The following is a 230,686-nucleotide window of genomic DNA, read 5'->3' on the forward strand; positions in this document are numbered from 1 at the left end:
CCGAAGATCTTCCAGGTCAACTGGTTCCGCCGCAGCGCCGACGGGAAGTTCCTGTGGCCCGGCTTCGGCGACAACGTACGCGTGCTGAAGTGGGCCCTGGAGCGCCTGGACGGTGCGGCCGAGGCCGTCGAAACCCCGATCGGGTATGTGCCGGCCCCGGACGCGCTCGATCTGAACGGAATGACCGACGCGCAGCGTGACCTCGCCGCCGCCGCGCTCGCGGTGAACGTCGACGAGTGGGTGAACGAAATCGGTTCGATTGACGAGTGGTACGCCACCATCGGCGGCAACCGACTGCCCGACCAGCTACGCGAACAGCTCGCCGCGCTGAAAACCCGTCTCGCCGAGGAACGTTCGACGGACGCCGCCGGGGCGCGCTGATCGTGAGGGCCCTGCTGCCGACCTGGTCGGATTGGAGACCGGCGGTCCGCTCCCCCGGCGCAGACCTGTTGTCCGGATTGATCGTCGCGCTGGTGGCATTGCCGCTGGCGCTGGGCTTCGGCATCAGCTCCGGCCTCGGCGCGGCGGCCGGTATCGCGACGGCGATCGTGGCGGGCGTGGTGGCCGCGGTGTTCGGTGGCTCCCGCTTCCAGGTGTCCGGGCCGACCGGGGCCATGACGGTGGTTCTGGTACCGATCTTCCACCAGCACGGCGCGAGCGGGGTGCTGGCCGTGGGGCTGCTGGCCGGCATCGTGCTGGTGGTGCTCGCGATCGCCGGGGTCGGGCGCGCGGTGCGCTACATGCCCGCCCCGGTGATCGAGGGCTTCACCGCCGGAATCGCGGTCGTCATCGCCCTGCAGCAGTTCCCGTCCGCCCTCGGCATCGCCCACGCGCACGGCGAGAAGGTGTGGCAGACCGCGTTCGACGCGGTACGCCACTATGTTTCACAGCCGCACCACGTGACGCTGGCGACCGCGCTGATCGTGGCGGCGATCGTGCTGATCGGCGGCCGGTACCTGCCCAAGCTGCCGTTCGCGCTGATCGCGGTGGCGGTCGCCACCGTCGCCGCCAAGGTGTTCGATCTCGATCTCACACCCATCGGGTCGGTCCCGGCCGGATTGCAGGCTCCCACACTCGGATTCGTGCATCTCGACCAGCTGGGCACGCTGATCGCGCCCGCGCTGGCCGTGGCCGCCCTCGCAGCGCTGGAGTCGTTGCTCTCGGCGACCGCCGCCGACGGCATGGCCGTCGGCACCCGCCATGACCCGAACCGCGAACTGTTCGGACAAGGGCTGGCAAATATCGCTGCACCCCTGTTCGGCGGCGTCCCGGCCACCGGCGCCATCGCCCGCACCGCAGTCAATGTGCGCTCCGGCGCACGCACCCGGCTCGCGGCACTCACCCACGCGGTCGTGCTGGCCGCGATCATCTATCTCGCCGCTCCACTGGTCGCCGATATCCCCTTGGCCGCGCTCGCCGGCGTGCTGCTGGCGACCACCGTGCGCATGGTGGAGACCGCGTCGCTGGCGGCCATCGCCCGCGCCTCGAAAGGCGACGCCGCCATCATGGCGGTGACCTTCCTCGTCACGGTCGCGCTGGACCTGGTGACCGCGGTCGCTGTCGGCGTCGGCATCGCGGTGCTGCTGGCACTGCGATCGGTCGCTAAAGAGGCTCGGCTGCAACGGATTCCGCTGGATGTCCCGGCCGACGACACCGATCATCTGGCCGAGGAACACGACCTGCTGCACGACCACATCGTGGCCTATCGCATCGACGGTCCGCTGTTCTTCGCCGCCGCCCACCGGTTCCTGCTCGAACTCGCCGAGGTGTCCGACGTGCACGTGGTCATCCTGCGGATGTCCCACGTCACCGCCCTCGACACCACCGGCGCACTGGTGCTCAAGGACGCCATCGGCAAACTCGAGCACAACGGCATCGCGGTCCTCATGTCCGGCCTGCGCGACGACCACCGCCGCCGCCTCGGCACGATCGGCGCCCTGCCGGTCGGCGGTGACAGCAGCATCTTCGAACACACGCCGGACGCCATCGCCCGTGCCCGCTGCTACCTGCCCGACCCAGTGAAAGCACCCTGCCCATGACCGAACGCACGACACCGACACTCGCACAGCGCATCCGGTACATCAGCGGAGGCACACTGCCGCCGTCCATGGCCGACTGGGTGATCAACGACCTCACCGGCGCCGGCGCGGCCCGCCGCTACCTGCTGCGCATCCTGATCCCGATCATCCCTCCGCTGTGCCTGTTCCTGCTCATCCCCGGACCACTCTGGATGGGCCTGGCCATGATGGCGCTGCTCTACCTGCCACTGATCTACTTCACCGCCGCCCTCATGTACGTCTACCGCCGCGCCCGCCTCGCCAAACACGGCCTCGATCCGGCACTGGCCGATCAGCGCGAACGCCAGCGCGCCGCCACCGACCGCGAGGCCTACGAGCGCCGCCACGGCCGGGCCTGAGCCCTGTCGGCAGCCAATCACGCTGGCATTGCAACTGATTGCGAAATTTCTGAGATCGAACATTACGTCCGCTCGAGCCCATGAGAGTGAGGCACTGCGAGTGACCAGCCATATCGATTCCGGTCGAGGGAACACCGCGGCCAATCGTGGGAGACCCGACTCGAGAGGCATGGGCGCCGCGGTGGTCGCGGTCTGGGGCAGCCGCGCCAATCAGACCTCCGATATTCGCGATCAGCGACTGGTCCCTACGGTCGCGCGGCATGTGAGCAGAGTTCTCGGCACACCCATCGAGGGCAGTCCCCATACGCACCCGTAAGGCGTCGAGCCGCCGTACCCACTCGTCAGCAGGGAGGACCTCGTGATCACCCCCAACCGATTCCGGTCATGCCACCCCCGGCCCGGTGTTCCGAAAGCCACGCCCACCCCACTCGGCAAATCGGACAGAGACAGGCGCATGAAGGTGATCTCCGACCTCGAGCGGAATATCAGCGCACTCGAAATCCCCGAACTGGGGTACTCGACGATCTCCGATCATGCCGCCGTGCACGTGCTGAACTCGACCAGCTTGGCCGTCGTCATCCTGTGCGGGCACAATGCGCACATCATCGAGCGCACACTCCGCGCCCAGAACTACGGAACCACCGACATCCACATCGACCAGGACATCATCACGGTCACCATCTGACCGACCTCCAGGCATCCAACGATGCGTCGGTCAGGGGCAGGTGATCCATTGCCGCGGAGCGGAGTTCGAGTCGGTCAGCCGCGATCGCACCGCGGAAGCGCTGTCCCGCTTCGGTGAGCATGGCGGGAGAGATCGCGATAAGTTGGCGCCAACCGCGTCGGCAAAACCCATCTAGGCTTCAGCAATGATCGACATCGCAGGCACTCTGAGCCCTTCCCAGGAAACGCGACTGCGCGAAAGTATCGGACGCCAGACGTTGCTCACCACACTCGGGATCGGAATTGCAAGCCTGGCGTCCGGCCGCGTTGTTCTCGAATTGCCGTTCCGCGACGATCTGTGCCAGCAGAACGGTTTCGTTCACGCCGGTGCCATCACCACTCTGGCCGATTCGGCGTGCGGCTACGCGGCCATGTCGCTGCAACCACTCGACCGCGACATCCTCACCGTCGAATTCAAGGTCAATCTCATGAGTCCGGCTGTGGGACAGCGGTTTCTAGCGACGGCGACGGTCGTGCGGTCCGGCCGCACCCTCACCGTCTGCACCGCCGAAGTCGTTTCCGACGCCAACGGCGCGGGCCCGGTGGCTCTCATGCAGGCCACCCTCATGGCAATGCCGTCCTCCTGATCGGCGGTCGTTCCAGCACAGGCGAATCGTCTGCCCTTGCCGAATCCCTTGCTGGCCAAGGCATTGGATACCTTGGCCGCCATGCCGGTGGCGCGGCCGGCGTTGACGACGTCGACGGTGCTGGTGGGTGTGGTCGTCGGCATGGTGGGTTGCGGCGCGTGTACGCCGAAGGCGGTGCGCACCGCCATTTTGATGGTGGCCGGGTCGACGACGTTGACGTCTTGGCCGTCGATGGTCTGGTATCCCTGCACCGGCAGAGTCAGAAATTCGATCGGAATCGAACCGGCCTTGCCCATGGTCTGAGCGAAGTCGAGCACGTTCCAGCCCTGGGCGAGCACCACATCGTTCTGCGCGGCGTTGATCAATTGCTGCAGTTTGCGATGTTGGTGCCGGACTCCTCGAGTTGCTCGGCGTCAGAGGTGAGGAACGCTTGCTGGCGGTGGGTGCCAACGTGGAGCGCTCAGCGGCGGTCCGTGGCTCGGCGCAGATCTGGCGAACTCCCAATCCGGGATCCCCTACAGCCAGGGGTGGCACGGCTTCGTCCTCCATCTCGGCAGCCCTCACATGACGGTCCCCTGGAAGCGCCGAGAAAAACACCCAGCCAGATCGTGTCAAATCCTGCACGGGCTGATTTGGCCATACGTTCCAGGAGGCCGGCACCGGATTCGCCGAGGTGGGTGAGACCGGAACGGCGCAGTTCGTAAAGGCCCCAGTTCAGCACTGCGAAACGCCTGCCGCACTGGGCATTCCAGCGGCGAAAGTTGCCACTGCGGGAATAGGACGGCCCGAAAATCTGTTGGCAATTCAAGGCTGAGACTGAATTCAGGAGTCGAACAGCTCACGGCGCCCGTCGCCGAGGCGGGTGTCGCCACTTCGATCCGGAGGTGATTCCCATGCTGAGGTTCGATCCGTTCCACGACATCGATGCGGTAGCCCGCCAGCTCCTCGGGGAGACCATGGGCACTGCACGCGCACCACGTTTCATGCCGATGGACCTGTTCAAGGCCGGCGACCACTACGTCCTCAACGCCGACCTGCCCGGCGTGGATCCGGGCTCGGTCGATGTCAGCGTCGACAACGGCACGCTGACCCTGAAGGCACAACGCAGCCTCCCCAGCGACGAGCACGTGCAATGGATTGCATCCGAGCGCTTCGCAGGGAGCTACATGCGTCAACTGTCCCTCGGGGAAGGCGTCGACACCGAGAACATCCACGCCACCTACAACGACGGCGTGCTGTCGGTGACCCTGCCGATCGCGGAGAAGGCCAAGCCGCGGCGGATCGAGATCAGCGGCATGGGCCAGCAGCCGAAGACGATCGAAGCCGGCCGTTCCAGCAGCAGCTGAAGAACCGGACTTCCCCGCTGGCCGACCGTTGTCCCGACTCAGTTGGTCGAACCGGCAACGCATGCCGAGTACGCGGCAACGTCGCTCGCATCGTCAGCGGCCGCGAAGCTCAGATGCCGCCGATGATGCAGGTGCCGTTGCTGAACTGGTGGCCGCCCAGCGTGCACTCCAACTGGTCCAGCGAACGCGCCAGGGCGGAGGATCCGGTCTGCTGGAGAAAGATCTGGATCAGGTTCACACCGTAGGCGGCGGCGGATCCGGTGACGTTCGAGGAGCCGGAATCGGCGATCGGGGCAGCGGTCGAATCCGGTGCAGCCGCGGCTGCCACGGCGGCGCCGCCCGCGGTCAGCGCGGCGCAGAGGGCGGCGGTGGCGGTCAAGCGGGAAAGAGAGGTCATAGCAGTCCTGCCGATAGCGAATAATGGTGTCGCACCGGCGATTACGGTCAAGTATTGGCCGGGCGTGCGGAATGCTACGCAATTCCACGCCAGCCGGGGACTTCGAGTACGGCCCCTAATTGGAGTGCCCCGAATTCCATGGGCCGCCCCGGCCAGGGCGTATGCACTGTAGAACGGAAGTCGTCACGTGGCGACAACGGCGATCGGCCCCCGGACACAGCACTGCCCGCCGATCGTGATCGGCGGGGCAGTGCTGTGCGGAGATGCGCGAGGGCTCGAAACCGAAGGTTCAGTGGGGAATCGGGAAGTTCGCGCGGAATACGCCGTGTGGGTTGCGGGCCTGCTTGAGCTTTCGCAGCCGCTCCAAGGTGCCGGTGTCGAAAACCTCTGCGACACCGTCGCCGGCGGACAGGACGGTATACGGTTTGCGGCCGCTGACCCGCGCGCCCAGATCGGCGATGATGCGCTTCTGAGTAGCGTGGACCGCGGCAACCGTGTCGGGATCCGAGCCGATCGCCTGCAGCGACAGTGCGTAGGGCTCCGCGAACGACGGAACCGCGCCTCGGGTGGGCTCGGCGAGCGCACCTCCCAGCTGCCGGAGCTGGATGCCCATCATCGGATCGATCGGCTCGTGCAGCAGAACCTCGGCGGCGGTCTCGTCCAGCGCGGTCAGCAGCTCGGTGCGCAGCAGTCCGGGGCCCGGGGCGGTGGGCTCGTTGACGATGGCGCCCAACTCGGCCGGGGACAATTCCCGACGCGTGTCGGCGAGGACGCCGTCGATCGTGTCCAGCCGGCGCAGCAGTTCCTGAGCGCGTGCCGGTTCACCCAGGTAAGCGGTGGCGATCGCGATCATCGGCGGAGCCTGCGGCAGCTCCAGCCGATTGAGCCAGACGGTGAGCTCGGCCGGTGCGTGATCGGTGATGTCTCCGAAGGCATCCCGGACCGCCTCGGTCTGCGCGGCCGGCCAGGCGATCAGGCCACCGAACAAGGCCGGAGCCGCGAACAGATCGAACTCCATTGCCGTCACCAGCGCGAAATCACCGCCACCGCCGCGCAATCCCCAGAACAGCTCCGGATCGGATTCCGCGGTGACGCGGGCCTGACGACCGTCGGCATCGACGATGTCGAAGGCCCGGACGCTGTCGGCCGCCCACCCGTATTTGCGGCCGAACCACGACAATCCGCCACCGAGGGTATAGCCGACAACGCTGACCACCGGGGAGCTTCCGGCCAGCCCGGTCAGGCCGTGCGGCGCGGCCGCCGCCTGCAGCTCGCCCCAACTGGCTCCCGCACCGACGCGGGCACGTCGCCGCTCCGGGTCCACCTCGACCCGATCGAGCCTGCGCGTACGCACCAGGATGGTGCCCGCGGTATCACCGGAAGCGCCGTGGCCGTTGGGCTGAGCGGTCACCGACAGACCCGCGTCCCGCGCGTAGCCGACCACGGCGGCCATATCCTCTGCGTCTTCCACGTGCACGACGGCCGCGACCGGCTGGTCGATATTCAGATTCCACGGCGTCCGTGCCGCATCGAACTCTTCGTCACCCGGCAGCAGTACCCGTCCGCGCACGGCGGATCGCAATGTGTTGTGTGACACGTGAATTCCTCTCGCTGTAAGAATGTTCATCGCGCCGCGCCCGAGCCGCTGGACGAAGCCAGGCCCCGGGTGGCCGTGTCGGTTGCCGGTGAGACGGGTGTGGGCATCGGAAAGGCCGCTTCGATATGGGCGGCGGCAGTCAGCGCGCGCCGCTCGGCGAATGGGGCGGTGATCACCTGGACCCCGATGGGAAGACCCTCGGCCGAGACGCCCGCGGGGACCGTGACCGCGGGCAGGGCCAGGTAGTTGGCCGCGATCGTGAGGCGGTGCGCCGCATACATGGTCGCGACCTGTGCGGTGCCGCCGAGGTCGTAGCCGACCGGCCAGGGCAGTTCGTCCGAGACCGGGCCGAGCACGATCGGATGCTCAGCGAGGAAGCGCGACCAGGCCGCGCGGCGGGTGAGGCGCTCACCCAGCGCGGTCATGTAGCCCGCCAGGTCCAGCGGCGGGAACAGGTCGATCGCCGCGTCCACGAAGGTGTTCAGTCCGGCGCTGCCGACTCGCCGCATGGCTTCGCGGCGCTGGACCATCACCTCGGTGGAGACCAGTCGGCCGTAGTCCGCCGCCACCTCGCCCAAGTACGGCGGATCCAGTTCGGCCACCGGATATCCCGCGCGTTCGAGGGCGTCGGCGCAGCCGAGCAGCGCGGCCCGCACCTGCGGATCGATATCGTCACCGAGCATGACGGCGACCGCGCGCGGGGCGGTATCGGTCGCATCGCGCACCGGAATCCATCCGGGATCGCGCGGGTCGGCACTGTCGCCGAGTACCTCGAAGGCGGTCGTCAGATCGCGCACCGTGCGCGCCAACGGCCCTGGCGCCGCGAACAATTGGTTCGTCGGGGTGGGCGCGGGCCCGGACAGGCTCGAGGCCACCGCCACCCGGCCGGGCGTGGTGCGCAGGGAGGCGACTCCGCAGAACGCGGCGGGTACACGCAGTGAACCGCCGAAGTCGGTGCCCAGGCCGAGAGGTGTCATGCCCGCCGCTACCGCGGCGGCGTCACCACCGCTGGAACCGCCCGGACTGCGAGTCGAGTTCCACGGATTCACCGTCGGGCCCGCCTCGTCGTTGTCGGTGTGCCAGCGAGTGGCGAAGTCCGGCATGTTCGTTCGCCCGATGACGATCGCCCCGGCTCGCCGCAGTGCGGACACCGCGGGTGCGTCCGCTGCCGCGACGGCCTGTCCGAAGGCCGCCACGCCCCAGGTGGTCGGGCTGCCCGCGACATCGAGGTTGTTCTTGACGGTGACCGGAACCCCGTGCAGCGGCCCGGTCGGCGCCCTGCGGTCGGCCGCGGCCGCCTCCGCGCACGCGGTCTCGGCGAATACTGTTGTGAGCGCGCCGATTTCGGCATCGACCTGCTCGATGCGCTCGAGATGCGCCTCGACGACCTGGGCCGCGGTGACCGTGCCCTCGGCGATCAGCGCCGCGAGCGAGACCGCGTCCCGCTTCCACAGCGCACCGTCCCGGCCGGTGATCACGATGCCTCCTGTTCGGCAAATACCGCTGCGGTGCACGGTGTTCGGCTGTCGTCGACGGATTTGCCGAGGGTGATGAAGAAGAGGACCAGCCCGACGGTGAGCAGGATGTGGCCCAGACCCGCGCAGAGCGCGATCGCCTCATTGCTGCTGCTGCCCAGCACGGTGAGGGTGCCGTGCAGCGTCATGACCGCGATGGTGATGGCCAGGCCGATGTTGTACAGCCAGAAGAACCAGGCGTACAGGCTTTTCCGGGCGCTGAGCGTGAACTGCTTCTCCAAGGCCAGCACGATGAGGAAGAACAGCATGCCCAGCGCCAGCACGTGGGTGTGCACGACACCGAGCTCCGACTGCCCGGTGAAATGTTCGGCCTTGGTGATCTCGCGGTAGTAGAACCCGGAGATCAGGCCGATGATCATGTAGATGTGAGCGGTATTGACCAGCGTCTTCATCGGGTTCATCGGGCGCTCACCGGTTTTCACGGCGCAGCAGCAGCGCGCCGCTGGCGGCCACCAGGACGGCGGTGAAGCCGTGCACCGTCAGGGCGGTGGCGGTGGAGCCGCGGCGCCCCAGGATGGTGAGCATGTCGCCGGTCGGGATGAGGGCGAGGGTGAGGGTGGTGACGCCGAGGGCGCGGCGCTGCCCGGCCGCGAGCAGGGCGAGCGGAATCAGACCGGTGACCACATCGCGGACGCCTTTGACGTTCAGGAAGCCGTCGGCCTCGACGTGCGGCCACTCGGTGAAGCCGAACCCCGAGGCCATACGCTGCGGGGCGAGTAGATAACCGCCGCCGACGGACATGATGAACCCGGCTCCCAGCACGGCGCCGGCCATGCCGAGACGATCGCCGAGTCGGCGGGAACCACGGACGGAAACAACTGATTCCGTGTTCGGGAGAACGGACATGAGCACTCCTGGATCGGTGGGATACGCGTCCCGAGCATCCAGTGCGGCTCGTACCGTTCGCTGATAGTCGTTGTCAGCGAACGGTACGCAGCAGTTCGAGCACCGCCTCGTCCGGAAGCCGGGCGCCCGCGAGGAATTCCGCGCCCAGGCGCACGGGCCCGAGCGCCGCTTCCGCCTGATCGAGCGCTCGTCGCCGGAACGGGCCGATGCGGATCACCCCGGCCCTCCGGTTGATCCGGTCGGTGGCGCCGAGAATGCGGGCCGCGCGCTCCGGAGCGCCCTTCGCCAGATCAACCAGGGCATAGCCGATACCGACCTCGGCCAGCAGCGCCGCCGAGGTCTGGGCGGCCAGATCGCGGGGCAGGGCCAGCTCGCGCAGCGCGTCGTCCGGCCGGCCCGCCGCGACCAGAGTCGCCGCGTGCGCGGTGCTCACGAAGACCGCGTTCACGAAGCGGACGGTGTCGTGGCGTCCGGCGGGCGGCGGAGCGGCGGGAAGCGGATGCTCGGACATCAGCCGGTACAGGTCCAGCGCGCGGTCGTTGTCGCCGCGCAGGTGCGCCAGGTGCGCCTGCGTCGCCGCCAGGAAGCGCCCGGGCGCGGGGATGATGTGCGGGGTGATCAGGGCTTCGGCCCGGTCGAGATGGGTTGCCGCACTGTCGGTATCGCCGCCGACCAGGTGCATCTCCGCCGCGAAGAGCTGCACGCCCATGCGCTCACCGGCGCCCAGGTCGGCACTGAGCAGTTCCAGCGCGCTCGCGATCAGCGGGCGGGCGCTGTCCAGGCCGAGCATTCGGGTCCGGTAGCTGGCCAGGGAGATCAGGGCGCGGCTGTGTGACCGGGTGTCACCGTGCGCGCTCAGGCAGGTCAGCGCCGCCTCCAGGGTGGGCAGGGCGCAGGCCGGATGGTCGCCGCCCAGTTCATCGAAACCTTTTGCTATCAGCGCGTTTCCGCGTAGCCATGGATCGTCGGAGGTGGTGCACGCGGTCAACAGGCTGTCGTCGTCGCCGAGCAGGTCACGCAGCGCCAGGATGAGCACGAACATCGGGTGCGGGGGCCGATCCTCGGTGAGGGCCGCACGGGTCATCAGTTCGAAATGCCCTGTGTTGTCCAGGATTTGGCCCCACCAGATGTTGGTGAAGTACGCCGGCAGCTCCTCGGCGTACCGGCAGGCCAGATAGGCCCCGGTGCACCCCGGCGGCGGTGTGTCGCCGAGCAGGGCCAGGACCTCGCGGCGGCGTTCGGAGATATCACCGTGCAACCCGCGCAGCAGCCAATACCAGACGAGGTTCGCGTACAGGCGAACCGCGCGCTCACCGTCGCCGACGTCCAGCGCCCAACGCAGTGCGGCTTCGCAATTGCCGTGTTCGGCGATCAGGCGCGCGAGCCAATCGGGCTGTGCGGCAGTGCGCAATCCGTGGGCGGCGGCGTCGGTGAATACCAGGAAGCAGTCGGCATGGGTGCGGGCGACCTCGTCCGCATCGGCGGCGGCGGTCAATTCCGCTGTCGCATAGGCCCGGATGGTCTCGGCCATTCGATAGCGCTGTCCATCGAAGTCCACCAACGACTTGGTCACCAGTGAGGCGACCGTGTCGATGGCGTCCGGACCGCACACCCGGGTGATGGCGTCCAAAGTCGCGCCGCCCGCGAAAATCGAAAAACACCGGGCCGCTGCGGCTTCCGCATCCGTGAGCAGTTCCCAGCTCCAGGCGACGGCCGCGTGCAGGGTGCGATGGCGCGGGACTGCGTGGCGAGTGCTGTTGGTGAGCAGCCGGAAGCGATCGGTGAGCCGCGCGCTGAGGTCCGGCAGCGGCAGGCTCCGCACGCGGGCGGCGGCCAGTTCGATAGCCAGCGGCACGCCGTCCAGGCTGCGCACAATGGCGCGGATATCGGCGGAATTGCTCTCGGACAGCGCGAAATCCGGGAGGGCCGCGGTGGCGCGGTCGATGAACAGCCGGACCGCAGGCGATGCGGTGGCCGCCAGGAAGTCCGAGTCGGCTGCGGGCAGGTCCAAGGTCCGGACCGGATACAGTCGCTCGCCGTCCACGCCGATCGGCTCCCGGCTCGTGGTGAGCACCCGCAGCAGGGGCAGCCGCTGCAACAGATCGTCGATCAGGCGCGCCGTCGCCTCCACGACGTGCTCGCAGTTGTCGAGTACCAACAGCATTCGGCGGCCGGACAGCGTCCGCTCCAGCACTTCCGCCCACTCCGTGGACAATTCGTCGGGTCGCTCGAACTGTGCGAGCGCGTTCGCTATCGCCACTCCGACCGCGGTCACGGCCGGCCGGTCGGCCCGTTCTCGCTCGAGTGCGGCCAGTTCGACGAAGGCGTAACCATCCACCCAGTCCACCGCGTGCGCCCCGACCGTCTCGGCGGCCAACCGGGTCTTCCCCACGCCCCCGGTACCCGACAGTGTCACCAGTCGGGCCTCGCGCAACGCCCGCCGCACTCCTTCCACGTCGTGTCCGCGTCCGACGAAGCTGGTGTGCCGCCTGGGCAGCAGCGGAGCGGACATCTTCGATGTCCCGCTGGTCCAGGATGCTGCCGTACTTCCCGTTCGACCCGACCCGGGCGTCGTCTCGATGGCAGGTCCGTCGACTGCGGGAGTACGGGGTGGCTTCGTTTGGATGTCTGCCAGGGCCGAGCGCAGCACCTCGGCGGGTGTCGTGCCGAGCTCGTCCAGTAACAGGGCCTCGGTTTGTTGAAACTGTTGTATCGCTTCGGATGTTCGTCCCGCTGCCGCCAGCGCCCGCACGAGTCGTGCGGCCATCGTCTCGCGGAACGGATGTGCCGCAACTTCCGTGCTGAGCTCACGCAGTACCTCGCCGCCTCGGCCCAAGGCCCGCAAGGCGTCCGCTCGCAGCTCGACTGCTTCGAGCCGCTGTTCGATCAATCGCAGTGCCGCGGCGCGCAATGCCTCCGATTCCCCCGCATCGATCAATGGCTCCCCGCGCCACAACGCGAGCGCGGCATCGAAGCACACGATGGCTCGTTCCGCCTCATCGGCCGCGAGCAATGCCCGCCCCGCCTCGATCTCACGCGTGAACCGATGCACATCGACGTCCTCGGGCGCGAGTTCGAGCACATACCCGCCCCCCTCGTTCCGCACCGCCCCCGGCGTCGCCGCGCGCAACCGACTCGCCAAGGTCTGCAACGCATTCCCGGTCCCCGCCGGCGGGTTCTCCCCCCACACCCAATCCACCAGCCGCGCCGCCGGCACCACTCGCCCGGCTTCGAGCGCCAGCAACCCCAGCAATGCCCGCACCCGAGGCCCCCCGACCGACGCCCTCGTCCCGTCCGCGGCCTCCACCATCACCGGACCCAATAGCCCTACCAGCATGAATCGTCCATCCCACGATCGATCCTGCGTGGCGCCGGGCCTCTCGTCAACCTGAGCCAACCCGGGGCCTCGCCGCATCGCGGGCGTCGAACCAGTTCGGGCGGAAGCCGACGATGGCCGACAGTCGCGAGGAACGCCGATGAGGATTCCGTTCAGGTGCCCGGCGGGATGCTTTCAATCATCGGCTGCCCACCGTCGTCATTGGTGTGGCTCTCTCATGGCTTGCCTCCCACCGGGTTCCGTGTAGGGAGTGGCTGGAAGGGGTCTTCCCGACCCTTCGGTGGACCTGGCGAACCATCATACGAACCGGGCGGTGCTGGTGTACAGGCCGGACATCGTGATCCGGGCGGTAGGCACCCGGCAGCCGGTGATGCCCGATGAGCGGCCACGACGATCGCATCACCGCGTTTGGGTCGGCGGATGGCGGTGCGGGTGGATCGGCGTCTACTCGGCGTTCTATAGAAGCCACCCCAAACGCCGAACATGGTGTCAGCATCCGCGCCGCTCAACACCACGATCCTGGAGTGGGGGCGAGATCCCGACTCAGTATCAATACTGATGGTTCATCGTGTAGGGGGCGGCGCGGCAGTCGCGCCGTCCATTGCGGCGGGCATCCTGATGCGGGTTCGTGGTTTCGCCTGCTCGATCGCGACCGTCGCCTTCTCGCACTGCCGGTAGAGCGAAGGGGATTTGAACCCTGACCTCACACCGCGAGTACAGCACGCGAACCGCACTGCTGGTGAAATGCGTGCTGGTGTAATGCTTCTGAGTGCGTTCACCTAACCGAGTCGGGTAACCTAACCGAGATTGCCGCAAGGTCGAAAATGGGGGTGGAACGCGTCGGCGCAGCCTTTCGGAAACGATGACAGTGCTCGAAGAGACAATGGTCGAATCTGCGACGGAGGCGATGCTGTCGAGCGGGTTCGCGCCGCGTCCACAGGTGTACGTCCTCGACAGGACGCGTACCCAGCCCGTGCTGGGGTATGTCGTATCGCGGTTCTATGAGCAGGGTGACGACGCGGCATCGGCGATCGCGAATCTCGGTGTACTCGCCGCGGCGCTGCGTGGAACCGACCTGATCGTCTTCTGGGAAGAATCCGACCTTCGGACTTCGATCCGTGGTGCGCATCCTTCTGCGGGATATCCGATGGGCCTCGTCACGCTGCAGATCACTGAGGAGGGTCACGATCTGACGTGGCGGCCATTCGGCATCCACGCACTCGGCTATCAGCAGAATGGCCTGCCAGCCGTCCAGCCTGTATGGGGCGCCGTGGCAAGGGAATCCGGTGGCGACCTACCACTACCCATCCAGGGACTGCTCGGCAGCAGACGAGGGCTACGAGATCCATTACGCCTTGACAGTTTCTGTAACCAGTTCTAGATTTGGTGCCGCGCCCCGCGCAGCGGGCAGTGCTACTTCACAGATGCGCAATGCATTTGGGGGCTTCTTCTTCCGTCTATACGCGCTACGCGTGGCGGAACTGTTACGCAACCGAATTTTCTGAGCGGTTGGCATCGGGGGGGACTTCGCGACCCTTTGTCGACCGGAAGGGTCCGAGTGTGACTACATCCTATTTGCTCGGTGGTCATATCCCACTGACAGATTCGTCCGTCCAAGAATTCTATGACCGCTATGCGACAATTCGCCGCGCATTCGACGAGGTCGCCGAATGGACGGAACTTTCCGTCCAGGATCTGCTCGTCGGCGGCGGCAGCGGTCAAGGCAAGGAAGCGTTGCACGCTTTCGACGGATTGCGGCAGGCGACGCTGGTCGTGGGTATGTACGACGTGCTCGCCGACCGCGGCATTCATCCCGACGCCGTCGGCGGTATCAGCCTCGGCGGCGTGATCGCCGCCAGTCTGGCCGGTGCGGTCGAGCGCAGTGAACTGTTCCAGATGCTGCACCACCACCGGCTCATTCCACCGCAGTCGCCCGACTCGCGACCGCAGGGAATGGCGGTGGCCGCCTTGCGATTCGGTGACGACCCGCTCGACTACTACGGCGAGCGTCGCCCCGGAATCTATCTCGCGGCCGACTACGACGCCGCCCACGGCGGCGATGTGCACGTCATCGTGCTGTCGGGATATGTCGACGCGCTGGAGGAGTTGGTCGCCGAGCATCCGCGTCGCATGCAGATGCTGGAGGAGTATCCCGGCGCGTTCCACAGTCCCCTCGCGCAGTACGCGACGGACTTCATGGAACCCTATGTCGCCGGGATGACCTTCCGGGATCCGAAGATCACGCTGTTCTCTTCGCACACCCCGGATACCGTGTCCACGGCCGAGGAAGTGCGACAGTTCTTCCGGGACAACCACATTCGTTCCGTCGGCGTCAAGCCGCTGATGACGCAGGTCGAGCGGATCGGAACCACCACGGTGATCGGACTCGGGCCGGGTCTACCGCAGCGTCTGGTGGTGGAGCCGCTGACCATGACGTTGATTCTCACGCCCGATGAGCTGGATGCGGCCACGTCGACGCAAGCGCTGGGGTGACACATGTCGGAATATGTCCCTACCGGTGACGTCATCGCGATCGTCGGCCTGGCCGCCAGTGCGGAACCGGGCGCGTTCGACGCGGAGTTCTTCGGATTCGATCAGGCGGCGGCCGAGGCCACCGATGGCCGGCTCCTGATGCTGCTCGAAACCTGCTGGCAGGCAGTTGAATACGCGGGTATCGTCCCGACGACGCTGCACGGGAGCGACACGAGCGTCCATATCGGTGCCGCTGGCGGCGATTTCGGCCGCGCCGCCACCGTGCTGGGCCTGCGCGGTCCGGTGCTGAGCATCGACACCGGCGCGTCCGCCACGCTGGCCGCCCTTGCGCTCGCGACGCGTTCGTTGACCGCCGGTGACTGTTCGCTCGCGCTCGCGGGCGGCGTCGGCGGCCTGGCCGAGGGCGCGGCGGTCTTCGTGCTGGAGCGATTGTCCGACGCCCACGAGCGCGGCCACCGGGTGCTCGCCCTGGTCCGGGGCTCCGTGATCGATCAGGGCGATTCCACCGCCGCCCTGTTGCACGCGGCCGGCATCACGGCCGCCGACCTCGATGTCCAGGAAGAGTTGCGGGGTGATTCCCCAATGACGGGCATCTCGGCCGTGCTCGACCTGATTCGCGCGCTGGGCGAGGACCCGATGCCGCGCCGGGGCACGGTATCGGTGTTCGGTACCGGTGGCACCGGTGCCCACGTGCTGCTGGAGCGGGCACCAGAGTCCGCGCCAGCCATGCTGTCGGACCGCGGTCACCGGGTGCCGTTGGTCATCTGGCCGCTGTCCGGCAAGTCGCCCGAGGCGCTGGTCGCGCAGGCCGCGCACCTCGCCGACCACGTCCGGGCGCACCCCGAGATCACCGCGCGCGAGGTAGGCCACGCGCTGACCACGACCCGGTCGACCTTCGACCACCGTGCGGTGGTGCTGGGGCGCAATCGGGTCGAATTGCTGGCCGGGCTGGCGGCCGTGGCCGCGGGCAATCCGGCGGGGCCGCCTCGGGGCCGCGCCGTGCCCCGCCGGGTGGCGTTCGTCTTCCCCGGCCACGGCCCGCAATTCACGGGTATGGCCGCGCAATTGCTGTCCGAATCCCCGGTTTTCGCGGTGTCCATCGCCGAATGCGATGCGGCTCTGTCCGAATTCGTCGACTGGTCGTTGATCGACGTGCTGAACGAAGCGCCGGGCGCGCCCTCGGTCGAACGTCCCGACGTCGTGCAGCCCGCCCTGTTCGCGGCAATGGTTTCCCTTGCGGCACTGTGGAAGTCGTTCGGAATCGTGCCCGCCGCGGTGATCGGGCACTCACAGGGCGAGATAGCGGCCGCGTATGTCGCGGGTGCGCTGACCCTGTCCGACGCCGCCAGGATCGTGGTCTCGCGCAGCAAGCTCCTGGTCGAGCTGAAGGGGACCGGCGGGATGGCGGCGGTCAGCGCCTCCGCCGCACGGGTGCGTGAACTGATGTCCGGCATCGCGGATCTGCACATCGCGGCCGTCAACTCGCCGTCGGCCACTACCGTCGCGGGCGGGGTGGCGGCGGTGGAGCGAATGCTCGCCGCGTGCGAGCGGGAAGGCGTGCGGGCGCGTCGGCTCGCGGCCGAGGCCGCCGGGCACACCGAATACGTGGATGTGCTGCGCGAACGCTTTTCCGCCGCGGTCGCCCCGGTCACGGCGCGCGCCACCGACGTCACCTTCGTCTCCACGGTTGTCGGCGGCGTGCTGGCGGGCGAGGAACTGGGTCCGGACTATTGGTTCCGGAACATGCGCGAGCCGGTGAATTTCGACGATGGCTGCCGCAGCGTCCACGCGGCGGGCTGCGACGCTCTCCTCGAGTTGAGCGTGCGCCCGGTCCTGGCCGCCGCCATGCACGAATCGCTGGGCGACGCGGCAGATTCCTGCCTGATTCTCGGCTCGCTCCGGCGCGACGACGCCGGCATCCGCCGGGTGTTGACCGCCATCGGCGAGGGGCATGTCGGCGGTGTGTCCCCGGCGTGGCCGACGATCTACCCGGTCGGCTCCGAGCGGCCGATCGAACTGCCCACCTATGCTTTCCAACGTCGCCGGTATCGACATACGGTCGTATCCGACGCTGGCCCCGACATGGGGAACGAGGCTGCGGTCGACGGCTCGCGCCCCGCGTTCTTCGGCGTCGAATGGCTGCCCCTCCAGGCGTGGCGCGGACGCTACTCCGACAGCCGGGGTGAATGGGCGATTGTCGGCGCTGGGCCGCTCGGTGTGCGAGGGGCGGTCGGCACGCACCGTGACCTCGAATCCCTCTATGCCGCAGTGCATCACGCAGACGCCGTGCCGCCCGTGGTGGTGTGGTCGCGGCTGGTCTCCGGGGACACGGGATCCGATGCGCAGCCGCCGCAGGCGCTGCGCGCCGAACTCGCCGGGGTGCTGAAGACTATCCAAGCATGGCTGGCCGAGCCACGATTCGCCGAGAGCAAGCTCGTCATCCTCACCCGCGGTGTGCATTCGGCCGAGGCCGACGCGGGTGTCTCCGCGCTGGTGGACGCCAGCGCGTGGGCGCTGGTGCGCACCGCGCAGTCCGAACATCCGGACCGCATCGTGCAAATCGATCTCGACGCGGACGACATCAGCCTCGACGAGATCGCGACCGCCCTGCGCCTCGAGGAGCCCGAATTGGCGATGCGCCGTGGCGAATTCCTCGGCCGCCGCCTCCGCTCAGGGGCCGATGTCGCGCCCCCGCCCGAGGCGGCCGCCGCGCCGCCCGCCTTCGATCCGAACCGCACCGTGCTGATCACCGGTGGCACCGGTGCGATCGGTGCGATCATCGCCAGGCACCTGGTCCGCGGCTACGGCGCGAAGCATCTGCTGATCACCAGCCGCAGCGGTGCGGGAGCGGCCGGAATCGCGGAACTGACAGCGGAATTGGCCGCGATGGGCGCGCAGACGACCGTTGCCGCCTGCGATGTGAGCGATCGCGACGCGCTGGCCGCCGTGCTGGCCCGGGTACCGGACGCGCATCCGGTCGGCGCGGTCGTCCATCTCGCTGCGGCGCTCGCCGACGCGACCTTCACCGCGCTCACCGCCGACCAGCTCGATACCGCGCTGGCCGCGAAGGCCGTCGGCGCGTGGCACCTGCACGAACTCACCGCGCACCTGGACCTGTCGATGTTCGTGCTGTTCTCCTCCGCGGCAGGGGTATTCGGCTGGCCCGGTCAAGCCAACTACAGCGCCGCCAATGTCTTCCTCGACGGTCTGGCCGGGTACCGGCAGCGGCGCGGACTGCCCGCGACCGCACTGGCCTGGGGCTGGTGGGGAGACACGTCCAGTCTCGACGAACTCGACGACGCGGACCGCGCCCGGTTCGGCCGCTTGGGGCTGACCCCGATCACATCCGCGGAGGCCGTCGAATTCTTCGATGCCGCACTGCGCACCGGGGTGCCGTACGCGCTTCCGGTCGGATTGGACATCTCGATGGTGGCCGACGGGTCGACCGGCGAACCCGCGCCATTGTTCCGGGCGCTGCCGCACGCCGGGGGCCGAGCCGCGGCGAAAGCCGACGACCCGGCCGCGCTGACGGCTCGGATGGCGGCGCTCGGTCCGGCGGAGCGGCTCTCCGCCATGACCGAACTGCTCAAAGCGCCGGTCTCGCTGGTGCTCGGGCACGCCACACCCGATGTGGTGCAATCGGATCGGCAGTTCGCCGAGATGGGTCTCGACTCCCTGGGTTCGATCGAACTCGGTGCGCGGTTGCGGGCGATGACCGGCGTGCGGGTGGGCAATGCCGTGATCTACAAGCATCCGACGGTCCGGCTGCTGGCCGGCCACGTGCTCGAACAGATCATCCCGAGGCCCGCCGACCTGGCCGCCCCGATCGTCGTCGAGGTCGAACAGCTCCTCGATCGCCTATCGGCCATCTATGACGGAGAGCCCTTGCCCACCGACCTCATTGCCCGCCTCACCGAGGCGACGGACCGACTGCGCGACACCGCGGTCGTTACGGCGGAGTCGGTCGGGATCGTCGGATGACCACCGCGGGGATGGAGCCCGTCGCGATCGTCGGCATGGCGGGCCGATTTCCGGGTGCGGCGGATATCGAGGCGCTGTGGGAGCTGCTGAACACCGGCGGCGACGCCATTCGCCCGGTGCCCGAACAACGCTGGGACACCGACGCCCCGCTGGACCGAGAGCGCAGGATTCAGGCCGTCGGCGGGTTCATCGACGGCGTCGCGGAATTCGACGCGGCGTTCTTCGCCGTGTCGCCGCGCGAGGCCGCCGATATCGATCCGCAGCAGCGCCTGATGCTCGAAATGGCCTGGCGCGCGGTGGAAGACGGCCGTGCGCGCCCGGATGAACTCCGTGGCTCCCGCACCGGCGTCTATATCGGCGCCTCGTGGCACGACTACGAGATTCTGCGCAAGCAGCGCGGCCTCGGCGCCAGCCAGCACAGTTCGGTCGGCAATGCGCTCGATGTCATCGCCTCGCGGGTCTCCTACACCCTCGGGTTGACCGGACCGAGCATGACCGTCGAGACGGGTTGTTCCTCGGCCCTGGTCGGATTGGACCTGGCGGTCCGGGCCATCCGGTCCGGGGACATCGACGCGGCCCTGGTCGGTGGCGTGAATCTGATTCTGGCACCGGATGTTTCGGTCGGCCTCACGTATTTCGGCGGGCTGTCGGAGGACGGGCGGTGCGCGGCCTTCGGGGTCGGCGCGAACGGATTCGTCCGTGGCGAGGGCGTGATCGCGATCTATCTCAAGCCGTTGCGGGCGGCCCTGCGCGACGGCGACCGGGTGCGGGCGGTCATCGCGGAAACCGTCGTGAACAATGACGGCGGCGGCGAGAGCCTGGTGACACCCTCCTCCGAGGGTCAGCGGGATCTGCTGCGGCGGGCCTACCCGACGCGAGCGCTGGACATCGACACGCTCGCCTATGTCGAGGCCCACGGAACCGGAACGCGCCGAGGCGATCCCATCGAGGCGCGGGCGCTCGGTGAGATCCTCGGAGCCGGGCGCGCCGCCGCGAGTGGACCGCTGCTGATCGGTTCGGTGAAGACCAATATCGGTCACCTGGAAGCCGCGGCGGGTATCGCCGGACTGGTGAAGGCCGTGCTGTGCCTCGAGCACGGCGTGGTGCCGCCGAGCCTGCACTCCGGAGAGCTCAGTCCCGATATCGACTTCGACGAGCTGAATGTGCGAGTCGTGCGGGAGCACAGCGTGCTCCCGGACGGTGATGACGTCCGCATCGGCGTGAACTCGTTCGGCTGGGGCGGCACCAACGCGCACGTGGTGTTGCGTCGCGCGCCCCGCGTCGCACCGGAGACGGCACCGAGCACCGAGGTCGCGGGGTTCCTTCCGGTGTCGGCGCATACCGCGACCGCACTGCGGCAGCGGTGCCGCGATCTCGCGGATCTGCTCGACGCCGAACCCGACCGCGTGGCCCCGATCGTCGCCGCGCTGAGCCTGCGCGCGCCCGCGCAACCGCTGCGGGCGGCGGTGCTGAGCACCGCCCCGGACGAACTGGCGGCGGCACTGCGCGCGCACGCCGACGAACCGGCCGCCGAATCGCCGTCCACGCTGTCCGGACGAGCCCGCGAAATCGGCCGTACCGCTTTCGTTTTCCCCGGCCAGGGCGGGCAATGGCACGGCCTGAGCGCCGCGCTCTACGGCCGGGACGCGGAGTTCACCGCGGCCGTGGACACGTGTGCCGGCGCGCTGCGACCCCACGTCGACTGGGATCCGGTCGCGGTGCTGTCGGGCGCCGCGGGCCCGGGCTGGCTCGAGCGGGTGGATCAGGTACAGCCGGTGTTGTGGGCGTTGTCCCTGGGCATCGCGGCCTGCTGGCGGCGGGCGGGCATCGTGCCCGACGTCGTCGTCGGACACAGCCAGGGCGAAATCGCCGCGGCCACGGTGGCCGGTCTGCTCAACGTGGACGACGCCGCGCTCATCGTGGCTCGGCGCAGTGCCCTGCTGCGGTCGGTCGCGGGGACCGGACGCATGCTGGCCGTCGAGCTGCCGGTCACCGAGATTCCCGCCGCCATCGCGGGATTCGAGGATCTGGTGGCGCTGGCCGTGCACAACGGCCCGACTTCGTGCGTGCTCTCCGGTGACGCCGACGCCATCGAGGCGCTGAGCGAGATACTCGGGGCCGACGGCGTCTTCTGCCGAATGGTCAATGTGGACTACGCCTCCCACAGCCCCGGGATGGCGGCCGTACGGATTCCCTTGCAGGCCGAGCTGGCCGGTGTCGCGCCCCTGCCGGGCGAGCGGGAGATGTTCTCGACGGTCCGGGTGGGCACCGTCGGACCGGAAGACCTCATCGGCGACTATTGGGTGGAAAATCTTTGCAACCCAGTACTTTTCGCCGACGCGATAAACGCGCTGTTCGATACCGGCGTCACCCATGTGGTCGAGATCGGCCCGCATCCGGTGCTGTTGCCAGCGGTGGAACAGCTGGCCGCCGAGCGCGCCGACGCGCCGCGGGTGCTGCCGTCCTTCTATCGGGACTGTGATCCCGGCATCGAGTGGCCGCGCAGTCTGGCGCGCGCCTTCGTCGCCGGGCTGCGACCCTTCGCGGCGGTCGGCTCGACGACGCAGGCGCTGCCGCGGTATCCGCTGCTCCCGCAATCGCATTGGCTCCCCGACGCCGGTCCGGCGCGGCTCGAACCGGCGGTAGGAACGCATCGAATCCCCTTGTACCCCAGCACTATCGAAGCCGGGACCTGGCACGCGACGCTGCCGGTCGACCCGGCGGGGATCCCCTGGCTGGCCGATCATGTGGTCGGCGACGCGGTGGTGGTTCCCGGCGCGTTCTGGGCGGTGCTGGCGCTCGCGGTGGCGCGCACCCGATTCGGTGCGGACACGGTGTCGTTGTCAGGGTTGCGGTTCGTGGAAATGCTCACCCTGGGCGCGATGCCGTCCCGGGTCGAAATCACGCTGCGGCAGGACTTCGCGGCCGGGGCGAGCTTCGAGATCGCGGCGCTGGACACGGACGCCGAGACGTGGACGGTGCATGCGCGCGGACGTGCGCTGCGGACCCCCGACAGCGGCGCCGCGCCGCGACCGTTCCCGTCCCTACCCGGCGAACCCTTGCCCGGCGACGAGCTGCCGGTGGCCGAGTTCTACGCCACCTGCGCCCGGCGCGGGGTGGACCTGGGGCCGAATTTCCAAGGGCTGTGCGAGCTCCGGCGCGGGCGCGACGAAGCGGGTGAGTTCGCGCTGGGCAGGATCGTGCTCAGCGAGAGCGCTCGCGCCACGTCGCATCCGGGCGAGTTGCACGCCACGCTCGTGGACTGCGCCATGCAGACGGCGCTGGCGCTGTTCGAGGGTGAGCACACCATTCTGCCCGGCGGCATCGATGAACTGCTGCTGGACGGCCGACCGGCCGGACACCTCGACACCGCCTGGGCCTATGCCGTCCGACGCTCCGATGCCACGGCCGATATTCACGTCTTCGACGACGAGCGTGCGCCGCTGGCCCGCATCCTGGGCCTCGAACTGCTCGCGATCGAGGACGTGCGCGCCGAGACCGGGACGCACGACCGTGAACTGTCCTTCCTCTGGCAGGCGGCCACCCGCGTGGGAACGGGCGGGCCTGCAGGAACTTTCGCCGTCACCGGGTTCGGAGACGCCGTCGCCGAGCTGACCGCGGCGCTGCGCCGCGGTGGGGCCACCGTCGGCGTCGAGCAGGCCGACACGATAGTGCACCTCGCGCCCCCGGCCGACGCGGGCTTGGACCTCCAGCGCCGAGGGCTGCTCGAACTCCGGGACCTTGTCACCGCATGCGTCCGATCATCCGCTGCGACACCACGGCTGGTGGTGGTGACCACGGCGGCCCAGGCGATCGACCCCGCCGAGTGCCCCGACCCAGGTGGCGCGTTGTACTGGGGATTCGCTCGGGTCCTGCGCCGCGAGCACCCCGAATTGTCCACCGAGATCATCGATCTCGCCGCGCCCGAGCTCGGCGCACCGCACCGGCGGTTCGATGAGTGCGCCGCCGAACTCCTGGCGCGAACCGGCGAGGACCAGATCGTGCTGCGCACCGGAGCCGGGCGGTACGTGGGCCGTCTGGAACAGGGAGAGCAGCCGGAAAACACTGCGGCAGTGCGTCCTTGGCATGCCACGACGCGTACGTTCCAGCTCGTCGGCGCTGCCGGACGGATCGGAGCCCAGCCGCACCTGCGGCCGTTCGAGGTGCGTTCACCCGAGTCGGGCGAGGTGGTGATCGACATCGAAGCGGCGGCGGTGGATTACCTCGACGCGCTACGGGCGGTGGGGACGTCTCCCGGCGACGCGGCGGACCGGAATCCACTGGGCCTCGCGTGCGCGGGTGTCATCCGCGCGGTCGGTCCCGGGGTCACCGATCGCGCCGTCGGCGACCGGGTGGTGGCCTGTGGGTTCGGTTCCCTGGCAACGCATCTGACCGTGCGGGCCGATCACACGCAACCGATTCCGGACGCCATGTCGGCCGAGCTCGCCGCGGCCTTGCCCATGGCGATCACCACCGCCTGGTACGCGTTCACCGCCCTCGCTCGATTGGAGCCGGGAGAGACGGTGCTGATCCACTCCGCCGCAACGGTATCGGGACGAGCCGCACTCCGCGTCGCCCGCGAACTCGGGGCGCGGATCATCGCCACCACCGCCACCGCGGCGGAGCGGGACGAGCTGCGTCGCGACCACGGCCTCGAGGATGTCTTCGATTCCCGGACGCCGGAGTGGGCGGACGCGGTGCGGGCGGTGACCGGCGGCCGTGGGGTCGACGTGGTGCTCGATCCGCTGACCGGGTCGACCGACGAGCTCGGCCTGCGGGTGCTGGCCGAGGACGGGCGCTTTCTCGCGGTCGGCGCATCGGATATCCGGATCGATCGTCGGATCGGGTTGCGGCAGTTCGCGAACGGGATCACCCTCGCGGCAGTCGATGTCCCCGGATTGATGGTTCGTCGTCCCGAACGGTTCGCCGCTGCACTGCGGGAGGCGTGGCAGCGGGTCGGTGTGCGGGCCGCAGCCCCGGGGGCCATCACCGTCGGTGAATTCACCGGGGCAGCGGCCCTGCTGGCGGCTTTCGCCGGGATCGAGCAGGAGAGCCGGGGCGCGCTCGTGCTCACCGGACCGAGCCGGGTCACCGACATCGCTCCGGATCCCCTGCCGGAGGGGCGTTTCCGCGCACACGGCACCTATGTCATCACCGGCGGTCACGGCGCGCTGGGCCGCAGTCTGGCCGACCACCTGCTCGCCAATGGTGCGGGCGCGGTGGCGTTGATCGGCATGAACGCACCGGACGCGGTGGAAGCGGCCGGGCTGCACAGCTATCGGGCCGATGTGGCGGACGCGGCCGAGCTCGCCTCGGCACTGGACGCGATCCGCGCGCAACTTCCGCCGCTGCGCGGGGTTTTCCACGCCGCTGGCATCCTCGACGACGCCACCATCCTGGGGCTCGAGGCGGACCGGTTGGAGCGCGTGCTTCGGCCCAAGATCGATGGCGCCCGGCACCTGGACACGCTCACCGCCGACGATCCCCTGGACCTGTTCGTCCTGTTCTCCTCGGCCGCCGCATTGATCGGCAGCTCCGGACAGGCCGCGTACGTAGCGGCCAACGCCTATCTCGACGCGCTCGCGTTGGCGCGTCGGCACGCGGGGCGGCCCGGGTTGAGCATCCAATGGGGATACTTCGCTGACGTGGGTCTGGCCGCGGCACAGGATGATCGGCGTGCTCGGCTCATCGAACGCGGAATCACCAGCTACACCACCGGCGAGGCGTGGCACGCCATGGCCGGCTTCCTCGCCCAGGACCGAGCCGTGGCCGGGTATATGGCCTTCGACCCACGACTGTGGTTCGATGCGTATCCCGACGCCGCCGCCCAACCGAGCTGGCAGCTGCTGCGGCAGCGGAGCGCGCTCGTGTCGACGGTGGCGGGGGCGGTCGAATTCCACGCGGCGCTGGCGGATTCCACCGCCGCCGGTCGGCACGTCCTGGTCCGGGACAAGATCACCGAAGTGGCCGCGCGCGTACTGCGCATGCACGCGGCCGAGCTCGATTCCCGCACGCCGTTCAAAGCGCTCGGGCTCGATTCCCTCATGAGTCTGGAATTGCGCAACCGTCTGGAATCCGCGTTCGGACTGCGGCTTTCGCCCACCCTGCTGTGGACCTACGGCACCGCCGAGACGCTGGCGGGCGCGATCGGCGAACGACTCACCGACACACTGCCCACGGTCCCCGTGACCGTCGGCTGACATGACATCAGGAGACACTTCCATGGACGATCCGGATTCGACGGCGGCCCTGCGCGCGGCGCTGCGCCGCGCCACCGCGACGATCAAGGAGCTACGCGAGCAGTCGCCGTCGACCCCGGTCGGCGGGCCCATCGCGGTCATCGGGGCGGGCCTGCGCTTCGCCGATGGCATCGAGGATCTGGATGCCTACTGGGCGGCACTGCGCGCAGGGCGCAGCCTGATCACCGATATGCCCAGGCACCGGCGCTGGCCCTTCGAGGACGAATGGGACTACCTGCCGACGCGGGGCAGTTTCGTCACCGACCCGCTCTCCTTCGACCCCGGTTTCTTCGGCTTCGCCCCCAAGGCGGCCCAGGCCATGGACCCCCAGCATCGACTGATGCTGGAGGTGGCCTGGGAGGCGCTGGCGCACGCCGGGATGGACCCGAACGGGGAGCTTCCGGAATCGGTCGGCACCTACGTGGGCATTGCCGGACGTCAGGACTACGCGGCCTGGGAACCCGAACAGGTCGATCCGCACTGGGCGCTGGCCATCGGCGGTGGTTTCGCCGCGGGCCGCATCGCCTATCACTTCGGATTCAGCGGCGGCGCGGCCGGATTCGACACCGCGTGCTCCTCCTCGCTGGTGGCCGTCCACCACGCGGTGGCCGCGCTGCGGCGCGGTGAATCCGACCTCGCGCTCGCGGGCGGTGTGAGCCTGATGCTGTCGCCGCGTTCCACCGCAGTCATCCAGCAGACCGGCGCCATGGCCCCCGACGGCTTGTGCAAGGCCTTCGACGCGCGGGCCAATGGCTATGTCCGGGGCGAGGGCGGCGCCTTGCTCGTGCTGAAGCGGCTGGCCGACGCCGTCCGCGACAACGATCGGGTGCTGGGTGTCATTCACGGCACCGCGGTCAACCAGGACGCGCGCTCCTCGGGTTTCACCGCGCCGAACGCCGAGGCTCAGCGCCGGGTGATCGAGGCGGCGCTGGCCGACGCCGGATGCAAGCCCGAGGAGATCGGACTGCTGGAAGCGCACGGCACCGGCACTTCCCTCGGCGACCCCATCGAGGCGAGCGCCATTGTCGCCGCGCTGGGTACCCGAAACGGCGGCAAGCCATTGCATGTGGGCGCGGTGAAGGCCAACCTCGGCCATCTCGAGGCCGCCGCCGGAGTGGCCGGGCTGATCAAGGCGCTGCTGTGTGTTCGCGAACGGACGGTGCCGCCGCTGGCGCACTTCCAGACGCTGAACCCGCGAATCGATCTGGAGGGCAGCGATATTCGGTTCTCCGGGCACGAAGTCCCGTGGTCGCTCGAAGAGGCGGGCCCGCTTGCCGGGGTGAGTTCGTTCGGCGCCATCGGCACCAATGCGCATGTCATCGTCGGCCCCGCGCCGGAGGGCACCCCGGCGCTGCCGCCGGGCGGCGACATCCAGCGACCCGGATGGAATCGGATCCCTTGCGCCCCCGCGTTTCTCGGTACGGCGCCGAGAGTTCTGCGGTAGCGACCGGCTGAAACATGTCCAACTCAGTGCAATTCGAGATCGATAGGGGTATGGCGTAGTGGCTGCCTTCTTCGAAAGTGTCGGCGGACAGTATGTCGCGACCGAATGGGCGGTCAGCCCATGGGCGCCGTCGCAGGTGGCCGGGACGGCGGTCTGCGGGCTCCTGGCGCGGGAAGCCGAAACACACAATCCCGGAACGCTGTTCGTGCCGGCGCGGTTCACGGTCGATCTGTTCCGACCGGTGGTCTACGAACCGATCCGGTTTCGCAGCGCGGTGGTTCGCGACGGCAGGCGGGTGCGTGTCGTCGATGTCGCGCTCGAGCAGGCCGGTGAGGTCCGGGTGCGTGCGACCCTGATGTACCTGGCCGCAGGGGAGCAATCGCCGGGACAGGTCTGGCAACCGGACCGGCAGTTCGCGGCGCCGCCGCCGAGCGCCGAATGGAATCCGATCCAGTTCAAATTCGGCGAGCAGGACTGGACCGGTGATTTCGCGGCGGGTCTGAACGGCGATCGCAAGTCCGTATGGCACGACGTAGCCCCGATGGTCGAGGGTGAGTCCAACTCGCCGCTCCAGATGGCCGCCTATGCCGCCGATACCACCAGCATGCTCTGCAATTGGGGAAGCGCGGGCATCGGGTACATCAATTGTGATGTGACACTTACGCTTTCGCGCCTGCCCGTGAGCTCCGAGGTGGGCTTGCAGGCCCAGGAACGGATCACCGCGGGTGGCATCGCGATCGCCGCGGCCACCCTGTACGACCGGAACGGCCCGCTGGGCGTCTCCGTCGCGTCCGGCATCTCGAACACGCGCCGGGCCGTGGACCCGGCCGCCTTCGCCGCCGAGGTCTCCGCAACAGCGCAGGCCCAGTGAGCGATGGCCATCGGATGAGAACTCCACGGATCGCCATCATCGGCGCCGGAATCTCCGGCATCTGCATGGGAGTTGCGCTGCAGCGGGCCGGATTCACCGACTTCGTCATTTATGAGAAGGCTGATGATTTCGGCGGCACCTGGCGGGACAACACCTATCCCGGGCTGGTCTGCGATGTGCCGTCGCGGTATTACCAGTTAACCTTCGCCCCGAATGCGCAATGGCGGCACATGTATTCGTCGGGCCCGGACATCCAGCGGTATCTCCTCGGGGTGGCCCGCGCGCAGGGGCTGCACCAATGGACGCGTTTCGGTGTGGAGGTGACCGGCGCGACGTTCGACGGCGCGCGCTGGCAGGTCAGCGCCTCGGACGAGACGGCCGAGGATTTCGACTTCGTGCTGTGCGCGACGGGTTTTCTGCATCACCCGAGTTGGCCCGATATCGCCGGCCTGGACGAATTCGGCGGCGACGTCATGCATTCGGCGCGCTGGCGGCACGATATCGAGCTGACCGGCGCGCGGGTCGGCGTGATCGGCACCGGATCCACCGGCACGCAGCTGGTCGGTGCGCTGGCGGGCAACGCAGCCGAAGTCGTTGTGTTCCAGCGAACTCCGCAGTGGATTCTGCCGACCGTCAATCGGAAATACACGCCGCTGTCGAAGGCGCTGTATCGGCGGGCGCCGGTGCTCGGCGTGGCGTCCTACTGGTTCTTTCGCGCCGCCTTCGCCGCCGCCTCGCAGGGTCTCGTGCATCCGGGCCGGATGCGCCGGTTCATCCAGTGGGTGGTGGAACAACATCTGCGGTCGGTCCGGGATCCCGAGCTACGCCGCAAGCTGACACCGGACTACCAGGCCATGTGCAAGCGCATGGTGGTGTCGGACAGCTTCTACCGGGCCGTTCAGCGTCCCGACGTCACCGTGGTGACCGACGGCATCGACCGCGTCGAGAAGCGCGGCGTGGTCACGGTCGACGGGCGGCTGCGTGAACTCGATGTCCTCGTGCTGGCCACCGGGTTCGACTCGCACGCGTACATGCGACCGATGGCGATCACCGGCCTCGGCGGCCACACCCTGGATCAGGCGTGGGCGAGCGGCCCGCGCGCCCACGAAAGCGTCATGATCCCGGAGTTCCCCAACCTGTTCATGCTCATCGGCCCGCACAGCCCGGTCGCCAACCATCCGCTGACCGCGATCGCCGAGGCGCAGTCGGTCCGCATTGTCGGCTGGTTGCGACGCTGGCGCGCGGGCGAATTCGAGACCGTCGCGCCGACCCGGGAGGCCACCGACCGCTATAACGCCCGCATGCGCGAGGCCGCGCCGAATACGGCATTGGCTACCGGCTGCCGCAGCTGGTATCTGGGCGCGGACGGCGTGCCGGAAGTGTGGCCATGGAGCCCGCACCGCTACGAGAAGCTGATCCGCAGCGTCCCGAACCCGCTCGACTACCACCTGACGCCGTGCCCGGCGGAACGGAAATGACACTGTGGACACGCTGCTCTGGCGCTTCCTCACCTGCGTGGTGAGCCGCTGGTGGTTCGGCCCGGCCCCGGACTGGCCCACGGTCCGTGCCCGGATCGACTCGGGCACGACCTACGCTCGTGCCCCGCGCGGTGTCGCCGTGCGAACCGGTCGGCTCGGCGGCCTACCGGTCGAAGTCCTGAAGCCCCGCGCGGCTCCTCCGGACGCTGCCGTACTCTATCTGCACGGTGGCGGGTACGCTCTCGGCACACCGCGCATGGCCCGCACCCTCGCCGGTGCGCTGGCCGCCGCAATGGACACCACGGTGCACGTCCTGGATTACCGCCTGGCTCCCGAACACCCCTATCCGGCGGCGATCGAGGACACCGTGGCCGCGTATCGGGCGCTCGTCGATGCTGGAATACCCGCTGAACGCATTGCGGTCGTGGGTGATTCGGCCGGAGGAGGACTGGCGGTGGACCTCGCCCTGCAGCTGCGCGGCGAGCCCTTGCCGCAGCCCGCCATTCTGGGACTCATCTGCCCGATGCTGGACCTAACTTCGAATTCCTCTGCTTTCCAGGGTATTGCGAACAGAGACGCGGTATTGACTCCGTCGTTGCTGGCCGGGCTGATCGACGCTTATCTGCCGGGTGTCCCGGAGTCCGAACGGCGAGACCGCTCGCCGCTCTACCGCGATATCGCCGGGGTTGCCCCGATCGTCATGCATTCGGCCGGTGACGACCTGCTGAGCGGGGACGCCCGCCGCTTCGCCGCGCACGCGGCCGAATTCGGTGTGCCCCTGCGGCATCGCGAATTCCGCGGGCTGTGGCACGTCTTTCACAGCATGCCCATCGGCGTCGCCGAGGCAGCCGTCGAGGATTTCGCCGCCGCCCTGTCGGAATGTATCTACGGCCGCGCCGGTGCGCTCGATCGGGTCAGGGGGCACCCGCGATCTTCGAAAAAGATTGAGCCATCGTTAAATTCGCGCAATTCAGCACAGTGAATATTGAGAAAGGTTGGCGCAGTGGCATATTCGAACGCACGCGTCGATGGGGAGGGCCCAATGGACATAACGCAATGTCCCGTACATCGGTATCCCTCGGAGACGATGAGATCGTTGCACCTGGATCCGGTCATGGACGAGGTCCGGGGATCGGGCGGCATCGCGCGGGTGCAATACCCCTACGGTGACGCGGCATGGCTGGTCACCGGATACGAAGACGTACGAACCGTCTACTCCCAGAAGGCATTCAGCCGCACCGGCATGTCGCAGGAGTCCGCACCGCGGCTCACCGCCGGCCTGCTGCTCCAGGGCGGTATCGGCAGCCTCGACGACAGCATCCACACCAAACTGCGGCGGGTCATCGGCCGGGAACTGACCCCGGCGCGGATGGCCGCGTTGCGCGCCGCCGCCGCGGCGATCATGACCCGGCGGCTCGCGGAACTGGCCGCGGCGGAACAGGGCGACTACGTATCCGTTGTCGCTAAACCCTACTCGCTGAATGTGCTGGGGGAGCTGGTCGGCATCGCCGAGGGCGATCAACAGGACGTAGGGGAGTGGGTGAGCGCGCTGCTGGCCGATGCCTCGGTGGCGGACGCCGGCGCGCGCAGCGCCGAGACCGCACTGCAGGATCTCGGCAAGTACGTACTGGGGCTCATCAAGGCCCGGAGGACCACGCCCACCGGCGATTTCGTCTCCGACCTGGTGCTGCACGGCGACGACCTGGAGAAGTGGGAACTGGTCACCGTCGTCTTCGCCCTCATCGTCGGCGGCTACGAATCGTCCGCGCACATGCTGAGCAAGATCGTGCTGCGGCTGCTGCTCAGCCCCGACCTCCGCGCCGAACTGCGGGCACATCCGGATCGGATCCCAGGTGCGGTCGACGAGCTGTTGCGCACCATCGCCCTGGCCGGCGGTGAGGGACTGCCGTGGCGGGTTCGTGAGCCCATCTCACTGGGCGGCGTGGACATGATGCCCGGCGACTTCGTTGTCCCGTCCATCGGCGCGGCCAATTTGGATCCGACCGTCTACGCCGATCCGGAGCGGGTGGATCCCACCCGAAACGCGAAGCCCCACATGGCCTTCGGCTACGGCGCGCGCTACTGCCTGGGCAGCCAGATCGCGCGTATGGAACTCGAGGTCGCGATCGGCATGCTACTGCGCGATTATCCCGACGCGCGGTTGGCCCTCGAGCCCGAACAGGTGCGCTGGCACGACGGATCGGCGGTATGGCAGCTGGCCGAACTGCCGGTCGCGCTGGGCGCGCCTTCCTACGCCGATGGGGCGATTCTCGAAGTCAATGGAGGTGTGATGTGAGCCTGACCAATCAGCGCAACAACCCGTTCACCGAACCCGAGCGAGCCAAACTCATCGAGCTCGGGCGCAAACATGTCATGGGCATGGAATTCACCGATATGGAGGAGGTCTGGATCAGCTCGGGGATGGAGCATCTGCTGTTGCAGACGGTCGGCCGCAGAAGCGGGAAGACCCACAAGGTGGCGCTGCCCTTCTGGGTGGACGGGGCGGGGCACCGCATCGTGGTGGCGTCCTTCATCGGAGCGCCCCAGCATCCGGCCTGGTACTGGAACCTCACCGACACCGGCGCCAATGCCGAGGTGCGGGTCAAGGTGCGGTCCGCCTCCTTCCAGACGCAGCCGGAGATCATCGAAGAACCTGAGTACGAACGGCTTTGGGCGGCCTTGACCACAGACCGGCCGTTCTACCAGGAGTATCAATCCCGCACCGAGCGCCGGATTCCCCTCGTGCGATTGCGCGAACTGTGAGCGAGATTTCCGTGGCGGCGTTGCAGGGGGTTCCGGTCACGGCCCTGTGGACGCTGTGGACCCGGGCGGTCGAATCCGCGGCGTCCTATACGGATTTTCGTGACCCTCTCGCCGAAGAGCTGTGCGAAGCAATCGATTTCGACTTCCGGACCTTCGGGCACCCCGCCCGAACCCAGGTGCTGCGGGCACGCACCATCGACGCGGAAATACAGCGCTTTCACCGGGATTCGCCCGGCGGCACCGTCGTGGCGCTCGGTGAGGGCCTCCAGACGACCTACTGGCGACTCGGCGCACCGGACCTGGACTGGATCTCGGTGGATCTGCCGGAGATGATCGACCTGCGGCGGCAGTTGTTACCGACCGAAGCACGGATGCGGTCGGTGGCCATGTCGGCGCTGGACCGCGCCTGGTTCGACCTGGTCGACGGCACGGATGTGCTGATCACCGCCGAGGGGCTGTTCATGTACCTGTCGCCGGGTGAGGTCTTCTCTCTCATCGGCGATATGGCCCAACGGTTTCCGGGTGCGAGCCTGATCTTCGACGTGCTGCCGCCCGGGTTCACCAAGCGCACGGCGAAGGGCGTGCGGCTATCGCGCAAATCGGACTACATGGTTCCGCGCATGCCGTTCGGCCTCACCGTGCCGCAAACTCGCGCACTGCCGCAACGAATTCCGGGAGTCGCGTCCTACCGAGAGCTTCGGATGATTCCGGGGCGCGGCTGGTCCGGTCCGCTGGCTCTCGGGGCCCAACGTCGGCTGCCGCTCATTCGCGACCATCGGCACCTGATCGCGCAGTTGACCTTCCGGTAGCCGCTGGCGCGAGCCCAGTCGACCGGTACCCCTGCCCGAGTCGATCTAGGCTCTCTGGCGGAAATGATGGAGCTGAGGAGTCAGGGTCGACCGTGGGTAGCTCAATGACGTCGTGGACCGCCGCGGATATCCCGAATCTGGCGGGACGAACCGCCGTGGTGACCGGAGCGAGCGCCGGAGTGGGGCTGGAGACGGCGCTGCGGCTCGCCGAGCGGGGGCGCGCGTCGTACTGGCCTGCCGGAATGTGGAAAAGGCCGGTGCGGCAGCGGAACTGATTCGCCAGACGGTGCCGGGGGCGGAGCTGCTGATCAACAACGCGGGCACGCTCAACCCGTAGGTTCGGTGAGTGTCGGCGGTGTCAGACTTCGAGTCCGAGCACCGATGCGAGTCGTTCGGCGTCCGCTCGGACTGTCGCGCCGCCGCCCTCGACCAGATCGGGCACTGCGGAGCGGGCGAACAGTGAGAACCCGAAGGTGTCCGGCGATTCCCGATTCGCCTTCGACAACAGCGTCACGGTGGCGAGGGGTTCATCGCGCATGTGATGTGCGCGTGCGGTTTCGGCGGTGTGGAAGCTGCGGCGAGTGGCCGAGGGCATTTTGTCCAGCTCGACGCGAGCGGCCTGTTGGATGGCGTAGCCGCTGTGCATCACAGTCGGCCTGGATAGTGATCATGTAGGCGTCAACCATGGCGCGACCGAAGATCAGCCACGGGTGCACGTAATCGTCACCGAGCGCCCGCGCGGCACGGTCTGCCTCATCCCAATGACGTAGGGCGTCACCCTCGCGACCGATCTTGGTGTACGACAGCGCCATCGCTAGGTGCAGCAATCCCCACAGCGCGAGGTCCGGGCCTGCCTTGTCAGGGCTCAGTAGCGCGCACATCTGGTGGGCCAACGCGACGCGCACCTCGTGTTCCTCGCCCGCGTCGCGGTACACGTGGTTGACATACCAAGCCGCGGCGGCCATCGCGTGCGGGTCGTCGGCATCCTGCGCAGCTGTCATGGCACGGTCGCCCGACATCAGCACCAGCGCCGCGGGCGGTTGGAACGACAGATACAGCTGGGTGAGGTGGTAGACCTGCGCGAGCAGCGCCTGAACCCTGCGACGGTCCTTGCCGTCGAGCTGTCGCACCGCAACACGCGTGTCGCACAACAGATTCGGCAACAAGGTCGCCACCGCCGAACGCTGGTGGGCCGCACCATGCCACAACACCCACGCCTGCTGCACACGCGCGGACAGCGCCTCGGGCGGCAGATCGGCGTTCTCGGTGCTGGGGGTGACCGGATAGGAGGCGAGTGCTTCGGTGACCTTGGGCAGGGCTGGGTGTGTCGCTTTCGCGTAGACCGAGCGGGCCAGGGGTTGCTCGCCGGTCAGCTGGGTCAGGTCGTTGACATCGAGGATCTCGGCCAGGCGGATGAGCATGGGCAGGCGCGGCAGCTTCAGACGGCCGGTCTCGAGGGATTTGACCCAGCTGCCCGAGCGGCCGGCGAGTTCGCCGAGCATGGGGCGACACCAGCAGCGACACCCGCGCTGAACTGGCCACCGTCACAGCCCAACTCGCCAAAACCCAGCAATCCGTCGACCGCTACCTGGCCGCGTTCGAGAACGGCACCCTCGAACCCGAACTCGTCGGCGGCCGATTGACCGAACTGCGCTCCAAGACAACGCAACTCCTCGCCCGCCGCGATCAACTCACCGAATCGCTCGCCAGCGTTCCCCGCGCGCCCGCGCCCGCAGTCTTGGACCGGATCGCCGACCACATCGTCGAGATCGTCACCAGCGGCAACCACACCCAATCCAAGGCGCTGATCGAAACCCTGGTCGCCCACGTCAAGATCGCCGGACCGGACCGGCTCATCCCCATCTTCCGCATCCCCCAACCCGGAAACGAGAACGGGGCTGGTACCGCAGATGCGGTACCAGCCCCGATGAGATCGGTTCGTGCAATGACCCCTTTGGTGGAGCTAAGGGGACTCGAACCCCTGACCCCCACACTGCCAGTGTGGTGCGCTACCAGCTGCGCCATAGCCCCGGATGGTTGCCGCGCGGTTTCCCGGGCGACTGGGAGAAGGTACACCAGGGGACCCCCTCGAGTGCAAATCGGCTGGAAATATGGGTGGGCGGGGGGTGGGTTTGCGCGCGTAGAGTGGGCGGTGATTCGTTGTCGTCCGGGGTGGTTCGCGGGGAAGGCGGCCGCTCCGCGGGGAAGGTCGGACGCCGGTGAGGCTGATCAATGGCCGGTACGAGCTGCGGGAGCTGGTCGGCAAGGGCGGGATGGCCGAGGTCTGGGATGCCTGGGATCGGCAGTTGCGCAGGCAGGTTGCGGTCAAGGTGCTCGATGCGGGCAGTGTCGCGGTGCGGGCGCAGGATGAGCAGGTGGCCTGGCAGCGGTTCGAGCGGGAGGCGCGGATCGCGGCGCAGATGAACTGCACCAATGTGGTGATGCTGCACGACTCGGGGGTGTTCGCCGAGAACGGGTGCCGCTCACCGTTTCTGGTGATGGAGTTCATTCACGGGGAGAATCTGCGGCAGTTCATGCGGGCCCGGGAGAACTGGTCGCTGCCGGCGCTGGCGCGGATTCTCACCGATGCGCTCAGCGGGCTGGTGTACGCGCACTCCAAGCAGGTGGTGCACCGCGATATCAAGCCCGAGAACATCATGATCTGCCGCGACGGCACGGCAAAGCTGGCCGATTTCGGGATCGCCATCGAGATGCGGGAGAACATGCTGCGACTCACCCGCGCCAATCAGATGGTGGGTACGCAGAACTATTCCGCGCCCGAGTATCTCGAACACGGCAGGTTCACCCATCTCAGTGATGTGTACTCGTTCGCAGTGGTGTGCCATGAGGTGCTGCAGGCGGTGTTCGCGCCGGCGCCGCTGCCCGCCCGGCTGAAATCGGTGCTGGATCAGGCGCTTTCGCCGGATCCATCGCTGCGTTTCCAATCCGCCGCCGAGTTCCAGCACTATTTCCGGGACGCCGTCCACTCCGAGACCCGCAGCCTGACCCGAACCGTCAAGGGCCCCAGGCCGGAGCCGGTCACCGTGCCGGTGCGAGCGCATACCAGCGTCCTGACCCCGGCCCCGCCGGTGCGGCAGCGGGAGGAAAGGCACGGCGTCGAGCTGCCGGCGACCGGTCTGTGGGGGATCTTCGTCCGCCCGGCCCTGGAATACCGCCAGCGCGTGCTGGAGGGACTCACCCGCGACGATCCCCGTTACATCGGCGGCGTGCTGCTCGGCGCTGCCGGTGCCGGAATCGCGCTGGGCTGGCTGGTTTTCGTGCTGCTCGCCTGGGTGATCCTGTCGATCGCCCACCACCTGTAAGGAACTGCGATGAACAACCGACGGGCCGGCCTGGCCTGGCAGCAGTACGTGTACGCCGGATCCCGATCGTGGCACTGGCTGCGGGTGGCGTCCGCGGTCGGCGGGGCCTTTTTCCTGGCCACGCTGCTGTGGCTGACCTACACCGTGCTCTGAGGGGTGCCCGTGCGAATCGTCTGCCTGAACTGCCTGGCGGAGTTCAAGTTCGATACCGCCCGCCGCTCCTGGATCTGGGTGCTGCGCCAGCCCAACGGCGGGTTCGCCACCCGCGTCGCGGACTATTCGCGCCGCCTGGATCGGCGCTGCCCGAACGGCTGTGAGATCGACGAGGAGATCCTCGACCATCCGACCACCGTGATCGGCTTCGTCGGCGAATCCGCCTCGTCCAAGACGCATCTCATCGTGTCGATGATCTATTCGGTCATGAACGACCCGATGCTGGCCCGGGAATGGTCCATCGTGCCGTCCCGCCGTTCGACGAAAATGCTGGCCGCGCTGGAGAACACGCTGATGAACCGGCAGGCGATCGGCTACACCCAGAAGCGGGGCTACGTCGGCGCGCAGCAGCGGCAGGAGAACGGCATCGGGCCGCTCGGCGCACCGCAGCCGCAGGGTCTGCCGCAACCACCACGCCCGCCGCAACCGCCGATGGCCCAGCAGCAGACCCGGACCCACGCCTGGAGCGGCTGGCAGGTCCGCACCCCGATTCTCATCAAGTTCACCTCGCTGTCCACCAGGCGCACAGTGAATCTCGCCTTCGTGGATGTCGCGGGCGAGGATGTGGCCGACGCCGAGATCGCCGCCAAGGTGAGCCCGCACCTGGCCATCGCCGACTTCCTCTGGTTCGTGGTGCCGTCCACATTGAACAAGCAGTATCTGGCCATCATGCGCGAACACGCGGGACCGGCCAACGAGGAGAGCCTGAACAACAATGTCGAGCACTCCCAGACCGTCGGCCGCACCAAGATGATGATCGACCAGATCGCCAAGCTGTGGCGCACCGCCAACAGCTATCCGCTGGATCTGCCCATCGAGCCGCCGCGCCTGCACGCGTCGACCATCATCGCGAAATCGGATCTGCTGTCGCTGATCAATCTGCCCGAGGTCGGCCTGGTCGCGCCGCCGCCGGACTGGGCCGATACGCCGTACAGCCTCGACGGCGCAGGCAACCTGTATCAGCCCGGCCAGATCGACTATCGCTCCGACGCCACCAGAAGCCTGGTGCGCAAACTGTTTCCGGCTGTCGACGCCACGTTGTCCATCCATTTCCCGCACAACCGCTACTTCCCGGTCTCGGCGGTCGGGTGCGGTAAGCGGGCCGACAATACCTATCCGGTGTTCAAGCCGTTCGCGGCCGTGGACCCGGTCATCCACATGCTCGACCGCATCGACCAGCTCCGGGCGGACCGATGACGGGTTTCGCGCAACTGCTGTGCGGCTGGGCCGTGGTGACGCTGGAGTCCTCCGGGACCGGGGTCGGTGTGGTCGCCAGATCCGGAAACTGGCCCGCCGCACTGGGATCCACCACGCGGGAGCTGGGGTCGCTGGTCACGTGGGATGGTTCGCCCGCGCCGCCGGAGGCGTTCGCGCTGGAGTTCACCGTGGTGCGGGGGCTGGCGGTGGCGGTGCTGAAGACGCCCGCCAATGACCGGCCCGGCACCTGTGTGACGCACCTCGTCGCGGGTGGCCGCGGAACACTCGACGGCGCAACGACTTTGAGCATCTATGACGCGGGACGATTCCGCACCTCGCTCGACGACGCCGAATTTCCCACCGATCACTGGCCGCCGCTGCCGAATTCCGTGGAGGACAGTCCCGCCGTCACCGCCGCGGCCGACGCCTACCTCGACCTGGATTGGCTGCCCGCGCTGCTCGGCTACACCCTGGCGCATCTGGCCGGGCGCGGCCCCGCCATCGAACTGCACGTCGAGAGCGGTGCGGACGCCGTGGCCATGCTGCGGGCGCTCTACGGCCTGCTGCCCCGGAACAGCCTGCGGGACTTGACCTTCTGCACCTGCAGCACACCGTCCTCGGCTCCCGTCGCGATCACCGCGGTGACCCGCGACAGTCCTGCCCCGCCCGGTGGAGCGCGCCGCATCGTCACGCCGGGCGATCCCGGCGACGAATCGGACCCGTTCGTCCTGCTCGGGCAGCAGATCATCGGCCATCGGCGAGCCGGTGTCACGCTTCCCGAATCCCTGTCCACCGCAGACGAAATCGGCCACTGGTGCTATCGACGGCACCTGCGCACCCTGGGTCCAGCCGAGCTGGACGACGACCACCTGGCCGAGGTGATCACCGACCCGGAGCTGAACCCCGACTGGCTCCGCGACGAAGCGGTGGCCGGGCGCGCCGTCCGTCTCGCCATCGGAAGACCCAGCGTGGCACAGGCATTGGCGCGGCTCGACCATCGTCCCAGCGTCCGCCGCACCTTCGAGCAGGTTCTCACCGACCGTGTCCTCACGGACGGCCGCGACCGCACCCGCACCGTCGAGGTGGCCCGGCAGCTCGGCATCGATCTCAGCGCGGCGCTGGCCACCTCCGCCTGGCAACGCCTGGAATCCGGGACCGCGCCGCTGACCGCTGCCGATGCCGAATCGGTGTGGCCGCGCCTGCAGGGGGACTGGGCCACCGGCGAAATCGAGCATCGCCGAATCGTCGCCGCCCATCTGCTGCGCCACCGCGCCCTGCGCGAGCATGCGATCGGCTCCCGCGACCGGGCCCTGGTCTACGAGGCCCTCAGCGCCGAGGTCGACGATCCGGGCACCCACACCGGCGGCAGCCGAATCCTGCGCCAGGCCATGTACACCAACCTCGGCATCGTCGCCCAGCTGGTGGTGAACATCTCGTGCAACGGGCGCGATCGCTATGCGCTGGAACAGATCCTGGCCTGCGCGCCCGCCGACCTGCTGCCCGCGCTGCTGGCCGAGGCCACCCGCTACCCCGCGATCGACGCCCGGGCCGTGTTGAAGGCCCTCACCCTCACCCGCTCCGAACCGGCCGAACTGGTGGCCGCCCTCCGCCCCGCGTGGCGCACGCTGCGCAAGACCCTGGACCTCCCGGAACCGATCGAGGCCCTGGTCGTCCTCGCCATCCCGGCGCCCCCCGACGATCAGCAGCGAGACGCACTCCGCCCGCCCCGCAGAGCATTCGGATGGACCAGGCAGCGCGGCACCTGGTCTCGCGCCGAAATCTCGGCCCTGCTGCGCACCCCGGCCGAGGAGCCACTGGAGGCCGAATCCCCCACCGAAACCCTGTCCGCCGCCCTGACCGCGGACCTCGAATTCGTCGTCTCCGCGCTGGTCTCCCGCTCCCGCACCCCCGATGCCGTCCCCGCCCTGCGCCGCATCCTCGCTCTCACCCCCGCCGAACAGCTCCCCACCCTGGTCACCGCCTGCGCCCGGCAATGGGACATGCCCCCATCCACCCTCCTGGCCACGGTGGCAGCCCTCGACCTGCCCCCGGCCGACCTGACCGGAACCCTCACCGGCGGCTGGCCTTGGCTCCGTACCCGCCTGGACCTCCCCCAGGCCATTGCCGCCCTGCTGGTCCTGGACCCTGCGGACAACCTGCCGACGGCGGCGACACTCACACCGCAAGAACAGGATTCACGCCGTGCCTGGCAGTTCTGGCGTTGACATGACCTGAATCAGCGGCAGCTCCGCTTCACCGACCAGCGCCCGGTACCGTCGCAGCACGTCCTGCAGATCCGCGTCCTCCGGCACCGACTCGCGCGCCGACCGCTCGATCATCGCCGCCTGCTCCAGCAGGATGCTTCGCCGCTCGGGATCACTTGTGTGATCCGCGATCTGGGCCAGTGCTTCGAGCTGACGGATCATGACAGCGGGCATGCCGCGCGCGGACTGTCGAATCTTTTCGAAGGCCCGCTGCACCAGCCGCTCGTAACTCGCCTGCGCCGCGATAACGCGGACATAGCCGTCCTTGCAGCGGTAGACCGGGCTCGGCTCCCATACCACCGCGATCCGCGACAGACAGTCACCGAGCCAGTCGATGCAGGTCAGGGCGGTGAAGGTGTCGTTCACCGCGGTAGACAACGCGCGCAGGGCGATCTCGACCAACTGGTCGATACCGAAGGAGATGTCCTGGGTCAGCGACCGGGTGGGCCCGGCCACGTGCCCACGCGAGAAGTTCTCCGATATCCGCTCGGCCACCGACGCGGGCCAGACGGTGGCCACCACCTGCCCCTCGGTGAGGAAATGCCCCGGCCGGTACGGGAGGTGAATCACCGCGTCCGCCTCGGTCGCGAGCCGCACCAGCTGCTCGTAGCGGATGTAGCGCAGGTATCCGCTGCCGGTCACCCGGACCTCGCCGCCCTCGCCCGCCATCCGTTCCAGCAATTCGGCCGCCGTCGGCCCGCAATGCAGGGTGGTGGGCTCGGCGCTGCGCTGCGCCTCGATTCCGGCCGCCACCTCACCCGCGATCTCGGCGATGACATTGGGCAGCTGGATCGCCATGGCCATGTGATTGATGAAGTAGATCAGCACGGCGAGATCGAGCACCAGCGAGGCGATCGACACCGTCGTGCTGATGTGCGGCACGAAATCCGATCCGATGGACACCAGCGCGGCGATGGCGTAGACGAAGGTCGCCACGAAGGTTCCGAGGGTGACCTGGGTGCCCCGATCGCGAATGAAGGTGCGCAGCATGCGCGGACCGAACTGGGTGGAGGCCAGCGTCAGCGCCACGATCGTGATGGAGAAGACCACACCCACCACGGTCATGATGGCGGCGGCGATGGCCGTCAGCACCTGCCGCGCCGTGTCGGGCGGGCCGCCGATGACCCAGGACGGAATCGTGAAACCGCCCCGATATGCCGCCCGGTCCAGCAGGTAGGTGATCCCGAACAGCCCGACGGCCGCCAGCACTTCCACGGTCGGCACAAACCACAGATTGGTTCGCAATGCCTCGCGGCGGCGGTCGAATTCGAGGGGAATACCGGCCACGGTCGAGCCTCCTGCGCTGTTCCGGCGTCATGCCCTGACGCCGACCAGACTTCCCGGCTCACCCATCCGAGATGCCCGGACGTGTGATCACCGTACCCCCTGCTCAGCGCCAGGTCGCGCGCAGGGTCAGCGAACGACGTCCTTCGGTTCCAGGTCGAGCTGTCGATCGCCGCGGAGGAATCGGGTCACCTCCGGGGCGAGTTGATCGGAAATCACGACCAGACCCAGATGGCCGTCGTGGTACACGTGCAACCGCGCGTCGGGTATGAGCCGCGCCATGATCTTCGCGTTCACGAGGGGAATGATCGGATCGTCGTCGCCCGCCAGGATCAGCGTCGGCTGCCGGATCAAACCGAGGAACGGGAGGCTGGTCCATCCGGCGCCGGCCAGCAGCTGCAGCAGATAGCCGCGAGCGGAGGCCGCCGACGAGTGTCCGGCCAGCAGGGTTGTCACCCGATCCGGATCGGTGCGCAGCCGGCCACCGTAGAGTTCCGCGGCGATCGTGGTGGCGTACCCGGCGTCGCGGTATCGGCGCGGAGTGATCATCTTGCGCAGGACCTTCGGGTGCGCGGGGACCATCATCCAGCCGGTGGCGGTGCTGACCAGGACCAGGCGCCGGCAGCGCCGGGGGTTCTGGAAGGCGATCTGCTGAGCCAGGCCGCCACCCCAGGAGATGCCGAGCACATCGAAGGTGTCATAGCCGAGTTGGGTGAGCAGTGTGGTGACCCGGCCGGCCAGCGTGGTCAGGAGATAGGGCCGCCGGGACAACGGCGAACGACCGATCCCCGGTGGGTCGAACCGGATCACCGGAATCGCCGGATCCAGCTCGTCGACGAATGGCTGCAGCAGCTCGAGGCTCGCGCCGATCCCATTGCACAACACCAGCGGGACGCCGACACCGGGGCGGACCACAACGTGCAGGCGGTCGCCGGACACGGTGTACTCCCGGGCATTTTCACTCGCCATTGGGTGTCCTCGTGGGTATTGGAGCACGATCCGTGCACCAGAGTACGCATCGCCCCATCCGGCTGGGCGATCGCTCCGGTGAGCTGGAGGCCCGCACCGGCGAATCTCGGTAACGCCCGATACCAGCCGATCGAGGCCGGCCCGGGCAGTTACGTGCTGGACAGATAGGGGGCGGACTGACGCCAGGCCGCGCGGCGCAGCAGGCGCAGGCCGTTGAGTCCGACGATCACGGTCGAACCCTCGTGTCCGGCAACGCCCAACGGCAGCGGCAGGGTCCCGAGCAGGTCCCACAGCACCAGCACCGCTATGAAGGTCGCTGCGATAACCAGGTTGGCGACGACCACCCGCCGGGCGCGGCGGGACAGAGCTATGACGGCGGGGATGGCGGTGAGGTCGTCGCGCACGACCACCGCATCGGCGGTCTGCAGGGTCAGGTCGGAACCCGCTCCGCCCATGGCGATTCCGCTGTCGGCGGCGGCGAGAGCGGGTGCGTCGTTGATGCCGTCGCCGACCACCGCAACCCGGTCACCGGCCGACTGCAGGGCCCGGACGACATCGACCTTCTGGTGCGGGAGCAGCTCGGCGCGGGCGTCGGTGAGCCCGACCTGCGCGGCGAGACGATGCGCGGCACGACTGTTGTCTCCCGTCAGCAGAATCGGGGCGGCCCCGGTCACACGCACCGTGAGATCGATCGCGGTGGCGGCCTCGGGGCGGAGCTGATCGGTGATCGCCAGTACTCCGATCGGGCGCCCATCACGGGCGACGACGACCGCGGTGAATCCCTTCTCCTGCAATCCGTCCACGGCCGTGCGGGCGGCCCGGTCCGCATCCGTCGCACCCTGCTCCGAGCTCGGGAGCAGCGCCACCGGAGAACCGACCGCGATCCGACGCTGTCCGATCCGGGCGCAGACACCGCGCCCGGGATCGGCGGCGAATCCTTCGACGGCCGGCAGCTGCTGCCCCGCGGCGCGGGACGCGCGCACGATGGCCGCCGCGAGCGGGTGCTCACTGTCGAGTTCGGCGGCCGCCGCCAGCCGCAGCACCTCCGACTCACTGAATTCCGGATCGACACTGCGGATTTCGTCGACGTGCGGGGCGCCGCGGGTCAGCGTCCCGGTCTTGTCGAAGGCGATCCGCGTGGTCGTACCCAGCCGCTCCATGACCACGGCCGACTTGACCAGCACGCCGTGCCGCCCGGCATTGGCGATGGCGGCCAGCAGTGGCGGCATGGTGGCCAGCACCACCGCGCACGGGGAGGCCACGATCATGAAGGTCATGGCGCGCAACAGGGCTCGCTGCAGCGGGTCGCCGAAGGCGAGTGGAATCGTGAACACCGCAAGGGTCACCGCGACCATGGCGAGGGAGTACCGCTGTTCCACCTTCTCGATGAACAGCTGCGTGCGCGCCTTGGTGTGCCCGGCCTGTTCGACGAGGGCGGCGATGCGCGCGACCACCGAGTCCTCGGCGCGGCGATCGACCCGGATCCGCAGGGCCCCGGTGCCGTTCAGGGTGCCGGCGAACACCTCGTCGCCGGCGGTCTTGTCCACGGGCAGCGGTTCGCCGGTGATGGTGGCCTGATCCACTTCGCTGCCGCCGTCGATCACGGTGGCGTCGGCGGCGATTCGCTCGCCGGGGCGGACCAGGACCACATCGCCGAGGTTCAGGTCGGCGGCGCGCACGGTCTCCTCACCGGCGTCGGTGAGCCTGGTCGCGGTCTCGGGCGCGAGGTCGAGCAGGCCGCGCACCGAATCCTCGGTCCGCGCGGTGGCCAGCGCCTCCAGTGCCCCGGAGGTCGCGAAGATGACGATCAGCAGGGCCCCGTCGGTGATCTGCCCGATGGCCGCCGCGCCAAGGGCCGCCACCACCATGAGCAGGTCGACGTCGAGGGTCTTCTCACGCAGCGCCTGGAGCCCGGCCCAGCCCGGCTCCCAGCCGCCCGCGGCGTAGCAGGCCAGGTACAGGCCCCACCACAGCCAGCCGGGCGCGCCGGCCAGCTGCGCGGCCAGCCCGAGCAGGAACAGCGCGAGGGCCACTGCGGCCCATCGCATCTCGGCCAGCTCGAACAAGCGGGTCCGGCGGACCGCCACTTCCGGCTGCGGGAATGCCTTTACCGGCGTCGCCACGACCACGACTCACCTCCATTGCTACCTCCGACCGACCGGACAATACCAGAACACATGAAGACATCTTCATGTGTATAAGGTTCCTCGAGGTACCCTCCTGTGTTATGGGACATGGCGTCGAGGGCCGCGATCGGCCGACGGCACGGCTGGACGCCGAGGCCGCCGCCCATGTCGCGACCACCCTGCAGGCGCTGGCCACCCCCAGCCGGCTACTGATCCTCAGCGAGCTGCGCCAAGGCCCGCTCGCGGTCACCGAACTGGCCTCGTCGATCGGCATGGAGCAGTCGGCGGTCTCGCATCAGCTGCGCCTGCTGCGCAATCTCGGGCTGGTCGTGGGCACCCGGACCGGCCGCAGCATCGTCTACAGCCTCTACGACAATCACGTCGCGCAACTGCTGGACGAGGCCATCTACCACAGCGAACACCTGCGCCTGGGGCTCACGGACCGCTCCACCACAGCCTGACCCGATCACAATCGGCGGACCTCGCACGACGGAAACCGCTGCGCGGCAGGGCAATCCAGCGGTCGGTACGAGGGCGCGCGGCCGCCGGCACACCCCCGGCTCGGCAGGCGATCAGTTGGGGGCGAGAGCCCCGGGGTGGTAGCTGACCGCGGGGTTCCACAGGAAGAAGCCGTTGTAGCCCGCCGCGTAGGTGGCGTCGATCTGCGCCCTCACCTCCGCATCGCCGTAGGCCACGCCGAGGCTGAAATCCTGGAGCCACGGGATGATCTGGGCGTTGGTGCCCGCGGTGCGGGCACGGAAGTCCTGCAGGGACCGGAAGACGATGTCGTAGGGCTGGGCGTTCGGGTTGGCGACGTCGTATTCGCCGGTGTGCCAATGGCTCGGGTAGAGCATCGGGGCCAGGAAGTCGGCGTAGCGGGCCATCGACGGGATGTCCTGGGCGATCTCGTCAGGGCGGGTGGCGGCGATGCCGAAGACGGCCGCGCTCAGCGAGGCGCCGGCATCGTGCACGGGTTCGCGGCAGTCGCGCAGGAAATTGGCGATGGAGTCCGACGGCGATTCGGCCAGGCCCGGGAACTGCATGCCGGTGAGGTTGCCGTCGGGGCGGCGAATGTAGTCGTACATGACGCCGTCGAAGCCGAGCCGGGCCGCCTCGACCGCGAGATCCCGGTTATAGGAACGGATTTCGGGACTGGCGAAGTTGGTGAAGGCGATCGCGCCGTAGCCGCTGGAGTACGGCTGGCCCGACGGGTTCTGGATCACCCAGTCGGGGTGGCCGTTGTGCCAGGCCCAGCCGGCCAGGGTGGGGTCGCGGAAGGCGACGATGCGGCCGACCACCTTGATGCCCATATCGTGGAGTTGCTTCAGCGCGCCGGGCGCGTCGTAAATCGTGGTGGCGGCGCCGGATTCGCGGGCGAGCGGCACCTGCGAGTCGTAGCCGACCATCCCGTCCTCGTCCTTGATATCGAGTTCGACGGTGTCGATGCGGCCCTCGCGTGCCATGTCCAGCACGGCATCGCGCATGGGGTCGTAGGCCCAGGCGTAGGCGGTGACGTGGACGGCCCGGATGCGCGGCAGGGCCACCTCCACTTTCAGCGGGATGGTGACGTGGTCGCCCGCGGCGCCGGTGGCCACGACAGTGGTGTCGAGCGGTGCGTGCGGCAGCTGGATCTCGAAGGATCCGTCCTTGGCCGGCTGGACGGACCGGTCGCCCACCGACACCTGCTTCGCGCCGATCGCCTTGCCGCGCACCGTCACCGGATCACGGTAGGAGGTCGCAGCGGCCGTCGGGGCCAGCTCCAGGCGGGGCGGCCGGGCGTCGGCGCCGGCGGCCGAGGGGCGGCTGCGGCCGAAGACGAACACCAGCGCGGCGAGCACCAGAATCACGACCGCGCCGATCGCGAGCAGGGTGGACCGCCGGCGGCGGATCGACCGGAGTCGCATGAGCAACGTACACACCAACTTCCGCTGACAGCTGTTGGCATCACTATCGCGCCTGCCCGCAGGTGTCGGCTGTTTTTCGCCGAGATCACCGCAAAACCGTTGTCGCCGCGTAGCGTTGCGGCGATGAAGGCGTCGACGACGCTGCGGATGATCGCGGCGGCGCTACTGTGCACGGCCGCCACCGCCTGCGGAGCAACCACCGCCACCGTGCCGCACCCCGCGGCCGTCACCACACCCCCACCGACCTGGAGGCCGCCGGATCCGGCCGCGGTGGCCGCCAATGAGCTGGGGCAGATCCCGATCCTCATGTACCACCGCATCGAGGCCGAGCCCGGTAGTGAATACGACCAGACGCCAACGAAATTCATCACCGAGCTGGACCGCCTCTACACCGACGGCTACCGGCCGATCACCATCGCCCAGTATCTGGCGGGCGCCATCGACCTACCCGCGGGCACCCACCCGGTGGTCCTCACCTTCGACGACTCCACCCGAACCCAGCTCACCCTCGGCGATTCCGGCGATCCCACCCCCGACTGCGCGGTCGGCCTGCTCGAGCAATTCCATTCCCGCCACCCGGATTTCGCCGCTACCGCCACCTTCTACGTCAACAACGAGCCGTTCGGCGACGACCCCCGCGCCCTGGCCTGGCTGGTCCGCCACGGCTACGACATCGGCGCCCACACCGCCACCCACCCCAACCTGGCGCACCTGTCCCCCACCGATGTTCAGCGCGAACTGGTCCAGAACGTGCGTGCCATCACGACCGCCGCGCCCGGCACCGTCATCCAATCCATGGCCCTCCCCCTGGGCGTCTACCCCGCAGATCACGCCCTCGCCACCTCCGGAGCCTGGGACGGCACCCCGTACACCTTCGACGCCGTCCTCCTCGTCGGCGCCAACCCCGCTCCCTCCCCGTTCGCCGCCGCCCTCGACCCGAGCGGCCTCCCTCGAATCCGGTCCGGCCGCACCGCAGTTCCCTTCGACTCCACCTACTGGCTCGACTGGTTCGCGGCGAACCCCAGCGCCCGTTACACCTCCGACGGGGACCCCGCCCATCAGTCCTTCCCCCGACCCCTCGCCGACCAGCTCTCCCCACGCTTCTCCGCCACCGCCCACACCTACTGATCCGCCCGCCGCGACGCGGCTGTTGAGCCCCGCCGCGACGCGGCTGTTGAGCCCCGCCGCGACGCGGCTGTTGAGCCCCGCCGCGACGCGGCTGTTGAGCCCCGCCGCGACGCGGCAGCGCTCAACAGCCCAGGCAGCCCGGGGGCACGATCTCGCACCACCACGGTTTCGGGGGTGGGATGGGCGCGTTGGGATCACCTGCGCCCGATACCAGCCAATCGCCTTGAACAGTGACCTCACGACCGTCGAGCGGGCGGGTGGCGGGGCCATTGGCGACGGAGCCGTCCAGGTTGAATTTGCTGCCGTGACAGGGGCAGTTGATGGTTCCGCCGGAGATGTCGTCGACAGCGCAGCCCAGGTGGGTGCAGATCACCGACAATCCGATGAAGTTCCCGGCATTCGGTTGTGTCACAACGGTATTGCCGACAATGACGCCGCCGCCCACCGGAACGTCGGCGGTACGGGCGAGAGCGTTGTCGGGAGCGCCCTCCTCGGTGACGGTGACCGGAGCGGGCTCGGTGGCCTCGGGTTGCTCGGCGGCCGGAGCGACCGGCGGCGCGGGGGCGGGGCCCGCGATCAGTTGGCCGTCTTGAACATTCACCTGCCGCCCGGCGAGACCGCGCGTCGCCGGACCGTGCAGCAGCGCCCCGTCCAGCGCGAATTGGCTGCCGTGGCAGGGACAGGTGATCACCCCGCCGGAGATCGAGTTCACCGCACAACCCTGATGCGGGCACACCGTCGAAAAGGCCAGAAAGGTACCGGTATTCGGCTGGGTGACGACGGTGTCGCCGAGAATCACGCCGCCGCCGACCGGGACGTCCGAGGTACCGGCGAGCACGGTGCCGTTCACCGGCGCCGGCCCCGATTCGGGAGCAGGCGCTTCCGTGGTCGGCGCGGCAGCGGCCGTGGTGGTCGGCATAGGGGCGGCGGACGTGGCCGGCGCGGCGGAGGTGGTGCCGGCCACGGGTGCCGCGGCGCGCTGACTCGTACAGGCGGCGGCCACCATCACCACCCCCGCCGCGACGATGACTTCCCGGCGTCCAACCTGATCGATACTCATCGCGACCTCGACTGCTCGGCAGGCTGATGATGGTGAAACGGTGCGGCATCTGATTCGGTTCGATGACCAAGGGATTCGGTTCGATGACGCGGCCGCCGGTCATGTGTCACGGTGGACACCGTGTTCGGCGAACGTGTGGCGAGAATACGGTGGCGGCCCGGCTCCGGCCGGCTGGTGACCATCATGGCGGTCTGTTTCGGACTCACCGTGGTGATCACGCGGCTTTATCTGATGGCTGCGGGCTATCCCAAGATCGGTGGCAGCACCTACCACATCGCGCATGCGCTCTTCGGCGGATTACTGCTGGTCATCGCCTGTCTGGTGATGTTCCTGTTTGCCGGGCGCGGGGCGCTGACCACCGCCGCGGCGCTCTCCGGGGTCGGGCTGGGCCTGTTCATCGACGAGGTCGGGAAGTTCATCACCTCGGACAACGACTATTTCTTTCCGCTCGCCGCACCCATCATCTACCTTGCCTTCCTGCTGATCGTGCTGGTCGCCCGCTATGCCGCGCGCAGCCGGGTGCGCCCGCCCGCCCTGGTGCTGGCCGAGGTCACCGAACAGGTCGGGATGGATGTGGGCGGCACGATCGATGTGGAACAGCGCAACGACCTGCTGAACAGCCTCGACCACATCGACCGCAGCGGTTTCACCCCCGACACCGTGGCCCTGTGCGACGCCCTCGGCACCTACCTGCGCACCACCCACGAGACCGCCCAGCCCTCCCGCTTCGCCCGGCTGCGACGGGCCTACCGGCGCGCCGAGGACGCGATCCTGCCGCAGCGGGTGCTGGCGGCCGTCCTCATCACCGTCCTGATCGGCCACGCCATCTGGACCCTGCTGCGGCTGGTGCTGGCCATCATCGTGCTGGCGGGCTGGCACTCCCCATGGGCCGCGCTCAACCACTTCCTCGACGTCACCCAGAACCACGGCTGGAAGGCCTTGGTGGGCTTGGGCATCGCCGCGGTCGCCGAACTGCTGGTCGGCGTCGGCTGCGCGGTGGCGGCCGCCGCGTGGATTCGCGGCCGCGCCGATATCGGTGTCCGGCTGGGCATCTGGTCCAACATCCTGTCGCTGACCGTGGTGAATGTGCTGGCCAGTTACTTCAGCCAATTCCTCACCGTGTTCACCGCCATAGCCGAAGCGCTACTGCTTTGGCTCCTCATCCGCTACCGCACGCGATACTGTTCGGTGTGAGCGCATTTCGGCACAGCCCTCCCCCTGCGAGGTCGAGAGGGCGGGTTCCGCGCAATGCCGAGTTGCTACTCTGCGTGGCCGCACTGGCCCTGATCGCCTTCGCCTACCTGGCCATGACCTCGGCCACCGGCAATGGCTTCGACGGCCAGAGTGTCCGCGCGCTCGGCGTATTCACGGTCTTCGTGCTGGTCACCCATCTGGCCGTGCGCCGCTGGGCGCCCGCTGCCGACCCGGTGCTACTGCCCTGCGTGGTACTGCTCAACGGCATCGGGCTGGTCCTCATCGACCGGCTGGACCGCGCCGAGGTGGTGAAGGCCAAGAACGCCGGCGAGCCGATACCGTCGTCGGACTCGGCGCATCAGCTGATCTGGACCGGCCTGGGCATGCTGCTGTTCGTGCTGGTGCTGGTCTTCGTGCCCGACCACACCAAACCGGCCCGCTACGGCTACACGTGCGGCCTGGCCGGTGTGGTCGCGCTGCTCATCCCCGCCCTGCTGCCCTCCCGCTTCAGCGAGGTCAACGGCGGCAAGAGCTGGATCCTGATCAGCGGGTTCTCGATTCAGCCCGGTGAGTTCGCCAAGGTGCTGCTGATCATCTTCGTGGCCGCCTTCCTGGTCGCCAACCGGGACCTGTTCACCACCGCCGGAAAACGCTTCCTCGGCATGACCTTCCCGCGCCTGCGGGATCTGGCCCCGCTGCTGCTGGTCACCTTCATCGCGGTGCTGGTGCTGGTGTACGAGAAGAACCTCGGCTTCTCGCTGCTGGTCTTCGGCACCGTGCTGGCCATGATGTACATCGCTACCGGGCGGGCCTCGTGGCTGCTCATCGGCCTGGCCATGTTCTCGGTCGGCGCGGTCATCGCCTATCAGCTGTACGGGCACGTTCGGGTCCGCGTCGAGGTGTGGCGGGACCCGTTCGCCACCTATTACACGACCGGGTACCAGATCTCGCAGGGCCTCTTCGGCATGGGCACCGGCGGGCTGGCCGGGACCGGGCTGGGTAGTGGGCGGCCGCAGGACGTGCCGTTCGCCGGAACCGACTTCATCATCTCCACCATCGGCGAGGAGCTCGGACTGATCGGCCTGGCCGCGGTGCTGGCGCTGTTCCTCATCCTGTGCATCCGTGGTTTCAGCGCAGCCCTCACCACCCGCGACGCCTTCGGCAAGCTGCTCGGCGGCGGGCTGGCGTTCTCGATCGGCTGGCAGCTGTTCGTGGTGGTCGGCGGTGTCACCAAACTGATTCCGCTGACGGGTCTCACCACCCCGTTCATGTCCTACGGCGGTTCGTCGCTGCTCGCCAACTACATCATCCTGGCGCTGCTCATCCGCATCTCCGCCGACGCCAGGTCGGCCCCGCCGCCACTCACCCGGCCCACGCCGACGGTGCCGCCGATCGCGGACGCCATGACCGAGCACGTCTCCCGCCGCCTGCTGCCGCGCCGACGCTGACCCGAATCGCGGTGCCGCCCGCCGCGAATGGGAGGAAGCTGGTTCGGTGACCTCTTCAAGCTCAGCGGGCCGGACCGCGCTCGACAATGTCCGTGTCTTCGATGGCCGTTCGCTCACCGAACCCACCACGATCGTCATCGACGGCGACCGCATCGGCGCCGACGACACCGGCGCCGAACGCCTCGACGTCGGCGGCGCGATCCTGCTGCCCGGCTTCATCGACGCTCACGTCCACATTCACGATGCGCAGACTCCCGGGCTGCTGGCCGCCCACGGGGTCACCACCGGGCTCGATATGTCCAGCCCCGCCGAGGTGGTGGCCGAGCTCCGGAATACCGTCGGCACCAGCGATATTCGCAGTGCGGGCATGGCCATCGTCGGCCCCGAGAGCATGCACGGCAAGTTCCTCGGCGAACCCGCCATCATCCGCGGCGCCGACCACGCCGAATCCGCTGTCTCCCAGCGCCATTCCGCCGGCTCCGACTACATCAAGCTGGTGCTGGAGGCCCCCGGCGACAACGGTCCCGACGCGGCCACGGCCAAAGCCGTTGTGGCCGTGGCCCATGCCCGTGACCTGCTGGTCATCGCCCACGCCGCCACCCCCGGGGCGTACGCCATGGCCCTCGACGCGGGGGCCGACATCGTCACCCACGTCCCCGTGGGCGTCGCCCTGCCGCAGTCCGATATCGCCCGCCTGGCCGCCGAGGGCAAGGTCGTCGTCCCGACCCTGACCATGATGGAGGGCATGGCCGCCGCCCGCGGCATCCCCGGAGCCTTCGCCGCCGCCCTGGCCAATGTCGGTGCGCTGCGCGCCGCGGGCATCCCGATCCTGGCGGGTACCGACGCCAACTCCTCCCCCGGCGTGCCGGTGAACCCGGCGTTCGGCGCGAGCCTGCACCACGAGCTGGAGCTGCTGGTCAGCGCGGGCCTGTCGCCCGTCGAGGCCCTCGATGCGGCAACCGCCCTGCCCGCGAAGCACTTCGGCCTGACCGATCGCGGCGTCATCGCCCCGGGTCTGCGCGCCGATCTGGTTCTGCTCGATGCCGATCCGCTCGCCGATATCACCGCCACGACGCAGATCCGCGGCGTCTGGTCTGCGGGAATCCCCGTCCCCCGGTAACTTTCATGATCGGGGAGCTCCGGCTGCGGTCAACCGCGCAAACCCGCATTCGGAGTTCCCCGATCCGGCCCGCGCTACGGCAGAGCGCGGGCGAGGGCGCGAACGGCGCGCAGCCGGCCGTCGGCGAGCGCCCGGGTCAGGTTCTCGATCTTCTCCCGGAAGTTCGGGACGAAGGCCTGCAGCCCAACGGGATTCGGCGGGGCGGCCAGCACCACCCGCATGATCGTGGCCGCCTCGTCGGTGAGGTCGTCCCAGTGGTCGAGGGCGAAGCCGGATCGCTCCAGGGCGACGCGCAGGTGGTCCGGGGTCACCAGGTGGCTCTGCTCGGAGCGGTCGGCCCACGGGAGGGGGAAGTCGGGGCGGGCGCCGGCAGCGGTGGTGATGTCCCAGATGGCCAGCAGGCCATCAGGATTCAGCAGCCGCCGCGCTTCCCGATACAGCGCGTCCTTGTCGGCGATGTTCATCTGCACGTGCTGGCTGAACACCACGTCGAAGTCGCCGGCGGCGAAGGGCAGCGCGGTGACGTCACCCTGCCGCACGGAGATCCGGTCGTCCAGCCCGACCAGACGATTGAGCCAGCGCGACGTCTCGCAGTAGTCCTCGGTCAGATCCACCGCGGTGACCCGGCATCCGTAGGTTTCCGCGACATACCGTGCGGTGCCGCCGATTCCACTGCCGGCATCGAGCACCCGGGACGCCGGGGTGAGACCGGCCAGTTCCGCCAGCGCGCCGGTGGCGATCCGGCCCATGGTGTGGAAGTCCTCGACCAGCGCGAGGTCGGCGAGCCGCAGCCGATCGAGGTCGTGCCCGGCCGCGAGCAGGGCTTTTTCGATATCGGTCCGGGAGTTGCCGGAGGAGTATGGGGTATCCATGGAAATGTCGTTCATATCAGCACTTTTCATTCGCAGGCCGGGTGGCGGACCAAGAAGTTTCCACTGGTCACATTTACGAGTATGCGAGCCGGTGTGACCGTCGTCAACATCTCTGCCGAATGTGCAATCCTGACGTTATGAGCCCAGCCGCCCCCGACCGCCGCACCACCTATCACCACGGCGCCCTGCGCGCGGCCCTCGTCGACGCCGGTCTCGCACTGGCCGAGGACGGCGGACCCGACCGAGTGGTCCTGCGCGAGGTCGCCCGCACCGCCGGGGTGTCGCATTCGGCCGCCTACCGGCACTTCGCCGATCGCGAGGCCCTGCTCACCGAGGTATCCCGTCGCGCCCGCGCCGCACTCGCCGCCGAGATGCGCCGGCGCATCGGCCGCACCGACGACCCGCGCGGCCGCCTGCACGCGGTCGGCACGGCCTACATCGATTTCGCGCTCACCCACACCGGCCTGTTCCGCACCGCCTTCGGCGCGCACCCACCCGCCGCATCCGATGCCGCGGACGACCCGGCCGACGACCCGCACCGCATCCTCGGCCAGGTCCTCGACGAGACACAGGCCGCTGGACTCCTCGACCCGAAGCTGCGGCCCGGCGCGGACATCGCCGCCTGGTCGGCGGTCCACGGCCTGGCCGCCCTGCTGCTGGACGGGTCACTTCCGACCACCCGCGCGGACATCGATTTCGCGGTCGAGCAGGTGCTCGGCCTGGTCAACCGCGGCCTGCTCGACCACCCCACGGCCGACCGGCCGAAATCTCGGCGCAGGTAGTCTCGGATTCCGTGACAGCGGTATTCGCACAGGAGTCCGGGGAACAGTCGGAGCGCATCGAGGCCCGGCGCGGGGTCTTCCACTGGTGCGCCGACGGTCTCACCGACGCGCTCTACCCGGTGATCGGGGCGGCCACCGTGCCCGTGCTCATGGCCGCGCCCCTGGTCGCGGTGTGCTCGGCGTGGGCGATCCGGCGTCGGCCGCGGGCCTGACGCGGACCCCGGTACGCGATGACCCATCATGAGGGCGTGAATCGGATCCGGGAATGGTTGCGGCCCTCGCACTGGGGGTTGCGGATTCGGTCGGCCGTCGCGGCCGCGCTGACCGTGGGCGCGGTCCTGCTGCTGGCGGCGGGAGCCATGCTCGGACTGCTGAATCGGTCGCTGCTGCGGGAGATCGATACGGCGGCGGGCACGCGGGCCGACGCCATCGCCAGTGAGCTGACCCGGAATTCGGTGGCGGAGCTGCCGGATTCGCTGTTCGAGGCGACCGGGCAGATCGGGGTGGTGCAGGTCATCGACGCGCAGGGGCGGATCGCGCGGGAGTCGAACGCGAAGCTGTCGACTCCGCTGCTGAACCCGGGGACCGTGGGCGCGAGAGAGTTCGCGCGCCGGCCGGTCTCCGCGTACGACGAAGATCTACGGGTGTCGGCCCGCACCCTGTCGACACCGGACGGCCGGTACCTCGTGCTGGTCGCAGGCGACAGCGAATCCGCCGAGCACGCGGTGAAACGGGTCGCGGTACTGGTCGCGGTGGGCGGGCCCATGGTCGTCGCGGCGGCCGCGCTGGCCACCTATCTGCTGGTGGGGCGGTCACTGCGATCGGTCGAGGAGATCCGCAGCCGGGTGGCGGGCATCGGCGCGGCCGGACTGTCGGAGCGGGTGCCGGTGCCGGTGGCGCGCGACGAGATCGCCCGGCTGGCCGAGACCATGAACGACATGCTCGCCCGCATCGAGGCCGGGCACGCGGCCCAGCGGCGCTTCGTCGGCGACGCCTCACACGAACTGCGCAGCCCGCTCGCCGCGGTCACGGCCGCCCTCGAGCTCGCCCGCGACCGGCCCGAGGTGCTGGACGCCGAATTGATCGGCGGCACACTGCTGCCCGAGACCGAGCGCATGCGGCACCTCATCGAGGATCTGCTGACCCTGGCCGCCGCTGACGAGAGCGGGCTCGAGATGCGCACCGGCGATGTGGATCTCGACGATCTGGCCGGGGAGCAGGCCGCGGCCCTGCGGGCGCGGGGCCGTCTGACCGTGCGCACGGCGATCGAGCCGGTGCGGATCCGTGGCGATCAGCCGAAACTGGCTCGGGCACTGCGCAATATCGTCGACAATGCCGCCGCGCACGCCCGCACCACGGTGGCAGTGACGGTCCGACGCGACGGCGACACCGCCCGGGTACTGGTGGACGACGACGGTCCCGGCATCCCCGTCGCCGACCGCGAGCGCGTCTTCGGCCGCTTCGTGCGGCTGGAGGCCGACCGCGCCCGCGCCACCGGCGGCTCCGGGCTCGGCTTGGCCATCGTCGCGGAAATCGTGGCCGCGCACGGCGGTTCGGTCACGATCGGTGAATCACCGTGGGGCGGGGCCCGATTCGTCATCGAGCTGCCCGTCGCCGGACCAGTCGGGGTCGACCATCCGGTAGCCGACGCCCCGTAGCGTCTCGATACTGGTGCTGCCGAACGGCGCATCGATCTTCTTGCGCAGGTAGCCGATGTACACCTCGACCACGTTCTCCGGACCGTCGTAGTGGGCGTCCCACACATTGCGCAGGATCTCGGTCTTGGTCAGCGCCAATCCCTTGTGCCGCAACAGGAATTCCAGCAGGCCGAATTCGCGCCGGGTAAGCGTCAGCGCGGTCTCGCCGCGCCGCGCCGTGCGTCGCGCCGGGTCCAGCACGAGATCGCCCGCCGTCAGCAGCACCGGCTGCTGCGGTGCGCGCCGGCGCAGCAGCGCGCGCAGCCGGGCGATGAGCACCACGAAGGAGAAGGGCTTGGTCAGGTAGTCGTCCGCGCCGAGATCCAGCGCGTCGGCCTGCTCGTAGTCGCCGTCCTTGGCGGTCAGCATGAGCACCGGTGTGGTGACGTCCCGGGCGCGCAGCCGGCGCAGCACCTCGTAGCCGCTCAGTCCCGGCAGCATGATGTCCAGCACGATCACATCGAAGCTGTCCTCGACCGCCGCCCACAGCCCGTCGGTCCCGGTGTGGGCGAGCTGCACCACGAACCCCTCCAGCTCGAGCCCGCGCTGCACCGTCCGCGCCAGCCGCTCCTCGTCCTCGACCACCAGCACCCGCACGGGCACCAGCATGCCCGATGATCCGGCCGTGGGCGGCCCGGCCCCGCCCGGCCGGGCTCTCAACGTTCTCTCAGCGATGCCATGGCAACCTCGTTGGCATGCTGTCCTCACCCCCTGCGCAGAAGGAAGCCTCCACCACGAAACGGCCCACCGGATTCCCCGACCGCAGCCTCACCGGCGTGATGATCGCCCTGACGCTGGCTGCCGTGATCGTCGTCCTGACCTGCGTGGTGGTCTGGTACAACGGCCCGGCCGGACCGGATTCCTCCTGGTTGCAGTGGTTCATCGACCAGCGCACCGCCACCTGGACCAGCCTCGCGAAGGCGGTCAGCGTGGCCGGGGACACCACCTCGGTGGCGATCTACTCGATCCTGGCGTGCGTGCTGTTGGCGTGGCGGAAGTTCTGGGACCAGGCGGTGCTCGTCGCCGTCGCGGCGGCCGGTGCGGGAGCACTGGTCTTCTTCGGCAAACTTCTCATCGCCCGCGATCGGCCCCCGGTGATCGACCATCTGGTCACCGAGACCAATCACTCCTACCCGTCCGGCCACGCCCTCGGGTCGACCGTCGTGGCCGGCATACTGGTCGCGGTTCTCCTGCCCGTGCCGGCCCGCAGGGTCACCCGCATCCTCGTGATCGCCGTCGCCGCCCTGTTCGCCGTGGCGGTCGGCCTGTCCCGCCTCTACCTGGGCGTGCACTGGCCCACCGACGTCCTGGCCGGTTGGCTCATCGGTGCGTGGTGGCTCTCGATCTGTCTGACCCTGCGCCCGTACACCCGTCTGGTGACCGACCGCCTGCCCGGCTCGTTGCGCTGAGCCGGGCCGGCGGCGGCGCCGCGGAGGCAGGGCTCAGCGCAGCGTGACCGTGGTGGGCAGGCTAGCGAAGCCGCGGTTGTTGGAGGCGTGGATGCGCTGCAGCCCCGCCGGGTCGACCTCGAAATCGGTTACCCGCGAGGCGATTTCCTGCAGCGCCGTGCGCAGTTCCAGCAACGCCAGGTTGGAGCCGAGGCAGTGGTGGCGGCCGCTGCCGAAGACCAGGGAGGCGGAGGTGTCGCGGTCCAGGTCGAAGGTGTCCGGATCGGCGAAGACCTCCGGGTCACGGTTGGCGGCGCCGGTGAGGAGCAGGATGCGAGCGTCGGCGGGAATCGACACGCCGTGTAGTTCGACCGGTTCGGTGGTGGTGCGCAGCTGGGTCTGGGTGGCCGGATCCCAGCGCATGGCCTCGCCGATCCAGTCGTCGATGCGGCCGTCGAGGGCCCGGCGGCGCTGGTCGGGGTGCAGCCAGGCAGCGTGCCAGGCATTGCCGAAGGTGAGCATGCTGGTCTCGATGCCGGCGCCGACCAGCAGGATCAGGACGCCGACGATCTCCTCGGGGGTGAGCCGGTCATCGCCGTCGGCGGCATCGAGCAAACCCGAGAGCAGATCCTCCTGCCGGGACTTGCTGCGCTCGATGGTGAGCTCGGTGTAGTAGCCCACCAGCGCGCCGATGGCCTGCATGGCCTCCGGCCGCAGATCGGTGGACTCCTCCTCGGTGTACATGATCTCCATGCCGAGCTTGCGCAGCATCTCCCGATCGTTCTCGGGCACGCCGACCAGTTCGGAGATCACCTCGGTCGGGAAGGGCCCGGCGAATTCGGCCATGAGGTCGAAGCTGCCGCGCTCCAGCAGCGGTTCCAGCAGGCCGATCGCTATCTCGCGCAGCCGCGGCTGCAGCGACTGCACCCGGTGCGCGGTGAACGCGCGCGTCACCAGGCCACGCAGCCGGGTGTGCTTGGGCGGGTCCATGGCGACGAACGAGAAGAACTGTTCGGCCTGCGGTCCCCAGAAGGCCGGTTCCATGCGCAGGCCGTTCACGCTGGAGAAACGGTCCGAATCGCGGAGTGCGGCGAGGACGTCGGCGTGGCGCGAGAAGGCCCAGAAATCGTCGGTGTCGTTCCGGTAGACCGGGGCCTCGCTGCGCAACCTGGCATAGTAAGGGTACGGATCGGCATGGACATCGAAATCGAACGGGCTATAGCGCAACTGCATGACGAACCTTCCGGCAAGGCTGCGGGCGCACGGTCTGCTGGTTTCCGAAGGTACAGAGCCGCTACCGATCCGCAACTGGAGCTGACAGATTCAGACAGTAGCCGAAAAGGATTGTGAGCGTTTTGAACTCGGAATCAGCGGCGGACCGCGTCGACACCACGAAACCGCATCCGGCGCGCCGGTACGACTACTGGCTGGGTGGCAAAGACAACTTTCCCGCCGATCGCGAGTCCGCCGACGCGGTATCGGAGGCGTTCCCGACGGTGCAGCTGTCCGCTGTGGAGAACCGCAACTTCCTGCGCCGCGCGGTCGCCTATCTGACCGGCGAGGCGGGCGTCCGCCAGTTCCTCGACATCGGCACCGGCCTGCCCACCGCCGGGAACGTACACGAGATCGCGCAGGGTATCGCCCCCGAGTCCCGCATCGTCTACGTCGACAACGATCCCATCGTGCTGGTGCACGCCCGCGATCTGCTCAACAGCTCCACCGAAGGCCGGACCGCGTATCTGGACGCCGACCTCCGCGACCCGCAGCACATCCTGACCCATCCCGACCTGCTCGCCACCATCGATCTGAGCAAGCCGGTCGCGCTCATGGTGGTCGCGGTCGCGCACTTCATGACCGACGAGCTACGGCCCTACGAACTCGTCCGGCAGCTCACCGACGCCCTGGCCCCCGGCAGCTACCTGGTCATGTCGCACGCCACCAACGACTACCTCGACGAGCACGACCTGGCCCGCTCCGCGGAGGCCAATGCCCGCAGCGGCGTGCCGTTCCAATTGCGTTCCAGCGCCGAATTCGCCAAGTTCTTCGACGGATTCACCCTGACCCCACCGGGCATCACCGCGGTCACCCTCTGGCGACCCGAGGAGTACCGGCCACATCCGCGTCCCGAGGCGGTGGCCATGCTGGGCGCGGTGGGCCGCATTCCCTGATCCGGCGACCCGCCCGATCGGCGAGCACGCTGACGAAGGGGCCCAGCGGGCCGGCGATGACCGGCCTGGGACGGGACGCCCGCAGGGCCTGCTCGGAATAGCGGCCGGTGCTGGTGTGCCAGTGCAGATTTCCGGCCATGTGATCCCGCAGCCGGTCGACATGGCCGAGCAGCGCCGCACGCACCTCGCCGGGCAGCTCGTGATCGGCGAAGAATTCGGGAAGCCGTTCGCGTGCAACGAGTTCGAACTGCGTCAACCGTTCATTGGCGAGATCGACGACGATATCGGCGGCACGCTCGCGGGAACAGCCCAGGAACGACTGGGTGAGATACACGAGATTGTGGATCTCCTCATCGTATTCGATCTCCTTCTGATACGAATAGAGATCGTTGACGAGGGCCGCGTAGTCGTGGGCCGAATTCTGCAGCTGCCGAACAATACTGGAGTCCGATATTTCCGAAATCCGTGGATCAGCCGCAATTTCGGGCGAACACAGCGCGTCCAGTGCGCAGAACAGTGGCCCGCCCGAGGTGAGACGTCGCTGCTCCAGATAGTCGACGGGATCGGGTAGCCGGTGCCGAATCTCGTTCTCCAGCACGCACTCCCAGCCCTCGAACAACTCGATCAGAGCCATCCGCAGGCGCTCCCGGCCCGCCTCGTCACAGCCGGCCGCGGTATCGCGCCACAGCGCGGCCAGGCCGTGCTCGAGGGCGGTGAGCGGTGCGGGCGGGCTGTCCGAGAGCTGAAGTGGCAAGCGCCGCAACTGGTCTCGGCCTGATACCGGTTCGACCCGGAACACCCGGGTGGCCAGGTCGTCGGCGTAGGTGCCCCAGGTGCACCAGCGGGTGCGCAGTATCAGCGCGGCCGCGTCGGCCCCGGGGTCGAGCATGGCCATCAGCCCCGCGAAATCGGCGGCGGCCACGGTCTCGGCAGTCCAGCCGAGCCGCGGATCCAGCAGTCCGACGGCTGCGGCCCACGTCGGCCCGTCCGCGCGAGCCAGCGCCACCTGCGGATTCATCGACACCGGATATGGCATCACCAGCCCGCGCACCGGCAACGGCCCGGGCATTCGCGGCGGCGGAACGTGCTGCTCGAGCTGGATTCTCAACCCCGGCGCGAGCCGGGCGGCCGCGCTGCCCAGTCCGGTCGGACCGCGGTCGACTCCGCTGTTCATGTAGCGGCTCGACCGCAGATGCCACTCGTGCCCGCCGGACTGCCAGTCCTGCAGGGCCCCGGTGTACCGCGCGACGGCCAGCTGTTCGGCGGGGGTGGCCGCGTGTTCCACGAACAGCTGCGGCACCTCGACCGACGCGGTGTTCTCGAACTGTTTCAGCCGCGAGGTCAGCATGTCATTGGTCAGCTCCGCGGCCGCCTGCGTGGGCAAGTCCAGGAACCGTTCCAGCACCAGCACCATATTGGCGTTCTCGCCCTCGACCCGGACCTCGCGCTCGTAGGAGAACAGGTCGTTGCGCAGATGCACTGCGTCGGAGAAGGTTTCGCACAGCACCCGCAGCGGCCGCTCGGCGGCGAAACGGCCGGGTACCTCGGCGCCGCAGGCGAACTCCACCAGATTGGCCGACCAGGGCGCGCCGCCCACCCGGCGGCGCATCTCGATGTACTCGACCGGGTTGGCCACCCGGTCGCGGGCGATATTGTCCAGTTCCCAGAGGGATTCGACCATGAGGTTGTGGGTGGAGCGGCGCATGCGCTGCCGCCAGCCCGGGGACATGACCGGAACGGTCCGGGCCCAGCAGTCGGCCAGTCCCGCCTCCGACGGCGTCTCGGGTTCCGGTGCCGGACAGCCGGGTTCGGCCATGAACAGCTCCAGACGCGCGAGGTAGCGGGTGGCCTCGGCCCGGTTGCCGGTGTACTTGTACTCGGCCAGGAACCAGTCGTCGAAGTAGAAGACCCAGATGTACCACTCGGTGAGCAGCGCCAAAGCCTCGGCGTCGCAATCGGGATGGGTGTACGCGCACAGCAGCGCGTAGTCCATGCGGTCCAATCTCTCGGCGTCCCAGATGGGTTTGCCGTCGACTCCGAGCTCGCCGAGCATGCCCATGCGCAGCGCCCACGCGGTGGAGTGCACGCGGGCGTACCCGTGATGGGGATTGAGCCGGGCGGGGTGCGGCGTGTAGAAATCGGGCAGAGTGAAGGGGTTCAATTCAGGGCCCTCTCGCTGGGGGCTGTGCGCTCCGGTCGCCGGGGGCGACGTGCCGGTATTGCGCTGCTGTTTGCGATATGTCGAACGAACCGCGTCAGAACTCTCACTGCAACAACGTGATCAGCGTCACAACCATGGTAGAGGCCCGGCGCCGTCTCGCCAACACCTCGCGATCTTCTCCGACCGACCGGTACCTCCCGAACCGGCCGGCCTGCCACCGGCCGAGATAGCCTGGGCGCTGCGCCACCCGCACCCGCCACCCCACCAGGAGGATCGTCCATGCCGAATCCCGCCGCCGACCGTGCCCCGATCCTGCAGCGACTGGGCGGCCGCGGCCGGGTGCGCGTGATCGTCGCCGGCGGCGGCACGGGCGGCCACACCTATCCGGCGGTGGCGGCCGTGCGGGCGCTGCGGGATCTGGCGGCCGAGACCGGGGCCGCGGCCGAGGTGCTGTGGGTGGGAGTGCCCGACAGCCTGGAGCAGCGGGTCGCGGCCGAGAACGACATCGACTTCACCGGCATCAAGGCCGGCAAGCTACGACGCGACCGCAATCCGCTCAAAATGCTGAACAAGGACAATGCGCGGGATGCCCTGCGCGTGCCGATCAGCGTCCTCACCGCCCAGGGCGTGGTGCGCCGGTTCCGGCCGGACGCGGTGCTGTGCACCGGCGGCTACGTGTGCGCCCCGATCGGCATGGCCGCCGCGCTGCGCCGGCGGCCGCTGGTGATCCACGAGCAGACCACCGGTATCGGCAAGGCCAACCTGCTGCTGGCCCGGATGGCGGACCGCATCGCGCTCAGCTCCGAGGCGTCGATCGCCATGCTGCCCGCGCGCGTCCGGGACCGGGCCGTGGTCACCGGCAACCCGATTCGCCCGACCCTGACGACCGGCGATCCGGCCGCGGCGGTCAAGGCCCTCGACTGGGACGGCTACACCCCCGGCCTGCCGACGGTCTACATCACCGGCGGCGCGCAGGGCGCGGTGCAGATCAACGATCTGATCGGGCAGCTGCTGCCCGAACTCCTCCACTCCGCCAATGTGATTCACCAGTGCGGACGGCTCTCCTTCGAGCAGGTTCGCGACCACGCCGCCACCCTCCCGGAGGACGTGCGCGGCCGGTATCTGGTGCGGGAGTTCGTCGGCCCCGAACTGTCCGATGTGCTGGCGCTCACCGACGTGGTCGTATCCCGTTCCGGCGCAGGAACTCTCGCCGAGCTCACTACGCTGGGCAAGCCCTCGGTGCTGATTCCGTACCCGCATTCGGTCGGCGGCGAGCAGATCCGCAATGCCCGAATCCTGGCCGACCACAATGCCGCTCGCGCTCTCGTCGGTGACGATGCCACCGCCGCGAACCTCCACACGGCCCTCACCGAACTGCTGACCGATGCCGAGACCCGCGCCGCCGTCTCGGCCTCCGCCCGCGCCCTCGGCCACCCGGAGGCCGCCACGGACCTCGCCCTCACCGTCCTGGATCTGGCCACCCGCTGAGCGCGAACCACGAAAAGCCGTACGCCGCCACGCGATTTATTCCACATGCCGCTCTCGGTCGATAGTGGGTATGGTCGGAAGTGTCAGCAAGCCCTCGGCTACTCGGGGGATTGCTACCCGAGAGATTGGAGATGCCATGCAAATCCAGGTCTTCGCCGACAAGCAGATCGGCGGCGGCGCGATCGCCCACGAAGCAACGGACACCATCGCTTCGATTCTGGATCGATTCGCTGATCACCTCACCCGGGTCGAAGCCCACATCACCGATGTGAACGGGCACAAGGGTGGTTCCGAAGACAAGAAGTGCACCCTCGAGGCGCGGCCCAAGGGCCAGCCACCGGTGGCGACCACCCACCACGCGGCCACCGCCGAGGACGCCTACACCGGAGCCGCCGACAGCATGGCTCACCTGCTCGACAGCAAGTTCGGGCGGCTACATCACGCCAAGGGTGGCGAATCGATCCGCCACCTGGTGTCGGACCGAGAGCCGACCGGCTGACGAATTCCCGGGGGCAGGCCCCTGAAACCCCAGCGCGGGTACACATTACGGGAGGAGCCCGAGGCGGCGTGCGCGCACGACCGCCTCGTGGCGGTTGTGTGCGCCGAGTTTGGTCATGGCGCTGCGCAGATAGCTCTTGACCGTCTCCGGGCGCACCGAAAGTCGCTGCGCCGCTTCTTGATTCGTGCATCCCAACGCGACGTGGGCGAGGACGTCCAGTTCCCGGGGCGCGAGGCTCACCGCGTCGTCCGGGGCCGCGACGCCCGACACCAGGCGGGCGAGCTTCTCGGTCACCTCCCGCAGGCGCAGGCGGGCCGAGGCCTCCGAGACCATCTGGGTGATGCCGCGCAATTCCGCGTGCAGATCCCGGAGTTGTTCGGTGACAACGGCATTGGCTTCGGCGATGAAGGCATGGGCGCTCGTCGTGGACTCCCGCGCGAAGGACAGGCGCAGCCGCCGATCCACTTCGTCGCGAATGGCCAGTTCGGTCGCGAGCCGGCGCCCGGCCTGCACCATCTCGTCGGCGATGCGGTCGCCGATCACCCCCGAGTCCCGATTGGCCACGTACAGCACCGCCCGCGCCTCGCCCTTCACCACCACCGGCACCGCCACCACCGCGCGCAGGCCCTCGCCGAGCACCGGGGCGTCGTAGTGGTGGGTGATGGTCGCGGCCGAGCGATAGTCGGACACCGAGCGCGGCTTGCCCGTCGCCACCGCCGAGCCGCCCAGCCCGGAGCTGGGCGCGACGGCCAGACCGCGCATGCCGTTGGTGCGGGTGCCGACGAACTCGCTGAGCACCAGCACGCCCGCATGCACCTCGCCGCCGAAGACGACCGGCAGCTTGCTGGCGGAGGCCAGAGTGCGCAGCTCAGCGCGCAGAGCATCACCGTCGCTGGGGCGCAGGAGCCCGTCCGTGGCCGAAGTCATCGGTCAGCCCCTTTCGGGGGTAGTCGAGGGTGAGTGTGACGTAGATCCTACTGGTGTGAGCGAGAGCACGAGCTACACCTTCGGAGTCTGGGACGCTCCCCTGCTGGGCGACACCATCGGCGCCAACCTGAACCGGACCGCGGCCGCGCATCCGGACCGCGAGGCCCTCATCGACTACACCACCGGTATCCGCTGGACCTACCGCGAATTCAACGCCGAGGTCGACGCGCTGGCGCTGGGCCTGCTGGCGGCCGGCATCCGTAAGGGCGACCGGGTGGGCATCTGGGCGCCGAACTGCCCGCAGTGGACGCTGATCCAGTACGCGACCGCCAAGGTCGGCGCGATCCTGGTCAATATCAATCCGGCGTATCGGGCGCACGAACTGCGCTATGTGCTGCGCCAGGCCGGGATCCGGATGCTGGTCGCGGCGCCGTCGTTCAAGACCTCCGACTACGCGGCCATGATCACCGCGGCGCGACCGGAGTGCCCGGAGCTCGAGCAGGTGGTGCTGCTGGACAGCCTCGAATGGCGGGACCTGTTCACCAGCGGCCGGGCCGCGAATCCGGATCTACTGGCCGCGGCGCAGTCGGCGCTGTCCACCGACGATCCGATCAATATCCAATACACGTCCGGCACAACGGGTTTCCCCAAGGGCGCGACCCTCAGCCACCACAATATCCTCAACAACGGCTATTTCGTGGGTGAGCTGTGCGGCTACACCGAGCAGGACCGGATCTGCATTCCGGTGCCGTTCTATCACTGCTTCGGCATGGTCATGGGGAATCTGGCCGCCACCACGCACGGCGCGGCCATGATCATCCCGGCCCCGGCCTTCGACCCGCGCGCCACCCTGGAAGCCGTTGCGGCCGAACGCTGTACCTCCCTGTACGGGGTGCCGACCATGTTCATCGCCGAACTGGCCGATCCGGAGTTCGACACCTACGACCTGTCCTCGCTGCGCACCGGCATCATGGCGGGATCGCCGTGCCCGGTGGAGGTGATGAAGCAGGTCATCGAGCGCATGGGCATGCGCGAGGTGAGCATCTGCTACGGCATGACGGAAACCAGCCCGGTCTCCACCCAGACCCGCCGCGACGATTCGCTGGTGCAGCGCACCGCCACCGTCGGCCGGGCCGGGCCGCACATCGAGGTGAAGATCGTGGACCCGGCGACCGGGGTGACCGTGCCACGCGGCGCGGCCGGTGAACTGTGCACCCGCGGCTACTCGGTGATGCTCGGCTACTGGGGCGAACCGGAGAAGACCGCCGAGGCCATCGATGCCGCGCGCTGGATGCACACCGGCGACCTGGCCACCATGGACGACGAGGGCTACGTGGCCATCACCGGCCGCATCAAGGACATGGTGATCCGCGGCGGCGAGAACATCTACCCGCGCGAGATCGAGGAATTCCTCTACACCCATCCCGACATCGTCGACGCCCAGGTGATCGGCGTGCCCGACGTCAAGTACGGCGAGGAACTGATGGCGTGGATCCGGATGCGCCCGGACGCAACGCCTTTGACCGCCGAGAGTCTGCGCGAGTACTGCACCGGCAAGCTCGCCCACTACAAGATCCCCCGCTATGTGCACGTCGTCGAGGAGTTCCCGATGACCGTGACCGGCAAGATCCGCAAGGTCGAGATGCGCGAGATCGGCGCGCGACTGCTCGGCCTGACCGAGGAGAACGCATGACGAACACCGAGACCTACCGTGCCGCCCGCGACGGACTGCTAGCCGTGTCGACGGACTACGACGCGGCTCTGCGCGAGTTCGAATGGCCACGGCTGACCGGCGAATTCAACTGGGCCACCGACTGGTTCGACGTCATCGCCCGCGGCAACGACCGGCCCGCGCTGTGGATCGTCGAGGAGGACGGCTCCGAACAGCGGATCAGCTTCGCCGAGATGGCCGAGCGCTCGGACCGGGTGGCCACCTGGCTGGCCGGGCTGGGCGTCGGCAAGGGCGACCGCGTCGTGCTCATGCTCGGCAATCAGGCCGAGCTGTGGGAGGCCATGCTGGCGGTGGCCAAGCTGGGCGCGGTCATCATGCCCACCACCGGGGCGCTGGGTCCCGCCGATCTGCGCGACCGGATCGAGCGCGGCGGAGCGCGTTTCGTCATCGCCAATCACGGCGACACCGGCAAGTTCGACGAGGTGCCGGGCGACTACACGCGAATCGTCGTGGGCGAGCCGGAATCTCTGGAAGGCGCTGACGGCTGGCACGACTACGCCGAGGCGGCGTCCGTCGAATCGGCCGGGCCGTTCCGCGCTGTCACCGAGGTGACCGATCCGCTGCTGGTGTACTTCACCTCCGGCACCACCAGCAAGCCGAAGATGGTGCAGCATTCCCAGATCAGCTATCCGGTCGGTCATCTGAGCACCATGTACTGGATCGGCGTCCGGCCCGGCGACGTGCACCTGGCCATCAGTGCGCCCGGCTGGGCCAAGCACGCCTGGAGCTGCTTCTTCACGCCGTGGCTGGCCGAGGCGACCGTATTCGTCTACAACTATGCGCGTTTCGACGCCGCGGCCCTGCTGGCGCAGCTGCGCCGGGTCGGGGTGAACACGTTCTGCGCGCCACCCACGGTGTGGCGCATGCTGATCCAGGCCGATCTGGGCGAGCGTCCGGCCGGGCTGCGCGAAATCCTCGGCGCGGGTGAGCCCTTGAACCCCGATGTCATCGCGCAGGTCGAGAAGGCGTGGGGCCTGGTCATCCGCGACGGCTTCGGCCAGACGGAAACCACCCTGCAGGTGGGCAATACGCCTGGGCAGCCGCTCAAGCCCGGCTCCATGGGGCGGCCCGCGCCGGGCGTGCCGGTGGTGCTGGTGGATCCGATCACCGGGCAGCGCGCCGAGGAGGGCGAGATCTGCCTGGATCTGGCTGCGGCGCCGGTCAATCTGATGACCGGCTACCTCGGTGATCCGGAGCGCAATGCCGCGGTCATGGACGGCGGCTACTATCACACCGGCGATGTGGCCATGCGGGACGCGGACGGGTACATCACCTATATCGGCCGCACCGATGACGTTTTCAAGTCCTCCGACTACAAGGTGTCTCCCTTCGAGCTGGAGAGCGTGCTCATCGAGCATCCGGCCGTCGTGGAGGCGGCCGTGGTGCCGCAGCCGGATGACACGCGGCTCGCGGTGCCCAAGGCGTATGTGGCACTGGCGGCAGGATGGGAGCCGAACCGTGAAACCGCCCGTGCCATCCTGGAATACGCCCGCGATCACCTGGCCCCCTACCTGCGTGTCCGCCGGCTGGAGTTCACTGAGCTACCGAAGACGATTTCCGGCAAGATCCGCCGGGTCGACCTGCGCCATCGCGAGGAGCTGGCGCACGCGGCCGGCGAGACCATCTCCACCGAGTACCGCTACGAGGAAGTTCTGAGCGACACCGCCCGCTGAAACCGCACCGCCCCATGCCCCTACGACAGATCGGAGCTCCCATGCCCCACACCGTGGAATCCGCGACCGCCTACGTCATCGCCGCCCTGGAGGCCAAGGGGACGGCGACCCGTGAGGACTTCAATATCCCCGGGATCGTCAGCACGACCCACAGCATCACGCAGACATGGGATTTCCGGGCGGTCGACCGCCGCCGGTTCTGGGGCATAGCGGCAACCTTCCTGCGCGCCTGACCCGCAGAAGAACAGGGAGCGACACCCGCTCGCCCACACCCGCAGGAGATCGGAGGGGCGAGCGGGCTGTCTCACAGTTCGGCGAATTCCCGGTTTCCGGCAGCGGATTCCCCGCACCATTGGCTGATGCACACCTCCGACTCCGTGCTGCTGCCACGTTTCGTCCTGTCGCGCGCCGCCGCCGCGGGCCTGGACCCGGCCCGCCTAGCGCGCGAGGCCGGCATGCCGGGCTGGCTACTGGAGGACGGCGATGCCCGGGTGTCCAGTGACTACTTCCCGCGGCTGTGGGAGCTGCTGGAGTACGAGCTGGACGACCCGGAGGTCACCCTGCGGGCCACCGGCAGCTACCGGCTGGGGGAATTCGGGCTCATCGACTATCTGATCTCGACGGCCGAGACCGTCGGCGCGGGGTTCGGCGTCATGGGCCCGTTCGTGGGAGCGGTCTCGACCAATTTCCGCGTCGAGCCCGGCGCGCAGACCGAGACCGAGTCCACCTTCGACATCTACACCGTCAATACCGAGGGCCGCGGCCGCGACCTGTCGGTACAGATGGCGCTGGCCTCCCTGATCTCGCGCGTACGCCAGACGACCGGCCGCCCGATGGATCCGGTGCGCATCCGGTTTCGCGAACGTGCACCCCGCCGCCTCGACGCCTACACCGAGCAGTTCGGCACGGCGCGGCTGGATTTCGGCGCTCCGGTCGACCGCATCACCTTCCGCAACGCGGATTTCGAACTCCCCCAGATCACCGCGGACCCGCTGCTGGCAGCGGTACTACGCCGCCACGCCGCCACCATGCCGCCCCCGCCGCCGCGCACCACGGAGTGGCCCGACCGGGTGGCCGCGGTGCTTGCCGAGGTCCTCGACGGCACCGACGCGATGCTCGACCAGGTCGCCCGCCGCCTCTACACCAGCCCGCGCACCCTCCAGCGCCGCCTCGCCGAATCCGGCACCACCTGGCGGCTCGAGGTCGACCGCGCCCGCAAACGTCACCTCGAAGATCTCGAATCCGGCTGGGCCGCCGAACACGACGGCGACACGCCATGATCCGCCGAAGTCCCAGCGGGTACCCACTCCGGCAAGGTGACCCGAGGTGGCGCGGGCGCGGCGGTGCGGCCGGGCGCATGGAGCAGCGATCATGACCGCCTCGGACAGTGTGCTGTTGGCCCGGTTCGTGCTGACGCGAGCCCGGGCGGCGGGTTTGGATCCGGTCGAATTGGCGCGGGCGGCGGGAATCGGGGCCGACGCGCTGGACGGGCCGCCGGGAAGCATTCCGGCGCAGTGCTATCCGCGATTATGGGAATTGTTCGAGCGCAGGGCGGAATTGCCGCACGTGGGACTGCGGGCGGCCGAACGGTACGGAATGGGGGAACTGGGGATGATCGATTATCTGCTCGCCACGGCGTCGACGGTGGGCGAAGGGTTCAGGGCCGCAGAGGAATTCGGACCGATGCTGTCGACGACGCGACACTTGGCCGTGGTCGGCGAGGACGACCGGCACGTCACCTTCGCGGCGGAGTGCGCCGAGGAGGGCCGGGGCGCGGAGGTCGCGGCGCAGGCGAGCTTCGCCTTCGTGACCGGTCGCGCACGCCTCGGTGCTCGGACACGGATCGCGCCGGCCGCGGTGACCCTCCGGGAACGCGCGCCGCGCCACCACGCGCCGTATACCGAGTTCTTCGGCACGGCCGCGGTCGATTTCGGCGCCGATGCCGACACACTCACGCTGCATCACGCGGACCTGGGCCGGCGGCAGTGCACCGCCGATCCGGGGCTGGCGGCCGTGCTGCGCCGGGCCGCCGCGGTGGCGACCCTCTCCGCCCCGCCGGCGCGCGCCTGGGCCGATCTGCTTGCCGCCGAGCTCGATTCACTACCGTCGCTGGGCACGGTGTCGATCCACGGCATGGCCCGGCGGCTGGACACCAGCCCGCGCACCCTGCAGCGGCGGCTGGCCGCGGCCGGAACCAGTTGGAGCCGGGAGCTGGCGAGCGCTCGCCGCCGGGCCGCGTGGTGACGGGCGGCCGTGACTACTCGATCCGACTCTCACGACAGCATTCTGATGGCCCGGTTCACACTGGAGCGGGCGGCCCGGGCGGGGCTCGACCCGGAGCGGATCGCCCGGCTGGTCGGGGTCCCCGCCTGGCGCGAGGGCGGCGAGGAGACGCGGGTGTCGTCCCGGTATTGCCTGCGGGTGTGGGAGCTGCTCGAAGAGGAAACCGGTGACCCGGATATCGCCCTGCGGGTGCCGGAGGACAGCGCCACCGGCGAATTCGGGCTGCTGGAGTACTTGTTCCTGTCGGCCGAGACCCTGGGCGCGGCACTGGACGCCTGCGTACGCCACACCGGCAGTCTGACAACGAGTTACAACTTCCGGGTCGCGAATCGCACCGAACACGAGGTCTGCTACGAGGTGCTGTCCGGGGTGGAGGACTGCCGCGGGCGGGAACTGTTGGTGCAGGCGGTTTTCGCGCTCCTCGTGCGGCGGGGCCGGGCGGCCACTCGCTCCCCGATCGTGCCCGCGCGGGTGACCTTCCGGCAGGCCGCGCCCGTCGACCTCACCGCCGTCACCGAGCTGTTCCGCACCCGCACAATCGATTTCGGGAGCCCGGTCGACTCCCTGACGCTGCGGACCGCGGATCTGGCGCTACCCATGAAGTCGGCCGATCCCGAATTGACGGCCGTGCTGCTGTCCTACGCGGCCACGCTGCCGGCCACTCCCGATTCCGGCGTCACCTGGCTGGAACAGCTCGGCGACGTCCTCGACGGCGCCCTCGACGAGGGCATGGCGACACTGGAAGTGGTAGCGCGGCGGCTGCTGACCTCACCAAGATCACTGCAACGCCGCCTGACCGAGGCCGGAACCACCTGGCGCCGTGAGGTGGATCGGGCGCGTCGCCGCAGATTGCAACGGGCCGAACACCTTCCACGCGCTCAGCAGGCGGAATTCCTGGGATACGCGGATCCGGCCAGCCTGCGGCGGGCCGTGCACCGCTGGCGCGAACGCGACGATCAATGAAAGAGGGACCCCGCGCGCAGGCCGAAATCGCACCTACCATACGGTATCCCGGCAACCACACAGCAAGGTTGGCGTGTCCCGGCCCGGTTTGGCGTCTTCGGAACTCCCGCGCGACGCGGGCGGACACAAAACTGGACGGAAACGCCAGGCCGTGCCTGCCGCGAGGCTCGCCACGGCGTTTGCGATGCGTGGTTGTGGCCGACGCTGTCCACGGCCATGCGTCCCCATCCGGCCCGGTCTTCGATTGGAGCTTCCTCGTGCCCCACACCGCAGAAACCGCCACCGCCTACGTCGTCACCGCCGTGGAGGCCAAGGGCACCGCCACCCGGCACGACTTCGATATCCCGAGCATCGTCAGCATCACGCACAGCCTCACCGAGAGCTGGGATTTCAACAGCGTGGACCCGAACATGTTCTGGAACATCGTCGCCACCTTCCTCGAGCACTGAGCTCGGCCGCGCCCTGCGGCCGTCAGCCCCGCCCCAGCTGAATCGCCTTGACCAGCAGCAGGATCGCACCGACGACCAGATAGGCGCGCAGGGCGATCATGCCCAGCCGGGTACCGGCTGACCAGGTCACCGGTTCCAGCAGGGTCAGCGGCGGCATCCGCCAGGTGTCCTTCGCGGACTCCTCGAAGTGGGGCCGCGGCGGGGGCGCGAGCGCCCCGCGTTGCGTGAACCTCAGCGCCACCACCGCGATCACGGCCAGGACCACCAGCGCCACCGCCAGGTATCCGGCCGTGGCGACCACATCCAGGTCCGGGAACAGCGTGGTGGCCATGAGGATTCCCGAAAGCAACAGCAGCACGCCGACAATGATCGCCGCCACGATGTTCAGCCAGGTGCGATTCACCCACGGCCCGAGCACCTGCGGGTCGTTGCACAGCAGCAGCAGGAACACGCTGGCGCTGGGCAGCAGCAGCCCGGCCAGCGCCTGCACGGCGGTGGTGATCAGACCCAGGGGCGCACCCGGGATCAGCACGATGCCCGCGGCGAGCACCACCATCGCGATATAGGACAGATAGAACTGCCTGGCGTCCTTGAACCCGCGGTGCAGCGAGTGCTTGATGCCGAACACATCGCCGAAGGCGTAGCTGGTGGCCAGGGTGACCGCCGCCGCACCGATGATCGACGCATCCAGCAGCACGATCGCGAAGACCGATCCCAGCATGTGGTGGACATTGCCGAGCAGGCGCGCGATGTCGCCCGCGTCGATGAACTTCCCGACCGTGTCGTTGGCGCGCGCGGCGTAGTCGGCGGTCATCATGAGCGCGGCCGCGCCGATCACCACGACGAACGCACCCAGGGTGGTGTCGGCCCGCTCATAGCCGATGAACCGCGGGGTGATGCGCTTGTCGACGATATTGGACTGCTGGAAGAACAGCTGCCACGGCGCGACGGTGGTGCCGACGATCGCGATGATCAGCAGCACCGCGTCCGAGCTCGCCCCGCCCGAGATGCCGGGTACCACGAAGTTCTTCGCGGCGCGTCCCCAGTCGGGATGCGACAGCAACAGCATCGGGATCTGCAGCAGGGTGATCAGGATGAAGACGAACATCGCCCGTTCCCACCGCTGGAAGCTGCCGGTGGCCATGATCGCCACCAGCGCCGCGGCCGCCACCGGTACCACGATGTACTTCGAGATGCCGAAATACTCCGCGGCCAGGCTGACACCGATGAACTCGGTCACGATGGTGAGGAAGTTCAGAACGAAGAGATCGCCCACCGAGAACCAGCCCCAGCCGCGGCCGAAGCGCTCGTTGATGAGCCGCGCATGCCCGACGCCGGTGACCGCGCCCAGGCGAACCACCATCTCCTGGTTGACGATCAGTACCGGGATCAACAGCAGCAGCACCCACAGCAGGCTGTAGCCGTAGTTCTGCCCGGCCTGCGCATAGGTGGCGACACCACCGGCGTCGTTGTCACCGACCATGACGATCAGCCCGGGGCCGATAATGGCCAGCAGCGTCAACATCCGGGTCTTGAACGTGCGCGAATGCTCGATGTCACCGACCCTGATCTTGCCGAGCGCGCCCTCGATATCACCCAGGTGCGCCGAATCCAGCACGGCCGACTGACGATTCGTCACCACTGTGGCGGAATCCTTGACTGCGGTGGACTTCTCGGCGGTCGCGGGCTTCTCGGCGGTCGCGGGGTTCTCGGCGGCAGTGGGCCGTCCGCTCCCCCCTGGCGGCTGCGGTCCGGATCCATTAGGGGTGGAACGGTTTTCCTCGGTATTGGTCATAGCTGTGCCGCGCCGTCCGGGTTGTCACTGGATCCGGTGGTGACCGGCCGAGGCGGCCGGGGCGCGGGTTCCCGGCGCCGCCAGTCCTCGGGAATGACATCCTCGAGCACATCGTCGACGGTGACCACGCCGAGCACCCGGTCGGCGTCGTCCACCACCGGCACGGCGTACAGGTTGTAATCGGCCATCAGCAAGGCGATGTCGGTGATATCGGTCTCGGGCGCGACCCGCACCGGATCGGCGTCCATGATGTCGGCGACCGGCGTGGCCGGGTCGGTTTGCAGCAGCGCGATCACCGAGACCACGCCCACCAGGTGGCCGGACTCGAGTACGTGCACCTTCAGCAGGGCCTCCGGCTGCAAGGCGTGCGCGGCCGAGACCACCGAAAGCGCCTGTGCCGCCGCGGCATCCAGCGGACACGAGACGAAGTCGACGTTCATCAGTCCGCCGGCGCTGTCGGGATTGAACCCCATCAGCGTGACGACCTTGACGCGCTGCCCGGGCGGCATCAGATCGAGCACACGCCGGCGGCGTGACTGCTTGAGCTCGATGATGGAGTCGGCCGCGTCGTCGGCGCGCATGCGCCCGAGCAGGGCCGCGACTTCCGAATCGGACATGTCGTTGAGCAGGCGGCTGGACTTGTCGGAGTCGAGCTCCTCGAAGACGTCCGCCTCCAGTTCGGGATCGTCGTGCACTTGATCCAGGATCTCGTCCTGCTCGTGCTTGTCGGCGTCCTCCAGCAGGTCGGCGATCTCAGCGGGCTTGAGCCCGCGCAATCGGCTGCTGACCCGCAGCGTCAGCGACTGCTCATGGCCGATCAGCGGCTCGAACGCCTTCCAATCCCGGGAGGCGTGCCCGCCGCTGGACTTGATCAGCCCGAACAGGCGAGCCGGACGGCGGGTGTCCAGTCGCGCCAGCACCCAGCCCGAACCGGAGTCGTCGGGCGCGCCGACCCGATCGAGCTCGACATCGTAGGCGCGCACCAGCTCCACCGCCTCCACATCGATCAGCCGGTGACCGAGGATGTCGGCGCGCAGCAGCACCTCACCCGCCCGCCGTTCGAAGGACCGCAGGTCGACCTTGTTGACCGAGAGAACGATCCGATCGGCTTCGAACAGCCGAATGCGTTCGGCGGAGACGAACACATCGCGCCCGCCCATCCCGACAACCACACCGATCACCGGCGGATAGGCGTCGCCACCCGGCAGGCGCACGATGAGGTCGTCCACCCGGCCGATGGTCTCCCCCGACGCGGCGATCACGGGCGCCTTCAGCAACTGCGACAGATGCACCGTCGCAACCGACTCCGGTTTCGACGATACTGTGGGTTCGGTCATATGCGCTCCTGACTCGGCGTCCCGGATTTCCGGCGGCCACGGGCAAACATTGCACGGTGGTCGGCACTTCTCGTCGAATAATGGCCCAACGGCGGGCGTCCGGCAGACGAACGACGCGCCCATTGAGTGATATGTCCGAATTGACGAATTAATCCTCTACTGCCAAACTTGTGGCGTCAATCAGCACCTCGCTAGGCGAGGCTCCTGTACGAACACAGGCCACTGATCCGACGACGTCGAGAGACGCCCAGGGTTAGGACAGGTTTCCCCGGATTAAGGGGTCACCCGAAGTGGCTTCCCAAGGTCATATTTCATTGGGGATACGTCGTACAGTGCCGAAGCTCCGACGAGAGGGGTGCTCGCCTCCGGTCTTCTGCCGTGGCGACTCCTCGTGTGCCCCGTGCTCAGCGCCTCCGTGCGCTCCGGCCGCAAGGAGGTGAGGACGACCAATGGCCCCCGGCGATAGTCCATATCCGAGTCATCCGTTCCACTCACCCGTTTGCGGGTGGAAACACGCCACACGACTCTGACCTCTCACCACACCGCACACGACGCATATCCCATTGCGCGGCCGTGTAATTCGTGCTGGCCTTTCCACCCTCATTCGAAATCACCCACCCCGAATTTCGAAGGTTCACCGATGAGGAAAATCACCGCGTACAGCCTGGCCGCCGCCGTCACCGCGGGCATGCTCGCTTGCAATGCACAGGATGCCGATGCCGCTGCGCCGGGCATCCACTGGACCGCTCGGGTGGTCGACAAGTCCGTCGTGGTCACGACCGACCTGGGCTCGCTGACCACGCAGGACGGTCAGTTCCAGGTGTGGGACGGCAATGGCGGCCTGGTCACCCAGTTCCCGCTCGAGTTCATCACCGATGACGGTCTGGCCCACCCGATCGCCGCCCGGATCGACGGCAACAACGCCACCCTCACCCCGAACATGGACCCGGCCGCCGCCGTCCCCGCCCCGGCCCTGCCCGCGCCGGTGCGGAAGAACGTCGCGAGCCAGGCCGACCAGGATGCCGCGTTCTCCGCGGCGGTCAACCAGTTCGGTCTGGCCACCTCCATGGGCACCCTGATCGGCACCCTCATCGGCGGCGCGGCCGGTTGCGCCATTGGCGCCGCGGGCGGCGCCATCGGCGGCGTCGCGGTCATGTCGGTGCCGACCGGCATCGCGGGCTGTCTCGCCGGCGCCGCCATCGGCATTCCGCTGGGCGCGGCGGCCGGTCTGGTGCTGACCGGTGTACCCGCCGCCATCGCGGTCGGCATCGGCCTGGCCCAGCGCCTGTCCGCGCCCGACTCCACCCCGGCCCCGGCGCCTGCCGCCTAGCGGGCAGTTCGGATTGCACCGGTGAAACCCGTTGCGGCGGTGAGTGTCTCAATCCTCGCCCCCGCTGCCTTCTTGTCCGGCAGCGGGTTCGGGACGGTCACACACCGTCTACCGAGAGGGTGGCCTGCATGAGAGCCATGGCCCCCGCGCACGGGTCCGGTTGCGCCGCGTGGTCGCGGTTCTGGACCCACCAGGTGACGGTGCCGGTGTCGGAGGCGGTCACCGCGCAGGTGCTCGGATCCTTCGGGTCACGCCAGTACATGCCGCCGAAGTGCTTGATCACCAAACGCTCGATCTGATAACCGAATTGGTCAGCGATCTGGACCTCACGGCTCAGGGTGTCGTTCTCCAGCCAGGCGTAGGTGATGTCGACCGCACCGCCGCTCGGACCGGTGGCGGTCCAGTTGCAGACGGTGGGGGCGCTCTGCTGTTCGATACCCGAGACGTGCAGGTTGCTCGCGATCTTCTGATCCTCCAGCGGGCCGCAGCCAGCCAGCAGGTTCGGGTCGTCGGCAGCCCGCACAGGTGTTTCCTTCGGGCCGTGCGAGCACCCCGTGAGTGCGGCGATCAGCAAGGCCGCCAAGGCGATTCGCGATCGAACCGTGCGCATTACCCCTGCCCCGCCTTCGTCAGAGTGGACGCAGCCAGCTGTTCCAGTCCCTTGCAGGGCTCCTTGGCGGTCTCCGTGATCGCGGCCCGCTCCGACCAATCGATGAAATCGCTGTCCCCGAACGGAAGTGCCACCTCGCACGACTGCGGCCCCTTCCATTCGATGCCGGATTGCCCGGCCACCTGGACGTCGGACGGGCGCGCGTCGGTGATCTGAGTCCGGCGGTCCGCGAGCGGACTGCCCCGGAACCAGTGGAATACCACCGCGTAGCCACCGCCCGAGGGCCGCTGCCACGCACATCCCAGCGGATTCATCGCCACTCGCTGCAGCCCATTGAGCCCGGTCGCCTGGCCGACATCGGCATCGGCCACCCCGCCGCACAGTCCGATGGTGTTCGGCGACGGCATCACCGCCGCCTTGGATGTGGTCGTCGCCGGGGTCGCCTGCTGATTCGACGAGCCGCCGCAGCCCGCGATCGCCGCCCCGATCAGGGCGATCCCCGCCACCGCGCTCACCGCTCTCGTCACGCCGACCAGCGTAGGCGAACCGCCCGAATCGTGCGATCGGCGACGCGGCGGCCGATGAATCCGCGTGTGAGCACTGTGCGGGGGTCCGGCCGAATGACAACCGATGACGACCCCGGATCTCCCGGCGGATGCTCGTAATTCTTTCCGGTGTTCGGCGACGCCCTGATGCTTATTTCCGCGTGCTGTTTCTTTAATAGATGCGGATTCATCCTCGACTCTCGAACTCACCATTCCGAATCGTCCGCGACGACACCGCCGATTCCTCGGCCTGGCCGCGTCGATCCTGTTCACCCTGGTCGGCGGCCAGTGGGCGGCGCGGTCGCGGCGGGCGGAGAAGGTGCTCGTCCCGGCGCTGGACGTGCTGCAGTCGGTGCCGGCGCTGGTCTCCATACGGTGACGGCCTTCGTCCCGCTGTTCCGGCGGGCGCGCCGACCTGCCCGACCTCGCCGCCGGGCTGCGTTACGAGGTCGACGATCTGATGCCGCTGATGGACGCCGCGCAGCGGCAGTTGCCAACGCCATCGACCGGGGACGCTACGGCGAACTGTACGAATACGACGCCGACGAGCACCTGCTGATCCGGGACGCGGCGGCCCGAGTCAGTTGTCCCGGCGGGCGCGGGCGCGACGCTTGCCCTCGTGCATGGCCTGCACCCGGGCCACCGGGATGGTGTGTCCCTCGGCGATGAGATCGGCTGGGAGAGACCGGGGTTCGGGCATGGCCTCGGCCCAGGGATCGCGGTCGCCGAGAATCTTGGCCGCCGTGCGAATCGTGAAGTCGTGCGGGTCGATATTCGGCAGGTCCGCCCAGCCGACCGGGAACGAGACGGTCGCGCCCGGGCGGATGCGCGGGCTGTAGACCGACACCACCGTCGCGCCGCCGGCGCGGGTCGAATCGAGAAAGACCTTGCCGCCCCGGTCTTCTCGAATGAACGCGGTGGTGGCGAGCTGCGGATCGAGACGTTCGGCGCGCGCGGCGATCGCCCGGGTCGCCGCCGCGGCATCCTCGAGATCGACGCCCGGCACGACCGGGACGAAGATGTGAACGCCCTTGGAGCCACTGGTTTTCACCGCGCCCGCCAGCCCGTCCGCCGACAGCGCTTCCCGAATGAGCTGCGCGGCCCCGACGACCTGCGCGAAGGGCTGATCCGGCGCCGGGTCGATATCCAGCACGAGATGCGTTGGGCTGCCGGAATAGTCGGCCAGACCCTCTGCGTACAGCAACGTCACGTGGTATTCCACCGCGCGCTGATTCCCGAACCACAGCAACGTCCGCACGTCATCGCAGAGCGCGTAGGACACCTCCCGCTTCGAGCTGCCCGCCCACAGTGTCACCCGCCGCACCCACTCCGGCGTGTACTTGGGCAGATTCTTCTGCATGAACGGCTCCTGCCCCGGCCGCACCCGCACCACCGACAGCGGCCGCTCCCGCAGTGACGGCACCATCCGCTCCCCGATCGCCTCCAGATAGTCGATCAAATCGCCCTTGGTGGCCTCGGCCCCGTCGAACAAGGGACTGTCGAGACTGGAGAACTTCAACCCGGCCCGCACGTCATCGCCCATCGGCCCACCATGCGCCACACCCGTACCGCCGTCAACCATCCCGGCCGTGACGCCCGGGGCCGGTCCGGGCCGTCACCCGATGTCGACGACCCTTGCCCAGGCGGGCGGGCGGTCCGGTACGTACTCCGGATCGTCTTCCCCCCAGGCGGAGTCCCGGCGGAACAAGCCCACCACCGTACGGCACGCGGGCCGGGCGGGCGGCCAGGGTGTCTGACCGTCCGTCAGCACCACGATCACATCCGGACGGGGTTGCGCGCGTAGCGCTTTGGCGAAGCCGGTGCGCAGATCCGTTCCACCGCCACCGATCAGCGGAATGCCCTCGGCACGGCACAGGGGATCCGAGATCCGGGCCGCGGCGTCGCACGACAGCACGGTGACCGAATCACGGCGGCCGCCCACGGTCCGGGCGATGGCTGCCGTTTCGAGCAGCGCGCTGCCCAGCTCGGCGTCGCTGACCGACCCCGAGGTATCGATGATCACGGTGACGCGGGGTGGGGTGCGCCGCAGGCTCGGCAGGACGACGCCGGGCACTCCGGCCGAGCGCCGCGCGGGCCGCCCGTAGGTGTAGTCCTCGCCGACGCCGGGGGCGGAGGCCGCCGAGCGGATCGCCGCTCCCAGCAGATCCCGCCACGGCTGTGGCGGGTGCACCGCCTCCTCCGCCCACCGGCGCCACCCCTCGGGGGTCTGCCCCGGACGGCCGATAATGCCCTGCGCCACGCGAAATCGGACGGCGTCGCGTTCCTGTTCGCTCAGCCCGTCCGCGCCGTCCGGCCCCAGTTCCCACTCCCGGTCGAGGCCGTCGGCGCCGCTGCCGCAGTCCAGCCAGGCCAGGTCCGCGGTGCTCGGCCCGAGACGGAACTGACGCAGGTAGTCCTCCATGAGCTCACCGGAGCCCAGCCCCAGCGTCGACGGCAGCACGGCCCCCTCGGGCTGGACCAGACCGTCGCCGAACGCGTCGTCGTTGATCTCGGCATCCGCGGCGATATTCATCCGCAGTCGCTCCGCCGGGCCGGTCAGGTCGTGTTCCCGGGCGAATCGGTCACTGCGCCTGTGATGTTCACGCAGCAGATGCGACACCTCATGCACCAGGACGGAGGCCAGGTCCTCCACCGGCGTGTAGTTCACGAACGCCGGTGACACGTAGCACCGCCAGTACCGGTCCACACCCATCGTCGGCACCCGTGGCGACTCGACCGGGTGCAGCGCGAACAGCGCGGTCGCCAGGTATGGCCGGGCCCGGGCGGCCAGCAGCCGGGCGGCGAAGAGCTTGTCGAAGTCGAGCCGCGCGGTGTCCGGTGTCATCGGCCCGCCTGCGCGGCGACCCGGGCCGCGGCGCGGTCCGCGCCCTGCGACACCGACACCATGCCGGCCAGTCGTTCGATCGAGGCGGGCACGTCCCAGTCGTCCCGGCGCAGGGTGGCGAGGGTAGTCGCGGGGACGACCACCAGGTCGGGCGCCCCGGATTCCGCGGCCTTCACCAGCAGCACCCATGCCGCATCCCAGCGGGATCGCTCCGGTCGCCGGCGGACAGCCGCCACCACACCGTCGAGCACGACCTGACGGAGATCGCCACGCTCGGGCAGCTCGGCGGCGGCCGGATCGGCGAGCAGCGTCTCCGGGTCGGGCAGGTCCATCCGGTCGATGCTGGTCAGCAGTTCGAAACCGGGACCGTCGCCGACGGCTCCCCGGACCAGCAGGGACAGCACATCCCGTCCGGAGCCGGCCGCGGTGGCGAAGGCGATCAGCCGTACTGTCATCTCCCAGCTGCGCGGCGACGGCCAGGCGCCGCCCCGTCGGGTTTCGGTGCTGGGCAGCTGATGGACGAGTTTGGGACGCGCCGCGAGCAGCGCGCACACTGCGCGGCGGGCGAAAGCCACTGCCTCCGTGACCTTTTCCGGAGCGAGCGTGGGCAAGGTCGCGCGCGGCCAGGTGCCGCCGAGACCCCGGACGACCACATCGTGATCGTGTGTCCACTGCAGATGCACGAAGCGGTTGGCCAGCGGCGGACTCAGCTCCCAGCCGTCGGCCGCCGAGGAGCGCGGGTTGGCGGCGGCGACGACGCGGACACCGTCCGGCAGGCGCAGCGCACCGATCCGCCGTTCCAGGACCAGGCGGAGCAGGGCGGCCTGCACGGCCGGCGGCGCGGTCGACAGTTCGTCCAGGAACAGCAGCCCGCGACCGGCCCGCACGAGCCGGACGGCCCAGTCCGGCGGCGCCATCGGCACGCCGTGCGTCGCCGGGTCGTCTCCGATGATGGGCAGGCCCGAAAAGTCCGACGGCTCATGCACACTCGCGATCACCGTGGTCAGTGGCAGATCCAGGGATGCGGCGAGCTGGGTCAGGGCCGCGGTCTTGCCGATCCCGGGCTCGCCCCACAGCAGCACCGGCAGGTCGGCGGCCACCGCCAGCGTCAGCGCGTCCAATTGAATGTTCGGGCGCGGCTCGGTGGTCACCGCGCCCAGCAGGTTCAGCAGTTCACCTGCGACGTCGAGTTGGGAAGGGTGGGCGCGCTCCGCGGTCGGAGCGCACGTGTTTTCTACGGGCACGTGTGAATCACCTTTGGATGTAAAGGAATTGAGGAATGGATCAGCGTGAGGTCGCGTGGCGCGGATGCGCGCGACCGCCGTTGCGGCGACGCCGAAGGGTGTGATCGCGACCGACCGGCGGGGTGAGCCCGGCCCGGAACAGTCCGTAGCCGATCCGCCGTCGCGCGGACGCTTCCAGTTCGTCCCGGAGCGCTCCCGCACGCAGCAGCGCGTCGGGGCCGAGCAGACCTTCGACGACGGCCAGCGCACCGGCGGTGTCGCCGTGGTCCAGCCGTTCACGAACGCCGACAAGACAATCCGGATGTCGATGCGCCTGGTCGATCGCCTGCAGGCAGGGCAGCGGAGTGCCGGTCAACGCGACCAGCAGCTCCTCCCTGCGGATCTCCGCCGGATCGTGATCCAGCGCGGCCAGCACCCCGTTCACCAGTCCGATGCGGTGCAGCTCGCCCCTGCAGTCCACCAGGTGCGGCCGGCTCGCCGGATCGGCGATCGGAGAGGTATCGACCGGCGAGTGATCCGGTACCAGTGCCGACGCGACAAGTGGATGCAGCCGATCCGGCGTGATGGCTCCGGCACGAAGCAGTTCCAGATCGGGCAATGCCCAAGTCGCCGCGTCGGGCAACACCGGCAGCGCGGACATCCCGCCCCGCGGATACGTCTCCTCGATCCGCAATACCGGCGAATCTTCGTCGGGCACGGACACATCGACGACGATCCGCCGCCGGGCGCCGCACCGAATCAGGACAGGACCGGCCCGGCGCCCCTGGGCCTGCAGCAGTATTCCCGCCTCGGCCGCCCATCGGCCGACGGCGCACCCCGGCGGCACCAGCTCCGACAGCTCGGAGTCCAGCGTGCCCTCATCGGCGAATTGCGCTGCACCGGAACGCATCCACAACTCATCTGCACGGCGGGCATCCCACAGATGACGGTGCAGATCGAGCCGGAATCGCCGATTGGGACGGGAATGCGGGTGCAGGTCGGAACCGGAGCGGGATCCGTCCCAGAGTGCGAGGCCGATTCGCTGGCCCGCATCCACCCAAGCGGGCGCGGTCCGGACGACGAGATGCACGGAACATTCGCTGCCACAACGGCTTCCGGAGTTCTCCGGATCGTATCGCGCCAGGGTGATCGTCAGCCCCGGTCGAAGCAGACCGTCAGGAGCAATCCTCGGCAGGTGCCAGCGCAACAGGTCCGGCGCCAGGTGGCGTAGATCGGCCCGCACCCGAGCGGCAAGTTCCCGGCCGTGGGCGCGCACCAGCGCACGCATATCGATATCGACATCGAAACCCGCTGCGGCACAAGCCCCAGCCCAGTCCCCGACACAACGCCGGGCGGTCGCGGTCTCGATCATGGACGGCGGCACGGCGAACTCACGCACGCGCAGCCAGAAGGAAAAGCGGGAATCATCCCAATTCGTACTCGAAGTGCGCATCAGCACTCACCTGGCACGAACGGGACCCCCAATCTTTGCTCAGCAGGAGTCAACACCTGGCCGAGAATAACCGCTTCCCCCGATCCGGTCCAGCCGCGGTGCATTACCGCGAGATGAAACAGGAAGGGGCCTAACGTACCAGCGCACCAACCGCGCGGTCCTGGTCAACGGACCGCGCACGCCGGGTGCCGAGCAGGTACAACGCCACCAGCAGCACGCTGAACCAGACGTAGGTATTGCCGATGACGTGCTGCCAAGGCGTCCAGTGCGATTCGCGATGTTCACCGTCCGGGAGCCAATTCTGCGGGCCGATCACGAAGACCGCGGCGGTGATCGCGGTGATCAGGTACCAGCCCGCGGCACGGCGCCAGGGCAACCGGGTCGCGTAGCCGAGCATCGCCAGCAGGGCCGGGGCGATCCAGATCCAATGGTGCGACCAGGAGATGGGGGACACCAGCAGCGTGAACACGGCGTTGATTCCGAGGGCCAGCGGCGGGAAGTCCACCGCGCGGCGCATGGCGGGCACCACCAGCGCCAGTAGTGCGGCGCTCAGCACCAGCCACAGAATCGTGAGCAGTGGCTTGTGGATCTCGAACCGAGCCAGCACGGCCTGAATCGACTGATTGGTGTGGAATGCCGAACCGCTGAGGCCCGATACATTGCCCAACCCGCCGAACCAGTACTTCACCGACGCGTGCGGCAACGCCGCAAAGGTCAGCGCGGTCGCCACGGCACCGGTGATCGCGGCCGTGACGGCGGCCTTGTAGTCACGCCGGATCAGGAAGTAGAGGATGAACGCGGCCGGTGTCAGTTTCACCGCGGCCGCGATGCCGATCAGCATGCCGCGCCGCCACTTCGGCTTCTCCGCCAGACAGTCGGCCACCACCAGGACCATCAGCAGCAGATTGACCTGCCCGAAATCCAGCGTCGAATGAGTCGGCTCCAGCAGCAGGGCCAGCGGCGTGGCGCAGGCGGTCACCCACAGCCCGAGCCGCTGTCGGCTCTCCCCCGGCCACACCCGCCGCGCCACCAGATAGAACGAAATCGCCAGCGCGGCCACCGAGGTCACGAAGAACCCGGTACGAGCCACATCCCAGGGCAACGCCGCGAACGGCGACAGCACCAGCGCGGCGAACGGCGGATAGATGAAGGGCAGCCCGATCCCGATCGTGGTCTGTGGCAACTGCCCGTACATGTCCCCGCCGTGCCATAGCGTCTGCACGCCCAGCCGATACACCTGCAGGTCGATGAACCCACCGGTGATCTGCTTGAACGGCCACACGGGCAGCATCAGGCACAGCGCGGTGAAGGCCACACACAACGCCGGAACCAGCCACATCACCCGCCCAAAACGGCGGGCCAGCGACTTCGGGTCAGCAACAGCGGTAGAACAACTCATCCGACATCACATTATCGGCGTCCCCTCCCAGGCGTGCACCCGCACCCACCGAGACTCGCCGATGGGGATCGACGCCGGTCACGGACGGCCGCTCGGACCAGCGCAACCGCGGTGCCCGTATAGGACTCCTGACCGCTAATCCTGCCGCCGAGGCGTCTCTGATGCCGTATCGGGGCTCGGCCCGTCCGCGCCTGCGGCACACGTATCGGATGCGCAGGCAACGCGTTCGAGTGCCTCGATGTCCTTCTCGATGACGCCGTACAGCAGATAGGCGAGCACGAAGCCGATGATGCCGCCGATGCACAGGATCCGGACCGCCCAGATAATGGATTCGATCTCCGCGCCCGGAAGGAAGGTTATGCCGGTCACGCCGACCAGCGGCACCGCGGCCGCCACGGTGAGGTAGAAACCGGTGCGCCCGGCGAGGCGGCCCAGGTGGTCGATATCGGCGGCGTCGGACCGTCCGTGCACCAGGAAGACGGGATACAGGCACCGCACGACGTACCAGGTGACCGCGAAGTACGGATACGCCACCGCGATTGCGCCGCACACGACGACCGACAGCAGGAAATGCACGTAGGTGCCGCGTGGAACGCCGCCGGCGATCAGATTCAGCATCACCGGGACGATCACGCCGCAGAGCACCCAGAACACGAAGGCGATCCACGCCGCCCGGTTGCCGAGCCGCAGCGCATCGATACGCGTCCGAGTGAGGGTCTCGTCGCTGTAGTTCCATCCGAGCCGCAACCCGATGGGTACGACAATGAGGCGGCGCGACGCGTAGAGAATCAGGATTCCGCCCACCGCGATAGCAAGCGGATACAGCACCGAGGCGACATAGTCGAAGGACCGCTGGGCTGCGGGCGTGAGCTTACTGACGATGAGCGTTTTGTTGTAGTAATAGTTGTACCCAGCCGCCACCACATTCGGTATCCCGATCGCTATGGCGAACATCGGCAGCGGCCACAGCGGTCCGGTCGGCCGCAGGGAGTGCTGCGGCGCATCGACCAGATCCCGAGCCCGGGGGTCGAGGCACAGCTCGAATTGCTGAGCCAGCTCCGCGCCATTGGCCCACCGATCATCCCGTCGTGGCGACAGACAGGTCAGCAGCACCCGGCGCAGCGAGGCCGGGCAGTCGGCGGGCAGGTCGTCCAGGAATTCGCCTGCGATCGGGCGGCGGCGGAGCTCGAGCTCCTGCTCGACATAGTCCTTCGAGTCCTTCTCCTCGATCCGGGGGAACGGTCGCCGACCGGTCAGCAGCTCCCACAACACGACGCCGAGGGCGTAAATGTCACTGCGCGTGTCCAAGTCGTCGACCGTGCCGGGCAGCGCCGGGTGGCTCGCGGCGAGGTGCTCGGGCGACATGTAGGCCAGGGACCCGCCGAAGTACGCCACCGGACTGCTGCCCGCGAGGTGGTCGCTGAAACTGATATTGAAATCGGCCAGCTTCGGCACACCGTCGGCGGAGAGCAGGATGTTCGCGGGCTTGATGTCGCGGTGCAGTACACCCTGTCGCTCGGCGTAGTCCAGTGCCTCGGCGAGCCGGCGTCCGAGCCAGGCCACGGTCTCCGGCCACGACAGGGCGGCGATTTCCTCACGCACCCGCAGACCCGTGGTGCGGATCTCGCCTTTCTCCTCCAATGCCGCGTCGACGGCGTCCAGTAGCAACCGCCCGCTGCGTTGTTCCGGCGGGGTCTCGCGGACCCTCCTCAGCACCGCCGCCAGCGTTCCCCCCGGCAGGTATTGCATGTACAGGAGTTTCAGCCCGCGGTCCGGCAGCACCCGCTGGTCGTAGACCCGAACGATGTACTCGTGCTCCAACTGGGCGAGCGTCTGGGGTTCGAAGCCGTGATCCGTGGAAACCTTCACCGCCACCAGTCGCTGCATCGAGCGCTGCCGCGCCAGAAACACTGTGGCGAACGAGCCGCGGCCCAGCTCCAGCAGCAGATCGAAATCGTCGATCCGATCCCCTGGCTCGAGCTCGTCACTCGCGACCGGCGCGCTCGACCACTCACTCACTGCCCGATCAGCCAATGGATCGAAGGCAGCGGTGGCATCGCCGGTCGGCCGATCACCCATTGCACATCACCCCGAGGCACATCACCCCGAGCTGAAAACCCGAGCCATGATCGATTTTATCGCGCGGTGAGTTGGCAGAGCACGCCGATCTTCGTGGAGCCGAAGGGACCATCCCTGGGCACGGATGCGGTGGAAATCCGAGTGCCCGTGGCCGGTGGGCCAGCGGGGTCACGGCACAGGGCGATGTGAATGGCGATGAATTGCACGGCTTCCCGCGCCAGGCATATGAATTGCGTTGCGAGTCAGTGAAATACGGATAGTCCGGGCGACCGAGCTCCGTTCACGGCGGTCGCCGTCGCGAGCGGATGGGCCCGGGAGCTGCCGCGGGAAGGTTCCTCACCAGCCGGTTCGGGGGTCGGACGGGACTTGTCGGTGGGGTCACATACCTTGGGCGCATCGTGATCGACCGGGAGGGAGAACGATGGCCTCGAATCCGAGTGCCACGCCGGGTGAACCGGCTTGGGAAAGCGCTTCTGTGGTGCGGGTTTTGCCCGCTGTAGCACCGCGGAAATTGAACAAGGTGCCGTTCGTCGAGCTGGCGGACGGACGCCTGCAAGGGGTGGTGTCGAGTGGCTCCGATATCTCACGCGTGTACGTGGCATCGGTGACCGCGGGGACGCACGGGCTGAGCTGCAGCACCAACAACAACCGGCCGTGCGGCGGGTTGAACCAGGGGTGGGCCTGCAAGCATCTGGACGCGCTCATCGATGAAGCGGTGCTCCAGTACGGGCAGGACCGGGTGGCGCGGTTCCTGCGGGTCGAGGTCCCCGAGGGTTCCCGACTTGCGCACTGTCTCAATGGAACTCGCGATCCGGCTCCGGCCGCCGCGGTGTTCAGCCGGTTCCTGCGGCATCTGACCTACCTGGAGCTGCCGGGTAGCGCGACGCCGATTCCGGAGCTGCACTGGTTCCCGGCGGGGGTGGGTCGCTGATGCAGGCGGTACAACTGGCCGCGCTGGCGGATGCGCCCGCCGGCGTCGAGGCGGCCCTGGACGTGGTGAGCGGCTTCGATTCCGCTCTGGTCAATGGCTTCGCCCGGGTTTCCGAACCGCAGAGCGCGGCACTGGCGGCGCTGGCCGCGGCGGTGGCGGGTTCGCCTCTGGCCGAGGCGGTTTCGGCGGCGGTGTCGAAGGTGAGCACGGGAGCGATCGGCGCGGATGAGCTGTCGGCGCTGGCCGCCGCCCGCGCCGCCCTGCTGGGCGCGGTGCACGACGCACTGGTCGAGCAGTCCGATACGGCCATGGGCCGCAATCGATCCGAGTGGACGGCAACGCCGGATGCGGCCACGCCGAGCCCGCTCGCGGCGGGTTCCCGCGCCTGGCTGGGCGAGCTGGCCATCGCCGGATGGCGCGGCGTGGACCACGACCTGGTGGCGGCCGCGGATCAGACCGTGGAATCGCTGCTGGCCGAACCCGCGCTGCGGCGGCTGGCGATGCTGCTGGACGGCTTCACCGCCGAACTGGGCGCGTCCGCTCCGATCGCCACCATGGACCGGGTGCCCGCGCGACGCTGGGCCGATCTGTGGACGCGCGCCCTGCTGCTGTCCTGGCGCGGCGCGGAATCCACTGCCACCGAGCCGGTTTCGGGTCGCCTGCTCCCGCTCGGCGTGGACCTGCACGAGCACGGGACCGCGGTGCAGGCACAGGTGCACGGCGTCCTCGAGGTCGCGGGCGCACCGACCCGCCGAGTGCGGGTGTCGGTGGCGGCGGCCAAGGTGGACACCATTGTGGGACCGGCGGTATGGCAGCTGTTGGGCACGCATCGCCAGCTGCTCACCGCGCTGGCCGAACAGCGCGCGCTGGAGCTCACCGATATGCCGCTGACCGCGACCGGTGACCTGCTGTGGGATGACGATCGGGCGAAGGCTGGCGAGGCCGCCGATCCGTTCGTCACCGCCACCGTACAGCTGCCGCAGGCGCAGGCCCCGGCTGTCGCGCCGCTGGATCGCGATCCGGTGCACATCGCCGAACCGGTTGTGCTCGAGGGGTACCGGTTCCGCGACGGTGTACTGGAGCTGGGTGAGCAGCGGATTCGGGTGGAGCTGGATGCGCTGCCGTCTGCTGGTCCGCTCACTCCGGCCGGGGTCACCGGGTCCAGCGCCATGATCGGATTGCTGCGCTGGGATGCGGGCGTCTGGTCGGTGCGGCCGCTGGCCGTGCGCCGCAAGGTCAAGAGCGCACTCACCGCCTTCCATAACGGTGATTGGGCGCTCGGCCCGACGGATCCGAAAGTCGCCAAGGCACAGGCCAAGTCGGGCGATGCAGTGGCGGTGTTGCGCGAGCGCGCGGGACGGTTGCTGCGGAAATGACGAATCACGAGACCCGACGCCAGGTCCTGTACTGGCGTCTCCTGGCCGGTGTCTTCGCCGGAGATCAGCAACCGACGCTGGAGCAGGCCAGCGCGAGCATCGTCGACGATCTGGGTCTGCCGCTGGCCGTGCTCGATCCGGGCATCTCCATCGACAATGTGGTGCAACGCTATCCGGAGATGCAGGCGGAGTTCGAAAGCCTCGACTTCTCCGACATCGGGGACTCCGCGACCGAGGCGGCGGCAGCCGACGACGCCGGAGACGAGGCCGAAGCCGCTGCCTCCCAGTCCATCGGTGCGGCCGATGTCCGCACCGCCGCACTGGTTTCCAAGCTGCTGCTGAATGTCTTCGCCACCGGCTCCGGCCAGGTCAGCGCCACCCAGCTGGCGGGCTGGCAGTCCGACGCGAACTGGCTGCGGCGCTGCCTGGGCGAGGAGCAAGCCGGCGCCGTGCAAGGCGTGCTCACCGGTCTGGAAGGCGAGCTGGTGTCGCGCATGCGGCTGCGCGAGGTGCTCGCCGATCCGCACCTGGCCGCCCAGCTCACCCCGAGCATGTCGCTCATCGAACAACTGTTGCGCGACAAGCACAATCTGTCCGGCGTGGCGCTGGCCAATGCCAAACGCCTCATCCGCCGCTACATCGACGAGGTCGCCGAAGTGCTGCGCACCCAGGTGCAGCAGACCAGCGTCGGCACCGTAGACCGCTCGGTCCCGCCCAAGCGCATCCTGCGCAATCTGGATGTGGACCGGACGATCTGGAAGAACCTGCCCAACTGGAACCCCCGGGACGAGCGGCTGTACGTCGACCGGCTCTACTATCGCCAGACAGCCAAGCGCACCGTTCCCGCCCGCATGATCGTGGTGGTGGACCAGTCCGGTTCCATGGTCGACTCCATGGTGAACTGCACCATTCTGGCGTCGATCTTCGCGGGCCTGCCCAAGGTGGATGTGCATCTCATCGCCTACGACACCCGCGCCCTGGATCTCACCCCGTGGGTGCACGACCCGTTCGAGGTGCTGTTGCGCACCAATCTCGGTGGCGGAAACGACGGCCCGGTCGCCATGGCCATGGCCCAGCCCAAGATCACCGACCCGAAGAACACCGTGCTGGTGTGGATTTCGGACTTCTACGAGTTCGACCGCTCCCAGCCGCTGTTCGAGGCAATGGAGGCGGTGCACCGCTCCGGGGTGAAGCTCATCCCGGTCGGCTCGGTGAACAGCTCCGGCCATCAGAGCGTCAACCCGTGGTTCCGCGAACGGTTCAAAAACCTCGGCACCCCGGTGATTTCCGGACGCATCCAGAAGCTCGTGCACGAACTCAAGAACTTTCTCGACTAGGAGACCTGCCATCATGAACGACGTTTTGCGCGCCCCCGCCGAGGTCAAGTACGCCGAGGAACTGGATTGGCTGGAGTCCATCGACGACGGCCCCAAGCCGTTCGCGTGGCGGCTGAGCCCGAAGATGGTGCGGCTGTTCATTCTCGGCTCCGAACGCGCCGACGGGCTGGACCGCGAGGTGGAGCAGAAGTGGTTCGGTGACCGCAGTTTCGTCGAGCGCAGCATTGTCACGCTTGCCTCGGACCGGGGTCTGCTGCTCATCGGTGATCCGGGCACCGGCAAGAGCTGGCTGGCCGAGCTGCTGTCGGCGGCCATCAGCCGCAATTCCACGCTGGTGGTGCAGGGCACCGCCGGCACCACCGAGGACCACATCAAGTATTCGTGGAACATCTCCATGGTGATCGCGAAGGGCCAGTCGCGGGAGTCGATGATCCCGTCCCCGATCATGACGGCCATGGAGCAGGGCGTGATCGGCCGCTTCGAGGAACTCACCCGCTCCACCAGCGACGTGCAGGACGCGCTGATCTCCATCCTGTCGGAGAAGTACGTCTCGATCCCCGAGCTCGATGACGACAATGTGGTGTTCGCGCAGCCGGGCTTCTCCATCATCGCCACCGCCAACAGCCGCGACCGCGGCGTGAACGACCTGTCGTCGGCACTCAAACGACGCTTCAACTTCGTGCGAATTCCGGTGGTGTCCAACAAGAAGAGCGAGGCGGAGATCGTGCGCTTCCGCACCGCTGAGTTGTTGCGCCGCCACTCCATCGAACTGGAACTGCCGCCGACACTGCTGGACATCCTGCTGGAAAGCTTCGCCGATCTGCGCGCCGCCGCGGCCGCCGCCACCAGCGACGACGACAAGCTGGAGTCGGCGCTGTCCACCGCCGAGCAGATCGGCGTGCTCGAGGACGCCATCCTGCACAGCCAGTTCTTCGGTGCGAAGGAATTGCGCGCGGAGACCCTCGCCGGTTCGCTGGTCGGTTCGCTGGCCCGGCGCACGCCCGAGGACCTGGCCATTCTCAACAAGTACCTGCACGGCGTCGTGGAGCCGCGCACCAAGGACAAGAAGGGTGATGCCGCCTGGGGCGAATTCCTCGAGGGCGGCCGGGCGGCGATCGCGAGGCTGTCGTGAGCGAGCTTGCGAGCGAACCATCGACACTGCGCGTCGGCGACACCCGGTCGGCATCGAATACCTTTGCCGCGCTGCGGGATCAGCTGGCGGACGCGGCCGTCGCGTTCGCCGGCGCACCCGGGGCGGCGGGCGACATCCTGGCGGGCATCGTCGACGATGTCGACCGGGCGCTGTCGGAGCGGCTGGAGATCTTCCCGGTCTGTCACCACTCGCCCGCCTCCGGTCTGGCCATGGTGCGACGGCTGCGTGAGAAGCAGCCGAGCGTCATCTACCTGGAACTGTGCGAGGATATGCGGCCGCTGCTGGACGAGCTGCGCAACTGCCGCTTGCCGATTGCGTTGCAGGCCTTCGCCACCGATATCGAGGGCTTCCCCGCGGAATGGGCGCCGCTGTCGGTGGTCGCGCCGATCACCGAATCGTCGGCCGAGTACCAGGCCATCGCCTACGCGCTCGACACGCCGGGCGTCGAACTGGTGCTGGTGGATCGATCCACCGATCACGTCTTCCAGTGGGCTCCGAAGGAGGAGAAGTCCGAGACACCGGCCGACGGCGAGCAGCCCGAGGACGACGGCCTGCACGGCGGCGCGGTCGGCCTCGAAATCGGTGATCTGCGACCGCGTTTCGCCGAACTGGAAGAGCACCTGCTGCACCACGGCAAGGTCCGACACTGGTCGGAATGGTGGGACCAGTACGTCGAACAGCCCCTCGTGGACGCCGACTACGACACCTACCGCCAGGTCATGGTGATGATCGGCAGCCTGTTCCGGCGGCTGCGGCGCGGCAGCACCGTCGAGGACGAGGACCGCGAACGGCACATGTGGACCCGCATGCGGGAACACTTGGCCGCCAACGATATCGATCCGGCGCAGGCGTTGTACATATGCGGTGCGGCCCATGCGGCCAGCCCGGTCGAACAGTTCGGACTGGCTGCGTCGGCGCCGTTCGAGATCTCGCCGCGCTCGGCCACGAAATGGCACTACGGGCTGATCCCGTCCAGCCACTCCGCCATCGAGGCGCAGTTCGGGCTGGCCGGCGGCGCGGTCTCGATCGCGGCGGCCACCTGGGCGAAGGGATTGCGACGCGGCAAATTGCAGTCGTTCCAGCTGGAAGGCCAGCAGGGGACGAGGAAGCGCGCCAAGAAGCCGACACTTCCGGCGGAACCGGAAGCCGCAGTGACAGACCGGCTTTCGGGCTTCCTGTCCAGGCCACCGGTACTGGACCCGCTCGACGAGGCCGAGCTCCTGGAATGGTCGGTGGATATCGTCCGGCTGGCCCGGCGCAATGGCTACCTGGCCAGCACCGCCGACGCCATCGCCATCTTCGAGACCTCGATCCTGTTGGCGGGCCTGCGGAATCGTGCCCGTCCGACGCCATACGACTTCCAGGACGCGGCCGTCACCTGCCTGGAGAAGGATCGGGTGCCGGGGCGGCGGGATGTGCGGCGGCTGTGCGAGATCCTGCTCGGCGGCGACCGCATCGGCCAGGTCGGATACGCGGCGCTGCCGCCGCTGGCCCGCGATGTGCTCGACCGGCTGACACCGCTGGGACTGGATCTGTCCAAGCGGACACTGCAACGCGCACTGCTGGACCTGAAGGCGGATCCGGACCTGCGGCCGTGCTCGGATCTGCTGTGGCTGCTGCGCAGGCTGCTGCCGCAGGACGCGCTGCGGCCCATCATGGGCTCGCACGGACTCGGTGAGACCTCGATCCAGGAGAGCTGGGACATCGGGCTCGGCAAACACCAGCGCTCACTGGTGGAGCTCGGGTACGAGGGCGTGTCGGTGGAGCAGGTCCTGGAGCAGCGCCTGCGGCGCGCGGTCACCGCACCGGACGCGACCGCGGCCGTGGCGCTGGGCGCGGTCGAGGACGCGCTGGTGTATCTGGGATCGGTCCGGCTCGCCGACGAGCTGGGCACTCGCGCGGTCGAACTCCTCGCCGCCGAACGGACAGTGGACGACGCGCCCGTCGTGCTGCGGCGGATCCGGGTGCTGCTCAACTACTTCCGCTCCACCGAGGACGGCTTGCCGGCCTGGTGCGAACGGTTCGTGACAGCGGGGTACGCACACTACTGCACCCTGCTGCCCACGGCCTTCGCCGCCGAGGAGACCGGACCGGCGCAGGTGGCGGCCATGCTGGGCTTCCTGTTCGGGATGGAGAACCTGGCGCTGTCACTGGGTTGTGATCACACCCAGCTGGAACTGGCTGTGCTGCAATCGCATCCGGAGGCACCGGCCAAGGTGGCCCTGCTGTGGGCGGCACGGTTCCAGCTCGGCCTGCTGACCATGGCCGAGCTGCGCGCGCGGTGCGACGGGATGCTTGCCAATCCACTGGTGCTGCCGACGGTTCCGCAGTACGTGAGCGGTTTCGTACAGGCCATCGATCCGGCTCCCGCATTGAAACCCTTTGTGGTGGAGCTGTTGTCGAAGGCCTTCGGCACGCTGCCGGACGCGGTGCTGCTGCCGTGGCTGCCGAAGTTGATCACCGCCCTTAAGGATCAGGCGGGCGACCTGATCCCCGGCCTGGTCCGGGAAGCGGGCCGCACCTTCCCCGGCGCACTGCCCGCGGTGGACGCCTTCGTGCCGCCCTGGTCGGTCGAATTCACCACGGCCCCAACGCCGGTGGCCGCCGTACCGCGCGGGCCGGTCACCGAACTGTTGGCCGCCCACCCCGCCGCCTGCGATGCGCTCAGCGGACTGCTCGGCATCGAGGGCGGCTGGCAGGAGGCCGGCCCGGCCGGAAACCACGAGGTAACCGGCTTGCTCGAGCGATTCCCCGACACCGCCGCGGCATTGGCCGCGCGCCTCGGAGTGCCAGCCGCGCGAAACTGACGCATGTCCGGCCGGCTCGTCCTTCCGATGGGCAGCCGGCCGGACAGTCATTCGAACCGTGCATTGCTGGTAGGCGCGCCGCACAGCACAATTCATACGGTTCGGTCTCGAATTCGGGACCGCCTCGCGAAGGGGCGCGAGAACACGTTACAGTCCGCCCGTGAAATATCTTGTGGGATGCGCAATGGCTCTGTCGTTCGCGGCGAGTTCACCGGTAGCGCAGGCGGATTCCGCACCGACCTGTACCGACACCCCGAACGCCTATACCGCCGGCTGGCAAACCGGCTGGGCCACGTATCAGGCCGAGCAGAAGAGTCCGTCGTCCGGCACGTCGTCGCGGACGGTCGATCTGCCGATTACCATCAATGCGCCGATCGCCAAGGTATGGACGGTGTACTCGAACCTGCGCAACGACATCGGGCGGCACCCGTTCCTCCAGGACATCATCGTGCATCGCACCTGCACCGACGGCGTCACCGAGACCATCGATTTCACCGCGCTGGAGAACATCCCGATGGGCTCGGTCGACTACCCCGCGAAAACCCAGGCCGAACAACGCCTCTACCCGGCCGATCACTACTACCTGACCGACAGCTATGACTCGCCCGGCATCATCACCCATCAGAAGATCACCTTCGTCGACAACGGCAACGGCACCACCACGGTGAACGAGCACCTCACCTTCATCGCGAACCCGCTGCTCATCAACTTCACCGTCGACAACGGCGTCTCATCCCACCAGGCGTACCAGGCCGCCCTGAAACGCGACATCGAAAACGGCACCCTCTGAACTCGAAAGGCCCGGTCCTGATGGACCGGGCCTTTCGAATTGGGCGGAGGTATCACGGGTCGAGCGGTACAGCAAGGAATATTCCTCAATCGCTTTTGAATTGCGTTGCCCACCAGAGTATTCCGGCGGGATGGATTTCGGGGTGGTTCATCGGTGCACCCAGGCCACTTCGGACCGGACGGTGACTCTTACGGCACTGACGGCCGACCTGGACGAGGGAAACCTGTCATCCTTGTCCTACACGTCAGGAAGGGCAGTGATTGCTGAGCAAATTTCGGCCTCCGGAATGGCCGGCCCGCCGAGCGAGCGACCTTGACAACCTCCACAAAAGTGTGTGCACTTTAGGGAGCTAACCGATTCCTAAGGGGTTTCCATGTCGCCGCAGCGTTGGTGTCTCGTCCAATTCGTCGAGAACAACCGAGCCGAGCCGAGCATTGGCGTGCTCGCCGACGGCAAAGTCGGTCGAGCGCCGAAGCCGCTGTCCGGTCGCACCCTCCTGGAAGTCTTCGACCGGTGGGAGGAGTTCACGCCACCGCTCCAGAATCTCCAGCTCTCGGCCCTCGAGGTCGCGCCGGACGCCGAGCTGGTCGCCCCCCTCACCTACCCCCGCAAGATCCTCTGCGCCGGCGCGAACTACTACGGACACGCACAGGAGATGGGCACCCAGCGCCCGGACCCCGACGGCGAGCCGTTCTTCTTCCTCAAGCCACCGACAACGACGGTGGTGAGTGCGCACGACGACGTCCGGCTGCCGGACAGCGCCGACGTCGACTGGGAGGCCGAGTTGGCCGTCGTCATCGGCACGGGCGGGCGCGATATCGACGAGCGAACAGCCCTCGAGCACGTCGCGGGCTACACCATCGCCAACGACCTGTCCGCACGCGGACGGTTCCCGAGGAAGGATGCGGTCCTCCCGCCATTCGGCTGGGACTGGTTCCAGCACAAGGCATTCGACGGATCGTGCCCGCTGGGGCCCGGAATCGTCCCCAGCTGGCAGATCGGCGACCCGCACGACCTCACAATTCGACTGACCGTCAACGGGGAGATCAAACAGGAAGCATCCACCGCCGACATGGTGATCACGGTGCCACGGCTGATCGCCGCCGCAAGCCGCGTTCTGACACTCGAGCCGGGTGACGTCATCCTGACCGGAACGCCGGCCGGGGTGGGCATGCCACACAAGACCTTCCTGCACGTCGGCGACCTGGTCGTCACCGAGATCGACGGTATCGGCCGGCTGGAGAACAAAATGGTCGCGTCATGACCACGGCGACAACGTCGTCGCACGAGTCGGTCTCCTCGGCCGAGAACGTCCTCACACTCCTCATCGCGCTCCGCGAACACGGCCGGTTGCGAGTGGCCGACGCCGCCCAGCTGTTGTCGGTGACGCCCCCTACCGCACACCGGCTGTTATCCACCCTCAAGCGACATGAGTTCGCTGAACAGGACCGGAAACGCGCCTACCTGCCCGGACCTCGGCTGGCGCAGTTACCGTCGGGCGCCGAGCCGCCGCACGACGTGGGCGTCCTGGCCCGCCCCTATCTGGCGGCGCTATCGCGCAAGGTAGGCAACACAACTTTTCTGGTGACGTTGCAGGGCAACGGCTGCCGCTTCATCGATGGCGTGGAGAGCAACCGCGCGCTCCGAGTCGGCAGTCGCGTCGGACTCCTACTCCCCGCGCACACCACATCGGGTGGCAAGGTACTCCTGGCCCAGCTTCCGGACATCGAACTGGTCGCGCTCTACCCCAACCGCTATGTCCGGATGCGCGATGGCTCGATGCGCGATCTTGTCACGCTACGTCGTGAGCTCGGTGTCGTCCGCCGGAAGGGTTATGCCCTCAGCCTCGAGGAAAGCGAGCAGTGTGTGAACGCCGTCGGCGTCCCGGTCACCACCCGGTCGGGCAAGGTCATCGCCGCGGTCGTGCTGGCGTGCCCGTCGGCGAGCTCGAGCCGCCGGCACCTCGTCGATCTCGTGCCCGACGCCATGGCAACCGCGACCGCGATCGCGGAGAACCTCATCTGATCCCTCGTGGCCCACCCATCTCCGCGATGGGCGGGCCCGAAAGCAGGCCGTACCGAGACGGGACGGCCGGGCCTCACACGTGCTTCATGCCCGCATCCATCCGCCGTCGACAACCAAGGTCTGGCCGGTAACGAAGGCCGCGTCGTCCGAAGCCAGAAACGACAGTGCCCCGACCAGGTCATGGGGCTCCTGGGTGCGTTTGATCGCCTGCTGCTGGGCGAGCGCATCGAACCATGCCGCTTGCGGGCCGCTCTCGGTGGTGGCCGTTCGCACCAGACCCGGGGCGATCGTGTTCACCGTGACCCCGTGCGCTCCGACCTCGGCCGCGAGGGACCGGGAGAACCCGATCACCCCACCCTTGCTCGCGGTGTAGTGCGTGTTGAGTCCGATCCCGGAATGGAAGGTGGTCGAGGAGACGCTGATGACGCGACCCCAGCCCCGCTGGACCATACAAGGAACGAAAGCCTGCCCCAGCAGGAACAACGAGTTGAGGTTCACGCCCAGCACCCGCTGCCATTCCGCCCAGCTCATCCCGATGAAAGCGGTGGCCGGGTAGATACCCGCATTGTTCACCAGGACGTCCACCGGCCCGAGCTCGACCTCGACCTCGGCGGCGAACGCGTGCACGGACTCGGGCGACGATACGTCGCAACGGGCAGCGAACCCCCGGCCGCCGGCCTTCTCGATCAGGCGCACGGTCTCGTCCGCAGGTCCGACGTCGGCGACGGCAACCATATGTCCGTCCTGCGCCAGTCGCTCGGCGAACGCCTGCCCGATGCCGGCAGCGCCCCCGGTGACGACCGCGACGCGTCCCTTCACGTTGCGCGCGGTCATGCGAACACCGGCGCCAAGTCGAACAAGACCCGGTATTCGTCGATCAGGCCGCCCTCGCCGACGGTCCAGATCGACACCACCGGGATCGAGACCTTCCGGCCATCCTTACGCGTGTACGTGACCGTGAGTTCGACGATCGTGTCGTTGCCCACGACCCACTCGTTGACGATGTCGTGATGCATCCCAGCGATCGTGCCGAAGAAGCCGGCACAGCCCGCCGCGACCGCATTGCGGCCCTCCAGAGCGGGGATATTGCCGAAGGTGAGCCTGCCGTCGGGTGCGAAGAACTCGGCAAAGCCCTCGGCGTCGAGAGTGTCGACCGCCTGTAATGCTGCGGCAGTCAAAGCGCTGGTCATGGTGGATCCTTCCAGTAGAAGTGCATACACATTGACTCTCGATAGTGACGCCGGTCACGTTGGATGTTCGCGGATTTCACCTAGCGGAACGAGTCGTCGGCAGGGCCATCGACATTCGCTTCCAGCGTGGTGCCGCCACCTCCGAGTGCATACAGTTACCTCCTATGCGCTCCCCCACCACCCGGTCCCTCGATATCCACGTTGTCGACGCCGCGCGAGCCTTGGCCGCGTTGGGGCTCGTCGACGCGTTCGGGCACGTGTCAGCCAGGGACGTCGACCACATGGTCATCACCCCTGCGGCCGATTTGGCGACCGTCGCGACTTCGGACTGCCTCCGCGTCCCGTTGACCGCCACGGCGCTGCCATCCGGCTGCCCGGCCGAAGCATGGGCCCATCTGGCCCTCTACCGGCGTTACCCGGCGACCGGAGCGATCGCTCGCGCACAGCCCGCAGCGTCGCTGGCCGTCGGCATGCGCACCGACCGTGTCGCCCCGACACATGGTCAGGCGTGCTGGCTCGGCGACTCCATTCCGGTGTATCCGTCCGCCCTGCTGGTCCGCGACGCCGACCGCGGCCGCAGCCTCGCCGAGGCGATGGGGTCGGCGGACGCGATGATTCTGCGTGGCAACGGTGCGATCGCGATGGGCAGCGACCCGGCCACGGCGGTGGCCACCATGTCGGTGCTGGCGGCAGCATGCACCGTCTGGCTCCAGACGAGGGGCGAACCCGCCGCGCCCCTGTCGGCAGAGGAAATCCGCTCTTGGCAGGCCGTCAAGCCGGAGTTGCTGCCCCGGCTGGGCGCGCACCTGCTGCGCAAAACGGCAGCGGTGGGCCCGGCTCGCTGAGCCCGGGCCCACCGGTCGGGGACGAGTCGGTCGAGGGGACGTCAGGTCGCGGGCAACACGGCCGGCGCCTCTCCGCGTGCTACGCGACGCATGGCGTTGAGCGTGGCGCCGACGGCCGCTACGTAATGGGCCGTGGTCTCGTCGGCATACGCCGACTCCTCGAGAGAACCGCTCTGGGCGCCGTCGAGCACCAGTGCGAAGCTGAACCGGAGAAACAGGTCTCCCCCGTCCTCCTCGATGTCATTGGTGATCGTGCCGAGGACCGGACCCGCGAGGCGTGTGAACACCACCCGTCGCTGGGGCTGCAGGGCGATCCGCTCGATGTAGCGGTCACCGAACGCCTCGATCTCACGCTCGAAGGTCTCGTCGTCGAAGCGAGCGGTGACCTCGCAGTGCGTCATGATGGGCACGAAGGGCAGCGCGTTGTTGGCCTTCATGACCAGTCCCTGCCACACGGCAGTCCGATCGAGAGTGGGCTCGCCCGGCTCGTTGACCGGGAGGCGGTGGGTGACGTAGATCATTCGGTGACTCCTTGTGCGAGAGCGTCTTCGGTGGAGATTTGGTCGTGCACGCTGGCTATATCGAGCTCACCCCAGCCATCGGCCATGGCCTGGTCGAACACCGCTTTGGCCGCCTCGAACACCGGCCGGCGCTCGCCGAGATCGCGCAGGTGCACCTCGACCTGGTCGAGGATCTCGTGCAATGTCGCGACGGGCCCGGGGGCCGGCAGCCATGAGCGGTGTGCCATGAGGGGACCTCGCCGCTCGAGCAGCGCCGAGCCCGCGATGGACGTCTCCAGGGTGTGCTGGACCATGTCCAGGTCCAAGTTGTCGCGGCGGGCCAGCACGATCGCTTCCGCCGCCGCGACCGTATGGGTTGCGACGAGCATCGAGGAGATGTACTTCAGGTGAGTGCCGGTGCCGAAGTCACCGGTTCTGACCCAGGGCCCCGAGATGGCGTCCAGGACATCCGCCACTCGATCGATCGCCTCGGCTGCTCCGGAGGCGAAGACGGTGGCCAGACGCGGGCCGACCATTCCGGGACTACCACTGATCGGGCAGTCGAGCATGGTGGCCCCGGCTCGCTCGAGCTGACGCATCAGTCCGAGTTTTCTCAGGACCGGGATCGTGCTCATCTCGAGGTGGACCGCCCCGGGGCGCAGCGTCGACAGCGTTCCCTCGGGCCCGCAGATGACGTGCTCGACGTCGTCCGCGGTCGGCAGGATCGACACAATGACCTCACATGAGGCGGCCAGTTCCGCCGGCGACGCCGCGACAGCGCCACCCGCGGCCTCGAGCTCGGGACATTCGGTGCTGCGCCGGTACCCGACGACATCGAAGCCGCGGCCCAGCAGGTTCTCAGCGATCGGCAGGCCCATCTTGCCCAGGCCGATCACCCCGATAGTTCTCACATTCGTCACGTCCTCATGGGTTTTCGTGCGGGAGATGGGGCGGCTTCGCAGACATGGCCGCCCCCAATACTGTATGCACTTTACTCGACCGACTCGCGAAAGAGAAGGAATATGTATACACATCGCTTAGGCTGGGACCATGAGTCGCAAAGTGCTTGTCCCTCACATCACGAAGGTGGAGCTGCCCGAGGCACGCCAGGCAATCCCGCATGTGCACGCCTACCTGCGCGAGCGGATTCTCGACGGCACGCTGCGACCCGGGACGAAGCTCTCGCAAGTGTCGCTGGCCGAGCAGCTCGGCATCAGCCGCACGCCGTTGCGCGAGGTGCTGCGGATGCTGCAGGAGGAGGGCCTGGTCCAGATCGAACCGAACCAGCGCACCCGCGTCTCCATACTCGACCCCCGCGAGCTCGACGAAATCTATGCGAGCCGAGTCGTGCTCGAGTCGCTGGCCGTGGCCATGACCGTGGGCAACTTCGACGCCGACGCCCGGCAGCAGGCGGCTGAGCAGCTGGTGGCCATGCGAGCGGCTGCGGAGGCCGGCGAGACCGAGCGCTGGTTCGTCATCCACTCGGCGTTCCATCGCACCATCACCTGCGGCGCCAGCGACACCATGCAGAAGCAGTTGCGTCAGCTGGCCGACCGGTGCGTCCGATACATCCGGATCTACCAGGGTGGCGAGCCGAACAGCTGGCACGAGGCCGGTGATCGCGAGCACGCGCAGATCCTGTCTGCACTCGAGGCGGGAACCAAGGCCGCGGCCCAGACCCGCATGGCCAGTCACCTGGCCCACACCGCCCTCAAAGTATTGAGCGACACCTCGCCCGACTACCAGCCGACCGCCGTGCCGTTGGCACTGGAGATGGTCGGCATTCCGAACTGACTGTGGGCGGCCGAGACCCCGCGTTTCACGGGGGTCTGCGCCAGGTCAGGCCTCGGATAGGAACGGTTCCACGACGCCGAGGAACTCGGCGGTCTTCTCGATCATGGTCCAGTGGCCGCAGTTGCCCAGTACGTGCAGCCGGACGTCCGGAAGGATTTCCAGCAACGCCCCGGACGATTCCTTCCAAGGCACGACCCGATCGTCCCGCCCGTGGATCATGAGGGTCGGCTGCGCCACCCGGGTCAACTCGGCACCGGACAGGGCCAGGTCATCGACCCAGCGTTGACGCGGTTCGGGGAACATCGCTTCCCAGGATTTCGCGACGGCGGGCGCGGCACTTGCCCCGTACCGCATCTCGACCAGCTGATCGGTGATCAGCCCCCGGTCATAGGCGAACAGCCCGATGATCTCGCGCATGTTCTCCATTCCCGGCCGATAACTCCACACCGTGTCCAACCCTTGCGGTAGCGCCATCGCGACACCCATCGAGCCCATGAGGACGAGGCGACGAACGGCTCGAGGGCGCTCGGCCGCGAGCGAAAGGGCGATTGCCCCGCCCATCGAGTTGCCGATGATGTCGAAGGTCTCGATGCCGAGCTCGTCCATCAGCGCGAGCGCGTGCCGGGTCCACGCCTGCCGACCCCACGTTCGCGGCTCACCGGTGGCTGTGTCACCGAAGCCCAACTGGTCGGGGGCGATGACTCGCCGGGTCTGCGACAGGGACGGCAGCACGGGACGCCAGTTTGCCGCGGCGCTGACACCAGGACCGGATCCATGCAGGAGTAGCAATGGCGGCTGAACGCTCTCGCCGCGGGGTTCCCCGGTGTCGATGACGGCGGTGTGTACCCCATCGATCTCGCGGATCGATGGGGTCGGCTGAACGCTGGTGACAGTCACTTGCTAGCTCCTCGTCGGGGTGGAATCGGTTCCGGTCATCGAGGCCGGACGCTGCGTCGAGACCCGCTTGACGGGGCCCAGCCACATATCGATCGAACCCGGTTCGTCCGGATCGAACGTGCGTGGTCGCCAGGCCGCGTCATCCTCGATGCGACGCACCCCGTACGAGTACTCGTAGGTGAAACCCTCGGGGCCGAGAAAGTAAAGGAACACGGCTGTCGACTGCGGGTGGCGACCAGGACCCATTTCGATCTGGACGTCGTGCTCCTGCAGGAAGTGCCAGGAGCGGAACACGTCGTCGATGGACTCGACCTGGAAGTTCATGTGGCACAGGCCAGCGCTCTCACCCTGGAATACGGCGAGCTTGTGGTGCACGGGATCGATCCGCATCAGGCACGCGGCGTTGCCGATCCAATCCGATACGCGGGCGTTGAAATGCCCGTTCCAGAACCGGTACGCCTCGTGCACATCCGGGGCGTCGAGGCAGAGATGCCCGAACTCCGTGATGCCGGCCGGCCGAGTGAAAGCAACCGGGCGGGTGATCGTCTCCTGCTGACTGACCAGCTCGATGCGATTGCCGAAAGGGTCGTCGAAGCCGATGAACTCGGCCACGCGCCGCGAACGAGCCTCTTGCTTCGACCCTCGCCGCACAGCGAAACCGGCCCGCTCGAGCTCGCCCTCGGCCGCCTGCAACGCATCCGAGTCGGCGACGGTGAACCCGGAGGCCAGGACCCCCGATACTCCCTCGACCAGAGCGAGACAGTGGTGGCGGGAGTCGGCGCGCAGGTGCGCGACGCCCGGTTCGGTCTCGCCGGCGAGCTCGAGACCGACGATGCGAGTCGCGAAGTCGACGGCGGTCCTGAGATCCGCGACTCCTGACCGCACGTAGGCGATGTCAGTCAGCGTGATCATGGGTTTCCTCTCCTGTGGACCTTGCCGAACGTGGGCTGTCAGGAGTCGATCGCGTCCGGGATGAGGTTCTTCACCAGCCCCGGCTGCAAGTAGCCGGTCTCCCCGTACCGAGCGACCAGCGACGCGTTGTCGGCCAGCAGCTTTTCGATCGGTTCGGTGAGGTCGATCGCCGCCAGGAATGGCTGGCGGGCGGGCAGCCCGGTCTGCCAGTACACCTCGCACCGGTTGCCCTCGGGATCGAAGAAGTAGATTCCGAACGCGTTGCCGTGCGTCACGATCATGTCGAAGTCGACATTGTGCTCGATGAATCTGCGGTGCATCTCGAGCAGCTCGGTCAGATGATTGACCCGGAACGAGACCTGCTGAATGAGCTTGGTGTCCTCGTCGGCACGCCCCACGGTCCGGCCTTCGACGAGCTGGAATTCGTGGTGCTCGAAATTCGGTCGGGCACTGAAGAACCGCATGCCCAGATTCAGATCCTCGTCGGTGACGGTCAGTCCGAGGACATCGCGGTAGAACGCGGTACTGGTCTCCAGGTCATTGCAGAAAACTCCGAAATGACCGAGTTCAGCGATCGGCATGGTGAACCTTCCTTTCCGTGGGTGGTGGCCGGTCATGTGGTGGTCGATGAATTGGGCCTCGAATGGCTCGGCCGAGGAGTCCGCAGGTGGCGCCACTCCTGTTCGCCATTTCTGACCGTAATGTGTATGCACTTTTGCTGTCAAGGCTTCTCCGGATGTTGACACTGGGCTCAAATTGCATACAGTTCTCGGATGAACTCCTTGCCTCCCGCCTCCGATCCGGACGCCCCGGATCTCACACGGCTGCTGGGCCGGGACTACTGGATGGTGACTTCGACCCCCGTGGACGGGACGACCACCGAGGACATCGCCGCCCTCGCCGCGGCGCACATCGCCTGGCTGCTGGACCTCGAGGAACGCCACCTCGTCTTCCTGTCGGGCCCCCTCGTCAGCGGTCCCGGCGCCGGTCCGGGATCGGGCGTCACGGTCTTGCGCGCCTCCGACGAGGACGAGGCAACCGACATTGCGTCAGCGGATCCCTTCGTCACGGCGGGTCTGCGAACCTTCGTTGTGCATAGGTGGCGCCTCAACGAGGGCAGCGTCTCGATGCGCCTGTCACTCGGTCGCGGTACGTACGAATGGCAGTGAGCGAGTCGGGCATACAGCCCGTTCATCGCCAGAGCCGCTGACAAGGCATGGGCTGCAATGCTTCTCGCATATCCTGATCGATTTGAATTGCCGCCAGTCCCATTTCGTACACTGCCCGCGCAAAAGCGAGCGCTGCCACGGAGTCGGCCCGATAGTGCAACGGCGGCCAACCCGGGAAGTGGACAGTGATATGGCATTGCATTACGCCGGTGGCTCCTTCGGCGTTCCGGACCGATCGCCGCTTCCGCGGGCCAGGAGCGGAACGAGTACGGCGGCGACCGCCAGGTGCATCAGAGCGAGCGTGGCTTTGGCGCTGCCGGATGCCTGGACGTACGCCATGGGCGCGAGCGACACCAGCAACACGGTGACGGCCAGTCGGATCCAGACGGTCGGGGCCCGGTCGGTGAACCGGTCCATATACTTCCGTGTCGCTGCCGCGAGCAGAGAGACCACGAGCGTGCTGCCGGCGACGAGGGGCAGGCCGACGACCTGGGCCGGCTGCCCGTTGCGGGCGTCGACGCGAAGTTCGACGCCGAGGCTATGGGCTGCGGCCCACAGCAGGGCTGCGACCAGGACAGCGCCGCCGATCGCGGATGCCAAGCGCAGGAGACTCGGGCCGGCCTGGCGGGTGGTCATCAGGGCACCCCGATCAGAGGTTGGGACGGTCTTGCCGAGGTGGGAGCGCTGGGCATTCCGTTCATTCGCCCTCCAGGATCGGAAGGAGCAGGCGTGAGCTGGAGTGGACCGTGTTGACGCCCTCGATGCCGACGGGTGCGTGGCTGAACAGCAGCATGGGCTGGAAGTCCTTGCGGTTGTCGTCGCTGGTGAGGATCAGACGGATGCGGTGCCCGCGCTGGAACAGGCGGGCGTTGGCGACCAGCGGGATGCGGTAGTCGACCGGCTCGCCCACAGGGACGGGGATCCACGCGCGCGCCGGGAGGACGGGCCGCCCCGCCTCACTCGCGCCCTCGTCGACGTGGCGCATGCCGGCCCGCAGCCAGCCCTGGGTGACGTCGGTGGCCTTGCCGTCCGGGCCGACGTCTTGCAGGAGCAGGATCCATGCCGTGTCCGTCGCGCTGCTGGTGGCGGTGAGCCGTAGTTCGGGGTGGCCGACCATCTCGATGTCTTCGGGAAGAGGGTCGCTGGTCCAACTCAGCTGTGCGGGCATCGCCTCCGCGCCGTCGGTGGCGTAGCTGAGCGCGCCCGGCCGCTCGCCGGCCGTAAGGGAGCCGTCGGCATTGAGGGCCAGGGCGGTGTGGGTAGCCGGCGGGGGCCAGGAGTCTGCGGTGCGCCACTCTTCGGCCCCGGGCAGCCAGTAGCGGATCGCGGGGCCTTCGAGAATGCCGGTGTCTACCCCCTTGAGCCAATGGTCGAACCAGGCGAGAGCCTCGACGTGCATGCTTTCCCACGGCCAGGGCAGGCCGTAGGCCCCGAGCATGGCCATGCGCACGTGCGGGTTGTGGGCGAGGGCGTCCCAGGCTTCGAAGAGGCCGGGCAGGTGGAGGGGGACGTTGGACCACTCGCCGCCGAGGTAGACGGGTATGTCGACATTGGCGAGCAATCCGGTCAGGTCACGCTCGTCCCACCACGCATCGCGGGTGGGGTGATCGGTGACCACTGCCTCGAGCAGGTCGTTCCATGGGTAGCCGGCGTGGCGGAAGCGGCTGACCTGTTCCAGGCGGCGGTGTACCTGGACGGCGTCGCTCCGGCTGAACCGCCGGTGAACGGCAGGGATGGCGAGCAACCGGCGCAGGAGACGGGACAGTCCCTTGCGGTAGAGGCGGTCGCCGTGGGCGGACAGGACGCCCAGCGCATGGATCCAGGGAGTGAAGAAGGCCGCACTCAACAGGCCGTTGTGGTAAGCGGCTTCCCGGACCTGGACTGTGACATTGAAGGAGAACAGGGCCTCGAGGTGCGGCGGCCGCTGGGTGGCCGCCTCCAACTGGCTCATGGCGTAGTAGCTGATGCCGATCATGCCTACGTTCCCGTCGCACCAGGGCTGCCCGGCGACCCACTCGACCAGGTCGAACAGATCCTTGCGCTCCTGCTCGTCGAAAAAGGTGTAGACGCCGCCGGAGCCGACCGTGCCGCGGAGGTTGGCGATGACATGGGCGTACCCGCGTGGCACCCAGAAGTCGCTGTTACCGGCCTCGATGATGGCTGCGGGGGCGCCCAGGTCCTGGAGCTGGCGGGGATAGGGGGCCGCCGCGATCAGGGCGGGGAACCTGCCCTCCGCGTCGGGCCGGCGAATGTCGGCCAGGAGCTGGGTGCCGTCACGGACGGGGACGGGCACATTGTTCTCGCGGGTCGTCCCGTGGCGGGCCGTGGACAGGTTCCGGTACCGACGACCGGTCGTCTGTGGTCCGTTGAGCTGACGCTGACCGGGCTCCACTCCAGCGGCCTTGAATCGAGCCATGTCACCTTCATTTCCACGTGTACTGAAATTAACTGTCCTCACCGTACGCGCACCGACTCGCCAGCGGCAAGCATAATTTCCATATGTCGTGAAAATATGGTAGGTCCGAGCGCGGCGACCTGTCGTACGCGTCGTTTCCGCGAATGGCCCGAGGGAGCCCGAGTCCGAGGACCGGGACCGCTGCATCGTCCTCGCAGGTCCACCCAACGAAGCGGGCTGGACGGATCGAAGTACCGACGACCGGCGGCGTGCGCTGGAAACCGATGCGCTGACGGGCGATGTCGGCCCGGACAGCCACTTGTGGTCAGGCGTTCCCCGGGATGTCCTCGCCCAGAGCGCCCGTGAGGTAGTGCTGCACAGTCGGCGCGATCAGGCGGATGACCTGCTCGGTGGGGATGTCGGCGATGCGGTCGATCCCCCAGACGTAACGTGTCATTGCCAAGCCCACGATCTGCGTCGATACCAGGCTTGCGCGCACCTCGGCCTCGTCGCGGGGAAGACTCGCCGACACGACCTGCAGGACGAGCGCGGAGAAGACGGAGCGGAGGCGCTCCATGGCGAAGGGCTCGTGACTTGCCGCGAGGACGATCGAGCGCAGGACCTCCGCGGTGGCCGGGTCGTCCCACATGCGCACCGCCGCCTCCACGAAGGCTCGCCCACGCTCCTCCAACGGCACCTGGGCGGCCTCGGCGATGCGCTCGCCGAAGGCGGCCGGCGGCTCCAGCGCCGCTTTCAGCAGTCCCGGCTTGTTCGAGAAGTAGTAGTTCACCAGGGTGGGATCGACATCGGCGGCCTGAGCCACCGACCGCAATGAGGTCCCGTTGTAGCCCCGCTCGGCGAAGGACTTGCGAGCCGCCGTCAGGATGCGGTCCGCCTGCGCGCCACGTTCGCCACGCGGACCTCTTCCCGCTCGTGCCGCCATGTCCCGCTGTCCCCCTTTTTGCCCGTTCCGGGTGCGCATGATTGCCCGCCGATGCCGTTTCAGCACCTGCTCGAACATATTTCAGCATACCGTGAAATTGCAACCACCAGCCGGAACGGGCACCCAGCAAGACCTGGTCATGGCGCTGCGCCAGGGCGCAGCCCCTCCGTCAGGCCGTCGCCCTGTCGGAGGCGGCGAGCAAGTCCAGGGCTATGTCGACGATGAGGTCCTCTTGTCCACCGACCAGCCCGCGGCGTCCCACCTCGAGCAGGATCGTGCGCACGTCGATGCCATAGCGCCGCGACGCCGTTTCGGCATGGCGCAGGAAGGACGAGTAGACCCCGGCGTACCCGAGGGTGAGGGTTTCGCGGTCCACCCGCACCGGACGATCCTGCAGCGGCCGCACCAGGTCGTCAGCGGCGTCCTGCAGAGCGAACACATCGCAGTTGTGCTTCCAGCCGGACAAGTCGGCGACAGCGACGAAAGGTTCGATCGGGCAGTTGCCCGCTCCCGCGCCGTGTCCGGCGAGCGAGGCATCGACCCGCGTGACGCCTTCTTCTACCGCCACAACAGAATTGGCCACCGACAGGGACAGGTTCTCGTGCGCGTGGATGCCGATCTCCGTGCCCGGATCGAGCGCCTGACGGTAGGCGCGAACGCGCTCACGGACACCGTTCATGGTCAGTCGGCCACCGGAGTCGGTGACGTAAACGCACTGTGCCCCATACGATTCCATCAGTTTCGCTTGTTCGGCGAGGCGAGCCGGTTCGACCATGTGCGACATCATCAGGAATCCGGAGACGTCCATGCCGAGTTCCCGTGCGGTGCCGATGTGCTGGGCCGACACATCGGCTTCGGTGCAGTGGGTGGCCACCCGCACCGACCGGACGCCCAGACGGTAGGCGTGCTTCAGTTCTTCGATGGTGCCGATGCCGGGCAGCAGCAGCGTCGTCAGCCGAGCGTTCGTGAGATTGGCGGCGGCAGCTTCGATCCATTCCCAGTCGGTGTTGCTCCCGGGCCCGTAGTTCAAGCTGCCTCCGGCGAGACCGTCGCCGTGGGCGACTTCGATGCCGTCGACACCCGCCGCGTCGAGCGCGGCCACGATCCGGCCGACGTCGTCGGGTGTGATGCGATGGCGCACCGCGTGCATGCCATCGCGGAGTGTGACGTCTTGGATGAACAGCTGGGTGGTCATCGGAGCGCTTCCTGTCCTGCCGGGGCGGCGGCGATCGTGTCGGCGATGGATTCGGCGTAGCGCACCGCCGCCGAGGTCATGATGTCGAGGTTGCCCGCGTAGGCCGGGAGATAGTGGGCGGCTCCTTCGACTTCCAGGAAGACCGTCACCTGATGGGTGGGTGCGACCGCCGTGTCAGGGCCGAGCAGGGTGCGCACCGGTTGATCCTGCGGCACGGCGCTGATCTGAACTCGTTGCTTGAGGCGGTAGCCGGGCACGTAGGTCGCCACTTGCGCGACCATCTGTTCCACCGATTCGCGAATCGCCCGGTGCGTGGCGGAATCGGGCGCTGTGATCAGGCACAGCACCGTATCGCGCATGATCAGCGGCGGTTCCGCGGGATTGAGGATGATGATGGCCTTGCCACGCTGGGCGCCACCGACAGTTTCGATCGCGTGGGCGGTGGTCTCGGTGAACTCGTCGATGTTGGCGCGGGTACCCGGCCCCGCGGACTTCGAGGCGATGGACGCGACGATCTCGGCGTAGGCGACCGGTGCGACGCGGGAGACGGCGGCGACGATCGGGATGGTGGCTTGCCCGCCGCAGGTGACCATGTTGACGTTGGGCGCGTGGCGATGTTCGTCGAGGTTCACCGCCGGTACGACGAACGGGCCGAGTGCGGCCGGCGTCAGATCGATCAGGCGTTTGCCGAGCGGTTCGAGCACCGCGGCGTGGGCGGCGTGGGCTTTGGCGGAGGTCGCGTCGAAGACCACGTCGATCTCGTCGAAGTTCGGCAGCTTCAGCAGACCCTCGACGCCGTCGGCCGTGGTCGGGACGCCGAACCGGCGGGCACGGGCGAGTCCGTCGGATTCCGGGTCGATGCCGACCATCGCACCCATCGTCAGCACGTCCGAGTGCCGGATCACCTTGATCATGAGATCGGTGCCGATGTTGCCCGACCCGATCACCGCGACCGTCAGCTCGGTGGGTTTGTCGTTCATGATTCTCACTCCTGGACGAAGTTCGCGGTCACCGATCCGAGTCCGGTGATGTGCGCGATGACGGTGGCAGGGCCCTGGATCGGGGCCATCGGTCCGAGCGCTCCGGAGAGCACGATCTGCCCGGCACGCAGTGGCCGACCGAACTCGCGGGTGGTGCGTGCCAGCCAGGCCAGAGCGTGCAGCGGGTCGCCGAGGCAGGCGGCGCCGGTTCCGGTCGACACGTGGACACCGTCGATCGCCATCCGCATCTGCACCGAAACGGGGTCGAAGGTATCGAGAGTGCGGCGTTCGGAGCCGAGGACGAACAGGCCGCTGGAGGCGTTGTCGGCGACGGTGTCGCCGAACGTGATGTCCCAGCCCGCGATGCGGCTGTCGACGATCTCGAGCGCGGCTACCGCGTAGCCGACCGCGCTGCGAACCTGCTCGTCGTCGAGCGGGCCGTCCACCAGGTCCTCTGAGAGCACGAACGCGACCTCGGCTTCGACCTTCGGTTGGAGCAACCGGCTCAGCGGCACGGGCGTGTCCTGCCGGTAGTGCATGTCGTCGAACAACACTCCGAAATCCGGTTGATCGACGCCTAGCTGCCGTTGCACCGCCGGAGAGGTCAGGCCGATCTTGCGGCCGACGACCTCGGCGCCCGCTGCAATGCGCTCGGCGGTCAGCATTTCCTGCACCGCATATGCCGCGACCACGTCGTCGGCACCGATCAGATCGCGTACCGGCCCGCACGGGGTGCCGGAGCGGGCAGCCGCGCCGAGCATGTCGGCGGCGATCGCGGCGGTGTCCGCGGCCGCGGAGTGTCGGTCGAGACTTGGAAGTATTGGCATCGGAAACCCTGGATTCGTGAGGAAGGCTGGAACAGCGATCTCACTGTCGCCGCAGGCAGGACGCACCCGCCAGCAATCCGTTCCACTGAGCCGAACGCCCGCCGGATAGAGTGAGCTGGGCCCGGAAGGTTGGAGGTCGACGGTGTCAGCTGCGGTTGCCGGTCGAGTGGTGGACGGTTCGACCGTTCTGGGCAAGACCATGGCGGTGCTCGAGGCGTTCTCGATCGACGACACCCCGTTGAGCCTCGCCGAACTCGCGCGGAGGACCCGCATTCCGAAGGGCACCTTGCACCGGGTCCTGTCGGACATGGTGGCGGTGCGGCTCCTGGACCGGACCAAGACCGGATATCGGCTCGGCGGGCATCTGTTCGAACTGGGAATGCGCGCGTCGGTCGAGCGGAGTTTGCTCGAGGTGGCCATTCCCTTCCTCGAGGAGCTGAACGCGCGTATTCACGAGACCGTGCATCTGGGCGTCCTCGACGGCACGGATGTCGTGTACCTGACGAAGATCGGCGGGCGCCGGCAGGCCAGCGCTCCGTCACGAATCGGGGGCCGCATGCCGGTGCACTGCACGGCCATCGGCAAGGTGCTGCTGGCCAACGCCGATGCGGCGCTCCGAGATCAGGTACTGGCGGGGCCGCTTCGTCGCTACACCCCCCGGACGATGGTCCAGCCGGGCACGCTACGCAAACAGCTCGATCGGATCGCAGCCGACGGCGTGGCCTTCGAATTCGAGGAGTCGGCCCCCGGCCTCGTGTGCGTGTCCGCCCCGATCCGCGACGCGGACCGAGTGGTGGCGGCGATCAGTGTGGCGGGCCCGTCCCACCGGTTCCATCCGGAGGCCCACGCGGCATCGGTCCGCGCGGCCGCCGAGGGAATCGGCGTCACCCTCACCCGGCGGGCCCGGCTGTTGAGCACGCCCACCGCCTGAACCACCCCGACCAGATGATCCGCGGTCAGGCGATCGAGCCCATGCGATTCGAGACGCCGTCGCGAACCCGGTGGCCCGCACGGACCGGGCGGGGACCCTCCAGGAATTCGCTGCCGAGCAGGCGATGCCGCAGCGACCGCGTGTCCTGGTTGGGATCGATTTCGAACTGCTCCCGCAGACGTTGCGCGCACAGCGCGTACCACTGTTCCGCCTGCTGCAGCTCCCCGCGCCGGGCGTGGATGGTCATCAGTCGACGAAAAGCGGCCTCGTTCGCGGTATCGATGGCCAACGTGCGGCGGCACGCGTCGGCCGCGTCGGCGAGTTCTCCCGCCTCGAGCGCGTATTCGGCCAGCGTGTTCAAAGCGCCCAGGATCATCGAACGCAGCCAGTGCCGGTGTTCGATCACCCAGCTGTCGGATTCGCCGTCGAGAAACTCGCCCGAGTACAGTGCGGCGGCCCGTCGATACAGGCCCAGCGCGTCCTCCCGCAGGCCCCGCGCGGCGGCCTCACGTGCGGCCGCGGTATACCGCTCGAATTCTTGGCAATCGACGGTCACATCGTCACTCGCGTCCATGATGTAACCGAAATCCCGGAACTCGATGTGCAGGTCTCGCCGTTCGGTTCCGAAGTGAGTATCCAACGTTCTGCGCAGGGCGTGCACCGTAACCTTCAACGAGGTACTGGGCCCATCGATGTCCGGCCACAACAACTCTCGTAGCCGCTCCTTGCCCACGACGCTGTTGCGGTTCACGAGCAGCACTCCGAACAGTGATCGAGCCTTGCTCGCACGCCACCGGACACAATCCGCACCGGAGACCGAAATGGCGAACTCGCCCATCAGTTTGACATGGATCGCCCGTTCACCAGATGCTCTCAATGAAACTCCTTGCGTCATGGGCGAACCGCAGAAATGTTCAAATGTATTTCGCCACAATCCATCTCGTATCCCATTTCCGGCTGGCGGCTATGTTCGCACGGCCAACTTGCCTGCGCAAGTGGATGTTTCGCGAATTTATTTCGGCCGGGAGACTTCTTCGCGCAACCCACGAAACAGTAATGTTCGCTTCACGCCGCTACCTGGCCGATTCGACGAAAAGTCATGTTCCGCTCATGTTTTGCCGCCACGCCGAGTCGTCTGCGATCATGATCCCGTGTCTGAGCTAGGGCGCCTCCGACGCGCACCTGTGCAGTCGCGCAGCCGGGAACGTGTCGAGCGCATCCTGGACGCGGCCCGGGAACTGGTGGACGAGCACGGCATGGACGCCGTGACGACCCGCGCGATCGCCGAGCGCGCCGCCGTGCCGATCGCGACGCTCTACCAGTTCTTCGCCAATCGGGAGGCGGTGTTCCGCCAGCTACTCGACCGCGACATGCACCGGATCGACCAGCGGGTCGCGGCGGAGATCGAGACGCTTCGCGCAGACAGCATCCTGCACGCGATCGACCTGTTCGCCGCCGTGCATCGCACCCACTTCCTGCGGCATCTCGAATTCGTCGGGCTCTACTTCGCCTACGGCGACAGCGACGTGGTCTCCCTCCATCAGCGCCGCTGCGCGCACTCGTTCGGCCACCTGCTGCTGAAATCCGGGGTGATGCCCGCGCACACCGATCCCCGGGTGTTCGGGGTCGCGATCGCGATCGCCGAGGGCACCATCGAACACGCCTACCGGGACGCCCCCCGCAACGAGTGGGTGGTCAGTCAGGGTCGGCTGGTGCTGCGGCTCTATCTCGAAAGCCGTTGCGACTGAGGTCCGATCGCGCCCGCTGACCCTAACCCGGTGCTAACCGCCCCTGGCTAGCGTCGCGCCATGTCCAGTTATCGCACGAGCAGCGTCCAGCCGAGAAACAGGCTTCGCTCCGATAGTTACTGCGTGTTTGGTTTTCCTCGAGGACTGCTCGAGCCGGGATTCACATACTCGGGGCGAGAACAGCGACGTTCGGGATTTGTCTCGCAGTAGCCGTGGCTACCAGCAGGATTCGGAAGACATCATGAACGCCAGTGTGATCGCCATGTTTCCCGGCCAGGGTTCCCAGCGCGAGGGCATGGCCGCCCACCTGATCCGAGCACATCCCGGCACGGCGGGGGTGGTATTCGAGCACGCCGACGAGGTGCTGGGCCTGCCCCTGGGCAAGCTGTGCACCGAGGGCGACGCGGAACAGTTGCGGGCCACCGAGATCGCGCAACCCGCGATCCTGGCCACCTCCTTCGCAATCTTCGAGGTGCTGCGCGCCGAGGGCTTCTCCCCCGACCTGGTGACCGGGCACAGCCTCGGCGAGTTCACCGCGCTGGTCGCGGCCGGCGTGCTGGATCTCGCCGACGCGCTGACCCTGGTGCGACGCCGGGGCGAGCTGATGGCCGGTATCGCCGCGGCGATACCGGGCGCCATGACGGCCGTGTCCGGGGTGCCCGCAGCGCGGATCGAGGAGATCTGCGCCGGAGTGGACGGCGTGGTCGAACTCGCGAACTACAACGCCCCTGATCAGTCGGTCATCTCCGGCACGGCGGAGGCGGTGGACGCCGCCGTGGAACTACTGCGCGAGGAAGGCGCGGGCTCCTTGGTCGCGCTGCGGGTCGGAGCGCCGTTCCATTGCTCGCTCATGGCCTCGCTGGAGGAGCGGTTCGCGGCCGACCTGGACCGCGCCGAATTCCGCGACCCCGTCATCGATGTCATCAGTTCCGTTACCGCGCAGAAGATTTCGAGTGGAAATGACGCCCGCGACCTACTGCGCCGACAGCTCACCGCCCCCGTCCGCTGGATCGAGGCGATCGGCGCCGCCGCCGATCTCGGCTGCACCGACTACCTCGAGATCGGTCCCGGACGCGTCCTGTCCGGGCTCGCCAACCGCATGCTGGAGGCGGCCACCGTGCGCAGTACCCAGGACACCCGCCGCATCGCCGCGGCTATCGCCGCCTACGCCTGATTCCGCCGAATCCGACTGATTTCCCAGCCGATCCACACCCCTGTGGCGTCCCGCGCCCCAGGGGACCCAACGGTGTCCCCACCACGAAGGAAGAGATAGCCATGCCCGAAACCAGCACCGATTTCGTTCCCGCCGTCATCGACGCGATCGCCGACGCCCTGGGCATCGACCAGTCCGAGGTGACCCTCGACGCCACCCTCATCGACGAGCTCGGTGCGGAATCCATCGACCTGCTCGACATCCTGTTCCGCATCCACCGCGACACCGGCGTGAAGATCGCCGTCGCCGATGTCCAGGAGCTGCTGCAGGGCGGCATCCCCGACGACGAGTTCGGCGACGAGAACGAGATCGTCTCCGACATCGGCCTCGCACACCTGGAAAAGGTGCTGCCGCAGTTCGATCGGACCAAGCTGACCGGCCCGCTGCGCGGTGAGCAGGTGCTCGGCCTGGTCACCGTGCGTAATCTGGTGGACCTGGTCGCCCAGCGCGCCGCCGCCGGTCCGGCCGACGCCGAAGCAGTCGCCTGATGTCCGGCGACTTCGCCGACCGGGTCGCGCTGGTCACCGGCGCGTCCCGGGGCATCGGGCGGGCCGTTGCCCTGACCCTGGCCGGTCGCGGCGCGGCCGTGGCCGTCAATTACCGCTCCCACAAGGACGAGGCCCTCGAGGTGGTCGCCGAGATCGAGCGCTCCGGCGGGCGTGCGGTCGCCATCGGGGCCGATGTCGCCGACGGCGGCGCGGCCCGCGATCTGGTGGAGCAGACGCGAGAACAATTGGGCGGCTTGCACATTCTGGTCAACAACGCGGGCATCACCCGCGACGGCCTGCTGCACGACATGGATCCCGCCGTGTGGTGGGAGGTCATCCGGGTGAACCTGGGTGGCGCATTCAACTGCACCCATGCCGCGGCCGGGCACCTCATGGCCCAGGGCGAGGGCTCGATCGTGAACGTGTCGTCGATCATGGGCGAGAAGGGGCTCACCGGGCAGTCCAACTACTCCACCTCCAAGGGCGCGATGAACGCCTTCACACTGGCCTGCGCGGTGGAGATGGCCCGGTTCGGGGTCCGTGTGAATGCCGTTCTGGGCGGGGTGATCCCGACCGATCTGATCGGTGACCTGCTGCAGCGTGACGGCGGGCGCGGGCGCACCCATGTCCCCATGCGCCGCTACGGGACCGTCCAGCAGGTCGCCGAGGCGGTGGCCTACCTGGCCGGTCCGGCCGCCGACTACGTGACCGGCGAGTTGCTGCGCGTGGACGGCGGACTGGCGGTGCAGCTCAGCAATGGCCGCCTGGTCTCCCGCTGAATCGGAAAAGGAGTGACTGCCATGCGATTTCATCTCATCGACCGCATCGAGTCCTGGGAACCGTTGCAGCACATCACCGCTCGCAAACTCACCTCGGTCTACGAGAACGTCTGGCAGCCCTCCGCCGCCGGCCCGGTGCTGCCCTTCGGCCTGGCGCTGGAGGCGCTGTGCCAGGCCGGGGCCTGGCTGGTGCTGCTGAGTTCGGCGCACACCCGCCGGGCCGCGCTGCTCACCGTGGGTGAGGTGACCGTGTACCGCGACGCGGTGCCCGGTGACGTGCTGCGCATGACCGCACAGGTGGTGCACGCGACGCCGGAGGCTGCGGTGGTGGACGGCTGGATCGAGGTGGATGGCGAGCGAATCCTGTTCGCCCGCAACATCATGTGCGCCCTCATCCAGGCCGATCGGCTCGACGATCCGGTCGACACCGAGCGGATGGCGCGCCAGCTGCTCGGCGAGGAGCTGGTCTGATGCGTACCACCAATGCGGCCGGACTGCGGCGGGTGGCGGTGACCGGCGTCGGCGCGGTCACCCCGCTGGGCGTGGACGCACCGACCACCTGGGCCGGAATGCGGGCGGGCCGCAATGCCATCGGGAAGCTGACCACCTTCGACTGCACCACCTTCCCGGTCCGGATCGCCGGACTGGTCCCCGACTCGTTCGATCCGGCCACCGCCGTCCCGTCCGCCGCCGATCGCCGCTGGGTGTCCCGCCCGGGGCTGTTCGGGCTGGCCGCGGTCGGCGAGGCGCTGCGGTCCGCGCACCTCGACCCGCTCACCGAGGACCGGTATCCCGGCTCGGACCGCGGTGTCGCCATGGGCGCGAGCGTGGGCCGCCCGGATCTGAATCTCGTGTTGAAGATTTCCGAATTACGCTCTCGCACCGGCAAACCCGATGCCTTCGTGCGGCCCGCACCGTCGGCGACCCTGACGGGGAACCAGAACATGGCGCTCAATGCCATGGTGCGGCTGATCGGCGCGACCGGGCCCATGGTGGGCATCCACACCGCCTGCGCGGGATCCGGACACGCCCTCGGCGAGGCGTTCCGCCTGATCCAGGAGGGCGACGCCCGCATGATGGTGGCGGGCGGCTACGACTCGCTCACCACCTGGGCGGATATCCTCGGCTTCGGCCTGCTGGGCGCGATGACCGACCGCTACAACGACAATCCCGCCGAGGCGTCGCGGCCCTTCGACGCCGACCGCAGCGGATTCGTCATCGGCGAGGGCGCGGTGGCCTTCGTGCTGGAGGACCTCGAGTCCGCGCTGGATCGCGGTGCGCCGATCCTGGGCGAGTTGCTCGGGTACGGGTCCACCATGAACGCCTGGCGCATCACCGACTCGCCACCGGATGGCTCGGGCGCGATCGAGGCCATGGAGTCCGCGCTCGGCGAATCCGGCTTGGGCACCGCCGATATCGACTACATCGCGGCGCACGGCACCAGCACGCCGGGCAATGACATCTCCGAGACCCGGGCGATCAAGAAGGTCTTCGGCGACGACGCGTACCGGCTGGTGGTGTCCTCCCCCAAATCCATGACCGGGCATCTCACCGCCGCCGCGGCGGCGCTCAATCTGCTGGCGGCACTGGGCGCGCTCCGGGATGCGGTGGTGCCACCCACCCTGAATCTCGACACCCCGGACCGGGCACTGGATCTCGACTACGTCCCCCATCGCGCGCGCGCCATGCCGGTGCGCGCGGCCATGATCAATGCCCTCGCGTTCGGCGGTTCCAATACCTGCCTCGTGGTGGGCACACCCCAGGAGCTGCCATGACCGCGTCCGACACCGTGCCCACCGCACTCCCGACGCCCGCCGAAGTCCCGACCGCGGGTATCGGCACACCGGGATTCGACCGAATCCTGGAGGTGCGTCCCGGAATTCGCGCCGACGCCCTGCTGAACGTGACCGGCACCCTGCCGTTCTTCGACACCCATTTCCCGCGCCGCCCCATCCTGCCCGGCGTGCTGCTGACCGAGAGCATGATCGCGCTGGCCGTGCTCGCGGCCGGTGATCCGCTGCTGCGGCTGCGGGCCGCCGAGGGGCTGCGCTTCCGGCGCTTCGTGACGCCCGGTGACCAGGTGCGCATCACCGTCGAAACGGCCGGTGCCGGCGCGGATCCCGCCGAATCCCGGTGGAAGGCCACCGCTCGGGTCGGCGAGGCCACCGTCGCAGCCGTCCGCACCCTGCGCCTGGTCCGCGGGCCCGTCGCGGAAGCGAATGGGAGCACTGCGGAAGCGTATGAGAGCACCGCGGAAGCGTATGGGAGCACCGCGAAGGCGAATGGGCGCACCGCCGAGGCGAAGTCGTGAACGCGCGGCGCGTCGTGATCACCGGGATCGGTCTGGTCACGGCGCTCGGCGAGGGTGCGGACGACACCTGGTCGGCGATCGTGGCCGGGCGCACCGCCATCGGCCCGCTGCGCGCCTACGATCCGTCGCCGCTGCGCACCCGGCTCGGCGCGGAGATCCCCGACTTCGATCCCAGCCGGTTCCTGTCGCTGCGCTCCATGCGGACCTCCACCCGCGGCGACCAGTACGGCGTCGCGGCGGCCACCCTCGCGCTGCGGGACGCGGGACTGGAGGAACGCGACCTCGGCCACCGCACCGGCCTGTATCTCGGTGGGAACAAGGACATCTGCCAGCGCGACGACTCGATCGCCGATATGGAGGCCATCCGCGGCGCGGACGGCGGACCGGACATGCGGCGGCTCGGGGAGCTGGCCCGCTCGATCGTGCCGCCGCTGGCATACGTGGAGGGTTTGCAGAACGGCGGGACCTACCACATCTCCTCGCTGTTCGGCCTGCGCGGACCCAATGCCTTCTACGCGGGCGCGGCGGATTCCGGGGCGACCGCGATCGGGCGGGCCATGCGGGCGATCCGCCGGGGCGAGGCCGATATCGCGGTGGCGGGCGGGTACGACGACGCCACCAATTGGTGGGCCATGGCCAAACTGGACGGGCTCGGGGTGCTCTCGCCGCGCAACGACCTGGGCGGCAGTGCTTTTCGCCCCTTCGACAAGGAGCACAGCGGTTCGGTCATCGGTGACGGCGCGGCGATCCTGATCCTCGAAGAGCGTGATCGGGCGCTGCGACGCGGCGCGCGCTGTTATGCCGAGCTCTCGGGCTACGGCATGGGCAATGACTGTGTGCGCGTACCCGCCTCCGATCGGGACGGACAAGGACTGGCCCGCGCCGTCTCGACGGCCTTGTCCGACGCTGGAGCGTCGGCGGTGGACGCCGTGTTCTCCCACGGCTGCGCCACGGCGCTCGGCGATGCCGGCGAGGTGCGTGCCCTGCGCACCGCCCTCGGTCCCGAAGCCCACAAGGCCGCGGTAACCAGCGTCAAACCACAGACCGGTCACTTGGTGGGCGGAGCCGGTGCGCTCAATGCCGCGCTCGCGGGACTGTCCCTGTACTCCGGGGTCGTGCCCGCCACCGGCAACCACGAAACACCCGCGCCCGGCTGCGATCTCGACATCGTGTCCGGCGCCGCGCGCCAGGCGAATCCGCGGGTCGCGCTCGCCCTGGCCCGCGGCCTCGAAGGCCAGGCCGTGGCGCTCACCCTCACCGCATCGAACTGACCGACAGGAACTTCGGCCATGCACGAAACCCCCCATCCCGCGCCGCAGCGGCGCATCGTGATCACCTCGCTCGGCGCGATCACCGCGCACGGCGTCGGCGCGGCGGAACTATGGCAGCGGGTGCGCGGCGGCGAGGTGGCCATTCGGCCGCTGCGCGAGCTCGCGGTGCCCGGACTCGCCGGAGCCATCGGCGGCGAGATCCTCGACCCGCCGCGCCCCAAATACGACTACCTCGCGCCGCTGGGTCTCACCGACCCGGAACCCGCCGTCGACTACGCACTCATCGCGGCCGAGGAGGCCATGGCGGGCGCGGGTCTGGGCGTACTCGAGGACGGCGCTCCACCACGACCGGACGCCCTGCCCGCACACCGGTGGGGAGTGGCGTTCGGCAGCTGCAACAGCGGAATCCGCAGTGCCGAGAAGGCGGTGCGCCGCGCGGTCGCCGCCGGCCGGTCCGTCGACGCGGACGGGCTGGGTCTCGGCGACGACCGGCATCTGCTGCTGGTGCCGCCCCAGTTCTGCGCGGAGGCGCTCAGCGCGGCGTTCGGGCTGAAAGGTCCTGTGCTGTCGGTGAATACCGCGTGCGCATCCAGCGCTCACGCGCTGGCGCACGCGGTCGAACAGATCCGCGCGGGCCGGGCCGACGCCATGCTGGTGGGCGGCAGCGACGCGCTCACCGAGATGGCCTACTACGGATTCACCAGCGTCGAATCGCTGTCCGCGCGTCCGGCGCGGCCGTATTCCCGTGACCGCGACGGGCTCTCGCTCGGCGCGGGCGCGGGCATGATGGTGCTGGCGGCCGCCGAGGTAGCGCTGGCCGCCGGTGCGCCGATCATCGCCGAGGTGCTCGGCTACGGCATGTCGGCCGACGGCTACCACGCCACGGCACCGCATCCGCAGGGCGCGGGCGCGGCCCGGGCGATTCGCCAGGCCATCGACACCGCCGGTCTCGCGCCCGAGGACGTGCCCTACATCAACGGCCACGGCACCGGCACCCCGAAGAACGATGCGGCGGAGAGCAATGCGGTGCGAGCCGCACTGGGCGAGGCCGCGGCGGCGGTGGTGCTCAGCAGCACCAAGTCCATGATCGGTCACCTGCTGGGTGCGGCCGGGGCGGTCGAGGCCATCGTGACCATCCTCGCACTGCGCGATGAAATGGTGCCGCCGACAGCCGGTTTCACCGAGACCGACCCGGCCTGTGGCCTGGACCCCGCACCCGCGGCGCGGGCGCTGCCCATGCGCGTCGCGGCGTCGAACAACTTCGCGTTCGCCGGAGCCAATGCCTGTGTCGTGTACGGCCGGCCCGGTACCGCCCGCACCGAGGTCGATCCCGTCGCCGCCGACGAAGTCGTCGTCACCGGAATCGGGGTGCTGATCGGCGGGGCATCCGATGCCGATCAACTCTGGGACGCCTGGACCTGCGGAACCATGACGACGGTGCCGCACAAGGGATTACGGCTCGCCCGCGTCAGCGCCGACCCGGGCGCCGATATTCCGGCCAAGGCCCGCCGGCGCATGGACCGCCTCGGGCAGCTGGCGGTCACGACCAGTCGGCAGGCGCTCGCCGCGGCCGGACTCACCGCCCACGAGGGCGTGGGTGTGGTCGTCGGCACCGGTATCGGGCCGATGAGCAGCATTTCCCGATTCTTCGAACCGACCGTGCTCGGTGGACCCGCCCAGGGCAGCCCCGCCATCTTCCCCAACACCGTCTTCAATGCCGCCGCCGGACAGGTGGCCATGGCCTTGGGGGCCAAGGGCCCGACCTCCACCCTGACCTCCGGCCACGCCGCCGGGGCCGCCGCCCTCGGGACCGCGTTCGACCTGCTGCGCGCCGGACGCGCGGACGCCGTGCTGTGCACGGGCGCGGACGAACTGTCCCCCTACGCCCTCGACGCGTACCGGGGCGCGGGGCTTTTCACCGGCCGCCACGGCCGGGGCTTCCGGCTGGCCGAGGGCAGCGTCACCCTGCTGCTGGAGCGGGCCTCGGTGGCGCGGCAGCGGGGCGTCACCCCGATCGCGGTGCTCGCCGGATACGCCACCACCTCCGATGCCCTGGGCATCGCCCGGTGGGATCCGCGCGGCCGCGGGGTGGAACGGGCCATGCGCGACGCCCTGGCCGAGGCCGGGGTATCCCCCGTCGACCTCTCCGCCGTCTGGACCGCCGCGGCGGGCCTGCCCGTGGTGGACGGCCCGGAGCGACGTGCGATCGACCGGCTCGGTCTCGGCGCGAATTGCGCCCGGCCCGAGCCGAAGCGGGTTCTGGGCGATCCCATCGGCGCGGGCGCGCAACTGGCCGCCGCGCTGGCCATCACCGCCTGGCAGCGCGGCGGCGACCGGGGCCCGGTGCTGGTCAACGGTTCCTCGTTGGGCGGCACCCACACCAGCTTCGTGCTGCGGCATCCCGCCGCGGTCATCCACTCGTGAACGGAGACACCACATGCCGAATCTCGAACCACGTCACGTCTCGATCCTGGCCACGGGATCGTTCCTGCCCGGCGACCCGATCGACAATGCCACCCTGGAGCGCCTGTGCGGCACACTGCCCGCCGAGGTGCTCGACAATATCCAAGTACGCCAACGGCATTGGATGATCGATCCCGCCACCGGCAAGCACGGCACCGGCACCAACGCCATGGCCGCCACCGCCGCACGACGCGCCCTCGCCCGCGCGGACATCGATCCGGCGGAGGTGGATCTGCTGGTGGTGTCCTCGGCCAGCCCCGAATACCAGCTGCCGGCGGTGGTCACCTACGTGCAGGAGCAATTGGGCCTGGCGCACTGCGCTTCCATCGAATTCCGCGCCGCCTGTACGGGTTTCGTGCAGGGACTGGACTACGCGCGGCGCATGCTCGCGGACGGCACCTACCGCACCGCCGTGGTGATCGGCGCGGAGGCGATCTCCCCGCTGCTGGCCCCGATGTACCTGGGCATGGACCCGGAGTCGGTGCGCATGCGTGACCGGCTGGTCATCAACTCCTTCGGCGACGGGGCCGGGGCAGTCGTGCTGCGCGCCGGGGAACCGGGCAGCGCGGACCCGAACGGCGAATTCCAGTTCGCCACCGCCTGTTTGGGCGGTGACCGCAAGCCAGGCATGCAGATCGTGGGCGGCGGCACCCACGAGCCCGTGGCCGATCAGGCCAAACGCAAGCGCCTGGTGGAGATGAAGCTCGATGTCTCCGGGACCGCCACCTTCGGGCCGAAGGTCTTCGTGGCGGGCATGCGCGACATGCTGACCCGCACCGGGCTCACGGTGGCCGAGATCGACGCCTGTGTGCTGCCCGAGGGCAATGCCGACTACTTCACCGCCGAATTCGATGCCGCCGGAGTCTCTCCCGAGGACCAGGCGGTGCTGGCCGAGAACATCGTGGAGAACCTCGCGACCGTCGGCGCGACCGGCTCCGCCGCCGTGCCGCTGGCCCTCGACGAGGGCTGGATACAGGGCCGCGTCCGGCCGGGCGACCGGGTGCTGCTGCTGGCCGTGGAGGCCAGCCGCTACCTGTACGCCGGTCTGTCGCTGCGCTGGGAAGCGCCCGTGCCGGGTGAGGAGACCGCGAATGTCCACGCCTGAGCCGGTTTTCACCCCCGAGGACAATGCCCGCATCATCCGGCGCGTGTTCGACGAGTTCGTCAACGAGGGCGACTTCTCCGTGGTCGACGAGATCTACGCGCCGGACATGGTCGATCACCAGCCCCTGCCCGGCGCGCCGGAGGGGACCGAGGGCGTCAAGCACACCATCGCCGGTCTGCGCCAGGGTTTTCCGGACCTGCATGTCACCATCGAAGCGCTCAGCGCGCACGCCGACTACGTGGTCATCCACAACACCTGGCGCGGCACCTTCACCGGTGAGTTCCTGGCAATGGACCCCACCGGGGAACGGATCGAATTCCACGGTGTCGTGGTGTGGCGGCTCGCGAACGGCCTGATCGCCGAGCGCTGGGGCATCGGCGTCGAGTCCTCCATGCTGGAGGCGCTGGGCCTGGGCTGGCTGATGTCCGGCGCGTTGGCCCGCAAGGGCCGACGCCGCGGCGGCGGGATGGATCTCGCGGATCTGGCGGCGGCCGCGCTGACCGCGACGGAACAGCCGTGATGGACCGGCCATTCACCGTCCTGATCTCCGGCGGCGGCATCGGCGGCCTGGCCGCCGCACTCGCCCTGCGGGAACGCGGCATGGGCGTGCGGGTGTTCGAGCGGGCCACGGAACTGCGCGACGGCGGTGCCGGACTGCACATCTGGACCAATGGCACCATCGCGCTCCAACGGCTGGGCGTACTCGACGAGGTGCTGGAAACCGCGCCGATCCAGCACATCACCCACTTCGGCACCTGGCGCGGTGGCCTTTTCGGCGCGTGGCCGGTCGGCGACTTCATCGACCGGTACGGCGCTCCGACCATCGCGGTCGAACGCTCGGTGCTGCACCGGGTGCTCAGCGCGGCGGTGGCGGCGTATCCGACGGATACCGAGATCCGCACGGGCGCTGGAGTTGTCGGCTTCGAACAGGACGACGCCGGCGTCACGGTGGAACTGTCCGACGGCGAGCGGGTGCGCGGCGACATTCTCATCGGCGCGGACGGCATCAATGGCGCGGTGCGCCCCGGACTGCTCGGCGAGCACCCGCCGCGCTACACCGGCTACATCGCCTGGCGCGGCAAAGCCGAACTGCGACACGAGAAGATCCCGCCGGGCACCTTCTACGCCCTCTTCGGTCCCGGTACCCGCTTCACCTTCTACGACGTCGCACCCGGCGTCGTGCACTGGATGAGCGTCGCCAACGGCGCACCCGGCGGCCGCGATACGGGCGACGTCCGGGCGATGCTGCTCGAGCGCCATCGCGACTGGATGCCGCCGATCGCGGACATCCTGGAAGCCACGCCGCCGGAGGCCATCATCCGCAGCGATGTCCTGGACCGGCCGCCGGACCGGCGCTGGGGGTCCGGCCGGGTCAGCCTGCTCGGCGACGCCGCCCACCCGATCACCTTCAATATCGGCCAGGGTGCGTGCCAGGCGCTCGAGGACGCGCTGGTGCTCGCCGAGGAACTGGACACCACCGATCCCGTGAACGCGTTGTGCCGCTACGAGAAACAGCGCCGCGCCCGCACGGCCGGTTTGCAGCAGGTCGCCCACCGCATCGGCCGACTGGGCGCGCTGGAGCACCCCCTGCTCATCCGGCTGCGGGAACTCGGCATGCGCGCGGTGTGGCCGCGGCTGGTGTTCCGGATCGCCGAGCGCGACCAGATCGCCTATGCCACCCGCTGGCGCACGCCGGCAAAACCACTGCCGGACAGAAGTTTTCAGACAGACGGAGCATGACATGAAGCAATCCCAAACGGAGAGCGACTTCTTCGGCGACTTCGCCGAATCCTGGTGGGACGACGATTCCGCCATGAAGGGGCTCACCTCCTTCCAGCGTCCGCGCTTCGAGTACTTCGACCGATTCGTGAAGGACTGGTCGGGCAAGAAGGTTCTCGACGTCGGCTGCGGCGGTGGCTTCACCACCGAGTACCTGGCCGGGCGCGGGGCCGTGGTCAGTGGGATGGACCCGTCCGCCCGCCTGGTCGCCGCCGGCCGCACGCACGCCGAGGCGACCGGCAAGGCCATCGAGTACGCGGTCGGGCGGGCCGAGGCGCTGCCGTACCCCGACGCCACCTTCGACGTCGTCACCTGCGTGGACGTGCTCGAGCACGTCGACGATCCGGCGCTGGCGGTCCGTGAGATCGCCCGGGTGCTGCGCTCCGGCGGAATCTTCTGCTACGACACCATCAATCGCACGCTCATGGCCCGGATCGTCATGATCTGGATCCCCGAGTACCTCACCGGCATGGTGGCCCGCGGCACCCACCATCACCACCAGTTCATCAAGCCCGCGGAGCTGCGCCGCCACCTCGACGCGGCGGGCCTGACACCGCTGGCGAAGCAGCGCGGGCTGACGATTCTCGGCAAACGGCGCGACGGCAACCTGCTCATGTTCACCACCCCGGACCTGTCCGCCACCTACATCGGCGCGGCGGTGCGGTCGTGAAGGCGGTCTTCTACCGGCGCTACGGCGACGCGTCGGTCCTCGAATACGGCGAACTGCCGGTGCCCAAGATGGCGCTCGACGGGGTGCTGCTCGACGTCAAGGCGGCCTCGGTCAACCCGATCGACTGGAAGGCGCGCGAGGGCTATCTGGATCCCTTCGCCGACACCGTGTTCCCCATCGTTCCCGGCGCCGACGTATCCGGGGTGGTGCGCGAAATCGGCATCGGCGTCACCGAATTCGCCGTGGGCGACGAGGTCGTCGGCTGTGTCCGCGAGGACTATCTGAGCCGGGGTGCCTTCGCCGAGGTCATGCCCGCCCCGGTGCGAGCGCTCGCGCTCAAGCCGGCGAAGCTGGGCTGGGCCGAGGCCGCCGCCATGCCGCTGGCCGCGCTCACCTCCTACCAGGCACTGGTGCGGGTACTGGATGTGCGACGCGGCGAGACGGTGCTGGTGCACGGCGCGGCGGGCGGCGTCGGCAGCGTCGCGGTGCAGCTGGCGGTGCACCTGGGCGCACGCGTGATCGGCACGGCCAGCGACCGCAATCACGCCTTCCTGCGCGAACTGGGCGCGGAGCCGGTGAATTATGCTGTGGGACTGTCTGATTCGGTACGCACGCTCGCCCCGGACGGGGTCGACGTGCTGCTCGACGCGGTCGGCAAGCGCATTCAGCGCACAGTGCTGCCGCTGCTCGCGCCGCACGGCCGGTTCGCCTCGGTGGTCGATCCCAAGGCCCGCGAACTCGGCGGCGCCTACGTCTTCACGCGACCCGACACCGGGGATCTGCCGGTGGTGGCCGCGCTCGCGGGCAAGGGCGTGTTCCGGGTGCCGGTCGGCGCGGTCTACCCGCTGTGCGACGCCGCGCAGGCGCACTTGCTCAGTCAGGGCGGGCATGCCCGCGGAAAGGTGGTGGTCGCGGTGGACGTGGCCGCCTGTGCGGAGGAAAGACCTTACGATGAACGGTAATTCGATGCTTGCCCGCCGCACCCGGGCGCTGGTGCGGCAGGCGGCGTGGTCCCAGGCGCTGGCCCGCGTCGCGATCGGCACCGGCATGCTCACCGCACCCGGGGCCGTCGCGAAGTCCTGGTCCGGCGAGTACGACGAGGACGCGTCCTCGCTGCCGACCCGCGCGTTCGGCACCCGGGACGTGGTGATCGGGCTCGGCACGCTGTGGTCGCTGCGGCGCGGACATCCGGTGCGGCACTGGTTCGTCCTGGGCGTCGCGCTCGAACTGGTGGATGCGACAGTGACGCTCAACAAGCGCGCACGCCTCGGCCGCACCGGGCCACCGGACACCTGGGAGTTGCTCACCGCGGCCGGATTGGCGGGCGGAATTATGGTAGCCGCGGCCTTGCGCGAGTAATACCTGACCAACTCCGCTTATATCCGATCACAGCCCACACCGGGCGGGAACTGGTCATCGTGACAATCACAGTTCGGTGAAACCTGTTGTGCCGCAAGGTGCAACATACTATTTACGACACCTTGCGACGATAACTACGCCGAGGATTCTTCCCATGAATTATTTCTTACTGTCCGCCATCGGAATTTCAATCATGACGACAGCGGTTGTCTACGGGACGGATTTTTTCTGTGCCCTGGTGCTGCGCACGGCATTGGCCCGCATCGACGATCGCGCGCTGACCGCCGCCACCGGACGCATTCACGAAGTCGCCGACAAGCGCATGCCGATTCCCGGCGCCATCGGCGTGGTCGCGGCGGTCGTCGCCGCCGGGGCCGCCTTCCTGGACGGAAAGGCGGCCGCCGGCATTCTCGCCGCGGCGGCCGTGGTGGCCCTGGCCATCTGGCTCGGCATCTACGCGCGGGTCAGCGCGCCGGTCAACAAGGAACTCACCGCCGCGGTGTTGGCCGACCGGGTGCCGGTCGACGTCCGGGACATGCAACGCACCTGGGACAGCGTCATCGTGGTCCGCGCAATCCTGCAGGGAATCGCCCTGGTCGCACTATTTCTCGCGGCGCTCTCGGTGTAATCCGGTGCGCCGCACCGAAACCCTCCGACGCTTTCGCGCGTGACGGCGGGAAATGAAGGCGTGGCTTATGATTCAGTTCAAACTCCTGGGGCCCGTGCAGCTGCACGTGCACGGCAAGGTCGTGGACCTGGGCCCGCCCCGGCAGTGCAGCCTGATGGCCGCGCTGCTGGTGGATTCGGGTCGGCCGCTGTCGATCGACACCCTGATCGACCGGGTCTGGGGCGACTCCCCGCCGGCCGCAGCGCGCGACGCCGTCTACACCTACGTCGCCCGGCTGCGCGGCCTGCTCACCGAGGCCACCTCCGGCACCGGCGCGGAACCGGTCCAGGTGAACCGCGGCCCCGGCGGCTACATGCTCTCCACCCCGCCGGAGTCGGTTGACCTGTGGCACTTCATGGATCTGGTCGACCGGGCCCGCGCGACCGACATCGACGATCCCGATCGGGTCGAGCGGCTGTCGGCCGGGCTGAACCTGTGGAACGGCAGTGCCATGACGGGTCTGGACAGCGAATGGGCCCGGCGGCTCAGCGAATCCCTGCACCGGCTCAAGCACGAGGTGACCGCGGACTGGGCCGACGCGGAGATCAGGCGCGGCAATCATTCGCTGGTCATCAACCGGCTGCACACCGCGCTGCTCGAGGAGCCGCTGGCGGAAGGGTTGCAGGAGCGGCTGATTCGCGCCTACTTCCTCAATGGCGAGACCACCCAGGCGCTGCGGCAGTACGAGCTGGCGCGGCGGCTCATCGCCAACGAACTGGGCGCGGACCCGAGTCCGGGCATGCGGGATCTGCACAGCCGCATCCTGCGCGGCGACCTGCCCGAGCTGGACGCACCGGCCTACCCGCCGCTCACCGTCCGCGCCGAATCCGGCGGGCTCCGGCCGCACGCGCCGGCCGTCGCGCCCGACACGCTGCCGCTGCCTCCGCTCGGATTCAGTGGCCGGGACACCGAACTGGCGACGCTCACCGGCATGCTGACCGACGATCCCGCACCGCGGCCGGTGCTGGTGACCGGCGGCGCGGGGGTCGGCAAAACGGCGCTGGTCCTGCAAGCGGCGGACTGCCTGCGCGACCGCTTTCCCGAAGGACTGCTCTACGCCGACCTCGCCGAGGGTCCGTGCACCACCCCGGAGACGGTGCTCGGACGGCTGCTCACGGCGCTGGGCATACCGGCCGCAGCCATGCCGAAGTCCTTGGCCGAGCGGGTCAATCTGTACCGGGCACGGCTGGCGCATCGGCGGGTGCTCGTCGTTCTGGACAATGCCGCCACCGAATCCCAGGTCATCCCGCTGCTGCCCCCGGGCGGCGTCGGCACCGCCCTGATCACCAGCCGATTCGCCCTGGGGCTCACCACCGTTCGCACCTTCGTCCTGCACGAGCTGTCCCGCACCCAGGGACTGCAGATGCTGGTCGCCACCGTCGGGCGCGCCCGCGTGCTGCCCGAATGGGAGGACGCCGGGACGGTCGCCGACCACTGCTCCGGCATTCCGCTGGCCTTGCGCGCCGTCGCCTGCCGCATGACGACGCGGCCCCATTGGACCTTCGCCCACATGCTCGCCCGGATCAGCGATGAACAGCGCCGCCTCGAAGTGGTGTCGTATCAGGCGCTGGACATGCGCGCGAGCCTCGATCTCACCTTCGACCGGCTCGACCCCACCGCCGCCGGATTGTTCCGGGAACTCGGTCGCCGGATACCGGCCGGCACCGAGTTCACCGCACCGGCATCGGCCGATCTGCGCGTCGATCAGGTGGAGGACGCCCTGGACCGTCTCGTCGACGCCTACCTGCTGTCCGAGGTCGGTCGCGACGATGCCGACCGCACCCGCTACCGAATGCTCGACATCCACCGCATCTACGCCAAGAACCTCGGAGACTGACCATGTCGCGTTCCGTGCAACACACCACCCCCTACCCCTACCCGGACACCCTGTTCCATCGCGTCCTCGGCTCCCGCGACTATTGGGAGCAGCGCATTCGCGAAATCGACGGCCCCGACGCGGAATTGGCCGCCTTCGATGCCACGGACGGCCTGGCACTGGTCACCGTGAACACCGTCATCCCGGCCTCGGCGCTGCCCGGTCCGGCCGCGGCCTTCCGACCCCATGGGGTGCGCTACCACTACAGCGAGTCGTGGAACGAACCCGAGGACGGCGTGGCCCGGGGACGGATGCAGGGGCAGGTGGAAGGCATGACCATTTCGCTCTACGCCGATCTGGTGGTGCGCCGCATCGAGATCGGGTGCGAGTTCACCATGTCGGGCTCGATCGAGGCGCGAGTTCCCTTGATCGGCAGGCTGATCGAGGCCGATATGAGCAAGACGTTCGCCAGCACCGCCGCAGCCATCGACGAATTCACGATGAAGTGGCTGGAGAACGCGGAATGAACGATCCGGTGCTGATTACCGGGGCGACCTCGGGCCTCGGTCTGGAGACGGCGAAATGCCTTGCCGCAAAGGGTATTCCGTTGACCCTCGGATGCCGCGACCCGCAGCGGGCCGAGACGGCAGTTCAGCGGATCCGCGCGCACGCGCCCGAAGCCAGGATCGAATCGGTCGAACTCGAGCTGGCCTCGCTCGATTCGGTCGACGCCGCCGTGGAAGAACTGCGCCGCCGGAAGAATCCGCGACTGGGCGCGGTGGTGTGCAATGCCGGCCTCCAGATCGTGGACCGCGTGCGGACCTCCCAGGACGGCCATGAACTCACATTCGCGGTCAATCACCTCGGGCATTTCGCGCTCGTCACCGGGTGTGCCGATCTACTCGCGCCGGGCGCGCGGGTCGTCGTGGTGTCCAGCGATGTGCACCAGGGGCCCCGCAAGTCCATGGGATTCCCCGCGCCGCAATGGCGTCACCCTCGAGAGCTCGCCGACCCGGACGACCAGCGGGACTCCGGCGCGGACGGCCGAATCCGTTATGCCACCAGCAAACTCGCCAATGTCTACTTCACCTATGAGCTCGCGCGGCGTTGGCACGACCGGGGTATCACCGCCAATGCCTTCGATCCCGGGCTGATGCCGCAGACCGGGCTGTCGCGCGGCTACCCGGCTGTGGCGCGCATCGGATTCCGTTTCCTCGCACCCGTTCTCATTCAGGTCATGCCCATCGCCCGCACCGTCACCCGGTCGGCAGCAGACCTTGCCCGGCTGGTCACCGCACCCGAACTCGCCGACACCACCGGCAAATACTTCACGGGGGCGGCGGAGGTGCCCAGCGCACCGGAATCCTACGACGAGGAGCGAGCCGCCGAACTCTGGCGTGTCTCCGAAGATCTGGTCCGGACCTCACGACACGTGCCGCCGGCCGAACGGCCGTGAGCCCCATGCTGACTCGAATCGCGCTCTTCGCCTCGCGCCGCGCGCGGGCCGTCCTGGCGATGGCGGGGCTGGCCGCCGTGCTCTGCTACGCCGTCGGCTGGTCCGCGCCGATGCACCTGCAGTCCGGTGGCTTTCAAGCGCCCAACTCCGAATCCACGTGGGTGGACCACTATCTCGAACAGCATTTCCCGGGTGCCGCACCGAACGTCGTGCTGCTGCTCACCGCGCCCGACGGCATCGACGGTCCGGCCGCCACCACGGTGGGACAGCAGCTCACCGATGAACTGCGCGCCGATTCGGATCTACAAGGCGTGCAGTCGTATTGGAGCGTCGCTACCGAGACGCGGCCCGCCCTGCGCAGCAAGGATCAGCACAGCGCCGTCATCGTGGCCTTCGCGCGCGGCGATGACACCGCCGCACCCAAGGTGGCCGACGCCATCGCCAAGAAGTACGACGGAACCCGCGAAGGGGTCGAGATCCGGGCGGGCGGTGAGGCGGTCGCGCTCGCCCAGATGAGCCGCCAGGTGACCCTCGATCTGGTGCTCATCGAATCGATTGCCGTCCCACTGGCCGGTATCGCCCTGGTGCTGGTGTTCGGCAGCCTGATCGCCTCCATGCTGCCGCTGCTGGTGGGTGTAGTGACAATCGGTGCGGCACTGGCGGTCCTGCGCGGGCTGGCCGCCGTTGGGCATGTCTCGATCTTCGCGTTGAACATGACCACCGCGCTCGGGTTCGCAGTGGCGCTCGACTCCAGCCTGTTCATGGTGAGCCGGTTCCGGGAGGAGATCGCGGCGGGCGCGGACACCGTCGAGGCCGTGGTTCGCACGGTGCGCACAGCCGGGCGCACCGTGTTGTATTCCGGTCTGACCGTGGCCCTGTCGCTGTCTGCGCTGCTGGTGTTCCCGCTGTACTTCCTGCGCTCGTTCGCCTACGCGGGGCTGGCCGTGCTCGCGGCGGCGGTGTTCACCACACTGCTGGTGCTCCCGGCGGCCCTGGCAGTCATGGGTTCCCGGGTCGACGCCTGGGATGTGCGGCGGTTCCTGCGCCGCCGTCTCGGACGCCCCGACCCCGTACCCGTTCCCCTCGAAGGCGATCGCTGGTACCGCTTCGCCATGGCTGTGATGCGCCGCCCCGTGCTGTGGATCACCGCCGTCGTGGCGGTCCTGTTGCTGCTCGGATCGCCGTTCCTCACCGTGCGTTTCGGCTGGGCCGACGATCGGGTGCTCGCCTCCGGTTCCAGCCGCGATGTCGGCGACGCTTCCCGATCGGACTTCTCCGAGAACCTGACCGCGGGCATCCTGGCGATCCTGCCCGATGATCACGGCGACATCGCGGCGGTCGGCGACTACGCGAAAACGCTGTCCCGGATTCCCGATGTCACTTCGGTGCTGTCCAGTGCCGGGGCCTACGCCGGCGGATTCCAGGTGGCCGGACCACAATCCGCGCTGGCCGGGGACGCGGGCACGTATCTGCGGATCGGCACCCGCCTCGACCCGTACGCGACGGCGGCGACCACTCAACTCGACCGCCTGCGCGCGGTCCCCGCCCCGGGCCGGGTGCTCTTCGGCGGACCGGCGGCCCGCAATGCCGACTCGGTGTCCACACTGGCCCGGCGAGTTCCCCTGGCGCTGAGCATGATCGCGGTATCGATGTTCCTGGTGCTGCTGATCTTCACCCGCAGTGTGATGCTGCCGATCAAGGCATTGGCGCTGACGGTGCTGTCGCTGGCGGCCACCTTCGGCGCGATGGTGTGGATCTTCCAGGACGGGCACCTCTCGGGCGCACTGGGATTCACCTCGACCGGCTATCTGGTCCCGACCATGCCGATCCTGATGTTCTGCCTGTCCTTCGGCGTATCCATGGACTACGAGGTGTTCCTGCTGTCACGCATTCGAGAGGAGTATCTCGCCTCCGGCGCAACCGGTCGCGCCGTCGCCGTCGGGATCGCCCGCACCGCAAGGATATTCACGGCTGCGGCGGCCTTGCTGGCCATCGCCTTCGTCGGCATGGTGTTCTCCGGGGTATCGTTCGTCCAGCTCTTCGGTCTCGGACTCACCCTGGCCGTGCTGGTCGACGCAACGATCATCCGCACCATCCTGGTCCCGGCGCTCATGCAGACCATGGGCCGCCTCAACTGGTGGGCTCCGGGCCGGCGGCACCCGGAACCCGCCCTCGTCCGCGGGTAATACCCACGAACAAATGTGGGCCCGGCGTGATCGCCGGGCCCACACGGTTCGGGACTGTCGGCGGTTCAGTCGCCCTGCAGCAGGAGCCGGAACGACCGATGAGCAGGCGTCAGGGGCCGAACGGCACGAAAGTCCTTCTCATCCAAGGTCAGTATGTCGTTCGTGAGGTAGCGCTCGGCGAGCACGACAGTGACCGCATCAGCCAGGTCGAGCCGGAGACCGCGGTACTGTTCGATGATCTTCTGAGCGACCCGGAGGTCATCGCGGTCAACCTGCGGCACGAGCACCGCACCTTCCTCGGCGGAGGTGAGCAGATCGTCGAGGACGAGATCGGCTGTGCGGCGGTCTTTTCCGAACCGCGCAACGAGCAGATGATCGACCTCGTCGAGCACGAGCGGCGAGACGACGGCGACAGAGGTGGCGAGAAATTCACGAGCCCGCTCATGCAGTTCCGCGGCGCGATCATAAGCAGCGATGATGGCCGAAGTGTCGGCGATGAAGAAGCTCACTCGCCGTATGCCTCGCCCAGCAAATCCTCACTGTTAGCGGCAAACCCAGGATCACCGGAATCGAACGACGGCCACGGGCGAGTGCGACGGACCCGGTGCGACCGCAGCAGCACCAAGTCGATCCCCTCGCGGATCAAATCGGCTTCCGATCGCCCCGTGGCCTCGGCAGCCTCCTTGAGACGGGCAGCCTGCTCCGGATTCAGGTACACGCTCGTTTTGGCCTTCATGAACGTAGGGTACCGCGTAGGGCACTCATCGGGTTCGCGCAGTGCCAGAAATACAACAGAGCCACAGGTCAATGACCTGCGGCTCTGCGATGAAGTGGACCTGACGGACCAGCATACGAACCGCGCGGTGCTGGTGGACGGGCCGGACGTGATCATCCGGGCCGTGGGTACCCGACCGGTCACTGGCGGTGGTGCCCGATGACCGGCCACGACGAACACCGGGCTGCGGTTGGGTCGGCGGATGGCAGTGCGGATGGGTCAGCGTCTGCTCGGCGTCCTATAACCGCCGCCCCAAACGCCGAACACGGTGTCGGCATCCGCGCTGCTCAACACCACAATCCGAGGGTGGGGTCGAAATCCCGACTCAGTATCAATACTGAGGGTTCATCACGTGGGGGACGGCGGCACGGCCGCAGCGTGCACTGCGGCGGGCATCCCGACGCTGGTCCCTGGTTCCGACTGCTCGATCGTGACCGTCGTCTTCTCTACCTGCTGAACGAGCACAAGGTATTGACCACCGACCAGATCGCGGCGCTGGAGTTCACCTCGATCCGCCGCGCCCAAGACCGAACGCGCAAGTTGCGTGAGATGGGCATGCTGTTCGCGTTCCGCGAGTCGCTCTACGGCGGCGGCACCAGCCAAACACGCCATGCCCTCGGCTACTCCGGCGCACGCCTGATCGCTGCCGCGCGCGCCGAGAAGCCACCGACCCCAGCCGCGCACGCACTATCGCTCGAACGGCTGGCCTGCTCCCCGACCCTCAAGCATCGCTTGGGTGCCAACGGGTTCTTCGCGGCGCTGGCCGCGCACCGCAACCCTGCCGGCCACCGCGACAACGCCCACCCGGATCCGGTGACCGGATTGACCCAATGGTGGTCGGAGCGCCAGTGCACCGACTGCTTCCGCCTCGACCTGTATTCCGGGGAAACCGTCGGGTTACGCCCCGATGGGTACGGCTGCTGGGAACAGCACGACCGCACGGTGCGGTTCTTCCTCGAATACGACACCGGCACAGAGTCATTGACCACCCTGGTCGGCAAACTCGCTGTCTACCGACGCTTCCCCACCGACGAGTTCGGCATCCTGCTGTTCTCGCTGCACTCGTCCCGCCGCGAGACGACGTTACGGGCAGCGCTGCGCCGGGTGTCCAGCTACAGCCCTGGAGTCGTGATCGCCACCATCGCCCGCGACCAGCCCCATTCCGACGGCCCTGCGGGCCCGGTCTGGGCACTGTGGACGCCCGAGAACGACAATGCCACCCAGCGGCTCCATTTGGCCGACTTACCAGAACGTGGCCCCCGCATCGCCCATCACACCAGTACCGGTCAGCCCTACAATGAAGCGGCCTTCGACGTCGACACACCGGACGTCCGCGCCATTCTCGACTCGAACCGGGCGAGAGCTGGCATGACGGATTTGACCGCGGGCTCCGATCCTTCAGAGCCGATCATCTTCCAGACCGATTCCTGAGAATTTCGTGTCCACAGAATCGATTCGAGTCCAGATTGAGCTCACGACGCGCGCAACCGGCACGCACTCGCGAGCGCGTACGGACCGCCCGTGGACACGCCAAGCACTACAAACCCTCAAGGTGGAACCGAACCGGACACGGCAGCGCCATGCCGATGCGGACGGCCCACTCTTCGGGTACGCGCATCTCCACGTCCCCGCAGTTCAGGCCAGTAATAATGACTTCGGCAGGGAAGACAGACCATGCCACTTTAGAATCAGACCCGGTTGTATCAGCTTCTAACATCGTTCTGCCCCAACATATTTGATAGCCTCGGACGACACCGGACAGATTGGGAAGGCAGCATTGGAGATGCGATGTCGTCTGTAGCGCGGGCGAACATGACGAGGCTCATCGATGATGCGCGATCTCTTGGAGAGACTGGCAAAGGCTCGCCTAACGGCGTAGCACTTCGTGCTGCATTGATCGTGTTGATGACAGCCTGGGAGACGTACATCGAGGATGTCTGCCTGGAGGCTTTCGACCATATGATGTCGTCGGTTCGAGATCCGACCAATCTGCCTCACGAACTCCGAGCGAAGGTGGCTAAGGCCCACAAGAACCCTTGGGCCTTAGCCGGACATGCGTGGCGGGAGGCCGCGCGCAACGAAGTATCGCGAGAAGTCGCTAGCCTCAACACCCCCAACAGTTCGAAGGTCGACGAGCTGGTCTGCCTGTCCACCGGAATTCAGGGAGCTCTCGGTCAGTGCGCCTGGGCCAACATGTCAGCTGAGAAGCTCGCCGACTACCTCGACGAGTTCACCCAAATTCGTGGGGAAATCGTTCACAAAGGCCACGCTCCGGGCGACTTGGACGTCAAGGGTGTCCGTTTGTGGTGTGAGTGGATCGTCCGCCTCGCAGACCGGCTCGATGACGTCATTTGGAGACACCTCGGGAACCTGTCTAACCGAGACGAAGACGAAACCTAGTGTCGTGCAGTTGATTCGAGTGGCACGCCACGTGGCGGCGCTTCTGCCCACGTCCGCGCCAGTTGTTGTCGGAAGAGAACAGTAGGCTCTGGGAGAGACCAGGCCGGAACATGCAGGACACGAACCGCGCGGTGCTGGCGACTGGTGTCTACCACACGATGAGAACGAGAGGCTCTTCCTTGGCGAAGCTCACCTTGCCGCAGCTTGAGCGGCATTTGTTCGGGGCCGCTGACATCCTCCGCGGCAAGATGGATGCCTCGGAGTTCAAGGAGTACATCTTCGGGATGCTGTTCCTGAAGCGCGCCTCTGACCAGTTCGACGCGGCCCGTGAAGAGTCCATCGAGACGTGGGTGGCGCAAGGCAGAACCCAGCAAGAAGCCGAGGGCATGGCGGACATGCCCAACTTCTATCGGGGCGACAAATTCTTCGTGCCGATGGAAGCCCGTTGGCGGCAGATCAGGAAAGACTCACGTCAAAAGAACGTCGGACAAAGGCTCAACACGGCTCTGGCCGCGCTGGAGCAGCAGAACATCGAGGCATTAGAAGGTGTGCTTGAGCACATCGATTTCACTCGCAAAGTCGGTCAATCAACTATCCCTGATAAACGGCTACAACAGCTCATCGACCACTTCTCTCAAGTACGGCTGCGTAACGAAGACTTCGAGTTCCCCGACCTGCTTGGGGCGGCCTACGAATACCTGATCGCCGAGTTCGCCGACTCGGCGGGCAAGAAAGGGGGAGAGTTCTACACCCCCCGAGGCGTGGTCCGGATGATGGTCCGACTCGTGAAACCGGAATCGGGCCAAGCCATTTACGATCCGTGTTCAGGTTCGGGCGGCATGCTCATCCACGCGAAAGAGTACATCGACGAGCACGGCCTGGATCCCAGCGACTTGACCCTGGCAGGGCAGGAGTACAACGGTGGAACCTGGGCTATGTCGAAGATGAACATGATCCTCCATGGCGTACTCAACGCGAAGTTGGAGAATGACGACACACTAACGGAGCCGAAGCACATCAAGAACGGCGAGCTCGAACGGTTCGACCGGATCCTTACCAATCCGCCATTCTCGCTGAACTATTCCGCAGCAGATATGAAGCACAGAGAGCGCTTCAAGTACGGTTTCGCTCCTGAGACAGGCAAGAAGGCGGATCTCATGTTCGCCCAGCATGTGCTCGCCGTGCTTACCCCGGACGGGATCGGCGCCACGGTTCTGCCGCACGGCGTGCTTTTTCGCGGTGGCAAGGAGAAGGAGATCCGGAAAGGCATCGTTGAGGACGACCGTTTGGAAGCAATAATTAGCCTGGCGCCCAACCTGTTCTACGGGACTGGTATTCCAGCTTGCATCCTTCTGTTGCGTGGCACCACCGTCCGCCCAGTGAATCGGCGACACAGGGTGCTGTTCATCAACGCCGATCGAGAGTTCACTCCCGGCCGAGCACAGAACTATCTTGACCCGCAGCACGCCGAGAAGATCGTCGAGGCATACGAGGAGTACTGCTCCGATGAGCACTTCCGTGGTATTCCCGGCTTTGCCAGGGTTGTCGACTTGAAGGACCTGCGCGCAAACGACTTCAATCTCAATATCCGACGCTATGTCGACAACACACCCGAGCCCGAGCCCCATGACGTCCGTGCCCACCTTCATGGCGGTGTACCGAAATCCGAGGTCGCAGCGAAGGCTCGCCTTTTCCAGGTGTTTGGCATCGACCCGGCGGCACTTTTCGTAGAGCGGGACACAGAGTACTACGACTTCCTTCCCGACGGGTGGAGCGCGACGGTCGAGCGTCTCCCGTCTCTTGCCGCACCGGCAGAGGCGCGCTTGCATGGCACGTTCTCCGACTGGTGGATGCGCCACAGCAAGCGGCTGATCGAGCTGCCCGACACCCACAAAGTCATGGAGGTTCGAGCCGAACTTCTCGACTCCTTCGTCAACGAGCTTCAGCCGCTCGGTGTCCTTGACCGATTCGACCTTGCGGGTGTAGTCGCGGCATGGTGGGGTGAAGCCCAGTTCGACATAAAGTCTCTCGGCCTCAATAACTTTCGAGGTGCCGTCGAGGGCTGGTTGACCACTATCGAGTCAGCGTTCGAACTGAACGAAGAAGAGGTCGAGTACTGGGATAAACAGAAGATCGCCGCGGAGAAGCGCAAGGCCCGCGACCACCGAGTCGTCCCGGCACTCATCCCCGATTACGTAATGGAACTAGAGGAAGCTGAGTCCGCGTACGCCGAGCTGAATGCCAAATACAAAGCGGCAACGACAAGGTCTTCCGAAGACGGCGATGAGAGCGATGACTTCGAAGAGGACCGACCTACCGAGATTGAACTAAAGGCGTTGAAAGCCCGCATGACTGACGCCCGGAGGAAAGTCAATGCACTGGAGTACGACTTCCTCCCGCGTCTCCGTCTAGCAGTTGTTGCTCTCGACGATGACTCATGCCGTGACCTCGTCCTAGAAGTTCTCCGCTCGCAGATCGCATCGCGTCTCGAATCTCGTACGCTTGCCGCCCGCCGACTCTTCGAGTCCGCTTTCCTTATGTGGGTCGAGAAGTATGCGGTTACGTTGCGGGACCTTGAGGTTCAGCGCGAGAGCATCGCCACCCGGATGAACGTCTACCTTGAGGAGCTCGGCTATGCCTGATCTGCCTACAGGGTGGAAGCCGATTCGACTTTCGGATGCTGGCACCTGGCTTTCCGGAGGAACGCCCACGACTGACGAGCCACGATTTTGGGGCGGGGAGATGCCGTGGATCAGTGCCTCCAGTATGAAAGACTTCTTAATCCGCGACTCTGACCGGAAGCTCACCAAGAGTGGAGCGACTGCAGGTACCCAGATTATTGACAAGGGTACAGTGCTGTTCGTCGTTCGAGGCATGAGTCTGAAAAAGGAGTTCCGCGTCGGTGTGGCCCAGCGAGAATTGACCTTTGGGCAAGATTGTAAGGCAATCATCCCAAGCCACGGCATCGACGGAACTTTTCTTGCGTTGGCATTAAAGGCACGCGGCAGCGAAATTCTGAGCATGGTCGACGAGGCGGGCCATGGAACTGGTCGACTACCGACCGATTTGATCTCCAATCTGGAAGTTTTCATTCCGCCACCAGCGGAACAGCGGAGAATCGTTGAGATTATCGAAACCCTCGATTCTCAGATTGACGAAATATCCAAAGCTACACGCAAGCTGGCCATGCTCAAGTTGGGTATTACTGAGCACGCCTTCGCGGAACTTCCCCTGAGCCTTAGGCTTGGCCAGCTAATCATTGGCACTCCAAAGAATGGGATTTACAAACCCTCATCGTACTATGGCGACAGTGGAGCTCCGATCATTCGGATCGATAGCTTTCACCAGGGAAAGATTAAGCCACTTTCGTCACTTCTCCGATTGCGCCTATCAGCTCAAGAGGTCAATGAGTATCGGGTTGAAACAGATGATATCGTCGTCAATCGAGTCAACAGTATTGACTATGTCGGCAAGTCTGCCATTGTGCCCAGATACTCCGAGCCGGTAACTTTCGAATCGAATATGATGCGTTGTCGCATCGATCAAGAGATCACATCTGCGAAATTCGTCGCACTATGGCTGGGAACCGCCAGGGCGATGCGTTATTTTCGGAGTTGCGCAAAGAGCGCAATTGCTCAAGCGAGCATTAATCAGCTCGATGTGGGTTCTTGTCCTGTACCTGAGGCCGATCGGAACGCGCAGGAAAAGATTGTGAGCCTCGTCTCCGATCTGAATTTTCAGGAAGAGGTCAGAAATCAGGAGCATCGACATCTAGTCATGCTCAAGCAGGGCCTCATGGAGGACTTGCTAACCGGAAGGGTGCGTTCTTTGGAGGCTTTACATGCCTTCGAAGATACTCAGGCCATTCCGGGGGTACGAAGCCGGAACTAAATTGTTTCTAGTAGTCGAACTTGTTCGACAATTCGCCGAGGGGAGTCGGTCTGTGACCGATTACGAGTACACATTGGTTGAGCGACCATTGGTCGAACAACTCAAGGGAATGGGCTGGCGGCACTTGGAGGGCCTTAAAGAAGGGGAAGTTTTGCCTACCGTCCCCTCCATGTCGGCACGACATTCCTTCGACGAAGTGATCCTTGAGAGTGAACTCAAGAAGGCGATTAAGCGGATTAATGGAGATTGGCTGGACGACCAGAAAATCGACCAAGCGCTCAATGCTCTGACCCGCGTATCGGCGAACAACCTGATGGAAGCCAATAAGCAGACCACCGAGCTACTGATAAACGGCATTTCTCTCGAGGATTCGGCGAGCGGCAAGTCGCGGATTGTCCACTACATCGACTGGCAGAGCGGAAATAACGACTATATCGCGATCAACCAATTTCGAGTAGATATCCCCGGCACCAGCGGTAGACGGCAAATCATTCCCGACATCGCGCTTTTCGTAAATGGTATTCCGCTGGTCGTCATCGAGTGCAAGAAAACCACTGAGAGCAACTTGAACGTGGCGGTCAATCAAATCCGCCGATACTCCGATGGCATTGCCGGAAACTCGAAGCTTTTTCACTCGGTCCAGCTCACTGCGGTAACCAGCGGCGAAGACGCGAAGATCGGCAGCTTCACGGCCAAAATGGAGCACTATGTCCCATGGCGTGACCCCTACCCGCTGACTAAGGCGCAGCTCGCCGAGCATCTGGATAAAGGCGAGGAACAACTAAGCAGGCAGGAGATCCTCGTCGCGGGTGCGCTTGAGCCAGCCAACCTGCTAAATATCGTTCACAATTTCGTTACCTTCATGACTACCGACGAGGGCGTTACTGTAAAGGTAGCGCCACGTTACCAGCAGTTTCGGGCGGTAGAGCGAACAGTGGACCGGCTGCTGAACGGCGAACCTGGCCGCAAGGGCGGGATCATCTGGCACACTCAAGGTTCTGGCAAAAGCCTGACCATGACCTTTCTGGTTCGGCGGCTGCGCTCGATCCCCGAGTTGGCCCACTACAAAGTGGTTGTAATCACTGATCGAACCCAGCTGCAGACCCAGCTCAGTGAAACGATGCAGCTCAGCAACGAGAAGCTTGATATTGCGAAGAACAGCGCTCGTGCAAGAACACTGCTCGGTCGCGAAGGTCCCGGTCTGGTCTTCGTAATGGTCCAGAAGAATAAGAATGGCGAGCCGGTGGATCAATACCACATGGGTGAGGTCAACGCTGACGAATCGATCGTGGTGCTGATAGACGAAGTGCACCGTTCGCACGCCTCTACGCTGGGCGCAAACCTTCGTCAAGCATTGCCGAATGCGGCTCGCGTTGGCTTTACCGGTACACCAATCATGACCAAGAAGGGTCGGCGGAAGACAAGCGTCGAGCTGTTCGGTTCCTTTATCGACACCTATCGCCTGCGAGACGCCGAGGAGGACGGCGTGATCGTCCCAATCATTTACGAAGGATTCAAAGTCAAGGGTGCGCTCCGGGACGAGCAGGACATGGACGAGCTCTTCGAGGAGGAGTTCGAAGAGTTGACAGACGAGGAGCGGCAGCAGCTTCAGGCTCGATGGGCGACGAAGGGGCGGGTCTCGGCGGCCCAGAAGCTAGTCGACACCAAGGCCAAGCACATGCTTCGGCACTATGTGGACAAGGTGCTACCTGAGGGCTTCAAGGCGCAGGTTGTCGCCCATGATCGAGAGACTACGGTCCGCTACCGCGAAGCGCTGATACAGGCTCGGGACGAGTTGGTACGCGATATTGAGATGTTGCCGCCACACCTACTCGCTCGAAGCATAGATGAGCTCAAGCCGCGACAGGCGCAGCTGGTCAACGCCCACAGGCACCTCGACCTTATCGAGCGTATGGACTTTGTACCGGTGATCTCCAAGGGGAACTCTGAACATGAGGACCGCTATGCTGAATGGACCGATGACGCAAAGCAAAAGCTCCGAATCGATGGCTTCACCCAATGCTTTGGCGAAAATGACATTGCCTTCGTCATCGTTCAGTCGATGCTCCTAACCGGCTTCGACGCGCCGATCGAACAGGTAATGTACCTCGATCGCCGATTGGAGATGCACGATCTACTTCAGGCTGTCGCACGGGTAAACCGGACCGCCGATGGCAAGACCTGCGGGTACGTTGTCGACTATCGGGGTTTGGCGCAAAATCTAGTGGACGCGCTCAGGGTCTATGCCGACGAGGGCTTCGAGGTCGATGAGAGAGAGGACGTGACTGGTGCGCTCCGCGGGCTCAACACTGAGATCGCCAAACTCGATCCGCAGCAGCAGCGATTGCGCATGATGTTTCAGGACCATACCGACATCGAAAGATGCGTTCAGGAACTTGATGACCCGCAGCTGCGGGACCAGTTCAACGTCGAGCTCGCCAGGTTCGCGCGGACCATCAACGCCGTTCTGCCGGACTCGGCGGTCACTCCTTACTTGGAGGACGCCAAACGATTTTCGGTGATCCGGCAGACCGCAAACCGACGGTATAGGGTCGATGGTGGTGAGGCCGATCCAGGTGACTATGGCCAGAAGATTAAGCTCCTCATCGACGAGCACGTCATTTCGCTCGGAATAGAACAGCAGCTTCCTCCGATAGCGCTGACTGCGGCCAACTTCGCCACCAAGGTAGAGGCGATGACCGGTGGCTCACGAGCGAAGGCCTCTGAGATGGAGCACGCACTCCGATACCACATCACCGTCCATGCCAACCAGGATCCAGCCCGCTATCAGCTCCTCAGCGAGCGACTAGACCAGATCCTGACCGAGCTGAAGGACGACTGGGACGCTCAGCTGTCGGCCTTCAAAGTCTTGATGGCGGATGTGGTGGAAGATCGGAGGGACAATCCTCACAATCTCAGCCCGGCCCAGTTCGCCATCTATGGTCTTCTTGTCCAGGAACTGGCTACCTCGCCTGACGAAATTTACGAAAAGCGTTTCGTAAATGCCACCCGCGAAATCGTGGCCCTGGCTAGCCGTACCATCCATCGCCGGGACTTCTGGGATAAGCGTTCCGATATCGCCGATTTCCGTAGCGAGATTTTTGAAATTCTGGCTATGAACGATGTCGGCGATCTCAAACAATTAGAGCAACTAGCAGCGAAGGTGAGTGACGCCATCAAGAACAATCACGCAGCGATCCCCAAGTTCTGATCCGGCATGGTGATCGCGAGTTTCTGCCCCGAAGTCCTGCAGGTCGGCGACCTGGAGGTCTCTGTCTCTGTGAGCAACAATCGCAAGAACATTCGCCTCACCGTCGAACGGGACAGCTCGGTCAGCGCCGTCATACCACCGCAGATCTCTACCGCAGAACTAACCAAGCTGGTGGAGGCCAAACGGTCCTGGTTGTACCGGAAACTTGCTGAGAAGCGAGAGTTGGGCGAAGCCCCGCCAGAGAAGAAGTTCGTCTCTGGCGAAGGCTTCCATTATCTGGGGCGCTCCTACCGGCTTCGTTTCGTGCCAGAGGGGGAGGTCCGCTTGATCCGGGGCCGGTTCGAGCTACCTGAAGGCAGTGGCGCCAAAGAGCTCGTTAACTGGTATCGCCGGGTCGGCGACCCATGGCTTACCCATCGGGTCAGGCGGTGGGAGGTTCAGATGGGGGTCGAAGTATCTGGGCTTCGTGTGCGTCAGCTTGGCTACCGATGGGGCTCATGCTCAAATGGCGGCCAAGTCAACATTCACTGGGCAACCATGCAACTCCCACCGAGTCTGGTTGACTATGTGCTCGTCCATGAGCTGGCCCACCTCAAGCGTCCAGACCACAGTGCGAAGTTCTGGCACATCGTTGAACAGGCTATTCCTTGCCACCAGGACCTTCGGCAACGGCTTCGCCGCATCGGGGACGACCTCTGGCTGCCAGGAGAGATTCACTAGCAGCTACCAATTGTCGTGGCGGGCACCTCCCGGGGACCGACTACACCGACGCGCCGCAGGCACGCGGCTACCGTCAGCCAGCCAGACCACTGATACCCACTCGCTGACTCAGTTCGCGGACGTCGGTGCGCATGCCCGTCGGTGGCTTCTTCAGTAAGTCGCGGAGCATGTCTCGGGCGAATCCGTTGTAGCGGATCGTTTCGGGCGCAGTCTGTTCCGACTTCGCCAGTATCGCGAGTGCTGCGGTGTCCTCGTCGCGTTGCATGTAGGCGCGGGCAACTTCGATGAGGTGACGGCCGCGGCGAGGCACGGACACGATGTGGTCGGCGTCGATGGAGCGGGCGGCACGCAAAGCTTCCCCGGACTGGCGCAGTTCCACGCCAAGAGTTGTCGCGTGCGCGGCCATCACCGGCTGGGAGAAGCTGGTCTGCACGTGCCGATAGGTCGGGCCGAGTTGTTGGGCGATGCGGTCGGCCTGTTCGAGGCCGTGCCAGGCGTCGCCAGAGCGGCCGCGCCGGCCATGGACGTAGGCGATCTCGAATTCCAGGGCTCCGGCGATGCCGTGCCAATCGTCTGGGGTTTCTGTGCGGTCGAGGTAGGGGGTGATTTGGTCGATCGCGTTGCGGGCCAGCGCGATTGCTTCCTCCCACCGCCCGGAGTCGCGTAAGGCTTGCACCATCGCCCAGGCGCTGCACGCGATCACGTACGGGTCGTCGGCCTCGTAGCCTTCGTTCACCGCGCGGTCGGCCACCATCCACACCAGCTCGGGCGCGGGCTGGTACGCGACATAGAAATCGGCCAGCTGGTAGACACCGGCCAGGGTCCGGCGTGCAGCGCGGCGATCTTCGGCAGTACGTGCGGCAGTTTGGGCGTCGCGGATCAGCCCCGGCAGCAGTGCGCCGAGCTGTGAGCGGTGGTCCGGGCTGGAATGGCGGATCCGCCACGCCTTGCGCAGCCGCTCGTCAAGATGATCGACACTGACCGGTCGGGCGCTGGGGGTTATGCGGTAGTCGGTCAGCGCGGCCTGTACCTCGGAGAGGGCCGCGTGCCGCTCACCCGCGAACACCGTCACCGGGACAGCGTGATCGTCTCCGGTGAGCGTGGCCAGGTCGTCCAAATCCAGGACACGAGCTATGCGCAACAATAATTCGAGGCTCGGCGTCCGCTGAATCCTGCCGTTCTCCAAGGCCTTCAGCCATTCGGCAGACCGGCCGATCTGCGCGGCCAGTACCGGCCGCGCCATTCCGACACGTTCACGGTGCAGTCGAACCCGCGCACCGATCTGCGAGGGACCTTCGGAACCACTCACGGGGACCACCTCCTGGTCGCACTGTGACGACAATCGCCAGCGTAACGGCATTGGGGGTACGTTCGTACCCGTTCACGGCGTCGGCCGGGCATACGTTCCACATTGCCCCGACGTCGGTTCGATCACCAGTCCCCGGCGCCGGGTGCACTCCAACACCGTTCCAGGGACATGGAGAACACCCGACATGGAAATCATCGTTGCCGCCACCATCATCGCGCTAGTGCTGTTTTTCCTCGCCGCCCACGCGCTGCCGGACTTCGAACGCACGCAGCGGCCGAAGCGGCTGACCGTCGCCGACATTCAAGCGCGCCTGGCGGCCGAACCACCACGCCCATATCTACCGATCAGCAGGGGGTGGTGAGCGATGGCGTTCACCGAACCCGAGGCGAAAGTCCTTGGCGCACTGTCGAACCTCGACCCGCCGCACACGCTGACCGTGCGGCAACTCTGCCGCGCGACCCTACTGCCGGAGACCTCGGTCCACCGGGCGCTGCTGCGACTGGCGCGCACCGGGCTGGCGATGAGCACCCTGCAAGGCCCAGCACAGTGGCGCTGCACGGACCGTGGACGTCTCGCGATCACCCGGCCGGTGTACCGCGACTACGCAGGGATCCGACCATGAGCAACTACGTGATCGGATTCCTACGACCGGCCGTGTCCGGCGACGGATGGGGTGAAGACGAGGCGCGGATCCACGCGCTTGCCGCGGAGCGCGGGTGGTCGGTGATCCTGGTGTACTACGGCGACCCGGACCGACCCGGCGGCGCGGTGATCAACCGCCTGATGAACCTCGCCTACAGCGAGCACGCCAACGGCGTGATCGCGCCGAGCGCAGACCATTTCGAACCCGACGACATCCCAGCACTCGTCAAGATCACCGACGTGATCTGCACAGACACCGATACCAAATACACCACCGCCAGTAACGACGGACAGGACCAGACCGGGCTGGTCAACCGGCGATAGGCGTGTCACCCACCGCCGTGACCACATCCAAAGCGCCCCAGGGACAAGACAATCGCCCCTGGGGCGCTCTCCTGCGGCGACACCGATCGTTATTGAACCGTTTCGCACTGAAATGTCGAAATCGGGCCCCTTCTTGGCAGTTAACAGGCGCGACACCCCTATATGCCGGAACCCAGCGGATCCCGTGATTGATGCCGAACTTTGACCACGGAACACGGAATTGCATCAATTCCGGCCTCATACGCGGATAAACGCGGGTTCTCCTGCCAGTACAGGGTGACGCCACTCCAAACGCCGAACATCCCACAGGAGCCCCGATGGAACGTCCCGAAACCGGAAAACACGCCCCGACCGGTACAGAACCCGCCAAGCCGCCTGCTCGTGACCGCGCCCGCCAACGCTGGCACATCGACCGAGTCGACACCGAAGCGCTCACCGCCACCCAACACGACCATGCCGTCACCCTCCTCGCTGACCTTCTCACCGCATGGATCCACCGTCACCACCCCGACAACGGCGAACGGAATGCCGCATGAAACGCCGCGACCGAAATAGCCGCCACACCAATGCATTCGAAAACCGATCGAGGGACAATAGGACCGGTGACATACCGGATCGAATCCCGCACCCGAATTCCGTGCCGTCACAGGTTGTTTCGGATATCCACCTTTGCGAGAAGCGTGTATCGATGGGAAGGACCGGCAGCATGGCAGGCAGTAAGAAATCCTCAACCTCGCGTATCGCCACTGACACGGCCGAATGGGGGCACGACGTGCGGGTAGGGACCTACACCCGCCGCTCCACGACCGAAGACAACCAGCCCTACTCCATCGAAGCCCAAGACGCCCGGCTGGCCTCCTACATCGATTCCCAACCCGGCTGGCGACACACGACGTCGTTCACCGACGACGCTTCCGGCGCGAGCACCGAACGGCCCGGCCTGCAACGCGCCTTGCACGCCGCGCGTGCCGGACTCATCGATGTGCTCGTGGTCTACCGGGTCGACCGGTTCTCCCGCAGCCTGCGTGACCTGGTCACCCTCCTAGACGAGCTGGACCGGGCCAGAGTCGTGTTCCGCTCCGCCACAGAACCATTCGACACCTCCACCCCCATGGGCCGAATGCTGGTGCAGATGCTGGGCATGTTCGCCCAATTCGAACGCGACACCATCATCGACCGCGTCATCGCGGGCATGGAACGCAAAGCCGCCAAAGGCAAATGGAAGGGCGGCAAACGGCCCTACGGATACCGGGTCGACAGAGCGACCCAAACCCTCGTCGTTGACGAGGCCGAAGCCGTGGTCGTGCGAATGATCTTCGACCTCTACGCCTGCCGCCGTCTCGGTGCCCGTGCCGTCGCCGCGGAGCTGAATGCGCGCGGGCATCGCGCCAGCACCGGCCGTGAATGGTCCGGCCACCATGTACTGCGGATCCTCAACAGCCGGATTTATCTCGGCGAGTTGACCTTCCGCGACACCACCGTCACCGACGCTCACCCCGCCATCACCGAAACCGACACCTTCGACCGCGCCCAGGCGGTCCTCGAAGCGCGCGGAGAATCCCACGCCCACCGCGCCGCGAACTCCTCGGACTACTTGCTGACCGGCCGCTTGCGCTGCCCACGCTGCGGGCGCGCCATGATCGGCACCCGAGCGACCGGCCGCTCGCGCACCTACCGCTACTACACCTGCTTCAACCGCGCCCGCTACGACGCCGACAAGTGCGACTTCACCCGACTCGACGCCGACTCAGTCGACGCGGCCGTTCTGGAAGCCCTGGGCAAGTTCTACCGCACCCGGCACGATCTGATCAGCCAAGCCATCACCGCCCAGCAGCGATGCCACCGCGATTCCAGTAGTGACACCCGCATCGAACTGGACGCCGTCACCGCCGAGCTCGCCAAAGCTCAGCAGGCGATCGACCGGTACCTGAACGCCTTCGAAAACGGCACCCTCGACCCCGAGCTCCTCGCCGGAAGGCTCAGCGAATTGCGCGCCAAGACAGGCCAACTCATCACCCGGCGCGACGAACTCACCGCCGCGCCGGCGAACGAACCCACCGCGCCGAAACCCGCAACGCTCGACGGCATTGCCGACCATATTGCCCACATCATCACCAATGGCTCCCGTAACCAGGCCAAGGCGCTGATCGAGACCCTCGTCGCCCAGGTCGCCATCACCGGCCCCGACCGCTTGGTCCCCACCTTCCGCATCCCCCAACCCGGAAACGACATTGGGGCTGGTACCGCTTCTGCGGTACCAGCCCCAATGGAGTCGGTTCGTGCAATGACACGATTGGTGGAGCTAAGGGGACTCGAACCCCTGACCCCCACACTGCCAGTGTGGTGCGCTACCAGCTGCGCCATAGCCCCGTGTTCACTTCTTTGCCAGCGGGGCGTTGCCCTGCTTGCTTGAACGAAGTTACACGACTGATGTCGAACAAACCAAATCGCCTGTACAGAGGCTGGCGGCGGCGATCTTCTCGATGTAGTCTCGAACGCATGTTCGATAGCCGAGAGGTGGAGGCGATGGGCGAGGAAGAGCTGATCGACGCGCTGCGGCGGGCACACGGGGCGGCGGCGTTTGCACAGGCGGCGGAAATCACAGCGGTGCGGGAGGTGTATCGCCGGCATCGGGCCGGGAATGCCGCGCCGGGGACGGGCGGGGTGCGTGCCGGGGAGTTCGCCGCAGCGGAGATCGCGGTGGCGGTGCACGTGTCGGAGGCGGTGGCGGCGGCCCTCATCGATATCGGGTTGGCGCTGGATTCCCTACCGCAGACCAAACACGCCTTCGCGGCCGGGCGGATCGACCTGTCGCGGGTGCAGGTGATCGCGGACAGTCTGCGCGGCCTGCCGCACGAGGTGCGAGAAGTGCTGGAGCCCAAGTTGATCGAGGCGGCACTGCGCTCGGATCCGGCCCGATTACGTCAGACCGCCCAGCGCTGGGTCACCCGCCTGGATCCCGAGGGTGAGACCCGCCGCCGCGAGGAACGCGAGCAGGACCGCGATGTCCGCATTCGCGCGGTGCAGGACGGTATGGCCGTATTCGACGGCCTGCTGCCGGCCGCCGGAGCCCAGGCGCTCGCCATGCGGCTGCGCGAAATGAGCCTCCAGGTCTGTGAGGCCGATCCGCGCACCATGTCCCAGCGCCGCACCGACGCGCTGGTCGCGCTCGCCGACGGTTCCGGTCGCCTACGCTGCGGCTGCGGCCGGGATCTCGACTGCCCGAAGGCCGATGCCCCCACCACGCCCCGCCGTCCGCTCATCCAGGTCGGGGTCTCCGCCGAAACCCTGCTGGGTCTGCGCGACGATCCGGCCTTCCTCGCCGGCTACGGCCCCATCGACGGCGCCCTCGCCCGCACCCTTGCCGAACACGCGCGTTTCCAGGTGATTCCGGAGTACTTCCCGAATGAGGCCACCCAGGAGACGAACGCAACGGACGGGGCGGCCACCCAGCGCCCCGAGCCGGCCGACGCGCCGGGCCTTCGCACCTCGCGCAGGCCGGAGTCACGGACCATCCCGGTTCGGCAGGCTCCCTGGGAACGCGCCATGACCGCTGTGGAGTCGAAACCCGTTGCGGTACGCGCTTTTTCGAGCGCGCCACCCCGTGAGGTCCGCGCCGTCGATGGCCTGTGCCGCTTCCCCGGCTGCACCATGCCCGCGGCGGAAACCACTCTGGTCCAGTTCGAGCCGCATCCCTCCCGCGGCGCCACGGGCCCGAATCCCGCCTACCGCGCCGTCCTGTGCACCCATCACCATCGGCTGAAGTTACTGGCCGACAGGGGAAAACACCCCTGGCGCGTCTATCTCGCGGATACCGATCGCATGCGCTGGATCGACCCCAGTGGCGAATCGCACGAGACCGTCCGCGAGGGTGCGCGCTACCTGTTCCCCCACACCGATATCGACGCGCCCGCCAGGCCACACCCCTTGCGCGTCGTTCCCGACTTCATCGAAACCGCCACGACTGGAGCGCCTTTCACCCAGGACCTGGCCTACCCGATGGAATCCCACGTCCTCATCCACCCCCAGCTGTCCCGCGCCACCCCGGACAACGACATCCCCGAAACCCCCACCCGAGCCGCATCCCGCTGACCCGTAAGTTCCCCTCCCCCGACCAAGGAGCCGAGCCCCCAGCCCGGCTCCCTACCCGGGGTGCGGCTCACTTCTCCGTTCCCCCGAGGGCCGCACCCCACCCATTCCGCCCGGCATGCGGTGGCGCACAAGAGCATCCGACTTCCTGTGCACCACCGCATGTCCGCGCGCTCCACTGCATGTTCGCGCGCGCCACTGCATGCTGGTCGCATGAACGACCATGAACCGAGCGCGGACGCCGACCTGCGGGACCCGTTGCTGTTGGAGCAGCGACGGCAGCTCCTGCAGGATCGCCTGCGGACCCTCCGCGCGGACCTGGCGGACCTGACCGCCGCCTACCGCCACCTCCCAGACTCGGGCCTGCTGCTCGATACGCCGGGCACCGGCGCACTCACCACCCCGGCCTACTGCGTCGCCGGCGCCGCCGAGGTGTTCGACGAGGCCCTCATCGAACTCGACGCCGCCGAGGACGCGCTGGGTCGGGCAGCCACCTACACAGGTCGTCTGCGCCGGCCCGTCCTCGACGTCTGAAGCCTTACCGCCCAGCCTATTTCGCGGCGTCGAGGACCCAGTTCTTATTGTTCACGTCGACCTTCTTGCCGTCGATGAACACCGACGGGGTGGCGGCGCGATTGTTGAGGGCGTCGTTGAGGGCCTTCAGCGCGGCTTCGGCGTGGGCGCGGCCGGTGTCGGCGCGGTCGCCGGAGGTGATGCATTTGGCGACGTCGTCACCGGCGCCCGCCTCCTTGGCGATGGCGGCCAGTTCCTTGTTGTCGTGGTCGGAACCGCCCTCGGCGGGTTGCTTGGTGGTGAAGAGCAGCGAGTGGAACTTCGAGTAGGCCGGACCATCACCGGCCTGGGCGACGCATTCGTTGGCGGCCACCGCGCGGGTGGAGTAGTCCTTGCTGGCCGACCGCGAGTCGAGGAAGTTCACCAGGCGGTACCGCACCGCGATCTTGCCGAGGTCGACCTGCTGGGCAATCTCCTGGCCGTAGATCTTCTCCAGCTGACCGCACGCCGGGCACAGCGGATCCTCGTAGATGTCAATGGTTTTCGCATTGGGCTTGCCCAGCACAATGGCCCCATCGGAATCCAGCGCCACCGACACCGCAGGATCGTGCACCGGACCGTACCCGTCGTTGCGCACCTCGTCCCCGCCGCCGCGATTCCACAGGTAGAGGGCCGCCACGATCACCGCGACCACGACAACGGCCAGCCCGGCCAGCGCGTAGGTGGTCTTGCTCGAGACCGGCCGCGGTGTGTGCTTCGAAGTCGGTTTGCTCACCCGCAACACTCTGCCCGACGCCCCCACCCGAGCAACACCCACCCCGCCCCACCAAAATCTGTTGCCGACCCGCTAGGCGGGGGTGGACGCGGCTGGTTCCCTCCGGCGGAGGGTTTCCGGCACCACCAGCCACACCGCCGACGCCGAGGCCAGTAGAGCGCCGGTCACTCCGAGGGCCACGCCGTAGGAGACGCGGTCGGCGAGCATGCCGATGGCGTATGGGCCCAGGAAGGTGCCCAGGTCGGCGGACATCTGGTAGCCCGCCAGGACCGGCCCGCCGCGGGTGCCGGGGCCGATGATGTCCGCGACCGCCGCCTGCAGGGCGGGGGTGAACATGCCGGAGCCGATGCCCGCCACGCAGGAGGCGGCCAAGAGCCAGACGAGCGTGGGGGCGAGGCCGATGCCCGCGGTGCCGACCGCGCAGACCAGGGTTCCCGCGATGAGGAAGGGCTTGCGGCCCACCGTGTCCGACCACCGCCCGGACAGGAACAGGACCGAGGCATTGCCGAGCGCGAAGGCGGTCAGGGCCACACCCGCGAGCGCGGCATCCTGCTTCAGCACCTCCACCACGATGAGCGGCACCAGCGCCATGCGCACACCGAAAACGGCTGCGCCATTGCCGAAATTGGCCCACAGCGCGGCCCGGTACGCGGGCCGGGCCAGCCCCTCGCGGAAGGTCATCACGGGCGCGCCGTTCGATTTCTCCGGCAGCGCCAGCGGGGAATCGCGCAGCGCCACATACACGATGAGGCTGGCGATCAGTAGCGCCACGCAATAGATGAGGAACGGCGCGCGCAGGCCCAGGAAGGACAGCGCACCGCCGACCAGCGGCCCGCTGATGGACCCGATCAGGAAGCTCGTCGAGTACACCCCCGAGACCCGCCCGCGTTCGGCGGGCGGCGACATGCGGATGACCAGCCCCAGCGAGGACACCGTGAACATCGTCGACCCGATCCCGCCCAGTGACCGCAATACCAGCAGCTGCCAATAACTCTGGGCCAGCGCGCACGCACCGGTCGACACCGCCACGATCAACAGCCCGGTCAGATAGACCGGCCGCTCCCCCAGCTGCTGCAACAACCGACCCGCCAGCGGTGCGAAGATCAACCGCATCAACGCGAACGCGCTCACGATGAACGAGGCCGCCGCCACTCCCACATCGAAACTCCGCGCGAACTGCGGCAACGCCGGCGCCACCAACCCGAACCCGATGGCGATCGTGAACGCCGACCCCACCAGCACCCAGATCTCCACCGGCAGCCGATGCCGCCCGCCCACAGGCCCCTGGACCTCACTCACCACAACGTACCGCCCACCCCGAACCGACTGGCGCACACACCGATCCATCCATTCGCCACACCTGACCGAAGGCCGCGCTATTCACCCGTGAGGGCGTGCCCGACGATCTCCTCGGCCGCGGCCTGGACCTGCACGAGGTGCTCCGGGCCCTGGAAGGATTCGGCGTAGATCTTGTACTTGTCCTCGGTGCCGGACGGGCGGGCGGCGAACCAGGCGTTCTCGGTGGTGACCTTGACGCCGCCGAGGGCCGCTCCATTGCCCCGGGCTCGGGTCTGTATGCCGGTGATGGGCTCGCCGGCGATTTCGGTCGCGGTGATCATGTCCGTCGTCAACGCCGCCAGGCGGGTCTTCTGTTCCGGGGTGGCGGTGGCATCGACGCGGGCGTAGGCGGGTGAGCCGTAGCGTTTTTCGAGTTCGGTGTAGCGGGAGGACGGGCTCTGCCCGGTGACGGCGGTGATCTCCGCGGCCAGCAGCGCGAGCAGGATACCGTCCTTGTCGGTGGTCCACACGGTGCCGTCCATGCGCAGGAACGACGCGCCCGCGGATTCCTCACCACCGAAAGCCAGGCTGCCGCTGAACAATCCGGGCACGAACCACTTGAACCCGACCGGCACCTCGTACACGTCGCGACCGAACACGCCGACCACCCGGTCGATCATGGACGACGTCACCACCGTCTTGCCGATCTTGGTGAGCGCGTCCCATCCCATCCGGTTGGCGATCATGTACTCGATCGCCACCGCCAGGTAGTGGTTCGGATTCATCAGTCCCGCATCGGGAGTCACGATTCCGTGCCGGTCCGCGTCCGCGTCGTTGCCGGTGGAAATGTCGTAATCGTCGCGAATCGCCACGAGCGAGGCCATGGCGTACCGCGACGAGGGATCCATCCGGATCCGCCCGTCGGAGTCCAGCGTCATGAACCGCCAGGTCGGATCGACGAACGGATTCACCACCTCGAGCTCGAGGTCGTACCGCTGCCCGATCTCCTCCCAGTAGTCCACCGAGGCCCCGCCCATGGGGTCCGCGCCCAGCCGAATCCCGGCGCCCCGAATGGCGTCCAGGTTCAGCACATTGGGTAGGTCCGAGATGTAGCGGTCCAGGTAGTCGTAACGCTCCACATTGCCGGCCAGCGCCTGCGCCAGCGAGGTGCGCTTGACGTCGGCGAGCCCGGTGCGCAGCAGCTCGTTGGCGCGCGCGGCAATGGCGTCGGTGGCGATGGTGTCGGCGGGACCGCCGTGCGGCGGGTTGTATTTGAACCCGCCGTCGCGCGGCGGATTGTGCGAGGGCGTCACCACGATGCCGTCGGCCTGATACCGGGTCCCGCCCCGGTTGTGCCGCAGCACGGCGTGGCTCAAAGCCGGTGTGGGCGTGTACCTGTCGCGCGAGTCGATGACGGCGGTGACGTCATTGGCGGCCAGCACCTCCAGCGCGGTGGTCCAGGCGGGCTCGGACAGCGCGTGCGTATCCCGCGCCAGATACACCGGCCCGGTGATGCCGCGCGACGCACGGTATTCCACGATCGCCTGGGTGATGGCCAGGATGTGCGCCTCGTTGAAGGCACAGTCCAGGCTCGACCCGCGATGACCGGAGGTACCGAAGGACACCAGCTGCGCGGGATCCGACGGATCCGGAATCCGGCTGTAGTAGGCCGTCACCAAGTGCGCGATGTCCTCGAGGTCCGTGGCCCTAGCCGGTCGTCCGGCTCGATCGTGGGCCATGCTCGCACCTCCCTTCCGTATCGCCTGCGCCCGGCTCGTCATGAGAATCACGGCCACACCCACTGCCCGAGGAAGGCACCGAGGTAGGCCGCGGCCAGGCTTGCGCCGACGCCGATCACGACGTTCGCCACCGCATAGCTGTAAGCGCCCTCCTCGGCCAATCGAACCGTTTCGTAACCGAACGTACTGAACGTGGTCAGCGCGCCGCAGAACCCCGTTCCCACGGCAGCCAGGAGCCAATGATTTGCTCCCGCACCGATCAACGCGCCCAGCACGGCCGAACCGCCCATGTTCACCGCCAGTGTGCCCAGGGGGAGAACACTATCGAATCGATGGGCCAGCGCGCGATCCACCAGATACCGGGTGGGCGCCCCGAAGAGCGCGCCGAGGATCACCAGCAGCCCTGTCACCGCCGCACTCCGGCGAAGACTTCGACCGGAGAGAGCGCCACCGTCACCGAATCCAGCAGGTCCGCATTGCTTTCCACGAAGGCCCGCAGCCGCGCGGTGTCGTCGATGATCATCACCATCACCGGCAACCGCTCGGCCAGATCGAGCAGCCGGGCGGTGTGGATATGGGAGGACACCCCGTAGCCCTCGACGCCGCGCCAAACACTGGCCCCGGCCAATCCAGCATCCCGGGCACGCCGCACGATCTCGTGGTAACGGGGCCGATGCCGATAGGTGTCGTCCTCGCCGAGCAGCACCGTCAGCCGAGACGCGGGTACCCACTGCCGAACCATGTCACTCATCGTCTGCCCCCAATCGTCGTGCTGTCTCCGATACCCATCGTGTCGCACTCACGCCCAGCACGACCGAAATCAGCCCTGTCACCACCGTTCCCCCGAGGTAGGCCAGTCCGGCGCCGACCCGGCCCGATTCGAGCAGTGTACGAACTTCCACCGCGTAGGTGGACATGGTGGTGAATCCGCCGAGAATGCCGACCCCGAGAAAGGGCCGCAGCAGCCGGTGCGCCACCCAGATCTCGGTGATACACACCATCAGTACCCCGATGAGGAAGCAACCGATCACGTTGACCGCCAAGGTCTGCCACGGAATCGAGCCGCGGTGCGGCACCCACAGGCTCGCGGCGTAGCGCGCTTCCGCACCGACCGCGCCGCCGAGGGCGATGACACCGAGCAGGGCGGTGTCCACGCCTGCGACTCTCGCTGCCACCGCCCCTCCTCTCCAATTAGCCAAATCGTTGCTGTTCGGTGTGTTGCTGAAGCCGAACAGCAGCCCGGAACTGCGAGGATAGTGCCGCTTGCCAGGAGTTGTCCCACCGGCCTCGAGGAGCCAAGTTGGCGGTGCGGCAGTCGATCAGAAAGCTGCTGGTCCAAGGGTTCGGAATCGCCACGGTACCGGTGGCCGCCATGGCTGCCGCCCCCGCCGCCCAGGCCGGGGCGATTTACCCGGTTTCCGACCCGGACGGGTTCTACTACGCCGCAGGGAATCTCGACGCCGCCCAGAACGGTGATGCCCCCAATGCCCGTCTGGTGCCCTACCATCCCTGGCCAGGAGCGACGGTGTGGCAACTGCTGCTCCACTCCATCGCCCCCGCCTGCGCGCCCGAGCTGCCGATCGTCGGCGTCGCGGAGGGCGGCGCACCGGCGAATCCGGGCAAAATGGCCATCCAAGGGCGCAATCGCATCGCCAATTCCTGTGTGGACGACATCATTTCGGTCGGCGCGAACCAGGTCCCCCTGGACCTCGCCCTCGATACCGCCGGCCGCTACTGTGCCGCGGGCACCCCGGTCCAGTTCGGCATCATCCCCGGCGCCGACCACGACACCGCCATCCTCCCGGGCGCCGCCATCGCCATGAACTACCTGTCCGACCGATTCGCGGGCCTGGCCCCGCCCTCCGACTGCCGCTGATCGCGGTAAGCCGAAAAAAAGCGGCCCCACTCACTTTCGTGAGCCGGGCCGCTTCCATCTCCGGAACTCAGTGCGCCAGAACGGGTTCGCCCTCGGCCGGGACCGGCACCTGGTTGGGCATGATCAGACCGGTGATCACCGCGCCGACCACGAAGATCGCGGCGGCCCACCAGAAGGTGGTGGTGTAGCTCTTCACGGCGGCCTCGGCCAGCACCGCCGCCGACGGCGGCACATGGCTCGACGCGTAGTTGTCGAAGGCCGTCGCGGCCAGCGTGCTCAGCAGCGCGGTGCCGATGGAACCGCCGACCTGCTGGCTGGTGTTCACCATGGCCGAGGCGACACCGGCGTCACTGTGGTGCACGCCCGAGGTCGCACCGCTGAAGGCCGTCGACATCGCCATACCGAGACCCAGGCCCATCAGGACCAGGCTGGGCAGGATGTGGCTCGCGTAGCCGGTGTCCACGCCGATGCGGGTCAGCAGCACCATTCCCACTGTGGCGAGCAGGAATCCGCTCACCACGGTCACCTTCGGGCCCACCCGGGGAATCAGCAGGGCGGGCACGGTGGTGGAGGCCGCCACCATGCCGGCGACCATGGGCAGGAACGCCACGCCGGTGCGGATCGGCGAGTACCCCAGCTGCTGCTGCATGTAGTAGGTGAGGAACAGGAACATGGCGAACATGCCGATGCCGATGGTGAACACCGTGGCGTAGGACGCGCCGCGTGTCTTGTCCAGCACCACGCGCAGCGGCAGCAGCGGATGCGCGACCCGCTGTTCCAGCCAGGCGAACGCGCCGAGCAGCACCACGCCGCCGATCAGGAAGGACAGCGTCAGGCCGTTGGTCCAGCCGTCCGACTCGGCGTGCGAGAAGCCATAGACGATGGCGAACAGCGCGGCGGTCACCGCCAGGGTGCCGGGCAGATCCAGCTTGGGTCGCTCGGTGGCGGTGTGCTTGGCCAGCAGCAGCACCGCGCCGACCAGCGCGATGGCCGCGAAGACCAAGTTCACGTACATCACCCAGCGCCACGAGGCCCACTCGGTGAGCGCGCCGCCCAGCAGCAGGCCCAGTGCGCCGCCGGCGCCGGCGATGGCGCCGAAGATGCCGAAAGCCTTTGCGCGCTCGGCGGGTTCGGTGAAGGTGACGGTCAGCAGCGAGAGCGCGGCGGGCGCGAGCAGCGCGGCGAACACACCCTGCGCGACGCGGGAGCCGACCAGCACCTCGAAGTTGCCGGCCGCGCCGCCGACGGCCGAGGCGACCGCGAAGCCGACCAGGCCGGTGATGAATGTGGTGCGCCGCCCGAACAGATCGGAGAGCCGTCCACCCAGCAGCAGCAGGCTGCCGAAGGCGAGCGCGTAGCCGGTGATGACCCACTGCCGATCGCCATTGGAGAAGCCCAGGTCGGCCTGCGCGTGCGGCAGCGCGATGTTCACGACGGTCGCGTCCAGCACGACCATCAGCTGGGCGACGCCGAGTACGGCGAGCACCCACCAGCGCAGCGCGTGCGATCCGCGCCGCGACGCGGCGGCCGGTGCCGCGACCTCTTTCTCGAGAGCTGTTGTCATGGTGGTTTTCCTCGTCCCCTAGGATTAGTGGAGAACCCGTCTCCGCTTACCGGTAAAAGCTACCAGCAAAACGGAGACAGGTCCTCCAGATAATCCCGATTGCTGCTAGGATCAGGGTGTGAATCACGTCACCACCGCGCCTCCACCTCGGCGTCTGCGCGCGGACGCCGCCCGCAATCAGCAGCGCATCATCGCGGCCGCCCGCGAGTTGTTCGCCGATCGCGGGCTGGAGGTCACTCTCGACGACGTGGCGGAACGCGCCGGCGTCGGCGTCGGCACCGTCTACCGCCGCTTCGCCAACAAGCAGGAGCTCATCTCCGAGGTCTTCGACCAGATGGTCACCGAACTCGCCGGGGCCGTGGATGTGGCACTACACCATCCGGACCCCTGGGAGGGCCTGGTCGACCTGTTCGAGTACTCGTGCCGGCACGTCGCGGTCAACCGCGGCTTCGGCGAGGTCATCCTCGAATTACACGACAGCATGGATCGCTTCTGCGCCATGAAGGATCACATCCGGCCCGGCATGCAGGCGGTCATCCAGCGCGCCAAGGACGCGGGCGCGCTGCAGCCCGACATCGAGGCGGGCGACTTCTTCGCCTTGGTGAACATGGTCGACGGCATTGCCGGATTCGCCCGGCCGGTCAATCCCCAGGTCTGGGAGCGCTATATGGCGCTGATTCTCAATGGCGTGCGTGGCGACGGCGTGCCCCGCCTGGCGCTGACCCAGCCGCCGCTCACCGAGGACGAGGTGGAGCGGGCCAAAGCCGCGGCATACACCCCGCGCAAACGGTAGCGCGCATCACACTCGCGGTTTAAAGTTGGTCGCATGACCAACTCTTGGGTGAACTGGGCCGGGGATCAGGGCTGTACCCCTGCGGCCATCGCCGAACCGAGCTCGCCCGAGGACGTCGCGGCAGTACTCGCACAGGCCGAAGCGAACGGGCACACCGTTCGGGTCGCCGGATCTGGACACTCCTTCACCGAGGCCGTGCTCACCGACGGCACGCTCCTGCGCCTGAACAAGCTGGACCGGATCCTGAACGTGGACCGCGAATCCGGGCTGGTCCGGGCGGAAGCCGGCATCACGCTCAATGCCGCCAGCAATGCGCTGCATCCGCTGGGCCTGGCCTTCCCCAACCTCGGCGACATCGACGTGCAGTCCATCGCCGGCGCCACCGCGACCGGCACCCACGGAACCGGATCCAAGCTGCAGAACCTCTCGGCCGCACTGCATTCCGTCGAGCTCATGCTCGCCGACGGCAGCCGGGTCGAACTCAACGAGCAGACCGACCCCGACGGCTGGCGCGCCGCCCGCGTGAACGTGGGCGCACTGGGCGTGGTCACCGCCGTAACCCTGCAGATGGTGCCTTCCTTCGTCCTCGAGGGCGTCGAACGGCCGGTCCCGGTCGAGGAGGTGCTGGCCGATCTCGACAGCTACGTCGAGGGCAACGAGCACTTCGAGTTCTACATGTTCGCGCACAGCCCGCTGGCAATGACCAAGCGCAACAACAGGGTTGAGCTGCCCGAGCAACCGCGCGGCAAAGCCGTGGACTGGTTCTCCGACATCCTCATGACCAACTACACCTTCGACGCGCTGTGCCGCCTCACCCGCCGCCGCCCGAACCTGATCCCGCTGGTCCAGCGCAGCGCCGCCTACGCGGGCAGCTACCGCCGCCAGGTCGAGCGCTCCTATCGGGTCTTCGCCAGCCCCCGGCTGTTCCGCTTCACCGAGATGGAATACGCACTGCCACGCGAGCATTCGGCCGACGCCATCCGCGAGATCAAGGACGTGGCCAAGCATTTCGACACCCCGATGCCGATCGAGGTGCGCTGGGTCGCCCCCGACGACGCCTTCCTCTCCCCCGCCGGCGGCCGCGAGACCTGCTACATCGCCGTGCACCAGTACCAGGGCATGAACTACGAGCCGTATTTCCGCGCCTGCGAACGCGTCTTCGACCGCTACAACGGCCGCCCGCACTGGGGCAAGCGGCACTTCCAGACCGCCGAGACCCTGCGCGAGCGCTACCCGGACTGGGAGAAGTTCGCCGAGGTCCGCCGCCGCTTCGACCCGAAGGGGCGCTTCACGAACGAGTACATCGAGCGCGTCCTGGGTCCCGTGCACTGAAAGTGCTGGCTACCGTGCACTGAAATGAGTGCCGATGGCGCACCGAAAGAGGACTACTATCGGTTGCTGAAAGATCGCTGTAACTGCCCGAGCGTGACCAACGTAGGGAGGTTCCGATGTCTTCTTTCGGCGACGGGATGAACGAGGCGACGTCGGACATGTCCGGCAAGGCCCGTCACAGGGCCGAGGACATGACCGGCAATGCCGAACACATGACCGAGCGGATGGAAGAGCGGCTCGAGCACGCCACCGACGACGTGAAGGACAAGGTCGGCGGGTTCATGGGCAGGATGAAGGAGAAACTGAGCGGCGGATCGAAGTAGAGGACCACGACAATGCCCACCAATGATGACGACTCCGATGACAAGGTCGAACGCCTTGCCGATGACCTGCGCACCACCGCCGACGATCTGACCACAGACCTCGGGGTCACCGCCTCCGACCTGCGAGAGCGAGCCGAATCAGCGGCGGGAGCGCTGGCCGAGCGGGCCAGCGGAGCCGCCGCCGAACTGGCCGACCGGGCACAGAGCGCGGCCGCCGATCTCGCCGATATGGCGAAGGCCTTCGCCGACAAGATCACTCCCGAGGATCTCCAGAGCACCCTGGAAACGGTGCGCGCCAACCTCGACCACGCCGCCCAGGACGTGCTCGCCGCGGTCAACGAGATCGTCACCGCCCTCAAGAACAGGGCCGGCGGAAAGTAGTCCTCCCAGCCCCGGTTCCGGGCCACACGGCCCGGAACCCGGGCTGTCCGCTTCTGGCCGCCGGCTTCGTTCGTTCCAGACGACACCACAGAGGGGTACCTCCCGTGGGCGCACCCCGCAGCGCCGGATGAACATGCTGTCCCCGGGGGGGCAATCCGGAACGCCCGGAGCCGCGCCTTCTGGACCTGCGAGCAGGGCGCGGTGGCATTGGCGCTCCTGACGACCTTCCGGGCCGAGCGCGGGAGCTGACCCGGCCCACAGATTTGCCAATTGTGTGCCAGACCCGACCGGCCGTCCGGAGTGATGCACGTCAAGGGGGGTGTGCCATGGACCCACCACTCCGCGACCAGCCCTTAAACTCCCATTCGAAAGATAACGAAAACGTCTCGGATTGGATCTGCGCGCATCATGCTCAAGGGCTTCAAAGACTTCCTGATGAGGGGCAATGTCATCGATCTCGCGGTGGCCGTGGTCATGGGCACGGCCTTCACCGCCATCGTGACCTCGGTGACCAAGGGTGTGATCGAGCCGCTGCTGGCCACCCTCGGCGGCAACCGGGAATACGGTCTGGGCTTCCAGCTCCTGTCCGACAAGCCGTCCACGTTCATCGCCCTCGGTCCGATCATCAGCGCCGGCATCAACTTCCTGTGCGTGGCCGCGGTCCTCTACTTCGTGCTCATCCTCCCGATGAACACCCTCAAGAACCGGCTCGGCAAGCCCACCGCGGTGGTGAAGGCCGATCCCACCGAACTGGAGCTCCTCACCGAGATCCGCGACCTGCTGGCGAAGCAGAACGCGAACAAGTGAGCCGCGCACCCCGGGTAGGCTTAGCCAGGTTGTTGCCAAAAGCTTGACCCATGCCTAGCCGAGGAGGCGGAAAACGTGGGCCGCACCCCACCCCGGGAACAGCCGGACAATCTGGCGGACCGGGTGGCGCCCGCGCCGGCGAGCAGGTGGGCCATGCTCGCCGTGCTGTGCGCGAGCCTGCTGCTGGTGGCGATGGACGCGACGATCCTCAATGTCGCGCTGCCGTCGCTCATCGATCACATGGCGCCCACTCCGATGGAACAGCTCTGGATCGTCGATCTGTACGGCCTGGTGCTGGGTGGCCTGCTCATCACCTGCGGCGCGATCGGCGACCGCTACGGCCGCAAGCGGCTGTTCCTGTCCGGCTTCGTGCTCTTCGGCCTGGCCTCGGTGATGGCGGCGACGGCGCATGCGCCCGCGCAGCTCATCGCGGGACGCGCGCTGCTCGGCGTCGGCGGGGCCATGGTGATGCCGTCCACACTCTCGCTGATCCGCAATATCTTCACCGATGACCGGGAACGCACCCTGGCCATCGGCATCTGGGCCTCGGTGGCCGGTGCGGGCGCGGCCATCGGCCCGCTGGTCGGCGGCCACCTGGTCGAGGCGTTCGGGTGGTCGGCGGCCTTCTGGCTGAACGTGCCGGTGGTGATCGCCACGGTGGCCGCCGGACGGTGGTTGCTGCCGGAATACAAGGCGCCGCAGCACGGCAGCCTGGACTGGGCGAGCGCGGCGCTGTCGGTGCTGGGCGTCGTGGCGCTGGCGTGGGGCATCAAGCATGTGGCCAAGGGCAATCCGGCCCCGATCGATCTGGTGATCTTGGCCGCCTCGGTGAGCCTGCTGGGGCTGTTCGCCTATCGGCAGCTGAAGTCGCCGGATCCGCTGCTGGATGTGCGGCTGTTCCGCAATCGCGCCTTCACCGCGGCGGCGCTGGCCACCCTGCTGGCCATGCTGGCCATCGGCGCGGCACTGTTCCTGATCTCGTTGTGGCTGCAGTACATTCACGGCTACACGCCCTCCCAGGCGGGCATGCGCACGCTGCCCGCGGCGCTGGCCACCCTGTTCGGCTCGCTGTCCACCCCGTGGCTCATGCAGCATGTGAGCGTGCGCGCGCTGATGGGCGTCGCGCTGGCCGCGCTGGCTGCGGGCTTCGCGGTGCTGGCGGCGGTGCCGGACACCACCTATCCGATCGTCGCGCTGGTGCTGGTGTGCCTGGGCATCGGCGACGGCATCGCCATCACCACCGCCGCCGCGGTGCTGGTATCCGCGGTACCGGCCGAGCGCGCCGGGCAGGCGGGCGCGGTCGAGGAGACCAACTACGAGCTGGGCATCGGCCTGGGCGTCGCGCTGCTGGGCAGCATTCACGGTCGTCTGTTCACCGGCCACATGACCGGATTGCCGCTGCAGGGTGGCGATCTGGCCGAGGCGCGCGGCTCGGTGGGCGGCGCGGCCTATATCGCGGAGAAGATCGGCGGGCCCACCGGTGACGAGGTGCTGCGCATCGCCCAGCACGCCTACGACGCCGCGCTCACCACCACCTCCTGGATCTCGACCGCCATGGTGGGCACGGTCGCAGTGCTCACCGTGATCCTGGTCCCGCGCGGCTTCAAGGCCACCGCCGCGCACTGACCGGCACGCCGTATCCGGTTATGCCAGTGACACTTTGAGCTGGGCCAGTGCCGAGCGGATGCGAGCCTTGACCGCCGGCAGCCCGATGCCCAGTTGCGCCGCGACCTGTGGGTAGGTGAGGCCGTTGTAGAAGGCCAGCACCACCGACTCGCGCTGGTAGGGGGTGAGTGTGGCCAGGCCGCGGCGGATGGCGCGCTCGTCGTGGCGGCGCAGGATCTCCTCGGCCACCACATCGATGGCGGGCCGGTAATCGCAGAGGCCCCAGCGGTGTTCGTGCCCGGCCGCACTGCATTCGTGCCGCACCCGGTCCACCGCCTGATGGTGGGCCAGGGTGGTGAGCCAGGTCAGGGCATTGCCGCGGGCCGGGTCGAAGGCAGCGGCGCTGCGCCAGACCTGCAGGTAGACCTCGTGACAGGTTTCCTCGGCATATCCGGTGTCGCACACGATGTTCAGGACTCGCGAGTAGATGAGGCCGCGGGTGCGGCGGTAGAGCTCCTCGTAGGCATCCCGATCGCCCGCGCCGATGCGGCGCACGAGCTGGTCGAATTCACTGCCGCGCCGCGTTGATCGGGAGGCGGTGGGCCGGATGGATGGGGCGGGACTGGAATGAGTTGCGGGGTGGGCAGCGGAATATTGCGGTGCACGTGAGGAATTCACGATTGCCCCCAGATCGACGGAAAGCGAGTACAGACTTGCCGAACGAGCCGTCGAGGACTGGGACGGTCGCGAACCGCGAACGGAAACCGGCCGGGGACAGGGGCTTTCGGTTCCGCCAACTCTCCAGGCTACTCCACGATCACCCTATTCCCACCGGGATCTATTTTCGGGGATGGAATTCCGGGCAAAGTGTGCGAGTACCTCGCCGATCAAATCCGCAGGCCCAGTTCGACTATGCCCTGGGCGACCGCGTGCACGGTGACGCGATTGCGCCGTGCGTGGGCGCGGATGAGTGCGAAGGCGGCATCGGGGGTGGTGTGGTGGGCGTGCGCGATCACGCCCTTGGCCTGTTCCACCACGATGCGGGTGGAGAGGGCGTGCTGTAGCTGCTCGGTCACCCGCTGATGGCGCTGCACCAGGTTGGCGGTGACGATGTGGCCGGTGGCCATGCCCGCCAGCAGGGTGGCGACCGAGAGGTCCCTGCCGGTCCAGTGCCGCGGATCGCGCGAATACAGGCTCAGCACGCCTGCTTCGGTGTCGTCGAGGCGCATGGGGACGGCGGCCACCGAGGAAATCCGGTGCCGCCCGGCCAGACTCGTGTACTCCGGCCACATGTCGCCGTAGCTACCGATATCGGTGACGGTCACCGGCGCGCCGCAGACGTGGGCGACCACGCCGGGTCCGCGAGCGTGATCGCGCTGGCAGACCTCGAGATCCAGCAGTTCCTCGGGGATGCCACCAAAGAGTTCCGACTGGTCACCCCTCAGTTTCGGGGACAGCGCCACCGTCACACCACCCGGTTCCAGCACATCGATGGCACTGTGCATCAATTCGTCCAGAATATGGGGCAGTTCGGTTGCCGCCGGTAGCAGGCGCGCGAACCTGGCCAGCACCGCCACCAGCAACTCACTGTCGGACACCGTAATCACCCCTCGGCGAACGCCGGGGCGCTCGCCATGAAAGTCTTCCTGTGCCGCTCTTGCCGTCAGCTCATGGTATTTGCCGGGCAGGGTGCTGCGGAACAGTTGCGCTCATTCGGCTTCGATCCGAATCTCGCGCTCCACCACCCGCCGTGCCACCTCCACCAGGGAAAGCCCATGGGTGAAGGCATATCCGCGCAGGCGGGCATAGGCATCGGCGATCTCGATGCCGAGCCGGGCGCCGGTCATTCCGGCGGCCTGGTGAATCCACCTGCTGGACAACGGCTGTGCCCACTGCCGGGCGTCGTCCCCGGTGGCCAGCACCAGACTGGCGGTGACCAGATCCGTGATGTGCAGCGCCGCCGACAGCAGTCGCGGCCCCGGCCGCCCGATCGAGTCGCGGTACAGATCGACCGCGCCGAGCCGAATCGCTCCCAGCCGCAAGGGCACTGCGAACAGGGAACCCGATACCGGCTCCCCCGAGAGAGCCTCGGCGAACCCGGGCCAGTGCTCGCAGTCCGCGCTCAGATCGGTCACCACCACCGGCACCCCGTCGGCCACCGCCGAGACCGCGGGCCCCTCCCCCGCGGTGGCCTGCGCCTGCTCCACCCGCTCGGCGAATCCGTCACTGGCACACCAGGGTTGCATGCCGGCATCGCGTTCCTCGAGCACGATGGCCGCGCGCCGGACCGGCAGCACCCGCACACAGGCGGTGCACACCGCGCCCAGCCCGCCGCCGGTATCACGCACGGCGCGCAGGAACTGTCCCGTCAGCTGATCGAACTGCGACGATGCCATCACCATCGAACCGCCCCACAATCATCGCCCGGCGATGGGTAATTCGGTGCCCGGGGCCAGTATCACCGTCACAACTCGACAATGAACAGGGCCGAAAGTCACTGTGGCGGACGGCCGTCAGGACTGGCGGGCCACGCCGAGCCGGGACAGGCCGCGCAGGTCGTAGGTGTGGGTGGCGACCGCGCCCAGTAGCAGACCCAGGGTCAAGCCGAACACCGTCATCCAGATGCCGGTGCTCAGACCCGCCTCCAGGTGCCCGTCGAAGAACAAGATGGCGCGCACCGACAGGTAGATCTGGTGCATGGGCTCGAAGCTGGACAGCGCGGCGATCCACCGCGGAATCGCCTCCACCGGAATCGAACCCGAGGAGGACGGCAGGCCCAGCACCACGAAGACGATCATGTTGATCAGCAGGCCCGCGGTGCCGAAGGCCGCCAGCACCGACAGCCCGGTCACCCCCACCGCGATGATGGCCAGCGCGCCGTAGAGGAACAGCGGCAGCGGCTGGTCGATCGGCATGCCGAAGATCCTCGCGATACCCATGAACATGCCCGAGAGGACCGGCGCGGTGATGACGGTGATGGCCCACTTCACCAGCAGGGTGTGCCAGCGGCTGATGGACGCCGGCTCCGGCGCACGGAACCACGGGCCGAATTCGGCCGGGGCGTAACCGAGCACGTTGTCGATCATGGAGTGGATGATCATGGCGCCACTGAAGCCCGCGAACAGCAGCACGAGGGTGTAGAAGAAGGCCGACAGGCCCTGGCCGGTGCCCGCGGGCAGTGGCCGGTACGGGCTGACCACGATGTCGATGGGCTTGGCCAGCTGCAGCCGTGCCGCGCCGGACAATTCGGTGGCGGGAGCGTCCGCCCGGGGCGCCAGCTTGGCCTTCACCTGATCGGTGAGCTGCGTGCCGACGGTCGTATTGACCTGTGCCATCGCACGATCGGTAATGCGCTGCATGATCGAGGACGCGTAGGTGCCCGCACGCGGATTGGTCTGCACGGTGATGACCGGGCGCTCCACGTCGCCGGGGACCACCGAGGCCGCCGCCAGAATGGACAGCCGCTTGGTGAAGTCGCTCGGAATGATGATGGCGCCGTAGATCTGGCCGTTGCTCAGCTGCTGGCGGGCGTCGTTGATGCCGACCAGCCGCAGATCGATCTTGTCCTTCGGAATCTGCTCGGTCAGCGCGCCGGTGATCTGGTCGCCGACATTGACGGTCTTGCCGTCCATCACGTCGCCCACATCCTGATTGACCAGGGCGACCGGGAAGTCGTGCAGGTTCTTCTCCGGGTCGGAGGTGTAGCCGAGGTACATGGTGCCGATCAGCGCCGCGAGCATCGTGAGCACCAGCATCGGGCCGATCCAGCCGCGCAGCGGCACTGCCCGCCGGGCCGGGGTCGCCGCCGGGGTCACCGTGGCCTCCGGGCCGGTGGGGGCACTGTCATTTGCCATGCGACGAATGTAGGCAGCGACAACAAAGTAGTCAACGTCAACATCTCCGAATGTGTCCTATATCCTGCTCTCACCATGAGCATCGCCAAGCGCAAAGCCCGCGAGGTGGTGGAGCGCGCGCGGTCCTACCACCACGGGGACCTGCGCGCCGAACTACTCCGGCGCGCCGAGGAGACCCTGCGCGGCGCGGGTGTCGACGGCCTGTCGCTACGGCAGCTCGCCCGTGACACCGGCGTCAGCCACGCCGCGCCGAGCCGGCACTTCCGCGACAAGCAGGCACTGCTTGACGCGCTGACCGTAGCCGGATTCGAGCGGCTCGGAGCCGGATTCGAACAGGCCGCCGCCACCGGCGCCTTCCTGGAGCGCCTGCGCGCCATGGCGCACACCTACCTGCGCTTCGCCATCGACAATCCGGCGTTGCTGGCACTCATGTTCGCGCGCAAGAACAGTCCGACTCCGGCCATCGGCGAGGCCGCCGCGCGCGCCTTCACCGTCCCCATCGAAATGGTCACCGATGCGCAGGCGAGCGGCGAGGTGGTGCCCGGCGACGCGCGGCGCATCTGCCTGTCGGCGGTCGCCGCGCTGCACGGGCTGGCCGCCATCATGGGTTCGGGCCTGGTCGACGCCGAGGAGGCCGACGGTCTCTTCGATGAGATGGTCACCCACATGATGAACGGTTTGCGTCCGCGACGCTGACGCCGCGTCCGCGAACCGGGCTGCGGAGGTCCGCGAACCGGAATCCGTGGGCCCGCACCCGTAACCTTTCAGGCGTGACGATCGAGAAACGACAGTGACGATCGAAGGCAGGCAGTACGGCGGACGCGCCGTGACCGAACGAAAAGCCGAGCGCCGGCAGCGCTTCCTCGACGCGGCCATCCAGATTTTCGGTGAGCGCGGCTACGCCAACTGTTCGCTGGCCGATGTGTGCGCGGCCGCCGGACTGTCCAAACGCCAGTTCTACGAGGAGTTCCAGACCCGCGAGGACGTGCTGGTCGCGGCGTATGACCAGATCCAGGACCAGGCCGGCGCCGCGCTGGCCACGGCCCTGAGCGCCATGGGACCGGACCCGGACCCGACCGACACCGTGACGCGGGCCCTCTCTGCGTTCCTCGCTTCGATCGGCACCGACCCGCACCGCGCCAAGGTCGCCTTCGTCGAGGTGGTCGGCGTGAGTGAGCGCATGGAGCAGCACCGGCGCGATCGACGGCACGCCTGGGTCGCCACCCTGTATCTGGCGGTGGAGCCGCTGGCCGGTTCGGGCGCGCGCGTGCGCGGCGCGGGCGAGCTCGCGGGCAGCGCCCTGATCGGCGCGATCAACGGCCTGGCCCACGAGTGGCTGCTGTCCGAGCCGCGCCCGCCGGTGAGCGACCTGGTAGAAGTGCTCGTCCCGATGGCGGTTTCGCTCATCGTGCGGGATCCGGCCTAGGCGGTCACCTCACACTGAGCCGGTCACATCAGCTGCCGTAGGAAGTAGGTGTACTCCAGCGCGCTGGTGTGCGCCTTCTCGTCGTTGTTCGCGCCGGCCCCGTGGCCGCCCTGAGTGGCCTCGTAGAACAGGTACGGATCGCCGAATTCGGCTAGTCGGGCGGCGAATTTGCGCGCGTGCTGGGGCCCGACCCGGTCGTCCTTGGTGGTCGTCCAGATCAGCGGCTCGGGGTACTTCACGCCCTTCTTCAGCTGTGCATACGGCGAAATGGACGCGAGGAAGGCACGTTCGTCCGGATCGGCCACCGATCCGTACTCCCCCACCCAGGACGCGCCCGCCGCGATCTGCTCGTAGCGGACCATGTCCAGCAGCGGAACCTGGATGTCCACCGCACTCCACAGTTCCGGATGCTGCGTGAATTCGACACCCATGAGCAGCCCGCCGTTGGACCCGCCCTGGATACCGAGCCGCCGCGGCGAGGTGATCTTGCGCGCGACGAGATCGCCGGCCACGGCCGCGAAGTCGTCGAAGGCCTTCTGCCGGTGGGTCTTCAGGGCCGCGTCGTGCCAGGCGGGCCCGTATTCGCCGCCGCCGCGGATGTTCGCGATGACATACGCGCCGCCGTGTTCCAGCCACGACTTGCCGAGCAGCCCGTTGTAGCCGGGCGTGGACGAGGAGGCGAAGCCGCCGTACCCCCACAGGATCGTCGGGGTGCTGCCGTCATAGGGCAGCGCGGCCGGATGCACGATGAAGTAGGGCACCTTGGTCCCGTCGGGCGAGGTGGCCTTCAGTTGCTCCACGACGAACCCGGACGAATCGAACCGTGCCGGTGCGGTCTTCACCTGGTTCAGCCGTCCGGTCGCGGTGTCCAGGCTCCAGATGGTGGCCGGGGTGAGCATCGAGGTGACCGAGAGGTAGGCCGTCTCGCCCTGGGAATCGGCGTCCACGCCGGAGACGGTCGCATTGTCCGGCAAGGGAACCGGTGCGGACGTCCAGCCGCCGTCGGGCTGTGGAGTGTAGACGGTGGCGCGGCCCTTCACGTCGTAGAGCGAGGTCACCACGACGTGGTCCCGGGTCGTCATGACCCCTTCGAGGGTCTCCTGCGGCCCGGGGTCGTAGACGAGGGTGGCCTTCGGCTGATCCGGGTGCGCGGTCAGGTCGTCGGCATCGAGGGACACCAGTGAGCCGGACTTGAAGGTAGTGCCACCGGTGGTCCAATCCTGTTGCAGCGCAAGCAGGACCCGATTGCCGACCATGCCCTCGAGCCCGGACTTCGGCGGCAGCCCCAGCCGCACGGGCTGCGCGCCGACGAGCAGGCTGACCTCCGACTCGTAGAACGACGGCCGCCGCTCCAACAGGTTCATCCGCCGCCCGGTCCCGTTGTCCAGCAGCACCGCCGCGGTGGCGAGCCCATCACCCTGGCCGCCGCGGGCGACCTCCGCCGCCTGGTCGAGCCTCTGCCCGCGCCCCAGGCGCTTCACGACGTATGGATAGCCCGAGGTGGTCTTCTCCCCCGGCTGCCATTCCCGCGACACCAGCAGCGTGTCGGTGTCCACCCAGGCGGCGTACTGCTTGCCGCGATCGAGCACGAATCCACCGGCCACGAACGTCCCTGTCCCCAGATCGAATTCGCGCAGTATGACGGCGTCCTCGCCACCCTCGGACAGCTCGACCAGGCATCGCCGATGGGTGACCGGGTCGCAGGACATGCCCTTCCACACCCAGTTCCTGCCCTCGTCGCGGGCCAGGGCGTCCAGATCCAGGACGGTGCGCCACTGTGGTTGCGGCGATTCGTAATCCGCGACCGTCGTCTCCCGCCAGATGCCCCGCTGGTGGTCGGCGTCCTGCCAGAAATTGCCGATCATCCCGTCGTGGAACTCCGGCACCGGCAGGCGATCGGCCGCATTCGCCAGCGCTTTCGCCTGGGCCAGATTGTCGGCGTAGCGCGGATCCTGTTCCAGCACACCGAGAGTCTTCGTGTTCTCGGCCGCCACCCACGCTTGCACGCGGGGACTGTCCAGCTCTTCGAGCCACTGATACGGGTCGCTCGCCGTGCTCGATCCCCCGCACGCGGCCAGCAGAACCACCACCAGACCCGCCAGGGTGGCCCGGATTCCGCTCTTGCTCCCCACCATGAAATCCCCCATCCCATGATCACGAGGCGACCCTGATCGGGGCGTCAGCGAGCCACCCTACCGCCGCCCACCGACAATCTGCGATGCCCACCCTCCGGCAACCTGTCGGTGCCGGGCGGCAAGATCACGGGCATGACCGACGAGGAGAGGCGCTGGGCCGATCCGCACGCCACCACGGCGGTGCGGAAATTCCTGCGTCGGCATCGTCGAGCGATGGAGACCGTGCTGACGGCGGCCCGGCTGGACGGGCTGGACGAATTCGCCGATGCCGCAGCGGAATACGCCGCCGACCCCGCCGGGTCGGTCACGCCCGAGGGCGCGGCGGTGGTGTTCGCCATCGCGCAGCGGGCGGCGATCGCGTATCGGACCGGGGCGCAGCGGGAGCAGGAGTTCATCGACCGGTTCGTCGACAGCTGGCTGAACGAGCACGGGTACGCGTTCGCGGCCGTGGTTGCCGAGACACGGCGGGGCCTGCGGATCGAGGATCCGGAGCCGCGCGCGGGACGGATGACGCCGTGGCTGCGGGCGACCGCGCCCGGTGAGGAGCCCGAACCCGCCGCGGAGATGTTGAGTCTGCGGGTGCATGCCCGGCTCGGGGCGCAACCGCCATCTCCCGGCGCGGGCACACCGCACGCCCCTCCGGACCCGAAATCGGTGACCACCGACCAGATTCGGCGACTGGAGGCGGCCATGGTGGACGGCAGGCGATGGCGGGCCGCCGCCCACCGGCGGCTGGTGCTCGACGATCCCGCGCTCGGTCCGCTGGCCCAGCGGTTGGTCTGGGCCAGCTTCGACGGCCTCGGCACCGTGACGGGCACGTTCCGGATCGATACCGAGGGCGTGCTCCGGGCCGTGAACGATGGGTCCGTCGAGCTCCCACGCGAGACGCTGGTGGGTGTGGCCCACCCGCTGCACCTCGCGGAATACCTGGAAGCATGGCGGAATTCGTTCGCCGGCAACCGGTTACGCCAGCCGTTCGAGCAGCTGGACCGGCGGACGTACGCTCTGACCTCGGAGGAGGCGGAAGCGGATCGTCTGTCCCGCTTCACCGATCGCCAGGTCCGCACCGATCGGGTGTTCGGACTGCAACATCTGGGCTGGGAGGTATCAGGAGTGCTCCTGTATCGCCGGTTCGGTCCGTCCCGGGAGGTGGCCGTCACGCTGGACCCCGGGCTCGAGGGCGGCTATCGCTACGAGCCCGAGCTCCAGCGGGTGCTGGCAGTAGAGCTCCGGGGCGGCACATTCGGGTCGTTCGATGCCGTCACCGCCTCGGAGCTGATCCGTCAGCTGGAGCGGCTGGCGGCGTGACGTCCGGCGCGGCGGCCGAAAAAGGAACCCGCGCCGAGCTGCGTGCCGCTGGAATAGCCCTTGCCGTCCTGGGCCAGGGTGGAGGCGGTCGCGCCGGCCGCGTAAAGCCCCGGAATCGCTGATCCGTTGTCCCGCAATACTTCCGAGTCGGCGGAGGTGCGCAAGCCGCCGAGGGTGAAGCCCGCGTACAGCGCCTTGCCCAGGGTCAGGTCGAAGGCCGCCCACGGCCCGTGATCCTGCGGCTCGAGCCATTCGGCCGCCTTGTGGAAATCGGGGTCCTCGCCGCGGGCCGCGTTCTCGTTGTATCGGTCGAGGGTGGATCGCAGTGCCTCGTACGGGATTCCGAGGGCGGTCGCCATCTCCTCGACGGTCTCCCAGCCGTCGATGAACGGCGCGAGCGGGAACATGGGCCGTTCCATGTGCTCTGAGTCCACGATCAGGTAGGCCGCCGCGCCGGGCTGATCGAGCACGAAGGCGGAGGTCCGTGCGTGGTAGGAATCCTCGGCGACGAAGCGTTCGCCCCGCTGGTTCACCACGATTCCGGTCAGCAGCTTGGCGGGCGGATACACGGGCGCGGTGACGAAGGCCTGGTCCATCATGCGGGTCACGCCGCCCGCCGAGACGCCGAGCCGGATGCCCAAGCCGTCGTCGAAGGGCGTCCCGAGCACGAAGGGCTTCTCGGTCAGCCACGGCACGTGCTCGGCCACCATGTCGGTGTTCATGACGAAGCCGCCGGCGGCGAGCACCACCGACTTCGCCCGCACCGCACCGGTGGTGCCGAGGTGCTTCCAGCTCACGCCGGCCACACTGCCGTCGGCCTCGGTGATCAGATTGGTCACGCCGGTCTCGTACCGCACCTCGACGCCGAGCGCGGCGGCCCGCTTCACCAGCAGCTCGATGATCATGGCCGCGCCCTGGGTGTCGCCGGGCACCGGAACCTTGTGCCCGCGCGGCGCGGGCGTCGCCTGATCCCGGTAGGGCCAGACCTTTTCGTTGCCGGTGTACATCAGCCCCTGGGTGCCGGGCTGGATGACCGCCTTCTCCGGGTAGTAGCTGCGCTCGAATTCGAAGCCCAGGCTCTCCAGCCAGCCGAAGTGCTCGACACTGCCGTCGCAGTAGGCGCGGATCTTGTCCGGTTCGGGATCGCGCGCCACCGACAGCAGGTACTTGTACATCTCCTCGGCCGAATCGTCGTGGCCGGTGGCCTGCTGCACGGCGGTGCCGCCGCCGAGGTAGAAGTGCCCGCCCGCCAGCGCGGTGGTGCCGCCCGCGACGCCGGCCCGCTCCAGGACCAGCACGCGGGCCCCGTTGGCGGCCGCCTCGACCGCTGCGCAGCCGCCCGCGATGCCGAATCCGGCGACGACCACGTCGACCTCGTCGGACCATTCGGTAATCGACGCCGCCGCAAGGGTTTCCGGGATCTGTGTGCTCACTGCGCATCCTTCTTGATCTGCTCGAAGAACAGCCGCATATTCGGCCCGATCTCGGCGAGTTCGATGAACGGCACGCCCGAGGCCGCGCCGTCGAGGTAGGCGAAACGCATCTGCCCGCTCATATCACCCTGCTGCACCACGGGGATCCCCTGCGCCGCGGCATCTTTCAGTGCGGCATCGAAGTCGTCGGGTTCCAGGCAGATGTGATGCAGGCCGGGCCCGCCGCGTTCGAGGAATTCGGTGTAGATGGAGCGGCCGCGCACCGGCTGAATTAGTTCGAGCTGGGTGTCGCCGCTGTAGGACAGCGAGATGTGCGCGGTGAAGTCGGCGGGTTCGCCACGGTAGACGCAGCTCTCGGGCCCGAAGTGGACCTCGGGCATACGCATCCAGCCGCCGGCGCCCATGGTGGTCTTCAGGAACTGTTCACCGGCCGCGATGTCCTCGACCACCCAGGCGATCTGGGTGACCGGGCCGCGGGCCACACTTGTGCTGTCCACCCCGGCAGTTAATCACAATCGCTTAAATTGGCAAGGGCTACTCCTCGTCGGGATCCGGATCGGACGGCGCGGTCCACCCTTTGTTGCTCAGGCCGTAGAACGTCGAGACCAGCAGATACAGCACCAGAGCCGTGATCGGTGACAAGAATCCGACCCCGATGCACACCGCGTAGACCAGGATTCCCGGCCAGGCCCGCCAACTCTCGCGCCGCGCGTAATCCGCACCCAGACCGGGCTTCAACATTTCCGGCCGCTTCGCCAGCCGCCACCACATGGGCGCCCACGGCACGGTCATCATCACCCCGACGATCCCGTACAGCGCCACCGCCACCACGGCGTCCCGGCGTGTCCCGTGCACCACATTGTCGGCCACCACGATGGTCGGGAACGGCACCAGCGAAATGCCCAGCAACAGCATCAGATTCCACCACCGCAGTACGTGGTCGATGCGCCGCAACCGCCCGAAGAAGGTGTGGTGGTTCATCCACACGACGCCGATCGTCATGAACGACGCCAGATAGGCCACGTACGACGGCCAGGTATGCGCCAGCGCCTGCAGCAGGCGCCCGGGCTCGTGGTCGGGCACCCTGATATCCAAAATCAACAGGGTGATGGCAATCGCCATCACCCCGTCGCTGAACGCTTCCACCCGGGCGGTTCCGGCGAGCGTGCGATCCGGAACCGATCCGTCACTCATGGACCGAAGCGTAACCGGATTCCGTGATCGCTTCAGATCGCTTGACCCGCTTGATGGTTCGAACCGTGATCGCCATCAGCACCACGGTGACGCCGATCATGAGCGCGCTCGACAGCCAGGCCATGGTGTGGATGGGCAATCGGTAGGCGAGCACCACCCGCAACACGGATTCGCCGACCAGGCCCACGCCCCACATCCCGGCGATCCGGTTGTGCACGCGGCGCACCAGCGGGTCGGTGTGGAACTTGTGCTCCATCTCCGCCAGCTTCGCCGGTGAGTTCGCGAAGGCCTTCCGGGCCGCCACGTAGGTCAGCGGCCTGCCCAGCAGCGCGCTCACCCCGAATGCCAGCCCGATGACGGCGGTGGTGAGCGAGTCCCGCACGATCATCATCCGGGCGTCGCCGCTGATCAGCGAGCTCGCGATGCCGAAGACGAAGCCGGCCAGGATGAGTGCGGCCAGGGCGTCGACGCGCCGGGCCCGGATCACTTCGACGAGGACCACGACGCCGGAGAACACCGCGCCCGCCAGCAGCGCGAGGAAGTCGGAGTACCCGGCCCAGTGCAGGAGGTAGTACGCCGCGAGCGGCACCGCGATGTCACGGGCGGTGGGTGCGAGCATGCGCAGCAGGTTCGGCCGGTCCTGCGACTGCGGCGCGGGCACTGCGGTGATGTTGTCGGCCATGGTCGGAACTCCTGTAATCGGTTTGTGCGCTACAGGAATGACGCTACGGTCGTGCCGACCTCGCCGAATCTGCCAACCATCACCTCCCGGCCATGACAGTTGTCATGCCGGTTCCGGACACGCCGTTCGCTGCCATCCCAGCTTCGGGCGGACCAGCGACGATGATGTCCGGAGCCGGGCGTCGTCTCCATTCCCGGGGACCGAAACACCGATTCGAGGAGTTGACCATGTCCTACGTGACGCAGCCGGGCGATCCGGTCTGGACCGATCTCTTCACCACCGACACCGACAGCGCCATCGATTTCTACGGCGAACTGTTCGGGTGGAGCGCCGATGTCGCGCCCGAGTACGGCGACTACATCACCTTCCGCAAGGACGGCCGGGCCGTGGCGGGCGGGATGCGTAATGACGGGAACAGCGGGCCCAATCAGTGGACCGTGTACCTTGCCAGCCCGGACGCCGAGGCGACCGCGGCGGCCGTGATCGCGTCCGGCGGGATGATCGCGGCGCCGGTGACGGCGGTCGGGGACCTCGGCAAGTTCGCGGTGTTCGGGGACAACGGCGGGGTCGGGATCGGCGTGTGGGAAGCCGGCACCATGGCCGGGTTCGAGCAGCGCGGCGTGGTCGGCGGCGGGCACTGGGAGGGGCACGTGGGCGCACCCTCGTGGTTCGAACTGCACACCCGCAGCTATGACGACGCCCTGAAGTTCTATCGCGAGGTCTTCGGCTGGAAGGACCCGTTCACGATCGCCGATACGCCCGAATTCCGGTACACCACCATCCATTCCGTGACGCCGATGCTGGGCGGTGTGATGGACTCGTCCAGCTTCCTGCCGCCGAGTGTGCCCGGATACTGGACCGTCTACTTCGGCGTCGAGGACGTGGACGCCGCCGTGCGCAAGGTGGCCGAGCTGGGCGGCAGCGTGGTGCGGCCCGCCGAGGACACCCCGTACGGCCGCCTGGCGGCGGTGGCCGACCCGTCCGGCGTGCGATTCAGCCTGGGCGGCAACAAGTCCTGACCGGGCGCACTGCTTCGTGCACCCGATCGATACCGGCTCTGGACAGGACGAACGGCCCGGTCCCCACAGTGACCGGGCCGTTCGGAACATCCCGCGGCGACGTGGTCGGCGCCCCAGCAGCGCTTCGGACGCCGCCGCGGGAAACTCAGCCGCGGGTGACGACGGAGCCGCGTACGCCGGTGGCCAGGGTCTGCTGCCTGCCCAGTCCGGCGACCTCCACGACCACGACATCGCCGTCGCGCAGATAGGGTTTCGGCTCCGGCCGGCCGACCGCGACGCCGGCCGGGGTTCCGGTCAGCACCAGATCGCCGGGTTCCAGGGTCATCAGCGTGCTCAGGTACCGCAACAGTTCACCTACTCCGGCGACCATGTTGCCGGTCGTACCCGCTTGCCGCTGTTCACCGTTCACCCACAGCTGCAGGCTCAGCGCCTGCGGTTCGGCGACCTCGTCGGGTGTCACCAGCCACGGGCCGATGGGGGTGAAGGTGTCGAAGGATTTGCCCTTCACCCAGGTCGGTTCGCCCGCAATGCCATTGCGCTCGGTGACGTCGTTGGCGGTGACATAGCCGCCCACCGCCCCCAGCGCGGTGGCGGCGTCCGGGCAGTCACGCAGCGCGCGGCCGATCACCACGCCCAACTCCACCTCGTGATCGGTGGCGCGGCTGCCGGGCGGCAGCTCGATGGCATCGTAGGGACCGCTCACCGTGGTGCCCGGCTTCAGGAACACCACGGGCCGTACGGGAATGGCCGCGCCGATGGCGGCGGCGTGGTCGGTGTAGTTGAGCCCGATGCCGATCACCTTGCCGGGCCGGGCAATCGGTGCGCCGACCCGCGCGGCCGGATCCACCTCGGGCAGGGTTCCGGCGGCGAGCGCGGACCGCACCGCGCTCAGCGCCACCGGATCACCCAGCAGCCGGCCGTCGATATCGGCGGTCACGGACGACAGATCGCGCAGCGCGCCCTCATCGTCGATGGCCACGGGACGCTCGGCGCCCCGGGCCCCTACGCGCAGCAGTTTCATACGTCGCCTCCCGGCTGCTTCATTTCTCGGCCCCTGATTGCTCGGCGGTCACGACCGCCACCCCCGTGCCGACCGGCAGGTGTTCGTGCGCGATGCGAATACCCAACTGCTGCAACAGCATTGCTCCGGCGCTCAGGCAGCGCTGTTCGTCCGGCTCGATCTCGATGAGCGAATACGCAGCGGCGAAACCGGTTTCGCGCAACCGTTCCTCCGGCAAGGTGTTCCGGCCGCACACGGCGACCACCGGCACACCCGCGGCCCCCGCGGCAGCGGCGACGCCCGCGGGCGCCTTGCCGTGCAGGGTCTGCTCGTCGAGCTTGCCCTCGCCGGTGACGACCAGGTCCATCCCGGCCAGCTGCGCGGCGAAACCGACCAGCTCCAGCATCAATTCGATGCCGGGCCGCAGGGTCGCGCCGAGGACGGCGAGCGCGGCGAATCCGACACCCCCCGCGGCGCCGGCCCCCGCCGCGGCGCGCCGATCCGACCCGAGTTCCGCGGCCAGCCGCTGCGCCCACTGCCCGAGCGCGGCGTCCAGCTGGGCCACCTGGGCCGGATCGGCGCCCTTCTGCGGCCCGTAGACCGCAGCGGCCCCATAGGGCCCGGTGAGCGGATTGTCGACATCGCAGGCCACCGTGACCTCGACGCCGTCCATCCGCTCGCGCAGGGCGGTCAGGTCGATGGACTGCACCCGGGTGAGAGCCGCCCCGCCGTCGCCGATGGGCTGCCCATCCGCGTCCAGCAGCCGGGCGCCGAGCGCCTCCAACAGACCTGCGCCGCCGTCGGTTCCGGCGCTGCCGCCGATGCCGAGCACGATGCGGCGGCACCCGGCCGCGACCGCGGCCGCCATCACCTCGCCGGTGCCCCGGCTGGTGGCGGTCATCGGTCGCAGCCGGCCTTCCGGCAGCCGCACCAGGCCCGATACATCCGCCATCTCCACGACCGCGAGATCGTCGCGGCGGGCGTAGGCGGTCAGCACCGGTTCCCCGGTCGGCCCCGACGCGGTCAGCGGGACCGCGTCGAAACCGGCTGCGAGCGCGGCGGCGACGGTGCCGTCACCGCCGTCGGCCACGGGCACGACTGCCACCGAGGCGTCCGGACGCGCCCGCCGGATTCCGGCTCGCACGGCGGCCCCGACCTGCGCCGCGGTCAGCGAACCCTTGAATTTGTCGGAGGCGATCAGCACACGAGCCATGAGAATCCTCTAGTCCAGCGGGACGGTTGCGGTCGGGGCGTCGACGAAGGCCGAGGCCAGTTCCTCGAACTCCACCACCTCGTTGATCTCACGCGCGCCCATGGACACATTGGTGACGCGCTCGAGAATGCACTCGACCACGACGGGCACCTTGAACTCGGCCATCAGCGACTTGGCCTTCTCGAAGGCGGGACCGATGTCCTGCGGCTCGAAGACGCGAATCGCCTTGCAGCCCAGACCCTCCGCGACCTTGACGTGGTCCACGCCGTAGCCGTTGACCTCTGGCGAGTTGATGTTCTCGAAGTCGAGCTGGACGTAGTAGTCCATCTCGAACGCCCGTTGCGCCTGCCGGATCAGCCCCAGGTACGAGTTGTTCACCAGCACATGGATGTACGGGATGTTGAACTGTGCGCCGACGGCCAATTCCTCGATGAGGAATTGGAAGTCGTAGTCACCGGACAGCGCGACGACCTGGTCGTCCTTGCACGCGGTGGCGACACCCAGCGCGGCGGGCAGGGTCCAGCCCAGCGGACCGGCTTGACCGGCGTTGATCCAGTGCCGCGGCTTGTACACGTGCAGCAGCTGCGACGCCTGAATCTGCGACAGGCCGATAGTGGTGACGTAGCGGGTGTCCCGGCCGAACGCCTTGTTCATCTCTTCGTACACGCGCTGCGGCTTCAGTGGCACGTTTTCGAAGTGCGTCTTGCGCTGACCGGTCGCGCGGCGGGCACGCACTTGCTCGGCCCAGTCGCCGTGGTCGGTCAGACCACCCACGGCGTCAAGGGATTCCGCGACGGCAATGAACTGCTCCAGGGCCGCGCCGGCGTCGGAGACGATGCCGTAATCGGGCGCGAAGACCCGGCCGATCTGGGTCGGCTCGATGTCGACGTGCACGAACCTGCGGTCCTTGGTGTAGGTATCGAGACCACCGGTGTGGCGGTTGGCCCACCGGTTACCGATACCCAGCACGAAGTCGGCGGCCAGCATCGACTCGTTGCCGTAGATGTGGGAGGTCTGCAGACCCACCATGCCCGCGTTCAGCTCGTGGTCATCCGGAATGGTGCCCCAGCCCATCAGGGTCGGGACCACCGGAACACCGGTCAGCTCGGCGAACTTCACCAGCAGCTCGTCGGCGTCGGCATTGATGATGCCGCCACCGGCCACGATCAGCGGGCGCTCGGCGGCGTTCAGCATCGACAGCACCTTGGCGGCCTGCGCCTGAGTGGCGGCCGGGCGGACGACCGGCAGCGGCTCGTAGGTGTCGATGTCGAACTCGATCTCGGCCAGCTGCACGTCGATCGGCAGATCGATGAGCACCGGGCCCGGACGGCCTTCGCGCATGAGCCAGAACGCCTTCTGGAAGGCGCCGGGCACCTGAGCGGGCTCGAGCACGGTGTGTGCCCACTTGGCCAGCGGCTTCGCGATGGACGCGATGTCGACGGCCTGGAAGTCCTCCTTGTGCAGCTTGGACACCGGGGCCTGGCCCGTGATGCACAGGATCGGAATGGAATCCGCGCTGGCGGCGTACAGACCGGTCACCATGTCGGTGCCCGCCGGGCCCGAAGTCCCGATGCAGATGCCGATATTGCCGGGCTTGGCCCGGGTGAAGCCCTCGGCCATGTGCGAGGCGGCCTCGACGTGGCGGGCCAGCACGTGCTTGATGCCGCCGTGGGCCTTCATGGCGCTGTAGAACGGGTTGATCGCGGCGCCGGGTAGGCCGAAAGCCTGTGTGGCCCCTTCCTTTTCCAGGATCAGGACCGCCGCGTCGACGGTGCGCATGCGCGCCATAATCAGTTCTCCTTGTCCAGCTTGCCGCTCAGGCGCTCGACGCCGCGCAGCAGTGCAGAGTGGTCCAGGTGGCCGTCACCATTGGCACGGGCCGAGGCGACCAGCTGCGCGATGAGCGAGCCGGCCGGGGTCACCAGACCGGCCTCCCGGGCGGCGGTGGTGAAGATGCCCATGTCCTTGTGGTGCAGGTCGATGCGGAAGCCCGGCGCGAACTCGCGGTTGATCATCTTGTCGCGCTTCTGGTTCAGCACGGCCGAACCGGCCAGGCCACCGCCGAGCACGTCCAGGGCGGGGCCCAGCTCGACGCCGTAGGCCTCGAGGAAGACCACGGCCTCGGCCACGGCCTGGATGTTGCTGGCCACGATGAGCTGGTTGGCGGCCTTCACGGTCTGGCCCGCGCCATTGGTGCCGACGTGCACGATGGTCTTGCCGACGGTGTCGAAAACCGGCTTGGCGGTGGCGAAATCCTCGGCCGAGCCGCCGACCATGATGGACAGGGTGGCGTTCACGGCACCCGGCTCGCCGCCGGAGACCGGGGCGTCCAGTAGGCGGAAGCCACGCTCGGCGGCCTGCTCGGCCAGCTCCTGGGTGACATCCGGGCGGATGCTGGAGAAGTCGATGATCAGCGCGCCGGGCTCGGCGGTTTCGAAGACACCCTTCTCACCGGCCAGTACCTCCTGCACGTGCGGGGAGTCCGGCACCATCACGGCGATGACCTCCGCGCCGCGCACGGCGTCGGCGATCGAGGTGACGGCCCGGCCGCCCGCGTCGACCAGTGGCTGGGCCTGGGCCGGGTTGCGGTCGAAGCCCTTGACGACGTGGCCGGCGTTCTGGAGGTGGACGGCCATCGGGCTGCCCATGATGCCGAGGCCGATGAAAGCGATGCTGGTCATGATCTGTTCCCTAATCCTCTGTCTTGCAAGTTCTCTGGGTCTCTGGACGGCGGGCTACTTCGCGGCGCGTCGTTCGCGCGGCAGCCATTCGAAGGCGTCCTCGGAACGGCCGGACGGCTTGTACTCGAGGCCGACCCAGCCGTGGTAGCCGCGCGACGCGAGGTCGGTGAGCTGAAGCTCGAGCCGGAGCTCACCGGTGCCCGGCTCGTTGCGGCCCGGGTTGTCGGCGATCTGCACGTGGGCGATCCGGTCGGCGTACTCGGAGATCACCTTGTCCACGTCGTCACCGTTCACGGCGAGGTGGTAGAGGTCGGCGAGCAGGCCGATATTGCTGACGCCCGCGTAGGCCTGCACCTTGTCGATCACGGCGAGGCCGTCGACGGCCTTCAGCAGCGGGTAGCGCGGCGCGCCGGAGGCGGGCTCGACCAGGATGGTGGCCCCGATCCGGGAGGCGGCCACGGCCGCCGCCGCCAGATTCTCGACGGCCAGCTCGTCCTGCTGCTCCGGGGTGGCGTCGTCGACACGGTTGCCGTAGAGGGCGTTGAAAGCCTTGGTGCCCAGTCGTTCTCCGATGCCGACCGTGACGTCGATATTGTCCTTGAACTCCGCGGACCGCGACGGCCAGGAGACCAGGCCACGGTCGCCGCCGGCCATGTCACCGGCGAAGAAGTTGAGGCCGATCAGCTGTACGCCCGCGTTCTGCACGGCGACGACGAAGGCGTCCACGTCCTGGTCCGACGGGACCGCCTCGGCGAACGGCCACCAGAACTCGATGGCGTCGAATCCGGCCTGCCGCACGGCTTCCGGGCGCTCCAGGATGGGCAGCTCGGTGAACAGCAGCGAGCAGTTCACGGCGTAGTCGAGCGAGTGGGTCATCAGGAATCCCTCCAGTTCGTTCCCGCAGCGTTTCCACTATTTTCCACAATGCGGAAATATTTTTTCGGGATATGAAAATGCTAGGGCTCCCGAAACAACCCCGTCAAGAGAGTTCCGGGAGCTACCGGCCAGTACGGCACGAGATATACGAAATAGCCGATTCGGTCGCGGATGCCGTCGACTCAGTCGCGGATATCGTCGTCCAGACGATCGCCCAGATCGTCCTTGCGATCCTCGGCTGCCGCGAACACCGAAGCGCCCGCCTTGTTTCCGCGCTTGATCTCGTTGAACACCAGGTTCAACACGATCGCCACCACCGCCGTGGCAGAGATGCCGGAGTGCATGATCACCCCGAGCCAGGTCGGGAACTTGTCCCAGAATGTCGGCGCCGCAATCGGAATCAGGCCCACGCCCATGGCCACCGCGACGATGACCATATTGAGGTTGTCGGTGAAGTCCACCCGCGCCAGGGTGCGGATACCGCTCGCCGCCACGGATCCGAACAGGACGATGCCCGCACCGCCCAGCACCGGATACGGAATCCCGGCCACCACCGCGCCCACCACCGGGAACAGGCCCAGCAGTACGAGCACCAAACCGCCTGTCGCGACCACGAATCGGCTCTTGATGCCGGTGAGCGCCACCAGTCCCACGTTCTGCGCGAAGGCGCTGCACGGGAAACTGCCGAACACCGGCGCGACCGTGGTGGACAGCATGTCGGCCCGCAGGCCGGCCGCCACCCGCGCCGAATCCACCTCGGTACCGACGATTTCGCCGATGGCGAGGATGTCGGCGGTGGTCTCGGTCATGATCACCAGGATTACGATCGTCATCGACACGATCGCCCCGACCTCGAAGGTCGGCCCGCCGAAGTGCAGGATCGGCGGCAGCGCAACGATTTTCGCCGAGCGGACCGCGGAGAAGTCGGCGTGATGGGTGAGCACGGCGATCACCGTGCCGACGGCCAAGCCGATGAGAATCGACAATCGCGAGATCGCGCCCTGGAACAGGCGGCTGATCACCAGGATGATGCCCAGCGTCAGCGCCGCGAAGCCGATATTGCCCATCGAGCCGTAATCGGCCGCCCTGGGATTGTTGCCCATCGCCCACCGGAATGCGGTGGGCAGCAAGGAGAGTCCGATCACCGTGATGATCGTCCCGGTCACCACCGCCGGGAACAGCCGTACCAGCTTGGCGAAGAAACTGGACAGCACCAGGCCGATCAGGCCGGCGACGATGATCGCACCGAAGACCGGCCGGAGTCCGCCGTCGCTCGCGATGGTGACCATCGTCGAGACACTGGCAAACGAAATGCCCTGCACGATCGGCAATCTGGAGCCCACCGGCCCGATGCCGAGGGTCTGTAGCAGGGTGGCCAGCCCGGAGAGGAACAGGCCCGCCGTTACCAGCAGGGCCATGTCCGACGCCGAGAGCCCGGCCGCACCGCCGACGATCAGCGGCGGTGCGATCACACCGCCGTACATCGTCAGGATGTGTTGAGTTCCGTAGACCACCAACTGGCCCAGGGGATGTCGCGCATCCTCGGGACGGGCGATGGTCTCTGTCACGCGGCTCTGGTCATCACCCATCGCCGCACCTCCTAGATCAGCACCGAGCCAATTAGCAAAAGCCCGGGGTGGCGAGCCAGGCGTTCCCGGCCTCGTTGGCGTCGTCGCGTTCGACGGTGGCCTCGATCAGGCCGTACGGACGGTCGGCGGCGATGAAGACCTCGCCCGGGTTGTCCACATTGAAGGGGCTCAGGTCCACCAGGAAGTGGTGCTTGTTCGGTGCCGAGAAACGAATCTCGGCGACCTCGGTGAACTGCTCGAGCACCGCGCGGCCCATGGAATAGAGGGTCTGCTGCAGCGCCAGCGAGTGCACCACGGCGAACTGCCGCAGGATGGTCTTGAGAATGGCGTCGTAGGTCTTGTCCCAGTCGACGTCGGTGTGGTTGTAGCGCCACCGGGCCACCAGCGAGGTCGCCATGATGCGGTCGTTGGTCGGCTGCAGGGTGGTGTACTTGTCCTTGAAGAAGCCGTGGAACTCCGAGCCCGTGGTCTTCAGCAGGGTCAGGTCCTTCACGCCGGAGACCACGTGGGCCTTGCGGTCCGGGCCGACGCCGTCGACGTTCACCACGGTGGTGCGCACGCCCCGGCCCGACTTCACGAACGAGTGATCGTGGCCCTGGCCGTCGACCTCGATGCGGTCCCAGGCATACTCCTCGATCTCGACGCGCGCACCGGTGGCGGTGGGGGCCCGGGAGATGAAGTGGTCGGCGAGGGTGAGGCCGAACTCCTCGATGGAGTGCACGCCCTTCTCCTTGGCGAAGGAGAAGGCGGTGTTCTTCTGGGTGTCGGTGGGCAGCACGTCGCCCTGGTCACCGGTGATGTGGGCGTCGGCGAAGTCGCCGCGCAGCGCCGAGGAGACGTTCAGGTCGCGGATCTGGTGGCGCGGGGTGTCGCGGTAGACCCGGACGACGCGGTTCTCGGCCTTGCCGTACTGGTTCTGTCCCAGCTTGATTGCCATGCGAGTTCAGCTTCCTCGGTAGGTGGAATAGGCGAAGGGGCTCATGAGCAGGGGCACGTGATAGTGCTCGCCCGCCTCCCCTGCGACCTTGAAGGTGATGGAGACCGACGGGTAGAAGTAGGTCTGATTCGTTGCGGCGGCATAGCTTTCGATGTCGAAGGTGAGGCGGTAGACACCGGCCGCGAGCCCTTCGGGGCCGAGTTCGCGCACTCGGCCGTCGTCATCGGTCTTGCCTTCGGCCAGCACGCGGGCATCCGGGCCGACCCGTTCCAGCCGCACCTCGACACCGGCCGCGGGCTTGCCCAGCGCGGAGTCCAGGATGTGCGTCGTAATGGTGCTCACTGCTCGAATACCTTTCGCAGGCGCAGGACCGCGATCTTGCGCAGCTCTTCGGCCACCACGGCCGCCTCGGCGGCGTCGTCGTTGGCGAGGCGCTGGTGCAGGCTCGCCACAATCTGCTCGGCGGACAGGCCGGTGGCGCAGATCAGGAAGACCCTGCCGAAACGCTTCTCGTAGGCGCGATTGCCGTCCAGCAGCTGCGCGGCGATGGCCACGTCCTGGCCGACCCCGGCCTGCTCCTGGCGCGACCACGCGGATCCGGTGTCGGCGCCCGACACGCGGTCACCGATGCGGGGGTGCGCGGCCAGCGCGCGGTCCACCTCGGCTCCGCTCAGGGCGCCGGCCAGCTCGCCGGCCCGGGCGAGCACGCTGTCGATATCCGCGTAGGGCCGGGCCGCCAGCACACCGTCGGCCCATGCGGGCACATCACAGCAGGTCAGCAGGTCCGGCCGAAGTTGTTCCCCGGCAGTCGAATTGAATTCGCTCAACGTCACCATCGGCGCTACCTCTCTCGGATAGCGGAAGGGTGATTCCGCTACTCGAGAAGAGTGTCACGGGCCACAACAACTCGTCAACATTTTGTTGAAAATATACAGAGACTGCAGGTCAGGGTGCCAACCAAGCGTACTTGCCGGCCACCCTGAAACAGGGACAGCGACGAAGGGCCGACCATTGCCGACCCTCCGTCGCTGATCATCACACCGGCGTCGGTCAGGTATTCCGCACAGCCGGTGCCGCCGCCAGGGCGGCGCTGGTGCGGGATCTGAACAGCTGGTGCAATACCAGGGCCGCCAGACAGCCCGCGCTGATCCCCGACGCCAAGATGATCGACACCGGTCCCGGCAGACCGGCGTAGAACGAGGGCGCGACCGTCGGTGTCATGCCGATGAACAGCGCGACGCCCACGATCAGGGAGTTGATCGGATCGTGCAGATCCGCCTTGGCCAGGGTGCGGATGCCGCTCGCGGCGACCGTGCCGAACAGTACGAGACCCGTTCCGCCCAGGGCCGGTTTCGGCACCAGCTCCACCACCGCGCTCGCCACCGGGAACAACCCCAGCAGCACCAGCAGCGCACCGCTGGCGGCCACCACGAAACGGCTGTACATGCGGGTGAGCGCCACCAGTCCGACGTTCTGCGCGAAAGCGCCACAGGCGAATCCACCCATGACCGAGGCCAGCATGGTGCCGACACCGGCCGCGCGCAGACCACCCGCGATGTGCTGCTCCTCGGCGGGCCGGTCCACGATCTCGCCGAGCGCGATCATGGTCGCGGTCGACTCGGTCATCACCACGAGCATCACGATGCACAGCGAGACGATCGCACCGACCTGAAACTGCGGTGCGCCGAAGTGCATGGGCGGTATGAAACCGACCAGCGCGCTATTGCGCATCGGGCCCGTATCCAGCAGTCCCAGTGGCCATCCCGCCAGCGAACCCGCGACCAGTCCGATCAGCAGAGCCAGCTGCCGCCCGAACCCTTTCAGGAACCGATGGCACAGCAGCACGACCACCAGAGCGATCGCCGCGTCCAGCAGGTTCTTCGGCGGCACATGCGCCGAGCCCATGGAGCCCTCGCCCGCGCCGCCGATCCAGCCGAGCGCGACCGGCAGCAGCGACAGGCCGATGAGCGAGATGACCGTGCCACCCACGATCGGTGGGAAAAACCGGTGCAGCCGTGAGAAATACGGGGCGGCGAGGACAGCCAGCGCACCCGCCACCAGGGTGGCCCCGAAGATGACCGGCAGCGCCTCGCCCGGCGCGGCGTCCTTGGCGATGGCCAGGATCGGTCCCACCGCCGCGAACGATCCGCCATTGATGAGCGGCAGCCGCGCGCCGAACTTCCACCAGCCCAGGGACTGCAGCAGGGTGGCCAGTCCCGCGGTGAACAGGCTCGCGGTGATGAGCATGACCGTGTCACGGGCGCCCAGGCCGACAGCGGCGCCCACGATCAGCGGCGGCGCCACGACGCCGGCGACCATGGCGGCGATGTGCTGCAGGCCGCCGGCGAGCAGCTGCCAGGGTGGCGGGACGACATCGACCGGATGTCGTTCGGGCGCTTCGAGTTCCAGGACCGCGGGTGCGGTGGACCGCGGCGTTGAGGGAGTACCCGGGACGCCGGGTGCGGATTCAGCAGTCACGGGCGGGCCGGCCCCCTCGATCAGCGGAGGAAGCAGCGCTTCCGTCGCGTAGTCGGCCCGATCGCGACGGCCGGACGACCGTCGAAAGTCTTCGGAATGGCGTCGAAACTCTTTGGCCCGCAGGTGAACCGCGTTCGCTCAACGTCTCCATTGGCGCAACCTCTCTCGGACAGCGGAAGGGTCATTCCGCTATCCGAGAAGAGTGGCACGGGCCACATTGGCCGTCAACAATTCGTTGAAAATATATCGGTCGGCCGACAGTCCGGTCAGGCGCGTTCGCGGTTCAGGTAGTTGTAGACGGTGAAGCGGGTGACGCCCAGCGCCGCCGCCACGGTCTCCGCGGACTTGCGGAACGTGAACGCGCCCCGCTCTTCCAGCAATCGCACCGCACGCTGCTTGTCGACGCGCGGCAGACCCGCCAGCGGCCCACCCAGCTCCGCCGCCACCTCGTCCAGCAGCCGCTCCAGGCCGCCGAGGCTGTCGGACTCGGGCTGACCGAAACGCACGCAGGCCAGGGTCATCCCTTCCCAGACCAGGGGGACATCGTCGGCGGTGGCCTCCTGCGCGGGAACCAGGCGGCCACCGGTTCTCTCCAGCAGCGGGGCGAGGGTCACCAGCACGGGGTGCGACTCGTCCATCGGCGAACGCTCAGTCATCCTGCTCGACCTGCATGGTCACCCGGGTCGCCCCGTGCGCGAAGGCGGTCACCATGATCTCGCCCAGCACCGGCAGCAGTCGGTCGTCGGTTCCGGCCACCGAGGTGCCGAGCGGACCGAAATCGCATTCCAGACCGGCCGACTCGGCGAGTTCGAGGGCCGCTCTGGCATGCGGCGGCGTCTCCCCTTCACCATGGAACGGTTCGGTCGTGAACTCCGCGCGCAGCCGCATGGGCCTCAGGCTACTGGGCAGAACATGTGATCTACGATCTGCCCTAGAATTCCGGCATTCGGAAAAACTGAGGAGGACCGGGGTGCCAGCAGCGAAGGAGCCCAAGAGAGGCACCGGTGGCGTGCAATCCATCGAGCGCGCGTTCGGCCTGCTGGAGCTCATGGCCGACGAGGGCGGCATGATGGGCCTGTCCCAGCTCGCCACGGAGTCGGGACTGCCGCTGCCGACCATTCACCGGCTGGTGCGCACCCTGGTGGATCTGGGCTACCTGCACCAGGAGCCGTCGCGCAAGTATGTGCTGGGCCCCAAGCTGATCAAACTCGGCGAGAGCTCCTCGCAGATGCTGGCGGTGCTGGCCCGCCCGCACCTGGCCCGGCTGGTCGACGAGCTCGGTGAATCCGCGAACATGGCAATGCTGGACGGCGATCAGATCGTCTATGTGGCGCAGGTGCAGTCGCGGCACTCCATGCGCATGTTCACCGAGGTGGGCCGGCGTGTGCTGCCGCACTGCACGGCCGTGGGCAAGGCCATCCTGGCCGGTTCGGCGCCGGACCTGACCCGGGAGCTGTTGCAGCGCACCGGAATGCCGCGCTACACCGACAACACCATCACCGATCCGGAGGAGTTCGGCCGGCAGCTGGACGAGGCCGCGCGCACCGGATACGCCATGGACGAGGGCGAGCAGGAGCTCGGCGTGCGCTGCGTGGCGGTCGCGGTACCCAAAGCGCCCGCCCGGCTGGCGATTTCGGTGTCCGGTCCGGTGGGGCGGATGACCGAGGAGCTCATCGAACGCGCCGCACCGCTGCTGACAGAGGTCGCCGCCGCCCTGTCCGACGACCTCCGATAGCCCGGTCCGACAACCTCCGGCGCGTCACGGCACGACGAAGGTGGCGAAACCAGGCGTGTAGGTCCCGCCCGGCGCGAGCATCACCACCGCCTGGTCGGCGCCCGTGTACAGCGTTGCGGGCGAAGGGATTCCGTTCAGGCCATCGGAGAGGGTCGTCACCCCGGTCGCCCCGGTCGACAGATCGAGCCGGTTGACCGGCGTGGAGATGGAGCACCCCCACCCGCTCGGCTAGGCCCCGGTGGCCACGACGACACCGGACTGGTCAGCGACCACGCCCGAACGCCGCACCGACAACAGCAACCTTGCGAACGAACGTCATGTCTCGAATCTGCTACGCAGCAATCTCACCGGCGGTTCTCGGTCGCTTACCAGACAGCGGTGTCGTAATCGACCTCATACGACTCGCGAAAAACTCGCGTACCAGGCAATTCGAAAAGGATTCCGCCATGACGACTCCCGAACCGGCCGCAACGCCCGACGAGCCCCGAACAACCGAGCTCCCGGCTACGACCCCGACTCCAGCAACCACACAGCGACCTATTACTCGCCCGCCGAACAATATCGGCTGGGCCGTCGCCTCCCTCCTGTTCTTCTGGCCCCTCTCCTTCTCCGCGTTCACCCACGCCCTGAACGTCTTCCCCCTGTGGACCGAAGGCGACGCCGACGCCGCCCGCTACGCCTCGCACCGAGCCCGGTACCTCGGCATCCTCTCCCTCTGGATCGGCGGCGCCCTCTTCGTCCTGTTCGCCATCCTCTACATCGTGGGCATGCTGGTCCTCATGCACCACGGCCATCACGGCCACCACAACTGGGGCGGCCCGGGCCCGCGGATGCGCCGCGGCTGACGGTTCCGGGGCCCGTGCACGACCGTGCGCGGGCCCCAACTTCTTCCTGTACATCCCACAACCGATCGCTGCCAAGAATTTCCACAGTCGGGACAGATCCGAGAGGGTTCCGGTTTCGAATCCTGATGCGAAAGCCATCGACATCTCCGAATGAGGTTCCATATGGGCATAAGGCAGCCCACCAGTTCGGTTCACCTCCTCTGTCGGCGTGCAGCCCTGGTCGCCGTCGCAGGGGCTCTTCCCCTCTCCCTGGTTCTCCTGGGAGTAACACCCGCCCTGGCCGACGAGGCGCCACCGGCCGTGGAGACCCAGCCGGCCCTGGATATCCCGGACTCGTCGATTCACATCGGCACCCTCCAGTTCGACCGGCCGTTCTTTCTGACCCCCGAGCAGACCCAGCAGATCAATACCGCGTCCACGGGCACGGAAACCGCTCTGGCACAGTCGCTCGAAGCGGCCGGGCTCGACCATGCCCACGCCACCAGTGTCGCGAAGGCTGTCCTCGGCGACGCGGCCATCGGCGCGTCGGTCGGGTCCGTCCTGGCCAGTCCGATCGCGTGGACCGGCGCACTGGTCGGCGTGGTCTCGGGCGCGATCGCCGGGCTTCCCTTCGCGCCGATCGGCCTGGTCATCATCCCCGTCGTCGGCGCCGCCATCGGCTATGCCATGGTCGCCGCACCGTTCATCGCGCTCGGCGCAGGTGTCGGAGCGGCCGTCGGCGTGGCGGACGGTCTGCTCAATCCGGCGCCGGCAACCCAGCCTGGCCCGGCCGACGCGACCCAGCCCAGCTGAACACCGTGCAGCTCAGCTGAATCTTATTGGGAGACGACGAGTTCCAGCAGCGTGTAGAGCTCGCGCTGCTGGTTCGCGTTCAGCACGGCCAGCGCCGGTACCGACCCGAAGACTTGTTCGTCCAGCTGGGCGCGGAGCGCCTCCCCGGCCGAGGTCAGCGTGACCAGGCGGGCGCGGCGGTCTGTCGGGTGAATCTGCTTCTGCACCAAGCCCTGTGACTCGAGACGGTCGATCGAGGTAGCCGTATTGGACAGGTCCGCCCCGAGCCGGGCGGACAACTCCTTGAGCGTCAGCGGCTCCGCGAGGTGCCCCAGGGCCTTGGCCTGCACCGGAGTGACACCGAGCCGGGTCGTGGTGACCGCGAAGTGGTTTCGAACCAGTGCGACGGCGCGCTGCAGCACATCGACCAGTTCGGCGGTGGTGGGCTGGTGCTGCTCATCGGTCACTCGCCCACTCTACCGGCGCCCGTTCAGAAATTAATGGTTGACCACCAACAGTTTTGGCCGCACACTCTCATTTATTAGTGGTACACCACCAATAAATGGAGAGCCATGACAACCGCACCTCCCGTGGCGAGCCGAGCCACCCTCCGCTACCTGACCCTGGGCCTGCTCTGCTCGGTCCAGATGATGCTCAACCTCGACGACACCGTCGTGAACGTCGCGCTGCCCACCATCCAGCGCCACCTACACATGTCCAAGACCGACCTGACCTGGATCATCAATGCCTACCTGTTGCTGTTCGGCGGCTTCCTGCTGATCGGCGGGCGCACCGCGGACCTGTTCGGCGGCAAGCGCGTCTTCCTGATCGGCGTGACGGTCTTCGGCCTCTCCTCACTGGCCACCGGCCTGGCGCAGGACTCGGCCATGCTCATCGCCAGCCGCGCGGGACAGGGCATCGGCGGCGCGTTCGCCAGCCCGGCCGCCCTGAGCATCGTCGCCGGACTCTTCGCCGAACCCCGCGAACGCAGTCGCGCCCTGGGCATTTGGGCCGGGCTGGGCGGTCTGGCGGCGACCCTCGGTGTCGTCCTCTCCGGGGTCATCACCGAATATGCCGGGTGGCGTTGGTGTTTCCTCATCAATGTGCCGGTCGCGATCCTGGCCCTGGTCCTGGTACACCGGCTGCTCCCGGACAATCGCCCGCCTCGCACCGACATTCGTCTCGACGGCCTGAGCGCGGCCCTGATCACCGGCGCGATCGCCGCCCTCGACCTCGGCCTCATCGACAGCGGCCATTCCGCCGGCCTCGCCACCGCCGCCCGGATCACCCTGGGCCTGATACTGCTGGCCGCATTCCTGCTGCGCGCCGGCCGTTCCCGCGCCCCGATGATCCCCCTGTCCTTCTTCCGCGACCGCGACCGCGCCGTCGCCAACACCGCGAACGTCCTCTTCTGCTCGGCCATCCTGTCGATGCTCTTCTTCCTGACCCTGTACCTCCAGCAGGTCCTCCACTTCTCCCCGCTCCGCACCGGTGTGGCCTGGCTCCCGTTCTGCGCCCTGGTCATCGCCGGTTTCGCCACCGCCGCCGGCCTCGTCCCCAGGGTCGGCGTCCGCCCGATCCTGGTCGCCGCCATGGCCTCCGGCGCCGTGGGCATGCTCCTGCTCGCCCGGATCCCGGCGACCGCCTCCTACCCGGACCTCCTCCCCGGCATGCTGACCGCCGGTTTCGGTATGGGCCTGGGGTTCGTCTCCATCACCATCGCCGCCGTCGGCGAAACCCACGCCGACATCACCGGACTGGCCTCCGGTTTCGTCACCACCACCCAGCAACTGGGAGGGGCCCTGGGACTAGGCGTCCTGACCACCGTCGCCATCCACCACCGCACCACCCGGCTGGCCGCCGGCGCCTCCCCCACCGAGGCCCTGTCCCAGGGCTTCCAGCTCACCTACCTGGTGAGCGCGGGAATCCTCACCCTCGCAGCCCTTCTCGTCGCCGTCGGCATCACCGCGACGGCGGGCGCCGCCCGCCCCGACCCGGTGCCTGTCGCCTGACCGGCCCGCGAAATCCCGGCACCCCGGTGATCCGTGGAGATCATCGGGGAAGGCGTGCTCAGCGGATAGGCTGAGCGCGACGCCCGGGCCCTGACGCACGTCGGCCGAGAGGAGTTGGCGATGAGCGCCGAGGATGCCGCCACCGCACCGGCCCCGGCCGGTGACCTGTCGGGAATCGTCGGGCGACATCTGACCTATGCGTACGAGAACGGCTGGAAGTACGAGCTCTACGTGCGCAATTCGCAGACTGTCGCCTTCCGCTGCCTGATGGGACCGATGTTCGAGCACTGGTCCACGGCGTAACCGGCCAAGATGATCCGGCTCAGCGGCGATTTGTACAAGCTCGCCTGGGTGGAGCCCACCGGGACGAGGGCCCGACCTACCCGCAAACCCTGGTCGCCTCCACCGGCCGCATCACCGATGAGTTCTACGCGCCCGCGGCGTCGATACCTACAACACGCACTCTGTGAACCCGGTGAAGGAGGACCCAGTGAGCACCAACCCGCTGCCGCCCGTCGTCGACATCGACACCTGGCGGGCCGAACTCGAAGCACTGCGCATCCGTGAGAAGGCCGCGACCCGCGAACTCGACGCCATCGCCGCCCAGCGCCGCCGCCTGCCGATGGTCGAACTGCCCGACTACACCTTGGAAGGCGAGGACGGCCCGATCCGCCTGGCCGACGTCTTCGCCGGCAGGTCCCAATTGATCGTCTATAGCCACATGTGGTTCCCGGGCGAGGAATGGCAATGCCCGGGTTGCACCGGATTCACCTCGCAATTCACCCGTTTGGAGTTCCTGGACCTCTACGACGCCCGCTTCGTCATCGTCACCCAGGGCCCGATCGACGAGGCCCTCGCCTACAAGCGCCGCGTAGGCAACCAGATGCCCTGGTACTCCACGGCCAACAGCCCATTCGGCGCGGACATCGATGCCCCGCCCGGCGGCGGCTTCGGCGTCAACGTCTTCCTCCGCGACGGCGACACCGTCTACCGCACCTGGCACACCAACGGCCGCGGCGTCGAACAACTCACCCACACCTTCTCTCTCATCGACCTCCTCCCCTACGGTCGCCAAGAAGAGTGGCAGGACGTCCCAACCGGCTGGCCCCAGTCCCCCACCTACAACCGCTGGCCCAGCTCCAAAGACATCGCCGCCACCTACGGCACTCCGAATTCCTGAGGCCGCCAGGCAAATAATGCCTGCCCCGCCGATCACCAATCGAGTTCGGTTCCAGTCCAACATGACTCACAGCAAACCGACGGTTCCGTTCATTGTTTTGTAACAGGTTCCAGTTAGGGTTCGGGGTGTGTTCCTTCGACGTGATCGTTCGGGCCTGTCCGAGCTGGCGCGCGATCCGCGCGCCGACCACTATCCGATGCCGACGGTGCCCGAGGGGTGGTATGCGGTGCTGCGCAGCAAGCACCTCCGGTCCGGAAAGATCGTGAATCTGCACTACTTCGGCAGGGCACTGATCGCCTTCCGAGGTAGCGATGGCCGGGCCACCGTCCGCGACGCACACTGCCCGCATTACGGTGCCCATCTCGGGGCCGGGGGCCGGGTGGTGGACGGGCAGGTCGAGTGCCCGTTCCACGGCTGGCGTTTCGACGCCGACGGTGCCTGCGCCTCAGCGCCTTTCGCGTCCCGCCCGCCGCGGGTGACGCTGGGCGGATTCCCGGTGCGCGAGCACAGCGGGCTCATCTTCGTCTACTCCGGTGCCGGCGAACCGTTGTGGGAAGTGCCCGAGATTCCCGAGGCCACCGATCGTGCCTTCGCCCGTCCCATCGACGATGTCCTGCAATCGCGTATCCACATCCAGGAGATGCGCGAGAACATCGTCGACGAATCCCATTTCCACCACATCCACGGCCAGAGCGAGCCCCCGGTCCAGAACCTCATCCCCAACGGCCCCTTCGCCGAAATCCACACCCGCTTCTGCAAACCCGTCCTCGGCTACCCGGTCGACAACACCTTCGACGTGTTCATGTACGGCCCCGGCGTCATGGTCGTCCGAACCACCGGCGCACTGATCACCATGACCGCCATCGCCCTCACCACCCCGATCGACGACACCACCAGCGAACTCCGCATGCTCTACTACATCCGTCGCCGCCCCGGATTCCCCTTCGCCGCTCCAATTCTCAAACTCGCCCTCCGCCTGGTCGCCTTCGGCGAGGTTCGCGAAGAACTGGCCATCTGGGACCACAAGATCCACCGCCCCCGCCCCGTCCTCCTCCCCCACGAAAAGGGCATCAAGTCCCTCCGCCGCTGGTACACCCAGTTCTACCCACCCCAATCACCCCAGGAACTGGAAGATCTGGCACTACCCGGCACCGCCCGCGACCTGGAACCTCTCGGCTGAAGGACCACCCCGTACTGACCCGACGAAACGAGCAGGGACCAAGGCATCCCCACCGGCGCGACCGCTCGCGTCGGCGGCCTGCGGCTGAGCAGGTCGGGAGGCCAGGTCCGGCTGGTACTGGAGGGTTATGACCATCGGTACCGTGGTGCGATGCCCAGAAGTAGTTGACGTCCCTATGTTTCCGGTATGCGAGTGTTGACGGTCGCGATGCTGGTCCTGCTGTGCTTCGGAATCGGTGGCGGCAAGGCCGAAGCGCAAGCCGGACCAGCGGATCCCGAGCAGGAGCAGGTGGCATTCGACAGCGACGGGGTGACGCTGCACGGTGTGGTCTATCGGCCCACCGGCGACGGGCCGCATCCGGGGATCGTGCTCATCGGGGGATCGGGCCCGGGGCCTCGGGCCGAATACCGACCCGAGGCCTTGGCTTTCGCGCGCGCGGGCATCACCACACTGGTCGTGGACAAACGCACTGTCGGATACTCGACCAGCCACCGGGACTTCTCGGTACTGGCCGACGATGCGCTCACCGGGGTTCGGCTGCTCCGGGATCGGCCCGATGTGGATGCCCAGCGGGTTGGCCTGTGGGGATTCAGCGAGGGCGGCTGGGTGGCGACGCTCGCGGCGTCCCGATCGGCGACGGTCGGGTTCGTGGTCACCATCGGCGGGTCCGGACTGACACCCTTACGCACCCAGACCTGGTATCTCTCGAATCTACTGCGGCACAACGGCATTTCGGGCCACTTGCCGGACGCAGTGGACGGCCCCGGCGCTGCCGTCGTCGACGGACTCGGGGCGTTCCCGGAGGCGGACTACGACCCGGTGCCCGCATTGCGGCAGGTGCGGGTCCCCGTGCTGGCGCTGTGGGGTGACCACGATGTGAAGGTGCCGAGCGGCGAGAGCGCGGCGATCTTCCAACGCGAACTGGTATCGGCCGGAAACCACTCGGTGACAACACGTTTCGTACCGAATGCCGGCCACAACGGACATCGCACCACCGATGGCTTCGACAGCGTCGGCGGCGAGCTCTTCGCGGGCAAGTCGCTGGGCGAACTCGACCCCGGCTACACCGACGTCATGACCGACTGGATCCACGCGGTCGCCGCCGATCAAGCACCGCCCACCAGCGCCGCCGCCCCGCCCCAGCAACCAGCCAGCCGCGCGCCAGGCACCCACCCTGCTCTCGAGTACGCGGCACCGGCTGCCCTACTACTCGGCTTCGCCGCCTACCCACTCTCCGCCCTCGGCCGGATAATGCTGCGACGCAGACCATCCGAGGCCGGCCAAGGACCACGCCGATCAGCGCGGGCGGTATCCGCCATCGGACTGCTGGCAACCCTGGGCGCCGTAACCTACGTCGTGGGAATCCTGGCCGTAGGTGGCAAGCTACCGCCGACAGCCTTCGCCCTCGGCCAGCCACTCCCCTGGCTCCTGATCCACGCGCTGGCATTGGCCCTCCCCATAACCGCAGCCATCCTGGCCCTGTCAGCGTGGCGCACGCGGGCCCGAACGGAAGCCCCGCTCCGTCGGCAAACGCTCATACTGCTCGCAACTGCAATGGCATTCGTGCCCTGGGCGCTGCACTGGCAACTGTTCAGCCGATGACCCGGTCCACCATCGGAATCCGACGATCCGTCCAAGACTGAACATCCCCTGATCAACCAGAAACTGCTCATGCTCGTTGAGCATGAGCAGTTCTGTAGTAAATCGCATGACGGGAAGGCATTCGAACCCAACCGATCCACTCGATCTCGGACCGGGACGACCCAATGCCCTTCTGGAAACGGCGGCGGATCACATTCACGTAGCGGGAGATCCAGTTCAACCACCTTGGCCGCCGAGCCGAGCTGATATGCGGCCATCCTTTGGCGTTCGACGGGCGGGACGGTGTCGGCGATGGCATCTGACCACCTCCTCACCGCGGGCCTGGACGTCCTCGCCGAGGTCGAGCCATCCGAGTCTCGCATATACCAAGATATCCACGCCTCGACTCGGCCGGTCCGCTCGCCGGGGGCGGCTGGTCGGTGCGGGCTGAAGCTCTCTTGTGGTTCCAACGGCCCCGGTGGACACTTGAATAACAGGGTTGGAATCTGGGTCGGGATCGGAAGTTTTCTGACTGTCGAACTTTTGCACCCTATTAACATTCTGATAAGAGTAGCTGGTCGGAATTTCCGATCAGCCTCACACACCCAACATTTGTATACCTACAGAGGCAGAATTCCAGATTTTCCTGCCAGGGACGAGCGGAAAGGAGTTTCAAGCAGGTCCGGGTGGTAGATTTTTAATTTCAAGAATCGCGGGTCTGATCATGGTATCGAAATACCTCATCGCGACTGGCTGTGTCTGTGGCGCAATCTCGCTCAGTTTGATCGCACCAGGAACAGCCTCCGCTAACGCAACGGTTACCTACGGCACCGGAACGGGAACCGTAACAGCCACTGTGAATAACTACTATCCAAACGGGGAGTACTGCCGTCTCTTTATCGATGGCACGGGGCAGAGCGGGTCGGGCTATGGTGTGGTGTCGGGTAGCTCCGTTTACCTGTATGCGAGCGCGAGTAACGGCACACACACCGCGCAAGTCAAATGTGACAGCCAGACATTCGAAGCCAGGCAGGTCACTGTAACCGGCGGTGGCGGAGGCGGCGGCGGCCAAGGCGGCGGTGGCACCATGCAGGGTGGCAACGAAGGCACGGCGGGCGAAGCCATCGAGAACGCCCTCGCAGACTTGATAGGACTCATCTTCCCCGGCGCAACGGGACGCTGAGCAAACAACGCAGCAATGCGGTCGCCATATCAAACATCCAGTCACAACAAACTGACTCGTCGCCAATTAGGTCGACGCAGCCTCCGAGCCGTCCACACTGCGCCCCGGATTGCTGGGCTGGGTTACAGAACCGCGCGAGGTACTGGCGGGCGGCTGGCTGGATACCGCGCCCCGGGATTGCCAGGGGTGCTTCTTCTGTTGGTTGGAGTGCCCCTGCTGCGGGAAGCCTGCGGCTCCGCTCGGCACGGGGACCTTCCGGTGTACCGGGTTGGGGCGCTGCACCTTCGGCGGTGAGACGACCGGTGGTGGTGTCCGATCGTCCGAGTCAGGTGTTTCCTCCGGTTCCTCGACCGGTCTATGAGTGGCCGCGGGTTTGTGAGTGGCGACCGGATGATGGGTGGCGACCGGATGATGGGTGGCGGCGGGTTTGTGGGTGGTCGCCGGCTTGTGTGCCGCGGACCCGGAGTGATGCGGCGTGCTGTGGTGTGCCGGCTTCTGCTTTTCGGGCGGCTTGCCGGGCACGCTTGCCGGAGCATTCGGGTCGGGCGCGGTGGGCAGCGGCAGGCCCGCAGCCAGATGACCGACAGATTGCTCGTAGCTCGTCACAGCGCCGATCACTGTGGCGAGTACCTCGCTGAGCCGACGGTAGATGTAGTCCTGGGTCTCCTTCGTCAGCGGTGGCCACGTGCCGTCATCTTTGCGTCCGGACCGTGGGCCGATCTGCTCGAGCTCTCCCTTGAGAGTATCGACCGCATTCTGGATGGTCTTGAACTGTCCGGTCTTCTCCAGGCCCGCCGCATGGGCGGCGTCCTGGTATTTCTTGTCGATATTCGCCCAGTCCGCTGCCTGCTGCAGTTTCGACGCGAGATCCTGTTGGTAGCTGGTCAGCGCGGTTCCGGACAGACCCTGGGCTACCCCTGCTTCGAATTCGGCCCGAAGATCCGTCTCGCTCTTGGCCTTCAACGTGTTCTTAACGAAGGGAACGACAATGGGCTTGTCGCCGCCCATCATGTCCACCAGAGTCTGCAGATGCCAGGAGGTTTCGCTGATGGATGCCGCGAGTGGATCGTCCGGTTTGACGTTCACCGGCACCGGCAGAATCGTGTCCCATTTGCCGGTGTGATGGAATGCGTCTTCCAGTTCAGCGAGGCCGCCGTATATGGTCAGAGCGCCGAGATCGATGGACCCGACCTCCTTGCCCTTGCTCGGGTCCGTGTTGTCCCAAAACAGCAGCTGGCCGTCGTCGCTGAGCTGTACCGAGCGAGGGCGTCGATCGTCGGTGAGTAACTCACCTTTGTGGCTGTTCTGGTCACCGCTCCAGTTCGAGCCCGCCGCCCAGACCGCGTTCTTGGCGGTGGCATCCGCGGCACTCGGGTAAACAACCAGGTTCCCGTCGTGCTGGAACCGAAGTACCGGGCGGGCGTTCGGGTTCGCGGGGTCGGGTGTGACCCTCTTCGCGGACAGCGAGGAGTAGTTACCGCCCGGCCCGGCGATGACCACCTGGCCGTTCTGTTCGAAGGTCAGCCGGTAGAGGCCGTTCTTCGACACCAGCGAATCGCCGGGGTACAGGTCGGACAGGCCGGCCTGGGCATCCTGCTGGTTATCGGTGTTGGTCAGCGTGTCGCCGGAATTAGGGGAATAGATGTCCTGATCCGGGACCGGGGGAGGAGGTTGCAAGGGACCACCAGCAGCCACCCCGCCGCTCATGCTTCCGACGCTCCGGAGGCGCGCACCCGATCGGCGCCACCGTGGTCCGTGCAGATGAGGGCGTCGGCCGTCGCGTAACAGTTGTCGCCGGAATCGCCCCACCCGTCCGCCAGCCCGTGTATTCCGGGGTGACGGGCATCGACCCAGTACTGCTGCATACGGGCGCTCAGGGCCTGGCCGGCCGCACCCACTGCCTTCTCATTATGGTCGAGCTGTGCCGGCGGCTCTGCCCACTCACGCAGGCCGGCCGCATGGTTGTGATTGTGGCCTCCCATCCTTCGCCACCAGTCGGGGTCGGCATTCATCGATTCCGCCATGCTGCCTCCTGCGGTCCGAGAGGTGTTCGACGTCAAGAGGTTCGAGCTCTTCCGTTCCGAACCGAAGAAACGATATGGCAGGTGACGAGCATCGACCTCACCACATATGGGAAGCCGTTGATCCGCGCCAGCTCGGATCAACGCGGATCCGCACTGCTTCCGACCGGGCCGTCCAACGTCGGCACCACAGCACGATGAAGATTGAATCGAAACCGGGGGTAAACGCGGGGTTGGCTCAAAAAACAGGTCCGGCCCGGTACGATACCAAAGCCGGACCTGTATTTATGGGTGGAGCTGCCGGGAATCGAACCCGGGTCCTCCGCCGCATCTTCAGGGCTTCTCCGTGTGCAGTTCGCTATGCCTCTGCTCGGATCTCTCGGTCACGCGAACAAGCCGAGATGACGATCCCAGTCGCTGTTGGATGTCCCGTCCGGCGCCGCGACCGCGTCGGACGGTAGAGCCCTCTAGCTGATGCCAGGGACCGGGTCGAGGGCGAACCCGGGCTGACAGACACGCTTCGTTGCTTAGGCAGCGAGAGCGTAGTCGCGCTGATGAGAATCGGCGCTTATAGGGTTACAGCGACGCTTATACGGTGGTCTCCTGCCTGCACCGACACGCTTCCCCTGAATCAACGTACGCAGTCGAAACCGTTCAGCCCCGTCTGTGTTCACCGATTCAGATGAACTACCCGGCTCTCACCGGGCTACCCATCCTAACACCGAACAAACCTTGGTTCATTCCATTAACGCGCCGTCGGCCGGCGGTCCCGAGGGTCAGCCTCGCATGCCCTTGATGCGGCGGCCGAGTTCGCGGGTGACCTCGCGTTCGGCGTCGCGTCGGGCCAGGTCCTGGCGCTTGTCGTAGTCCTGCTTGCCCTTGGCGAGGGCCAGTTCGACCTTGACCTTGCCGTCGGAGAAGTACATCGACAGCGGGACCAAGGTCAGGCTCGACTCCTTGGTCTTGCCGAGCAGCTTGTCGATCTCGCGGCGGTGCAGCAGCAACTTGCGGGTGCGGCGCGGTGCGTGGTTGGTCCAGGTGCCGTGCCCGTACTCGGGTACGTGCAGGCCGCGCAGCCACACCTCGCCGTCGTCGATGGAGGCGTAGGCGTCGACCAGCGAAGCCTTGCCCTCGCGCAGGCTCTTCACCTCGGTGCCGACCAGCGCGACCCCGGCCTCGTAGGTCTCGAGGATCGCGTAGTTGTGCCGCGCCTTCTTGTTGCTGGCGATGACCTTGCGCCCCTTTTCCTTCATGTCTCCTCAATCGTCCCGTCGCTGCTCGGAGTGCCCAACCAGCTTACGGATGCTCCGGCCCGAGCCCGCAGGGTCACCGGGTCGGGCCTTGTTTTTCAACCACGCCGGCCGGCGTCTTGTTCCGGTGGCCGGGACGCGCCCGGCCTGTCCCGGCGGGCCCGGTGTCAGTCATGAGAACAGTGCTGGCGTGAGCCAGTTCACAGCGACTCCCCTCGAAAGGACTTCCGTGCATACGGCTTTCATCCGCATCAAGGTCGATCCCACGGCGGCCGACCGGGTCGCGCAGGCGATGCTGACGCTCACCGCGCCCACTCTCGCCGAGCCGGGCTGCCACACCTACGAGTTCTACCGCGACCAGGACGACCCGTCGCTGTTCCTGTGCTTCGAGCACTGGGATTCACGTCAGGCACTCGACGCGCACGGCTCGACTCCGCACGTGCAGGCCTTCCTCACCGAGTTCGGGCCGCACATCCAGGTGTGGGAGCAGAACCATACGACCGCGCTGGCCTGAACCGGACCCGGCCGGAACGGGATGTTCCGGCCGGGGCGGTGCCGTGCCTTCGTTGCGACGTACTGATCAGACGCCCTCGCGCGAGTCGAGGACGACCTTGGTGCCCGGGGCGGCCGCGACCTGCAGGGTACGCAGGCGCAGCAGGACCGGGTTGTCGGTGAGCAACTTCGCGGTATTGGCCAGTGAGCGCAGCGCGGCAGCCTCGGCGCGGGCGCGCTCGAGCTCGGCGCGGCCGCGCTCGCGGGCCAGCACCGTTTCGAGGGCGGCCTTACGGAGCTCGCCCGGGAGCATGAGGTCCTTGGCGCGGAGGCTCTCGACGCGAATGCCGAGGCGTTCGACGGCGGCCGCCACGCGCTCGGCGCCCGCGCCGAGCCGGGTGCGGTCGGCGACCAGCTCGTCGAGGGTGTGCGCCGCCACGAGATCGCGAGCGACCTCCTGGACCGTCGCGTAGAGCACGGCCTCCGCGGACTGGGCGCCGGTGATGAAGGTCACCGGATCGGTGACCACCCAGTCGCCGACGAAGCTGACGCGCAGCGACAGACCGTCGCGGGTCAGCAGCTCCTGGCCGCCGACCTGCAGCAGACGCGGGCGCATATCGACCGTGACCAGGGTGCAGCGCTCCTTGTTGTAGCGGTGCCGGCCGGGACCGAGAACCTCCCGCAGGGTGCCGTCCTCGAATCGCAGCGTGCGCTGGTATTCCATGACCGTCTTGTATTCCGTGACCGTCGTGAACATGTGTATCTCCTTCCCCCCACAGTGGTTTCGGCGGGACCGGACACGCCTCGCCCGGTCACGGGACCGCGGCGGGGGCATCCTCCCACCGAAGTCGGGGAGCCCGCAGGGCCACGGCGCCGCACCCGACCGGGCGAGGCGTACCGGTGAAGGGAATCGAACCCCGGCAGATTTGTTCTGCGCCAACCTGAATGACGTGGCCGCTCTCGAACGGGGAATACGATCCGGAGATTCCGGGGCACCCCTCGAACGACCGGGACCCACGGTAGCCACGGTATCGCGGTGCACGCCAATGATTTTCGGGCACGGATGAGACATTGAAATACAGAAAGGCCCTCCAGCATTCGCTGAAGGGCCTTTTCAGTAGTCCCGACGGGATTTGAACCCGCGCTACCGCCTTGAGAGGGCGGCGTCCTAGGCCGCTAGACGACGGGACCAGGTCGCTCGCTGCGATCCGTGGACCGCGGCAGCTCCGAAAGCTTATCGTGCCGCCGCCCAGCAACCAAATCGCCTGCTACTGGACGTGCGCGAGGTCATTTCCGGATACCGATCACTGATAGTCGGGCGGGAGTTCGTCGAAGTCGGGTGGCGCTTCATCGGGCCAGGGGATCTCGTCGGCGGGGGTGACCATGACCGGACTCGGTTTCGGCGCAGTGGCCGGCGACGCGCCGAAATGCGAGGAGCGCCGCTCGGGGACCCCGGATTGGGGGCTCGCGCTCGGGGCCGCGGACCGGGATCCCTGGGACGAGGCCGCCGACCGGCTGGTCGGCATGGTGACGGCGGAGCCGGAAGCCGGTGCGGAGCTTGATGTTTCGGTGTTCGAACCGCCGGCGGCGACCACTTCCAGCACGCCTTCACCGTATTTGGCGCGCTTGTTCTCCCCGATGCCGGAGATGCCCGCGAGGTCGGACAGGGTGGCGGGTTTGCGGGTGGCGATCTCGCGGAGGGTCGCGTCGTGGAAGACCACGTAGGCGGGGACGCCCTGCTCCTTGGCGGTGGCCGCGCGCCAGGCGCGGAGCTTTTCGAACAGGTCGGTGTCGGACTGGCTGAGGTCGCCGGCGGCCAGGCGGGATGCCTTGGCGGGCTTGGCGGTTCGGGCAGCCTTGGCGCGTTCGGGCTCACGCCGGAACATGACCTGGCGCTTCTCGAACAGCACCTGGTTGCTGGCGTCGGTGAGGGTGAGCACACCGTAGTCGCCGTGCACGGCGAGCAGGCCCTGGGCCAGCAGCTGGCGGACGACGCCGCGCCACTCGATATCGCGCAGCTCGGTGCCGATGCCGAACACCTTCAGCTCGTGGTGGGCGTGCTGCTCCACCTTGGGATTGCGCTTGCCGATCAGGATGTCGACGATGTGGCCCGCTCCGAAGCTCTGGCCGCGTTCGCGTTTGAGCCGCAGCACGGTGGAGAGCACCTTCTGGGCGGGCACGGTGCCGTCCCACGCCTCGGGCGCGTTGAGGCAGGTGTCGCAATTGCCGCAGCGCTCGCCCTGCTGACCGAAGTAACCCAGCAGCTGGACGCGGCGGCACTGCACGGTCTCGCAGAGCGCGAGCATGGCGTCCAGGTGCAGTTGCAGCTGGCGACGGTGCATGGCGTCGCCGTCGGAGGAGTCGATCATCTTCCGTTGCTGCACAACATCACTGAGGCCGTACACCATCCACGCGGTGGACGGCTGCCCGTCGCGCCCGGCACGGCCGGTCTCCTGGTAGTAGCCCTCGACCGATTTGGGCAGATCCAGGTGTGCGACGAAGCGCACGTCCGGCTTGTCGATGCCCATACCGAAGGCGATGGTGGCGACCACCACGAGCCCGTCCTCGCGCAGGAACCGCGCCTGGTTGGTCGCGCGAGTGCGATTGTCCAGCCCCGCGTGGTACGGCACGGCTTCCACACCATTGGCGGTCAAGAAGGCCGCGGTCTTCTCGACGGAATTACGCGAGAGGCAGTAGACGATGCCCGCATCACCGGCGTGCTCTGTCTGGATGAACGAGAGGAGCTGGTGCTCCGGCCGATTCTTGGCCTCGATCCGGTATTGGATATTGGGCCGGTCGAAGCTGGCCACGAAGTGTTTGGCGCGGGTGAGGGCCAGCCGCTCGGCGATCTCCTTGCGGGTGGCCTCGGTCGCGGTCGCGGTGAGCGCGATGCGCGGCACGTCCGGCCAGCGCTCGTGCACCATCGACAGGCCCAGATAGTCGGGCCGGAAGTCGTGGCCCCACTGCGAGACACAGTGCGCCTCGTCGATGGCGAAGACCGAGATCTTGCCCCGATCCAGCAACTGCGCGGTGGTCTCCAGTCGCAGCCGCTCCGGTGCGAGGTAGAGCACATCCAGCTCGCCCGCCACGAATTGCGCCTCGACCGTGCGCCGTTCGTCGGGGAACTGGGTGGAGTTCAGAAAGCCGGCGCGCACGCCGACGGCATTGAGCGCGTCCACCTGGTCCTGCATGAGCGCGATGAGCGGTGAGATCACCACACCCACGCCCGGCCGAACCAGCGCCGGAATCTGATAGCACAGCGATTTGCCGCCACCGGTGGGCATGAGCACCAGGGCGTCGCCGCCGGAGATCACCTGGTCGACGATCTCCCGCTGCGGCCCGCGAAAACTGTCGTACCCGAACGTCTTTCGCAGAACCTGGTGCGCCGGATCACTTCCGGCGCCATCCAGGTTTCCGACCACGGTCTCGACCTCCGGCGCACTCACGCCCGCAATCCTACGGACATCACCCGACACCGGAATGCCGTTGGGGCCAATGGCCCGAACTTCACACCCTGTGCGAGTGGAGAAGTCTTCGGGGGGTGCCTGTATGAAGGCAGGCACCTCCCAAAAGGAAGAGCGTGGCATTCACTCGCGGACGTAGTACCGAAGCGCGGCATATGCCGTGAGAGCGGCGAATCCGACACCGATCGGTGTGACGATCATCGCGACGGCCGCAATGTCGTCGCCCGTGATCCGCGGCAGCACCTGGTCATTGAACAGCGACCCCAGCGCCCGGTTGATCACCAGCGGTTGCGCGACGAACAGACCGGCCATGGCCAGCACCGATCCCACCAGGGCGGCCAGCACCGCCTCCAGCAGGAACGGCAGCTGCGTGTACCACCGCGTGGCACCGACCAGCCGCATGATGCCGACCTCGGTCTTGCGGGCCAGCGCCGCCACCTGAACCATATTGGCGATCAGCAGCAGCGCGGCCAGCGCCTGCAGCGCCGCCAACCCGAAGGCGGCATTGCGCAATCCGACGAAGAAGCTGACCAGCCGGTCCACGATGTCCATGTCATTGAGGACGGTCATGACGCCGGGCCGCTTGGAGAAATCGTCATAGATGGACCGGTATTTGGTGACATCGTCGAGCTTCACCCGGAACGAGGAGGGCAGCCCGTCCTTGCTCACCTCGTCGGCGAGCCCGGGCTGATCCTTGAAGGTGGTCTCCTTGACCTCCTTCACCGCGTCCTGGCTGTTGACGAACTGCACGTTCGCCACATAGTCGTGCTTCTTCAGATCCGCCATGAGCGAGGCGCACGGCTGCCCGGTGCAGTCCGGATCGGTCTTGGAGACCTGATCGTCGAGATACAACCGTATCTCGACGCGCTGGACGTAGTAGTCCTGGATCTTGTCCGCCATGCGAACCGCCAGCAGACCGCCGCCCAGCATGGTCAGCGACACCGCGGTGGTGAGGATCATGGCGATGGTCATGGTGACATTGCGGCGCAGGCCGGTGAAGACCTCGCTGAATAGGAATCCCGCGCGCATTACCGGCCCACCCCGTACACGCCCATCTCGTCGTCGCGCACGATGCGCCCGCGATCGAGTTCGACCACCCGCCGGCGCATGGCGTCGACGATGGTGTTGTCGTGGGTGGCCATGACGACCGTGGTTCCGGTGCGGTTGATGCGTTCGAGCAGCGTCATGATGTCCTGGCTGGTCTCCGGGTCGAGGTTGCCGGTCGGTTCGTCGGCCAGCAGTACCAGCGGCCGGTTCACGAAGGCGCGCGCGAGCGCCACCCGCTGCTGTTCACCACCGGAGAGCTCACCTGGCAGCCGGTCGGCCTTGCCGGCGAGGCCGACCATGTCGAGGGCCTCGGGCACCGAGCGATTGATGAATGCTCGTGATTTGCCAATCACTTCCAGCGCGAAGGCCACGTTCTGTTCCACGGTCTTCTGCTGTAGCAGCCGGAAATCCTGGAAGACGCAGCCGATGCGCTGGCGCAGTTTGGGAACCCTGCGCCCGGGCAACCGGTCGACCCGGAAGTCGGCGACCCACACCTCACCGGTGGTCGGCTTCTCGTCCTTGAGCAGCAGCCGCATGAACGTGGACTTTCCGGAGCCCGAGGGCCCGATAACGAAGACGAACTCGCCTTTTCCGATATCGACGGAGACATTGTCCAGCGCCGGCCGCGTCGAGGTCTGATACGACTTGGTGACGTTGCGCAGGGTTATCACGGGGAGCCAGTGTAACCAGCACGACGCCGCGGCCGACTACACCGCGCGGACTCGGGCTCAGCGGCCAGTGTGCCCGGCAGTGTTTGGCAGATAGTTGCTGAGCATGGTGTTCACGATCGGCGGGGTGCTGTTGGTCTCGTGTTCGGCGGGCTTGACGAAGATGTACAGAATGAATGTTGCTACCCACACGGCCATCAGGATCGCCGTGGACTTACGCATTCTCTTAATCAGCACCGACACTGAGACCCTCCCGGCGCAACGCGGCGGCCACTCGCACCCGCAGCTCGCGCCCGACTTCGAACTGTTTGCCCGGTAGCGTCCGGGCCACCATCTTGATGTTCATCTGGTTGACGGTGAGATCTTCGACACCCATGACACTCGGCTCATCCAGCAGCAGCGCTTTGAGCTTGCGATCGGCGAAGGCCTTGGCCCCCACCTCGCGCAGGATCTCGTTGACCTTGTTGATGTCGGCGGTGGCGGGAACGGGCACGTCGATGGCGGCGCGCGCCCAATCCTTCGACAGGTTGGTCACTTTCACGATCTGACCGTTCGGGACGGTTATCACTTCGCCGTCGGCGCTACGCAGCGTCGTGATGCGCAGCGTGACGTCCTCGACCGTACCCTCGGCCTCGGTCGAATTGCCAGTGACCGCGATGCGCACGACATCGCCGAAGCCGTACTGCCTTTCGGTGATCAGGAAGAATCCGGCGAGCAGGTCCTGCACTATCCGCTGCGCCCCGAAACCCAGGGCGGCCCCGAGCACCGCGGCCGGGGCGACCAGTCCACCGAGCTCGAAACCCAAGCGCCGCAATACTTCCAGCGACACCAGGAAGTAGACGATGGACAGCACCACCCAGGTGATGACCTGCGCCAACGCATGCCGGTGCTTGGCAGCCTCGGACCGCACCAGCGAATCGCTGCTGCGGAAGCCGGCGTCGATCTTGCGAGTGATGTGGTCGCGCACGAAGGTCGCGGCGCGACTGAACAACATGGCGCCGACGACCAGCAGCACGATCTCGAGACCGCTGGACCGCAGCCAGTTCCCGAGATCGGCTCCGGTGCCCGCGGCGAGAACTGTGCCCATTTTTCCTCCGCTTCGCTCCGGCGATTCGCGGCCCTCGTAACCCCGGTCTTCTCTCCTCCGCTCCTCCGCTTCGGCGACCAGGCGGCGGTCTATCAAGCCGCAGTCCAGACCGGGGCGGGCCGCGAACACCGAAGTGAGCCGCCAACAATGGTTAGTTTGTCGTCTGCTCCCGCATGCGCCAGCGGATGCCGGATTCGATGAAAGCATCGATGTCGCCGTCGAGCACCGCGGAGGGATTGTTGACCTCGTAACCGGTGCGGAGATCTTTGACCATCTGGTACGGGTGCAGCACGTAGGAGCGCATCTGGTTACCCCAGGACGCGCCCTCGTTGGTCTTGAGCGCGTCCATCTGGGCGCGTTCTTCCTGGCGCTTGCGTTCGAGCAGCTTGGCCTGCAGCACCCGCATGGCCGAAATCTTGTTCTGCAGCTGCGATTTCTCGTTCTGACAGGTGACGACGATGCCGGTCGGGATGTGGGTGAGGCGGACCGCGGAGTCGGTGGTGTTGACCGACTGGCCACCGGGGCCGGACGAACGGTAGACGTCGACCCGGACCTCGTTCTCGGGAATCTCGATGTGGTCGGTGGTCTCGACCACCGGCAGCACCTCGACCTCGGCGAAGGAGGTCTGGCGACGACCCTGGTTGTCGAACGGGCTGATGCGGACCAACCGGTGCGTACCCATTTCCACCGATAGCGTGCCGTACGCGTAGGGCGTCTTGACCGCGAAGGTCGCCGACTTGATGCCCGCCTCTTCCGCATATGACGTGTCGTAGATCTCGACCGCGTACTTGTGGCCCTCGGCCCAGCGGACATACATGCGCATGAGCATCTGCGCCCAATCCGCGGCGTCCACGCCACCCGCACCGGAGCGAATATTGACCAGCGCCTCACGCTTGTCGTACTCGCCCGACAGCAGGGTCCGGACTTCCATGGCCTCGACATCGGCGTGCAGGCTGGCCCGCTCCGAATCGGCGTCGGCGAGCGCAGCCGTGCGATCCGCACCCTCTTCCGCCTCGGCGAGCTCATAGAGCACGGGCAGATCCTCGAGCCGCTGGCGGAGGTCGCGCACCCGGCGCAGTTCACTCTGTGCGTGGGAGAGCTGACTGGTCACGCTCTGCGCGTGCTCCTGGTTGTTCCACAGCTCCGGGTCGGCCGCCTGGTGTTCCAGCTCGTCGATGCGGCGAGCCAGCTCGTCGATGTCGAGCACCGACTCGATGGTCTTCAGAGTCGTGTCGAGTTCGGCCAGATCAGCGGAGACGTCAGGATGCACGATGTTCAAATCTACTACCCCGCCGCTCCCCCGCCTCCCCGAGGCTTTAGCGGACGGCTGAGTGCCGTAGACGCTGATGCCATCGAGCGCTATATCGGCAAATCACCCGGCGACGGCGCGCAGCCCTCCTGGGCGGCGGCCGACGAGACGGTCCAGGGCGGTGGCGGTGGCGTCGTCGGCGGGTAGGTAGACCATGAGGAATTGGTCGTCGTCGGCCGAGAGGTGCAGGGTTTCGTAGGCCAGGCGCAGCGGACCCGCCTCGGGGTGGGTGAGACGGCCGACGCCATTGGTATCGGGAAGGCCGGGGAGCGTGTCCAGGCGGCGGGTGAATTCGGGGCCGACGGTGGCGGCCAGTTCATCCATGAGGGCATTGACGTGGGGATCGGCGCGGCCGGGGCCCTGTTTGAGGGTGGCGACCACTTTGTCGGCCTTGTGTTCCCAGTCCGGGTAGGCGTCGCGGGCGCGCGGGTCGGACAGGACGTAGCGGGCATAACTGCCGGGCAGACCGCCGTCGAGCAGGCCGATCGGGCCGAACAGCGCACGGTAGCCGTCGGTCACCGCGAGGATCTCGCTGAGCCGGTTCATGACCGCCGCGGGCGCGGGTTCGAGTTGATCCAGCATGGCCTGCACGGCCGGGCGGATGCGGCGGTTGGGCCCGGAACCGCCGCGGCAGTTGAAGTTCGGATCCCCAGCCTTGGCGAAATTGAGCAGGTGCACCCGTTGCGCCGGGGTCAATCGCAGCGCGTCGGCCAGCGCGATCAGCACGGGCGCGGACGGGCGCCGGTCGCGGCCCTGCTCCAGCCGGGTCAGGTACTCGACGGAAACTCCTGCGAGTGTGGCCAATTCGGCGCGGCGTAGGCCGGGTGTGCGGCGGCGCGGCCCCGTCGGCAGGCCCACTTCGGCGGGAGTGACCGCTTCGCGGCGCAGCCGCAGGAACAGGCCCAGCTCGTTCTCGCTCACGTATTCGACGCTAGCAACGGGCGCGGTTCTTATCGTGTCCCTGCCACTACCACCCTCAGCGTGGTCTCCCTAGCGCTCGGCCGGGCTCGCAGAGTTGATCTCGAGCGGCCGACCGGTCGCGGCGAATCTCGAAGGAGACCCACAATGACCAGCACGACTCTGCGCCTCGCGGTGATCATCGGCAGCGTCCGGGAAGGGCGCTTCGGGCCGGTGGTAGCGAACTGGTTCGCTGGGCAGGCCCGCGCTCATGGCGCGTTCGAGATCGACCTCATCGACCTGGCGGACTACGACCTGCCGCACGCGCTGCCCGCGGTGTCACCGCTCATGGAGCCGAACCCGGTTCGCCCCGGCAGGGGCGACGAGCTGGCCGGGCGCCTCGCTGCCGCAGACGCATTCGTGGTCGTCACGCCCGATATCAATCGCAGTTTCCCGGCCTCGCTGAAGACCGCGATCGATTGGCACTTCACGCAGTGGGATCGCAAAACGGTCGGATTCGTCGGCTACGGCGGAAGCACCGGCGGCCTGCTCGCCATCGAATCCCTGCGCAACGTCTTCAACGAGCTCAACGCCCACACCGCCCGCACCACCGTCATCTTCCCCCGCTACTTCCTGCACTTCGGCCCCGACGGCGCGCTCAACGAACCCGCCGAATTCGAGCAGTCGGCCAGCCGTCTCCTCGACCAACTCCACTGGTGGGCAACCGCCCTCACGACCGCCCGTCACGAAGCCGTTCCCGCGTAGTTCATCGAGGCACACCATGGAGGGGAATCCGGGCAAATCCCCTCACCGTTGCGCCACTCGGCGTTGGGGGCGGGGGACATCCACCGTTAACTGGGAGGGACTAACGTGCTGGGGCGTGACCGGATACTCCGCTGACCTGGAACTCGCGCTGAAGCTGGCCGACGCGGCCGATGTGATCACCCGTGAGCGGTTCGGGGCGCTCGATTTGAAGATCGATTCCAAGCCGGATCTGACGCCGGTGTCGGATGCGGATCTGGCGGTCGAGCGGACGCTGCGGGAGATCCTCGCCGCCGAGCGGCCGGGGGACCTGGTGCTCGGTGAGGAATTCGGCGGAGACGTCGAATTCAGCGGCCGGCAGTGGGTCATCGACCCGATCGACGGGACCAAGAACTTCGTGCGCGGGGTGCCGGTGTGGGCCTCGCTCATCTCGCTGCTCGAGGACGGCGTGCCGGTGGTAGGCGTGGTGAGCGCGCCGGCGCTGGCGCGGCGCTGGTGGGCGGCGACCGGTCACGGCGCATGGAGCAGTTTCGAGCGGGGCGAGCCCCGGGCCATCTCGGTGTCGGCGGTGGCCGAGCTGGGTGCGGCCAGCCTCGCGATCTCCAGCCTGTCGGGCTGGCGGGCCATCGGGCGCCGGGCCAAGCTCATCGCGCTCACCGACGAGGTGTGGCGGGTGCGCGGGTACGGCGACTTCTTCGGGTACACGCTGCTCGCCGAGGGCGCGGTCGACATCGTCACCGAGCCCGAACTGTCGCTGTGGGATATGGCGGCGCTGGACATTCTCATCCGCGAGGCAGGCGGCACCTTCACGGCGCTGGACGGCAGGCCGGGGCCGCACGGCGGGAGCGCGGTGGCGACCAACTCGCATCTGCAGGACCAGGTGCTGGCGGCCCTGCAGGCCTGACACCGGCCGGAGGTCCGAGCCTCAGCCGAGTTGCCGTATGGCGGGCCACATCTCGGACCAGGGGCGGCGGGGTGTGCGGCACAGGATGATCGCGCGCCCCTGCTCGATATTGCGGATGTCCAGGCCATTGTCCGAGCGGCCCAATGGTTCCGGGTCCAGACAGAAGCGGCTCACCCGGTCGGCGGGCATGCCGATGACGAGCACCGCGTGCGCGCCCGGCGGCGGGCCCCACCACCAGTACGCGTTGTGCCCGCTGTGCGGGGTCGGCAGGTGGTAGCGTCCGCCGAACTGTTCGAGGGCGGCCGCCTCACCGTAGTTGGCGGTGAGGATGTCGGCGTCGGGCGCGGAATATGCTCGGACATCGGCGATCTGCGCGGTGAACTGCGGCCAGCCGACCGTCTCCCCCGCCTCCTTGTTGATCGCGAGCAGAGCCGACGGGTCCCGCAGGGCGGACATCGGAAGCACGGGCAGGAAGACCACCGCCGAGAACACCGCATTGAGCGCGATGACGAAAGTCAGTGCGGCAAGCCGTATCCGATGCCCGCTCAGCCGCGACTCCAGTCCGACGGCGCCCGCGGCCACGAGCAATGGATACATCCCGCCGAGGTAGTACGCCTTGCCCACCATGACCAGGTAGCCGACGAACAGCATCGCGTAGGCGACGGCGAACGCCCGGTAGCGCCGCCACAGCCACCACAGTCCGAACGCCCACAGTGGCACCAGCAGCACGCCGATCAGCCCGAATTGCAGGAGCACGAACCCGATTCGCGAATTCGAGCTGCCCGAGGAGCCGCCCGCGATGGCCCGGCTCAACGCCCACTGCGGCCAGCCGTTGCGCGCCTGCCACACCACGTAGGGCGCGCTGATCACCGCCGCGATAACCAGCGCGAGCGGGAAATACCTGGTGGCGAATACTTCTCGCGGTCCGACCAGGAGCAGCGAGAAGGCCAGCGCGGCAAGGGGAACCACGATCAGGGCCTTGTTCTGCACCCCGATTCCGGCCAGCGCGCCGATCGCGAGCCACCAGCGCGGATCGGCATCCGGCCGCAGCAGATGCAGGACCAGCAGCATCAGTACAGACCACACCGCAAGATCGATGTCCGCGGTACTGAGAGTGTGCCCGGCCCCGGCCACCACGGCCGCCGACGCCATGGTCCCGGCCGCGACCGCCTGCGCCACCCGGCCGCCGCCGAGTTCGCGGGCGGCGAGTCCGGCGCAGATCACCACGGTGGTGGCCGCCAGCGTCGCCGGAAGACGCAGCAGCAGCGCGGAATTCGGATCGATGGCCGACATCGCGCGGGCCAGCAGTGGCACCAGCGGCGGCTGATCGGGATATCCCCAGTCCAATCGCCGTCCCGCGGCCAGAAAGTAGAGCTCATCGCGGTGGTACCCGTACCGTCCGGAGAGCGCGGTGAGCAGCGCCGCGAAAATTCCGGCGATCCAGTAGGTTTCGCCACCCGAGGCATTGACCGGCCGTTCGCGCATCCCTCGCATCGTCGCATCTCCGGGGCGGCCGGGCCACCGGTGCCGGGGTACCCGGCGCGGGCTGCGGTCCCGCCACCGGGCGCGTTGCTACGCTCTGCTATTCAGCGTCGCTACGCCGTTGCCTCTCAGCCGAGCGGGACGCAGACCGAGCCGAAGTCGAGGAACGGGCCGCCGGGGGCAGCGGAGCCCACACCGACCGAACCGAGTCCGAGCTCGGTGCCGACACCGCTGATGCAGCCACCCGTGCCGGATCCGGTGCCCGAACCGGTGATGCCCACATCGACCGGCTGCAGCTGCACGTCGGCGCTGGCGTTGGGGGCGGCGAGGAAGAGACCGGCGGCAATGATGCCCGCCGTTCCGAGCGCGATCTTCATATGTACGAACCTCCATCAGGAGCGAGTTATGCGCCGACACACTAGCCCACCTGGCGTCCTTCTGAAGCGTATTTGTTTCACTAGATCCGAGCGATAACCGCCGGTAAGTTCGAACCACTGCCCTGACCTGCCGATTCGACAATCCTCGACGCCAGTTCTTACTCTGAAGTAAGATAGTCTTACTCAGGAGTAAGATTGCTGGGCAGGATCACCCACCTCCTCGATAGAAAACTGGTGATTATGAGCACTCGAGACACCGCAACGAAGCGGGATACCTCCGCCGTTGGCCTCAACCCGGTCAAACGCGACTGGATGGGCGCGGCGATGCGGGTCATGACGACCATCACGGGATCGGAGCTGGCGGAGAAGTACAAGCTGCGCAAGCCGATCGAACGAATCACCTACGAGGGCACCAAGACCGGGTTCCGTACCCTGGGCGCGGCGACCCGGGTGTTCGAGAAGGTCGCCGGCGGTGGCGCTCCGAAGCGGCTGCCCGCCAACGAGTCTCGCAAGAAGGACTACTTCGACCTCACCCCGACCGACGAGCAGCAGATGATCGTCGAGACGGTGCGCGACTTCGCCGGCGAGATCCTGCGCCCGGCCGCGCACGAGGCCGACAATGCCGCCAAGGCCCCGCGCGACCTGCTCGAGCGCGCCGCCGAGCTGGGCATCACCCTGATCAACGTGCCCGAGGAGCTCGAGGGCGCCGCGTCCGAGCGGGGCGCGGTTACCAATTCGATGGTGGCCGAGGCGCTTTCGTACGGCGACATGGGCCTGGCGCTGCCGATCCTGGCGCCCAGCGGTGTCGCGATCGCGCTGTCGCAGTGGGGTACCGACGCGCAGCAGCAGACCTACCTGGGCGCCTTCACGGGTGAGAATGTGCCGCAGGCCTCGGTCGTCATCGCCGAGCCGCAGGCCCTCTTCGATCCGTTCACGCTGAAGACCAAGGCCACCCGCTCCCCCAGCGGTTTCCGCCTCAACGGCGTGAAGACCCTGGTCCCGGCCGCGGGTGACGCCGAGCTGTTCATCGTCGCCGCCGAGCTGGACGGCCGTCCCACCTTCTTCATCGTCGAGTCCGGCACCGACGGTGTGGTGATCGAGGCGGACCCGAGCATGGGTATGCGCGCCGCGGGCCTGGGCCGGCTGGTGCTGAACAATGTGGCTGTGCCCGCCGCCGCCCTGCTGGGCGACTCGGAGGGCGCGCAGCGCGCCGAGGAGTACGCCGACGCCGTGCGGCTGGCCCGCCTGGGCTGGGCCTCGCTGGCCATCGGCACCGGTCAGGCCGTGCTGGACTACGTGATTCCGTATGTGAAGGAGCGCGAGGCGTTCGGTGAGCCGATCGCGCACCGCCAGGCGGTCGCGTTCATGGTCGCCAATATGGCGATCGAGCTGGACGGTCTTCGTCTCGTGACGCTGCGGGGTGCGTCGCGCGCGGAGCAGGGGCTGTCCTTCGCCCGCGAGGCGGCGCTGGCCAAGAAGCTGGCCACCGACAAGGGCATGCAGATCGGCCTCGACGGTGTGCAGCTGCTCGGCGGCCACGGTTTCACCAAGGAGCACCCGGTCGAGCGCTGGTACCGCGATCTGCGCGGCGTCGGCGTGGCCGAAGGCATCGTCCTCATCTGAGCCCGCCTCGTCCCGGCCGCCACCCTCGATCGAGACGCTGCGCGACGCGGGACCGAACCTCAACGGAGAGACCACTCATGATCAATCTCGAACTCCCCAAGAAGCTGCGGGCCAGCGCCAACCAGGCCCACCAGGTCGCGCAGGAGATCTTCCGTCCCGCGTCGCGCAAGTACGACCTGGCCGAGCACGAATACCCGGTCGAGCTGGACACCATGGCCGCCATGGTCGAGGGCCTGTCCGACTCCGGCTCGGCCGACGTCTCCGGCGCCACCGGTGGCCGCAAGGCCGGTGAGAAGACCGCGGGTGATGCGCACGCCACCGAGCTGCTCGGAAACACCAATGGCGGCAACATGTCCGCGCTGATGAACGCGCTGGAGACCTCGTGGGGCGATGTCGGCCTCATGCTGTCGATCCCCTATCAGGGTCTCGGCAACGCCGCCATCGCGGCGGTCGCCACCGATGAGCAGCTGTCGCGTTTCGGCAAGGTGTGGGCCGCCATGGCCATCACCGAGCCGTCCTTCGGCTCCGACTCCGCGGCCGTGTCCACCACCGCGGTGCTCGACGGCGACGAGTGGGTGCTCAACGGCACCAAGATCTTCGTGACCGCCGGTTCGCGCGCCACCCACATCGTGGTGTGGGCGACCGTCGACAAGTCGCTGGGCCGTGCGGCCATCAAGTCGTTCGTGGTGCCGCGGGATGCCAAGGGCCTCACCGTGTCCCGCCTCGAGCACAAGCTGGGCATCAAGGCCTCCGATACCGCCGAGCTCCGCCTCGAGGACTGCCGCATCCCCAAGGACAACATCCTGGGCTCGCCGGAGGTCAATGTGGAGAAGGGTTTCGCGGGCGTCATGCAGACGTTCGACAACACCCGCCCGTTGGTCGCCGGCATGGCCGTCGGCGTCGGCCGCGCCGCCCTCGAGGAGCTCCGCACCGTCCTCACCGACGCGGGCATCGAGATCTCCTACGACAAGCCGGCCAACAACCAGCACGCCGCCGCCGCGGAATTCCTCCGCCTGGAGGCCGACTGGGAAGCCGCCTACCTGCTGTCGCTGCGCGCGGCGTGGATGGCCGACAACAAGAAGCCCAATTCCCTCGAGGCTTCCATGTCCAAGGCCAAGGCCGGCCGCATGGGCACCGACGTCACCCTCAAGGCCGTCGAACTCGCCGGCACCACGGGTTACTCCCAGCGCACCCTCCTGGAAAAGTGGGCCCGCGACTCGAAGATCCTCGACATCTTCGAAGGCACCCAGCAGATCCAGCAGCTCATCGTGGCCCGCCGCGTGCTGGGGCTGTCAAGCGACAAGCTGAAGTAGTAAGCGCCACAACCAAAAACCCGGTGCGGGCCGCATTCTGGCCCGCACCGGGTTTCTCGATTTCGGATGCCGTGATCCGCGTCGGGTCAGATTCCGAGCGCCTTCAGCAGGCTGCCGATAACACGCGAGGGTCGCGGTGAAAGTGGCACGACGAGCTGTCGAAATGGCTGCAAGCTGGGAGTATTGGAGCTGCAGTTGCCGAAATGTGATCTACACGGATAGGTTTCGCCGGTGCGTGGATTCAGTAGGCGGATGCTATTGGGGGCCGGCGCTATTGCTGCTGGAGGGATGATGCGGGCGGGGACGGCGCGGGCGGGGGTGCCGGTGGTGGGGCCGGCATTCGATGCGCAGTATCGGGCGATCACGAAGGTGGCCGGGGGGCGGTGGCATTGCCTGGTCAGTGATTTGGGGTCGGGGAAGCCGGTTCCGGTGGTGGAGGAGGATGCGGACTTCGTCATCGAGGGGGCCAGTGTGCAGAAGCTGGCGGTGATGACCGCCCTGATGAGTGAGGTGGATGCGGGGCGGATCAAGTTGTCCGACACCACGACTCTCGATGCCGATATGGTGGCCGAGGGCAGCGGACTGTATTTGAATCAGGCGGCGTTCGGGGATCAGCTCACCGTGGCGAATCTGCTGACCACGATGTTGCAGGTTTCGGATAACACGGCGGTGCGGCTGATGTCGCGGTTCGTGTCGGGGGAACAGATCAACGCGACGTTGGATCGGCTGGGGTTCAAGGAGACCCGGGTGGTGCCGTTGCCCGGGGAGAGCCGGTTCTATCTGGGGAATACGACGGCCCGGGAGAACAACGATCTGCTGTTCCGGCTGGCGTCGGGGACGTTGTTGTCGAAGGAGTCGACGCAGGCGGTGCTGCGGATCATGACGTGGTCGGCGGTGGGGTACACCGACGGGATCCGGCGCAACATGTCCTCGGATGAGCGGGCTCGCTTCGCCACCAAACACGGTGCGTCCGAAGACAAGCGGCACGATACGGGAATTATGTTCGATGCGGCGGGGGCGCCGCTGGTGGTGTTCTCGTTCTTTGCCGATCAGGCGCCGGACGCGGACAACTACGGAGCTACGAATCCGGTGGTGGAGGCGCATGCCACCCTGGGGCGGGCGCTGTTCGACACCTATACGCATCTGTCGCCGCTGCAGTCGTTCATCGATCCGAAGAGGATCGCCTCGGGCGGGCGCTGAACGCCGAGAAGGCGGAAGCGTCAGCCCGCCAGCAGGTTTCGCATGGCGGTGAAGACCTCCGAGGCGCCGCCCAGGGACCAGCCGCCGTCGACGGGAATGACCGCGCCGTTGACGTAGGAGGCCAGCGGGGACGCCAGCCAGAGGCAGCAGTCGGCGATCTCCTGGGCGGTGCCGTAGCGGCCCATGGGAACGGATTTGGCCACGACATCGGCAAGTTCGGGGGTGGGGGCCAGCCGCGACATGCCCTCGGTGTCCTCGATGGGCCCGGGCACCACGGCGTTGACGCGGATGCCCGCGGGCGCCCACTCGATGGCCGCGACCTTGGTGAGCATGTCCACGCCCGCCTTGGCTGCGCAGGCGTGGGCCTGGAACGTCATGGGAATGGTCGACTGCGGCGCGGAGATGGTGATGACCGAGGCCCCGGGCGTACGTAGGTGCTCGCGGGCGGCGCGCAGGACATTGAAGGTGCCCTTCAGGTCGATGTCCACGACCGCGCCGAAGGCCCGCGCCGACATGGATTCCGTTGCGGCGGGGAAGTTCCCGGCCGCACCCGACACCAGCACGTCCAGCTCCCCGAGCTCGGTGCAGGTCGCGGCGAGGCCCTCGGCGACCGCCTCGTAGTCGCGCACGTCCGCGGCGAAGCCCAGGGCGGTGACCCCGCATTCACCGAGCGAGTCGACCGCCGCCCGCACCTTGTCCGGCGTACGCGAGAGCACCGCCACCGAGGCCCCCGCCAGCGCGAAGGCCCGAGCCACAACGAGATTGATGCCGCTGGTACCGCCCGCTACGAAGACCGTCCGGCCGGAGAAATCGAAGAGGTCGCTCATCTTCTGATTCTGCGGCGATCAGCACGAGAATTGGTTCGGATCTGCCCAAACCCTCAGTCGCGGAACCATCTTCCGGTCCGGCGCATGACATCCCGGCCAACGGCGGGCAAGCTGGTCATCGACCCCGATCAGGGCAAAGCCGGATCAAGTAGCAAAGGATCGACATGAGTACAGAAGACCCGCGCCGCTGGCTGATCACCGGAGCGAACAGCGGTTTCGGCGCGGCCTTCACCACGGCCGTGCTGGCCGCCGGGGACGAGGTGGTGGCCGCGGTGCGCCGCCCCGAGACCATGGCGGACGTGGTTGCCGCGCACCCGGACCGGGTGCAGGTGGTGACCCTGGACGTGCGCGACCCGGCCGCTGCCGAGCGGGCGGTGAAGGAGGCCGGGCGGATCGACGTCCTGGTCAACAATGCGGGCTACGGCATCGTCGGCGCGATCGAGGAGACCACCGAGGCCGATCTGCGTGACGCCATGGAGGTCATGTTCTTCGGCCCGCTGCGGCTGACCCAGCTGGTCCTCCCCCAGATGCGCGAGCGCCACGCGGGCGCCATCGTCCAGCTGACCAGTATGGGCGGGTTCCTGTCCTTCGCGGGCGTGGGCGCCTACAGCGCCGCCAAGGGTGCGCTGGAGCTGGCCAGTGAAGCCCTTGCCGCCGAGGTGAATCCGCTCGGCATCCAGGTGCTGATCGTCGAACCCGGGGAATTCCGAACCGGTTTCGCCAAGCCCGCCGCCCTCACCATCGGTTCCGCCATCCCGGACTACGCCGGCACCGTGGGCGCCATCCGCGACGGCCTGCCCGCCTCCGACCAACAGCAGCAGGGCGATCCCGGCAAGGCCGCGGCCGCGGTCCTCGCGGTGGTCGGCCAGGCGGACGCCCCGCTGCGGCTGCCCCTGGGCCCGGACGCGGTCGGCGCCATCCGCGGCAAGCTGGCCACCGTCGCCGCCGAGCTGGACGCCACCGCCCACCTGGGCCTGACCACCGGCTTCGACGAGGTCTGAGCCCCGATACGCGAACAGCCCGCCGAGCGGTCGGCGGGCTGTTCGCGTGAGCGCCGGATTACAGCGTGGCCAGCGACGCGCTTCCAGTGCTCATGATGGAGACGATGTTGGCGAGCGCAGCGAGCAATTCCATGGGAGTACCTCATCGGTTCGGGGAAGGGGAACCCGCAGCCTGGGCGACCTGGGTTACGGGCGAGCAATCAATAGGTGAACACCGTAGGGCGATTCGCTCAGAGTTGCCGTGTGTCTGTTGTGACCGAATTTGTGTAACGGCCGTCACAGGCCGCTGTTACGGTGACGCTACCGCCCTCGGGTCCGGGCGGTGGGCGGCTCGTCAACGGAGGTGGTCCGCATGGCCTCGGTTCTGCATTCGGCTCGGCAGCGCATGGCGCACACCGGTGAGGCGCTCAAGGGCCTGCGGCGTTTGCGGGAGCTGGGGTTGAGCGATCCCACCGATCCGGTGGGGACGGTCCGATTGCTCAGGGACGCCAGGGTTTTCGGGCCACCGGCGACTGCGGTCCGGCGCGCGGCACGCCTGTTCGGGGACCGGCCGGCCCTCGCGGACGAGCGGGGTGAGCTCACCTACCGGGAGCTGGACGAGCAGTCGAACGCGCTGGCGCGCGGTTTGCAGCGCAACGGCGTCAAACCCGGGACCGTGGTGGGCGTGCTGGCCCGCGATCACCGGGGTCTCGTGCTGACCATGGCGGCACTGGGCAAACTCGGCGCGCGGCTGGCACTGATGAACACCGGATTCGCCAAACCGCAGTTCGCCCAGGTCTGTGAGCGCGAGAACGTGCGATTCGTATTGCACGACAGCGAATTCCTCGGCCTGCTCGACGCCCTGCCCGAAAATCTTCCGCGCGTGCTGACCTGGGTCGACGAGGGCACCGAAATACCCTCCGGCGCAAAAACTCTGGACGAGCTCATCGCCGCGAACGCACCGACGCCGCTGCCCGCGCCGAAGCAGCCCGGCGGCTTCATCATCCTCACCTCGGGCACCACCGGCCTGCCCAAGGGCGCCCCGCGCGAGCGCACCGGACCGCTGTCGACGGTACAGATGGTGGACCGCATCGACTTTCCGCGGCAGGGCACGATGGTCATCGTCTCCCCCATCTTCCACTCCACCGGGTTCGCGACCTGGCTGACCGCGTGCGCCTTCGGCAACAAGGTGGTGATGGCACGCCGCTTCGACGCCGAGCGGACGCTGCGCCTGATCGCCGAGCACCGCGCCGACATGCTGGTCGCGGTGCCGACCATGCTGCATCGAATGGTGGAGCTGGACAAGGAGATTCGCCAGCAGTACGACACCTCCTCGCTGACCGGGATCGTGCTGGCCGGTTCGGCGCTGTCGCCGGAGCTGTCGGTGCGCACGACCGAGGTGTTCGGGCCGGTGCTCTACAACCTCTACGGCTCCACCGAATGCGCGATCGCCTCGGTCGCCCGGCCGGAGGACCTGGCCCTTGCGCCGGGGACGGCGGGACGGGCGCCGCTGACCTGCGAGGTGGCGCTCTTCGATGACGACGGGCAGCGCGTCCTCGCCAAGCACGTGACCGGCCGTGTCTTCATCCGCTCGGGCTCGCCGTTCAAGGGCTACACCGATGGGCGGACGAAGGAGGTCATCGACGGATACATGTCCAGCGGCGATGTCGGGCACTTCGACGATCGCGGGCTGCTGTTCATCGACGGCCGCGACGACGACATGATCGTCTCCGGCGGCGAGAACGTCTTCCCCCAGGAGGTCGAGAACCTGCTGCTGGAGCGCCCCGACGTGTTCGATGCGGCCGTGGTCGGCGTGGACGATGTCGAATTCGGTAAACGCCTGCGCGCGTTCATCGTTCCTGAGCCCGGCGCGAAGCTCGCGCCCGAGGAGATCAAGACCCATGTGAAGAACAATCTGGCCCGCTACAAGGTACCGCGGGACGTCTTCTTCCTCGACGATCTGCCGCGCAATGCCACCGGCAAACTGTTGCGCCGGGTCCTCGTGGAGTACGAGCCGCCCGTCACGAGTCGGTAGGCGACACAGCGCCAATGGCGCCCGCGACACGACGGCAATCCTGGGATCCCCACCACGAGCTGCACGGTTTATTCGTAACCGCGAGTAGCGGAGACCTCGGCCACACCCCGGCTGCCTGCGCTTGCTAGGGTTAGCACCGCACTGGATCTCGATGTTGCGGTCCGTCGGCCGACTCGTCCGGCGGGGGATCGCGGAAGGTTGTACCCATGTCACTTGCCCTTCCATCGGCTGGCACGGTTCTACGCAAGGCCGGCGATACGGCGCTCAGCGTCAATGCCATGGTCCGAGGGGGACTCTTCAATCCGCTGCGCCCTGATCACGCGGTGCGCTCGGCGCTCAATGTGCTGAAGTTCGGTCCGTTCGCGGGCGCGGTCGTGCATGCGGCCAACACCAATCCCAAGTCCGCGGCCATTGTCGACGAGCAGGGTGAGCTGACCTTCGAGCAGCTCGACCAGCAGTCCAATGCCTTCGCGCGCGGCCTCGCCGCCCAGGGCCTGGGCCCCGGCGACGTGATCGGCGTGCTGGCCCGCGACCACCGCGGCATGGTGCTGAGCCTGGTCGCCGCCGGCAAGCTGGGTGTGCGCGCGGTGCTGATGAACACCGGCTTCGCCAAGCCGCAGTTCACCGATGTGGCCGCCCGCGAGAACGTCAAGGCGGTGCTGCACGACAGCGAGTTCTTCGATCTCATGTCGGCCATCCCGGCGGAGATTCCCCGCATCCTGACCTGGGTCGACGAGAAGGACGATGCCGACCCGTCGATTCCGACCATCGAGTCGGTGGCGGCCGGGCAGTCCACCGCGGCGCTGACCCCGCCGGAGAAGCCGGGCGGCATGGTCATCCTGACCTCGGGCACCACCGGCACCCCCAAGGGCGCGCCGCGCGACAAGGTCAGCCCGTTCATCACGGCCCAGTTCCTGGATCGAATCCCGTTGCCGCGCAACAGCACCGTGGTGATGGCCGCCCCGATCTTCCACGCCACCGGCCTGTCGCAGTTCACGCTGTCGATCGCGCTGGGTAACCGGGTGGTGTTCCAGCAGCGCCGCTTCGATCCCGAACGCACGCTGGCCAATATCCAGAAGTTCCGCGCGCAGGGTCTGACCGTGGTCCCGACCATGCTGCAGCGCATTCTGGACCTGCCGGAAGAGACGCTGGCGAAGTACAACCCGGCGGAGACCCTGAAGGTCGTCTTCGCCGCCGGCTCGGCCATCCCGCCGGACGTCGTCACCCGCACCCTCGACTACTTCGGCGAGACCCTCTACAACGTGTACGGCTCCACCGAGTGCGCGGTCATGACCGTGGCCACCCCGTCGGAACTGCGCAAGGCCCCGACCACCGCGGGCAAGGCGCCGGTCGGCATCCGCGTCGCGCTCTACGACGAGAACCGCAGGCGCATCTCCGCGCCCAACGTGACCGGCACGATCTTCATCGAGAACGGGCACTCGTTCAAGCAGTACACCGACGGCCGCACCAAGGAGTATGTGGACGGCCTCATGTCCTCCGGCGATGTCGGCCACTTCGACACCGACGGGCTGCTGTTCATCGACGGCCGCGACGACGACATGATCGTCTCCGGCGGCGAGAACGTCTTCCCGCAGGAGGTCGAGAACCTGCTGTCCAACCGCCACGACATCCTGGAGGCGGCGGTCGTCGGCGTCGACGACCGCGACTTCGGAAAGCGCCTGCGCGCCATCGTGGTTCCGGGGCCCGACTCCAAGCGGGACGTGCAGGAGATCAAGGACTACGTGAAGGAGAACCTGGCGCGCTACAAGGTGCCGCGCGAGGTGATCTTCGTCGATGAGCTGCCGCGCAATGCCACCGGAAAGCTGCTGCGCAAGCCACTGATCGAGATGGACGTCACGGAGAATTAGCCAAAGCCGTTCGCACCCCGCCGGTTAACGGCAGGGTACGAGCAGGGGGCGAGATCAGCCCTGGCTATTATCAGCGCGTGACCATCGAATCCGGCCGCTCTACAGCGCATTCCCGCAGCGATGCTGCGGTATTGCGCGGTGGGGCGGCCGGTTCGGTATCCGGGGCGCTCGCGGTGGCCGCGCACGGCTGGATCTCGGGGGCCGCGCCCCTGGAGTCCGGTCCGCTGACGCTGCTGGTCGCCGCCTCGGCGGCGGTAGGCGCGGTGGTCGCGAGCGTGCACACGCTGCGCACCACGGCGCTGGGACTGTTGGTCGCGCTGATCGGCGGGCAATTCCTGGGTCATTTCAGCATGATGTGGGGCTCGCCGGGCAGCATGCACCACCACCATCACAATGCCTCGATGTGGAGTCCTGCCATGCTGGCCGCGCACATCGTGGCGGCGTGCGCAGCCGCCGTGGTCATTCTGGGCGCGGAGGCGGCCTATCGGATCGGCACCACGGTGCTGTCCCGGGCGCTGCCGCTGCCGATTTCACTGCCGGTGCTCACCGGGCAGCCGCTGCTGCCCATCCCGCACCGGGACCTGGTCGTACTGCGCATCTTCGCGGCCGACGTATTCCGCACTCGCGGACCGCCCGCACTCGTTCGAGGCTGATTCCCTTCTTCTCACACCCGGGCACACGGACTTTCGCGTCGTGTGACTTCGCTGTACGCCCGCGGCCGTCGCGGTGGCGTCATGCGCGTCCGGGCATCCCCATGACCGCTGTGCGCACGCGGTGGCAGTCGCGTGCGCACCATGAGGGGGTCATGGTGTGCCCTGACATGCGTCGCCTCGACGTGTTCGCTCCCCGGTACCGCGTGTCCCCGGGTGTTCCCTCGAACCCGAAAGATCGCTGGTGACAATCACTGACAGCGGTGTCGATACGACACCGCCGCCCTCCCATACCCGGACGACGGAGCCGCCGCAGTCCGGGCGGCCACCGAAACGCGGCGCGGGCAATGCCTTTCAGGCGCTCATGCTGCGACTGCACTTCTATGCCGGCGTCTTCGTGGCGCCGTTCATCCTGATCGCGGCCGTGACCGGTGCGCTGTACGCGATCTCGCCGACGCTGGAGACCATCACCTCCAGCGGCCTGCTGCACACCGATTCGACCGGGCCGGCCAAGCCATTGCGGGAGCAGGTCGCCGCCGGGCAGGCGGCCGAGCCGAACCTGGCACTGGTGGCGGTGGCCCCGGGACAGCACGCCGGTGAGACCACGCGCGTGCTCTTCAGCGATCCGTCGCTGGGCGAATCCGAGCGGCGGGCGGTGTTCGTCGACCCGGTGACCGCACAGCCGGTGGGCGACAGCGTCGTCTACGGCAGCTCGGGCGCGCTGCCCATGCGCACCTGGATCGACCAGCTGCACAAGGATCTGCACCTGGGCACGTTCGGCCGCTACTACAGCGAGATCGCGGCCTCCTGGCTGTGGCTGGTGGCGCTGGCCGGGCTGGCGCTCTGGTACCGGCGGGTGCGGGCGCGGCGCGAGAAGCGTTCGGCCGGTTGGCTGCTGCGGCCGGATCGGTCGCAGCCGCGAGCCCGGACACTGAATTGGCATGCGGTGGTGGGTGTCTGGATCCTGCCGGTGCTCCTGTTGCTGTCGGTCACCGGTATGACCTGGTCGAAGTACGCGGGTGAGAACGTCACCCAGCTGCGGCAGGCGATGAGCTGGACCACGCCTGCGGTGAGCGCCAAGCTGCCCGGGACGACCGGTCCGGCCATGTCCGCGGGCGGTGAACACGATCACCACGGTGGCGGTGCGGCCGTGGCCATGCCTCCCGCCGACAAGGCGGCGCTGGTCGACACCGTGTACGGCGTCGCCCGGGCCAATGGCCTGACCGGGCCCCTGGAGATCGGCATTCCGGCCGAGGGGGGCATGGCCTTCGTGGCGCAGGAGTTGCGCCGCCCCGGCCAGTACACCCGTGATGCCATCGCGGTGGACGGCCTGACCGGCAATGTCACCGACAAGCTGCCGTACTCCGATTGGCCGCTCATGGCCAAGCTCACCAACTGGGGCATCCAGTTCCACATGGGCCTGATGTTCGGCCTGGCCAATCAGCTGTTGCTGCTGGTCATCATGGCCGGGCTGGTCACGGTGATCGTGCGCGGCTACCTCATGTGGTGGCGGCGCCGCCCGACCAAGGAGTCGAGGCTCGGCGCGGGCAAGGCCCCGCGCCGGGCACTGGCGCAGACCCCGCTGATCGTTCTGGCGCCGTTGGCAGCGGCCGCCGCGGTGGTCGGCTGGTTCGCCCCCATGATCGGCATTCCGCTGCTGGGCTTCCTGGTGATCGACGTGCTGGTGGGTGTGGGAGCCCGCCTGCGCGCCACCGCCTAGTTCACGAGAACCGCTGAGCGACACGGCCTCCGGGCCGTGCCGCCGGCCGGTCACATCCTTTCGCGACTCACGCGCATAGCAGAGCCGCGCCATTCGTGCGGACCCTGACCCGCACTGACGAGAGACGAAACCTCATGAAGCTTAACAAGTTCGCCGTGTCCGCCGCCCTCGTGACGACCGCGCTCGGGGTCACCGCCGGAACCGTGAACGCCGCACCCGCCCAGTCCGACGCGGGTGTCATCAACTACACCGCCACCACCGGCGAGAGGGACCTGACCATCCGCACGGATGCCGGGTCGCTGGTGGTGGACAACGGTGTGCTGAGGATCGAGGCCGCCGACGGGACCACGGTCGCAGGCACCGAATTGTCGTTCCGGTTGGACGATTTCGTCTTCCCGATCGCCGCCGATATCCACGACCGCGTCGCCACGCTCACCCCGCAGTTCGACGCCGCGCACGCGATGTACCGGCCGGTCGCGCTGCCCTTCGAGAACAGCGCCCCCTGGAAGTCGGACTACGAGCGGGAACAGGCCGCCTGGAGCCGCATGACCAGCACCCTCTCCATGGGCGCCACCGTCGGCACCCTGGCCGGCGGCCTCGGCGGTGCCGCTCTCGGCTGCCTACTGGGCGCCGTCGGAGCCGCCGGCCTGGTCGCCCTCGGCTCCGCAGGCGTGCTCGCCGCCATGTTCGTCCCGCTCCTCGGCGCAGGCGGCACGGGCTGCCTCATCGGCGCAGCCGCCGTAGGCTTCCTCGGCACCATCGCCGGTCAGCTCTTCGTCACCGCCCCGGTAGCCATCGCCGCCGCAGTCCAGTACTTCACAACCATCACCCAGCCGTCGATCACGGCCGCAAAGTAACCCGAAACCCGTTGCCGCCGACCGATCCACCGTCTTCACGATCGGCCGGCGGCACCGCGCTACGGTTTCGCCGCCGCAATGAACAGCGCGTTGCCCGGCGGAGGGTTACCGCTCGAGTCCGGCCGTACGTGGATCCTGTTACGGCGGAAAGCCTCCAACGACGAGTTGGATGTACAGCGCGGTCGGCCTCTTACACGACGTCGGGTCCAGGAAGGCGGTGGGCGCCGGCGGAGGGGGCCACCGTGTAGTCGCGGGGCGGGGGGAATCCCTTGGTGGCGAAGGATTCTCGGATGGCCGTGACAATGGTGGGGGTGTCGTCGCGGTCGGTGAGGGCGAGGATGCTGCCGCCGAAGCCGGCGCCGGTCATGCGGGCGCCGTGGGCGCCGGCGGTCAGGGCCGTCTCTACGGCGATGTTCAGGGGTGGGGAGGAGACTTCGAAGTCGTCGCGGAGGGATTGGTGGGCGGCGGTGAGGAGGGGGGCGATGGCGCGAGGGTCGGCGCCTGTGCGCAATTGTTCGGCTATTTGCAGAACACGGGCGTTTTCGGTGATCACGTGGCGGGCGCGGCGGCGGAGGAGCGGGTCGGTGAGGCGGTCGGCTTCGGCGGCGAAGGGGATGTCGCGGAGGGCGGGGACGCCCAGTTGGGCTGCGGCGGCGGCACATTCGGCGCGGCGGGCGGCGTAGTCGCTGTCCACCAGGCGGTGGGGGATGCCGGTGTCGATGATGAGCAGCGTCAGGCCGAAGGCGGCCAGGTCGAAGGGGATTTGTTCGGTGGCTCCCGTGCGGGTGTCGAGGAAGAGGAGGTGGCCCGGGATACAGAGGAGAGAAGCGGACTGGTCGAGGGTGCCGGTGGGTACACCGGCGTAGACGTTTTCGGCGGTGCGGGCGATGTCGATGAGCTCGGTGTCGGTGGTGGTGGGGGCGAACAGGTCCCGCAGGGCGATGGCGACCGAACAGGACAGGGCGGCCGAGGAGGACAGGCCCGCGCCGATCGGGACGGTGCCGTCGAGGTCGAGGTGGACGCCGGACACCTCGTGGCCACCGCGCTCGAATTCGCGGATGACGCCGAGCGGGTAGCGCGACCAGGCGGGGAATTCGGACCAGCCGCCGGCGCCGAGGGCGGCCGTGGTGGTATCGACGGAGTCACCGGGCGCCTGCCGGGATCTCACCTGCACCACACCGCCCGGTCCGGCCGCCGCGGTGCAGGTGACACCCAGCGGCAGGGCCATTGGCAGCACGTAGCCGTCGTTGTAGTCGGTGTGCTCACCGATGAGATTCACCCGGCCCGGGGCCCACCAGCGTCCCGCCGTCGATTCCACTTCCGGCTCCTGTTCACAGGGTCGCGCAGGCCGTACGGTTCGATTCGCTGGGGAGCATAACGAGTCTCGCGGAAAGCGGTCCTACGGGTTCGCCGAACTCCGCTCCGGAGCGGCCGTTTTCATGTCATGATCGGTTCGGTTGCCCAGATAGTGGCAGCGCCTTTCTCTACCGGGCACTCTGCCACCGCTGCGCGGGACCTATGCTCGTACCGCAACACTCGGTTGATGATCGGCGGTGTCTTTTCGAGTACTGCTCGGACAAGGGGGGCTGGTGGGAACGGACGCACAACCGGCCGAACGGTCTGGTCCGCGCTTCAAAATCTGCTGGCGCACCGCGCTGTTCATCGGTGGCGTACTCATTCTCGGCCTGCCCATGGTGGTCAGTACCCGCGCGGTGGCCCTGGGCACCCTGTTCGTGTCGGTGGCCATCAGCCTCACCATGATCGGTCTCGGCGTGCGCAGGTACAGCCCCCGCCATCCCCTGCCCTGGTATCTGCTGTCCGCGTCCGCCGTGCAATTCGCCATCGGCACCGGGCTGCGCCACATCTCCGAATCGCAGCGCCACCCCTTCGACGATCTGTTCACCCTCAGCGGGTACTGCTGCGTCGGCGTGGCCGCGGTGCTGTGGCTGCGCCCGCGGCAGAACAGCGCCGATCATGATCTGCTACTGGACTCCGGGCTGATCGGCCTGGGCGCGCTGCTGCTGTCGTGGACATTCCTCATCTCACCGGTGCTGCACATGACGCACCACACCCACTTCACCACCATCACCTCGGTCGCGGATCCGATCGTGGATGCCCTGCTGCTCACGGTGATCGTGCACTCGGTGATCACCTCGGCGCGCTCGGAAACCTCGCTGCGTCTGGTGCATCTGGCCATGCTGGTGATTCTGGCCGGTGACCTGGCCTACAACCTGGAGACCGCGGGCTCGGCGGTCTTCGGCCGCCAGATCCAGCTGCTGCCACTGCAACTGGGCTTCACGCTGATCGGCGCGGCCGCCCTGCACCCGAGCATGATGGTCCTCGGCGAGCCGCGCGACATCCATCCGCACCGGTCCCGGCAGCGCGCCAGCATCATCGCCATCGTCATGATCGTGGCCTCGCTGGTGCCGGTGGTGGGCTCCAGCCTCGACACACTCGACCGCGTCGTGGTGTCCTCGCTGTTCGCCCTACTACTAGCGGGCGTACTGCTACGCAGTGAACGCGCCATCGAACGCAGCGCCCGCAGCGAACGGCGCGCGCAGTATCAGGCAGACCACGACATGCTCACCGGACTCCTGAACCGCGCCGCCCTGCTGCGGGCGCTGCATCGTAATCGGGAGCGTTGGGCCGGACAGCCTTTGGCCCTGCTGTTCATCGACCTCGACGGCTTCAAGCGGGTCAACGACAATTACGGTCACGCGGTGGGTGACGAGCTCATCGCCAATGCCGCCGCCCGCATCCGCCGCGTGATCCGCCGCGATGACGCGGCCGCCCGCTACGGCGGCGACGAATTCGTGGTGCTCGCCCCGCTGGCGCAGCAGCAGGCCCGTCAGCTGGCGGAGCGGCTGCTGGCCACCCTGGGGGAACCGTTCGAGCTGAGCGCGGCCGAGGTGCGCATCGCGGCCAGCATCGGAATCGCCTGCACCAAGCCGCGTGAGACCGAGACCACGGTCTACGAGCTACTGCGCGAGGCGGATTCGGCCATGTATCACGCCAAGGAATACTCCCTCGGCTACATCTTCCACGACGACCTGCGCCGCAACCGTCCCGAATCCGGTTCTCGCACCTGGCAGCGCGAATCCGCGGTGTGACCCGGAAGCGGCCCAGCCCCACACGAAAAGGGTTGGGCCACCGGTCCTCGCGCCGGAATTACCCGCGCGGAATCGCGTCAGGCCAGGTCTTCGAGTAGCCGACGGGCCGATTCGAGTTCGGCCTGCAACTGCGCGACCTTGGCCTGCTGGGCGGCACGGACCGACTCGTGGATGGAGTCGACGACCTCGGCGAATTCGGGATGGAGAATCTTGGCGGCCTGGGCCACAGCGGAACTCGTGACCGGCAGACCCTTGATGGTGCGCTTCTTGCCGTTCACCACATCGAGGGTCCACTCCCCCTCGGCGGTGCCGCTGAGGGTGACCGTCACCTCCGGAGTCTTCGGCTTCTTCGCGGCGGCGGTGCTGGCGGCATTGCGAGCCGGACGCGACGCGGCGGGCTTGGCCTTGGCCTCGGGCACGGAATCCGCAGCCGGCTGCGGGGTCTCGACCTTGGCTTCCGGAGCGGGCGAAGCGCTCGGCGCGGTGGCCGGCATCGTCACGGGAGACGACATCGTCACGGTGGGTTCCTTCCTGGTTGCCGTTTTCGGTTGAGCTCCGGCCGGTTTGGCCGGGTTCTGCCGGGCCGGTTTGGTCAGGGTCACCTCGGTGGGACCGAAGGACAGCACATCCTTCGAGCCCGTCGGCTTCACCTGCAGGAAATCCCCCTCGGACGGATCCCCGAGGGACATCACCTTTCCGGAACGGCCTTCCGGGACGCCGACCGCCACTGCGGTGAACCACACTATTGGTGGTCGGCCCGCGTCGATTTCCGCGGCGATCTGCCGAATTTCGGTATCCGACAAGGGCTGTGGCTTGGTACGGGTCGACATGGGGCACTCCGGGCGGACGGGGCGGACATCTGCGTGCCAAGAGCATGCACCATGGCACCGACAAATCCACATCCGGAGAACGCACATGGTCACCGCCCGAGAGCCAGTGAACCGTCAGCTATTCCTACTGGTGCGGCCCACGGAGCATGGCCGGCGCTGGTGATCCTAAGCGTCCGCCCCTGTCCCCGCGCAACTTTCGAGGCAGCGCAACCGCCCGGTCGCCCGATTCGCGAGTATCGGTCAGAGTTGCTCGACCCCGCGCAGCACACACCGGACGGTCTGTGGCCGCGACACCGGATCCAGCCGCGTCTCCGTGGTGAAGTCCTGCGTCGAGCCCGGCGCCACCAGTACCTCGGTGCGTGTCCGTTCCAGATCGGTGGACTCCGGCGACATGAAACTGATCACCACCAGATACCGGTGCTCCACCACATCCCGATTGCTCACCACCGCCGTCGCCTGCCAGCCCGCCGAGGTCCCCGCGCAGGCGGTGACGAAGGCGCTGCGCTGCATCTCGCCGGTATCGGTGGACGCCATCTCGCTCGACTGGCGTTCGTGCGCGGCATCGGTGTGGCCGGAGTGAGCGCATCCGGTCAGCAGCGCCGCACATCCCGAGACGACACCGACGAGACCTCGGCCGGGGGTGATCATGAATCTCCCATTCCACCGCGCACTTCCGCCCCCGCACTCCTGTTGCGGCTGATTAGCCGCGCGCCGAGAGTACCCCAGCTCGAACGCGTGTCGTCACATGACGGCATGGGCGTGTCGTACCCGGAAACCGGCCGTATGCTCGCCTTTCGCGCGCCCGCGCGGACCTGCCTACGATCGATCGGGTGAAGGTTCTTGGAGCATGCCCACTCGACTGCCCGGACGCCTGCTCCTGGGTGGTGGACGTACAGGACGGCCGGGCGACCGGCCTGCGCGGCAACCGTGCGCACCCGGTCACCCGGGGCGCACTGTGCGTGAAGGTGAACCGCTACCTCGACCAGGTCCACTCTCCCGAGCGCCTCACCCGGCCATTGCGCCGGGTCGGCCACAAGGGCGAGGGCCGCTTCGAGCCGATCACCTGGGACGAGGCGCTCGACGAGATCGCCACCCGGCTCACCGGCATCATCACCGAGTACGGCGGCGAGGCCGTCTGGCCCTTCCACGGCACCGG

Annotated in this window: 214 protein-coding genes, 3 tRNA genes, 1 other RNA gene, 2 pseudogenes and 1 riboswitch (1 of these 221 cut by a window edge); of the genes and pseudogenes, 121 read left to right on the plus strand and 99 right to left on the minus strand. The window is 67.7% G+C overall.

Annotated features, from left to right (window positions below; translation table 11 throughout):
* The 5 genes from ABZ909_RS15185 to ABZ909_RS15205 form a co-directional block, all read left to right on the plus strand.
* Positions 1-381 (plus strand): phosphoenolpyruvate carboxykinase domain-containing protein (locus tag ABZ909_RS15185; RefSeq protein ID WP_356999282.1); only part of this gene is annotated, 381 nt, incomplete at its 5' end.
* Positions 382-383: 2 nt separating this feature from the next.
* Positions 384-2,039 (plus strand): SulP family inorganic anion transporter, encoded by a 1,656-nt coding sequence (locus ABZ909_RS15190; protein WP_356999284.1) that lies wholly within the window; start codon positions 384-386, stop codon positions 2,037-2,039.
* The gene (locus ABZ909_RS15195) at positions 2,036-2,416 is read left to right on the plus strand and encodes a DUF5313 family protein (protein ID WP_356999286.1); all 381 of its coding nucleotides are present in this window, start codon (positions 2,036-2,038) and stop codon (positions 2,414-2,416) included. The genes ABZ909_RS15190 and ABZ909_RS15195 overlap by 4 nt, the downstream gene beginning before the upstream one ends.
* A 454-nt stretch (positions 2,417-2,870) precedes the next feature.
* Positions 2,871-3,101, plus strand: coding sequence for a hypothetical protein (locus ABZ909_RS15200; protein WP_356999289.1), 231 nt, complete (start codon positions 2,871-2,873; stop codon positions 3,099-3,101).
* A gap of 184 nt (positions 3,102-3,285) precedes the next feature.
* Complete coding sequence (locus tag ABZ909_RS15205) at positions 3,286-3,726, plus strand: PaaI family thioesterase (protein WP_356999290.1); 441 nt, start codon at positions 3,286-3,288, stop codon at positions 3,724-3,726.
* Between the two features lie 71 nt (positions 3,727-3,797).
* Here the strand turns inward: ABZ909_RS15205 and ABZ909_RS15210 are convergent.
* A pseudogene (locus ABZ909_RS15210) lies at positions 3,798-4,022 on the minus strand (LytR family transcriptional regulator); the annotation flags it as partial.
* Between the two features lie 597 nt (positions 4,023-4,619).
* Here ABZ909_RS15210 and ABZ909_RS15215 point away from each other — a divergent pair.
* The gene (locus ABZ909_RS15215) at positions 4,620-5,072 is read left to right on the plus strand and encodes an Hsp20/alpha crystallin family protein (protein ID WP_356999292.1); all 453 of its coding nucleotides are present in this window, start codon (positions 4,620-4,622) and stop codon (positions 5,070-5,072) included.
* 109 nt (positions 5,073-5,181) lie between these two features.
* Here the strand turns inward: ABZ909_RS15215 and ABZ909_RS15220 are convergent, their stop codons facing one another.
* From ABZ909_RS15220 to ABZ909_RS15245, 6 genes are all read right to left on the minus strand, one after another.
* On the minus strand, positions 5,182-5,469 hold the full coding sequence (locus tag ABZ909_RS15220; RefSeq protein ID WP_356999295.1) for a hypothetical protein: 288 nt from the start codon (positions 5,467-5,469) through the stop codon (positions 5,182-5,184).
* A gap of 289 nt (positions 5,470-5,758) precedes the next feature.
* Positions 5,759-7,066, minus strand: coding sequence for an FAD-binding oxidoreductase (locus ABZ909_RS15225; RefSeq protein ID WP_356999297.1), 1,308 nt, complete (start codon positions 7,064-7,066; stop codon positions 5,759-5,761).
* Positions 7,067-7,092: 26 nt separating this feature from the next.
* The gene (locus tag ABZ909_RS15230) at positions 7,093-8,544 is read right to left on the minus strand and encodes an amidase family protein (RefSeq protein WP_356999300.1); all 1,452 of its coding nucleotides are present in this window, start codon (positions 8,542-8,544) and stop codon (positions 7,093-7,095) included.
* Positions 8,541-9,002, minus strand: a complete 462-nt coding sequence (locus tag ABZ909_RS15235) for a DUF2871 domain-containing protein (protein WP_356999302.1) — start codon at positions 9,000-9,002, stop codon at positions 8,541-8,543. Before ABZ909_RS15235 ends, ABZ909_RS15230 begins: the two co-directional genes overlap by 4 nt.
* A gap of 7 nt (positions 9,003-9,009) precedes the next feature.
* Complete coding sequence (locus ABZ909_RS15240) at positions 9,010-9,447, minus strand: DUF4267 domain-containing protein (protein WP_356999305.1); 438 nt, start codon at positions 9,445-9,447, stop codon at positions 9,010-9,012.
* Between the two features lie 73 nt (positions 9,448-9,520).
* Positions 9,521-12,784, minus strand: a complete 3,264-nt coding sequence (locus tag ABZ909_RS15245) for a BTAD domain-containing putative transcriptional regulator (protein WP_356999308.1) — start codon at positions 12,782-12,784, stop codon at positions 9,521-9,523.
* 862 nt (positions 12,785-13,646) lie between these two features.
* On the opposite strand from ABZ909_RS15245, the gene ABZ909_RS15250 reads away from it, so the two are divergent.
* The 12 genes from ABZ909_RS15250 to ABZ909_RS15305 all read left to right on the plus strand — a co-directional run bounded on the left by ABZ909_RS15250 (position 13,647) and on the right by ABZ909_RS15305 (position 33,137).
* Positions 13,647-14,165 (plus strand): hypothetical protein, encoded by a 519-nt coding sequence (locus ABZ909_RS15250; protein ID WP_356999310.1) that lies wholly within the window; start codon positions 13,647-13,649, stop codon positions 14,163-14,165.
* Between the two features lie 50 nt (positions 14,166-14,215).
* Positions 14,216-15,277: an acyltransferase domain-containing protein gene (locus ABZ909_RS15255; RefSeq protein WP_356999313.1), complete on the plus strand. Its 1,062-nt coding sequence runs from the start codon at positions 14,216-14,218 to the stop codon at positions 15,275-15,277.
* 3 nt (positions 15,278-15,280) lie between these two features.
* Positions 15,281-19,258, plus strand: coding sequence for an SDR family NAD(P)-dependent oxidoreductase (locus tag ABZ909_RS15260; RefSeq protein ID WP_356999316.1), 3,978 nt, complete (start codon positions 15,281-15,283; stop codon positions 19,256-19,258).
* Positions 19,255-25,458 (plus strand): SDR family NAD(P)-dependent oxidoreductase, encoded by a 6,204-nt coding sequence (locus ABZ909_RS15265; RefSeq protein ID WP_356999318.1) that lies wholly within the window; start codon positions 19,255-19,257, stop codon positions 25,456-25,458. Before ABZ909_RS15260 ends, ABZ909_RS15265 begins: the two co-directional genes overlap by 4 nt.
* A 22-nt stretch (positions 25,459-25,480) precedes the next feature.
* Complete coding sequence (locus ABZ909_RS15270) at positions 25,481-26,941, plus strand: polyketide synthase (RefSeq protein WP_356999320.1); 1,461 nt, start codon at positions 25,481-25,483, stop codon at positions 26,939-26,941.
* 58 nt (positions 26,942-26,999) lie between these two features.
* Entirely contained in the window at positions 27,000-27,812 is an 813-nt protein-coding gene (locus tag ABZ909_RS15275; RefSeq protein WP_356999323.1) for an acyl-CoA thioesterase domain-containing protein, read from the plus strand.
* A 14-nt stretch (positions 27,813-27,826) separates the two neighbouring features.
* Entirely contained in the window at positions 27,827-29,290 is a 1,464-nt protein-coding gene (locus ABZ909_RS15280) for an NAD(P)/FAD-dependent oxidoreductase (RefSeq protein WP_356999326.1), read from the plus strand.
* Between the two features lie 4 nt (positions 29,291-29,294).
* Entirely contained in the window at positions 29,295-30,272 is a 978-nt protein-coding gene (locus ABZ909_RS15285) for an alpha/beta hydrolase (RefSeq protein ID WP_356999328.1), read from the plus strand.
* Positions 30,273-30,377: 105 nt separating this feature from the next.
* On the plus strand, positions 30,378-31,586 hold the full coding sequence (locus ABZ909_RS15290) for a cytochrome P450 (RefSeq protein ID WP_356999329.1): 1,209 nt from the start codon (positions 30,378-30,380) through the stop codon (positions 31,584-31,586).
* Complete coding sequence (locus ABZ909_RS15295) at positions 31,583-32,053, plus strand: nitroreductase/quinone reductase family protein (protein ID WP_356999332.1); 471 nt, start codon at positions 31,583-31,585, stop codon at positions 32,051-32,053. Before ABZ909_RS15290 ends, ABZ909_RS15295 begins: the two co-directional genes overlap by 4 nt.
* Positions 32,050-32,862 carry a class I SAM-dependent methyltransferase gene (locus tag ABZ909_RS15300; RefSeq protein WP_356999334.1) on the plus strand — a complete coding sequence of 271 codons (813 nt, stop codon included), beginning with the start codon at positions 32,050-32,052 and terminating at the stop codon, positions 32,860-32,862. The genes ABZ909_RS15295 and ABZ909_RS15300 overlap by 4 nt, the downstream gene beginning before the upstream one ends.
* Positions 32,863-32,966: 104 nt before the next feature.
* Entirely contained in the window at positions 32,967-33,137 is a 171-nt protein-coding gene (locus ABZ909_RS15305; RefSeq protein ID WP_356999337.1) for a hypothetical protein, read from the plus strand.
* A gap of 83 nt (positions 33,138-33,220) precedes the next feature.
* On the opposite strand, the gene ABZ909_RS15310 is transcribed toward ABZ909_RS15305, so the two are convergent.
* The 4 genes from ABZ909_RS15310 to ABZ909_RS15325 form a co-directional block, all read right to left on the minus strand.
* Positions 33,221-33,400 carry a hypothetical protein gene (locus ABZ909_RS15310; RefSeq protein ID WP_356999340.1) on the minus strand — a complete coding sequence of 60 codons (180 nt, stop codon included), beginning with the start codon at positions 33,398-33,400 and terminating at the stop codon, positions 33,221-33,223.
* A complete protein-coding gene (locus ABZ909_RS15315; protein WP_356999343.1) occupies positions 33,390-34,364 on the minus strand; it encodes a helix-turn-helix transcriptional regulator in 975 nt (324 codons plus the stop codon). Before ABZ909_RS15315 ends, ABZ909_RS15310 begins: the two co-directional genes overlap by 11 nt.
* On the minus strand, positions 34,301-34,690 hold the full coding sequence (locus ABZ909_RS15320; RefSeq protein WP_356999346.1) for a hypothetical protein: 390 nt from the start codon (positions 34,688-34,690) through the stop codon (positions 34,301-34,303). The genes ABZ909_RS15315 and ABZ909_RS15320 overlap by 64 nt, the downstream gene beginning before the upstream one ends.
* A 127-nt stretch (positions 34,691-34,817) precedes the next feature.
* Positions 34,818-34,893, minus strand: a tRNA-Ala gene (locus ABZ909_RS15325).
* A 188-nt stretch (positions 34,894-35,081) separates the two neighbouring features.
* Here ABZ909_RS15325 and ABZ909_RS15330 point away from each other — a divergent pair.
* The 4 genes from ABZ909_RS15330 to ABZ909_RS15345 are packed head-to-tail and all read left to right on the plus strand — an operon-like array spanning position 35,082 to position 39,820.
* On the plus strand, positions 35,082-36,185 hold the full coding sequence (locus ABZ909_RS15330; protein ID WP_356999349.1) for a serine/threonine-protein kinase: 1,104 nt from the start codon (positions 35,082-35,084) through the stop codon (positions 36,183-36,185).
* Positions 36,186-36,194: 9 nt separating this feature from the next.
* Positions 36,195-36,338, plus strand: coding sequence for a hypothetical protein (locus tag ABZ909_RS15335; protein ID WP_356999350.1), 144 nt, complete (start codon positions 36,195-36,197; stop codon positions 36,336-36,338).
* Positions 36,339-36,347: 9 nt separating this feature from the next.
* Entirely contained in the window at positions 36,348-37,595 is a 1,248-nt protein-coding gene (locus ABZ909_RS15340; protein WP_356999352.1) for a hypothetical protein, read from the plus strand.
* On the plus strand, positions 37,592-39,820 hold the full coding sequence (locus tag ABZ909_RS15345; RefSeq protein WP_356999355.1) for a hypothetical protein: 2,229 nt from the start codon (positions 37,592-37,594) through the stop codon (positions 39,818-39,820). Before ABZ909_RS15340 ends, ABZ909_RS15345 begins: the two co-directional genes overlap by 4 nt.
* Here ABZ909_RS15345 and ABZ909_RS15350 read toward each other — a convergent pair.
* The 3 genes from ABZ909_RS15350 to ABZ909_RS15360 form a co-directional block, all read right to left on the minus strand.
* Positions 39,791-41,146 carry a DUF2254 domain-containing protein gene (locus ABZ909_RS15350; RefSeq protein ID WP_356999358.1) on the minus strand — a complete coding sequence of 452 codons (1,356 nt, stop codon included), beginning with the start codon at positions 41,144-41,146 and terminating at the stop codon, positions 39,791-39,793. The genes ABZ909_RS15345 and ABZ909_RS15350 overlap by 30 nt on opposite strands.
* A 126-nt stretch (positions 41,147-41,272) precedes the next feature.
* Positions 41,273-42,112 carry a poly(3-hydroxyalkanoate) depolymerase gene (phaZ, locus tag ABZ909_RS15355; RefSeq protein ID WP_356999361.1) on the minus strand — a complete coding sequence of 280 codons (840 nt, stop codon included), beginning with the start codon at positions 42,110-42,112 and terminating at the stop codon, positions 41,273-41,275.
* Between the two features lie 149 nt (positions 42,113-42,261).
* On the minus strand, positions 42,262-44,235 hold the full coding sequence (locus ABZ909_RS15360; RefSeq protein WP_356999363.1) for a heavy metal translocating P-type ATPase: 1,974 nt from the start codon (positions 44,233-44,235) through the stop codon (positions 42,262-42,264).
* A gap of 104 nt (positions 44,236-44,339) precedes the next feature.
* Between ABZ909_RS15360 and ABZ909_RS15365 the strand changes: the two genes are divergently transcribed.
* Complete coding sequence (locus tag ABZ909_RS15365; protein WP_356999365.1) at positions 44,340-44,699, plus strand: metalloregulator ArsR/SmtB family transcription factor; 360 nt, start codon at positions 44,340-44,342, stop codon at positions 44,697-44,699.
* 111 nt (positions 44,700-44,810) lie between these two features.
* Here the strand turns inward: ABZ909_RS15365 and ABZ909_RS15370 are convergent, their stop codons facing one another.
* Positions 44,811-46,142, minus strand: a complete 1,332-nt coding sequence (locus ABZ909_RS15370; protein WP_356999367.1) for a putative glycoside hydrolase — start codon at positions 46,140-46,142, stop codon at positions 44,811-44,813.
* A 123-nt stretch (positions 46,143-46,265) separates the two neighbouring features.
* Here ABZ909_RS15370 and ABZ909_RS15375 point away from each other — a divergent pair, with 123 nt between their 5' ends.
* The gene (locus ABZ909_RS15375) at positions 46,266-47,270 is read left to right on the plus strand and encodes a polysaccharide deacetylase family protein (RefSeq protein WP_356999369.1); all 1,005 of its coding nucleotides are present in this window, start codon (positions 46,266-46,268) and stop codon (positions 47,268-47,270) included.
* 121 nt (positions 47,271-47,391) lie between these two features.
* Here ABZ909_RS15375 and ABZ909_RS15380 read toward each other — a convergent pair whose 3' ends face one another.
* A complete protein-coding gene (locus tag ABZ909_RS15380; protein ID WP_356999372.1) occupies positions 47,392-48,330 on the minus strand; it encodes a Rieske (2Fe-2S) protein in 939 nt (312 codons plus the stop codon).
* 120 nt (positions 48,331-48,450) lie between these two features.
* Here ABZ909_RS15380 and ABZ909_RS15385 point away from each other — a divergent pair, with 120 nt between their 5' ends.
* Genes ABZ909_RS15385 through ABZ909_RS15395 form a run of 3 tightly spaced genes read left to right on the plus strand, consistent with a single transcriptional unit; the run spans position 48,451 to position 52,092 of the window.
* Positions 48,451-49,524 (plus strand): hypothetical protein, encoded by a 1,074-nt coding sequence (locus tag ABZ909_RS15385; RefSeq protein WP_356999374.1) that lies wholly within the window; start codon positions 48,451-48,453, stop codon positions 49,522-49,524.
* Positions 49,521-50,972 carry an FtsW/RodA/SpoVE family cell cycle protein gene (locus ABZ909_RS15390; protein ID WP_356999376.1) on the plus strand — a complete coding sequence of 484 codons (1,452 nt, stop codon included), beginning with the start codon at positions 49,521-49,523 and terminating at the stop codon, positions 50,970-50,972. The genes ABZ909_RS15385 and ABZ909_RS15390 overlap by 4 nt, the downstream gene beginning before the upstream one ends.
* 46 nt (positions 50,973-51,018) lie before the next feature.
* On the plus strand, positions 51,019-52,092 hold the full coding sequence (locus ABZ909_RS15395; RefSeq protein WP_356999379.1) for an amidohydrolase family protein: 1,074 nt from the start codon (positions 51,019-51,021) through the stop codon (positions 52,090-52,092).
* Positions 52,093-52,166: 74 nt separating this feature from the next.
* On the opposite strand, the gene ABZ909_RS15400 is transcribed toward ABZ909_RS15395, so the two are convergent.
* Complete coding sequence (locus ABZ909_RS15400) at positions 52,167-52,979, minus strand: methyltransferase domain-containing protein (protein WP_356999382.1); 813 nt, start codon at positions 52,977-52,979, stop codon at positions 52,167-52,169.
* 122 nt (positions 52,980-53,101) lie between these two features.
* Here ABZ909_RS15400 and ABZ909_RS15405 point away from each other — a divergent pair, with 122 nt between their 5' ends.
* Genes ABZ909_RS15405 through ABZ909_RS15415 form a run of 3 tightly spaced genes read left to right on the plus strand, consistent with a single transcriptional unit; the run spans position 53,102 to position 55,404 of the window.
* Positions 53,102-53,746: a TetR/AcrR family transcriptional regulator gene (locus ABZ909_RS15405; RefSeq protein ID WP_356999384.1), complete on the plus strand. Its 645-nt coding sequence runs from the start codon at positions 53,102-53,104 to the stop codon at positions 53,744-53,746.
* Positions 53,747-53,757: 11 nt separating this feature from the next.
* Positions 53,758-53,958 carry a hypothetical protein gene (locus ABZ909_RS15410; RefSeq protein ID WP_356999387.1) on the plus strand — a complete coding sequence of 67 codons (201 nt, stop codon included), beginning with the start codon at positions 53,758-53,760 and terminating at the stop codon, positions 53,956-53,958.
* Positions 53,959-53,994: 36 nt separating this feature from the next.
* On the plus strand, positions 53,995-55,404 hold the full coding sequence (locus ABZ909_RS15415) for an ATP-binding protein (protein WP_356999390.1): 1,410 nt from the start codon (positions 53,995-53,997) through the stop codon (positions 55,402-55,404).
* On the opposite strand, the gene ABZ909_RS15420 is transcribed toward ABZ909_RS15415, so the two are convergent.
* Positions 55,318-56,040, minus strand: a complete 723-nt coding sequence (locus ABZ909_RS15420; RefSeq protein ID WP_356999955.1) for a response regulator transcription factor — start codon at positions 56,038-56,040, stop codon at positions 55,318-55,320. The two genes, ABZ909_RS15415 and ABZ909_RS15420, sit on opposite strands and share 87 nt — an antisense overlap.
* 98 nt (positions 56,041-56,138) lie before the next feature.
* Here ABZ909_RS15420 and ABZ909_RS15425 point away from each other — a divergent pair, with 98 nt between their 5' ends.
* Complete coding sequence (locus tag ABZ909_RS15425; RefSeq protein ID WP_356999392.1) at positions 56,139-56,852, plus strand: phosphatase PAP2 family protein; 714 nt, start codon at positions 56,139-56,141, stop codon at positions 56,850-56,852.
* A 33-nt stretch (positions 56,853-56,885) separates the two neighbouring features.
* Here the strand turns inward: ABZ909_RS15425 and ABZ909_RS15430 are convergent, their stop codons facing one another.
* A complete protein-coding gene (locus tag ABZ909_RS15430) occupies positions 56,886-58,064 on the minus strand; it encodes a cytochrome P450 (protein ID WP_356999395.1) in 1,179 nt (392 codons plus the stop codon).
* Between the two features lie 113 nt (positions 58,065-58,177).
* Between ABZ909_RS15430 and ABZ909_RS15435 the strand changes: the two genes are divergently transcribed.
* The gene (locus tag ABZ909_RS15435; RefSeq protein ID WP_356999398.1) at positions 58,178-58,999 is read left to right on the plus strand and encodes an SAM-dependent methyltransferase; all 822 of its coding nucleotides are present in this window, start codon (positions 58,178-58,180) and stop codon (positions 58,997-58,999) included.
* Here ABZ909_RS15435 and ABZ909_RS15440 read toward each other — a convergent pair.
* Positions 58,914-61,160, minus strand: coding sequence for a germacradienol/geosmin synthase (locus tag ABZ909_RS15440; protein ID WP_356999400.1), 2,247 nt, complete (start codon positions 61,158-61,160; stop codon positions 58,914-58,916). The two genes, ABZ909_RS15435 and ABZ909_RS15440, sit on opposite strands and share 86 nt — an antisense overlap.
* A gap of 279 nt (positions 61,161-61,439) precedes the next feature.
* Here ABZ909_RS15440 and ABZ909_RS15445 point away from each other — a divergent pair, with 279 nt between their 5' ends.
* Positions 61,440-62,648 (plus strand): UDP-N-acetylglucosamine--N-acetylmuramyl-(pentapeptide) pyrophosphoryl-undecaprenol N-acetylglucosamine transferase, encoded by a 1,209-nt coding sequence (locus ABZ909_RS15445; protein ID WP_356999403.1) that lies wholly within the window; start codon positions 61,440-61,442, stop codon positions 62,646-62,648.
* A gap of 136 nt (positions 62,649-62,784) precedes the next feature.
* Positions 62,785-63,147 (plus strand): ribosomal subunit interface protein, encoded by a 363-nt coding sequence (locus ABZ909_RS15450; protein ID WP_356999405.1) that lies wholly within the window; start codon positions 62,785-62,787, stop codon positions 63,145-63,147.
* A gap of 45 nt (positions 63,148-63,192) precedes the next feature.
* On the opposite strand, the gene ABZ909_RS15455 is transcribed toward ABZ909_RS15450, so the two are convergent.
* Positions 63,193-64,074 carry a LuxR C-terminal-related transcriptional regulator gene (locus ABZ909_RS15455; RefSeq protein WP_356999408.1) on the minus strand — a complete coding sequence of 294 codons (882 nt, stop codon included), beginning with the start codon at positions 64,072-64,074 and terminating at the stop codon, positions 63,193-63,195.
* Positions 64,075-64,129: 55 nt separating this feature from the next.
* On the opposite strand from ABZ909_RS15455, the gene ABZ909_RS15460 reads away from it, so the two are divergent.
* From ABZ909_RS15460 to ABZ909_RS15490, 7 genes are all read left to right on the plus strand, one after another.
* Positions 64,130-65,767 carry an AMP-binding protein gene (locus ABZ909_RS15460; RefSeq protein ID WP_356999410.1) on the plus strand — a complete coding sequence of 546 codons (1,638 nt, stop codon included), beginning with the start codon at positions 64,130-64,132 and terminating at the stop codon, positions 65,765-65,767.
* Positions 65,764-67,479 (plus strand): AMP-binding protein, encoded by a 1,716-nt coding sequence (locus tag ABZ909_RS15465; protein ID WP_356999412.1) that lies wholly within the window; start codon positions 65,764-65,766, stop codon positions 67,477-67,479. Before ABZ909_RS15460 ends, ABZ909_RS15465 begins: the two co-directional genes overlap by 4 nt.
* 41 nt (positions 67,480-67,520) lie before the next feature.
* Positions 67,521-67,712: a hypothetical protein gene (locus tag ABZ909_RS15470; protein WP_356999415.1), complete on the plus strand. Its 192-nt coding sequence runs from the start codon at positions 67,521-67,523 to the stop codon at positions 67,710-67,712.
* Between the two features lie 126 nt (positions 67,713-67,838).
* Complete coding sequence (locus ABZ909_RS15475) at positions 67,839-68,759, plus strand: AraC family transcriptional regulator ligand-binding domain-containing protein (protein WP_356999417.1); 921 nt, start codon at positions 67,839-67,841, stop codon at positions 68,757-68,759.
* 91 nt (positions 68,760-68,850) lie between these two features.
* On the plus strand, positions 68,851-69,723 hold the full coding sequence (locus ABZ909_RS15480; RefSeq protein WP_356999419.1) for an AraC family transcriptional regulator ligand-binding domain-containing protein: 873 nt from the start codon (positions 68,851-68,853) through the stop codon (positions 69,721-69,723).
* 9 nt (positions 69,724-69,732) lie between these two features.
* Complete coding sequence (locus ABZ909_RS15485) at positions 69,733-70,725, plus strand: AraC family transcriptional regulator ligand-binding domain-containing protein (RefSeq protein ID WP_356999422.1); 993 nt, start codon at positions 69,733-69,735, stop codon at positions 70,723-70,725.
* Between the two features lie 257 nt (positions 70,726-70,982).
* The gene (locus ABZ909_RS15490) at positions 70,983-71,174 is read left to right on the plus strand and encodes a hypothetical protein (RefSeq protein WP_354835950.1); all 192 of its coding nucleotides are present in this window, start codon (positions 70,983-70,985) and stop codon (positions 71,172-71,174) included.
* 22 nt (positions 71,175-71,196) lie between these two features.
* Here ABZ909_RS15490 and ABZ909_RS15495 read toward each other — a convergent pair whose 3' ends face one another.
* Both ABZ909_RS15495 and ABZ909_RS15500 read right to left on the minus strand, forming a co-directional pair.
* Positions 71,197-72,792 carry an Nramp family divalent metal transporter gene (locus ABZ909_RS15495; RefSeq protein WP_356999958.1) on the minus strand — a complete coding sequence of 532 codons (1,596 nt, stop codon included), beginning with the start codon at positions 72,790-72,792 and terminating at the stop codon, positions 71,197-71,199.
* 173 nt (positions 72,793-72,965) lie between these two features.
* Positions 72,966-74,306: a CBS domain-containing protein gene (locus tag ABZ909_RS15500; RefSeq protein WP_356999424.1), complete on the minus strand. Its 1,341-nt coding sequence runs from the start codon at positions 74,304-74,306 to the stop codon at positions 72,966-72,968.
* A gap of 180 nt (positions 74,307-74,486) precedes the next feature.
* Positions 74,487-74,668: riboswitch (M-box (ykoK) riboswitch) on the plus strand.
* Between the two features lie 278 nt (positions 74,669-74,946).
* Here ABZ909_RS15500 and ABZ909_RS15505 point away from each other — a divergent pair.
* Positions 74,947-75,636, plus strand: coding sequence for a hypothetical protein (locus ABZ909_RS15505; protein WP_356999427.1), 690 nt, complete (start codon positions 74,947-74,949; stop codon positions 75,634-75,636).
* 97 nt (positions 75,637-75,733) lie between these two features.
* Here the strand turns inward: ABZ909_RS15505 and ABZ909_RS15510 are convergent, their stop codons facing one another.
* The 8 genes from ABZ909_RS15510 to ABZ909_RS15545 form a co-directional block, all read right to left on the minus strand.
* The gene (locus ABZ909_RS15510) at positions 75,734-76,246 is read right to left on the minus strand and encodes a DUF3558 domain-containing protein (RefSeq protein WP_356999428.1); all 513 of its coding nucleotides are present in this window, start codon (positions 76,244-76,246) and stop codon (positions 75,734-75,736) included.
* Positions 76,246-76,773: a DUF3558 family protein gene (locus tag ABZ909_RS15515; protein ID WP_356999430.1), complete on the minus strand. Its 528-nt coding sequence runs from the start codon at positions 76,771-76,773 to the stop codon at positions 76,246-76,248. Before ABZ909_RS15515 ends, ABZ909_RS15510 begins: the two co-directional genes overlap by 1 nt.
* A gap of 598 nt (positions 76,774-77,371) precedes the next feature.
* Positions 77,372-78,334, minus strand: coding sequence for an ATP-dependent DNA ligase (locus tag ABZ909_RS15520; protein WP_356999432.1), 963 nt, complete (start codon positions 78,332-78,334; stop codon positions 77,372-77,374).
* A 72-nt stretch (positions 78,335-78,406) separates the two neighbouring features.
* Entirely contained in the window at positions 78,407-79,636 is a 1,230-nt protein-coding gene (locus ABZ909_RS15525; protein WP_356999434.1) for a VWA-like domain-containing protein, read from the minus strand.
* On the minus strand, positions 79,633-80,880 hold the full coding sequence (locus tag ABZ909_RS15530; RefSeq protein ID WP_356999437.1) for a MoxR family ATPase: 1,248 nt from the start codon (positions 80,878-80,880) through the stop codon (positions 79,633-79,635). The genes ABZ909_RS15525 and ABZ909_RS15530 overlap by 4 nt, the downstream gene beginning before the upstream one ends.
* Positions 80,881-80,920: 40 nt before the next feature.
* Positions 80,921-82,312, minus strand: coding sequence for a hypothetical protein (locus ABZ909_RS15535; RefSeq protein ID WP_356999440.1), 1,392 nt, complete (start codon positions 82,310-82,312; stop codon positions 80,921-80,923).
* Between the two features lie 130 nt (positions 82,313-82,442).
* Positions 82,443-83,711 (minus strand): glycosyltransferase 87 family protein, encoded by a 1,269-nt coding sequence (locus ABZ909_RS15540; RefSeq protein ID WP_356999442.1) that lies wholly within the window; start codon positions 83,709-83,711, stop codon positions 82,443-82,445.
* Between the two features lie 135 nt (positions 83,712-83,846).
* A complete protein-coding gene (locus ABZ909_RS15545; protein ID WP_356999445.1) occupies positions 83,847-85,790 on the minus strand; it encodes a serine/threonine-protein kinase in 1,944 nt (647 codons plus the stop codon).
* A 520-nt stretch (positions 85,791-86,310) separates the two neighbouring features.
* Between ABZ909_RS15545 and ABZ909_RS15550 the strand changes: the two genes are divergently transcribed.
* The 8 genes from ABZ909_RS15550 (at position 86,311) to ABZ909_RS15585 (ending at position 96,209) form a co-directional block, all read left to right on the plus strand.
* Positions 86,311-86,721, plus strand: a complete 411-nt coding sequence (locus ABZ909_RS15550) for a hypothetical protein (RefSeq protein WP_356999960.1) — start codon at positions 86,311-86,313, stop codon at positions 86,719-86,721.
* Positions 86,721-88,097, plus strand: coding sequence for a hypothetical protein (locus tag ABZ909_RS15555; protein WP_356999448.1), 1,377 nt, complete (start codon positions 86,721-86,723; stop codon positions 88,095-88,097). Before ABZ909_RS15550 ends, ABZ909_RS15555 begins: the two co-directional genes overlap by 1 nt.
* Positions 88,094-89,434 (plus strand): VWA domain-containing protein, encoded by a 1,341-nt coding sequence (locus ABZ909_RS15560; protein WP_356999450.1) that lies wholly within the window; start codon positions 88,094-88,096, stop codon positions 89,432-89,434. Before ABZ909_RS15555 ends, ABZ909_RS15560 begins: the two co-directional genes overlap by 4 nt.
* A 13-nt stretch (positions 89,435-89,447) precedes the next feature.
* Positions 89,448-90,566 (plus strand): AAA family ATPase, encoded by a 1,119-nt coding sequence (locus ABZ909_RS15565; protein ID WP_354835976.1) that lies wholly within the window; start codon positions 89,448-89,450, stop codon positions 90,564-90,566.
* Positions 90,563-93,394, plus strand: a complete 2,832-nt coding sequence (locus tag ABZ909_RS15570; protein ID WP_356999453.1) for a DUF5682 family protein — start codon at positions 90,563-90,565, stop codon at positions 93,392-93,394. The genes ABZ909_RS15565 and ABZ909_RS15570 overlap by 4 nt, the downstream gene beginning before the upstream one ends.
* A gap of 160 nt (positions 93,395-93,554) precedes the next feature.
* Positions 93,555-94,184, plus strand: a complete 630-nt coding sequence (locus ABZ909_RS15575) for a hypothetical protein (RefSeq protein ID WP_356999456.1) — start codon at positions 93,555-93,557, stop codon at positions 94,182-94,184.
* A 373-nt stretch (positions 94,185-94,557) separates the two neighbouring features.
* Positions 94,558-95,448: a fumarylacetoacetate hydrolase family protein gene (locus ABZ909_RS15580; protein ID WP_356999459.1), complete on the plus strand. Its 891-nt coding sequence runs from the start codon at positions 94,558-94,560 to the stop codon at positions 95,446-95,448.
* Positions 95,445-96,209: an IclR family transcriptional regulator gene (locus ABZ909_RS15585; protein WP_356999462.1), complete on the plus strand. Its 765-nt coding sequence runs from the start codon at positions 95,445-95,447 to the stop codon at positions 96,207-96,209. The genes ABZ909_RS15580 and ABZ909_RS15585 overlap by 4 nt, the downstream gene beginning before the upstream one ends.
* 84 nt (positions 96,210-96,293) lie before the next feature.
* Here ABZ909_RS15585 and ABZ909_RS15590 read toward each other — a convergent pair whose 3' ends face one another.
* Complete coding sequence (locus ABZ909_RS15590) at positions 96,294-97,043, minus strand: 3-oxoacyl-ACP reductase family protein (protein WP_356999465.1); 750 nt, start codon at positions 97,041-97,043, stop codon at positions 96,294-96,296.
* A complete protein-coding gene (locus tag ABZ909_RS15595; protein ID WP_356999467.1) occupies positions 97,040-97,399 on the minus strand; it encodes a nuclear transport factor 2 family protein in 360 nt (119 codons plus the stop codon). The genes ABZ909_RS15590 and ABZ909_RS15595 overlap by 4 nt, the downstream gene beginning before the upstream one ends.
* Before the next feature lie 164 nt (positions 97,400-97,563).
* Here ABZ909_RS15595 and ABZ909_RS15600 point away from each other — a divergent pair, with 164 nt between their 5' ends.
* Complete coding sequence (locus ABZ909_RS15600) at positions 97,564-98,244, plus strand: class II aldolase/adducin family protein (protein WP_356999470.1); 681 nt, start codon at positions 97,564-97,566, stop codon at positions 98,242-98,244.
* Positions 98,245-98,285: 41 nt separating this feature from the next.
* Here the strand turns inward: ABZ909_RS15600 and ABZ909_RS15605 are convergent, their stop codons facing one another.
* Both ABZ909_RS15605 and ABZ909_RS15610 read right to left on the minus strand, forming a co-directional pair.
* Positions 98,286-98,765, minus strand: coding sequence for an SRPBCC family protein (locus ABZ909_RS15605; RefSeq protein ID WP_356999472.1), 480 nt, complete (start codon positions 98,763-98,765; stop codon positions 98,286-98,288).
* Positions 98,762-99,664, minus strand: a complete 903-nt coding sequence (locus tag ABZ909_RS15610) for an NAD(P)-dependent oxidoreductase (protein ID WP_356999474.1) — start codon at positions 99,662-99,664, stop codon at positions 98,762-98,764. Before ABZ909_RS15610 ends, ABZ909_RS15605 begins: the two co-directional genes overlap by 4 nt.
* 130 nt (positions 99,665-99,794) lie before the next feature.
* On the opposite strand from ABZ909_RS15610, the gene ABZ909_RS15615 reads away from it, so the two are divergent.
* Positions 99,795-100,538 carry a GntR family transcriptional regulator gene (locus ABZ909_RS15615; protein ID WP_356999477.1) on the plus strand — a complete coding sequence of 248 codons (744 nt, stop codon included), beginning with the start codon at positions 99,795-99,797 and terminating at the stop codon, positions 100,536-100,538.
* A 45-nt stretch (positions 100,539-100,583) separates the two neighbouring features.
* Here the strand turns inward: ABZ909_RS15615 and ABZ909_RS15620 are convergent, their stop codons facing one another.
* The 3 genes from ABZ909_RS15620 to ABZ909_RS15630 are packed head-to-tail and all read right to left on the minus strand — an operon-like array spanning position 100,584 to position 102,928.
* Positions 100,584-101,435: an alpha/beta hydrolase gene (locus ABZ909_RS15620; RefSeq protein WP_356999480.1), complete on the minus strand. Its 852-nt coding sequence runs from the start codon at positions 101,433-101,435 to the stop codon at positions 100,584-100,586.
* Between the two features lie 3 nt (positions 101,436-101,438).
* Complete coding sequence (locus ABZ909_RS15625; RefSeq protein WP_356999482.1) at positions 101,439-102,347, minus strand: VOC family protein; 909 nt, start codon at positions 102,345-102,347, stop codon at positions 101,439-101,441.
* A gap of 38 nt (positions 102,348-102,385) precedes the next feature.
* Positions 102,386-102,928 carry a VOC family protein gene (locus ABZ909_RS15630; protein ID WP_356999485.1) on the minus strand — a complete coding sequence of 181 codons (543 nt, stop codon included), beginning with the start codon at positions 102,926-102,928 and terminating at the stop codon, positions 102,386-102,388.
* 192 nt (positions 102,929-103,120) lie between these two features.
* Between ABZ909_RS15630 and ABZ909_RS15635 the strand changes: the two genes are divergently transcribed.
* Positions 103,121-103,516 (plus strand): YciI family protein, encoded by a 396-nt coding sequence (locus tag ABZ909_RS15635; RefSeq protein WP_356999487.1) that lies wholly within the window; start codon positions 103,121-103,123, stop codon positions 103,514-103,516.
* Between the two features lie 201 nt (positions 103,517-103,717).
* Here the strand turns inward: ABZ909_RS15635 and ABZ909_RS15640 are convergent, their stop codons facing one another.
* The 6 genes from ABZ909_RS15640 to ABZ909_RS15665 all read right to left on the minus strand — a co-directional run bounded on the left by ABZ909_RS15640 (position 103,718) and on the right by ABZ909_RS15665 (position 109,856).
* Positions 103,718-104,152 carry a DUF6069 family protein gene (locus ABZ909_RS15640; RefSeq protein WP_356999490.1) on the minus strand — a complete coding sequence of 145 codons (435 nt, stop codon included), beginning with the start codon at positions 104,150-104,152 and terminating at the stop codon, positions 103,718-103,720.
* A gap of 61 nt (positions 104,153-104,213) precedes the next feature.
* Positions 104,214-105,932 (minus strand): CocE/NonD family hydrolase, encoded by a 1,719-nt coding sequence (locus ABZ909_RS15645; RefSeq protein WP_356999493.1) that lies wholly within the window; start codon positions 105,930-105,932, stop codon positions 104,214-104,216.
* A 304-nt stretch (positions 105,933-106,236) separates the two neighbouring features.
* Positions 106,237-106,854, minus strand: coding sequence for a TetR family transcriptional regulator (locus ABZ909_RS15650; RefSeq protein WP_356999496.1), 618 nt, complete (start codon positions 106,852-106,854; stop codon positions 106,237-106,239).
* A 169-nt stretch (positions 106,855-107,023) separates the two neighbouring features.
* Positions 107,024-108,049, minus strand: a complete 1,026-nt coding sequence (dmpG, locus tag ABZ909_RS15655; protein WP_356999499.1) for a 4-hydroxy-2-oxovalerate aldolase — start codon at positions 108,047-108,049, stop codon at positions 107,024-107,026.
* Positions 108,046-109,029, minus strand: a complete 984-nt coding sequence (locus tag ABZ909_RS15660; RefSeq protein WP_356999501.1) for an acetaldehyde dehydrogenase (acetylating) — start codon at positions 109,027-109,029, stop codon at positions 108,046-108,048. Before ABZ909_RS15660 ends, dmpG begins: the two co-directional genes overlap by 4 nt.
* 5 nt (positions 109,030-109,034) lie before the next feature.
* Complete coding sequence (locus tag ABZ909_RS15665; RefSeq protein ID WP_356999503.1) at positions 109,035-109,856, minus strand: fumarylacetoacetate hydrolase family protein; 822 nt, start codon at positions 109,854-109,856, stop codon at positions 109,035-109,037.
* A 199-nt stretch (positions 109,857-110,055) separates the two neighbouring features.
* Between ABZ909_RS15665 and ABZ909_RS15670 the strand changes: the two genes are divergently transcribed.
* Entirely contained in the window at positions 110,056-110,787 is a 732-nt protein-coding gene (locus ABZ909_RS15670) for an IclR family transcriptional regulator (RefSeq protein WP_356999962.1), read from the plus strand.
* Positions 110,788-110,812: 25 nt separating this feature from the next.
* Here the strand turns inward: ABZ909_RS15670 and ABZ909_RS15675 are convergent, their stop codons facing one another.
* Positions 110,813-111,664 carry a BTAD domain-containing putative transcriptional regulator gene (locus ABZ909_RS15675; RefSeq protein ID WP_356999506.1) on the minus strand — a complete coding sequence of 284 codons (852 nt, stop codon included), beginning with the start codon at positions 111,662-111,664 and terminating at the stop codon, positions 110,813-110,815.
* Positions 111,665-111,938: 274 nt separating this feature from the next.
* On the opposite strand from ABZ909_RS15675, the gene ABZ909_RS15680 reads away from it, so the two are divergent.
* The 20 genes from ABZ909_RS15680 to ABZ909_RS15775 all read left to right on the plus strand — a co-directional run bounded on the left by ABZ909_RS15680 (position 111,939) and on the right by ABZ909_RS15775 (position 132,098).
* A complete protein-coding gene (locus ABZ909_RS15680; protein WP_356999509.1) occupies positions 111,939-112,535 on the plus strand; it encodes a helix-turn-helix domain-containing protein in 597 nt (198 codons plus the stop codon).
* 241 nt (positions 112,536-112,776) lie between these two features.
* Positions 112,777-113,709, plus strand: coding sequence for an ACP S-malonyltransferase (gene fabD / locus ABZ909_RS15685; protein ID WP_356999511.1), 933 nt, complete (start codon positions 112,777-112,779; stop codon positions 113,707-113,709).
* A gap of 101 nt (positions 113,710-113,810) precedes the next feature.
* Positions 113,811-114,236 (plus strand): acyl carrier protein, encoded by a 426-nt coding sequence (locus tag ABZ909_RS15690; protein WP_356999514.1) that lies wholly within the window; start codon positions 113,811-113,813, stop codon positions 114,234-114,236.
* Positions 114,236-115,015, plus strand: a complete 780-nt coding sequence (locus tag ABZ909_RS15695; RefSeq protein WP_356999516.1) for a 3-oxoacyl-ACP reductase family protein — start codon at positions 114,236-114,238, stop codon at positions 115,013-115,015. The genes ABZ909_RS15690 and ABZ909_RS15695 overlap by 1 nt, the downstream gene beginning before the upstream one ends.
* Positions 115,016-115,036: 21 nt before the next feature.
* The gene (locus ABZ909_RS15700) at positions 115,037-115,486 is read left to right on the plus strand and encodes a hypothetical protein (RefSeq protein ID WP_356999518.1); all 450 of its coding nucleotides are present in this window, start codon (positions 115,037-115,039) and stop codon (positions 115,484-115,486) included.
* Positions 115,486-116,790, plus strand: a complete 1,305-nt coding sequence (locus ABZ909_RS15705) for a beta-ketoacyl-[acyl-carrier-protein] synthase family protein (protein WP_356999521.1) — start codon at positions 115,486-115,488, stop codon at positions 116,788-116,790. The genes ABZ909_RS15700 and ABZ909_RS15705 overlap by 1 nt, the downstream gene beginning before the upstream one ends.
* Entirely contained in the window at positions 116,787-117,326 is a 540-nt protein-coding gene (locus tag ABZ909_RS15710; RefSeq protein WP_356999523.1) for a hypothetical protein, read from the plus strand. Before ABZ909_RS15705 ends, ABZ909_RS15710 begins: the two co-directional genes overlap by 4 nt.
* A complete protein-coding gene (locus tag ABZ909_RS15715; RefSeq protein ID WP_356999526.1) occupies positions 117,323-118,597 on the plus strand; it encodes a beta-ketoacyl-[acyl-carrier-protein] synthase family protein in 1,275 nt (424 codons plus the stop codon). Before ABZ909_RS15710 ends, ABZ909_RS15715 begins: the two co-directional genes overlap by 4 nt.
* An 18-nt stretch (positions 118,598-118,615) precedes the next feature.
* Positions 118,616-121,021, plus strand: coding sequence for a beta-ketoacyl-[acyl-carrier-protein] synthase family protein (locus ABZ909_RS15720; RefSeq protein ID WP_356999528.1), 2,406 nt, complete (start codon positions 118,616-118,618; stop codon positions 121,019-121,021).
* Between the two features lie 13 nt (positions 121,022-121,034).
* A complete protein-coding gene (locus tag ABZ909_RS15725; protein ID WP_356999530.1) occupies positions 121,035-122,165 on the plus strand; it encodes a 3-oxoacyl-[acyl-carrier-protein] synthase III C-terminal domain-containing protein in 1,131 nt (376 codons plus the stop codon).
* Complete coding sequence (locus tag ABZ909_RS15730) at positions 122,152-122,685, plus strand: ester cyclase (protein WP_356999533.1); 534 nt, start codon at positions 122,152-122,154, stop codon at positions 122,683-122,685. The genes ABZ909_RS15725 and ABZ909_RS15730 overlap by 14 nt, the downstream gene beginning before the upstream one ends.
* A complete protein-coding gene (locus ABZ909_RS15735) occupies positions 122,685-123,905 on the plus strand; it encodes an FAD-dependent monooxygenase (RefSeq protein ID WP_356999964.1) in 1,221 nt (406 codons plus the stop codon). Before ABZ909_RS15730 ends, ABZ909_RS15735 begins: the two co-directional genes overlap by 1 nt.
* A 1-nt stretch (position 123,906) precedes the next feature.
* Complete coding sequence (gene ubiG, locus ABZ909_RS15740) at positions 123,907-124,614, plus strand: bifunctional 2-polyprenyl-6-hydroxyphenol methylase/3-demethylubiquinol 3-O-methyltransferase UbiG (protein ID WP_356999535.1); 708 nt, start codon at positions 123,907-123,909, stop codon at positions 124,612-124,614.
* Entirely contained in the window at positions 124,611-125,576 is a 966-nt protein-coding gene (locus ABZ909_RS15745) for an NADP-dependent oxidoreductase (RefSeq protein ID WP_356999538.1), read from the plus strand. Before ubiG ends, ABZ909_RS15745 begins: the two co-directional genes overlap by 4 nt.
* Positions 125,566-125,973, plus strand: a complete 408-nt coding sequence (locus ABZ909_RS15750; protein WP_356999540.1) for a hypothetical protein — start codon at positions 125,566-125,568, stop codon at positions 125,971-125,973. The genes ABZ909_RS15745 and ABZ909_RS15750 overlap by 11 nt, the downstream gene beginning before the upstream one ends.
* A gap of 193 nt (positions 125,974-126,166) precedes the next feature.
* Positions 126,167-126,601, plus strand: a complete 435-nt coding sequence (locus ABZ909_RS15755; protein ID WP_356999542.1) for a DUF1772 domain-containing protein — start codon at positions 126,167-126,169, stop codon at positions 126,599-126,601.
* A 67-nt stretch (positions 126,602-126,668) separates the two neighbouring features.
* Entirely contained in the window at positions 126,669-128,477 is a 1,809-nt protein-coding gene (locus tag ABZ909_RS15760) for a BTAD domain-containing putative transcriptional regulator (RefSeq protein WP_356999545.1), read from the plus strand.
* A gap of 2 nt (positions 128,478-128,479) precedes the next feature.
* Entirely contained in the window at positions 128,480-128,983 is a 504-nt protein-coding gene (locus tag ABZ909_RS15765; RefSeq protein WP_356999547.1) for a DUF2505 domain-containing protein, read from the plus strand.
* Entirely contained in the window at positions 128,980-129,912 is a 933-nt protein-coding gene (locus tag ABZ909_RS15770) for an SDR family NAD(P)-dependent oxidoreductase (protein WP_356999549.1), read from the plus strand. Before ABZ909_RS15765 ends, ABZ909_RS15770 begins: the two co-directional genes overlap by 4 nt.
* A 5-nt stretch (positions 129,913-129,917) precedes the next feature.
* Positions 129,918-132,098, plus strand: a complete 2,181-nt coding sequence (locus tag ABZ909_RS15775; protein WP_356999552.1) for an MMPL family transporter — start codon at positions 129,918-129,920, stop codon at positions 132,096-132,098.
* A 65-nt stretch (positions 132,099-132,163) separates the two neighbouring features.
* On the opposite strand, the gene ABZ909_RS15780 is transcribed toward ABZ909_RS15775, so the two are convergent.
* Both ABZ909_RS15780 and ABZ909_RS15785 read right to left on the minus strand, forming a co-directional pair.
* Positions 132,164-132,607, minus strand: coding sequence for a PIN domain-containing protein (locus tag ABZ909_RS15780; RefSeq protein WP_356999554.1), 444 nt, complete (start codon positions 132,605-132,607; stop codon positions 132,164-132,166).
* Entirely contained in the window at positions 132,604-132,834 is a 231-nt protein-coding gene (locus ABZ909_RS15785) for a ribbon-helix-helix domain-containing protein (protein WP_356999556.1), read from the minus strand. The genes ABZ909_RS15780 and ABZ909_RS15785 overlap by 4 nt, the downstream gene beginning before the upstream one ends.
* A gap of 198 nt (positions 132,835-133,032) precedes the next feature.
* On the opposite strand from ABZ909_RS15785, the gene ABZ909_RS15790 reads away from it, so the two are divergent.
* The 6 genes from ABZ909_RS15790 to ABZ909_RS15815 all read left to right on the plus strand — a co-directional run bounded on the left by ABZ909_RS15790 (position 133,033) and on the right by ABZ909_RS15815 (position 143,095).
* Positions 133,033-134,304: a replication-relaxation family protein gene (locus tag ABZ909_RS15790; protein ID WP_356999559.1), complete on the plus strand. Its 1,272-nt coding sequence runs from the start codon at positions 133,033-133,035 to the stop codon at positions 134,302-134,304.
* 381 nt (positions 134,305-134,685) lie between these two features.
* Positions 134,686-135,273 (plus strand): HEPN domain-containing protein, encoded by a 588-nt coding sequence (locus ABZ909_RS15795; RefSeq protein WP_356999561.1) that lies wholly within the window; start codon positions 134,686-134,688, stop codon positions 135,271-135,273.
* Positions 135,274-135,452: 179 nt separating this feature from the next.
* A complete protein-coding gene (locus tag ABZ909_RS15800; RefSeq protein ID WP_356999564.1) occupies positions 135,453-137,915 on the plus strand; it encodes a class I SAM-dependent DNA methyltransferase in 2,463 nt (820 codons plus the stop codon).
* The gene (locus tag ABZ909_RS15805) at positions 137,908-139,164 is read left to right on the plus strand and encodes a restriction endonuclease subunit S (RefSeq protein WP_356999567.1); all 1,257 of its coding nucleotides are present in this window, start codon (positions 137,908-137,910) and stop codon (positions 139,162-139,164) included. The genes ABZ909_RS15800 and ABZ909_RS15805 overlap by 8 nt, the downstream gene beginning before the upstream one ends.
* Before the next feature lie 52 nt (positions 139,165-139,216).
* Positions 139,217-142,375 carry an HsdR family type I site-specific deoxyribonuclease gene (locus ABZ909_RS15810; RefSeq protein ID WP_356999569.1) on the plus strand — a complete coding sequence of 1,053 codons (3,159 nt, stop codon included), beginning with the start codon at positions 139,217-139,219 and terminating at the stop codon, positions 142,373-142,375.
* Positions 142,376-142,381: 6 nt separating this feature from the next.
* Positions 142,382-143,095, plus strand: a complete 714-nt coding sequence (locus tag ABZ909_RS15815; protein WP_356999571.1) for a SprT family zinc-dependent metalloprotease — start codon at positions 142,382-142,384, stop codon at positions 143,093-143,095.
* Between the two features lie 73 nt (positions 143,096-143,168).
* Here ABZ909_RS15815 and ABZ909_RS15820 read toward each other — a convergent pair whose 3' ends face one another.
* A complete protein-coding gene (locus tag ABZ909_RS15820) occupies positions 143,169-144,413 on the minus strand; it encodes a helix-turn-helix transcriptional regulator (protein WP_356999573.1) in 1,245 nt (414 codons plus the stop codon).
* Between the two features lie 175 nt (positions 144,414-144,588).
* Here ABZ909_RS15820 and ABZ909_RS15825 point away from each other — a divergent pair, with 175 nt between their 5' ends.
* The 5 genes and pseudogenes from ABZ909_RS15825 to ABZ909_RS15845 all read left to right on the plus strand — a co-directional run.
* Complete coding sequence (locus ABZ909_RS15825; RefSeq protein ID WP_356999576.1) at positions 144,589-144,765, plus strand: hypothetical protein; 177 nt, start codon at positions 144,589-144,591, stop codon at positions 144,763-144,765.
* Positions 144,766-144,768: 3 nt separating this feature from the next.
* The gene (locus ABZ909_RS15830; protein WP_356999578.1) at positions 144,769-145,026 is read left to right on the plus strand and encodes a MarR family transcriptional regulator; all 258 of its coding nucleotides are present in this window, start codon (positions 144,769-144,771) and stop codon (positions 145,024-145,026) included.
* Entirely contained in the window at positions 145,023-145,370 is a 348-nt protein-coding gene (locus ABZ909_RS15835) for a hypothetical protein (RefSeq protein WP_356999581.1), read from the plus strand. The genes ABZ909_RS15830 and ABZ909_RS15835 overlap by 4 nt, the downstream gene beginning before the upstream one ends.
* Before the next feature lie 317 nt (positions 145,371-145,687).
* Positions 145,688-145,906: a hypothetical protein gene (locus ABZ909_RS15840; protein ID WP_356999584.1), complete on the plus strand. Its 219-nt coding sequence runs from the start codon at positions 145,688-145,690 to the stop codon at positions 145,904-145,906.
* Positions 145,907-146,076: 170 nt separating this feature from the next.
* Positions 146,077-147,087 (plus strand): annotated as a pseudogene (locus tag ABZ909_RS15845) (recombinase family protein); the annotation flags it as partial.
* 30 nt (positions 147,088-147,117) lie between these two features.
* Here the strand turns inward: ABZ909_RS15845 and ABZ909_RS15850 are convergent.
* Both ABZ909_RS15850 and ABZ909_RS15855 read right to left on the minus strand, forming a co-directional pair.
* Entirely contained in the window at positions 147,118-147,588 is a 471-nt protein-coding gene (locus tag ABZ909_RS15850) for a hypothetical protein (RefSeq protein ID WP_356999587.1), read from the minus strand.
* A 76-nt stretch (positions 147,589-147,664) separates the two neighbouring features.
* Positions 147,665-147,740 (minus strand) — tRNA-Ala (locus tag ABZ909_RS15855).
* A 129-nt stretch (positions 147,741-147,869) separates the two neighbouring features.
* Here ABZ909_RS15855 and ABZ909_RS15860 point away from each other — a divergent pair.
* Complete coding sequence (locus tag ABZ909_RS15860) at positions 147,870-149,462, plus strand: DUF222 domain-containing protein (RefSeq protein ID WP_356999590.1); 1,593 nt, start codon at positions 147,870-147,872, stop codon at positions 149,460-149,462.
* Between the two features lie 210 nt (positions 149,463-149,672).
* On the plus strand, positions 149,673-149,993 hold the full coding sequence (locus ABZ909_RS15865) for a hypothetical protein (RefSeq protein WP_356999593.1): 321 nt from the start codon (positions 149,673-149,675) through the stop codon (positions 149,991-149,993).
* A gap of 16 nt (positions 149,994-150,009) precedes the next feature.
* Here ABZ909_RS15865 and ABZ909_RS15870 read toward each other — a convergent pair whose 3' ends face one another.
* The 6 genes from ABZ909_RS15870 to crcB (ABZ909_RS15895) form a co-directional block, all read right to left on the minus strand.
* Positions 150,010-150,747, minus strand: coding sequence for a thioredoxin domain-containing protein (locus ABZ909_RS15870; protein WP_356999596.1), 738 nt, complete (start codon positions 150,745-150,747; stop codon positions 150,010-150,012).
* A 72-nt stretch (positions 150,748-150,819) separates the two neighbouring features.
* Positions 150,820-152,046, minus strand: coding sequence for an MFS transporter (locus ABZ909_RS15875; RefSeq protein ID WP_356999599.1), 1,227 nt, complete (start codon positions 152,044-152,046; stop codon positions 150,820-150,822).
* Positions 152,047-152,123: 77 nt separating this feature from the next.
* Positions 152,124-153,764 (minus strand): phosphoglucomutase (alpha-D-glucose-1,6-bisphosphate-dependent), encoded by a 1,641-nt coding sequence (pgm, locus tag ABZ909_RS15880; protein ID WP_356999602.1) that lies wholly within the window; start codon positions 153,762-153,764, stop codon positions 152,124-152,126.
* A gap of 47 nt (positions 153,765-153,811) precedes the next feature.
* On the minus strand, positions 153,812-154,174 hold the full coding sequence (crcB, locus tag ABZ909_RS15885; RefSeq protein ID WP_356999605.1) for a fluoride efflux transporter CrcB: 363 nt from the start codon (positions 154,172-154,174) through the stop codon (positions 153,812-153,814).
* Positions 154,171-154,515 carry a DUF190 domain-containing protein gene (locus tag ABZ909_RS15890; RefSeq protein ID WP_356999608.1) on the minus strand — a complete coding sequence of 115 codons (345 nt, stop codon included), beginning with the start codon at positions 154,513-154,515 and terminating at the stop codon, positions 154,171-154,173. Before ABZ909_RS15890 ends, crcB (ABZ909_RS15885) begins: the two co-directional genes overlap by 4 nt.
* Entirely contained in the window at positions 154,508-154,939 is a 432-nt protein-coding gene (crcB, locus tag ABZ909_RS15895) for a fluoride efflux transporter CrcB (protein ID WP_356999611.1), read from the minus strand. The genes ABZ909_RS15890 and crcB (ABZ909_RS15895) overlap by 8 nt, the downstream gene beginning before the upstream one ends.
* A gap of 125 nt (positions 154,940-155,064) precedes the next feature.
* On the opposite strand from crcB (ABZ909_RS15895), the gene ABZ909_RS15900 reads away from it, so the two are divergent.
* Positions 155,065-155,640 carry a hypothetical protein gene (locus ABZ909_RS15900; protein WP_356999614.1) on the plus strand — a complete coding sequence of 192 codons (576 nt, stop codon included), beginning with the start codon at positions 155,065-155,067 and terminating at the stop codon, positions 155,638-155,640.
* Between the two features lie 67 nt (positions 155,641-155,707).
* On the opposite strand, the gene ABZ909_RS15905 is transcribed toward ABZ909_RS15900, so the two are convergent.
* Entirely contained in the window at positions 155,708-157,204 is a 1,497-nt protein-coding gene (locus ABZ909_RS15905) for an MFS transporter (protein WP_356999617.1), read from the minus strand.
* A 118-nt stretch (positions 157,205-157,322) separates the two neighbouring features.
* Between ABZ909_RS15905 and ABZ909_RS15910 the strand changes: the two genes are divergently transcribed.
* From ABZ909_RS15910 to ABZ909_RS15935, 6 genes are all read left to right on the plus strand, one after another.
* Positions 157,323-157,997 carry a helix-turn-helix domain-containing protein gene (locus ABZ909_RS15910; RefSeq protein WP_356999620.1) on the plus strand — a complete coding sequence of 225 codons (675 nt, stop codon included), beginning with the start codon at positions 157,323-157,325 and terminating at the stop codon, positions 157,995-157,997.
* Positions 157,998-158,030: 33 nt separating this feature from the next.
* Positions 158,031-159,329, plus strand: coding sequence for a D-arabinono-1,4-lactone oxidase (locus ABZ909_RS15915; protein WP_356999623.1), 1,299 nt, complete (start codon positions 158,031-158,033; stop codon positions 159,327-159,329).
* A 116-nt stretch (positions 159,330-159,445) separates the two neighbouring features.
* Positions 159,446-159,652, plus strand: a complete 207-nt coding sequence (locus tag ABZ909_RS15920; protein ID WP_356999625.1) for a hypothetical protein — start codon at positions 159,446-159,448, stop codon at positions 159,650-159,652.
* Positions 159,653-159,664: 12 nt separating this feature from the next.
* On the plus strand, positions 159,665-160,033 hold the full coding sequence (locus tag ABZ909_RS15925) for a hypothetical protein (protein ID WP_356999628.1): 369 nt from the start codon (positions 159,665-159,667) through the stop codon (positions 160,031-160,033).
* Positions 160,034-160,441: 408 nt separating this feature from the next.
* Complete coding sequence (gene mscL / locus ABZ909_RS15930) at positions 160,442-160,840, plus strand: large conductance mechanosensitive channel protein MscL (RefSeq protein ID WP_356999631.1); 399 nt, start codon at positions 160,442-160,444, stop codon at positions 160,838-160,840.
* Between the two features lie 75 nt (positions 160,841-160,915).
* Entirely contained in the window at positions 160,916-162,466 is a 1,551-nt protein-coding gene (locus ABZ909_RS15935; protein ID WP_356999634.1) for an MFS transporter, read from the plus strand.
* An 18-nt stretch (positions 162,467-162,484) separates the two neighbouring features.
* Here ABZ909_RS15935 and ABZ909_RS15940 read toward each other — a convergent pair whose 3' ends face one another.
* From ABZ909_RS15940 to ABZ909_RS15955, 4 genes are all read right to left on the minus strand, one after another.
* Positions 162,485-163,000, minus strand: coding sequence for a sigma-70 family RNA polymerase sigma factor (locus ABZ909_RS15940; protein WP_356999637.1), 516 nt, complete (start codon positions 162,998-163,000; stop codon positions 162,485-162,487).
* A gap of 332 nt (positions 163,001-163,332) precedes the next feature.
* Positions 163,333-164,043: an ANTAR domain-containing protein gene (locus tag ABZ909_RS15945; RefSeq protein WP_356999639.1), complete on the minus strand. Its 711-nt coding sequence runs from the start codon at positions 164,041-164,043 to the stop codon at positions 163,333-163,335.
* 111 nt (positions 164,044-164,154) lie between these two features.
* Entirely contained in the window at positions 164,155-164,841 is a 687-nt protein-coding gene (locus tag ABZ909_RS15950; protein ID WP_356999642.1) for a GAF and ANTAR domain-containing protein, read from the minus strand.
* A 117-nt stretch (positions 164,842-164,958) separates the two neighbouring features.
* A complete protein-coding gene (locus ABZ909_RS15955) occupies positions 164,959-166,299 on the minus strand; it encodes a DUF3533 domain-containing protein (RefSeq protein WP_356999645.1) in 1,341 nt (446 codons plus the stop codon).
* A 75-nt stretch (positions 166,300-166,374) separates the two neighbouring features.
* On the opposite strand from ABZ909_RS15955, the gene ABZ909_RS15960 reads away from it, so the two are divergent.
* Both ABZ909_RS15960 and ABZ909_RS15965 read left to right on the plus strand, forming a co-directional pair.
* Positions 166,375-166,995, plus strand: a complete 621-nt coding sequence (locus ABZ909_RS15960) for a TetR/AcrR family transcriptional regulator (protein WP_356999648.1) — start codon at positions 166,375-166,377, stop codon at positions 166,993-166,995.
* Between the two features lie 130 nt (positions 166,996-167,125).
* Entirely contained in the window at positions 167,126-167,725 is a 600-nt protein-coding gene (locus ABZ909_RS15965; protein WP_356999651.1) for a TetR/AcrR family transcriptional regulator, read from the plus strand.
* A 23-nt stretch (positions 167,726-167,748) separates the two neighbouring features.
* Here the strand turns inward: ABZ909_RS15965 and ABZ909_RS15970 are convergent, their stop codons facing one another.
* Positions 167,749-169,860 carry a prolyl oligopeptidase family serine peptidase gene (locus ABZ909_RS15970; protein WP_356999654.1) on the minus strand — a complete coding sequence of 704 codons (2,112 nt, stop codon included), beginning with the start codon at positions 169,858-169,860 and terminating at the stop codon, positions 167,749-167,751.
* Positions 169,861-169,992: 132 nt separating this feature from the next.
* Between ABZ909_RS15970 and ABZ909_RS15975 the strand changes: the two genes are divergently transcribed.
* Positions 169,993-171,168 (plus strand): DUF4132 domain-containing protein, encoded by a 1,176-nt coding sequence (locus ABZ909_RS15975; RefSeq protein WP_356999657.1) that lies wholly within the window; start codon positions 169,993-169,995, stop codon positions 171,166-171,168.
* Here ABZ909_RS15975 and ABZ909_RS15980 read toward each other — a convergent pair.
* From ABZ909_RS15980 to ABZ909_RS15995, 4 genes are read right to left on the minus strand one after another with little or no spacing between them, the layout of a single operon-like run.
* Entirely contained in the window at positions 171,144-172,601 is a 1,458-nt protein-coding gene (locus ABZ909_RS15980) for an FAD-binding protein (protein WP_356999659.1), read from the minus strand. The genes ABZ909_RS15975 and ABZ909_RS15980 overlap by 25 nt on opposite strands.
* On the minus strand, positions 172,598-173,098 hold the full coding sequence (locus ABZ909_RS15985) for a VOC family protein (RefSeq protein WP_356999661.1): 501 nt from the start codon (positions 173,096-173,098) through the stop codon (positions 172,598-172,600). The genes ABZ909_RS15980 and ABZ909_RS15985 overlap by 4 nt, the downstream gene beginning before the upstream one ends.
* A 37-nt stretch (positions 173,099-173,135) precedes the next feature.
* The gene (locus ABZ909_RS15990) at positions 173,136-173,795 is read right to left on the minus strand and encodes a TMEM175 family protein (protein WP_356999663.1); all 660 of its coding nucleotides are present in this window, start codon (positions 173,793-173,795) and stop codon (positions 173,136-173,138) included.
* Positions 173,788-174,477, minus strand: a complete 690-nt coding sequence (locus ABZ909_RS15995; protein ID WP_356999665.1) for a VC0807 family protein — start codon at positions 174,475-174,477, stop codon at positions 173,788-173,790. Before ABZ909_RS15995 ends, ABZ909_RS15990 begins: the two co-directional genes overlap by 8 nt.
* A gap of 227 nt (positions 174,478-174,704) precedes the next feature.
* On the opposite strand from ABZ909_RS15995, the gene ABZ909_RS16000 reads away from it, so the two are divergent.
* A complete protein-coding gene (locus ABZ909_RS16000; protein ID WP_356999668.1) occupies positions 174,705-175,496 on the plus strand; it encodes a VOC family protein in 792 nt (263 codons plus the stop codon).
* A 145-nt stretch (positions 175,497-175,641) separates the two neighbouring features.
* Here ABZ909_RS16000 and ABZ909_RS16005 read toward each other — a convergent pair whose 3' ends face one another.
* The 12 genes from ABZ909_RS16005 to ABZ909_RS16060 all read right to left on the minus strand — a co-directional run bounded on the left by ABZ909_RS16005 (position 175,642) and on the right by ABZ909_RS16060 (position 187,158).
* Positions 175,642-176,517, minus strand: coding sequence for a fumarylacetoacetate hydrolase family protein (locus ABZ909_RS16005; RefSeq protein ID WP_356999670.1), 876 nt, complete (start codon positions 176,515-176,517; stop codon positions 175,642-175,644).
* A gap of 19 nt (positions 176,518-176,536) precedes the next feature.
* Positions 176,537-177,709, minus strand: a complete 1,173-nt coding sequence (locus ABZ909_RS16010) for a glycerate kinase (RefSeq protein ID WP_356999673.1) — start codon at positions 177,707-177,709, stop codon at positions 176,537-176,539.
* A gap of 9 nt (positions 177,710-177,718) precedes the next feature.
* On the minus strand, positions 177,719-179,497 hold the full coding sequence (gcl, locus tag ABZ909_RS16015; protein ID WP_356999676.1) for a glyoxylate carboligase: 1,779 nt from the start codon (positions 179,495-179,497) through the stop codon (positions 177,719-177,721).
* 2 nt (positions 179,498-179,499) lie between these two features.
* A complete protein-coding gene (locus ABZ909_RS16020) occupies positions 179,500-180,390 on the minus strand; it encodes a 2-hydroxy-3-oxopropionate reductase (RefSeq protein WP_356999679.1) in 891 nt (296 codons plus the stop codon).
* 54 nt (positions 180,391-180,444) lie between these two features.
* The gene (locus tag ABZ909_RS16025; RefSeq protein ID WP_356999682.1) at positions 180,445-181,266 is read right to left on the minus strand and encodes a TIM barrel protein; all 822 of its coding nucleotides are present in this window, start codon (positions 181,264-181,266) and stop codon (positions 180,445-180,447) included.
* A 182-nt stretch (positions 181,267-181,448) separates the two neighbouring features.
* The gene (locus ABZ909_RS16030) at positions 181,449-182,855 is read right to left on the minus strand and encodes a nucleobase:cation symporter-2 family protein (RefSeq protein ID WP_356999684.1); all 1,407 of its coding nucleotides are present in this window, start codon (positions 182,853-182,855) and stop codon (positions 181,449-181,451) included.
* A 31-nt stretch (positions 182,856-182,886) separates the two neighbouring features.
* Positions 182,887-183,792: a factor-independent urate hydroxylase gene (gene pucL / locus ABZ909_RS16035; protein WP_356999686.1), complete on the minus strand. Its 906-nt coding sequence runs from the start codon at positions 183,790-183,792 to the stop codon at positions 182,887-182,889.
* Between the two features lie 6 nt (positions 183,793-183,798).
* On the minus strand, positions 183,799-184,143 hold the full coding sequence (gene uraH / locus ABZ909_RS16040; RefSeq protein WP_356999966.1) for a hydroxyisourate hydrolase: 345 nt from the start codon (positions 184,141-184,143) through the stop codon (positions 183,799-183,801).
* Positions 184,131-184,628, minus strand: coding sequence for a 2-oxo-4-hydroxy-4-carboxy-5-ureidoimidazoline decarboxylase (uraD, locus tag ABZ909_RS16045; RefSeq protein WP_356999689.1), 498 nt, complete (start codon positions 184,626-184,628; stop codon positions 184,131-184,133). The genes uraH and uraD overlap by 13 nt, the downstream gene beginning before the upstream one ends.
* 214 nt (positions 184,629-184,842) lie before the next feature.
* Entirely contained in the window at positions 184,843-186,270 is a 1,428-nt protein-coding gene (locus tag ABZ909_RS16050; protein ID WP_356999692.1) for a nucleobase:cation symporter-2 family protein, read from the minus strand.
* 266 nt (positions 186,271-186,536) lie between these two features.
* Complete coding sequence (locus ABZ909_RS16055; RefSeq protein WP_356999694.1) at positions 186,537-186,926, minus strand: helix-turn-helix domain-containing protein; 390 nt, start codon at positions 186,924-186,926, stop codon at positions 186,537-186,539.
* Positions 186,919-187,158: a thiamine-binding protein gene (locus tag ABZ909_RS16060; RefSeq protein ID WP_356999696.1), complete on the minus strand. Its 240-nt coding sequence runs from the start codon at positions 187,156-187,158 to the stop codon at positions 186,919-186,921. Before ABZ909_RS16060 ends, ABZ909_RS16055 begins: the two co-directional genes overlap by 8 nt.
* Before the next feature lie 82 nt (positions 187,159-187,240).
* Here ABZ909_RS16060 and ABZ909_RS16065 point away from each other — a divergent pair, with 82 nt between their 5' ends.
* Positions 187,241-188,005, plus strand: coding sequence for an IclR family transcriptional regulator (locus tag ABZ909_RS16065; RefSeq protein ID WP_356999698.1), 765 nt, complete (start codon positions 187,241-187,243; stop codon positions 188,003-188,005).
* 24 nt (positions 188,006-188,029) lie between these two features.
* Here ABZ909_RS16065 and ABZ909_RS16070 read toward each other — a convergent pair whose 3' ends face one another.
* Positions 188,030-188,164: a hypothetical protein gene (locus ABZ909_RS16070; RefSeq protein ID WP_356999701.1), complete on the minus strand. Its 135-nt coding sequence runs from the start codon at positions 188,162-188,164 to the stop codon at positions 188,030-188,032.
* A gap of 287 nt (positions 188,165-188,451) precedes the next feature.
* Here ABZ909_RS16070 and ABZ909_RS16075 point away from each other — a divergent pair, with 287 nt between their 5' ends.
* Together ABZ909_RS16075 and ABZ909_RS16080 are read left to right on the plus strand one after the other, a co-directional pair.
* The gene (locus ABZ909_RS16075) at positions 188,452-188,850 is read left to right on the plus strand and encodes a CD225/dispanin family protein (RefSeq protein ID WP_356999703.1); all 399 of its coding nucleotides are present in this window, start codon (positions 188,452-188,454) and stop codon (positions 188,848-188,850) included.
* Between the two features lie 300 nt (positions 188,851-189,150).
* The gene (locus ABZ909_RS16080; RefSeq protein ID WP_356999706.1) at positions 189,151-189,642 is read left to right on the plus strand and encodes a hypothetical protein; all 492 of its coding nucleotides are present in this window, start codon (positions 189,151-189,153) and stop codon (positions 189,640-189,642) included.
* A gap of 23 nt (positions 189,643-189,665) precedes the next feature.
* On the opposite strand, the gene ABZ909_RS16085 is transcribed toward ABZ909_RS16080, so the two are convergent.
* On the minus strand, positions 189,666-190,088 hold the full coding sequence (locus tag ABZ909_RS16085) for a MarR family transcriptional regulator (protein WP_356999709.1): 423 nt from the start codon (positions 190,086-190,088) through the stop codon (positions 189,666-189,668).
* Between the two features lie 105 nt (positions 190,089-190,193).
* Between ABZ909_RS16085 and ABZ909_RS16090 the strand changes: the two genes are divergently transcribed.
* The 6 genes from ABZ909_RS16090 to ABZ909_RS16115 all read left to right on the plus strand — a co-directional run bounded on the left by ABZ909_RS16090 (position 190,194) and on the right by ABZ909_RS16115 (position 196,757).
* Complete coding sequence (locus ABZ909_RS16090; RefSeq protein WP_356999711.1) at positions 190,194-191,633, plus strand: MFS transporter; 1,440 nt, start codon at positions 190,194-190,196, stop codon at positions 191,631-191,633.
* 120 nt (positions 191,634-191,753) lie between these two features.
* Positions 191,754-191,936, plus strand: a complete 183-nt coding sequence (locus tag ABZ909_RS16095; RefSeq protein ID WP_356999714.1) for a phenolic acid decarboxylase — start codon at positions 191,754-191,756, stop codon at positions 191,934-191,936.
* Between the two features lie 187 nt (positions 191,937-192,123).
* Positions 192,124-192,813, plus strand: coding sequence for a DUF899 family protein (locus tag ABZ909_RS16100; RefSeq protein ID WP_356999717.1), 690 nt, complete (start codon positions 192,124-192,126; stop codon positions 192,811-192,813).
* Positions 192,814-192,940: 127 nt separating this feature from the next.
* The gene (locus tag ABZ909_RS16105; protein WP_356999719.1) at positions 192,941-193,993 is read left to right on the plus strand and encodes a Rieske 2Fe-2S domain-containing protein; all 1,053 of its coding nucleotides are present in this window, start codon (positions 192,941-192,943) and stop codon (positions 193,991-193,993) included.
* 186 nt (positions 193,994-194,179) lie between these two features.
* Entirely contained in the window at positions 194,180-195,595 is a 1,416-nt protein-coding gene (locus ABZ909_RS16110) for a prolyl oligopeptidase family serine peptidase (RefSeq protein WP_356999721.1), read from the plus strand.
* A 703-nt stretch (positions 195,596-196,298) separates the two neighbouring features.
* A complete protein-coding gene (locus ABZ909_RS16115) occupies positions 196,299-196,757 on the plus strand; it encodes a hypothetical protein (protein ID WP_356999724.1) in 459 nt (152 codons plus the stop codon).
* A gap of 66 nt (positions 196,758-196,823) precedes the next feature.
* On the opposite strand, the gene ABZ909_RS16120 is transcribed toward ABZ909_RS16115, so the two are convergent.
* The 4 genes from ABZ909_RS16120 to smpB all read right to left on the minus strand — a co-directional run bounded on the left by ABZ909_RS16120 (position 196,824) and on the right by smpB (position 200,031).
* Positions 196,824-198,464, minus strand: a complete 1,641-nt coding sequence (locus tag ABZ909_RS16120; protein WP_356999727.1) for a hypothetical protein — start codon at positions 198,462-198,464, stop codon at positions 196,824-196,826.
* The gene (locus tag ABZ909_RS16125; protein WP_356999730.1) at positions 198,461-198,781 is read right to left on the minus strand and encodes a hypothetical protein; all 321 of its coding nucleotides are present in this window, start codon (positions 198,779-198,781) and stop codon (positions 198,461-198,463) included. Before ABZ909_RS16125 ends, ABZ909_RS16120 begins: the two co-directional genes overlap by 4 nt.
* Positions 198,782-199,067: 286 nt before the next feature.
* Positions 199,068-199,440, minus strand: a transfer-messenger RNA (tmRNA) gene (gene ssrA / locus ABZ909_RS16130).
* Between the two features lie 114 nt (positions 199,441-199,554).
* The gene (gene smpB, locus ABZ909_RS16135) at positions 199,555-200,031 is read right to left on the minus strand and encodes an SsrA-binding protein SmpB (RefSeq protein ID WP_154787106.1); all 477 of its coding nucleotides are present in this window, start codon (positions 200,029-200,031) and stop codon (positions 199,555-199,557) included.
* A 187-nt stretch (positions 200,032-200,218) separates the two neighbouring features.
* On the opposite strand from smpB, the gene ABZ909_RS16140 reads away from it, so the two are divergent.
* Positions 200,219-200,542 (plus strand): putative quinol monooxygenase, encoded by a 324-nt coding sequence (locus ABZ909_RS16140; RefSeq protein WP_356999733.1) that lies wholly within the window; start codon positions 200,219-200,221, stop codon positions 200,540-200,542.
* 66 nt (positions 200,543-200,608) lie between these two features.
* Here the strand turns inward: ABZ909_RS16140 and ABZ909_RS16145 are convergent, their stop codons facing one another.
* From ABZ909_RS16145 to ABZ909_RS16185, 9 genes are all read right to left on the minus strand, one after another.
* The gene (locus ABZ909_RS16145) at positions 200,609-201,277 is read right to left on the minus strand and encodes a slipin family protein (RefSeq protein ID WP_356999736.1); all 669 of its coding nucleotides are present in this window, start codon (positions 201,275-201,277) and stop codon (positions 200,609-200,611) included.
* A 361-nt stretch (positions 201,278-201,638) separates the two neighbouring features.
* A tRNA-Glu gene (locus ABZ909_RS16150) sits at positions 201,639-201,711 on the minus strand.
* 113 nt (positions 201,712-201,824) lie between these two features.
* The gene (gene recQ / locus ABZ909_RS16155) at positions 201,825-203,966 is read right to left on the minus strand and encodes a DNA helicase RecQ (RefSeq protein ID WP_356999739.1); all 2,142 of its coding nucleotides are present in this window, start codon (positions 203,964-203,966) and stop codon (positions 201,825-201,827) included.
* Between the two features lie 141 nt (positions 203,967-204,107).
* Positions 204,108-205,013 carry a permease-like cell division protein FtsX gene (gene ftsX, locus ABZ909_RS16160; RefSeq protein WP_356999742.1) on the minus strand — a complete coding sequence of 302 codons (906 nt, stop codon included), beginning with the start codon at positions 205,011-205,013 and terminating at the stop codon, positions 204,108-204,110.
* The gene (gene ftsE, locus ABZ909_RS16165) at positions 205,013-205,702 is read right to left on the minus strand and encodes a cell division ATP-binding protein FtsE (protein WP_356999744.1); all 690 of its coding nucleotides are present in this window, start codon (positions 205,700-205,702) and stop codon (positions 205,013-205,015) included. Before ftsE ends, ftsX begins: the two co-directional genes overlap by 1 nt.
* A 57-nt stretch (positions 205,703-205,759) precedes the next feature.
* Entirely contained in the window at positions 205,760-205,942 is a 183-nt protein-coding gene (locus ABZ909_RS16170) for a hypothetical protein (protein ID WP_356999748.1), read from the minus strand.
* Positions 205,926-206,786 carry a mechanosensitive ion channel family protein gene (locus ABZ909_RS16175; RefSeq protein ID WP_356999750.1) on the minus strand — a complete coding sequence of 287 codons (861 nt, stop codon included), beginning with the start codon at positions 206,784-206,786 and terminating at the stop codon, positions 205,926-205,928. The genes ABZ909_RS16170 and ABZ909_RS16175 overlap by 17 nt, the downstream gene beginning before the upstream one ends.
* A gap of 151 nt (positions 206,787-206,937) precedes the next feature.
* Positions 206,938-208,056 (minus strand): peptide chain release factor 2, encoded by a 1,119-nt coding sequence (gene prfB, locus ABZ909_RS16180; protein ID WP_356999753.1) that lies wholly within the window; start codon positions 208,054-208,056, stop codon positions 206,938-206,940.
* Between the two features lie 102 nt (positions 208,057-208,158).
* Positions 208,159-209,016, minus strand: coding sequence for a helix-turn-helix transcriptional regulator (locus ABZ909_RS16185; RefSeq protein ID WP_356999756.1), 858 nt, complete (start codon positions 209,014-209,016; stop codon positions 208,159-208,161).
* A 144-nt stretch (positions 209,017-209,160) separates the two neighbouring features.
* Between ABZ909_RS16185 and ABZ909_RS16190 the strand changes: the two genes are divergently transcribed.
* Entirely contained in the window at positions 209,161-209,757 is a 597-nt protein-coding gene (locus tag ABZ909_RS16190; RefSeq protein ID WP_356999758.1) for an NAD(P)H-dependent oxidoreductase, read from the plus strand.
* Between the two features lie 115 nt (positions 209,758-209,872).
* Positions 209,873-210,658, plus strand: a complete 786-nt coding sequence (hisN, locus tag ABZ909_RS16195) for a histidinol-phosphatase (RefSeq protein ID WP_356999761.1) — start codon at positions 209,873-209,875, stop codon at positions 210,656-210,658.
* A 21-nt stretch (positions 210,659-210,679) separates the two neighbouring features.
* Here hisN and ABZ909_RS16200 read toward each other — a convergent pair whose 3' ends face one another.
* Positions 210,680-212,143, minus strand: coding sequence for a glycosyltransferase family 39 protein (locus tag ABZ909_RS16200; RefSeq protein ID WP_356999763.1), 1,464 nt, complete (start codon positions 212,141-212,143; stop codon positions 210,680-210,682).
* 125 nt (positions 212,144-212,268) lie between these two features.
* Entirely contained in the window at positions 212,269-212,517 is a 249-nt protein-coding gene (locus tag ABZ909_RS16205; RefSeq protein WP_356999765.1) for a hypothetical protein, read from the minus strand.
* 240 nt (positions 212,518-212,757) lie between these two features.
* Between ABZ909_RS16205 and ABZ909_RS16210 the strand changes: the two genes are divergently transcribed.
* From ABZ909_RS16210 to ABZ909_RS16220, 3 genes are all read left to right on the plus strand, one after another.
* On the plus strand, positions 212,758-214,140 hold the full coding sequence (locus ABZ909_RS16210) for an acyl-CoA dehydrogenase family protein (RefSeq protein ID WP_356999768.1): 1,383 nt from the start codon (positions 212,758-212,760) through the stop codon (positions 214,138-214,140).
* A gap of 77 nt (positions 214,141-214,217) precedes the next feature.
* Positions 214,218-215,453: an acyl-CoA dehydrogenase family protein gene (locus ABZ909_RS16215; protein ID WP_356999770.1), complete on the plus strand. Its 1,236-nt coding sequence runs from the start codon at positions 214,218-214,220 to the stop codon at positions 215,451-215,453.
* Positions 215,454-215,684: 231 nt separating this feature from the next.
* Positions 215,685-216,653 (plus strand): serine hydrolase, encoded by a 969-nt coding sequence (locus tag ABZ909_RS16220; protein ID WP_356999772.1) that lies wholly within the window; start codon positions 215,685-215,687, stop codon positions 216,651-216,653.
* A gap of 20 nt (positions 216,654-216,673) precedes the next feature.
* Here the strand turns inward: ABZ909_RS16220 and ABZ909_RS16225 are convergent, their stop codons facing one another.
* On the minus strand, positions 216,674-217,480 hold the full coding sequence (locus ABZ909_RS16225) for an SDR family oxidoreductase (RefSeq protein ID WP_356999775.1): 807 nt from the start codon (positions 217,478-217,480) through the stop codon (positions 216,674-216,676).
* 164 nt (positions 217,481-217,644) lie between these two features.
* Here ABZ909_RS16225 and ABZ909_RS16230 point away from each other — a divergent pair, with 164 nt between their 5' ends.
* The 6 genes from ABZ909_RS16230 (at position 217,645) to ABZ909_RS16255 (ending at position 225,590) form a co-directional block, all read left to right on the plus strand.
* Positions 217,645-218,481 carry an SDR family NAD(P)-dependent oxidoreductase gene (locus tag ABZ909_RS16230; protein WP_356999778.1) on the plus strand — a complete coding sequence of 279 codons (837 nt, stop codon included), beginning with the start codon at positions 217,645-217,647 and terminating at the stop codon, positions 218,479-218,481.
* A 352-nt stretch (positions 218,482-218,833) separates the two neighbouring features.
* Positions 218,834-220,495, plus strand: coding sequence for an acyl-CoA synthetase (locus tag ABZ909_RS16235; RefSeq protein ID WP_356999780.1), 1,662 nt, complete (start codon positions 218,834-218,836; stop codon positions 220,493-220,495).
* Positions 220,496-220,701: 206 nt separating this feature from the next.
* Positions 220,702-222,363, plus strand: coding sequence for an acyl-CoA synthetase (locus tag ABZ909_RS16240; RefSeq protein WP_356999783.1), 1,662 nt, complete (start codon positions 220,702-220,704; stop codon positions 222,361-222,363).
* 77 nt (positions 222,364-222,440) lie between these two features.
* Positions 222,441-223,016 (plus strand): hypothetical protein, encoded by a 576-nt coding sequence (locus tag ABZ909_RS16245; protein WP_356999785.1) that lies wholly within the window; start codon positions 222,441-222,443, stop codon positions 223,014-223,016.
* 241 nt (positions 223,017-223,257) lie between these two features.
* Positions 223,258-224,733 carry a PepSY-associated TM helix domain-containing protein gene (locus ABZ909_RS16250; protein WP_356999787.1) on the plus strand — a complete coding sequence of 492 codons (1,476 nt, stop codon included), beginning with the start codon at positions 223,258-223,260 and terminating at the stop codon, positions 224,731-224,733.
* Positions 224,734-224,867: 134 nt separating this feature from the next.
* The gene (locus tag ABZ909_RS16255; RefSeq protein WP_356999789.1) at positions 224,868-225,590 is read left to right on the plus strand and encodes a hypothetical protein; all 723 of its coding nucleotides are present in this window, start codon (positions 224,868-224,870) and stop codon (positions 225,588-225,590) included.
* Positions 225,591-225,780: 190 nt separating this feature from the next.
* Here ABZ909_RS16255 and galK read toward each other — a convergent pair whose 3' ends face one another.
* On the minus strand, positions 225,781-226,908 hold the full coding sequence (galK, locus tag ABZ909_RS16260) for a galactokinase (protein WP_356999792.1): 1,128 nt from the start codon (positions 226,906-226,908) through the stop codon (positions 225,781-225,783).
* Positions 226,909-227,179: 271 nt separating this feature from the next.
* On the opposite strand from galK, the gene ABZ909_RS16265 reads away from it, so the two are divergent.
* Positions 227,180-228,700 (plus strand): GGDEF domain-containing protein, encoded by a 1,521-nt coding sequence (locus ABZ909_RS16265; protein ID WP_356999794.1) that lies wholly within the window; start codon positions 227,180-227,182, stop codon positions 228,698-228,700.
* Positions 228,701-228,777: 77 nt separating this feature from the next.
* Here ABZ909_RS16265 and ABZ909_RS16270 read toward each other — a convergent pair whose 3' ends face one another.
* Complete coding sequence (locus tag ABZ909_RS16270; protein WP_356999796.1) at positions 228,778-229,530, minus strand: DUF6319 family protein; 753 nt, start codon at positions 229,528-229,530, stop codon at positions 228,778-228,780.
* A 240-nt stretch (positions 229,531-229,770) separates the two neighbouring features.
* On the minus strand, positions 229,771-230,178 hold the full coding sequence (locus ABZ909_RS16275) for a hypothetical protein (RefSeq protein ID WP_356999798.1): 408 nt from the start codon (positions 230,176-230,178) through the stop codon (positions 229,771-229,773).
* A 182-nt stretch (positions 230,179-230,360) separates the two neighbouring features.
* Here ABZ909_RS16275 and ABZ909_RS16280 point away from each other — a divergent pair, with 182 nt between their 5' ends.
* Positions 230,361-230,686: the beginning of a molybdopterin oxidoreductase family protein gene (locus ABZ909_RS16280; RefSeq protein ID WP_356999800.1), read on the plus strand. 1,639 nt of this gene lie beyond the right edge of the window; 326 of the gene's 1,965 nt are visible here — the first part of the coding sequence; its start codon is at positions 230,361-230,363; the stop codon falls past the right edge of the window.

Origin of the sequence: Nocardia sp. NPDC046763 (assembly GCF_040645495.1) — a bacterium.
In the GTDB taxonomy this organism is placed as follows: Bacteria; Actinomycetota; Actinomycetes; order Mycobacteriales; family Mycobacteriaceae; genus Nocardia.

Coding starts and splice junctions, on each gene's coding strand:
- ABZ909_RS15195 (WP_356999286.1), top strand. CDS start 2,036: ATGACCGAACGCACGACACCGACACTCGCACAGCGCATCCGGTACATC.
- ABZ909_RS15200 (WP_356999289.1), top strand. CDS start 2,871: ATGAAGGTGATCTCCGACCTCGAGCGGAATATCAGCGCACTCGAAATC.
- ABZ909_RS15205 (WP_356999290.1), top strand. CDS start 3,286: ATGATCGACATCGCAGGCACTCTGAGCCCTTCCCAGGAAACGCGACTG.
- ABZ909_RS15215 (WP_356999292.1), top strand. CDS start 4,620: ATGCTGAGGTTCGATCCGTTCCACGACATCGATGCGGTAGCCCGCCAG.
- ABZ909_RS15220 (WP_356999295.1), bottom strand. CDS start 5,469: ATGACCTCTCTTTCCCGCTTGACCGCCACCGCCGCCCTCTGCGCCGCG.
- ABZ909_RS15235 (WP_356999302.1), bottom strand. CDS start 9,002: ATGAACCCGATGAAGACGCTGGTCAATACCGCTCACATCTACATGATC.
- ABZ909_RS15240 (WP_356999305.1), bottom strand. CDS start 9,447: ATGTCCGTTCTCCCGAACACGGAATCAGTTGTTTCCGTCCGTGGTTCC.
- ABZ909_RS15245 (WP_356999308.1), bottom strand. CDS start 12,784: ATGCTGGTAGGGCTATTGGGTCCGGTGATGGTGGAGGCCGCGGACGGG.
- ABZ909_RS15250 (WP_356999310.1), top strand. CDS start 13,647: ATGACAGTGCTCGAAGAGACAATGGTCGAATCTGCGACGGAGGCGATG.
- ABZ909_RS15255 (WP_356999313.1), top strand. CDS start 14,216: ATGCATTTGGGGGCTTCTTCTTCCGTCTATACGCGCTACGCGTGGCGG.
- ABZ909_RS15260 (WP_356999316.1), top strand. CDS start 15,281: ATGTCGGAATATGTCCCTACCGGTGACGTCATCGCGATCGTCGGCCTG.
- ABZ909_RS15265 (WP_356999318.1), top strand. CDS start 19,255: ATGACCACCGCGGGGATGGAGCCCGTCGCGATCGTCGGCATGGCGGGC.
- ABZ909_RS15270 (WP_356999320.1), top strand. CDS start 25,481: ATGGACGATCCGGATTCGACGGCGGCCCTGCGCGCGGCGCTGCGCCGC.
- ABZ909_RS15280 (WP_356999326.1), top strand. CDS start 27,827: ATGAGAACTCCACGGATCGCCATCATCGGCGCCGGAATCTCCGGCATC.
- ABZ909_RS15290 (WP_356999329.1), top strand. CDS start 30,378: ATGAGATCGTTGCACCTGGATCCGGTCATGGACGAGGTCCGGGGATCG.
- ABZ909_RS15305 (WP_356999337.1), top strand. CDS start 32,967: ATGACGTCGTGGACCGCCGCGGATATCCCGAATCTGGCGGGACGAACC.
- ABZ909_RS15310 (WP_356999340.1), bottom strand. CDS start 33,400: ATGCGCGATGAACCCCTCGCCACCGTGACGCTGTTGTCGAAGGCGAAT.
- ABZ909_RS15315 (WP_356999343.1), bottom strand. CDS start 34,364: ATGCTCGGCGAACTCGCCGGCCGCTCGGGCAGCTGGGTCAAATCCCTC.
- ABZ909_RS15335 (WP_356999350.1), top strand. CDS start 36,195: ATGAACAACCGACGGGCCGGCCTGGCCTGGCAGCAGTACGTGTACGCC.
- ABZ909_RS15345 (WP_356999355.1), top strand. CDS start 37,592: ATGACGGGTTTCGCGCAACTGCTGTGCGGCTGGGCCGTGGTGACGCTG.
- phaZ (WP_356999361.1), bottom strand. CDS start 42,112: ATGGCGAGTGAAAATGCCCGGGAGTACACCGTGTCCGGCGACCGCCTG.
- ABZ909_RS15365 (WP_356999365.1), top strand. CDS start 44,340: ATGGGACATGGCGTCGAGGGCCGCGATCGGCCGACGGCACGGCTGGAC.
- ABZ909_RS15370 (WP_356999367.1), bottom strand. CDS start 46,142: ATGCGACTCCGGTCGATCCGCCGCCGGCGGTCCACCCTGCTCGCGATC.
- ABZ909_RS15375 (WP_356999369.1), top strand. CDS start 46,266: ATGAAGGCGTCGACGACGCTGCGGATGATCGCGGCGGCGCTACTGTGC.
- ABZ909_RS15380 (WP_356999372.1), bottom strand. CDS start 48,330: ATGAGTATCGATCAGGTTGGACGCCGGGAAGTCATCGTCGCGGCGGGG.
- ABZ909_RS15400 (WP_356999382.1), bottom strand. CDS start 52,979: ATGAACGACATTTCCATGGATACCCCATACTCCTCCGGCAACTCCCGG.
- ABZ909_RS15405 (WP_356999384.1), top strand. CDS start 53,102: ATGAGCCCAGCCGCCCCCGACCGCCGCACCACCTATCACCACGGCGCC.
- ABZ909_RS15425 (WP_356999392.1), top strand. CDS start 56,139: ATGCTGTCCTCACCCCCTGCGCAGAAGGAAGCCTCCACCACGAAACGG.
- ABZ909_RS15430 (WP_356999395.1), bottom strand. CDS start 58,064: ATGCAGTTGCGCTATAGCCCGTTCGATTTCGATGTCCATGCCGATCCG.
- ABZ909_RS15445 (WP_356999403.1), top strand. CDS start 61,440: ATGCCGAATCCCGCCGCCGACCGTGCCCCGATCCTGCAGCGACTGGGC.
- ABZ909_RS15450 (WP_356999405.1), top strand. CDS start 62,785: ATGCAAATCCAGGTCTTCGCCGACAAGCAGATCGGCGGCGGCGCGATC.
- ABZ909_RS15455 (WP_356999408.1), bottom strand. CDS start 64,074: ATGACTTCGGCCACGGACGGGCTCCTGCGCCCCAGCGACGGTGATGCT.
- ABZ909_RS15465 (WP_356999412.1), top strand. CDS start 65,764: ATGACGAACACCGAGACCTACCGTGCCGCCCGCGACGGACTGCTAGCC.
- ABZ909_RS15470 (WP_356999415.1), top strand. CDS start 67,521: ATGCCCCACACCGTGGAATCCGCGACCGCCTACGTCATCGCCGCCCTG.
- ABZ909_RS15475 (WP_356999417.1), top strand. CDS start 67,839: ATGCACACCTCCGACTCCGTGCTGCTGCCACGTTTCGTCCTGTCGCGC.
- ABZ909_RS15480 (WP_356999419.1), top strand. CDS start 68,851: ATGACCGCCTCGGACAGTGTGCTGTTGGCCCGGTTCGTGCTGACGCGA.
- ABZ909_RS15500 (WP_356999424.1), bottom strand. CDS start 74,306: ATGACCGAACCCACAGTATCGTCGAAACCGGAGTCGGTTGCGACGGTG.
- ABZ909_RS15505 (WP_356999427.1), top strand. CDS start 74,947: ATGAGGAAAATCACCGCGTACAGCCTGGCCGCCGCCGTCACCGCGGGC.
- ABZ909_RS15510 (WP_356999428.1), bottom strand. CDS start 76,246: ATGCGCACGGTTCGATCGCGAATCGCCTTGGCGGCCTTGCTGATCGCC.
- ABZ909_RS15520 (WP_356999432.1), bottom strand. CDS start 78,334: ATGGGCGATGACGTGCGGGCCGGGTTGAAGTTCTCCAGTCTCGACAGT.
- ABZ909_RS15525 (WP_356999434.1), bottom strand. CDS start 79,636: ATGACACCGGACACCGCGCGGCTCGACTTCGACAAGCTCTTCGCCGCC.
- ABZ909_RS15535 (WP_356999440.1), bottom strand. CDS start 82,312: ATGCGCACTTCGAGTACGAATTGGGATGATTCCCGCTTTTCCTTCTGG.
- ABZ909_RS15540 (WP_356999442.1), bottom strand. CDS start 83,711: ATGAGTTGTTCTACCGCTGTTGCTGACCCGAAGTCGCTGGCCCGCCGT.
- ABZ909_RS15545 (WP_356999445.1), bottom strand. CDS start 85,790: ATGGGTGATCGGCCGACCGGCGATGCCACCGCTGCCTTCGATCCATTG.
- ABZ909_RS15555 (WP_356999448.1), top strand. CDS start 86,721: ATGCAGGCGGTACAACTGGCCGCGCTGGCGGATGCGCCCGCCGGCGTC.
- ABZ909_RS15560 (WP_356999450.1), top strand. CDS start 88,094: ATGACGAATCACGAGACCCGACGCCAGGTCCTGTACTGGCGTCTCCTG.
- ABZ909_RS15565 (WP_354835976.1), top strand. CDS start 89,448: ATGAACGACGTTTTGCGCGCCCCCGCCGAGGTCAAGTACGCCGAGGAA.
- ABZ909_RS15580 (WP_356999459.1), top strand. CDS start 94,558: ATGTCGCCGCAGCGTTGGTGTCTCGTCCAATTCGTCGAGAACAACCGA.
- ABZ909_RS15585 (WP_356999462.1), top strand. CDS start 95,445: ATGACCACGGCGACAACGTCGTCGCACGAGTCGGTCTCCTCGGCCGAG.
- ABZ909_RS15590 (WP_356999465.1), bottom strand. CDS start 97,043: ATGACCGCGCGCAACGTGAAGGGACGCGTCGCGGTCGTCACCGGGGGC.
- ABZ909_RS15595 (WP_356999467.1), bottom strand. CDS start 97,399: ATGACCAGCGCTTTGACTGCCGCAGCATTACAGGCGGTCGACACTCTC.
- ABZ909_RS15600 (WP_356999470.1), top strand. CDS start 97,564: ATGCGCTCCCCCACCACCCGGTCCCTCGATATCCACGTTGTCGACGCC.
- ABZ909_RS15605 (WP_356999472.1), bottom strand. CDS start 98,765: ATGATCTACGTCACCCACCGCCTCCCGGTCAACGAGCCGGGCGAGCCC.
- ABZ909_RS15615 (WP_356999477.1), top strand. CDS start 99,795: ATGAGTCGCAAAGTGCTTGTCCCTCACATCACGAAGGTGGAGCTGCCC.
- ABZ909_RS15625 (WP_356999482.1), bottom strand. CDS start 102,347: ATGATCACGCTGACTGACATCGCCTACGTGCGGTCAGGAGTCGCGGAT.
- ABZ909_RS15630 (WP_356999485.1), bottom strand. CDS start 102,928: ATGCCGATCGCTGAACTCGGTCATTTCGGAGTTTTCTGCAATGACCTG.
- ABZ909_RS15635 (WP_356999487.1), top strand. CDS start 103,121: ATGAACTCCTTGCCTCCCGCCTCCGATCCGGACGCCCCGGATCTCACA.
- ABZ909_RS15640 (WP_356999490.1), bottom strand. CDS start 104,152: ATGACCACCCGCCAGGCCGGCCCGAGTCTCCTGCGCTTGGCATCCGCG.
- ABZ909_RS15645 (WP_356999493.1), bottom strand. CDS start 105,932: ATGGCTCGATTCAAGGCCGCTGGAGTGGAGCCCGGTCAGCGTCAGCTC.
- ABZ909_RS15650 (WP_356999496.1), bottom strand. CDS start 106,854: ATGGCGGCACGAGCGGGAAGAGGTCCGCGTGGCGAACGTGGCGCGCAG.
- dmpG (WP_356999499.1), bottom strand. CDS start 108,049: ATGACCACCCAGCTGTTCATCCAAGACGTCACACTCCGCGATGGCATG.
- ABZ909_RS15660 (WP_356999501.1), bottom strand. CDS start 109,029: ATGAACGACAAACCCACCGAGCTGACGGTCGCGGTGATCGGGTCGGGC.
- ABZ909_RS15665 (WP_356999503.1), bottom strand. CDS start 109,856: ATGCCAATACTTCCAAGTCTCGACCGACACTCCGCGGCCGCGGACACC.
- ABZ909_RS15670 (WP_356999962.1), top strand. CDS start 110,056: ATGGCGGTGCTCGAGGCGTTCTCGATCGACGACACCCCGTTGAGCCTC.
- fabD (WP_356999511.1), top strand. CDS start 112,777: ATGAACGCCAGTGTGATCGCCATGTTTCCCGGCCAGGGTTCCCAGCGC.
- ABZ909_RS15690 (WP_356999514.1), top strand. CDS start 113,811: ATGCCCGAAACCAGCACCGATTTCGTTCCCGCCGTCATCGACGCGATC.
- ABZ909_RS15695 (WP_356999516.1), top strand. CDS start 114,236: ATGTCCGGCGACTTCGCCGACCGGGTCGCGCTGGTCACCGGCGCGTCC.
- ABZ909_RS15700 (WP_356999518.1), top strand. CDS start 115,037: ATGCGATTTCATCTCATCGACCGCATCGAGTCCTGGGAACCGTTGCAG.
- ABZ909_RS15705 (WP_356999521.1), top strand. CDS start 115,486: ATGCGTACCACCAATGCGGCCGGACTGCGGCGGGTGGCGGTGACCGGC.
- ABZ909_RS15710 (WP_356999523.1), top strand. CDS start 116,787: ATGACCGCGTCCGACACCGTGCCCACCGCACTCCCGACGCCCGCCGAA.
- ABZ909_RS15720 (WP_356999528.1), top strand. CDS start 118,616: ATGCACGAAACCCCCCATCCCGCGCCGCAGCGGCGCATCGTGATCACC.
- ABZ909_RS15725 (WP_356999530.1), top strand. CDS start 121,035: ATGCCGAATCTCGAACCACGTCACGTCTCGATCCTGGCCACGGGATCG.
- ABZ909_RS15730 (WP_356999533.1), top strand. CDS start 122,152: ATGTCCACGCCTGAGCCGGTTTTCACCCCCGAGGACAATGCCCGCATC.
- ABZ909_RS15735 (WP_356999964.1), top strand. CDS start 122,685: ATGGACCGGCCATTCACCGTCCTGATCTCCGGCGGCGGCATCGGCGGC.
- ubiG (WP_356999535.1), top strand. CDS start 123,907: ATGAAGCAATCCCAAACGGAGAGCGACTTCTTCGGCGACTTCGCCGAA.
- ABZ909_RS15750 (WP_356999540.1), top strand. CDS start 125,566: ATGAACGGTAATTCGATGCTTGCCCGCCGCACCCGGGCGCTGGTGCGG.
- ABZ909_RS15755 (WP_356999542.1), top strand. CDS start 126,167: ATGACGACAGCGGTTGTCTACGGGACGGATTTTTTCTGTGCCCTGGTG.
- ABZ909_RS15760 (WP_356999545.1), top strand. CDS start 126,669: ATGATTCAGTTCAAACTCCTGGGGCCCGTGCAGCTGCACGTGCACGGC.
- ABZ909_RS15765 (WP_356999547.1), top strand. CDS start 128,480: ATGTCGCGTTCCGTGCAACACACCACCCCCTACCCCTACCCGGACACC.
- ABZ909_RS15770 (WP_356999549.1), top strand. CDS start 128,980: ATGAACGATCCGGTGCTGATTACCGGGGCGACCTCGGGCCTCGGTCTG.
- ABZ909_RS15775 (WP_356999552.1), top strand. CDS start 129,918: ATGCTGACTCGAATCGCGCTCTTCGCCTCGCGCCGCGCGCGGGCCGTC.
- ABZ909_RS15785 (WP_356999556.1), bottom strand. CDS start 132,834: ATGAAGGCCAAAACGAGCGTGTACCTGAATCCGGAGCAGGCTGCCCGT.
- ABZ909_RS15790 (WP_356999559.1), top strand. CDS start 133,033: ATGACCGGCCACGACGAACACCGGGCTGCGGTTGGGTCGGCGGATGGC.
- ABZ909_RS15795 (WP_356999561.1), top strand. CDS start 134,686: ATGACGAGGCTCATCGATGATGCGCGATCTCTTGGAGAGACTGGCAAA.
- ABZ909_RS15805 (WP_356999567.1), top strand. CDS start 137,908: ATGCCTGATCTGCCTACAGGGTGGAAGCCGATTCGACTTTCGGATGCT.
- ABZ909_RS15815 (WP_356999571.1), top strand. CDS start 142,382: ATGGTGATCGCGAGTTTCTGCCCCGAAGTCCTGCAGGTCGGCGACCTG.
- ABZ909_RS15825 (WP_356999576.1), top strand. CDS start 144,589: ATGGAAATCATCGTTGCCGCCACCATCATCGCGCTAGTGCTGTTTTTC.
- ABZ909_RS15830 (WP_356999578.1), top strand. CDS start 144,769: ATGGCGTTCACCGAACCCGAGGCGAAAGTCCTTGGCGCACTGTCGAAC.
- ABZ909_RS15835 (WP_356999581.1), top strand. CDS start 145,023: ATGAGCAACTACGTGATCGGATTCCTACGACCGGCCGTGTCCGGCGAC.
- ABZ909_RS15840 (WP_356999584.1), top strand. CDS start 145,688: ATGGAACGTCCCGAAACCGGAAAACACGCCCCGACCGGTACAGAACCC.
- ABZ909_RS15860 (WP_356999590.1), top strand. CDS start 147,870: ATGTTCGATAGCCGAGAGGTGGAGGCGATGGGCGAGGAAGAGCTGATC.
- ABZ909_RS15865 (WP_356999593.1), top strand. CDS start 149,673: ATGAACGACCATGAACCGAGCGCGGACGCCGACCTGCGGGACCCGTTG.
- pgm (WP_356999602.1), bottom strand. CDS start 153,764: ATGGCCCACGATCGAGCCGGACGACCGGCTAGGGCCACGGACCTCGAG.
- ABZ909_RS15890 (WP_356999608.1), bottom strand. CDS start 154,515: ATGAGTGACATGGTTCGGCAGTGGGTACCCGCGTCTCGGCTGACGGTG.
- ABZ909_RS15905 (WP_356999617.1), bottom strand. CDS start 157,204: ATGACAACAGCTCTCGAGAAAGAGGTCGCGGCACCGGCCGCCGCGTCG.
- ABZ909_RS15915 (WP_356999623.1), top strand. CDS start 158,031: ATGACCAACTCTTGGGTGAACTGGGCCGGGGATCAGGGCTGTACCCCT.
- ABZ909_RS15920 (WP_356999625.1), top strand. CDS start 159,446: ATGTCTTCTTTCGGCGACGGGATGAACGAGGCGACGTCGGACATGTCC.
- ABZ909_RS15925 (WP_356999628.1), top strand. CDS start 159,665: ATGCCCACCAATGATGACGACTCCGATGACAAGGTCGAACGCCTTGCC.
- mscL (WP_356999631.1), top strand. CDS start 160,442: ATGCTCAAGGGCTTCAAAGACTTCCTGATGAGGGGCAATGTCATCGAT.
- ABZ909_RS15950 (WP_356999642.1), bottom strand. CDS start 164,841: ATGGCATCGTCGCAGTTCGATCAGCTGACGGGACAGTTCCTGCGCGCC.
- ABZ909_RS15955 (WP_356999645.1), bottom strand. CDS start 166,299: ATGGCAAATGACAGTGCCCCCACCGGCCCGGAGGCCACGGTGACCCCG.
- ABZ909_RS15960 (WP_356999648.1), top strand. CDS start 166,375: ATGAGCATCGCCAAGCGCAAAGCCCGCGAGGTGGTGGAGCGCGCGCGG.
- ABZ909_RS15970 (WP_356999654.1), bottom strand. CDS start 169,860: ATGGTGGGGAGCAAGAGCGGAATCCGGGCCACCCTGGCGGGTCTGGTG.
- ABZ909_RS15975 (WP_356999657.1), top strand. CDS start 169,993: ATGACCGACGAGGAGAGGCGCTGGGCCGATCCGCACGCCACCACGGCG.
- ABZ909_RS15990 (WP_356999663.1), bottom strand. CDS start 173,795: ATGAGTGACGGATCGGTTCCGGATCGCACGCTCGCCGGAACCGCCCGG.
- ABZ909_RS15995 (WP_356999665.1), bottom strand. CDS start 174,477: ATGGCCGACAACATCACCGCAGTGCCCGCGCCGCAGTCGCAGGACCGG.
- ABZ909_RS16000 (WP_356999668.1), top strand. CDS start 174,705: ATGTCCTACGTGACGCAGCCGGGCGATCCGGTCTGGACCGATCTCTTC.
- ABZ909_RS16005 (WP_356999670.1), bottom strand. CDS start 176,517: ATGAAACTGCTGCGCGTAGGGGCCCGGGGCGCCGAGCGTCCCGTGGCC.
- ABZ909_RS16010 (WP_356999673.1), bottom strand. CDS start 177,709: ATGGCTCGTGTGCTGATCGCCTCCGACAAATTCAAGGGTTCGCTGACC.
- gcl (WP_356999676.1), bottom strand. CDS start 179,497: ATGGCGCGCATGCGCACCGTCGACGCGGCGGTCCTGATCCTGGAAAAG.
- ABZ909_RS16020 (WP_356999679.1), bottom strand. CDS start 180,390: ATGACCAGCATCGCTTTCATCGGCCTCGGCATCATGGGCAGCCCGATG.
- ABZ909_RS16025 (WP_356999682.1), bottom strand. CDS start 181,266: ATGACCCACTCGCTCGACTACGCCGTGAACTGCTCGCTGCTGTTCACC.
- ABZ909_RS16030 (WP_356999684.1), bottom strand. CDS start 182,855: ATGGGTGATGACCAGAGCCGCGTGACAGAGACCATCGCCCGTCCCGAG.
- pucL (WP_356999686.1), bottom strand. CDS start 183,792: ATGGCAATCAAGCTGGGACAGAACCAGTACGGCAAGGCCGAGAACCGC.
- uraD (WP_356999689.1), bottom strand. CDS start 184,628: ATGGTGACGTTGAGCGAATTCAATTCGACTGCCGGGGAACAACTTCGG.
- ABZ909_RS16055 (WP_356999694.1), bottom strand. CDS start 186,926: ATGACTGAGCGTTCGCCGATGGACGAGTCGCACCCCGTGCTGGTGACC.
- ABZ909_RS16060 (WP_356999696.1), bottom strand. CDS start 187,158: ATGCGGCTGCGCGCGGAGTTCACGACCGAACCGTTCCATGGTGAAGGG.
- ABZ909_RS16075 (WP_356999703.1), top strand. CDS start 188,452: ATGACGACTCCCGAACCGGCCGCAACGCCCGACGAGCCCCGAACAACC.
- ABZ909_RS16090 (WP_356999711.1), top strand. CDS start 190,194: ATGACAACCGCACCTCCCGTGGCGAGCCGAGCCACCCTCCGCTACCTG.
- ABZ909_RS16095 (WP_356999714.1), top strand. CDS start 191,754: ATGAGCGCCGAGGATGCCGCCACCGCACCGGCCCCGGCCGGTGACCTG.
- ABZ909_RS16110 (WP_356999721.1), top strand. CDS start 194,180: ATGCGAGTGTTGACGGTCGCGATGCTGGTCCTGCTGTGCTTCGGAATC.
- ABZ909_RS16115 (WP_356999724.1), top strand. CDS start 196,299: ATGGTATCGAAATACCTCATCGCGACTGGCTGTGTCTGTGGCGCAATC.
- ABZ909_RS16120 (WP_356999727.1), bottom strand. CDS start 198,464: ATGAGCGGCGGGGTGGCTGCTGGTGGTCCCTTGCAACCTCCTCCCCCG.
- ABZ909_RS16125 (WP_356999730.1), bottom strand. CDS start 198,781: ATGGCGGAATCGATGAATGCCGACCCCGACTGGTGGCGAAGGATGGGA.
- smpB (WP_154787106.1), bottom strand. CDS start 200,031: ATGAAGGAAAAGGGGCGCAAGGTCATCGCCAGCAACAAGAAGGCGCGG.
- ABZ909_RS16145 (WP_356999736.1), bottom strand. CDS start 201,277: ATGTTCACGACGGTCACGGAATACAAGACGGTCATGGAATACCAGCGC.
- ftsX (WP_356999742.1), bottom strand. CDS start 205,013: ATGCGCGCGGGATTCCTATTCAGCGAGGTCTTCACCGGCCTGCGCCGC.
- ABZ909_RS16175 (WP_356999750.1), bottom strand. CDS start 206,786: ATGGGCACAGTTCTCGCCGCGGGCACCGGAGCCGATCTCGGGAACTGG.
- ABZ909_RS16190 (WP_356999758.1), top strand. CDS start 209,161: ATGACCAGCACGACTCTGCGCCTCGCGGTGATCATCGGCAGCGTCCGG.
- ABZ909_RS16200 (WP_356999763.1), bottom strand. CDS start 212,143: ATGCGCGAACGGCCGGTCAATGCCTCGGGTGGCGAAACCTACTGGATC.
- ABZ909_RS16205 (WP_356999765.1), bottom strand. CDS start 212,517: ATGAAGATCGCGCTCGGAACGGCGGGCATCATTGCCGCCGGTCTCTTC.
- ABZ909_RS16210 (WP_356999768.1), top strand. CDS start 212,758: ATGAGCACTCGAGACACCGCAACGAAGCGGGATACCTCCGCCGTTGGC.
- ABZ909_RS16215 (WP_356999770.1), top strand. CDS start 214,218: ATGATCAATCTCGAACTCCCCAAGAAGCTGCGGGCCAGCGCCAACCAG.
- ABZ909_RS16225 (WP_356999775.1), bottom strand. CDS start 217,480: ATGAGCGACCTCTTCGATTTCTCCGGCCGGACGGTCTTCGTAGCGGGC.
- ABZ909_RS16230 (WP_356999778.1), top strand. CDS start 217,645: ATGAGTACAGAAGACCCGCGCCGCTGGCTGATCACCGGAGCGAACAGC.
- ABZ909_RS16235 (WP_356999780.1), top strand. CDS start 218,834: ATGGCCTCGGTTCTGCATTCGGCTCGGCAGCGCATGGCGCACACCGGT.
- ABZ909_RS16240 (WP_356999783.1), top strand. CDS start 220,702: ATGTCACTTGCCCTTCCATCGGCTGGCACGGTTCTACGCAAGGCCGGC.
- ABZ909_RS16255 (WP_356999789.1), top strand. CDS start 224,868: ATGAAGCTTAACAAGTTCGCCGTGTCCGCCGCCCTCGTGACGACCGCG.
- ABZ909_RS16270 (WP_356999796.1), bottom strand. CDS start 229,530: ATGTCGACCCGTACCAAGCCACAGCCCTTGTCGGATACCGAAATTCGG.
- ABZ909_RS16275 (WP_356999798.1), bottom strand. CDS start 230,178: ATGATCACCCCCGGCCGAGGTCTCGTCGGTGTCGTCTCGGGATGTGCG.